A 172,565-nucleotide genomic window follows, 5' to 3' on the forward strand; every position below is an offset into this window, starting at 1 on the left:
TGTACAGTCACCTGCGGCAAATAATCCTGTTATATTTGTTTTCTGATCCTTATCAACCGTTATGGATGCACCCTCTGTGATTATGCCAAGCTTTCTGGCAAAATCGGCACTGGATGCACTGTCATTGGCAATAAAGATTCCGTCAAGATTTTCAGCAGTGCCGTCTGAAAAATGAATTCTTTCAAGATAATCCTTGCCTTCCAGCTTCAGAATAGTCTTATCCACTATATTGAACTTTTCATGCAAACTGCTGTAATCACCGCTGTACTCAAGCTCTCTGCCGTTTGTGTATATTGTTATGTTTGAAGTGAAGGGTTTAAGTTCTTCGGCCTCATGAACGGCAAAATCCTTGTGTCCAAGCACACCAACCTTAAGATTTCTGTAAAAGAAACCGTCACAGGTAGTACAGTAGCTTACCCCTATGCCTTCCAGTTCCTTAAGTCCTTCCAGGTTCAGTTTCTTCTGAGGCTGTCCTGTGGCAAGAAGAACGGTTTTTCCGGTATAACTTTTTTCTGTGGTTATGACTACAAAATCCTCATTTTGGTTTACTCCCAGAACTTCTTCCTCCGCTATATCGGCACCGAGCCTTTTGGCTTGAAGTTCCCCCGCTTTTAGAAGTTCACTTCCGCTGATTGCTTCGGTAAACCCGAAATAATTCTCGATTTTATGGGCCTTTAGCAATTCACTGCTGTTTTTTCCTATCACCAGTGTTTTAAGGTTTGCACGAACAGTGTACAGCGCTGCCGATAACCCGGCCGGACCCTTACCCACAATAATCACATCGTAAATCATATTAACCTCCATGAGCCACATTTGTGGCCACAAAATGTAATGAAAACTTATATCCTTTATCGCAATGTGGCGGATAAAAGAGGTTAATTGGCCATGTGCGCTTTCAAAGTATTGGTAAATACTTTGAATATTTCGCACGGCCATAAGTTCACAGGTTAGTTTGGAAGACAAGTGCCAGCGAAGTCTTTCAAGCTAACCTCCCAAGCCATTTTATGGCTTTGACATCTTCTCCAAAGCCTGTTCAAAATCTTCCCTGATATCTTCAAAATCCTCTATACCGACACTGATACGGATAAGATCGTCATACACACCCATTTTCTCCATTTCCTCAACGGTATTGGTTGCATAAATAGTAGATGCCGGATGGATGACAAGTGTTCTGACATCACCGATATTTGACAGGTTATAGGCATATTTTAAGGAATTGATGAGCTTGAAGGCATTTTCCTTTGAACCTACCCTTATTGTCAGAATAGCACCGAATTTATCTCCAAACTGTTTACCCGCAACTTCAAAATACTGAGAAGCTTCCAGTCCCGGATAATTCACTGCGGTTACACCGGGATGGCTCTGAAGTGCCCTGGCCAGCTGCAATGCGCTGCTGCAGAGACGGTCCATTCTCAAGGCCATGGTTTCCAGGCCAAGGCTGCAGAGGTATGCATTAAAAGGTGCCATACATGCGCCGAAGTCCTTAAATAATGTCTTTCTGAGTTTTGCAAGGTACACAAACCCTCCGAATTTTTTATATGCATTAAGTGAAGGAAATTTTTCAAAATCCCATTTGAACTTTCCTCCGTCCACAATAATTCCCCCTATGGAGTTTCCGCTGCCATTGATATATTTTGATGTTGAATGAATGACAATATCTGCTCCAAGTTCAAAAGGCTTAACCAGATAAGGAGTAGTGACAGTATTGTCGACAACAAGCGGTATTCCATGGCTGTGGGCAAGCCGGGAAAGCTCCTTGATATCGTATACATCCAGCTTTGGATTTCCTATGGTCTCAATATATATGGCTCTGGTCCTGTCATTAATGATTTCTTCAAAACTTTCAGCAGAATTATCTTTTGCATATCTTGCAGTAATGCCGAAATCCTCAAAACAACCGAACAGTGAATATGTACCTCCAAAAATTCCGCTTCCCGAGACTATTTCTTCCCCGCTCCTTACAATATTCAGCAGTGCAAGAGTAACTGCCGCCATACCCGACGAGCATGCTGCCGAACCCACACCGCCCTCCAGAAAATTTATCCTCTTTTCAAAAGCTTCAATGGTCGGATTGCTGATTCTGGTATACAGGAAGCCTGGTTCACGCCCCTTAAAAATATTTTCCAGCTTTTCGGCAGTTTCCTGTTCAAAGGCTGAAGACTGGTAAATGGGAACTGTGGTAGCTCCGGTTTTACTGTCTGCCCCGAATTCACCATGTAAAAGTGCAGTATTAAATTTCATTTTTTAAAAACCTCCTGCATTAACCTCCTAAGCCGCCCTTTTCAACAAACACGGTAAAGGTTCCATCTTCATTGTTAATAACGTTCAGAACCTTATGCCCCTCATCTTTAAAACTTCTGGGCACGTTCTGAATAGGCTCGCCCTCATTCATTTTTACTTCAAGTATCTGACCGTCCTCCAATTCTTCCAGGGCAACTTTTGCCTTTACAAAGGTGATTGGGCAAACCACATCAGTTATATCAACAAAATCATCAGCTTTTATATTTGACATTTTAACCTCCTAAGCCATGCTATGGCTTTGAGCCGCATTGCGGCCACAAAATGTAATGAAAACCTATATCCTTTATCGCAATGTGGCGAATAAAGGAGGTTAATTACAATACGCTTGCAACTTCCTTCTCAAGCAGTTCCCAGCCTACTCTGTCCACGGTGTTTCTGAAACGCTCGCTGGACTTGCCGTTTTTTTCATAAAACTTTAATGTAGCATCCACCACTCTGAAAAGTTCATCCGTTGTGAAAACAATCGGCAGAAGCTTTTTCCCTATTGCTATCCTGTTTCCGAACAAACCTCCGAAGTAAATTATAAATCCGCTCCGGCCTTCCCATGCCCCGGTGGGACAGGCTCTAACACATCTGCCGCAGTAGCTGCAGGCTTCTTCCTTAAAAACCAGCTTTTTCCCCGCCTTGTCGACGGTTATTGCCTTTTCACGGCATACAGCCTCACACAAACCGCAGAAAGTACAGGCATTTTCCTTCCATTCCACTCTTTCTCCGCCCTTAACACCCAGATCGTTTTCCTCGGCTTTAAGACAGTTATTGCAGCAGGCGGTAATTCCGAATTTGAACTTATGAGGAAGTTCCCTGCCGTGATAACGCCTGTCAAACTCGTATGCCAGTTTTGTGGAGTCAATAATACCGTTGGGACATATTTCACTGCCCTGACAGGCAGTAATGGTCCTTACCCGTGGTCCGCAGACTCCCGGCTGGAGATTTGCTTCGGCCAGTTCAGCCTTGACCTTCTCCACATCTTCCAGCTTTATAAACGGTATTTCCATACTTTGCCTGGAAGTCATATGTACATAACCGCGGCCGTATTTTTTTGCTATCTCATGGACCTTCAGCAATTGGTCTGCCTGTATCTGACCACCGATAATCCCAAGTCTTAATGAAAAATTGTCCTTCTGCTTCTGGCGCATAAAACCGCCTTTTTTTAATTCCTTATAATCCACCTGTGCCATATAATCTCCCCTTTACGCTCCCAGCGCGTATACAAATAGTAATGAAACAAGCGTATGCCAGCCTCTTGATTGCTCAAATGCGCAAATAAGCCAAGGGCTTATTTGTTATGCGAAGCGTACGATGAATGCACGAAATGTAAACTTCGCATTTTTCACGCTATTCACCTTCTATGATTAGTTTTTCTTCACCGACTTCACTCTTGCTGATGTTGAAGCTTTTTAAAACAATATTCCTGTCATCCATTAAAGATATTATAAAATAGCTGGCTTCAGGATCAAAAGCAAGTCTTTTGTCTTCTTCCGAAGGCCTTGAGGGTGAAGCCGGATGACTGTGAAAGTTTCCCAGCATGAACCATCCGTTGCTTCTCATATCCTTAACGGCGGCAAACTGTTCTTTCGGATCCATGGAAAAATGCTCGGGGCTGTGATCTGTGTTGGTAAGCAGGTATACTTTTTTGACATATTTAATATCATTTTCTATTATACCGCCCAGCAGCCCGCATGCCTCATCAGGAACAGCCTGCATGGAGTGATCCAATATTTCTTTATATTGCTTTTGAGTAATTACAATCAATTATAGCACCCACCTTCCATATCAGGAAACCGGAAACCTGTTTGTACTTTATAGTAGCATAATTTCCTTACCCTTAACATCGATAAAATTTACTTTTTACTGTAAATAAATTTTTCTATTCTTATAACACCATATTTTTAACAGCCTATTGGAATAACCGGACAACAGAGTTAAGTATGCTTTAAATCGCAGACTGCCTGCTCGTAATCAATTAAAGTCTTTATGGAGGGATTTTCTCCGCAAACCTGGCATTTTTTATTATAAGGCAGGTTTATTTTTCGGAATTCCATTTTAAGCGAATCATAGGTTAACAGCCTGCCGGTGAGCAGTTCGCCAACCCCAAGAATATATTTGATTGCTTCTGTTGCCTGTATGGTTCCGATTATTCCTCCCATTACCCCCAGAACACCGGCCTCCTTGCAGGTCGGCACGGCATTTGCAGGCGGAGGATTCTGGAACACACATCTGTAGCAGGGTCCCTGCCCGGGAACATATGTCATGGTCTGACCTTGAAATCTTATGATACCCGCATGAGAAAAGGGTTTTTGAGTGAGTACGCAGGCATCATTTATTAAAAATTTGGCAGGAAAATTGTCGGTTCCGTCAATAATAAAATCATAGTCCCTGTCATTAATGATATCCTTGATGTTGGAAGAGCTCACCCATTCCTTGTAGGCAGCCACCTCCACATCCGGATTCATTTCGTTTATTGTTTCCCTGCCCGAAATTACTTTCGGCTTTCCCACATCCTTTGTCAGATGTATTATCTGTCTTTGAAGATTGGAGAGCTCAACGGCATCGAAGTCCACAAGTCCGATGGTGCCCACACCTGCCGCAGCCAGAAACATTGCTGCCGGTGCGCCGAGGCCTCCGGTACCCACAATGAGCACCTTCGACTGGAGCAGCTTCTTCTGCCCCTTAACTCCTACTTCTTTAAGTATGATATGTCTTGAATACCTTTCAAGCTGGTCATTGGAAAAACTCATAATTCCGCGGCTCCTCCCCCCATGAAGTAAAGGAATTCAACAACATCTCCGTCCTTTACCGGCAATGTTTCAAAATCATCTCTGCTTACAAATTCGTCGTTGATCTGCACCGTCACATAGTCCTGCATTTCTACATTCTGAAAGCCAAGCAGTCCTTTTACAGTTAATTCCTTTTCAAGCACTACTTCTTTTCCGTTCACTTTAATTTTCATAAAATACCCCCTCTTAATTAATTTAAACATACTTTTTATATATAATAGTCCAGTATGATTTCCTGTTGTTTTAACAAATCACATATGGAATCCACAGTGCTGTCAAGTGACCTGCCGGTGCTTATATTGCTGTCGGGCTTGAAGCTGTTGAAGGGCGATTGGCCTACATTGACTATTATTATTTCATTAGGCTGGTTCAATAATTTAAGTTTTTCAGCTTCATAATCATCCAGGTCGAATACCGAGGTGATAAAAATCTGTCCGGCATCTGTGAATATTCTTGCCAGTTCGCCTATCTGCCTGATCTGGCTGTCCCTTGCCTGAAAATCGGTGGAACTATCTGCCGCAAGTCCGTTCAGCAAACTGGATACTCCCAGATAATAAGCCTTATAGTTTCTTTTGAAGAGTCTGTCCTCCAGATTCTTTCCAATGTCCCGGATTGCTTTTTCGTTTTCTTCACTTCCCGAGGTTATAACAATAAACTTGGACTTGTGTCCATATATCTCTTCTCTGTCGGCAGCCGGAATAAGACCCTTTTCCCAGAGATATTCCCTGTCCCTGATATGTTCAACAAGACTGTTGTCACTGTCGGGTACGCCCTCAAGAATTATTCCGCCTCCTGAAATTTCATAATTGTCTACTATAACAAATCTCCCGGTCAGCTCTATATCCGAGATTGCATCAAAAGCAATCGGCTTGGCTGTTTCCAGAATACATTCGGCAACATCATGTCTTTCAACCTGATCCTTGAAGGTATCGATGTTAAGTTCCGCAGCATCAATAATATTTAAGATTTCAACCAGCTTTACGGCTATTCTCATTGTGCCTATCTTCAATTTATAATTCTTGTTTTTTATCAAAGGCACATGTCCGACCCAGAATATATTGACTCTGAAGCGTGAACTTAGAACAGGCTGCGTTTCACCAGCCTTGACCATCAGCTCTCCCGGCTTTATGTATATCTGTGTTTTCAGTGTAAAGCCCACGGCCTGGTCGGCATATGCAGTATGGGCAGGAGCGGTATTAAAGCCTTCAACACTGTTTATGACACTTCTCTTTTTGGACGGCAGAAATACAACCTCGTCACCGGTTTTTACAGTTCCGCTCAGCACGGTACCTGCAACGATTCTCCTGTCGTCATTCTCCTCGGTAAACTTGTAAATGTCCTGTACCGGCATACGGAAGGGAAGCTGCCGGTTCTCCTTTTTGTTCGCAAAGCCGTCAAGCTGCTCCAGAACGGTGGGACCCTCATACCACAGAGTGTTTGCAGACTTTCCTGCAACATTGTCTCCGTTAAAGGCACTTATTGGTATAAAGTTAATGGGCTTGATGTTTATTTTATCAAGAAACTCGGTAAATTCCGACTTTATCGAATTGAATATGTTATTGTCAAAGTCCACCAGATCCATCTTGTTTACAAGCACAACAACCTGCTTTATGCCAAGCATTGAAACAATATGCCCATGACGCTTGGAATTCTCCCTTATACCTTCCTTTGCATCAATGACCAGGAGTGCCGCTTCGGCTCTTGATGCACCGGTTACCATGTTTTTGAGGAATTCAATGTGCCCGGGTGCATCGATAATGATGTAATCCCTCTTTCCGGTTTTAAAGAAACACCGTGCGGTATCAATGGTGATGCCCTGTGCCTGTTCGTCCTTGAGAGCATCCAGCAGGAAGGCATATTCAAAGGGTCTCGAGTTCTTTTTGCAGTATTCCTTGACCGATTCCAGCTTTCCTTCGGGCAGTGAACCGGTATCGGCAAGAAGCCTTCCTATTACGGTACTTTTACCGTGATCCACATGTCCTACGATTACTATGTTCATCTGTTCTCTGTTGTCCATTTACATGTAACCCCCTCTGCGAAGTGTCTCAAGTCCTCCCCCGTCGTCCTTGTCCTGGGCGCGTCCTGATCTTTCGGCTATGTTTGCAAACTTGCCGCTTTTTAATTCCTCTATGATTTCACCCACATTCTTTGATGTGGATTCAACCGGTGTTGTGCATGGATAGCAGCCCAGAGACCTGTATCGTTTTCCATCCCCCTGGTCAAAATAAAGGGAGGTTATGGGTATGTTTTCACGTTCAATGTATTCCCATATGTTCAATTCGGTCCAATCCAGCAGCGGATGAATTCTTATATGTGTTCCGGGAGCAAAGTCGGTTTTAAATTGATTCCAGAATTCAGGCGGCTGATCTCCTACATCCCAGTCATTTTCCCTGTCCCTTGGAGAAAAATATCTTTCCTTGGAGCGGCTGCCTTCTTCATCGGCTCTCACTCCTACAATGACACCGGTATACTTCTCCCTGTTACTGTCAGGCACATATTTACCTGTCTTATGATCCATTATGTACCTGTTCCACTCACCCGACAGGGTGTTTTTCAAGGCTTCGGATTTAAGTGACTGGCAGCAGGCTATCCTGTCCACTTTCCCGTCGGGGAAGGTTTTCTTTTGTGCCAGGGCTTCGGAATTTTCACCGTAAACCATGGTCAGCTTCCACTTTAAAGCCAGATCATCCCTGTATTCAATCATTTCAGGGATTTTATAATGGGTATCAATGTGCACCAGAGGTATGGGCACATGTCCGAAAAATGCCTTCCTTGCCAGCCACAATAGAACCGTACTGTCCTTGCCTATAGACCACAGCATACAGATGTTTTTAAATTCCCTGTAAGCTTCTCTGAGTATGTGAACACTCTGTGCTTCCAATTTATCCAAATGATTCATAGCTTAACCTCCGCAATTTTATATTTATGGCTTTGAGCCGCACAGCCGCCTGTCAGGCCGGAGCATGACCGCCCAAATGCAGACCGCATTCCTTCTTGTCGGGATCCTCCCACCACCACCGGCCGCTGCGTACATCCTGACCCGGCTGCACCGCTCTTGTACAGGGCTGGCACCCTATGCTGCGGAAACCTGTGCTGTACAGATGGCTGTAAGGAATGTTATTTGCTTTTATGTATGCCCAAACCTCCTCTTCACTCCAGTGCACTATGGGATTGATCTTGTATATGGAATTACCCTCATCCCATTCAAAGATTTCCATATCCTGCCGGGTGGGCGACTGTTCTCTCCTCAAACCGCAGATCCATCCGTCAACGGTGCTCAGAACTCTCTTCAGAGGTTTTACCTTTCTTATATCACAGCATTTTTTTCTCAGTTCCACACTTTCATAAAAGAAATTTGGTCCCAGTCTGGATACCAATTCCTCAATATCCTTGCTTTCAGGAGCATAAACTTCATAATTGAACTTGTACCTGAGCATGGTCTGTTCCATGAGATCATAGGTCTTTTGAAAGTGTCTGCCGGTATCGATTACAAATATCCTCGCACCGGGGTCAACCTGCAAAAGCATATGTGTCAGTACCTGATCTTCTATGGAAAGACTTGATGCCAATGCTATTTTTGAAACACCAAGGTTTTCTACTGCGTAACTGATGACCTCTTCAGGTTTGGCATATCTGCCGTTCAGTGCTTTAAGCTCCAATTGTTCCATGTTTATAACCCCTTCCGCTTTCTATTAACAAATTTATATTAACTGATTATATTAACTTCTTGTTTTCCAGCAGGTTTTCCAGTACAAGGGCTGCAGCTCCCACAGAAATTGCATTTTCATTGAAATAGCCCCCATTGCTGAAAAACAGCTTTCCTGCTCCGTGAGTCCTGATTTTATCCAACGCGGTTTCGGTGCATTTTTCATAGAAAAGCCCGGAGTGTTTTATCAGGGGACCGCTTAAAATAACTATACCGGGATTGAGCAGTTTAATCAGATTTGCCAGTCCGACCCCCATTATTTCAGCCCCTTCGATAATGACCTGCCGGGCTGAACTGTCATTGCTTTCAGCTGCTTTGCAGATATCTATATATGAATATTTATCCTGCAGCTCCTGGGCAGCACTTTTTTTACATTCCCTGAATCTTTCGGCAATGGAATAAATTGAGGAGTACGTTTCAATGCACCCCCTGTTGCCGCAGGAACATTTCTCGCCGTTAAGGTCGATTATCATATGTGCAAATGCATCTTCGGAGTCATTTATATTCCTGACAAAAACTCCAGAGGATATCAAGCCCGTTCTGATGCCCACCCCGCAATTGATATATATGACGTTTTTAATGCCCTTGCCTATTCCAAAACAGGTCTCGGCCAGCACCGCAGCATTGGCGCCATTGTCAATTACCACCGGAATCTCAAGCCGTTTTTCAAATATGGATTTGAGGTGAATATTCTCCCAGCCCGGAGCCTCAAAATTTTCAGGATTTAATACAACACCGCTGTTTCTGTCCAACGGGCCTACAGTTCCGATGCCCATCCCGATAATACTGCCGTTTTGCCTGATGATTTTTTCCTGGACCTCCCTGATCCAGCTCAAAATAATACTTAGCGTCAACTTGGGAGTGGAATTGCCGTTCATTTCAAATCTATACTTTTTTACCGGCTGCATCTTCAGGTTGGTCAATACAACCTGTGTATAGGTTCTTGATATGTCAATGCCGATAAGATAGTACTTCCTGGAGTCTATGTCATATAGAACAGGCTTCCTGCCTCCGGTGGATTCTCCGATTTCCGAACCGGCAATCAGCTTTAACTCCTCCAGAGGCTGCATCATTCTGCTGAGACTGGTCAGCTTTAAACCCGAAAGTTCGGACAGGACACTTTTTGTTAAAGCCTGGTCATGCAAAATCAAACTTAAGATTTTTTTGGATTCCAAAGTTAATCCGCTGAAAATATTGCTCCTGTTCATAATTCCCACCAACTTCTTACCAATTTAGTCAAAAGTATACAAAAAAATATTTCAGATAATATAGTCCTCGGGTATAAATACTCTGAAATCCTTGGGCTTGACGTAGACTGTCTGCTTTTCCCTCAACATCAGCTTTTTATAGATTTCCTTGCTGATTTCAGCCTCTATATATTCACCTGTATCAATTCTTTTCATCTCAAGATTTACGATTGGTCCAACAGCCCTTATAAAGATGATATTTGCAGCAATAAACCCGTTTTCTCCGGCTTCCAGGCTTATTTCCATATCATGGGGACGTATGTAGCTCACAACATTTCTGTCGGCGGTTTCGGTATGCTCCGGTGCATCAAGCTTTAAGGAGCCCAGTTCGATCTTTCCGTTGTGCACCCTGCCGTGAAACAGGTTGACGTTACCAAGGAAATTATAGACAAAAGGATTGGCAGGGTTGTCGTATACTTCCTCTGGAGTCCCTATCTGCTCAATTTTTCCCTGATTCAGAATGACGATCCTGTCGGCCACATCAAGTGCTTCCTCCTGATCATGTGTAACAAAAACACTTGTGATGGGATATTCATCATGCAGCTTTCTGAGCCACCTTCTGAGATCCTTTCTCACTTTTGCATCAAGGGCTCCGAAGGGTTCGTCCAGCAGCAGGACTTTGGGTTCGACAGCCAAAGCCCTTGCAAGTGCAATCCTCTGTCTCTGTCCTCCTGAAAGCTGAGCAGGGTAACGTTTTGCCAGTTCTTCCATTTTTACAAGGGCCAGCAGTTCATGCACCTTCTTTTCAATGGCTTCCTTGCCCGGCCTCAGTTTGGAGGGCCTGACCTTCAAACCGAAGGCAATATTTTCAAAAACCGTCATGTGTTTGAATAGCGCATAATGCTGAAATACAAAACCCACTTTTCTGTCCTGGGTACTTTTACCGGTATTATCCTCACCGTCAAATATGATGCTGCCCTGATCCGAGGTTTCCAGACCGGCAATGATTCTGAGCAGTGTTGTTTTCCCCGAACCAGACGGTCCTAGTAGAGCTACAAGTTCACCGGTGTTGATTTTCAGATCAATATTACTGAGCGCTTTAAAGGAATCAAAAGACTTTGTAATATTGGAAATTTCAATACTCATATTAACCTCCATGAGCCGCATTGCGGCCACAAAATGTACTGAAAACCTATATCCTTTATCGCAATGTGGCGAATAAAGGAGGTTAATTGGCCATGTGCGCTTTCAAAGTATTGCTAAAATACTTTGAATATTTCGCACGGCCATAAATTCACAGGTTAGTTTGGAAGACAAACGCAAGTGAAGTCTTTCAAGCTAACCTCCCAAGCCATGTTATGGCTTATTTAAACTGCTGTTTGATTTTCCAGTCCGAAATATTCTTAATAATCAAATTGATAATGGCTATAACAGTCAAAAGTGATGCTACGGCAAAAGCAGCCGAAAATTTATACTCGTTATACAGGATCTCAACATGAAGTGGTACTGTATTGGTCAGGCCTCTGATATGTCCGGATACAACCGAAACAGCTCCGAATTCGCCTGCAGCTCTTGCAGCGGTCAGCATTACGCCGTATAGCAGCGCCCACTTGATGTTTGGCAGAGTTATGAGCCAAAAGGTCTTAAAGCCGCTGGCTCCCAGTGTCAGTGCAGCCTCTTCCTCCGCTGTTCCCTGGGATTCCATGAGGGGTATCAGCTCTCTTGCAACAAAAGGCAGTGTGACAAATAATGTTGCAAGAATGATTCCGGGTGGTGCAAAAATTATCTTTAAGCCAAGTTCATTCAGAAGGCCTGCCAGAATACCGTGGCTGGTACTGAACAGCAGTACGAATATCAAACCCGCAACCACCGGTGATATGGCAAAGGGCAAATCTATTATGGTTACCAGCAGATTTTTGCCCTTGAACTTAAACTTTGCAACAGCCCATGCCGCTACCAATCCGAATACTGTATTTACCGGTACAACAATTGCAATTGTGAGCAAGGTGAGTTTTATAGCTGCCAGAGCAATAGGATCACTTATAGCGGCAAAGTAAACCCCCGCCCCCTGTTCAAAGGCTTTTACAAAAACCGATATGAGAGGTATCAGCAGCATGACGGTGAAGAATAGTAATGCAATTGCTGTCAGCACTATTCGAACAGCCTTTGAATCCCCCGAAGCTTTTTTCTCCTGCCCGGGTTTATTTGAAGTTTGTAAATTTATAGGAATACTACCTGACATAGGACCTCCATATTAAAAAATAAATAATTAGCAGCCTGAGTCCTTCAAACAAATTTATCAAGTCTTGTGCCTGTTACTTGCCCACAATTGAAACAGATTTATAACCAGAAGCATCAGAAAGGAGATAATGAGCATAATGGCAGCAACAGCTGTTCCTCCGGCATAATCATACTGTTCAAGCTTTGTTCTGATCAGCAGAGGAGTTATTTCGGTTCTCATTGGCATATTCCCCGAGATAAAGACTACCGAACCATACTCACCCAGAGCTCTGGCAAAGGAAAGTGCAAAACCCGTAATCAACGCCGGCAGCAGCTCCGGAATAATTATTTTCCGAAAGGCCTGGAATCTGCTTGCACCAAGACAGGCCGCAGCCTCCTCAACTTCGGTATCAATGCCGTGCAAAACCGGCTGGACTGTTCTGACTACAAAGGGAAAGCTTATGAATACCAAAGCAATGGTTATTCCCAGTGGTGTATAGGAGATTTTTATACCCAGCGGTTCAAAGAGTCTGCCTATCCACCCGTTGGGAGAATACAGGGTTGTCAGAGATATGCCTGCAACAGCCGTGGGCAGGGCAAAGGGTAAATCTATCAGACCATCTATAATCTTTTTGCCGGGGAAAGTGTATCTTTCCAGTACCCAGGCCAGTAAAAGACCGAAAACGGCATTTACAAGTGCTGCCAGAAATGAAGTACCAAAGGATATCTTCAGTGATGCAAGTACTCTTTCGCTGGTGGCTATTTCCCAGAAGCTTCTCAGTCCAAGGCTGGAGCTGTTGATAAATACCATGGAAACAGGAATCATTACCAGCAGGGTTATGTAAAAAAGTGTCACTCCCATGGTCAGCCCGAATCCGGGTATTACGCTTTGCTGCCGAAATTTCAACGGTTTAACTGCCAGATTCATGAATTCACCTCTGATTTTTATTTTTTAACGTAAATCTGATCAAATACTCCACCATCATCGAAGTGCTCTTTCTGTGCCTTTGTCCAGCCTCCAAACTCTTCGTCGATGGTAAATAAATTTATCTGAGGGAACTGATTTTCATACTTCTTTGCTATGGTTTCATTTCTCGGTCTGTAATAGTTTTTTGCAGCGATTTCCTGTCCCTCATCGCTGTATAGGTATTCCAGATATGCTTCGGCAACCTTTCTGGTTCCCTTTTTATCAACTACCGAATCAACTACAGAAACCGGCGGCTCGGCAAGTATGCTTACAGATGGAACAACTATTTCAAATTTGTCTTTTCCAAGCTCATTTATTGAGAGAAATGCTTCGTTTTCCCAGGCAATCAGAACATCGCCAAGTCCGCGTTCAACAAAGGTGGTAGTGGCACCGCGTGCGCCTGAATCCAGTACCGGAACATTTGCAAAGAGAGCTTTTACAAACTCCTTTGCCTTCTCCTGGTCATTATTGTTCTGTTTCAGGGAATATCCCCAGGCTGCAAGATAGTTCCAGCGTGCCCCACCCGAGGTTTTTGGGTTGGGAGTTATTACCTGGATTCCCGGCTTGACTAGGTCATCCCAGTCTTTTATATTTTTTGGGTTTCCTTTTCTGACAAGGAATACTATGGTTGAAGTGTAAGGTGTTGAATTGTTTGGCAGACGCTTTTGCCATTCCTTGTTTATCAGTTCTTTGTTGGTATTGATGGAATCAATGTCATATGCCAGCGCCAGTGTGACCACATCCGCTTCATTTCCGTCAATAACCGTTCTGGCCTGACTCCCTGATCCTCCGTGAGACTGCTGGACTGTGACATCCTGTCCCGTTTTATCCTTCCAGTATTTAACGAACGCTTCATTGTATGCCTGGTATAATTCACGGGTGGGGTCGTAGGAAACATTTAATAGTGTGACCGATTTACTGCTGTCGGCACTGCTTACAGATGCCGCGTTACCGGATGCCGATGATGCTGATGCAGTATTTGAGCTGTCTCCGCAGCCGGCCAAAACCGATGTAGATAATATCAGACTTAAAATCACCAATGCAACCCTTGTCAACTTTCTTTTTGCCATAACTGTTCTCTCCTTTTCTATTTAGGCATGATTAAGCAATAACTTTCACATTTTAAGACCGTTATTTTCTGCCATACTGTTTAAACATAGCTTATTACCTTATATTAGTATTCATATAGTATTAATATGTTATGATCTAAAAAAATAATAACCTAACAATACAGCGTCAAATTATTCATATCATTCTTATATGTTTAATAAGTTATTGAAATAGTAACATGTGGTTAAAAGTCTGTCAATAGTTTATTGAATTATTTCACTAAAGCAAAAATCAGATCAGGCAACATCCTCGGATTTGTTTGAAAAGGCATTACCGAACGCATTTTCCAGATCTCTTATCAAATCATTCGGGTCCTCAATTCCGATGGACAGTCTGATGGTTTCGGGAGGAATTTTTGCAAATCTTTGCTCCTCGGGTGTCAGTTCTCCATGAGTGGTTTTAGGTGAATTAATTATCAGTGATCTCGCATCCCCCACATTAGCGTGATAACTGAAAATCGTCGCAGAATCTATAAAGGTTTTTATCTGTTCCTCGGAAGCCTTCAGGCCAAATGTGAATATTGATCCTGCCCCCTTTGGAAGGTACTTTTTTGCCAGACTCTTATATTTGCTGCCTTTTGCAGCAGGGTGGTTTATCCACGCTACTTCTTCCCTTGTCTCAAGAAATCTGATTATCTTTTCAGCATTTGAAACCTGCTTCTGTACCCTTTCCGACAGTGTTTCGAGTCCCAACAGGGCCAGATATGCATCAAAAGGCCCAAGGGCTGCTCCAAAATAGGCCAGGTAATTTATTCTCACTCTGGTAGTAAAGGCTGCCGTGCCAAAAGCCTCCAGAAAGCTTCTTTCATTTCCGTTTGAATCCCTAAACAGGTAAACAGGTGCGGTAAACTGAGGAAACTTCCCGTTGGCCCAGTTGAATTTCCCGCTTTCCAGAATCAATCCGGCTATGGCATTGCCATGCCCGTTAAGTGCCTTTGTGGCAGAATAAACTACTATATCCGCTCCATATTTAATGGGGTTCAGCAGATAGGGTGTTGCAAAGGTATTGTCTACAATTAGAGGAATATCATTTTCATGTGCTATAGCGGCAAGGGCTTCAATATCTGCAATTGCCGCATTGGGGTTGCTTATTGTTTCAACAAACAGGGCTTTTGTGTCGGGTTTTATTTTACTGCGCCATTCCTCCAGATGGTCAATATCACTTACCTGGTCGATTTCAATGTTGAAATTGGGATAGATCTTCTTGAAGCTGTCGAAGGTACCCCCGTATACCTGTGCCGTAGTCAGTATTCTTCCTCCGCCCTCAGCTACATTAAACAGTGAATAGGTAACTGCGGCCATGCCGGACCCTACGGCTATTGCCGCCGATGCGCCGTCCAGCGCTGCAATCCTTTTTTCCAGGACGTCAACAGTAGGGTTGCCTACACGTGTATAGAGATATCCGAACTCTGAAAAGCTGAACAGCCTTCCTGCCCTGTCGGTATCTCCCAGATCAAAGGAAGCTGTCTGGTATACCGGAACTGCTACCGAATAATTATGTTCCTTTGGATCATAGCCCGCTCTCACCTTTAAGGTATCAAAACTCAAATCTGAAATTTCCATACATACACCTCTTTCATTTTTTATAAAAAATAGAGACTGTAAATAAATACAGTCTCTGGCTTTCCAGTCGACATTTATTTTTTTATTAATTTAAAGCGTTGTCTGGTTTGTTGATCAACTTTGCATAAAAATTGTTTCGAATTATACTTGTACTTCCGCACTAACTTCAATCAATGAAGGCACACAAAGCGCTTACTTGAAATAGTAAGGTTCACAACAAGTATTTTCTTGCCGTCGCAGCGACTCGACCATCCGGGCCTCGCGTGCTGCTCCGCTTGACTAGAATGAATTTCATGATAGTCAAGCTGGGACCTCCTGTCACTTTGCCGGCTAAAATACTTGTTTTTCACCTACAAATTTCAGTAAGCACTTTTACCGTGCTCTTCATTGCTTGAAGTTGTACTCGCGTACCGGTATAATCAGCATAACGCTTTTAACTGCAAAGCTGAGAGTCGGTTAAACCAGCACAACTCATTAAAATTCCTATTGATAAATTCCTATTAAAATAAAATCATTTTTTTGCCGGAGACTATTTATATCTAAAAAATATTCTTGCTTATATACCGGTCACCCCTGTCGGGAAAAATCACCACTATGCTGGCATTCTCAACCCGCTGGGAGATAACTCTGGCTGCATACAGTGCTGCTCCGGAGGAGGTTCCGACCAGCAGTCCCTCTTTTTGGGCCACCTGCCTGACCTCCTGTAGAGCCTGTGAATCATTGACCTTTATTACTTCATCTATCAATGTATTGTCCATGGTTTCAGGCATAAAGGTATTCCCTATCCCCTCTATACTGTAACACCCCGGCAGGCCTCCGCCCATGGTGGAACCCACAGGATCGGCCAGCACACCTTTTACATTGCCGTTTCTCTCTTTTATATATTTCAAAACACCTGAAATAGTTCCGCCACTGCCTGCTCCTGATACTATATAATCTATTTTTCCATCCAGATCCCTGTATATTTCCGGGCCGGTGGTATAATAATGGATTCTGGGATTAGCCTGGTTGGTGAACTGGCTCAGACACACAGAGTTTTCAACGGTCTCAAGCAGTTCCTGAACCTTTTCAAAAGCCCCGCTCATCCCCTTTTCAAGCGGGGTCTGTACGATTTCAGCCCCAAGAGCCTTCATAATGGTCAGTTTTTCCTGAGAAAATTTCTCAGGAACGGCAAATATGATTCTATAACCTTTGTTTAATGCAGCCAGAGCTATACCTATACCGGCATTTCCGGCAGTGGCCTCAAGAATTGTGGAGCCTTCCTTCAGTATTCCATTTTTCTCGGCATCCTCGATCAATGCCGTCCCCATCCTGTCCTTTACACTTCCCCCGGGATTGAACAGTTCCAGCTTTGCAAAAACTTTTACCGATTCCTTTATTCCCATATTGTTCAGTCTTAGAACAGGGGTATTTCCAATAAGCTCGCGAATGTCATTGTAATATTTCATATGGACCTCCTTTTATGCTTTAACAAGTTGATAGTTATAACAGATGCTCCTATTATTTTCGTTTCGCCTTGTTAAAAGCATTACCGAGGTCATTTATTATGGCTTCCTTATCTTCAATACCAACCGACAGACGAATCAAATTGTCGACAATCCCTACCTTCTGTCTGATTTCGTACGGGATGGAGGCATGGGTCATGCTTGCGGGATGACTTACAAGTGATTCAACTCCTCCCAGGCTCTCTCCGAGAGTAATCAGACTGACATTCTTAAAAAACAGCTTTATATCATAGTCTTCGGATAAAACGAAAGAGATCATTGCTCCCGGGCCGTATGCCTGTTTTTTGTGTATTTCATAGCCTTCCGAAGCCTCAAGCCCCGGATAATATACTTTTGTTACACCTTCATGATTTTTAAGAAAATCCACAACATGCCTGGAATTTTCAATGTGTCTGTCCAATCTCACTGCCAGTGTTTTTATTCCTCTCAGCAGCAGCCAGGAATCAAAGGGCGGCAATACTCCGCCGGTTGCATTTTGAAGGAATTTAAGACGTGCAGCGGTCTCACTGTCCTTGACAACCACAAGACCGGCAATTACATCACTGTGCCCTCCCAGATATTTGGTCGCACTGTGGATTACAATATCTGCTCCAAACTCCAGGGGCCTTTGCAGATACGGAGTCATAAAGGTATTGTCAACAATGGTGAGCGCCCCGTTTTTTCGGGCAATCCCGGCTACCTTCCCGATATCGGTTATTGTCAGCAAAGGATTTGCCGGACTTTCCACGATCACTGCTGCAACTCCCGGAACCACTTTGCTCTCCACCTCGTCAATGTTTGAAGTATCGGCAATTTCATATTCCAGGCCGAAGTTTTTAAAAACCTTGTCCAAAACCCTGAAGGTGCCCCCATATACATTATTTGAAATGATAACCCTATCACCGCTTTTCAGCAAAAGCAGCACAGCTGTAATTGCTGCCATTCCCGAGGCAAAGGCAAAGCCGGCTTCTCCTCCCTCAAGCTGGTTGATAAGTGCTTCAAGTGCTTCCCTTGTGGGATTACCCGTTCTCGAATATTCATATCCCTTATGCTGTCCCAGTTCAATCTGCCTGTAGGTGGAGGTCTGATAAATGGGCACACTTACTGCGCCCGTCCTTTCATCCCCGTCTATTCCCCCGTGTATTAACAAAGTGTTAAAATTGCTTTGCATGTGTGATTCAGTTAACATTTCACTTTCCATATGTTTTAGCCCTCCCTCAAAATATTTTTTTCAACAAATCTTTGCAAAACTTCAGAAACAGGATATGGTGCTTCAAAAACTCTGAAACCTCTTTTGTTGACAAAAGACAGTGCTCCCATACCTATCCGGCCTACTATTATTGACCGGCAATCTTCAATAAGCCTTAAAGTTCCTGCAAATACATCTTCATCATGCTTATTGGCAGCCCCCTGCCTTCTGTTCTCAATATATTCAAAACCATCCTCATTTATATCATATATATAAAAACTGAATGCCCTTGCAAAGTGAAGGTCGATATTTACACCGTCACTGCTTGCCACCGCAACTCTTTGACCCATTTAACTACCTATGCCTTCCTAAAACGCCGGTATTACTGCGCCCTTATATTTTTCCTCTATGAACTTGCGGACCTCTTCTGTTGTTAATGCATTTTTTAATGCTTCTATAGCAGGCTCATTGACTCTGCTGCTTTTGGTAACAAGTATATTTGCATAGGGAGAATCCTTGCCCTCTCTGAATAGGGCAGAGTTTGCATCAATGCCGGCTTCAAGTATTTTATTGGTATTGGTTATGTAGCCGTCGAAATCATCCTTCAATCTTATCAGTTGAGCCGAATCAATTTCCTTGATTTCGATTTTCTTTGTGTACTCTGCTATGTCCTTTACCGTGGCCGAATGCTCCGGCAAATCGCTCTTTAATTTGATGAAACCGTTTGTTTCAAGTATTTTCAGTGCCCTGTACTCATTTGTCACATCGTTTGGTATACCTATTACGGCACCCTCCGGAATTTCTTCCTTTGTTTTATATTTTACAGAGTAGAGACCAATTGGCTCAACATGTATATTTCCTGCATTTGCCAGATCATAACCCTTTTCTTTTTTTAACGAATCAAGGTAGGGCTGATGCTGGAAATAATTAACATCAAATTCTCCATTATCGGTATCTTCATTGCCGTGGTCATTCTGTAAAATTGTGATTTCAAGATTCACTCCCTGTTCGGCAAGCTTGGGTTTCACAAAGTTCAGCAGTTCGGAATGGGGTACCTGGTCGGCCAGTACTTTCAGGGTAACCGGATTGGCCTTTGACAGGGTCTGCCCGGCGGCAGCACTTCGGCCGGCCGCAGTATCCGACTTTCCGCAGCCTGAAACCACCATTAAAATTGATATAACGCCTATGACAACTGATAATAATTTCTTTTTCATATAATCCGTCCTTTCGTTTTGTATAAATTGTTTTAACTTAACTTTACATCAGAAATCTTTTCTTTATGATATGTTTTGAAAGTGCATCCCCAAGAAACTGAACAAGCTGAACAATTATTATTAGCACCAGCACCGCAGCTATAAGTATATCTGTCTTGAACCTGGAATAGCCGAACCTCACTGCCACATCTCCCAGACCGCCTGCTCCGAAGGAGCCTGCCAGAGCAGTTGTGGCAATTATGGCGATAATTGCCACAGTGAAAGCTCTGATCAGTGAAGGTAATGCCTCGGGTATTAGGACTTTGGTTATTATATAAAAGTTCGGAGTGCCCATAGCTTTGGCAGCTTCTATTTTGCCTTTTGCAACCTCCAGTATGCTGCTTTCCACAAGCCTCCCGAACATGGGAACACAGCTTGCGACCAAAGCCAGTATACATGCTTCGGGCCCATAGGCTCTGCCGATAAAAAATCTGGAAAGCGGCAGTGTAAGTATTATAAGTATCATGGAGGGAAGTGATCTCAGTACATTGACAATGGCTCCCAGCACCCTGTTGAATATTGGGAGGGGATGTATTCCCTGCTTATCCGTAACAACGAGGACTATTCCCAGAATAACACCCAGGAGGAGGGTAAAAACGGTAGTCAGGACTGTCATATACAGTGTGTCTTTTATAGCAGGTGCTACGATCTGCCATACATCTTTTCCGAATGCACTTCTGATAACTTCAAAAATACTGCTGTTATTCAGATTCATATATACTCACCCTCCTTTACCCACTGGTTTGCGGCAAATTCCGCATTTATTTTGACAAACAGCTTTGCCGTGTCACTTCTGGGATTTTGAAATATGTCCCGGACAGCTCCCTGTTCGACTATAACTCCGCTTTCCAGTACAGCCATATTGTTGCAGGAATATTTTATAACCTCCAGTTCATGGGTTATCAAAATTATGGTGAGACCCAGCTTTCTGTTTATATCCTTCAGGAGATCAAGCACCGAAAGAGTTGTCTGGGGGTCAAGGGCCGAGGTTGCTTCATCGCTCAGCAGTACATCCGGATTGTTGGCAAGAGCCCTGGCAATTCCCACTCTCTGCTTCTGTCCCCCGCTCAGCTGTCCTATTTGGCAGTTTATTTTGTCACTTAGTTCCACAAGCTCCAGAATTTCCTCTACCCTGTTTCTGATATGCCTTTTATCACAGCCGGCAATTTCAAGCGGGTAGGCTACATTTCCGAAAACAGTCCGGGAATCAAAGAGATTGAAGTGCTGAAAGATCATTCCGATTTTTTGGCGGTGATGATTCAGCTCTTTCTTTGACAGTGCCGTAATTTCATGCTCTCCAATCCTTATCCTGCCGCAATCGGGTTTTTCAAGCCGGTTCAGACATCTTATAAGCGTTGACTTTCCGGCTCCGCTGAAACCCACAATTCCAAAAATATCGCCTTGCTCAAGCTCAAGATTGATACCTTTTAATACTTCTACATTTCCATCCGCATTTTTAAACGTCTTATACAAATCTTCTATTGATATGAAACTGATCCCCATGCTAACCTCTATCTGTACGTATTCAGCACTCTGTCATATATATCTTCAATTGTTCTCAAACCGCCATTATACCCTGCATACCCACAGTTAAGCACCAGCCTGTAGGTTACGGGGGCACTGATTATAAGCAGGTCGGCCTTGATATCGCTGGCGAGATCTCTTTCCCAGCCGCTTCCCAGTATAATGGCCCTGTTTTTCTGGGGCTCTTCCCTGATTTCCTGCTGTATGGCCCCGCCGTCTATGGAAAACGCCACTTCGGCGGATCTTAAATCCGAAATCCCCGCAAACAGCTTTTTTATTTCCTCCCTGAATTCCTCAGGTGTATCGTCTATCACATATTGTTTTGCCGGAATAATACCAAGTTCATTTAAAAGAAATTTTGAGAAACCTATGGAATAGGCAGCATCCAATATGGTATAAAACCTTCTGGGTATGCCATATCTGAATTCAAGCATGAAATCGGCGGTTCTCTCAATAAAGGAATAATATTTCTCCTCTTCCTTTTGAATAAAGGCTTCAACTTTTTTGCTGTCCAGCTTCCCAAAGCCGGCGACCTGTTTTAAAAATCTGGTTGTCTCTATTCCGCCTATGGGAAGATATGGGAAATGTACATACGGCGTTCGGTATTTTTCCTGGAGATGCTTTACTATTCCAAGCCCGGTCCAGGTGTTGATTAATATATTGAACTCGGCATCGGGAATGGTTTTCCATTCCTCCACACCCCCCGATCCATTTCCGAAAAGTATGTTTACCTTCAAGCCTATTCCCTCAAGAATACGCTTGATCTCTTCCAGATTTCCGTTCCAGTAGGGATCCTGGTAAGGAACGGTGGCAAATACATTTACAAGACCTTTTTGAATATTTCCGCCCTTGTTGTGAACGTCGACATATTGGTCTATGATGGCATTTACAACTGACTCGTGGCTGACATAATTATTGCTTTTGAAGCCGCCGGTCTCAGCATAGACAATGGGTCTGCCCTGGGCCTGGTACTCACCTGTGACCCTGCCCACATCATCCCCTACTATATCTGAGGTACAGCCTGTGAGTATAACATACAGATCGGCATCTATGACCTTGAAAGCACCGTCAACTACATTCCTGAGCCTTCCTTCACCACCGTACACCACCTCGGCTTCGCCGGCGTTTGTGCAGGGAATGGTATTCCCTCCCGCATAGCCCTCTCCCTGGCCGATAAGGCTGCTTACCTTGGAACTGCAGCCGGGGCCTGCATGCAATATGGGTACCCCTCTTTTTATGGCAACAACGGTTTGTTGCGCTCCTATGGCACAGGAATATCTGGGCTGCTCAATAAACTTCAACATCAACATTACCTCCGAGGAAAGAGAATGGATCCTGCTCCAGCCACCACTTCGTATACGGCATGGAGCTGTGCTTTGCAAGATTTGTTACAAATTCTTTATTATCAAGTGTTTCAAGTATTCTTTCGGCATAGTTCAGGACTCCCTGGTATCCGAAGCCAAACTGTTCATCACCTATCAAAAGCGTCGGTACTCCCAATTTTGCTCCCCAGAGCGTCATTCCCCCATGTCTTGCTATCATTATGTCGGGACGTACTCTGTTCAGTATGTTAACAAGTTCGTAAGCCTGCTTGTTACAAACATTGTAGTTATGAACGTCTCCATAGGTATTGACATCATGGGCCAGAGCATCGGAGGTGGGATCATCATTGTCATATATGGGATCATGATGGAATATGGCAGCCCCCTGAACCTGAAACCCAAGTTCCCTCAAAAGTGCTATCAGGGCATGGCCGTGAGCCGCGCCTGCTGTCAGATATGCAGTTTTTCCCTGAAGTTTTTTGCGGTATTCCTCCAGAAGCGGCAAAACCCTTGCATGCTCCTTTTTGATATATTCCTCGATTTCAGCTTCCCTGCTGAGAACCCTGCCCAGTTCTCCAAGCCATGCATCTGTACCGGGTATGCCATAGGCAGGGGGAGCTTTGATTTCGGGTACACCGTAAACCTTTTCAAGGGCTGCGCCTATATAGGTTCCCAGTGTGGGACATATCTGTATGGTAGCTGCCGCTTCGGAAATATATTCAAGGTCTGCTACTGTGGAGAAGGGAACAACATAATTGGCTTCATATCCAAGAGGTTTCAATATGTCGTCAAATATCCTGCTTCCCCAAAAGTTTATTATATTTACCTTGTTGGTCTTCTTTCTGGGCGGTTTGACAATTTTTCTGACTATTGAGTGGTAGGCCGAATCAAAGCCGGTAGTCCAGATTTTTGATTTGAAGCCCTCGCAGTAGCAGCCTACCACAGGTATTCCCAGCTCTTCGGTCATATCGTTTGCCACAAATTCCACATCATCGCCGATGATGGCCGAAGCACATGAGGTAGTGATGAATATGGCATTGGGCCTTACTCTCTCATAGACCTCCTTGACAGTCTCCCTCAGTTTGGCTGTGGCACCGAATATGGTATCCTTCTCCTCTATGTTTGTGTTAAAATATCTTCCCATTGCGGTTGGCAGGTCTCTTTCCATCTGCCCTACCCTGTAAACAAAGTTAAAACTGAAGAAATCTCCCGAACAGCCAACCGGAGCATGATTGATAATGGCCGCATCCTTGATCATGGAAAGCTGGCAAAAAGCATTTCCCGAGCTGCAGCCCATACATTGGCTGAAACTCCTGGTACTGTCCTGAAGTTTTCCTGTTCTTGCACATTTAACAAGCTCACCGGCCGAACCTTCATAACCGGTTATCGAACCCAGCCGCACTTCACGTATCTGCACTTCGGGACTTTTTATATTAATTGAACTCACCCACAAGACCTCCTTAAATACTGGTACTTACACTGGTATATATATTGGGAAATATATTACAGATTACCTGCCGCTTCTGTCCTCACTTCACCGGTTTCCAGGGCCAGCAGATAATCTCCCCATTTTGCGGCCCAGGCCCTGAGGTCGGAAACCTCCAGAGGTGCCGGAACCTTTGACTGCTCATGTACGGCAATCTTAGCCGCAAGTGATTTATATACCTGCGCCTGCTTTGAGTCAGGAGCTGCTTCAATTGTTGTTTTTCCCTGAAGCTCACTTTGTGTGACGGTAACCGACCGGGGCACATATTCAACCACCTGGGTATTTGTCTGCTTTACAAAATCATCTATAATATCTTTGGCATAGGGAGCGTTTATTGAATTTGCAATAACCCCCCCAAGCAGTGCCCCGCCTGAATTTGAATATTTGTGTATCCCTTTGAAAAGGTTATTTGCGGCATATACTGCCATGAAATCGGCTGAGGAAACCGTAAATACATGTTCGGCAATACCTTCCCTGATAGGGACTGCAAAACCTCCACAGACAACATCACCGAGAACATCATATATTACGTAATCCAGGTCCAGCTCCTCAAATATATTCTGCTGTTTGAACAGCTGCACCGCCGTAATTATTCCTCTTCCCGCGCAGCCCACACCAGGTGCGGGCCCCCCGGCCTCTACACAGTAGATTCCGTTGAAGCCTTCAAAAATAACCTCATGTGCCTTAACTGAATTTTTCTCACGCAAGGTATCCAATACGGTAGGTATGTAATTTCCCCCTCTCAGGGTATTGGTAGAATCACTTTTAGGATCGCAGCCGAACTGCATTACCTTGTAGCCTGCCACAGAAAGCGCCGCGCTGATATTTGAAGTTGTAGTTGACTTTCCTATACCTCCTTTACCGTAAATCGCTATCTGCTTGATCTTTTTAGCCATTTAAATCCTCCGTTCCGCTGCTGTGCAGCGACATAAATAGTAGTCCCCAATACACCTGTAAAAATTAATGTGTGTGTCAATTATTAAAATTCATTGGGGTTATAATTTTTTTAAAATATGATTTATTTACTAACTGTATCCTTTGAGTGGATCAGTGAAGCAATAACTTTATTCAATGCCGTATAAATCAGATCGGGAATGACATATGCCCTTATTCCGGCATTGCCCAGTGCCTGTTCGGCACCGTACCCTATCTGGGAAACCACCACTACACTGCAGTCCGACAAATCTCTTATTACCTGCTCCAGGGCCGATTCACTGTGCTGGCCGGAGCTGCACGGCGGTACGGTATTTCTGATTTCCTTGAAATCCCACTCTCCGTCATCGGAAATTTCAAAAATAATAAATTGTCTGCTGTGGCCGAAATGCTGATTTACAACTTTGCCATCACTGCTGGCGACTGCTATTCTGTAAGACATAATGACCTCCTATCTGTAACTCGGACACATTTGCTTTAAATGTCAAAATCTATAAATATTTATGAAAAATAAAATTTTTACCTTTATCCGTGTGAAAAGGTCTGCAAGGGCTGATCATAAAGCAGCTCGGCCAGATCCTTTCCTTTTCCGGGAATCCCGCAGGCATCGGCCCGGCACTGCTGGCAATGTCTGAAAACCTGAAGATATTTTTCGGCAGTTACCCTGGCACCGTTCAATTCACTGCAATCGGGAGCTCTGTAGCTGATCAGCTCATTCTGGGGGATCAAAGGTATGATGTTCATAACCGAAGCCCCTGCCGCCGAAGTTACTTTAGCTATCTCTTCAATATGCTGCAAATTGATTCCCGGGATCAGAACGGTATTGACCTTCACAGTAACTCCTGCACGGCTTATTTTCCTGATACCCTCCAGCTGTTTATTTATCAGGACTTGAGCCCCTTCCCGTCCCCGGAGGTATTCACCCTTGTAAAATATTCCGGAACATATATCCTTTAATATTTCAGCATCAACGGCATTTACAGTAACGGAAATTGTCTTTACGCCTGCCTCGGTGATTCTTTCGGCGTATTCGTACAGCATCAGTCCATTTGTGCTGAGACATTTTATTAATTGGGGATATTTTTTATCAATCAGTTCAAAGGTCTCGAGTGCACCGGCGGTTGCAAGAGTATCACCCGGTCCGGCTATTCCTACAACTGTTATATCGGGGCACAGCCAGAGTGCCTTTTCAAGCGTATCCAAAGCTTCCCTGGGATTCAGAACCTTACTTGCAACCCCCGGTCTGTTCTCGGTTTTATTTATGCTTCTTTTACAGAATTTGCACTGAATATTACATGTAGGACTTACGGGCAAGTGTATGCGTCCGTACTTGAAGTGAGCTTCACCGCTGAAACAGGGGTGCCTCTTAACCAAATGATCAAATTTTTCTTCTGTTGTTGCAACAGAAACATTTAAAGAATTAATTCCCACAAAATACCACCTCTTTAAAAACTGAATTATTTTCTTAAAAGACATAGATATACATATACATATGGCTGTTCCGGTTAAATTCCACTTTTGTTTGCCAGTCAACAAAAAAGACCAAGCAAAGCCTTTCTCGGCTTAACTTAGTCTCTAATATCTTTAGTCAACTAACCTATTGAATAATTTTCAAAAATATGTAGCTATTTAACTCTTACCTTCTCATTCTTTTCAATCTGAATGAGTCTGCCGTCTTGAAACACAAGTGTTATGGAGCCATATTTCAGAGTCTTTGCCATTTCGTATAATTTCTCTAAATCATCTTTTGAGATTGGTACTTTTAACTGATTATCCTGAGCTATACCCACTTCAGCACCACCTTTACGAAATTGTTGGAACTTATATTTCATGCTCCTTAAAAATCATATTATTCCGTATAAATACAAATTCCTATTAAAACAATTAATCATATATGTTTTATATGTTATTAAGAGTATAGTATGAGACTGCCCAAATGTCAATAGGTTTTCGTTAAAAAAATTACATATTTTGAAAATATGTAATTTTAAATTTGTTTATAATGCCAGGCTGCTGTCGATATAAGAAAATGGATTTTTGCCGTACCATTCTGCTTTATATGGCAGTTTTATATTATTCTTCAAATTTTTACTGAATTGGGTGTTCTTCAGGACTTTTGTGACCCTTTTCGTCAATTCATACATACCTGAATAGCCCATATAGTTTAGTGATTGCACAAAAATCGGAAACACCGGAATGCCCTGCTTTGCTGCCCAGCCGTTAATACCTGCGTGACCTACATAAAGATCCGGTTTTAATTCCTCAAGGAGGTTGGCCTGTTCAAAAGGCTGACCTGTTGCCACATTAAACAGAATATTTTCCTTCCCGGGCAAACCGTCAATCAGAGGATCTGCAAATTCATCATAATGGTAGCCTCTTACACCAAGTACTTCAAAACCTATATCCTGGAACAATTCCGCAGTTGTTAAAATTCTGATTTCCCCGCCTGACAGCAAAACCCGTTTGCCCTTCAACTGATTTCTGAAAGGCTCCAAGGCCTTGTTCAATGCCTTTGTCTCAGCCTCGATCAAACCTTTTGCTCTGTCTGTCTCACCAAAAAATTCAGCTATATCCAGCAGCCATTTACCGGTATTGCGGATGCCTATGGGTATGGTGTGAAGTATATATGGAATATTATATTTTTCCTTCAGATGCTTGACGAAATAATCGTCATGAGTAGCACAAATACTGATATTCAGGGCTGCTTCGGTTGCCGGTTCAAAATCATCGGGATGTGCAAAACATGGAAGAAATCTCACATTCAGCTCCAAAGCCTTCAATAATCTCTCAAGTTCCAGCTCATCAGCCCTGCTCATGGAGGAAACATTAAGAACATTCACATTGCGGCTTCTCCTGTACTTTTCCTTCAGCACTTCGAGTTCATCTTCAATCAGATACCCGTTCAGATAACCGTTTTCCTCCGGTTTATCCAACAGGTTTCTAAGAATCCCATGGTAGGCTGAATCGTATGCACTGGCCATAATCTTTGTCTTGAAGCCCTCACAATGCACAGGTACCAGTTTTGCAGCGGTCTGCTGCTGCAGCCCGGCTACCACACCGTCGATATCGTCACCGATCAACGCCGGAACACAGCTGTTTACAATGATAATGGAACTGGGCCTGAACTCATTATCAGCAAATATAATTGCTTCCTTGAGCTTTTGCTCGCCTCCGTTGATAACATCCCCCTCATCAAGGTTTGTATTGATCCATATGTAACCCTTTGCATTACTGTCTCTGAGTTTATGATACTGGGTGGTCAGAGCTCCGAAAGAAAGTCCTGCACCCCCGCAGCCTATGGGTCCGTGAATTATTACAACAGAATCCCTTATTGTATTCAATATTGACATACTCAGATTCAGCTGACAGCCCTGGGTCTGGGCAAAAGTTCTTTTGGTTTTATTCAGACAGCCTTTCTTTCCCGTCCTCGATAATTCACAGCAGGAACCTCCAAAAGCATTACAGGCCTTTAATCTGTCCTCCCTGACAGGTGGTGTTTTTTCTTTAATATAATTCATCCCAAACTCCATTCCGCTGCCGAGCAGCCCACAAATACTAATAAAAAGACGCTTTTTTCAAGTCAGCCTCCACTATCTACTTGCCACAAGAACACCGAAAATATCTTCCGTCAGCCTTAAAGCGCCGTCATAGCCCGCATAAGCCCTGTCAAGCACAACTCTGTTGCATACCGGGTATGTCACACTTAAATGCCCTGCGCTTATCCTGTCAGCTGCATCTCTTTCAAAGGAACTGCCAAGGATGAAGGCGGGACTGAAGCTGTTGTAATACCTTTCACCGTTACCCGGAGTACAGTGATAATTAACCTCTTTAAGCACACCTGATGTATGTGTGTTAAAAATAACTTTTGGTTTAATACCTGATGCATAGTTTTCAAATCTTGTTAAAATCAAAGTTCTGTCAGCAGCACTCAGATTGTCGTCAGTGATTATTACCAGCTCGGGCAGCCAGCCTATATCATCGGAAAGATACCTGGAAAGTGCCTGGGCATAATTTGAATCACCCACCACAACTGCATATCTTTGAAGATCGATATCGCTGTAAATATCCGCAAGTCTTTCAATATAACCGTAATACCGCTTTTTTTCAGCCTTTATGACAATGTCTGTAAAGGCCTCATCAATACCCAGTGCCCTGCCGACTTCATTCATAAAAAATCCGGTGCCATAGTCCCCAATCGGAAATGGGACATTGATATACGGTACGTTGTGCACCTCTTCAAAAACTTTTGCCGCCTCTATTCCGAAGGTATCCGATACAACAATATTCAATACCGCTCTGGAAGAGTCTTTCAGGTCGGAGAGTGTCTCACCCTCTCCGAAAAAGGTATTAACGCGGTAACCCAGTTTCGAAACAAGACCTTTCAGTACCTTTAGATTACCCTTCCAGAATACATCCTGTACCGGAACCACTCCCCACAGGTTTACAAGCTTTTCATCCTTTTCCCCGTGCTTTTCAACATAATCCCTGAACAAGGCTTGAAGTACCAGATCATAGCCTCTGAAGGAATTCCCCTTGAAACCCCCGGTATTTATTGCATAAACCGGATCACCCCTGGTCTTGAAATGACTTGCGACACTCCGGACATCATCACCAATCATCTCAACCATGCACCCTGTCAGCACAAAATAAAGCTCACCCTCCACAACCTCAAGAGTTTTTTCTATCTGCTCCTTAAGCCTCTCCTCTCCTCCAAAAATGATTTCATTTTCATATACATTAGTGCTTGGCAGCGCCAAACCACTGCAGTAACCGCTCCCGGCGTATCCTGCGGCACCGTTGTGGGCATTGGCAAGATTGCTGCCGCAGCCCGCCGCGGCATGAATGATAGATATTACTCCCGGCAGCGCACTTAAGGTTGATATTGCCCCGCCCAGCGAACATAAATACCTTGGACGATCAATAATTGTGCTCATTAAACTACCTCCTGAAACACAGATCAATATTATAGTATTCTTATATTAATACTATGTTTTACGATTTAATTAAAAGGGCTTAACCCCCTTTAATTTTAAAAATATATTTTGATTTTTTGGTTATTGCTGTAAAACTGTTCCAGTTTTAAACATCCTGGAACAGAACAGTAGACAGATATCTTTCCCCTGTATCCGGAAGTAGAGCAACTATGGTTTTCCCCTTGTTTTCAGGTCTCCTTGCCAGCTGTGCGGCGGCAAAAGCGGCGGCACCTGACGAGATACCTACCAGCAAACCCTCTCTTTTTGCCAATTCCCTGGCAGTATCTACGGCCTCTTCATTTTTTACCTTGTATATTTCGTCGATTATACTTCTGTTGAGAACATCCGGGATGAAACCCGCGCCGATACCTTGAATTTTGTGTGAACCTTTTACTCCTCCCGACAATACCGGAGAATCAAAGGGCTCAACAGCAACAATCCGAACTTCCGGTTTTCTTTCCTTCAACACTTCTCCCACACCGGTAATAGTCCCGCCTGTTCCCACTCCTCCTACAAATATATCAACCTTACCGTCGGTATCCTTCCATATTTCCTCTGCAGTGGTTCTTCTATGTATTTCCGGGTTGGCAGGATTCTTGAACTGCTGCGGTATAAATGAGTTTGGAGTCTGTGCGGCAATTTCTTCAGCTTTCCTTATTGCTCCGGGCATACCGTCAGTACCTGGTGTTAAAACAAGTTCCGCACCTAAAGCCTTTAAGAGACTTCTTCTTTCAACGCTAAAGGTTTCAGGAAGAGTTATCACCAGTTTATAACCCTTGGCTGCCGCCACAAATGCAAGAGCTATACCCGTATTTCCGCTGGTAGGCTCGATTATGACCGTATCCTTGTTAACAAGTCCTCTTTCCTCGGCATCCTTTATCATTGCATATCCTATTCTGTCCTTGACACTGCCGGCCGGATTGAAATATTCAAGCTTTACAAGCAATCTGGCCTGGAGGCCGTTGGCCTGACTGTAATTGGACAGCTCTAAAAGCGGAGTATTTCCAATCAGATCTGTAAGGTTATTTGCTATTTTTGACATATAATCTCCCTTCTGCATGTATGCATTTACTTCATTAGTACATGCAAAAAATAGTATCAGGTTTTATCTTCTCTCTCAATACGCCGCTAATATCGGCAAACCCACTTCTACAGGGTATAAAAAAAGAGACAATGCCTTAATACCATTACGGTATATCTCATTGCCTCCGGTTTTTCCAGTCAGTAATAGTATTCCTATTTGTTTACTAGTATTTTATACTACACCAATCGGTCTGTCAATATATAAATTTTATTTGTTCTGAATTCTATAAATTATCCTGGCGCCCTGTTCCGCGATATATTTCTCAATCTCGGTGGTGTTGAGCGAATTGGTTCCTATGACAACATTGCTCTTTCCGAAAGCACTGCTGTATACCGCTACATGAGTTATATTGGCATTGAATTTTGCAAAGGTACTTGTGATCATGGACAGCATTCCCGGGGCGTCATCCACCTCGATGGTCATTCTGGTACCGGGCTCTCTGAAGCCGAGAAGTTCTATAAAGGAATCAAATATATCACTTTCTGTAATAATACCTACCAGCTTTTCGTTATCGACTACAGGAAGAAATCCTATGTCATTATCCCTCATCAGAAGTGCTGCTTCTTCCAGAAGAGCATTGGAAGATACGGTTACAGGATTCTTTGACATTATGCTGCTGATTTTTGTCTTTGCAAGCAGGTAGGTTATTTCACCCATGCTTAATGCCGTTGCTTTGGAGGGGGAAACCTTGACAATATCCCCTCTTGATACGACACCCACCAGCTTTCCGTTGTCAACAACCGGCAGACGCTTTATGCCGTTATTTTTGATTATTTCCTGGGCATCCGGAATTGTCTGTGCCGGTGAAATTGTAAAAGGATTTGAAGTCATTTTGTTTTTAACAAACATATTAGCCTCCCAAGCCATTTTATGGCTTTGAGCCGCATAGCGGCCACAAAATAAAATTTTGGTTCACTCCTCTTTCGGCTATAAGGCGAATAAAGGAGGTTAATTGGCCATGTGCGTTTTGCGCACATCAAATATTATGGTGCAGATATTCCGGCTTAAAGCCGGTTAAAATTGCAGTGCAAACCGCTTTAAAGTCAAGCTCCCCGCTGCTAGCCGCCCAGATACGCTTTTCTTATTTCATCACTCTGCATCAGTTGGGTTCCGGTGCCCGACAGTACTATGGAACCGGTTTCCATTACATATGCCCTGTGCGCTATCTGGAGTGCCATACTTGCGTTCTGCTCAACTAATAATATGGTAGTACCGGCCTGATTTATGCTTTTTATTATGTCAAAGATTTCTTTGACAAACAGGGGTGCCAGACCCATTGAGGGTTCGTCCAGAAACAGCATTCTCGGACTGCTCATCAGTGCACGTCCCATTGCAAGCATCTGCTGCTCCCCGCCTGAAAGTGTTCCTGCCGCCTGTTTCTTTCTTTTTTCAAGAATGGGAAAACGCTGGTACACCATTTTCAGATCCTTGCTTATTTGCGCCTTATCCTTTCTGAGGTATGCGCCCAGCTCAAGATTTTCCAGAACAGTCATGGTTGAAAAAACCCTTCTGCCCTCCGGAACCTGACATATTCCCATTTTAACCCTGTCCTGAGGGGATATTGACGTAATATCCCTGCCTTCAAAAATAATTGAACCCCTGGTAGGTTTCTTCAGACCTGAAATGGTACGCAGAGTTGTTGTCTTGCCGGCACCGTTGGCGCCTATTAAAGTTACTATTTCCCCCTGGTTAACGGTCAGTGATATGTCTTTCAATGCATGAATCACGCCAAAATGCACATCTAAATTCTTAATTTCAAGCATTGTCGACCTCCTCTCCCAGGTATGCTTCAATAACCCGTTTATTTGTTTTTATTTCCTCAGGTGTGCCATTGGCAATTATCTGCCCGTAGTCAAGCACGTAAATCCTCTCGCAGATTTTCATGACCAGTGACATATCATGCTCTATAAGCAAGATTGTCAGATTGAACTGCTCCCTGATAGACTGTATCAGTTCTGTCAACTGCGCGGTTTCAGCAGGATTCATACCTGCGGCGGGTTCGTCCAGCAGGAGTACCGACGGTTCGGTGGCAAGGGCCCTGACGATTTCAAGATGTCTTTGTTCACCGTAGGGCAGATTCTTCGCCATTTCATCCTTCTTGCCCTCAAGATGGAATATCTTCAAAAGCTCAATGCTTTTTTTCTCCAGTTCCTTCTCAGCCTTGGCATATGAGGGAAGATGGAGGAAAGAAGACATCAAGCCGTATTTTACGTTTTGGTTCATAGCTATGCGGACATTGTCCAGAACCGTCAAATCCTTGAAAAGACGGATATTCTGAAAGGTTCTTGCCAGCCCGTCCTTACATACGGTATAAGGCTTTAACCCCTGTATTTCTTTCGGCACACCGTTTTTAGTCAATGTAATCTTACCGGCCGTGGGTTCATAAACACCCGTAAGGAGGTTGAAGGCAGTGGTCTTTCCTGCTCCGTTGGGGCCGATAAGTCCTACCAGCTCTCCCTGCTGCAATTCAAGATTTACCTTTGAAACGGCAGTCAGACCGCCGAAGGATTTGGTCAAATCCTTAACTGTAAGAATTGCCATTTATACCTCCTCCTTTCCGCGTTTTGATTTGAGACCAATCTTTTTGAAAACGGATAATGATATTTCCTTTGAACCCATTAACCCCTGTGGTCTGAACAGCATTAATACTATCAACAGCAGCGCATATATTATCATGCGCACTTCCGAAAAGGACTGTAAAAATGTAGATATGATTGCAAGCAATACGGCAGCTATTATTGAACCCGAAATGCTTCCCAGTCCTCCGAGAACTACGATAACCAATACATCAACAGATTTGAGGAACCCAAACAAGTCGGGCTTGAGGAAATAGAAATAGGATGCGTAAATCCCGCCTGCTATTCCTGCAAAAAACGCACCCATGGTAAATGAAATTACTTTATATTTTGTGGTATTTACACCCATGGATTCGGCAGCAATTTCATCCTCACGGATTGAGATACAGGCACGTCCGTGGGAGGATTTCAGGAAATTTGCAATTATTACCACAGTGCCTACAGTGAATACAAACATCCAGGTCCAGTTCACAAACTGCGGAATACCCTGAAGTCCGGCTGCACCGTTAGTAATTTCCAGGTTAAGGAAAATGATTTTTATGATTTCAGCCATACCCAGGGTTGCAATGGCAAGGTAATCACCGCGCAATCTCAGGGTAGGAAGCCCGACAAGTGCGCCTATTAAAGCAGCGGCAATGGCTCCGGCAATTATTCCTCCAATAAATCCCACGGTGGTAGGATTACTGATTGTAATTATTGCGCACACATAGGCGCCGATGGACATAAATCCGGCATGTCCCAGTGAAAACTGTCCCGTAAAGCCCGTAATCAGGTTCAGACTGACTGCAAGGATTATATTTATACAAATTGTAGCAAGAGTGGCCTGCCAATAGTCATCAATTATACCCACCGTTATCAGGCCTTGAATTGCTGCATAGGTAATCAATATGGAAATAAATTTTTGAAGGGTTTTATGTTTAAATATATTTTTCATATGGTCACACCTTCTCCTTGGTATTCTTGCCAAGCAGTCCGGCCGGCTTAACAATAAGAATAATTATAAGAATTGCAAAAACAACCGCATCTTTATACAGCGAGTTCCCATATCCAGATACAAAAACTTCCACTGTTCCGATAAAGTACCCTCCAATCATAGCCCCCGGAATTATTCCGATACCCCCGAACACGGCGGCGACAAAAGCCTTGAGTCCCGGAATCACACCCATTAACGGATCTATGGAATTATAATAGATACCCACCAGTACACCTGCCGCTCCGGCCAATGCCGAACCCAGGGCAAACGTAAAGGATATGGTTGAATTAACGTTTATCCCCATCAATTCCGCAGCATCCTTATCCAATGAAACAGCTCTCATAGCCTTTCCCATTTTTGTCTTTTTTACTATGAACTGCAGTAAAGCCACAAGCACAATTGTGCTTGCCACTATTAATATCTGCTGTGCTGTAATTGTCATATTCCCAATCTTGAATCTTTCAGCCAGCCAGCCTGTCATTGGAGGATATGCACGGACATTTGCCGTTACGAATCTCATTGTTCCGTATTCAATGAACAGGGAAACACCTATTGCAGTGATCAGAACTGCAATTCTGGTCGCATTTCTCAATGGCTTGTACGCAATTTTTTCAATCAACACTCCAATGATTGTACACGCCAGCATTGCTATAACCAGGGACGGAAACACACCTAACTTTAATGAGGTCATACAGAAGTAGCCGATGTATGCACCAAGCATGTATACATCACAGTGTGCAAAGTTTATTAGTTTTATTATTCCGTAAACCATGGTGTAACCCAATGCTATCAAGGCATATATACTGCCAAGGGATATTCCGTTAATCACCTGCTGTAAAAAATTATCCAATTCATTTCCCCCTTATTTAATACAGGTTTAATGGTGTATAACATAGAAGTAAGGGCGATATGAATATTATATCCCCCCTACAACAATGTAATCTCAATCAAATATTTCGAATATTACTATATGGTATTGATATTTATTCAGTTTTATAAATCATACCTTTTTATTTGTTTCCGCTCTTTTCAGCAGTTGCCTGAACACCATTTTCCAGTCCCACAACAACTATGGCCTTAACCGGATTGTGGTTTTCATCAATACTGAAGGAACCTGTAACACCTGTAAAATCCTTGGTTTCAGCCAATGCGTCCTTCAAGGCTCCGGAGTCGAGGCTCTTGCTTCTCTTTAAACCGTCGGCAACAAATTTTGCCAGATCGTATCCCAGCGCATGGAAAGCATTCGGTTCCTTATTGTATTTCTTTTTGAAATCATCGATAAACTTGACAACGGCCGGGTCTTTATCCAGCGAAGAATAGTGGTTGGTAAAGTATACCTTTGTAAGAGCTGACGCTCCTGCCAGGTTTGTCAGGTCAGGTGAATCAAAACCGTCGGCACCAAGGATGGGTTTGTCTATCCCAAGTGCTCGGGCCTGCTTTATGATCAGGCCTGCTTCTTCGTAATAACCGGGAAGATAAATCACATCGAAATCAAGGCCTTTGATCTTGGTTAAAATGGCGTTGAAGTCCTTGTCCTTTGCAACATAGGCCTCTTCACCCACAATTGTACCGCCTGCGGCTGTGAAGGTCTTTGTAAAATTGTCGGCCAGGCCCTTGGCATAATCGCTGGAGCTGTCCTTAACAATAACCGCTTTCTTTGCACTCAGGTTCTGTGCAGCAAAGTTAGCCATGGCAGTTCCCTGGAAGGAGTCTGTATAGCATATGCGGAAGGCATATTCCTTCTTTCCCGCCTTGTCGACAGTGACATCGTCTGCCGTAGCCGAACCGCTTATTACAGGAACCTTTTTCTTCTCTGCAACAGAGATTTCCGATTTAAAGGAACCTGAGGTAGCCGGTCCAAGTATGGCAACCACACCATCCTGCGAAATAAGTTTGTTTGCAAGTGTTATGGCTTCTGCAGGTTCGGACTTGTTGTCATATTTTACAGGAACCAGTTTTTTACCGTCAATTCCGCCTGCCGCATTAATTTCATCAATTGCCATCATGATGCCGTCAACCGAACTCTGTCCGTATGATGCCACACCACCTGACAATTCATAGTTTATACCTATTTTGATTTCGTTTGAGTTCGCCGCCTGTCCCTTGGAATTCGCACCGCAAGCAGTCAGTCCCGAGATCAGGAGGCCAACAGCGAGTAATATGCTAAGCTTCTTTTTCATGATAAGTCCCCCTATGTCTTTTTCTTATATGAATATTTGTTTTTTTATTCTATTATCTTTTTATCAGCTTGTCAATGCACCGCTTTAATTTATTAAGATAATAATTTATTAAAATTTATGCCTGTTATTTGCCTTTCAGGTACTCCTCGTAAAGATCGGGCCTCTTTTTCCTGGTCCTCTCAAGGGATTGCTCCGCTCTCCACTTTTGTATGTTGGCATGATGCCCGGATAACAGTATCTCGGGAACAGGTCTGCCCTCATATTCCGCGGGCCTTGTATATTGGGGATATTCAAGCAGGCCGTTGAAATGGGACTCGTCACTGAATGAGCCTTCACTGGACAGGACGCCGGGTATAAGTCTGCTTACACAGTCTATCAGCACCATGGCCGGCAGTTCTCCTCCTGTGAGCACATAGTCACCGATGGAAATTTCTTCATCCACCAGTTCTTCGATTATTCTTTCATCTATTCCCTCATAATGTCCGCACAAGAGTATCAAATGTTCTTCCTTGGACAGTTCGACAGCCATTTTCTGCGTCAGCACACGCCCCTGGGGACTCATGAATATGACCCTGGGCTTTGCGTACAGCCCTTGTGTCACAGCCCTGAACGCATCGAACACCGGCTGGCACATCATGACCATTCCGTTGCCGCCGCCGAAAGGATAGTCATCGACCTTTCTATGCTTATCCTTTGTATAATCTCTTATATCAATGGCATTTACTTCAACCAGGCCTTTTTCCTGCGCTCTGCCTATGATGCTTTCCTTCATCACAAGTTCAAAGGTTTCTGGAAAAAGTGTAAGCACATCAAATTTCATCAATCCAACAGTCCTTTCGGCAGTATTACTGATATTTTACCTTCCTCCAGCAGCACTTCTCTTACAACGCTTTTCAGAGCCGGTATCAGTATTTCTTTTCCTTCCTCATCCCTTACAACATATACATCGTTACTTCCGGTCTGGATAACATCAGCCAGGATTCCCAGCATCACGCCATTTTCATCATATACTTTCATACCCAGTATATCTGTGATAAAGAAGGAATCTTTCGGCAGCTTGACGGCATCCGCCCTGTCAATCTTCATATACAGGCCCTTTAACTTCTCGGCTTCCTCCATGCTGTCAACCTTTTGAAACTTCAGGATCACAAACTGTTTGAAAAACTTAACCCCTGAAATATCATATTTTTCGAGACTGCCGTTTTTATCTATATAAACCCATTTCAGTTTTCTGAATCTCTGAGGGTCATCGGTTAAGGCTGTTGCCTTAAGCTCTCCTTTAACTCCATGAGTATTTATCAATTGTCCGACTATTAAATATTCAATCATAATTCCTCCAAATTCAGCACGGTAATAATGAATATTTCCCAACAAGAAAAAGGGCCTTCAGCCCCTTCTTTTTTATGTTAAGGAAATTATCCCCCTGTTCGAATAATATAAACTTGTCATGCGGTGTATTGCTAAGATAAATAAAAATATTTCCTTAACATGGGGTTTGGAAAGGATTCCCTTCCCAGTTTAAAGGGGGATTCACGGCAGTGCCACTGGCGAAGAACAAATTGCTTTGCAATTTGTTCTTCATTGTATGATATCCACAACTACTCTTCTATTGTCCTTGACCGCCGCAGCTTTAACAACTGTTCTGATAGCCTTGGCAATTCTGCCCTGTTTGCCGATCACCTTGCCCATATCATCCTTGGCAACTTTCAATTCAAGTATGATGGACTTTTCATTCTGGATTTCGTTGACGAAAACTTCGTCAGGATAATCCACAAGGGCTTTTGCAATATTCTCAAGCAATAACTTCATAATAAACCTCCGTCACTTTCAAAGGTACTATTGGAGGTTAAGCAATAACCTCCATCATCGTCCCGATAACCGGATTAACCGATTATGCCCTGCTTCTTAAGAAGTGACTTAACTGTATCAGTAGGCTGTGCGCCATTCTTTATCCATTTTTGAGCTTTTTCAGAATCAATATTAACCTGAACCGGCTCAACTACAGGATTGTAAGTACCTATTTCTTCAATGAATCTACCGTCTCTCGGGTATCTTGAATCAGCAACCACTACTCTGTAAAATGGGTTCTTCTTAGCACCTATTCTCTTTAAACGTATCTTTACTGCCATTTATTTTCACCTCCTTTAAAGGATTTAATCTCATTATTCATTTTATTCAATAAATCGTAACTTTACCGACTTATCACATATTTATCAAAAAGGCATCTTAAACTTTCCAAAACCGCCTTTTTTACCGCGTTTTCCCATGTCGGTCATCATCTTCATAAGCTTCTTCATTTCTTCGAACTGCTTTACAAGCTGATTAACCTCCTGAATGGTTGTACCGCTTCCTGCTGCAATCCTCTTTCTGCGGCTTCCGTTCAGTATGGACGGGTCATTTCTTTCCTTCTTTGTCATTGATTTGATAATAGCTTCTGTACGGGCCATTTTCTTTTCATCAACGTCAACATTCTTTAATGCCTTGGCATCAACTCCCGGCATCATTCCAAGTATATCGCCCAATGGCCCCATCTTCTTCATCTGCTGCATCTGTTCGAGAAGATCCTCCATTGTAAACTGCATGGTACGCATTTTCTTTTCAAGTTCAATTGCCTTTTTCTCATCATAGGCTTCCTGCGCCTTTTCAATAAGACTCAGTACATCTCCCATTCCAAGAATTCTGGAAGCCATCCTGTCTGGAAAAAAGGGTTCTATATCGCTGAGCTTTTCGCCCATACCTGCAAACTTTATAGGCTTACCTGTAACAGCCTTAACCGAAAGCGCAGCCCCACCCCTGGTGTCGCCGTCAAGCTTTGTCAAAACCACGCCGTCTATTCCAAGCTTTTCGTTGAAGCTTTCGGATACATTTACGGCATCCTGACCCGTCATTGAGTCCACTACAAGTAATATCTCATGGGGAACTACCGATTTTTTTATATCCAGCAGTTCATCCATCAGTTTTTCATCAATGTGCAGCCGTCCGGCAGTATCCAGAATTACAAGGTCGTACTGCTTCATATTTGCAAACTTGACAGCTTCCTTTGCAATCTCAACAGGATTCTGATTATCTTCCAGTGCGAATACAGGTATATTTAGCTGGCCGCCAACCACCTGGAGCTGTTTTATAGCAGCCGGCCTGTACACATCACATGCAACCAGCAGCGGATTTTTTCCCTGCTTTCTCAGCAAATTTGCCAGTTTTCCCGAAGTAGTGGTCTTACCCGAACCCTGGAGTCCGCACATCATAAATACTGTCGGCGGCTTTGGCGCAAATGTCACCTTGCTTTGCTCCCTGCCAAGGAGTTCGATAAGTTCCTCGTGCACAATCTTGACAACCTGCTGACCCGGAGTGAGGCTTTCCAGTACCTCCGACCCTACGCATCTCTCTGAAACCTTGTTTATAAAATCCTTAACAACTTTAAAATTAACGTCGGCTTCGAGCAAAGCAAGTTTTATTTCCCTCATCATATCCTTTACATCTTTTTCGGATACTCTGCCCTGACCGCGGATTTTTTTAATTGTCTCTTGGAGCTTTCCTGATAAACCCTCAAAAACCGACATCCCAAAACCTCCAATTCAATCCGGGTTGATATTTCAGGCTTTCCAAAGCTCTCAAATATGTAACCCTATATGCTGTTTACAAGCTCTGCAAGCTCACGCTTTGCGCGTTCCACAATTTCAGCATTATGCCTGCTGAGCCCGCTTGTCTCAATGTTTTCAAATAAATTCCGGACCTCTTCGGCCTTCTGCTTCTGCTCTGAAAACTTGCTCAGCAGACCGAGCTTGTTTTCGTATTCATTCAATAAGGCCCTGCCCCGCTTTTCATTGTCATAGACACCCTGTCTGCTGATGTTCAGCTGTTCTGCTATCTCCGACAAAGTATAATCATTATTGTAATGAAGGTCCAGTATTTCGTACTGTCTTTCGGTCAGCAGCTGACCGTAAAAATCAAGCAGCAGAGAGATTTCATAAACTTTGTCCATAAATGCTCCCCCCAAGAAAATGCGTTATTTGTACAATAAATTTTCTTGTTGCCTTGTAAGCAGTAATGCCTTTGTCAAGTATTTTTACTTTACTAAAATAGTTTAATGCACATGCTTTGCTTTGTCAAGTATTTTTACTTTACACTCAAAATAATTTTTATTATTATTTAACTGCTTATATTTCAAAGTTTAATTACTTCACTCTGTTTCTGACATATATATGCTTGATTTTCGAATTGTTGGTATCACGCTCTTCTATTTCAAACTCCTTCAGTTTCTTTATGAGATGGGTGAGCTTGTAAAAACCGAAATTTCTCGGGTCAAAATCCGGCTGTTTCTTGATTATCAGATTGCCCACATCACCCAGGAAGGCCCAGCCGTTCTCATCTTCAACATCATGGATTGAAACCGAGATCAGGTTTATAATATCCTTGCCGATGGAAACAGCGTTGGACCTGGGTTCCTTTCCGGGAGTCTCATCTTTCTTTACACCGCTTTCAAAGGCGTTGTCGTTCTGTGAAGCACCGCTTATTATTTCAATATAAGTAAACTTGTCACAGGCTGAAATAAAAGGACTGGGAGTTTTTCTCTCACCTATTCCGAATACTTTTTTACCTGATTCTCTCAGTCTTGTCACAAGACGGGTGAAATCGCTGTCGCTTGATATTATACAGAACCCTTCAACCTGGCCGGAATACAGCACATCCATCGCATCGATTATCATTGCGGAATCCGATGAATTTTTCCCCGAAGTGTAACTGTATTGCTGTATGGGGGTGATTGCGTTTTCCAGAAGTACATTTTTCCAGCCTGAAATTGTCGGCTTTGTCCAGTCAGCATATATCCTTTTAATAGTAGGTGTCCCGAATTTGGCTATTTCCTCCATCACACCCTTAATATTGCTGTAAGGTACATTTTCGGCGTCAATAAGTACCGCAAGCCTCATTTCACTTGAATTCATTTTTATGATACGCTCCTCTCATTTTATCCTCAATTAATATACTAACATATTTTGCTTTGTATCCAAAATATTTCTTGACTTTTATTTTTTAAAGTTTAAAAGCTTCTGAAAGCCATGATTACCAGTCAAATAAATTATTGCAGTGAGATTGTGAATATGTTATCATAGTATATTAGCTGGTATTCTTTAGAAACCGGACTTTCATCATTCGGAAGCTGAAAACAGCATTGGTCTAACGACTTATATCCCTTGAGGAGTGAGAACGGAGGTTGATTATGAATAAATTCAATTCCATGTCAGGTTAGTACACTTCTTACGTAAGCCTTCATTAAAATATCACATTAACATTAGAAACCATATTGGTATTCTTAGCTTGTTCCCTTTGTACTCTTGCACAATATACATACAGAGCCTTCAACTCATGAATAATAAGTAATGTATGAATTCAGATGCTGCAGACACAAGTGGTCACAAGTGATATTGCTATAAATGCACGGCTTGCATGATGAAACCTTTTATATTCCTGTCAAATGAGGAGGTATTACTTTGAATAATAACGAAGAAAGAAAATTTTTAGGTGTTGAACAGTTATCTCTCAGGAGTCTTGTTATCGGATCGATTGGCTCATGTGTTATCACGGCAAGTTCCATGTATGTTGCACTCAGAATGAGCGCCCTTCCCTGGCCCACTATTTTTGTTGCCGTACTCTCCATGGCCCTTTTAAAATTATTTGGAAAAACAACAAACAACGAAATCAATATCACCCAGACAGCCATGTCGGCCGGTGCCATGGTGGCCGGAGGCCTGGCCTTTACACTCCCCGGCCTGTGGATACTGGGCATCTGGAAGGGTTCCGAAAATTTTTCGGGCAACTACGTCAGGGTTCTTTTAATTGCCGCAGCAGGCATGCTTCTTGGAAGTGTAACCTCATATATTTTGAGATACAGATTTATTGTTAAAAATGCGCTGCCCTACCCCATCGGCCAGGCTGCGGCCGAAACCATCAAGGCCGGTGACGAGGGCGGAAAGAAATCCGTTGTATTATTCGGGACCATGGCTGCCTCCACTCTGTACACCTTTCTCAGAGACCAGCTCAGAATGGTACCCGACGCTTTTATGTTCAAGAACTCCATAGGGATCTGGAACTCACCCATGGCAATAGGTATGGGATATATTCTGGGAACTCTCTATACGGGAGTCTGGTTCCTGGGTGCGTTGATTTCAAACGCCTTTCTTGTTCCTTTCGGACCAAAGCTGGGGCTTTTTGCCGATGCTGCGGCCGCAACCGCCTTTGCAACAGCAGCTGGGATAGGACTGCTTGTGGGAACAGGGCTTGGAGTAATAATCGGGATTTTGATCTCAGGAATCAAAAAACTGCTTTCGCCAAAAAAAGATAATTATTCGGAAGCCGCCGTAGGTAAAAAGAAGTTTTTTGATTACAGCAGGATTTTGATTTTTTTGGCCACCGCACTGGCTTTCATATTGTCAGTGGCATGCGGTTTATCGGTAATCCCTTCGGTATTGCTGATCATGGGTGTATTTATTGTTTCGATAATGGCCGCTACAATAACAGGCCAAACCGGCATCAACCCCATGGAGATATTCGGAATTATAGTTCTGCTGGGAATCAGAATTTTTATAAATATCGACGCTGCCGACGCGCTGTTTGTGGCGGCTTGTGTTGCTGTGGCCAGCGGCTTTTCAGGAGATTTGTTCAATGATTACAAAGCCGGCCAGGTACTGGGGACAAATCCCAAGGCCCAGCTGATTTCCCAGATAGTCGGCGGCGTGTTCGGAACTGTGGTGGCTTCCATTTCTTTATTCGCCATTATAAACCAGTTCGGTGAGGTAGGTACGGGAACAGCCCTCCCAGCAGGCCAGGCCGTTGGAGTATCGGCCATGATAAATGGCATTGGAAGTCCTGTTGTATTTGGTATCGCGGCAGCAATAGGTGCGGCCCTGTATCTCCTGGGTCTGCCGACTGCCACACTGGGAATCGGGCTGTTTCTCCCCTTTACCATCTCTGCCGCAGTTTTTCTTGGCGGAATAATCCGCTTTATAAGCGACAGGCTCAGCGGTAAAAAATCGGATGAAACAGGCAATGTTGCCGCATCAGGCTTACTTGGAGGAGAAGGTATTACAGGAGTTGTAATAGCACTTGCAAGAATGTTTACAGTTTCATAATGATACAAGTTTATTTTTAGGAAGTTTTGAATATTATTAATTATAAGGAGTGGTTCTGTGGGTAAAGTTATTGGAATAGATATAGGCGGCAGCACAACAAAAATAGTAGGCTTTGACGGAAAGACCATGATAGCTCCGCTACTGGTCCGGGCAAATGATCCTATAGCGTCTGTTTACGGCGCATTCGGAAAATTTCTGACTGCTCATTCATTAAAAATTGAAGATATAGAAAGAATCATGATTACAGGGGTGGGGTCTTCTTTTATAAACAACAGGTTGTTCGGAATTCCCACCGGAAAAGTCGACGAGTTTATGGCAATAGGCATGGGGGGACTTTTCCTCAGTGATCTTAACAAGGCCATCATTGTCAGCATGGGGACCGGTACGGCGCTTGTCAAAGCTGAAAACAACACGGCTGTCCATCTGGGTGGTACAGGAGTCGGCGGCGGAACCCTCCTGGGCCTTTCAAACAGAATGCTCAACGTCCGTCACTTCGATGAACTGATTGAAGCCGCCAACGGCGGTGACCTCTCACATGTGGACCTGACCATCGGCGATATCTCCAAAGAAGTTATGGAAACACTGCCCAACGAAACCACTGCCTCAAACTTCGGGAAAATCAGTGATCTGGTTACAAAATCAGACCTGGCCATGGGAATAATAAATCTGGTTTTCCAGACTATAGGCATGATTGCAGTATTTAACACAAGAATAGATAAAATAAAAGATGTGGTGCTGACAGGAAACCTTACCAACGTTCCCCAGTCAGAGTACATTTTCACACAGCTCAGCAAGCTGTATGATGTGAATTTCCAGACTCCTCCCAACGCGGAATATGCCACAGCGGTAGGTGCTGCCATATGTTTCAGGCAAGATGTAGCCTTCCGGGAGGTTCAATAAAAAATTATTTATCAAATGTTGTATCTAGCATTTAGTACCATAATTTGTTGAATATATGAATATTTTGTAATATAATGTTGTATGTTTATTTATTATGAAAGAAGGTACATAAATAATGGGAAGCAGGTATATTAACGACGTTGCTCTTAACATGGCTCCGGAAGATGTTGAGAGTGCAATACAGCAGTATTTGAGAGGCAAGGATTTCAAATTGGTTTTTGAAAAGGGAGAACAATATTATAAAACCGGAGGAGTCATGTTCCCGCTTCAAGGTTTCAAGTATGGCTATCAAAACGGTATCCTGCATTTGGAAGCCTGGGTCGGCAAAATCGGAAAGGAAATGAACATAGGTGATGGAAAGTTTCTTGGGGCGGCAGCAAAAATACCATATTATAATAGTATTTTAGCCTTACTGGAGACTTTGGAAAGGGCAAAATCAGCATATTATCAACAAACAGGCGGACAAGTACAAACGCCCGTACAAGGACAGGCAGGCATGCAGGTACAAGCTCCCCCCTTGTATGCACAACAATTAGAAGGCAACAACCAAGCCACTTCTGCCGTAGCCGATGAAGTTAATAAATCCAATAACAGAAATGCAAAAATTGCATTCTGGCTATCCATCGCTTCTTTAATATTGGTATTTGGCTCCAAATTCAGTCTACTGCTTAATTTAGCTTCCTATACACTGGCAATCAAATATGGTCTGAAATCACAAAAATCGGGACTTGCAATCGCTGCAATCGTTATAAACTCAATAGTTATTTTCATTACATTGTTAATTTTATTTATAGCATAAACATTATTTACCGGCGCTGAATACGCCTCAGCATCATAACCAAAATAAACACCCTTATAAGTACACGCCTGAAGAGCGGAAGCACAAGCATTCAGGTACACCGGTTCCAGGCATGTACTTATTGAGCGTTTCTTAATAAACTTATACTTTTTTCATTACCAGTGTCGCATTATGCCCTCCAAAGCCAAAGGAATTTGTCAGAGCATATGACATATTTGTTTCTTTTCCCTTGTTGGGCACACAATTCAGGTCGCACTCGGGATCAGGAGTTCTGTAATTTATTGTCGGAGGCAGGAAACCTTCCTTTAATGCATGTGCTGTAATAATGGTTTCAATAGCTCCCGCAGCTCCCAGGAGATGTCCGGTCATTGATTTGGTGGAACTTACAGGTAATATTTTTGCATACTCCCCAAAAACAGTTTTAATTGCCTGCGTCTCGCTTTTATCATTTAGTTTGGTGGAAGTCCCGTGGGCATTTACATATCCGATGTCCGAGGCTGTTATTCCGGCATCTTCAACTGCAAGCTTCATGCACCTTACCGCGCCTTCCCCGCCCTCGGCCGGTGCAGTAATATGGTAGGCATCATTTGTACAGCCGTATCCCACTATCTCGGCAATGATTCTTGCTCCGCGTTTCCTTGCAGCTTCATACTCTTCAAGGATGAGCACACCTGCTCCCTCACCAATGATAAAACCGTCCCTGTCCATGTCAAAAGGTCTGCAGGCAGTTGAAGGATCACTGTTCGTCGTCATGGTTTTATTTGCACAAAAACCTGCAAGTGCCAGCCTTACTATAGGGGCTTCGGTGCCGCCTGCGATTATCACATCTGCATCATTCCTCTGAATTATTCTAAAAGCATCACCTATTGAGTTGACCGAAGAAGCGCAGGCTGTGACCACACATTCGGTGAAACCCTTTGCCCCAAATCTTATTGCGATATTTGCAGCGGCAATGTTGGGAATCATCATTGGAACAAAAAATGGGCTGACTCTTCCGGGCCCCTTTTCCAACAGGATTTTATGCTGGGTTTCCAGTGTTTCCAGACCGCCTATTCCAGTTCCTATAATGACGCCCAGCCGGTCTTTATTCAAACCTTCCATATCCAATTTTGAGTCCTCTATGGCCATCTGGGCGGCAGCTACTGCAAACTGTGCAAAACGATCCATTCTTTTTATTTCCTTTTTATCAATAAATTCAGATGGACCAAAATTTTTAATCTCCGCACCGACAGTGGTAGGAAGATCCGAAACGTCAGCTCTTTCAATTTTGCTGATTCCTGATTTACCTCTTTTTATATTCTGCCAAAACTCCGCGCTACTGTTGCCAAGTGAGGAAATCACTCCGGTACCGGTAATAACAACACGTTTCTTCATAAAAAATACCTCCTCGTCCCATAAAATACTTCAGGTCTACTCCCCTAAAATGCGGGAGTGAGTGAAAGCGGGAATGATTTACATTAATAAAGATAACATGTATAATTACTTAGAAATGAACAGATATTGCTTTTTTGATTTGAGGTATAAAATTGTGATAAATACCAAGGAAACCATCAGCACATGTATTGACTTTGTCGAGAAGAATATTTCAAACAGATTCACGCTGGATGATCTGGCTCTTTATACCGGCGTGTCGAAATATTACCTGCATAGAATTTTCAAGTCATTGACAGGGCAGGCCATCATGGATTATGTTCAATCAAGAAAACTCACCTCCAGCATAAATGAACTTGTCAATACAAATATGAGAATAATAGACATTGCCATGGAATATGGCTTTGATCATGAACAGTCATATATAAGGGCTTTCAGAAAGAAATTCGGATATACACCCTTAAAAGTGAAATCAGAGCAATTGTCACTTCAAATCCAGGAAAAAATCAATATAAACGATATTATGTCGGTGCAGAATTCCGTTACCTTTAAACCCTTCTACATTTTCAAACAGAAATTCAACCTCGTTGGGAAAAAGTATAAAATACAGAGCAGATCCGGTGATAATGCCGCCAACACCCATGGCAAGGAATTTTTTTATAATCACAAAAACAGCATAGCAAACCCGGTCAATCCCGACATATATTTCGGGTATACCGACTGGAGCAATTATGAGGATGGATATGTAAGCTATATTCCTTCGGTCCAGGTTCCTGATCTGGGGAATATTCCCGAAGGAATGACGGGCATATCCATTCCCGCCCATAAATATGTGGTTTTCCGCTTTGTGGGTTTTTTTCGCCCGGATGATATAAAGGGCAGACAGGTGGGAAGGGTGCTGGTGCATTTATACCGCAGATGGATTACAAACTCAGGTTTCAAATCGGCCGCTCCTTTTGAATTTGAATATATAGACACAAGCCTGTCAAATGATAACTATTGTGAATTGGATATTTATCAGCCAATAAAGGACCGGGAAAAAGTTTTTGATTCATAAATATCTCAAGAAGTTACATACGGCCCCTATATTTCTGCAAGAACAAGCCTGCCCTGCTTCCTTGTCTTATCCATATCAATTATCCTCTGATTGGCAGAACCTCTGAATTTGAGGAGAAGATCCTTACGGCCCAGTATAAACGGACCGTCCACCAGCAGATCGGTGTTTTCCAGAAGCCCGGCATATCCCTCTCTCTGCTCCGAGAGCTCAAGCAGCCGCTCATAGATATACCCCGTGTAGGTTATTACAGTGAGGCCCAGTTTTTTGACTTCACCTGCAAGAACCGAGCAGGCTGAAGCCTGTTCGAAAGGATCTCCGCCGCTTAAGGTTATTCCGTCAAGAAGCGGGTTCTTTTTTATATCACTTAATATTTTTTCAATTTCGATCACTTCTCCGGCATCATAGGGATGGGTCTGGGGATTGTGGCAGCCCGGACAGTTGTGTGAACAGCCCTGGGTGAAAACCACCATGCGGATGCCTGGCCCGTCGGCAATAGATTCATTGATAATTCCGGCAATTCTCAGCTGTATACCCATATACTCCTCCCATGCTGTATTAAATATGTAAGTACATGTCAAAATATTATTATAAGTGCTCCCGTACTAATTTCAAAAAATGGATTGCTCACAAAGTACATGCCTGAAATTTCTACGGCTCATCACAGGTGCTTTTTGCTGTCGCAGAACACTCAACCTCCTGTTTCGGTGTTGCTGCTCAAATCGGCGTCCTGCCGATTTGCCAGCTAAAACACCTGTGTTTCACCTACAATTTCGGGTATGTACTTTTAATCGAGCTTTCCATTTTTTGAAATTGTACTCGCGCACATAATCAATAGTACTTCTTGTAGTGCATTTGTTCCATACACATAAAGCTTAAATAGCTCGCACGTACGGTTGCACTAAAAAGCTGGCAGTTTGCGTACAGCTATACTGTACAATGCCTCTAAAAAATACAATTAAACTTTAAGTATATCTATACCGTACAATTGCACTAAAAAAACTGAATAATGATACTGAAAGTATCATTATTCAGTTTTTGACCCATATTTTACATGTGCTTTACTCTGTCCCTTACCTCTGCCTGCTTCGCGTCGTTGAAGCGTTCAAGCGTTCCGACCAGATAGCCTGTAATACGTCTGATTCTTTCAAATTTTCTGTCGCCTTCTTCTCTGCCGCAGCTTGGGCAGGTGTCTCCGATTATTCCGGTATAGCCGCAGGCAGGATCTCGGTCCACAGGATGGTTAATTGAACCGTAACCTATTCCCGACTCCTTCATTGCCCTGATGATCTTTTCAAAGGCGTCCAGATTGTTCAAAGGGTCACCGTCTACTTCAACATATGTAATATGGCCTGCATTGGTCATTTCATGATACGGCGCCTCGATCTTTATTTTGTCGATGGCATTTATCTTATGATATACAGGAACGTGGAAACTGTTTGTGTAATACTCCCTGTCGGTAACTCCTTCAATAACTCCAAAGAGCTTTTTATCATATTTTATAAATCTTCCGCAGGTGCCCTCGGCAGGAGTTGCTATCACACTGAAGTTCATTTTGTATTTCTGGCTGGCCTCGTCCATCCTCTTTCTCATATAGCCGATGATTTCCAGGCCAAGATTCTGGGACTGTTCGGACTCACCATGGTGCTTTCCCGTAAGGGCTTTCAAGCACTCGGCCAGACCTATGAAGCCGATTGTCAGTGTGCCATGCTTCAGCACTTCTCCGACTTCATCCTCCCAGTCCAGTTTGTCTGAATCCAGCCAGACCCCCTGCCCCATAAGAAATGGGAAGTTTTTAACCCTTTTTTCGGCCTGTATCAAATATCTTTCATAGAGCTGGTCAATAACCAGGTCTATTTTCTTGTCCAATTCATCAAAGAACATATTGAGGTTTTTATTGCTTTTCAAAGCAATCCTTGGCAGATTGATTGTAGTAAAGCTCAGATTTCCCCTGCCGAAAATGGTCTCCCTGGACGGATCATAAGTGTTGGCTATTACTCTTGTTCTGCAGCCCATATATGCAATCTCGGTGTCAGGATTCCCTTCCTTGTAGTACTTAAGGTTATAGGGGGCATCAATAAATGAAAAATTCGGGAAAAGTCTTTTGGCGCTTACACGGCAGGCCAGCTTGAACAGGTCATAGTTGGTATCTCCCTGCTTGTAATTTACCCCGTCTTTCACCTTGAAAATATGTATCGGGAATATAGGTGTCTCACCATTTCCCAGACCTGCTTCGGTAGCGAGCAAAAGGTTCTTTATAACCATTCTTCCTTCGGGTGAAGTATCGGTACCGTAATTAATCGAACTGAACGGCGTCTGTGCCCCCGCACGGCTGTGCATTGTATTCAGATTATGTACAAAGGCCTCCATTGCCTGGAAGGTTATCCTGTCGGTCTCGCTTTCGGTTTTCTTAACCGCAAAAGTCTGAGCCTTATCCAGAACCGCTTCATCCTTTACATATTCAAGAAGGTACTTCCTTTCTGCCTTTATATAGGCTTCCATCCTGTTCAGCAAAGGCTTTAAATTATGTTCCCTGTTTACCAGTTCGCTCACTGAATTTATTTCAGTCTCCAGATCCTTGTCCAGCAGGAGTTCAAGTGACTTTCTAAGGTTTTGCCTGTAGCCTCTTTCAAAGGTCTTGGCAACTCCGAGCGCCATTCCGTAGTCAAAGTTTGGAATACTCTGCCCGCCATGCTGATCGTTCTGGTTTGATTGAATGGCGATACATGCAAGGGCGGAATAGCTGTTTATATCATTTGGTTCCCTCAGATAGCCGTGTCCGGTGCAGAATCCTCCCTTGAACAGCTTGACAATATCGATCTGGCAGCAGGTGGTTGTCAGTGTAAGAAAGTCCAGATCATGGATATGTATATCTCCTTCGTTATGAGCCTTTGCATGTTCAGGTTTCAAAACATACATTTCATAAAACTGTTTTGCACCTTCCGAACCATATTTCAGCATGGTGCCCATAGCAGTGTCACTGTCTATATTGGCATTTTCCCTCTTCAAATCGTTATCTTTGGCATCTTTAAAGGTAAGTTCCTCATATACCTTCATCAGGCGCGTATTCATCTCTCTGACTTTTGTCCGCTCAGCCCTGTATAATATAAATTCCTTGGCAGTCCTGGCATGGCCGGTTTCAATCAAGACCTTCTCAACTGCGTCCTGGATTTCTTCAACATTCGGTACTCTCTTGTCCATTGATTCCTCAATGTAGGCTACAATCCTTTCGGCCAGCTCCATGGCGGTTTTGTAATCCTTCCCCCCTGTTGCGCTTGCCGCTTTAAACACTGCACTGGCTATTTTCTCAATGTTAAAAGGTACTTCTCTCCCATCACGTTTCTTGATTTTGGTAATCATTTGTAACTTGCCACCCCTCTAAATATTTTACACAGCATTTCATCAAAACAGCACAATAAATATGAGCAATGCGTTATTGCTCAACAGTGAACACGTTTATGTCTTTTTCTCAATATTTAGTTTGACCAAACGCTATAACCGGAATGTGCCGGCTTTATATAAAATTTACAAATTAATGTTATGAAACTGTTTGAATTGTAGAATTATGTAATATAGTGTTATAAAAATTTTCCTTTTTTTAATGCCATATATTGTGTATTAATACTATCACCAAGCAACATATTGTGTCAACATGAAATTAAATTAGTATTACTAGTTTTTTCCCAATTTTTCTTTATAATATTTACTTTTTTGCCATTTCTCTATTTTTTGAGAAAAATTATATCGAATATTAAATTAATAAGTACTAATAATATATATGAAATACTATTTTCCTTACAGAAAAGGAGTGATATCAATGAATCCGTTTAAATCACACAACAATCACAATATAGAGTGCAGCATATATACCTGTGCAAATCATAGTAAAAATGACGGGTATTGTGCATTAAACAAAATCAAGGTAGGTACTCACGAAGATAATCCTACAGAGATTGAGTGTACCGACTGTCAATCTTTCGAAAGGAAATAGTACCTTGCCCAAGCAAATAAGTGTCCGCCAGGGCACAATAAAGCCAGGGCATGATCGTCCTGGCCACTTTTTATTGTCCGGGAAAGTTTTTTGTAAAAAACTTTCCCCGACAATAAAAAACTATTAATTTAACGCGTTATGCTAGTTTAAATTTTGCTTTGCTTTACAGACAAATTTATTTTGAATCAACTTGTAACGTGAGGACAACTTCATAAAATAAGATGCACGGTTAAAAACAATTACGATGAATTGTCGACGAAGGTAAAGCGGTTTTGCCGTCAAAGCAGCAGGACGCTGCTTTGAGCTTCAAATCGAGACATGATGTCGAGTTTGAGCGACGGCAAAATCGCTTTATAATGAGGCGATACAATTTTCGTAATTGTTTTGGGTGCACCCTTATTTTATGAAGTTAGTACGGAAGTTACCAGTTTATATAATGAATTACACAGTAAAGCAAGCCCAAATTAATAAGCACAACGAATTAATTTATGTTTTTAATCCTTATAAATCCATGCTGTTTAATAATTTCTTCAGCTCAATGAGTTCTTCCCTGGAAAGTGTCACACCCTTACCCATTTTCTCATGATCCGGCGACCAATCACGTATGTCGTATTTGGGCGCCCTGTCATTCCAGCTGATAAGGTTCAATTCCTTATACCAGCCCTTATTTGACTCCGCTAAAACTCCAATAGTTTCCGTTATTTCATATTTTATATCAGCCATAGCCTGCCTCCAATCCTTTGTATTAAACGCATAAAAATAAACCGGCACAAATAAAACATTTTTTATATCAGATCTGATAATTTTTCATCCTTAAAGGCGCCCAGCATGGCTGCTCCAACTATTATACCGGCATTTCCCATCTCGGCCATTTTAAATTCCGGTATATGTAATTCCTTACAGTAGATTTTTTCCCTCAAAAGATCCACAAGCGGATAAACAAGGCTGTTTCCCAGCTTGCTTATAGGTCCGGCGATTATAACAACCTCCGGCATTAAAATATTTACAATATTTGCAAGGCCCTCTGCAAAATAAATAACATATTCCCGGCATACCTGCTTGGCCATTTCGTCACCTGCTTTGGCAGCTTCGAATATGGTAAGCTCGGTTATCTGGTTGTTGCAGCAGTTCGAAGCGATATTTGCAAGTATTGAATCCGGATATTTTTCAATTAACTGTTTTGTCTGGTTGATCAATGCCGATGCAGAAGCATACTGCTCCCAGCAGCCTTTCCTTCCGCAAATACACGGTCTGCCGTTAAAATCTATCACCATATGACCAAACTCTGTCCCTCCAAAATTCAGCCCATTGTAAATACAGCCCTCCAGAATGATACCTCCGCCAATACCAACTCCTACCTTGATAGTAAGAGAATTGCCGGTACCGTATGCAGCTCCCAGCAAATATTCGGCGATTGCAACACAGTTTGCGTCGTTTTCAACATAGACCGGAACATTAAAATATTTTTGAATCTCTGCTCTCACATTAGCGTTACTAAGATTCATCGTATAATTTTTTAGTATTATCCCATTAAAATTGTCAGTTATCCCGGGACAGCCGACACCTATATACCTGACATTTTTAATCTCAAGATCTTCATCACTGAGAATTTTTGAGACCAATGCGCACATATCCCTTATGATCTCTTCAAATTCCCTGTCCTTGTTGGTGGGAATAGTGTCACGACGCAATAATTTACCATTCTTGTCCAGGATTCCGGCCACTATGTTTTTTACACCCAGCTCAATTCCAATACTATATTTCATAATTTAAACGCCTCGACTTTAAATAATTTATTACTTAATTATATATTAATGCATAATGCACAATAGAATAAATAAGTGTTTAATCATATTTCGGATTATTCAATACAAAATCATCGTCACGCAGCTGAAGCGGCATGACGGATACTACTATATGCTTATGCTTGAGCAGCTCTCTTTCAATATAATACCTTGTATTGTTGTGAAGTATCTTATGCCACCATTTCTTTACTGCAAATTGGGGAAGGATCACTGTAATCATGTCCCCGTTCTGATAATCATACTCGGCCGATTCGATGAACTTCAGCAAAGGATCCACAACCCTTCTGAAAGGCGAGTATTTTGTGATTAACGGAATATCTATATTCAGAGCATCATACTTTTCCTTTATCTTTTTTGCACTTTCATCATCAATTGCCACACTGAAGGCTACAACATTTTCAGATATGGTCCTGGCATACCGCAGTGCTCTCAAGCTGGATCTGTTGATACTCTCGATGGGCACTATGACCCGGTTTGTATACACCGCCTTATTTATATCGAATTCGGCGATTTCTTCAGGTTTTAGCCTGAGCTGTCTCATAACCGCGTTATAATGCTTCTTTACCTTGAAAACCATGAAGATCAACACAGGAATCAGTATGACTACAAGCCAGGCTCCTTCTTCAAATTTGGTAAATGCGATTATAATAACAACTATTGCGGTGACAATTGCACCAATGCCATTGATAACAGCCTTGTACTTCCAGCCTTTTTCCTGGCTGTTTTTCCACTTTACAAACATCCCTGTCTGGGCAAGCGTAAATGAAATAAAAACACCTATGGCATACAGCCCCAGCAGACTGGTTACCTTTGCCTTGAATACAATCATCAGTATTGAGGCAACTATGGACAATAGGATTATGCCATTGTCATAGCTGAGTCTGTCCCCTCTCATACTGAGCTGACGCGGAGCATAGCCTTCCTTTGCCATGAGCGATATGAGCATGGGGAACCCTGAGTATGCCGTATTTGCTGCCATTACAAGGATTATGAAAGTTGTAGCTGTTATATAGTAAAACATAAAGCCATGTCCGAAGATTTCTTCAGCTATGAGCACGAGCATGGCGTTGCCCTGCGGATTAACCTTGTATAGATTTGCCAGTACCGAGCTTCCTCCGAATAAAATTAGTATTATCATCGATAATAGAAACAGAACTCTTTTTGCATATTTTTTACTTGGATTTTTAAAATTCGGAACGGCATTACTGACTGCCTCGACACCTGTAAGGGCAGTACAGCCATTTGAGAAAGCCCTTAGTATGAGGATTATCGATAAAGGCTCTACGACAGCTGGCATATTTTTCGGCGGCGGCGGCACATATCCTCTTTTTATATTAATAATTCCCCATACGATCATTATGGCAATGCCAAAAATGAACAAATAAGCAGGTATTCCAAATATTCTCGAAGATTCTCTTATTCCCCTCAAGTTGCCTATCATGAGCAAAACCACCAGGGCACATGCAATTAATACCGAATAAGGTTTGAACTCTTTAAAGGCCGTTGTAAACTGTTCAACACCCGAGGATATACTAACGGCAACCGTGAGTATATAATCCACAGCCAGAGCAGCTCCTGCCGTAACACCCGCATGTATTCCCAGATTCTCCTTGGCTACTACAAAAGCACCGCCTCCATTTGGATAACTGTCTATTATCTGTCTGTACGACAACATCAGGAGCATAAGCAGACAGATAATTGAAACCGAAATGAACGACATCTGCCTGTATGCACCCAGGCCGATAACAGGTATCAATACCATCAGCACTTCCTGTCCTGCGTATGCAACAGAGGATATAGCATCACTCGATAAAATAGGCAATCCCCACAGGACGCCCATTTTCTGATCATTAAGAGCTTCATTCTTCAAAGGTCTGCCTACTAAAACTCTTCTTATTTTCTTAAACATAACAACTCCACCTGTCTACTACAATGTAAATAATTTTAACCCTTTTGCCGTAGTGAATAATAATTGCAACTTGGAATATTTGACAGTTCAAAATAACTATTGTATTCTATTCCTTTTTAATTGTATTTACAATATAATTTTTTAATATATTTTTACTATTACATAAGATAGTATTATATACACTTTTAATAATTTAGCAACAGATTTTTTATAATTTATTCATAAACTATGAGTATTTTTCAATTATATTTATTCGATCAGGCTTTTTATTATAATTCTACAAATTATTGATAAAATTATTATATGGATTAAGACTGTTTTTATAAGTTAAAAAAAATGGATGGACTCCAACGCGGAATCCATCCATTAGCTTTTTATTTCAATTATTTATTTCTTTAAACTCTCTATAAGATCGTTGATCTCCTTTGACTGCTTCATCAATTCGTCAAGTTTTTTCTGAATTTCATCCAGCTTGGCCTGGTCAAGCTGACCGTTTTTATCGGCCGGCGGGGTTCCGGTATCAGTTGAGGTCTGTTCGGCAGGTTGATTATTGCCTTCATTTGGCGTCTCTCCGTTTTGGTTTTCTTCCTCCCCGTTCTGTTCCTTCTGATCCACTGTAGGCAATTTATTTCCGGTCAGCTTCAGATCACCTTCGAACAGATTATTCAGCGCATCTTCAAGGTTATTTCCGATTCCATGCTTAAAATCGGTCCCGTCCTGATACCCCACTACTATCTTTTTAACCTGGGGTATTGAGGATTCGCTTTTTGACTGGATATATATTGGCTCCACATAAAGTACACTGTTCTCTATGGGTATTACAAGGAGACTGCCCTTAAATACATTGGATTTACCCTGTCCCCATAATGTATTGTATTCGGATATTTCACTGATCTGGTTGATATTGACCTCAACCTGGTCAGGTCCCAGTATATTTGTATTTTTGGGGAAGTTGAAAAGTATCATCTCACCGTAATTATCCTTTGAATTTCTTACAGCCAGCCAGGATATCATATTATGCTTGCCTGCCGACGGAGTGAACGGTCTCATGAGTATTAACTCTTCTGTCTTGCCCAAATCGTCGGGGAGCTTGATCATATTGTAATAGGCATCTATATCCCTGACTTTATCGGGGCTGTTCTCATCAGGATATTTTGCGATATTCCAGGCATCCTGGTTTGTATAGAAATTCGATATGTTTTCCTCATGCTCATTGGGGTCAAGATGGTATTTCTTTAAAACCTCGGTCTGTATCTTGAACAAGGTTTCAGGATACCTTGTATGCGAAGCTATATCCTCAGGCAGCGGCTCCTTTGAGAATACCTCCGGATAAACCTTCTGATATGCCTGGATTATAGGATCTTCCTTATCTATCACATAATACCTGACAGTCCCGTCATATGCGTCAACAGTTATCTTCACCGAATTTCTGATGTAGTTTATACCGTTCAAAGCTCTCAGATCGGGCTCGCTGCTCTGGGTATAGAAGTTCTGTGCATAGGGGTAGTTATCTGAGACGGTATATGCGTCCAGTACCCACTTGAGCCTTCCGTCAGAGGTTATTGTCATGGCAGGGTCCGAATCAACCTTCAGGAACGGAACTCCTTTTTGGGCTCTTTCCACAACATTCCTGTTCAGCAGTATCTGTGAATCGGAATTTATGTTACTGGACACCAGTATGTTTGCATCCATGTACTTGGTTGCAAACAGCAATCTGTTCAGCAGGTTCAGCTTTATTTTTTCTGTATTCCCGGCCTCAAAATAGTTGACTGCAGTACCGTCATAATCAATTTCAGCCTCTTTCTTTGAAGCTTTGGGATTGACAATGACAAAGTTGTTGGTCAGTTCTCCGTAATATATCCTGGGTTCGGTAATATTGAGATTTTGCTTGTCAACTGTGTCCATTTTCAGACCGCTTAACAGGAATTCCACCTGACCCTGTGCAGTTACCTTGTTTATGGGATTGACAACCACTCCGTAACCGTGGGTGTATTTGAAAGTCCTGTTGACAAAGTTTTGATTCTGAAGATTTGACGTGTTGATTTCTCTTGCAGAAATGAGAACCGGTATCTCTTTGCCGTTTACTGTATAATTCAAAATATCACCTGTTGAAAAGGTGTAAAAGTTTGTATTGCTTTGAAGCTGTTTATTACTGTTAAGAGTGGGGGTATAATCAACAACTCTTATGTTGTCAATGGTATTTCTGTTATTTTTGATTATTTCAGGTGTCAAATCCTCTATGGTTTTGAAATCGTACTGCTTTATTTTATCAAGTCCATAGGCTGCCCTTGTTTCAATCATATTGTTTTTCAGATAATTCTTTTCATATTCAAACTCATTTGGTTTGACAAAAACCGTCTGGATTATTCCGGAGGTTATTGTGACCAGTATAAACAGCACAGGATAAACTGCTATGGTGAGGGCGGCTTTTTTCAGCTTTCCCTTCCACATGAAAAGAAAGGCAATGATAACTATGGCCAGCACAATAACCGGTGCAATGGTATAAAACCTTATCCATATATTTGTACTGGAGAAGCCTGAACCGCTCACTCCCGTTTCGGTAAAGCTTGAATACAAAAGTCCCTCTCTCTGAAACTTGTAGGATACCGATTTTAGTACAAAAAATATGGCTACGTTTAACAGGTTGTGTCGGAGCAATATCTTATCCTTAAGGGTATCTGCTGAAAAAGTGTTGTTTAAAGCCGTCAGCAGTACCAGGACATAATAAATTGCCGAATAGATCACAATGAACAGCCACAGGTTGGATATGAAGTCCAGAAGCGACATATAAAAGGGCCTTTGGAACATGTAATACCCGATATCCTGTCCGAATTGGGGATCAACCCTTCCGAATTTAACCGAATTCAGGAACAGGAGCGCCTTGCCGTAAAAGTAATCCTTTGTCAGGTATGCTCCTATAATTCCAATGATCAAAGCAATGGGAGCATTATACATTTTTCTGGCTTCCAGATTGTTATGAGTGAAATATTTCTTTAGATTTTTGATAATAAAAATGTTTGAAATATATACAAACAAACTTATAACAACGAAGCTCAATAAAATGAAAATAATCTTATACAGCAAATTTGTTGTAAAAACCGACGAATAATCGGCTTTTGGATTCAGTTCCCTGAGCTGTATCAATTCCATATATATGGAACTGCCTATTATGGCACCGACAATTAAAACTGCAAGTATAACTATAAATGTAATTTTGCCCGTATTGCTCTTTTTATTTTTTTCCTTGTAGTAATCATAATTTATTTCTTTTTCCATGTTTACTCCTTTCGCGCCCATTCCCCGGTCAAATACCCCTGAAAATAATTTTATAAAGCTTTGAGAGATGTGGTGATATCACTCATACCACCTTCTGAGTTTATTGCATCGGCATTATGAAAATAACGCTTCAACAAATTCCGTTGCATCAAACCTCTGGAGATCATCTATCTGTTCTCCCACTCCTATGAGCTTGACAGGTATATCAAGCTCGGACTTGATTGCTACCACTATACCGCCTTTTGCCGTTCCGTCCAGCTTTGTCAGAACTATACCTGTTATGTCGGCGGTTTCACTGAAGGTTTTGGCCTGGGATATTGCATTCTGACCTGTTGTGGCATCAAGTACAAGCAGGGTTTCGCGGTCGGCCCCCGGAAGTTCCCTGTCCAGAACCCTGGATACTTTTTTGAGCTCTTCCATAAGGTTCTTCTTGGTGTGAAGCCTTCCCGCCGTATCACAAATGAGCAAATCGGCCTTTCTGGACTTGGCCGCCTGCACCGCATCATATATTACCGCTGCCGGATCAGAACCCTCCTTTTGAGCTATTACGTCCACTCCCACCCGTTCGGCCCATATTTCAAGCTGGTCAATGGCAGCGGCTCTGAAGGTATCTCCGGCGGCCAGCAGAACTTTCTTGCCCTGCTGTTTATAAAGGTTGGCAATTTTCCCTATGGATGTGGTTTTGCCCACCCCGTTTACCCCGATGACAATGATCACAGCAGGTTTGGTATCCAGTTTAAGCTCATTTCCGCCTTTTGAAAGGATTTCCTGAAGTTCCTCCTTTAAAAGGTCTTTCACCTTCATGGCATCAATTATTTTTCTTTCCCGCACCTTGGACTTGATATCCTCTATAACCCTCAGGGTCGTGTCTATCCCAAGATCGGAAGTGATCAGTATTTCCTCCAGTTCATCAAACAACTCTTCATCTACCTTGCCGAATGATACAAGTACCTGATCTATCTTCTCAGTGATACTTTTTCTGGTTTTCATCAATCCGTCTTTAAGTTTATCGAAAAAGCCCATTTCAATCCTCCAAATTTTTAATGTATGTTTTTATAACTTTCTCAGCTTGCCTTTTCGCCCATCTTCATGGAAACCACCTTGGATACGCCATGTTCCTGCATGGTCACGCCGTACATGGTGTCGGAGGCCTCCATGGTGCCCTTGCGGTGTGTTACGATGATAAACTGGGTCTTTTGCGAGAACTTCTTCACATACTCACCAAACCTGTAAACATTTGCATCGTCCAGCGCCGCCTCTATTTCATCCAGAAGGCAGAAAGGTGTGGGTTTCAGCCTCAGTATGGCAAACAAAAGGGCAATGGCCGTAAAGGCGCGTTCGCCTCCCGAGAGCAGCATCATGTTCTGAAGCTTTTTTCCGGGGGGCTGAACCTCGATCTCAATTCCGCTCTCAAGTACGTTTTCCTGATCGGCAATGATAAGCTCGGCTCTGCCGCCGCCGAACAGCTCCCGGTATACTATTCCGAAGTTCTCATTTATAAGCTTGAATTGCTCAATGAACTGCTTCTTCATTATTTGAACCATTTCAGTGATGATTTTATGCAGCTTGTCCTTGGCCTGCTCCATGTCATTTTTCTGAACAGACATAAACTCAAAGCGTTCCCTGGTTTTTATATAATCGTCAATAGCCGATACATTAACCGGGCCAAGCATTTTTATCTGTGCCCTGTAGTCATTGATTGTCTTTTGGGCCTGGGTCATGCTGGGGAGCTCTTTTTTTATTTCAAGGGCATTGGAATAGGTCAGTTCATATTCGTCCCACATCCTGTCCTGTATTGCCTTCATTTCAGCCTCTGCCCTGGTATTCCTGACATCTATCCTGTTATATTCCTCCTGGAGCAGCAGTATGGTCTTATTGGTGGAATTCAGCTTTTCAATGAAATCTGAGGATTCTTCCTCCAATACCTTCTTCTCTTCAACAAGCCTGTCTATTTCAAAAGTCTTGCCTGTTTTTTCATTCTGCAAACCTTTTATCAGATTTTCAAGACCTTCAATGGCCTGCCTGAGGGACAGAGTTTCATTGGCCGCCCGCTGCCTTTCACTTTGCTTTCTTGCAATGCTCTTTTGCATTGCTTCTTTTTCAGAGCCGATTCTATCCATGTGTTCATTTACACTCTGAATACTTTCAACAATGGAATTGACCGAAATTTTAAAGTCGGTTATTTCCTGATGCAGCTCATCCCTCACAGACTGGTCGGCTTTGAATTTTTCCTGGTGCTCTGCGATAATGGATTTTGTTTGGGCAATATCTTTTTCTATATTCTCAAGTTCTTCCTCATATTTTTTCTGTTCAAGGACGGTTTCCTGCTCCTGCTTTGCAATCTGAGCCTTTTCATCGTTGAGCATGCCGATTTTGGCATCTGTTTTTCTCATGTTGTCCTCAAGCATGCCCAGATGGTTTTCATCCCTTGTTTTCACAAGTTCACTGTCCCTGAGTTTATTATTTTCTTCATTATATTCTGTTTCTACCTCTGAAAGCATACTTCTCACTTCATTGATTTTGCTGCCCAGGGAAACCTCCTCTTTCTTCAGGGCTTCGACTGACGTCTCAAGTTCGGTAATTTCCCTGCTTCTGCTCAATATGCCCGAGCTTTTGTGATCATTGCTTCCTCCCGACATGGAGCCGCTTGTACTCAATATATCTCCTTCAAGCGTAACTATTCTAAAGGTATAACCGAATCTTTTAGCGATGCCTATACCTGCATCCAGGTTTTCAACCACTGCCACCCTGCCCAGAAGATTTAAAACTATGCCCTTGTACCTGCTGTCGCAGGTGACCAGATCGGAAGCCAGACCGCAAAAGCCTTTAAATTCTTCAAGTCTCCGGATGGTATTGTCATCCAGGCGTTTACCGTTAACAGCCGTAACAGGCAAAAAGGTAGCCCTTCCTATTCTGTTCCTTTTCAAAAATTCTATTGCTTTTTTTGCATCTTCTTCGGTTGATGCAATTATGTTCTGAAGCGCGCTGCCCAGGGTCATTTCTATTGCAGTCTCATATTTTTTGTCAACTGAAATAAGCTGGGCCACCGTACCATGTATGCCGCTTCCAAATTCGCCCGAAGACTGGCAGGCGTGCATTATTTCCTTGACGCTCCTGCTGTAGCCCTCCATGCTTTTTTCCATATCCTTCAGCATCCGGTGTCTGGAGGATTTGACCTGAATATCCGTTTTAACGGTTCCGTGCTGTTTTTCCATGGTTTGCAGGGTACTCTGAAGCTCATTCCTCTCATTGCTCAGCTCCTGCATTTTTGTACTGGAATGCTTTATAAGCAGGACAGTATTCCTTATATTTTCGGCCAGATCTTCCTTCTTCATATTATCCTTGTCTTTTTCCAGCTTCAAGGAATATATTTCTGTCCCGATGGAATTTTGTCTTTTCTTAAGATTTTCTATATGATTCCTGATATTGTTTATCTGTGTCCTCTTGTCCGATTGAAGGTCAAGCTTATCCATAATACCGGCCTTCATTTTTTCAATCTGCTGTTCACTCCCGCTCAGGGTTGAAATAATTGCATCAAGCTCAGACTGGTAAGCCTCAAGCTTTTTTGAAAAATCGGCATACTGCCTTTTCAAATAATCGATTTTCCCCTGCCGGGTTTTTTCTTCCTTTAAAAGCTCTTCGGATTTGGTTTGTATTTCAGATATTTCATCATCAAGTCTCTTGATATTCTGATCAAGGCCATTGATTTTTTCATTGTTAAGATTTATTTCCGAACTGTTTTTTTCGAGATTTGTTTCAATGACATAAAACTTCTCCCTGGCTTCGGTGATTTTTTCTTCCAGGGTCTTCAGCAGCTCGGTTTTCTGCTGGTTTTGGGCTGTAATATTTCTAAGCTTTCTCTCTTCAGCCTCTATATTATCCTTTATATCCTTGAACTGACCCTCGTATTCCTTTATCTTTTCCTTGAATTTATCTATACTGTCCAGATAGACGTTTACTTCCAGCTCTTTTAAGCCTTCTCTCAGGGAAAGATATTTCTTTGCTGCGTCAGACTGTTCTCTGAGGGGTTCCAGCTGACTTTCAAGCTCGTTTATGATATCGTTGATACGCACAAGATTCTGTTCGGTAAGCTCAAGCTTTCTCTCGGCCTCCTGTTTCCTGACCTTGTACTTCATTATTCCTGAGGCTTCCTCAAATATGTGCCTTCTGTCCTCGGATTTGGAACTGAGGATTTCATCAACACGGCCCTGACCGATGATGGAGTATCCGTCCCTGCCTATTCCCGTATCAAGGAAAAGCTCATGTATGTCCTTAAGCCGGCATGACGTCTTGTTTATGTAATATTCACTTTCACCTGAACGGTAGACCCTTCTTGTAATGGTAACTTCGCTGTAGGATACAGGAAGATAGTTGTCCGAATTATCAATTGTCAGAGATACCTCAGCAAAACCCACAGATTTTCTGTGTTCGGTTCCTGCAAAAATCACATCCTCCATTTTGCTGCCCCTGAGAGTTTTTGCACTTTGCTCACCTAAAACCCATCTGACCGCATCACCGATATTGCTTTTACCACTTCCGTTAGGGCCAACTACAGCAGTAATACCTGATGTAAAATCCAGATTTATCTTATCTGCAAATGATTTAAACCCCTGTATTTCAAGTTTTTTCAGATACATTTACACACCCCGAAAATTAGTTGATAACCTTTTTAAACTTGGTTAAATTTTAGCATACTTTAAGTCTTAAGGGAAGGAAATAAAACAATACCATCAGCCCGATTCCTTTCAGACTGACGGTATTCCTCACTTTATCCTCATAAATTTTCGTGCTATTCCCACAATAGGCCTGTACAGAATACCTTCCATTTCCCGGCTGACCACTTTTAACTGGCTGCGTATGGCGATGCTCTGGGGGCAGTGACTTTCACACTTTCCGCAATTCATGCACCGGGAAGCATAGGCCGGTTTGGCCGCCAATGCTCCAAGGCTCTGGAAATATCTTATTCTAACCGATCTGTCCTTCGTAAGATATTTATCATTGTAGTGTGAAAAGCAGGCCGGGATGTCCACTCCGGCAGGGCAGGGCAAACAGTAGCCGCAGGCTGTGCACGGAATCTTTGTCTTTTCCTGCATGACTTTCTTCACATTTTCAAAAACGGCAAGTTCTTCTTTTGAGAGTGAGTTGGGTACTGCATCGGAAGCCATCCGTATATTATCTGCAACCTGTGCTTCATCACTCATACCCGACAGGACCACATTGACCTCCGGATGGTTCCAAATCCATCGAAAAGCCCATTCGGCGGGGGACCTGTCCTTATCGTAATCATTAAAAGCCTTCTTAACCTCCTGGGGCAGATGCGTTACAAGCTTTCCTCCTCTCAGGGGCTCCATGACTATTACAGGAATATCCATGCTTGCTGCAAGCATCAGACCATCTTTGGTTGCCTGGCTGTTCTCATCCATATAATTGTATTGTATCTGGCAGAAATCCCAGGGATACGCCTTGAGTATCGACTCAAAATCAGCTTTCCCTCCATGAAAGGAGAAGCCGATATTTTTGACGGTACCTTTTTCCTTGAGCTCCTCGAGCCACTTCAATACGCCAAGCCCGGCCAATCTGTCAAAGGACGGCTTATCGGTAAGCATGTGCAGGAGGTAATAATCAATATAATCAGTCTTGAGCCGGGAAAGCTGTTTTTCAAATATTTTGCGGGCATCTTCAATTTTCCTGACCATAAACGGCGGAAGCTTGGTAGCAATCCTGACCCGCTCCCTGTACCCGCCCGATAAAGCTTGCCCCAGGAGGGATTCACTTCTGCCGGCATGGTATATATATGCAGTGTCAAAATAATTGACACCTTTTTCAATTGAATCCCTAATCATGGCAATAGCTCTTGGCTCGTCTATACTGCCGGTCTTTGTAGGGAACCGCATGCACCCAAAGCCTAATATGGAAAGTTCCTCACCGTTTTTTTGATTTTTTCTTGTTAACATATTGACCTCCTAAGCCATATTTATGACTTTGAGCCGCAACAGCGGCAGCCAAATTCATTTATAAATCCCTTAACCTTACTTTTGCCATGTACTCATGTCCTTCGGGCGCAGGCCCGCCGGACAAATCGAACTCGGCCGCCTTACCCTGCTGTTCTGCCGACAGCCACAGATGGCACAGTGCTATCCCGATGTCAATAATATTCATCCTTCCATATAGCTGCGCTTTTATTATATTCAGCTTTTTACGGCTGACAATGATCTCCTGCGCGTCCCCGCTGAAATACCAGGCCTGTGTATTGGCAGCCGAGGGTGCCAGTCTCACAGGTTCAAGCAGTTGTTCGGCGCCTTTGATTGAAGTAATCTCTGTCAGACTGTTCCGTTTAAACTGCTCTATGCCTGTTCTGTGAACAGGTTCGGACGGGTTTCCAAATGCCAGCATGATTACATATTCAAAGCCATCCCTGCCCTGGGGAACACTTTTGTTGGGCTTTGCTACTCCCAGCCAGCAGCTTCCCAGCTGGTTTGCCGAAAGATACAGATCTATCTGCTGCATTATAAAGCCCGCATTTATCAAATAGCCCTCTTTTTTTTCTGAGTAAAAGGATATGTAATGAGGTGCTTTTATAGCAAAAATACTGCTGACCTCATTACCCGACTGAATGGAAAATTCGGTTTTGATGCTTTCATCCAGCCTTTTGACACCTTGCATGAAAGTCTTAAGCTGATCAAGCTTCTCCTGTCCCAGAGGTGTCATATCAAACCTCCTGACAGATTTCCTCTTAAAAATCACACTGTAAAGCTCACCGTTGGTCATTTACACATTCCTCCTTTACATTTTTTTATGTCCTTCAAATCATTTCCGGCCAGTATTTCATTGACAAAGCCCGTAATTCCCTCCGACCTCTGAGCTTTATCATAAAAGTCAAAGCCCGTATGTTGTTTTATAATATCGGTTTTTAAGAATACAAAATTAAAAACACCTGCTATTAAGAAGTTCTTGATGAGAATTGTTTTTGTATTGCCCTCCAGCAGTTCGTCAAGACTTTGGTTAAATTCCCGTATATCGCTCAAAATATGCGGCTGCCCGTCGTTCTCAGCCAAATTATCCAGAATTGCTATCCTGCTTATTTCGGGATTGTCAGCTAAAAAGTCGGCAACCTCTTTTAAAATGAATGTCAGGCGTTCCTTTGCAGGACGATTTTCATATTTTTTAAGCTTTTGATGCAGCTTGGCCTTAGCTTCTACCATTACCTCGCGGACTGCGGTTTTCATCAAATTGTCCTTGCTTTGAAAGTGGTAGTTGACCATACCGTTTCCAACACCGGCTGCTTCGGTGATTTCGGCTACTGTTATATCGCCCGGCTTCTTTCCCTTGCAGATAAGTTCCCTTGTTACATTTATAAGCCTTTGTTTGGCGGTTTCCTTTTCGTTCATGCTATCCCCCATCTGCGTGCCATAAAAAAATTGAACGTTATACTGTATGTCATTCAGTATAGCGTTCAATTTTTATAATGTCAATGATATTTAAGAAAGAGCTGTAATTTCCAAACTATTTCCCGAAGTCAATTACTATCGGCTGAAAGCCGATAGTTTGGGTTTAAGGCTGAAGCTTTGGTAAACTACCTTACCGATACCAGCACACAGGCCTGAACCTGCTGCAGGCCCAGGTCTTCTATCTGCTTCAGCAGTTCGGCATCATAGGTTCCCGGCTGGAGCCAGATATATTTTATGCCAAGCCTTGCAGCTTCATCGATAAAGGCTCTTCCCCTTTTTGGAGAGACAACCATATCAATTACTTCAGGGACAACCGGCAGAGATGTGATATCCTTATAGCATTTGTCACCTTCCACAGTATCGTACATTGGATTCACCGGATAAACCTCATAGCCTTTTGATTTCAGCTTTCTGAATATCATATTCCCATATTTCTCCTGATCCTGGTTTGCGCCGACTACGGCCCATATCTTTTTTCCAAGCATTATTTCTTCCAGCATAATATCCTCCTTATTTACCAAAGCTGATTTGGTATCATGGTTTAAAGCAATTCTGATACCTATTATTATCTCTTATAAAATAAAAATCAATATTTAATAATATATTCGGATTAATCGTAGCTTTATGCTGTTTACATAATTTCGTATAATTCGTAACCTTATAATCTCTCATAGCATAAAATATTCTGTAAGTATTTTACAAAGTAGAAGGAGGTTGGCCTGATGCCAAACGATTGGTCTAATAACCCATATATGCATATGATGAATCTCCCTCAGAAATACGAGCCAATGATGGAAATGCCCCAGGAACAGCTGGAATCAATGTTCCCAAGATGTTACTATATAATTTTTCCTGAAGTATCCCGTCACTGTGATAGAATGATTTCTAAAAAAGGAACAATGTATACTCCTACCCGTGAAGAATTGGAAAATATAGTCGATGATATCGACAATAGAGTCGGTCATGAGGTTGAAGCCGAATACGAGGATAATGAATACGCAGAAAATCCTGAAACTATGGGTACTTTTGAGAACTTCGAAAAAATGGGTGCTTTTGAGAATTTCCAAAAAGATCGTGACGATAGACAATTTGGTTTCGGAGGAGGTTTTTTCGGAGGAAGAAGACGGTTCCGCAGGGATTTGGTTTCTATCATCCTGTTAAGAGAATTGCTCAGAAGGAGACGCCGTCCTTTCCGCGATGATTATGGTTATGGTTATCCTGGAGGATACGGCTTCTATTAGTACAGTACAATTTCAATAAGTGGGAAGCTCATCAGAGGTACATGCCTGAAATCCCGGTGGAACACCAGTGTCTTAGCCGCAAATCCAATTTCAGGCAGTACTTTTTTTGTTTTTCTTTTTTTTACAGAATATCACAAGCATCAGTTCATTTTAATATAATAAAATAGGACTATTTGTTATATGTCCAGATTTAATATAAAACGAATTTATCTTGCGTTTTCATAACTATTTTGTAGCCGCTATTGCGGCTCAAAGCCATACATGGCTTAGGGAGGTTAGCTTGAAAGACTTCGCTAGCGCTCGTCTTCCAGAGTAACCTTTGAATGTCATCACAATTTATGGCCGCTATGCGGCTCAAAGCCATATCATGTCAAAGCCACAAATGTGGCTTAGGAGGTTAATATGTTAGCTAATATGGTACCTACAGGTCAGCACCAGCTGCCGCCGCTTCCCTACACTTATAGTGCGCTTGAGCCTGTGATAAGTCAGAATACTCTAAGACTGCATCACGATAAGCACCACAAGACCTACGTGGATGGCTTGAACAAAGCGGAAACAAGCCTTGAGCAGGCGCGGAGGAGCAACAATTATGATTTGATAAAATATTGGGAAAATGAGCTGGCTTTTAATGGCTCAGGACATATACTGCACAGTATTTACTGGACAATTATGGCCCCCTTGGGCATGGGCGGCAAGCCTGGTTCCAGTACGGTGAATCACATAATGGCATATTTCGGCAATTTTAACGCCTTCAAAGAACAATTTAAATCGGCGGCCGAGAAAGTTGAGGCTTCAGGCTGGGGAATACTTACCTGGCAGCCCACCTGGAAGAGGCTTGAAATATTGATGTCTGAAAAACATCAGAATCTTACACAATGGAGCGGCATCCCGATACTTGTCTGCGACGCCTGGGAACACGCCTACTACCTGGATTATCAGAATAACAGAAGAAAATATATTGATGCCTGGTGGGAGCTTATAAACTGGCATGAAGTGGAGCGGAGGCTTTTGATGGCTCTGAACGGCCAGGTAACACTTACCATGGGTATCTGACTCACTTGGCAGAAAATAATCAGGCTCGCTTTCCAGCGAGCCTGTAAATCCAATTTTTAAATTAGCGGGGCTGAATATAGAACTTAATGGCTGTTCTTTCCTCCCCATCGATATTAACCTCAGCAAAAGCAGGAACTGCAACCAGATCAATTCCATTAGGAGCAACAAATCCTCTAGTAATTGCAATTGCCTTAACCGCCTGATTCACTGCACCGGCGCCAACTGCCTGGATTTCCGCATAATTGTTGTCGCGTAATACAGCGGCTAATGCTCCAGCAACAGATTTGGGCTGCGAATTAGCTGAAACTTTTAGAACTTCCATAAATACATCCTCCTAAAAAATGCTTAATTAAAATAATAAAAAAAAATAATTTATATCTCTATCTATTAGTATTCTATATATTACTTCAAATTCCTTCTTTTTACATTTAAAAAATTGTATAAACATCAATGACTAAATTTGTCACGTTTTCACATTAAATAAATCGACTTTATCCTTAGCTGTAACCCTTATATTTCCGATGTTGAATTCATTCATGATTTTTCTGAGGTTTTCACGCTTTTGCCCTATAATATTCGATACATTTTGGGGACTGCATTCAATATTAATTTCCTTAATATTAAAAAGTCCGTTTTCCCGGAAATATTTCTCAAGCCTGTTTCTCATGAGCCTGGCCTGGACCAGCTGTCTGAAGGCGGGATGAAACGGGCCCGCTACCACATCGCCTGTTTCGCTGATGTTTTCTGTGGGCTGGAGTCCGATCCTGATAACATTTATATTATTTTCTTCATAAAGCTCCAAAAGCCGAGCAGATATGTCAACTGCCTCCTCCAGAGACAAAGGCGTATATTTTCCGGACTCATACATTTTTTGCAGGAAGGTGTCCCTTATTACAAGTGTGGGATATATTCTGACAATATCCGGGACTATGGCAATTACTGCTCTTGCCGTATTTAACGTCTTTTCCAGTGTATCACCGGGCAGGCCTATCATTGTCTGGATGCCCAGCGAAAACCCCTTTTCCCTGATCATTCGGGAAGCTTTTACGACTGTCTCCATATCATGGCCCCTGTTGCTGAAGTTCAAAACCTGGTTGTCAAGGCTTTGAGCCCCCAGTTCTATGGTCTTTACACCATACCCTGATAAAAAATCCAGAATATCATAATCAATATAGTCCGGTCTGGTTGAGAGTCGCAATTGCTTTACCTTGCCGGATTTTATATAACTTGCTCCTATCTCAAGATACCACTGCTGTTCTTCCTTTGGAATACCGGTAAAGCTTCCGCCGTAAAAGCCTATTTCAACAAAAGCCTCCCGGCTGGTTTGCAAATATTCTTCTATTGTTTTTCTTATATCTGCTTCGCCGGCCTCTCCGGCCTGTCCGCTGATGGTTTTCTGATTGCAGTATATGCAGTCAAAAGGACAGCCTTTATGAGGAACGAAAACAGGTATTACCATATGTTTTTTTATTTAAAACACTCCCCCGGTCTGTGTCATTGGGCCGGCAGCTTGTCCAAGGCATCCTTGGCAGCATTCTGCTCGGATTCCTTCTTTGAACGTCCGCTTCCCTGTCCGCAGACAATATTATTGATTTTAATTTGTGTGACAAAGGTCTTATTGTGATCGGGACCTCTCTCTTCAATAACTGTGTAAGTTATCTGCTGCTCACCCTTTTGCTGGATCTTTTCCTGCAATTGAGTTTTATAATCATAGAAAAGCTTCCCCTGCATACTGCTTTTAATGATACTCTCCATGTTTTTGAGAATAAAGGCTTTTGCCGTTTCAAAGCCCCCGTCAATATAAATTGCTCCAATCAAGGCTTCAAAAGCATCTGAAAGTATGGAGCTTTTTCTTCTTCCCCCCGAAAGCTCTTCTCCTTTTCCAAGCAGTAAAAGCTCTCCCAGATCAATATCTGACGCACACCTGGACAAGGAGTTTTCGCAAACGATTTTTGAACGGGTCACTGTCAGTTCCCCCTCCGGCAAATCAGGATACATATTATACAAATGTTCGCTTATTGTAAGGCTTAAAACAGAATCCCCAAGAAATTCTATCCTCTCATTGTACTTGAGCTTCCCCGCTTTTTTCTCATTGGCATAGGAACTGTGGGTTATGGCAGTCAAAACGGTACTTTTATCCTTAAATACATAATTGATTCTTTCCTCAATAATTGATATATTGTTTATTTCGTTTTTTGAATTATTACTCATTATTTCCTCCGTTGCTACCGCTGATAAATGTTATATTACCTTAATCTCCTCTCTGTCCTCCTTACCAAGGAAAAAGGTATTCTTGCGCAAGCTGTTTATTTATAAAAAAATAAAGGAAGGGATTATCCCCACCTTTATTTTATACTTTTATATTAATATCATCAATACAATATGTGCCTGTTGGCTTATTCATATTTCTTTAAACATAATGTTGCGTTATGACCGCCAAAACCAAGTGAATTTGACAATGCATATTTTATATCTGCTTTTCTGCCAGCATTTGGTACACAGTCAATGTCACATTCAGGGTCCTGATTCTGCACGTTTATTGTAGGAGGCAGAAAACCTTCCTTGAGAGCCATTGCGGTAGCAACAGCCTCAATTGCACCGGCGGCACCCAGCAGGTGACCGGTCATTGATTTTGTAGAACTCATTGCAAGGTTCTTTGCATGGTCACCGAATACCCTCTTTACAATGTTTACTTCGGTAGGATCATTTAACGGTGTTGAAGTACCATGTGCATTGACATAACCAACTTGTTCGGGTTTTATGCCTGCATCCTTGATGGCCATGTTCATACTTTTTACACCGCCGTCTCCGTCAGGATGAGGGGCAGTAATATGGTAGGCATCACAGGTACAGCCATAACCGACTATTTCAGCTATAATATTGGCACCTCTTTTAAGAGCATGTTCCAATTCTTCTACAATAAGAATAGCTGCGCCTTCCCCTGGAATGAAGCCATCCCTGTCCTTGTCGAAAGGTCTGCATGCGGTGTTGGGATCAGGGTTCTTCGACATGGCTCCCATAGAACAGAAACCTGCAAAGCTCATTATTGTGATGCAAGCTTCAGCACCGCCTGTTATCATAACGTCAGCATCACCGCGTTCAATTACCTTGAAAGCGTCTCCTATTGCATTGTTTCCAGTTGCACAGGCAGTGACGACACATTCGTTAAAACCTCTGAAGCCATACTCGATAGCTATTCTGCCCGCCGCCATGTTTGAAATCATCATGGGTATAAAGAATGGGCTTACTCTTCCAGGTCCTTTGTTAAGCATTACCGAGTGCTGATCTTCAAGGGTCTCCAGACCGCCGATACCTGAGCCCACTATTACACCGCATTTATCAAGGTCAAGGCTCTCCAGATCCAATTTTGAATTTTCTACAGCCATTTTTGCCGCAACCATTGCAAACTGGTTATATCTGTCCATTCTTCTGGCTTCTTTTTTGTCAATATATTGTGAAGCATCAAATTCTTTTATTTCGGCCGCAACTTTTGTTGAAAGGTTTGATACATCAATTCTTGTTACTTCGCTGATACCGTTTTTGCCTTCTTTAATGGCATCCCAGAATTGCTCTGCTCCCATTCCTAAAGAAGATACAACACCAGCACCTGTAATAACTACACGTCTGCTCATAAATTAAATTAACCTCCATATATTTTATTAATTTTAGAATTTACTTTGAGATCTATATAAATGTCCAGTGAACAACCGGACTAATTGACTGAATATATTTTAGCAGGAAAACTTTATTGATGCACTTTGAATAGGTTTGTCTTAAGCTGCTTATTACTAAAAAAAGTCCCGTATTGGGGACTTTTTTTTAAGTATTCTTTTGAATGTATTCAACAGCATCACCAACTGTAGTGATCTTTTCTGCTTCATTGTCCGGAATCTCAAGGCTGAACTCTTCTTCAAGTGCCATGATAAGCTCAACTATATCAAGAGAATCCGCTCCGAGATCATCTATGAAAGAAGATTCCATTTGTATATCGTCTTCTTCAACGCCTAACTGCTCAACAATTAACTTTTTAACTTTCTCGAAAACCATATATTCACCTCCTTCCAAAGGATGGTTTTATAAATCGCCACTATTCCCCAGTATGCAAAGCACACATTTGATTATATAGTATGCAATTTTAATAAAATTTAGCCTGCCTGCTTGAATTTAACAAGCACACACATGCTAATATTATTACATAACAAGTCCACCGTCAATATCTATTACTTGTCCGGTAACATAACCTGCTTCGTCTGATGCGAGAAAAGCCACAACATTTGCAACATCTTCAGGTGTCCCAAACCTTCCGAGTGCAATTTTTTCAAGGTACTTCCGCTTCAAATCCTCAGGTAATATTTCCGTCATATCGCTTTCAATCAAACCGGGTGTAACGGCATTACAGGTTATTCCTCTCGGCGCCAGCTCTTTTGCAGCAGTCTTGGTCAAACCAAGCATACCGCCCTTCGAAGCCGAGTAATTTGCCTGGCCTGGATTTCCATAAGCTCCGGCAACTGACGAAACATTTATAATTCTGCCATATCTCTTTTTAATCATTAGCTTGGCAGCTGCTTTTGTACAAAGAAAACAACCTTTAAGATTAATATCCAGGACGGTGTCCCAATCATCCTCAGACATCATTGCCATTGGTTTATCCTTTGTTATTCCGGCATTGTTGACCAGAATATCAACGCCTCCAAAGCTCTCCACTGCTTTTGCCATCATGGCCTTTACATCATCTGCATTTCTTACATCTCCAACAACTGCCGCCACCTTGATTCCCATTTCTTCAAGTTCAGAGGCTGTTTTAAGAACAGTATCAGATGTTCCTGTAAGAACTACATTAGCTCCCAATTTTCCAAGTTTCTCTGCAATAGCCCTCCCAAGTCCCCGTGAGGAACCTGTGATCACAGCAGTTTTTCCTTTGAATTGCATTTCTCTTACACCTCCAACATCAATAATTTCTTTAAGGTATACCGTTTGTGTTATTTCGGTACTATCTTATTAAAATTATTTTAATAATTCCTCTAAAGTTGCATTGAGGCTGTCAAGATTTTCAACATTGAGAACTTTTACATCCTTGTTTATTTTCTTTACAAAACCGCTGAGAACCTTTCCCGGTCCTATTTCAACAAAGGTGTCCACACCCTGCTCCAGCATGGTTTTTACACAATTCTCCCACAAAACAGAATTGCTTACCTGATTTATTAAAGTAGTTTTGACCTCATCCCTGTTTGTTACACATTGTGCCGTAACATTGACAATAACGGGTACCTTAATATCATTTAATGTGATTTTCTCCAGTTCTGCCGCAAGCTTTTCGCCTGCCGGTTTCAACAGACTGCAGTGGAATGGCGCGCTTACAGGCAGCATCATAGCCCGCTTTGCACCCTTTGCCTTGCAAAGCTCATTGGCTTTTTCCACCGCTGCAACTTCTCCGGCAATTGCAAGCTGGCCGGGGCAGTTAAAGTTTGCAGGTTCGCAAACGCCAACAGCAGATGCCTCCTTGCAGCTTTCAATTACAGAGTCATTGTCAAGGCCGATTATAGCCGACATTGCACCAACTCCCACAGGAACTGCTTCCTGCATGAATTTTCCTCTCTTTCTCACAAGAGCAACCGCATCTTTGAAGCCGATGGTACCTGCCGCAACATGAGCAGCATATTCGCCAAGGCTCAAGCCCGCAACAAAATCAGGTTTGATTCCTTTTTCAAGCAGTGGCTGCATACATGCTACACTTGTAGTAACAATAGTCGGCTGAGTATTTTCGGTAATTTTTAAAGTTTCATCATCACCGTTAAAAATCATTTCTTTTATATCAAATCCTAATGCCTCAGCAGCTTCATTGAATATTGCGTCAGCGCTCTTGTATTGAGCTGCAATATCTTTACCCATGCCTACATACTGAGCTCCCTGTCCGGGAAATATAAAAGCCAATTTGCCCATACAAACCTCCAAGTTAATATTATAAAATCAAATTATTTAGCCCATTTCAATGCTATGGAGCCCCAGGTCAAACCGCCGCCAAAGCCGACTAACACCATATTGTCGCCTTTTTTGAACTTTCCTTCCCTGTTTGCTTCATCCATAGCAACCGGAATTGACGCAGATGATATATTCCCGTATTTTTGTATGACGTAATGCAGCTTTTCATCTGCAATACCCAGCTTTTTTATGGCTCCGTCAATAATCCTGGTATTTGCCTGGTGAGGGAAGATGTAATCCAGGTCCTCAACTGACATATTCACATCTTCAAGTACTTTTACGGTTGCTGAAGACATGGCTTTTACAGCAAATTTAAATACTTCGGTTCCATCCATCCAGATTGAATTGTATTTCTCATTCGGCCTTTTTACTTTTTCAGCCTCAGTAAGGTAGAGATTTGGTATTGTTATATTCATACCTGCCGTACCATCTGATCCAAGATAGGAATTAAGTATTCCATGGCCTTCATCAACTTCTCCGAGAACTGCCGCACCGGCGCCGTCGCCAAAGAGCACGCAGGTATTTCTGTCTTTCCAGTCCACAACCTTTGAAAGTCCTTCACAGCCGATGACAAGCGCCTGTTTAAAGATTCCGTTGGCAATAAACTGCTGGGCAGTTACCAGTCCGTATATAAAGCCCGTGCATGCGGCATTTAAATCAAAGGCCGTTGCATTGCGGGCTCCTATTGCACCCTGGATTATACATGCTATTGATGGGGTCATATAGTCAGGTGATTCTGTTGCCAGAATTATAAGATCTATGTCTTCTGCCTGTACATTTGCATTTTCCAATGCTTTTCTGGCCGCCTCGATTCCCAGCTTATAGGCAGGCTCGTCGTCTCTTAGAATTCTTCTTTCGGAAATTCCAGTTCTTTTGATAATCCACTCATGAGATGTCTCAACCATTTGCTCCAAATCACTGTTTGTGAGCACTTTTTCGGGTAAACAGCTTCCTGTCCCCAATATTCCTACGTTTTTAGTCGATATCGTCTTCAGAGGGCTTCACCTCCATGTTTTTGAATTGTTGATTAATTTCTTCCACAATGCCATATTTAATTAAAGGTATTGTTCTTTTCAAAATTGCAGTTCTGATTGTCTTTGCTTTTGAAGATCCATGACTTTTTATCACAAGTCCGTTTATCCCCAGAACAGGTGCGCCTGAGAGTTCATCGGCATCAAATTTGTTTTTGAAATCCTTGAAAAAAGGCTTTATCAGAAGATAGCATATTTTTGTCAGGAGATTTTTTGTAAATATTTTCTTCAGTTCCCTCAGGAAAAGATCACCGGCACCTTCATATAACTTCAGCGCAACATTTCCCACATATCCGTCACATACGGCAACGTCCACATCACCGCCGGGGATATCATTTCCTTCTATATTACCTGCAAAATTGACAGCTGATGAAGATAAGCTCCCAAAAGCCTGCTTTAAGGTATCATTTCCCTTTGCGTCCTCAGAACCCACATTCAGCAGTCCAACTTTCGGGTTTTCAAGATTAAAGAGCAATTTCATATAAATTGAACCCATGATACCGAACTGCACATAGTTTACAGGTCTGCAAACCGTATTCATACCGGCGTCAATTATCAGGCACATATCCTTTTTTGTGGGAACCAGCGCAGGCATTGTAGGCCTGTCAATACCCTTCATTCTGCCAACTATGAGCAAAGCTCCCGCCATGAGGGCACCGGTATTTCCTGCCGACAGGAAAGCGTCACCCTTTTTTTCTTTTAAAAGCTTCAAACCGACAACCATTGATGAGTCTTTTTTACTTCTAATGGCTTTTGTGGGAGTATCACTGCCGGTAATTACTTCTGCGGCATTTACTATTTCAATTCTGTCTCTGTTGTAATCCCTTTTACCTAACTTTTCCTCTATAATTTCCTGCATTCCGACTAATGTGATTTTAAAACCGTCCTGCCTATCCAAAGCTTCAATGCATCCGTCAATAACAGCATCAGGAGCATTGTCGCCGCCCATAGCATCAACAATAATATTTATCATAATTTTAAATATCCTCCAATTAATAAGGAACAAGTATGTAATAACCTCTTTTATTTGTTTCTATAATAGTTATTACTTGCTTTGCTGTTCCCTTACAGTGCTTTTATCTATTGTGACCAGTATAAATTTACCTCTGAAGACTTCTACAGTTTTCTCATATATTTTTACCCAAACAATAAATCTATTCTTTCTGGAGTCTCTTACTTCAGCCTTTGCAACCAGCTTTGCACCAGAGTATACCGGTATTTTGTACTTTATGTTGGCTATCCCTACCAGTGCAACCTGTGCATCTATGACCGCTATGGCCAGAGTCTCTGCAAGTGAGTAAATATAGTGTCCTCTGACAATATGTGTTTTCTCAAAGGCCATCGTACTGTTTGTTTCCATAAGTGAAATGGCGCTCTGTCCCAGTTGTAGATCAATCAACTCTCCGATAAATTCCTTGCCTTCAATAGATTTAAGCTTTTCCTGATTGGATTCGGCAACATGCTTAATTCTTTCTCTGAGCTCCGGAATACCAAGCTCCAGTCTATCCAATCTTATAGTCGGCACACTTACCTTAAAAAAATCAGCCAATTCTTCATCTGTTAAAAACGGGTCATACTTGATTTTTTCAAGTAGAATTTTCTGTCTCTGTTGTTTCTGTGAAGACGATCTGCTCACTAACAACCACACCCCTTATAATAATTATAATTATTACCAGATACTAATTGCTGATAACAAAATTATATATTAACTTTATTATTATTGCAACTATTTTCTAATAATATTACCTGAATTTACTACGTTCCATATGGTCCGGCACACACAGAGAGATACTTTCCGGAGTTTCGGCCCATAAAAACAATAGCCTGTCCTGCAAGTCAGAAACCTGAAAGGAAGAATTTATTTATGACCTACACATAATATTATACAATAAATCTTCTTCCTATTCACAAAGTGATTTTATATTTAATTTATTTCCTTATGTTTGTTAAAAAAAGATGAGCCGCCCGGTATGGCCAACCGGGCAAAAAGGAATAGCCGCAAGTATTTACGGCTATGAATGGTGTCATATTAATTTACATTTCATCGGGTTTTATTACTTTTATATTCTTTGCAAAAAAATCAATTCCCGAATAAATAGTTACAACTACAGCAATAAACATAAGATAAGCATCTATTTGAATATCTGTGAACAATGAAAACGGGAAATTATTTAACAATGCTACCGATACTGCTACAGTCTGACAAACCATTTTTATTTTTCCAGATTTGTTGGCAGCAACCACCTGGCCTTCACCAGCAGCCACCAATCTCATCCCGGTTACAAGTAATTCTCTTGAAATTATTATCATGGCGGCCCAGCCTGTAACAACCTCTCTCTGTACCAGTGCTATCAACGCGGCAGTTATAAGCAATTTATCGGCTATGGGATCAAGAAATTTTCCAAAGGCGGTTACCATCTTGTGTTTTCTTGCTATATACCCGTCAACACCGTCGGTACTTGCTGCCAGAATGAACAGTGCGGCTGCCACATAAGTGCCGTAGCTGTTTATAAATTTATTGATTTCAAGCATCTCATTCCTGATAAAAGACAAAAGCGGAAGATTAACAGTGGCATCCGGTATTGGTATTACAAAAATCATGAACAGTGGAACTAAAGCTATTCTGGATATTGTTATTTTATTTGGTAAGTTCATTATAATCTCCCATCTACGCGCATAGCGCGTACGCAAATAGTAATGAAAAGCCGCTATGCGGGTTTTTGCTGCGTGAAATGCACAAATGAATGCTCAAATATATTTTTCACGCTATGACCTCTCCTATCAAATCATAATCTTCTGAATTTAAAATTCTGGTTTCAACAAAACACCCGGTTTCCAATGGTTCAGGACTTGTAAAATACACTGTCCCATCAATTTCAGGAGCTTCTGCATAAGTTCGTCCATAATAGAATATACCATCATCGGCAATCCCGTCAACAATGGCTTTATAAACTTTCCCAATTCTTTTGGCATTTATTTCCTTGCTGATTGAATTTTGCAGTTCTAATATTGTTTTTTGCCGCTTTACCTTGATATTTTTTCTTATTTGCCCTTTCATCCTGGCTGCAGGCGTTCCTTCTTCCTTTGAATAGGTGAATACACCCAGCCTGTCAAACCTGAATTCCCGAACAAAATCAGCCAGCTGCTGAAAATCCTCTTCTGTTTCCCCGGGAAAACCGACTATCAATGAAGTTCTTATTGAAATACCCTCTACCTTTTCCCGGAGCCCGGTAAGAGCATTTCTGATTTCGGCTATTGTTCCCCTTCTTCCCATCAGCTTCAATATCCTGTCAGAGGCATGCTGAACCGGAATATCCATGTATTTGCAAACCTTTGGATTTGAAGAGACCTCCTCTATCAATTCATCGTCAATTTCTTCGGGATAACAGTATAACAGTCTTATCCATTCAATTCCCTTAAGCTTTGACAATTCCCTTATCAATTCCGGAAGCATTTTCCTGCCGTATATGTCAATGCCGTACCGTGTGGTATCCTGAGCCACAAGAATTAATTCCTTCACCCCGTTTTCGGCCAGAGCTTTGGCCTCTTTGACAAGGGCTTCAATTTTTCTGCTTCTGTAAGCTCCTCTTAAATATGGAATAATGCAATAGGTACAACGGTTGTCACAGCCTTCGGATATCTTCAGATAAACCGAATGTCCGGAGGACGAAATAATCCTCTCCTCATCCAGATAGTCTGTTTCATTAAGTTTTCCGTAGGAAACGACTTTTTCGCCCTGATATGCCCTGTTTATTACCTCTGCTATTTCCTTATAATTACCCGTTCCCAAAACGGCATCTACTTCCGGTATCAAGTCAAGGATTTTTTCCCTGTATCTTTCGGCCATACAGCCGGTAACTATGAGAACCTCACAGCTGCGTTTCTTTTCCTCTGCCATCTCAAGGATAGTATTTATTGATTCCTGCTGGGCAGATTCTATAAAGCCGCAGGTGTTAACTATAAGGATGTCGGCATTCTCCTTATGGTTAACGATTTCGTAATCCGCATGTTTCAGCATACCCAGCATGATCTCGCTGTCCACCAGATTTTTCGGGCATCCTAAAGACACTATACCTATTTTTTTATTCACCAATTACACTCCTCAATTTTGTTTTATGTTATCTGCATCAAAAATTTACAACGAATTCAGCCATATAGTACACAGAAGTCCTCAAATATTATTCTATAAAACAAGACTCTAGTAAAAATTATTTAATAATATTAATAACTTGTCAATGTTTATAGAGAAATTTATATTTTTAAAATTCTTTCCTTTACAGCTTATGGTACAATAAGATTGTATTTAATTCTACAAATTTGGTAATTCGGTGATTATATTTTCAGAATATGAAACATGTGACGAAATGTGCACAACGGCAATTTATGTTTAAAAATTCAATCATCAGGTAGAAACTCACTGACAGCTTTTGATATCTGACTGTAGCTGAATCCCCTGCTCATTAGAAAAATCTTCATTTTTTGAATGATTTTTTCATCAAAGCTGGTATACTTTGAATATCTTTTTCTTAAAAGTTGGAGGGCAACCTCCCCTTCATCAAGTTCAAACTCTTCAAGGGCACTGCTTATAATATCCTCCTTAATACCTTTCTGGCTCAATTCTATTGATAAGAGTTTGGCCGATTTCGGCTTAAGTTTTGATTTTTCAGATATGTATTTGCAGGCATAATTAAAGTCGTTTATATAGTTTATCTCCTTTAAACTGTCAATGACTTTTTCAATTGTGCTTTCTTCATACCCCATATCCGAAAGCTTTTGGGACACCTCATATGCTGTGCGAAGCTTGGTGGCAAGAAAACTGACCCCAGCACTCCTGGCAGCAGCATAAACTTCAGTGTCCAATAAATATTTTAAAACTTCTTCCGTAATGCTTTTACCCTCTTTCAGTTCAAGCAGCTCAATACGCTTTTTGGGTAAACTGAAAGTAATATTGTTATCAAGGATTACGGCAGCCATTGAGGAAACTTTTTCATTCTTCTCTATCCCAATTATTCTCATAAAAACCCCTTACCAATTCTAAAAGGCATACCGGACAAACAAAGCCTGATAAGCGGGCTCTAATCCGGTATGCCAAAATAATTTGTGATTTTTTAATATTTAAATTAACACAATGTGCTAGTTAATTTAAATTTTGCTTTACGTGTGTGATTTTTTTATATCAAATGGTAACTTCCGTACTAACTTCATGAAATAAGAAGCCACCCAAAACAATTGCGAAAATTGCATCGCCTCATTTAAAGCGGTTTTGCCGTCGCTCAAACTCGACATCCTGTCTCGATTTGAAGCTCAAAGCAGCATCCTGCTGCTTTGCCGGCAAAATCGCTTTACCTTTGGCGGCAATTTTTTGCAATTATTTTTAACCGTGTCTCTTATTTCATGAAGTTGTCCTCGCGTACCATTTGATTTCAATTAAATTACTTAAATAAAGACATTACAGATAATAATTAACCTATTATGCTAATTGAAATATTGTTTTGCTTTGCAAATAGATTTATTTTTTGAAATCATTTAAATGATCAGTCCAGTTCTTCCTCTTCAACTTCCTCCGCGGATTCTTTTGCTACAGGTGCCACTGTCATATTGCTTCTGACCAGCTTTTCTATTTCCATACACATTGCTGGATTTTCCTTCAGATATTGCTTTGCGTTTTCTCTTCCCTGTCCGATACGCTGCCCATTGTAGGAGAACCATGCACCGCTCTTGTTTACGATTTCACTGTTTACAGCTATGTCAAGGATACTGCCTTCTCTGGAAATACCTTCACCATAAACTATATCAAACTCCGCTTCTTTAAAGGGTGGTGCAATTTTATTTTTGACAACCTTCACCCTGGTCCTGTTTCCTACCACTTCATTGGCCTGCTTGATGGATTCTATTCTTCTTACATCGAGACGTACCGAAGAGTAAAATTTTAAAGCTCGTCCTCCCGGAGTTGTCTCAGGGTTTCCGAACATAATACCGACCTTTTCACGAAGCTGATTTATAAATATGGATGTGGTCCTGGACTTGCTGATAACACCTGCCAGCTTTCTAAGTGCCTGGGACATAAGTCTGGCCTGCAGACCCACATGAGAATCACCCATCTCGCCGTCGATTTCCGCTTTTGGCACAAGAGCTGCTACAGAGTCAACGACAATGACATCTATGGCTCCGCTTCGCACAAGAGCTTCTGTTATTTCCAGAGCCTGCTCCCCCGTATCGGGCTGTGAAACTATCAAATTATCTATGTCAACCCCAAGTTTTTTTGCATAAACAGGATCAAGGGCATGCTCTGCATCAATAAATGCAGCCTCACCGCCCGCCTTTTGCGCTTCGGCAATTATATGCAAGGCTACGGTCGTCTTACCTGAAGACTCCGGTCCATATATCTCAACAATTCTCCCCCTGGGCACTCCGCCAACGCCAAGAGCGATATCCAGGCTTAAGGATCCTGTGGGAATAACTTCTACGTTCATGTGTGCGTTCTCGCCCAATTTCATAACGGCGCCTTTGCCAAATTGTTTTTCTATCTGGCCAAGAGCCATTTCAAGTGCTTTTTTCTTTTCTAACATGGGGTGACCTCCTCACAATTATAGAACATTTGTTCTGTTTTTATTATATAGATTTTTATTAATTAAGTCAACTTAAAATTTTTATTTTTTCAGTATTCTGGCAAACCTTCCTGAAAGTTTGTTTTTAAATGCTACGGCTTCTTCAACCCTGAGCAGCATTGTAACGCCAAAATATACCAGGGCTCCCGCAACGATTTCGGTACCCAGCACCGCTATCTCCACAAGCTTGGAATGCATTGAATAGGTCTGTGTAAAATCAACAGGCAGCAATTTATTTACGGTAAATATCACCGCCCCCATGACTATTGCGGCTTCCACAAGCTTGACAGAATAAACCGCAAGCCCTTTCCAATTCATCCCGTTCATTTTCCTTGACAATATGTACATCATCAAAGACATGTTCACCAGACTCTGAATGGAATATGAAAGCGACATGCCGGCAGGTCCCAGGTTTGCATTGAGAAAAATATAGCAAAGCGCAAAATTGAGTACTACTGAAACAATCCCGGCATAAAGCGGTGTTTTGGTATCATTGTTTGCATAAAAAGCTCTGTTCAGAAGGGCAAGCATGGACTGGGCAAGCATGGCCGCCGTGAACAGCAGCAGGATGCTCCCTGCCATGACAATCCTTTCACTGCCGATGTTTGATGACCACTTGTAAACCACGCTGATCACAGGTTCTGGCATAACTATGAAGGCCATGGCAGACGGTATTATGAGATAGAGAATTGTTTTAAAGGCACCGTTTAGGATATTCTTGAATTCATCCACCTGCTTTAACGCCAGCTTTTCAGACAGAGTCGGCAAAAGTGCCGTCCCCAGCCCCATTGCAAATATGCCGTAGGGCAGCTGCCAGATATCATTTGCATTGTAATACGCCGTAATGTTTCCTTCATGCTTGAACATGGATATAAAATTCAGAGATATCAGAATATTCACCTGTACTATGGCAGATGCGGCCAGAGACGGTATTGCAAGTTTGAACAGCCTCCTGAAGCCGGTATGCTTCCAGAACAATTTAGGTCTGTAAAACTTGAAGTTCGGAAGTGCAAATGAAATCTGAATCAGGAAATACATTATGGCACTGGCCAGTACGCCAATTGCCACATACTTGACTCCGAACCGGCTGAGCACCAGTATGCTCAAGGCTGTTCCCAGGTTGTACAGCGACGGTCCGTAGGCCGCTGCCGCAAACCTCTGGTATGAATTCAGTACTCCGTTTGTCATCCCTGCCAGCATCATAAAACCCACCGAGGGGAATAGGATGCGCGTCAGCTGGATGGTCGTTTCCCTCACTTCGCCTTCAAGCCCCGATGCTGTCATGGAAACGACCCAGGGGGCAAAAATTACCCCAAGGGTGCTCACCGCCAGCATACTCAGAAATATGACATTTATAAAGGTCCCTACGGCTTTCCAGCCGTCTTCCTCCTCACCTCTGGCCAGATAGCCCGAAAGTATGGGGATCAATGCAGCAGATATTGCGCCGCCGATAAGCAGATTGTACATCAGGTCGGTGGTCCTGAAAGCCGCCAGAAGCGAATCCGACTGGGACGCCGTAAGCAAATTGTTAATCAGTATGGTCCTCACATAACCGGTTATTCTGCTCACTACCAGGGATGACATTACTATAATGGCGGCGGCTGTAATTTTTTTATTATTTGAGCTCAACGTAACCTCCTAAGCCATAGCCATGCTATGGCTTTGAGCCGTACAGCGGTCATTTCTCCAGTAATGCAAAGACTTGCCCCATATCCCTTATAAGCGGATAAAGGAGGTTAACCGGCCATGCGGCATTAGCTTTTCTTTTGTATTATTCCTTGTCGCCGGTGTCAATTTCAAGACCGGAAACATGCCTTCTTATCATGTCAAAAACATGCAGGGCAGTGATAGTTCTGATTCTCTTCCTGTTTCCAAGCAGTCGGAGTTCTTTTGTAACTGTGCCCTTTTCAGAGGAAAGACCGATATACACCAGTCCTACCGGCTTCTCGGGCGTGCCTCCGTCCGGGCCTGCTATGCCGGTAACAGCCACCCCGATGTCGGTCTTTAATCTGCTTCTGACCCCGGCGGCCATCTCCTCTGCTGTCTGGCGGCTCACAGCACCATATTGCAGCAGGGTATCTCTTCTCACTCCAAGGCATTCTTCTTTTGCATCATTTGAATAAGTTACCGCACCGCCCATAAATACACTTGATATTCCAGGTATGTTGGTCAGCATCTGGGATATGAGGCCGCCGGTACAGGATTCGGCTGTTGCCAGGGTAAGTTTGTGCCTGAATAAAAGCTCTGCCGCCACCTGGTCAAGAGTGCGGTCTTCTTCCGAATACAGACTGTCACCGGTTCTTTTCCTTATTTCCTCAATTACCGGGCCAAGCAGCTTTTCAGCATCCTTCCCCTGTTCAACCCTGGCAGATACCCTTATGGTTACTTCACCCTCCTTGGCATAGGTCGCTATGGTAGGGTTTGTCTGACCTTCGATCAGATCCAGGATTTTTGTCTCCATGGCCGACTCGCCTATCCCAAACACTCTCAGGAACTTCGATTCTATGGTATAGCTGCTTCTCTCCCTGAAATAGGGAAATACAGAGTCGTCAAACATCGGCTTCATTTCGGACGGAGGGCCTGGCAGCATGACGATTACCTTTTCCCCCTGCTCTATTATACAGCCCGGAGCTGTGCCGCTATTATTTTCGAGTATCGTGCAGTTCTCGGGCATATACGCCTGCTTTTCATTATTATGTGTCATTTCCCTGCCGATTTTTTTAAAAAATGCTTTGATGGCATCAAGGCTTTCCTGATGGAGTACCAGCCTTCTGCCGCAAACCTCTGAAATGGTTTCCTTTGTCAGATCGTCCTGGGTGGGGCCAAGGCCTCCCGTCGTTATTACCACATCACATCTCTTCAAGGCAAGTTCCAGGCTTTCTCTCAATCTTTCGGGATTGTCTCCAACCACACTGTGATAATAAACACTGATGCCCACATCCGGCAGCTTTGAAGACAGGTACTGTGCATTTGTATTTACAATCTGCCCCATGAGCAGCTCGGTTCCAACAGCTAATATTTCTGCTTTCAACTACAGTCATCTCCTTATGGTTTTTGGTACACAACAAATTAGAACTAATTATTATTTCTTTAAATATTATACCAACCTGTTGGCAAAAAGTAAGCTGTTAATGAATAAAAAGATTAAACGGAAGATTAATGTTATAAATGAGATATCCCTGAAGCCGGGAAGAAATTTTATGAGTTCGAATTGATCAATACTGAAATGTATTGTATAAATTATACCATATTTCCCATAAAATGCAATATTTTTTTACTTTTCAGCAGTAGCTTCCTGCTACTATCATATTTTACCAATCCGTTATATAATAGTTCTATAGTTCTTAAACTTTAAAATTATCTTTCGGGAGGAATTTTCATGAAAGCTTTATTTATCGGTGGTACAGGTACAATCAGCACTGCTATTTCAAGTTCTCTGGTCCGGCAGGGCTGGGAATTATATTTATTAAATCGTGGAAATAATACTGACCGTGTTCCTGAGGGTGCAAAGGTCATCAAGGCCGACATAAATGATGAAGCAAAGGCGGCAGCCCTTATAAAAGACCTTGACTTTGACGTTGTTGCTGATTTTATTGCTTTTGTACCTTCCCAGGTTGAACGAGATATAAGACTTTTTTCAGGCAAGACCAGGCAGTATATATTCATCAGTTCGGCTTCGGCATACCAGAAGCCTCTTTCGGATTACAGAATAACCGAATCCACCCCCCTGTCGAATCCATATTGGGAATACTCAAGAAATAAAATTGCATGTGAGGAATTACTTATTTCCGAGTACCGTAAAAATGGGTTTCCCGTCACCATCGTCCGTCCAAGCCACACTTATGACGACCGCAGCATACCTCTCGGGGTGCACGGCGACAAGGGAAGCTGGCAGGTGGCCCGACGGATGCTGGAAAACAAACCTGTGATAATCCACGGTGACGGTACTTCCCTGTGGACTCTCACTCATAACAGTGATTTTGCAAAAGGTTTTATAGGCCTGATGGGAAATATTCATGCTGTTGGTGAGGCTGTGAACATAACCTCTGACGAAAGTCTGACCTGGAATCAGATTTATGAAATCATAGCTGCGGCATTGGGTGTCAAGCTCAATGCGGTACACCTTCCGTCAGATTATCTTGCCGCCTGCAGCAATTATGATTTTACAGGTTCTCTCATAGGCGACAAGGCAAATACCGTAGTATTCGACAACTCAAAGCTGAAAAGGCTTGTGCCCGGTTTCAATGCAACGGTCCGCTTTGACCAGGGGATTAAAATAATTCTGGACAAGGTCCTGTCAAATCCCGAACTGCAAAAGGCAGACCCTGAGTTTGACTCCTGGTGTGACAGGGTTATAGAAAATTACCGCGGCTCCATAGTGCCATTGACTTAACATGTTGCACCGGTTAAAATTGGCTTTAACTTCACATTCAGGCAATTAAGATGATTATACTGGTACGCGGGTACAACTTCAAGCAATGGATAGCACGGCAAAAATGCTTGTTGTGAACCGTACTATTTCAAGTAAGCGCTTTGTGTGCAATCCATTGCTTGAGTTGTATGGAAGTACCAGTATAATCAGTAACAATTTTTCAACAAATTGATTACTTATCCTGCACAACGCGTTAACCCGGCTTTTATTTGAAGGCAGGCCGGACAGGGTCAAGTATTTTTCCGGCGTCAAACAACTCCTTCATACATTCCGGTTTATGAAACATTTTATATCCGTCAAGATCAATTCTCTCCATATATGCATTATCTTTGTATAATATGTAATCAGGCGTAGGCCCCACACCGCAGTATACATTAAAGCTCTGGCTGACTATGTAGCGCATTCTGGCATCGTTCTGTTTGAAGGTTGCTCCAAACGGGGATATGTATAAATTGGTTTCACCCACAATGCTTCCTACTTCATCCCTCCACCGTTTTGTATCATATTTAAGAAAATCAAGTGTAATAGTGCCTTCGGAAAAGGTTCTCCTATGGGTATAGCTGTGGCTTGCAAAAGCCCAGCCCGTCTCTTTAAGTTTTTCTATAACAGGCAGCACGCTTTCCTTCTCTGTCTGCCAGGAGGAATTGTCGTGATTGGTCCTGTATCCCAGAATTCCTTCGTACCCTGTCAATGCCAGGGTACCCTTGGCCCCCTTAAAGGAGAAGTCCGGGTTTTGATCTACAAAATTATTTAAAATGGGAACCACATCTCCATCGGGTGAAACTATTTCATTTCCCTGGGGGGTTTTCACAAGTGAAGCCAGCTTTCCCTCCTGATCAATTACCAGCTTCTTTGCAAAGCCGTCATTCTCCATGTATTTGTAATAGCTCATATCATCCACTGAAATAATCAAAGGCTTCTGCCCTTCAGGGAGAAAAATATCCTGCTTTTGCATTTTTCCGGAGGAATCCATCTTGAACATATCTCTCAGGTCGACCAGAGTATAACCCCTGTCATACATTTCCTGTATCATCATTTTAAATTCCTTTACGGTGGTCATCCAGTAGTTATACCCCTGTTCCATGGAGTCACCGGTAAAGCACAGCTCGGGATAAACTATCAGGCTGTGAAAAAACACATGATATACAGGGCCTTTATAAATGACCGTCTGCTTTTCCAGATTGTCCGCCCTGTCTTTTACGGCTAAAAGCTCCTTATCATTGGGATATTCCTCCAGAGACTTTTCCAACAACAGACCTGCCTGCTTATAATGAGTCTGCTCAATCAACTTTTCAGCATCCGATATAATGGCATTTTTAATAGTCGCGCCGGCTGGGCCGCTCTTATTGTCCCTTGGTGAAATTCCATCCACCCTGGAGTTTTCCGTCCCATTATCGGTTATGGACGTTTCTGTCGTCCCGCCTGAGGACAAAGCTCCGGAAACCGTTGTAGTCTTTGTAAAGGTAGATGGAAAAAGGAAACTTATACAGATTATAATAAGGATTATGGAAATGGACCCCAGAACCAGGATAAAAGTAAATTTTTTACTCATTTTGATTTCTCCCAATATATAACATTTTTTATTAAAAAACCCCATAAATCCATATTATAATAAATAATAAAAAAAAGCCAGAGAATACATCCTCCGACTTCTTTACAATATTGTAACCTTTACATTTACATGCAATATACCTGCTGACTTGGTATTATGGATATGTCGCAGCTTGACAGGGTCTTTACGGCCTCGTCGGGATTTTCAACCCTCAGTATGACAAAGGCTTCATTTCCTGTTTTGCCTACAAAAGCATACATATATTCAATGCTTATATTGTTTTCATTGAGAATATCCAGGGCTTTCGCCAGGCCTCCGGGCTTATCCTCCACCCCGATTGCAATTACACTTGTGCAGCTTACCGTAAACTGGTCGTCGCTTAATATTCTTTCTGCTTCCTCGGGTTTGTTGACTATCAGCCTTAGAATACCAAAATCAGTGGTATCGGCAATTGAAAGAGCACAAATATTAATATGATTATCAGCCAGGGTTCTGGTTACATCCGCCAAGCGGCCGGACTTGTTTTCCAGAAATACAGATATCTGTTTTACCAGCATGTTACAGGCCTCCTTTTTATTATCATATTCTAAAGTCTTTTCATTAAAGACCTTTTTGTATTATAGAGCTGCAGTTTATAATACCCTCTTGTCAATTACTCTCTTGGCCTTGCCTTCACTGCGCTGGATGGATTTGGGCTCCACCAGCTTTATCTTTGCGCTGATTCCAAGAGTACTTTCAATCTCTTTCCTGATCTTTCTTTCAATATCCTCCAGCTTCTTAACTTCGTCCGAAAACAGCTGGGGAGTTATTTCAACCTGTATTTCAAGTGTATCAAGATTGTCCTTTCTGTCAACTATCAGCATGTAGTGCGGTGCAGTTTCGCCTATTGACAGCAGAACACTTTCAACCTGCGAAGGGAATACGTTTACACCCCTTATGATTAACATGTCATCTGTTCTTCCGGTCACCTTGTTCATTCTGGCCTCTGTACGGCCGCACTTGCAGGGTGCATAATTCAAGGAGGAAAGATCTCTTGTCCTGTATCTTATCAGCGGCAGCCCCTCCTTGGTAATGGTTGTAAATACTATTTCACCCTGCGCTTCTTCGGGCAGTACCTCTCCCGTTTCAGGATCAATTATCTCAGGGATAAAATGGTCTTCCGGAATGTGCATGCCGCACTGGTATTCGCATTCACAGGCCACACCGGGGCCTATTACCTCGCTCAGCCCGTATATGTCAAAAGCTTTGATATTAAGTCTTTGTTCAATTTCCTTCCTCATGCTTTCAGACCAGGGCTCGGCGCCGAAAATACCCGCTTTAAGCTTGAGTTCCTCAGGTTTGATGCCCAGTTCCTGCATCTCTTCGGCCAGATATAAGGCATATGATGGAGTACATGCAATATGGGTTGTCCCGAAATCCTGCATGAGGGACAGCTGGAGTTTTGTGTTGCCTGAGGAAGTTGGGATTACCGTGGCTCCCAGATATTCACCGCCGTAGTGGGCGCCCAGACCTCCTGTAAACAGGCCATAGCCGTAGGAAACCTGCAAAAAGGAATCCTTCCCTGCTCCGGCGCCTGCAAAGGTACGGGCCATAACCTCGGCCCAAACCTCAATATCATTTTTCGTATAACCTACTACCGTCTTTTTGCCGGTGGTACCGGAGGAAGCATGAACTCTGACAATCTCATTCATGGGTGCTGCAAATAATCCAAACGGGTATGTATCTCTCAAATCCTGCTTATAAGTAAAAGGCAAATGCTTCAAGTCGTCCACCGACTTGATATCTCCGGGTAAAATACCTTTTTCATCCATCTTTTTCCTGTAGTGCGGTACATTGTCATACACCCTGTTAACTGTTTTTATGAGCCGTTCGGTCTGAACTTTTCTCATTTCGTCTCTGGACATACATTCATATTTCTCGTTCCAATAAGACATAATACAATCCCTCCAAGATTCAGATATTTAGTTTAAGGCATGGCAAATGCAAAGCATTTATCAATACCTCTTTATATTTCGCCAAACATCCCACCCCGGAATGGCTTTCAGGGTTTACAGCAGCGCCGCCCCACACAAAAGCAATCGGCTTAATTACAAAAACAGAGTTGGATAAGTCTTCCTACTTCCAACTTCTAACTTCTAGTTATGATAATTATATCCTTCTTCAAAAGCCTTCAGGTTGACCTCTAAAACCTTGGCCGGAACCACTTCATGGATGGCATCCACAAATATCTGCCTGTCAATTCCGGTAAGCCGTGCCATCACACCCAAAAGCACGATATTTACAGCCTTAATTGTACCGCACCGCCGGGCAATTTTCAAAGCATCGAGTGAATATATGCTGTGTTCGGCCTTAAGTGTTTCCAGAATATTTTCAGGATATTCCGCCTTTCCTATAATGACCGGCATTGGATCAATTTCCTGCTCATTTATTATCATTTTACCGTCTCCGGTAAGGTAATCGATCCACCTTAATGCTTCCAGCTCTTCAAAGGCAATTATCAGATCGGCTTCACCCTTTTCGATCAGCGGTGAATAGACTTTCTTTCCGAACCTGACATAAGTAACCACACTTCCGCCTCGCTGGGACATTCCATGCACTTCCGAAACCTTTACATCAAAATCCATTTTTAATGCAACAGTGCCCAGTATTCTGCTGGCCAGCAAAGTTCCCTGTCCGCCCACACCAACTATCAACAAATTCAACTTATCCATTTAACTGTCCATCCTTTCTATTGCATCAAAGCTACAGACTTTTGTACACAGCTTGCAGCCAACGCAAAGCGCAGGATTGATCTCCAGGTGGTCTTTCTTGTCAACTATGGCTGGACATCCTATTTTCATACAGGCTCTGCAGGTTTTGCACTTTTCCCTGGAAATCTTCCGGCTGCCTTCAAATTTAACACTTTTCAACAGGGCACAGGGTCTCTGTGATATGATAACCGACGGCTCATCTGCTTCTATCTCGGCTTTTACCACTTTTTCAAGCTCTTTTACATCGAAGGGATCAACCACTGTAACCCTTTCTATCCCCACAGCCTTGCAGAGCAGCTCAAGATCCACCTGTCTGGTGGGTTCTCCCTTGATTGTAAAGCCGGTGGTAGGATTGTGCTGGTGTCCGGTCATACCTGTTATGGAGTTGTCCAATATCATCACGGTTGAATTTCCCTTGTTATATACTACATCAATAAGTCCTGTAATTCCCGAATGAATAAAGGTTGAATCCCCGATAACCGCTACCGTATTCTTTCTGAATTCACTGCCCCTGGCCTTTTCCATACCATGTGCCACACCAATGCTGGCACCCATGCAGATACAGGTATCCATACATTCGTTGGGAGGCAGTGCACCGAGAGTATAGCAGCCTATGTCCCCGCTTACATTTAATTTTAATTTTTTCAATACGTAATACATGCCCCGGTGCGGACATCCCGGACACATAACAGGCGGTCTTACAGGTATGGGCTGGCCGGCTTGAACCTGTGAAGCCTCAAACTTTCTGTCAAAAAGCTTTTCGGCTATCAGCTGGGCATTGAGTTCACCCATGACAGGAAGCTTCTGTTTTCCTGTAACCTTGATCCCCATTTTCAAAATCTGGTTCTCAAAGAAAGGTTCCAGTTCCTCAACTACATATAATATTTTTACCTTTGAAGCAAATTCTGAAATCATTTTTTCAGGTATGGGATGAACCATGCCTATTTTCAGTATTGATGCGTTTGGAGCGGCTTCTTTAACATATTGATACGAGATACCGCTGGTGATGATGCCGACTTCCTCGCTGTCCAGCTCAATTTTGTTGAGTTCACTGGAATTGGAGAACTCCCTGAGGGCTGCCATTCTTTTTTCCACTTCAACATGTCTTCTTCTGGCCATTGCAGGCATCATTACATATTTGCTGGCATCCTTTACATAATCCTTCAGTTTGAAATTCTCCTTATCACCGATTTCCACCGAGCTCTGTGAGTGAGATACCCTGGTGGTAAGGCGGACAATCACAGGACAGTCGAACTGTTCGCTGATTTCAAAAGCATATTTTACAAAATCCTTACATTCCTGACTGTCAGAAGGCTCCAGCATGGGCACTTTTGACGATCTGGCGTAAAATCTGCTGTCCTGTTCATTCTGCGAGCTGTGCATTCCCGGATCATCCGCCACCATAATAACAAGACCGCCGTTTACTCCCGAATAGGAAACAGTAAACAGCGGGTCGGCGGCAACATTAAGTCCTACGTGCTTCATTGAGCATATGGCCCTTGCCCCTCCGATAGATGCTCCGATAGCAACTTCCAGGGCCACCTTTTCATTTGGTGACCATTCGGAATATATTTCGTCATATTTTGCTATGTATTCGGTAATTTCAGTACTGGGCGTACCCGGATAAGCTGCCGCTATGGTGCAGCCTGCCTCATATGCCCCTCTTGCCACAGCTTCGTTGCCAAGCATGAGCTTCTTCATTTTAACCTCCATCCGCGCGCTTGCACACGCTTAATAAGTAATCCAAATTCTCTATAATATTTTAATAATTTATAGCGCTAAACCATTGTTAATATTATAATGGATTATTTTTATAAAAGTCAATTACTATCGGCACAGGAGGCCGGTTGTAATTGACTTCCAAAGCGGAGGCAATTTATTGTGTCAGCAGCTAATCCTCATAGATTATTTCAAGTTTAATTTTATCATAAACGTCTTTCGAATTCCTTGCCAGCATATAAGGTGACAAAATCAGCAGTTCAATCATATTTACCCTGTATTTTTTATTTTTTCTGCCCTCTTTGGGATAAAGTTCATAACTGACAACATTTCTCAATATTATTGGAACCATGACTCCTTTACTGCTGAGAAAGTTCAGTTCCAGTGTTTCAATTTTAGAATCCTGCCGGCTGGTCCAATATGGTTTATACCCGACCGCCATAAGTTTTCCGTCTATTCCAAGCTCCATACTCCTCAGGGTGTATTGGTTCCTGAGCATATCTGAAAATATGTTCTTCAACCTGTCAATATCCATATAATCCAAGTACTATTCCTCCCTTAGAAAAGCTATAAACGCTCTAATATATATTATGTTGTGTAAACATAATATGTTACATCGGCTGATGCTGAAGGAATACTTTCGACATTTACAGTCACTTATTTTTATAAAAAAATGGGTGATAATATATGGTATATACTATATTTTATGATATAATTCTATGATGATAAAAATAAAAAAAATAATATATACTAATGAGGTCCGAAATGAACACGAGAAAATTTACGTATATAACTACGCTGATACTTGGGACGTTTCTTTTTGCACTTGGAACGTTTTTTATGTTTTATATAAATAATATTGCTCCCGAGCCGGGCTCGGATACACCCATACCTCATATATTAAACGGTCTTAGCGGTACAAAGAAAAACGATCCCATGAATTTTCTTGTACTCGTTGGGGATAAATCCAGCGGTAATACCGATTCCATGATGGTTGCAAACTATAACCCCGATACAAAGCAGATAAGTATTGTCACCATTCCCCGCGACACCCATGTCAAGCTCAGGAACAATATCCTGCCCAAGATAAATGCGGCATATGCTGCCGGAGGCAGAGAACATGACGGTGCCATGTACGCGGCTGAAATAGTAAGCAACCTTACAGGTATTAACATAAATTACTATGTCCACATAAATATTTCTTCCATTAAGAAAATAACCGATATGCTGGGAGGAGTCAGTTTTGATGTGCCTGCCGACTTAAGGTATGAAGATCCTACCCAGGACCTGTACATCAATTTGAAAAAAGGCTATCAGCTCCTGGACGGTGACAAGGTTGAACAGCTGCTGAGGTTCAGAAAACCAAACGAAAGGCTTTATTCCCGTGAGGAATTAAAGGAATTGAGAAAGTTCTATGACGGCAGTGACATCAAAAGAACTGAAATGCAGGTAAAATTTATTAAGGAGTTTATAGGACAAAAGCTGAATATCCAATATCTGCCCAAATTTAATTCGGTAATCAATTACGCTTTTGAAAACATTATAACAAATATGATGTTAAGTGATGCGTTAAAACTGACCTCCGGTGTGATCAACATTTCGGCCGACAATTTTAATTCCTTCAGGCTGGACGGTGAGGACAAGATAATTAACGGCGGTTGGTTCTATGAATATAACGGTAATATTATCAATATTGACTCCAAGGAATCCCTTCCGGCCGAAGACATCGTATCCCGGTACTTTAAATCAGCAGGCGGAATTGTTACTCCTTCCGAGTTGTTTGTGCCGAAACACCGGGATGATGAAGACGACAAGCCAGCAAAAAAACCTGCAAGATCAACCGTGAAAAACCCTTCAAATTCTCAAACGGATTCAAAGGGTAACGGAAAAGACAAACCTTAGTTTTTACTTTTTTATATGATATGAAATGACAAGCGTTAGTCAGGTGCCGGCCTGCTAACGCTTTATTTATCAATAATTATGCAGTGTTATCATGAATAATTTACTTGTGTCTCGGAGATCTTTTCACAAGTACGGCCGCTTTTGTAATGGCAGCAATGACATCCACTTCAAACTGATTTCTAAGAGCATTTGCCTTTGAATACAGCTCTCCTTTTTCAGTTGCTATGTATTTGGGAGGCAGGTCATTTAATGCAAGGGCTGCAATATCCATGACGCACATCTCACATTTGCACATGTTTATATCGTCAAGAACACCTTCCATTAAATTTAAGACCACTTCTTCCATATAATTTTTTATAACAACCATTTTTATCCTCCTTATACAAATCACATGCATTTTACAAAATTAATACAAAATAATCTTTTTATCTTAGTATTATTCGGTATTTATTTTATAATTCCTCTAATTTATTTATAAGATTTAATATTTCAACGGCATGATTTTTGGAGACGGCTTTGCCGGTCCATATCTCAAATGCAGATATTCCTTGATTTATCAGCATTCCAAAACCATTTCGCACTTTGCAGCCTCTCAATTCTGCCTGTTTAAGAAACTCAGTTTCTCGGGGAGTATAAATAATATCATATACCAGCTGATGCCTTTGGAATTCAAAGCTAAAGTCAAACGGGATTTTAGCTTCATATGTACTCATTCCTGCCGGTGTGGTGTTTATAACTATATCACTGCTTTTGAAGCAATCTGAAAATCCCGGTTCCTCCGGAACGATACCTGTTACAATACTGCCGAAATTGTTTTTAACCAGTTCAACGATATTCTCTGCATTGGCCAGGGTTCTGTTGACAATTGTCAGATGCTTTACCCCTTCAGCTGCCAGCTTTACCGCCAGAGCCCTTGCAGTGCCTCCGGCTCCAAGCAGTACGACCTTTTTGCCTGCAAAACCGGTTTCAAAAGCATCCCTGAAATCCCGGGCAAACCCTTCCGCATCGGTGTTGTACCCTTTCAGCCTGCCTTCGATATTTTTGACAGTATTGACAGCCCCCATCAGGAGAGCATCATTTGAAATATCATCAAGATATTTAATGATTTCCTTTTTATAGGGTACCGTAACATTAAAACCGGTGAAGTTCTGAGCCTTAAAGCCGTTAACCGCCCTCTCCAGTTCCCCCCCGTTGACATGTATTGGTACGTAGATGGCGTTTATATTATATTCTCTGAATAAAGTATTATGAATGTACGGAGATTTTGTATGTTCCACCGGACAGCCGATCAGCCCCAGAAGCCCGGTTTTTCCATTGACGGTTTCTACAAGATTCATATAAAAGCTCCTCTCCTCATTATTATTTTTTGTATCTGGCTTTTTCCATGGCCAGCCTGTTTTTCTTCCAGAGCTCTCTTCTTTTGAGCTGGTGCTCGAGTTTTTTCATATACCTGGCAAGGATGAGCTTTTCAGGCCACCGCTTAACTCTCACATACAGAATCTCCCTTTTGTCTATGGGTTTGACCAGTATTGTAAGCATATTGGCTTTATTGCCGCCATGGATGTCGGTAAATATCTGATCTCCCACAACTGCAATGCTTTCCGGCTCGAGTTCCAGTACGTCGGCCGCTTTTAAAAAGGCCCTGCCTGAAGGTTTGTACGCTCTGTGGATTGCTGTTACCGCAATCTCCCTGTTGAACCTTATAACCCGTTTCCGGGCCGCATTGGATAAAATACATACCTTGAAGCCTCTTTTTTTAAGTTCCCCAATCCAGGTAATGGCGTTTTGGTCGGCATCCTTGCTGTGCATTGGAACAAGTGTATTGTCTATGTCCAGTATGAAACCCTTTATGCCTTTCTTTTCAAGCATATCCAGGTCTATATGCCTTATGCTGTCATAATATAAATCAGGATAATACTTCTCGATCATTTGTTATTTTCCTCCATTAATTTATTAATAATAACAAAAGATTTGCTGCTGTACAAGCTTTCAATAGTATTAGTATCATTTAAATCATGAAATTAAATACTTAATTTCCGTATTTCAATTTTTATTATTACTGTTCAAATTCATTTTTCTATTTCAAGTATACGGTTTTCAAGGCAAAGCTGTAAATCCAGCTTTTTAACCGTTCCGTTAAAGAATTTGATTTCCACCGTCTGTCCTGATATGGGATTTGGCTGATCTGGAGGATCCATTGATATAACGGCACCTCTTCCAAATTTGGAATGCTTTACAATCACTCCTTCTCCCAAACCGGCCGCAAAGTCATTTTTTACAAGCCGGTTAACCTCCTTTACAAATATTGAAGGCATGCGCTTTTCAAGGTTGGCAGAAGCAGGATATATCAGGTACAGCTCCTGCCTGGCCCTTGTCATACCCACATAAAAAAGCCTTCTTTCCTCCTCCAGTTCGGTCAGGTCTTTTGTTTCGGAGGCCTTTTCAAGCACCTTGTCCCCCGGAAGCTCGCTGTTTATGAGGTCTATAAGGAATACACCGTCGTATTCCAGACCTTTTGAGGAATGCATTGTGCTAAGGGTAATATCCAAATCCACTTCCTGCTCTTTTATTTTATTATCTCCTTCAAAGAGGTCATCCAATTCAGTCAGTCTGCCCAGGAACTCCAGCAGTGTCTGACAGTTGCAGGCAATCCCCTGGAGAATATCAAACAACTTCCAGAGGTATTCGAAAGAAAGCCCTGCAAGCCGGCAATATTCCCTAATGCTGTCCAGATAATTAAAATTGGTCTTAATATATTCCAGGGCATTCCAGGGCCGCTTTTTTGCCAGGTTTGAAAACTCCAGTTTCAATTCCTGCAAACTGTTTATCTGAAAGGGTTTCAGCTCCACACCGTTCATAATGCGGTCGATTACCGGCCTGTCCCCGTTTCCTTCCGTGGCGCATTCCAGCATTGCTCTTGATATGTACCTGTTCATCTTGTAATATATCTTTGAGAAGGCCTCCACATCCTGGGGGTCAAGCGCGAAGTGCAGAAACGCCGTTACCTCCTGTACCAGCCAGTGCTTAAAGAAGTACAGCCTGTTTTGCCGTACCTTGAAGGGCAGTTTGTTTCTATGGAGCAAATCTGCTATAAGTATTGAAGACAGGTTGTTTCTGTACAGGACGGCAACTTGCTTTTTTCTTCTTCTGCCTCCGTTTTCGCATTTAATGTCATTTATTCCGGGTTTAAGCCTGTCCAAAACAAACTTCAACTGTTCCTGCTGATCCCTGACTTTGACTATTTCCGGTTCTTTAGCAGCCAAATTGCAGGTTACATGATTTTTTTCATACCTGTTTTTATTTTGTTTTATAAAACTGCTGCTGAGCTTTACAATATTTTCAGAAGAGCGGTAATTGTTCTCAAGTCTGAATATCCTGCAGCCTTCAAATTGCTTTTCAAAATCCAGGATGTTCCCGGGCTCTGCTCCCCGGAAGCCGTATATTGACTGGTCGTCGTCGGCCACCATAAACAGGTTCCGGTTTTGGGCCGACAATAGTTTTATTATCTCAAACTGTATTTTTGAAAGATCCTGTCCTTCATCCACCTGTATATAGCTGTACCTGCTTCTATATCTCTGGAGCAGTGCGGGATATTTTGAAAGGATATTGAAGGCATAGGTAAGCATATCGTCAAAATCAATCAGAAGGTTGCTTCTCTTATAATCCTCATAGGCCTTGTATATCAGGGAAAATTTTTTGGTGCTGGTGTTCAGTTCCTCAAAGTCCTTTATAAGACTATTTTTAACAAGACCAATTTCATTAATGAGATTTTCCAGCTCATCATCGCCGATCTTTGAGTTATTTATGTTCTGGTAAATATCCTTGAGCAGCTGGTGCTTGCTCACATCCTGGTCATTTCCTTCAATACGCTTAAGTGTCCTGCCTTTCATCCCTTCATAATCCCGTACAACTCTGTTGCAAAAGCTGTGCAGCGTGGCAAAATGTACTTTCACAGGGATTTCAGAGCCATAAAGCCTGCTAAAGCGCTTATCCATTTCCAATTGGGCAGCCTTATTAAAGGTCAAGGTCAATATACTCTTTGGGTCAACACCTGCTTCCCTGATTAAGTACGCAGCCCTTGCGGTTATTACAGTTGTCTTTCCCGAACCCGGCCCTGCCAGAATCAGCGCAGGACCAGTTACATGGCATGCAGCCTTCCTTTGTTCGGCATTTAAATCTATACCGTATTTGCTTTTCATTGTGTCAAAAAAGCTCAAATCAACCTTCCTTCCAAAACTGTTCGAGCCTGGCCTGAAGCTCTGCTGTGCTTCTTACTCCTCTGGAGTGCTCCCAATGCTTCGGAAACAGATTTTTGTAAGTTCTGTGAGAGAACCTCTCGTCGACCAGCAGAACCATTCCCCTGTCGCTTTCGGAGCGTATGACCCGTCCGGCGGCCTGCAGCACCTTGTTCATTCCAGGATACATATATGCATTTTCGTAGCCCATCCCGTTTTTCCTTTGAAAATAATCCATGATGATATCCTGTTCCACACTGATTTGGGGCAGGCCCACACCTATAATTATTGCTCCGATCAGCCTGTCTCCTTTTAAATCAATACCTTCTGAAAATATTCCCCCAAGGACTCCGAAGCATACCATGGAAGCGGCCTTGTCAGGCTGGAACCTGTTCAGAAAGCTCTCTCTTTCTTCCTCAGTCATGGAACTCTCCTGAACAAATGTCTCAATTTCAGGATATTTTTCCAGAAACCTTGAATATACTTCGTTCATATATTTATAGGAGGGAAAATAGACAAGATAATTTCCCCTGCGCTTCCCAACCGCGGCCTTTATTATTTCCACAATGGAGTCATAGCTGTTTTCACGGTTTTTGTATTTGGTGGATACTCCGCTCTCCACCAGCAGGCAGAGTTTCCTGCTATCAAAGGGAGAACACAGATTGATATTATAGTCCTCGCTGTCACCGCCCAGAATGTCCATAAAATAACTCAGCGGTGTCAGGGTTGCCGAAAAGAAAACAGCCGTTTTGCCTCTCTTGACTGCCTCGGCCAGCAGGTAGGAAGGATCGATGCAAAACAGCTTGACCCTTACTTCACTTCGGACTGCCTCAATAAAAGTGACATATCTGTTGTCAAAAAACTCTGAAATCTTCAAAAAGGAGATAGCGCTGAAATATACTTCAAGCAGCTGTTCAAAGCCTTCGATATCCTTGTTCTGGTTTTTTACGATCCATTCCTCGGCCTCGGTTATAAAGTTGTTAAGAAGTCTGTACAGATCACTCAGTTCACTTTTGTGAATAATAAATCCCTCTTCGCCGCACTGCTTTCTCAGCGCAACCATGTACGTATTAATCCTGTTAAGACATTTTACTATCTTAGGCTGGTGATTTTTCATGGCTTTCTTTGCCTCAAAAAAAGCAGCCTTGCTTATCTGGGCCGAAAACATCTCCCTTGCCCTGTCCACAAGGTTATGGGCCTCGTCCACCAGAAAGGCATAATCACCGTCATTGTTCAGAAAAAATCTCTTCAGATATACCCTGGGATCAAACACATAGTTGTAGTCACATATGATGCAGTCTGCCCAAAGCGACAGATCCAGCGCAAATTCAAAGGGGCACACCCTGTGCTTTCGGGCGTACTCTTCAATAATTTCCCTGGTCAGGTATTCAGAGTTTTGCAATATATCGGTCAATGCATCATTGACCCTGTTATAATGCCCCCTTGCATACTCGCAAAAGTCAGGATTGCAGATGACTTCATCCCTGAAACATATCTTCTCCTTGGCAGTCAGTGTCAAGGTCCGGAACTTAAGACCGGCTGCCCTCATTTTGGAAAAAGCCTCCTCAGCCACCTGCCTAGTTATGGTTTTTGCAGTCAAATAGAAAATTTTTGATATGTGCTGCTCTCCGAAGGCTTTTACTGCCGGAAAAAGAGTTGATATGGTCTTTCCAATGCCTGTGGGGGCCTGAACAAAAAGCTTTTTTTCCTGTACTATTGTTTTATATGCTGCAACAGCCAGTTCTCTCTGCCCTTTGCGGTAATTTTCAAAGGGAAAGCGGAGTTCTCTGATGGACATATCCCGCAAAGTATTCCAGCTGTCCGACATACTTGCCCATACAAGATACCTGTCCAAAAGCCCGCTCATAAATTCCTGGAGCTCCTGAAAGGCAAAGGGCTTCCGTATTATTTTCTTCTCTTCGGTATCTATCTGGAAATAGGTAAGCTGAACAAAAATGTCTTTCAGCTCATTTTGGATACAATAAATATAGGCATAGCATTTTGCCTGTGCCCAGTGCAGCAGACTGAATTCGTCGTCAATATATTCCAGCGGTCTTGCTGTTGACTTTATTTCATCGATGACCATGCCTTCCGGTTCGGTTATTATTCCGTCAGCCCTGCCCTCCAGCCTGATAGTGAAGCTTTCCAGCTGATAGTCAAAGGACAGGTACACTTCCTTTGCATACTTGTCTCCGCTTTCCTTCTGTATTCTCTGATGGATTCTGGTGCCCTCCAGCATGCGGTTGGAAGAGACAAGCCTGTTGTCGATATCCCCCGACCGCAATACAAGTTCGACAAGATTTCTGATTGAAATTTTTATCTGAGCTTTTTCCATACTTTATCCCTAACACCGACCCTTACATTAGTATGGTAATTATAGCACATACCGAACAGATGTTCAATTTACATTTTGTTGCCGGCAGAGTCATATCTGACAGCTGGATTTTTTAAACCAGCATTTCAATTTCTTCTTCGGTAAGGGTAATCTCGGCCGCCATCATGCAATCGTTAAGCTGGTCAAGGTTAGTACAGCCTATAATGGCCGACCCGTTTAACCTGTTGTCCATAATATAGTTCAATGCCACCGCAGTCCTGCTGTAGCCTTTTTTCCGGCATAGTTTGAGCAAATTGTTATAGCGGTTGATGTTCTCCAGTGTTAAGAATTTTTGGAGTTTCGAGGGAACATATTCAAGACCCCTTTCGTTGGCTTTGGAGTATAAGCCGTTAGCCTGGGAGGAATACGCCATTACCGGCATTCCCAGCTCAACATATTGCCGGTATTCTTTTGGATTCATACAGACAAGGGTCAAATCATTAAAATTCTGAGGGAAACATTCGGCCAGACTCCACTGGATCTGTGAAATCACAAGCTTTGTTTTGTTATTTTCCATGGCATAGGCATTAGCTTCCTTAATCCTTTCACAGGTCCAGTTGGAAACTCCGACAGCCCTTGCCCTGCCCTGCTGAACCAGAATATGCAGAGTATCCATGATTTCATTGACAGGTATATTTACATCGTCCCTGTGTAAAAGATATAAATCCACATAATCAGTTTGCAAAGTCTCAAGGCTTTTATCCATATCCCCCAGGATATCTTCCTTTGAAAGCCGTGATACGCCTGCTGCTGCGGGATGACCGCCCTTTGTAGCCAGAATTATTTCTTTTCTGTTATTTCTGGACTTTATCCATTCGCCTATAGTACGCTCACTGGCTGAATGTCCATTTTCAAGCCAGTCACAATAGACCCTGGCAGTGTCAAATGTATTGCCTCCACGCTCTATGTATTTATCCATCAATTCAAAGGACTGCTCCCTGGTCAGGGTTGTACCGAATTGAACTCCTCCCAGGATAATCCTGGACATCCTGATTGATTTATTGTCAGCATCAGATATTTCGAAATATTTCATAACGACAGGCCTCCCGCTTTATGTAATTTTACAAACACCATGCATTAAATGTTACTTTATATGTATCAAAAATTCAAGCCTGTTAAGAACTTTAACAGGCTTGCGGTGGTTTAAAAGCTTTTGATGGGTTAGATACTGACTCCCGGAGCAAATGTCGAGCAGTCTGTCTCCTGCGATCTTGAAGCATTTCTTGGCTGAACTTCTATTTTATCAGCTGAGCAGTGATCTCCCTGCATATAGTAGGTGCAGGTATTAACAACACATTTTATTCCCTGGTTTGGATGATCCATCTTAGTAGCTTTCATGTCACAATTCCTCCAAAAAATTTTTGTATTTATTTCTTATTAATATTATTTGGCTTAGAGGAATTTTTATTCTTATAATAATTTGACATTTTAATATTCTATGATAATTACCTTCTGGCCTTACCCGTTATATGCTCAATACTTATTTTCATCACTTTTGGAATATTTATATCTCTTTCAAGATACTTCATCCCTTTTTCCATAAATTCTCCGGAATATTTTTTCAATATGGCAATCAAAGCAGTCTCCTTTTCATTTCCGCCGACTTCAGTACAGCATCCGAAAATAATTGTACTTATATATCTATAGCTGAATTGGTCTGGAATGGGCTCGGTATTGCCTGTAACACAGAAAGAAACCTTATTGTTATAGGCAATATTGCTCAATTTGGCACCTTCCTGGGCGCAGTGGAAATAAATACTGCCGTCGGAATATACGTAATTCAAGGGCACTCCATAAGCATAACCGTTTTCCCCCACTGTTGAGAGAACTCCGAATTGAGCCTCCTCCAGAAGTTTTATTGCATCTTCCCCGCTGATCTGTCTGTCACTTTTTCTCATTTCCTTAAACATGTTTCAGCCTCCGTTTTACATTTAAAAAAATTCGTAATAATAGCATGTTACTTTTTCAGTATACCTTTTTCAATTGAGGTTTCAATAATTTCTTCGGCAAGCTGCCACAACTCAGGTGCATGCTCTTCCAGCATACGGTTCCTCTTAATAACCTTCTCGCTTGTGACACCGGGCTTCTGCCAGGTGTGGCCGTTTGTATTATAATTCAGTATCAGCGGCTGCAGTCTGTCCAGACATGCGGCAAATCCGGCTTCCGGGGTACTGAGTTCTTCAAATTCCCTCCAGAGGCTGTAGACCTCCTGGGCCTGATCCTCCGGCAATAGCTTGAACAAGTGCCGGGCTGCTTTCTCCTCCCGCTCGGCTTTGTCTTCAAGGCCCTTTTCATCATAGCAGAAGGTATCTCCCGCATCTATTTCAACAAGATCATGAACAAGTATCAGTTTTAAGACCTTCAGGATATCCAGGTTTTTATGGGCTGAATATTCCGACAAAATGACAGCCATTGCTGCCATGTGCCAGGAATGTTCGGCATCGTTTTCATTGCGGGTGGTTCCAATGACAACATTCTGCCGGAATATATTTTTTAGCCTGTCAATTTCGGTAATAAACTCTATCTGTTTAAACAGTCTTTCATTTATCATCTGTATTTCTCCCTTGTTATAAATTTTCTCCGCACACCTTCATAAATCTCATTATAGCAAAAGTAATCACAAGTGAAATTACTCCCAGAGCTATAATAAAAGCAATCCCGATGACAGGCAGAAAGGCTACTATAAATGAAAAGAGGATGGCAACCTGTAAATATAAATACTCCTTCCACCTTCTGCCGGCCTCATCGGCAAGACTTCCCAGGCCTTTTTCCAGGGCCATTTCAATGATTCCCTGAAACATAAAGTATACAACCAGCATGTTTAATACCAATACAACAAGGATAACCGGAATGGCCAGAAATCCAAGAACTCCAAAATCAAAGGAAACTCCTCCTGCCTGTGAAGGTGTTGATGCAGGTTTATATATGTCAAGTATTGAACCAACCAGTAAAGGAATATTAACATATGAAGCCTTTTTGAAGTATTCACTATAGGAAGCCAATGCATGAAAACCAACCGCAAACAATATATATCCTACGATATCAGGCAATATGTCAAAATTCTGAATACGAAAGTCTATCAATAAAAATAAAAATCCCAAACTGATCATATTAAACGAACTTCTGTGCATACAAAACCCCCATCAATATTGTGCCATATTTATTTACCGCAAAACTTTACCAGATCGGCCGGCAGTGTGTCACAAAGATTATATTTTGCAAACCTGTTTATTCCCGAAATAATACTATCTTTATATAATGATACATCCCCTTCATTTTCAGCCCAAAAATTTTTGACATTCAATATTCTGCTCTTTTTATCGGTTTCCATTTCAATTCTTCCGATAAATTTACTGCCGGAAAGAACAGGCAAAACGTAATGCCCATACTTCCGCTGGGCAGCGGGAGTATATACCTCCCATTTGTAATCAAAATCAAATAATTCCTTAATCAGCTTTCTGTCCCAGAGCAAATTGTCCAAAGGTGCAATGATCCGAGCACAACCGTTTTCCGGAGTCTTATCCGTTGTGGCTTGCAGAAGTTTAAGATTCCCGGCTGCAATATACAAAGGGTGCTCTATGCCATCTACAATAATTTCATGGATATTTCTCTCTTTCAGCAGGGCGTTGAAGGCATTATTTCTCTGCCCGCTTTTCAGGCCATTTATGCCAAGCCAGGCATCACTCTGCCTGTTCCACAAGGCACCGATACTGTTGATCCTGCGTAACACACCCCACTTGAAATATTCTTCATCAGTTGTATTGGGATCTTTCATGGTAAAATACTTTTTAGGAATGAATTTATCAGATAAACAGTAGTATCTCCTTGCACCCTTTTTATGGTGAACTACGGCAAGCCCCGCATAACACATACACTCCAGGGCTGCCTTCGCAAGTCTCTGCGGTCCGTAATGCCAGTCAACCCTTTCTTCAAGTTTAAAATCCGAAGAACAGGCAAATTCATTTTTTTCTAAATATTTTACAATTTTATTTATAGTATCTTTGTGTTCATCACACCAGCTTAAATATCTTTTTCTGAATCTCCCAAAATAAGGCCAATCCTCAACCGAACATATGGACATATTTTTATCCCAAACGTCAAAAAGAGCTCTGTCCTCATAAAGATATTGTTCAATATCACCCTTCAGGTATTCTCTGCAGCGTGCCTGTAATACCAGATCAGGATTGCGGCCTACCACATCCAGCGGATCATACTGAACACATCCTACCTTGCGGATATATTCCACAATATGACCGCTGCCCGCAAGTCCGGTGTCATCACATAGATGTTGATATTTCACCAGATAATTGCATATTTGCTGTTTTGTATATTTGTTTTGTGAAGTACCGCTCACTTCTTCCCCTTTCATTTTAACAAATTTTACAGGTATTACACTAATACAATATACCAAACATATGTTCCTGTCAATAAAATCAAATTCCTTTAAATTAAACAAATAAAATTATATCCGGTCAACAGCTTTATTCAGTCATTTGTCGTATAAATCTTATAGTCCTCCGTGTTTTAAATACTTCCAAATATTACCTCTGTAAAATAAAGATTTTACCCCTGCGGCCGGAGAATAAATTTTTATATGAAAAAAACACCCGCCTCCACAGCGGGTGTTCTACAGGTAAATAAAATAGCACCAAAATATTACAGCACAATTGTTATGCGCATTGTTGCAATCCTATGTCTTTAAATCCATACCAAGTTTTATGAGTCTGAACATCCTGTCGGCAGCGTCAAAAAGATCTTCCCCGGCTCTCAGCAATGCCTCTTCAAGGCTGAGATTATTGTTTACAGTAACCATAATGCTGTCAATACCATAGTCAAATACCTTCCGGGCGTCTTTCCCCATGCAGCCGGCTATGGCTATTACCTTGATACCTTTACTTTTACAACGTTTGGCAATTCCTACCGGTACCTTTCCATAGGCAGACTGGCTGTCAATTTTTCCTTCTCCCGTGACAACCAGATCCACATCCTTCAGCAGACTTTCAAAATCAACAAAGTCCAGTATAGTATCTATGCCTGATTTCAGGCGGGCGCCGAAGAATGCCACCATTGCGGCGCCCAACCCTCCGGCTGCTCCGGAGCCAGGAACCTGGTTCATGTCCATTCCAATGCACTGCTTTATTACCTGCATATAATTTTCCATACCGCTTTCCAACAGCTCCAAGCACTCTTTACCGGCGCCCTTTTGCGGTCCATAGACATAAGTGGCGCCTGCCGGTCCTGTCAAAGGATTGCTGACATCGCAGATAACACTAATTTCACATTCCTTTATTCTTGGATCCATATTGGATACATCTATCCTGGCTATATTACATAAGTTCCTTCCGCCATAGCCCACATCCGAAGTATTCCTATCCAGGAATCTCACCCCCAGCGCCTGTGCCGCACCGATTCCCCCATCATTGGTTGCACTGCCGCCAATGCCGATAACCAGCCGGCGGATTCCATGGTCAAGGGCAGCCTTTATGAGCTCTCCAGTGCCATAGGTTGTGGTATGGAGGGGATTTTTTTCCTCCTCCTTCAAAAGCATTATCCCGGAGGCCTGGGCCATTTCAATAACGGCAGTTTTACCGCCGATTACGCCATAAACCGCACTAACCTTTTCACCTAGGGGACCGGTGACATTGACCGTTCTATATTGACCTCCTGCTGCTGTAACCAGGGCTTCCACCGTTCCTTCCCCGCCGTCGGCTATGGGCACCGTTACCAGCTGCGAATCCGGAAAAGTCCGCTTTGCTGCGTCAGCAAGGAGCTCTATCACCCGCATTGAGGACATGGTACCCTTAAATGAATCGGGGGCAAATAATATCTTCATAGCAATGCCTCTCAAACTCTAAATTTTTAATTATCTCATAGTTGTCTGTTATTAAGCAGAAGGTGATCCGATATCAACAATGTATTCATACACCCTTTTACTCACTCTGGCCTCATTGAGTTTATATCCTATTGCCGTTATTTCATCTTCAATTGCCTGTATTTCCTTCTCTTTTGAAGCAACCTCAACTATGTTATTTTCTATTGCTTTCTTTCTGATTAAAAGGACGGACAATCTGGCTTCCAGAGAAGCTCTCCGGCAGGTTTCCACATCCAGCTGCAGTTTGTTGCATCCTTTCTTCCATTCATCCGTTTCTTTCAGGTGAATGTTATTTTTTTTATACTCCTCCAGTACATTTTCCCGGACTTCAAATTCCTTTTCAAGTGCAAGGGCTCTTTCCTCTTCCTTTTGAATTTCTTCTCCGGTTATCAGCTCCACTGTCTGGTAATCCGTAAAGTCACAGGCTTCTGCAAGTTCATCCCTGTAAACCTCCAAAGGTACGTCATTTACATTATTTATTTTATTAGTTAAAGGGATTTCAACTTTAAGTGTTATTATCCTCTTGGATTTCACGCTTATTTCAAGGCTATCCCCGTTTATTATCCCAACCTCTCCGGTAATTCTCTCATTCAGATCACAGTGGTAAGCACCTCTGATTTTTGAAAAGAATTTTATTCCGGCGGATATCTCCTGGCAGGAAGAGTTAAATAGTCTTATTATGATGCCTTTCCCATCTTCAGATCTTTTTACGGCCGAAACCTTGATGCACCCTGTGCTGTCATCCACCCTGGCAAGCTGGAGCATTCCGGGCAGAGTTCCCTTATGGACATCAGTTTTTACAGAAATAATGCCGGTATTAAACTGGTCTGCATGGGATAATACTTTTCCATTCTCATAGTTCCCCCTATGGGAATAAAAAGCATAGTTAAACTCCATTTCTCTCAGGCACTGTGCGTCAGGCACATAAATAGCCGGTCCTGCATCACCGATCCTTGTTTTCAAATCGTCCCTGGTAATCCAGTTGATTCCTCTGAACAGAGTAAGCGCTATTGTACTTTTTTCTTTTATTATTTCATATTCCGGAAGTCCTCTGTTAAAGACGGCCGCTCCTGTTTTCCCGTCACCCAGAGCCACAAATGTCCTCTGCGGGAAAGTTGTAATGGGCTTCGGTTCCCTGGCACCAATTATTATCCTTCTCACATTTTCAGGTATTGTTGAGTTATCAAAGCCATTGGGTATAATTTTCCTTTGGATCACGTCAAATTGTGTCTCTGCAAAGGATACATCACTTTTGATTCCCGTTGGGAACAAAACCCTGAATCTATGATTCTTAACAGTATTAAGTACCTTTGTCTTAAATTTAATCACCGGATTGTTTGCTTCCAGGGTAATCCACGTAATAACCGGCATCCGGCGCAACTTTTCACTTCGTGAACCTGATCCCCCGGAAAGTCCTTCAGGCAAGTCAAGTACCAGCTTTACCCTGACCAAAGCACGGATGGGACCCTTTTCATCAAAAACAATTTCAGCTTTTTTATTTATGCTGGTAAACACCCTGTCCTTCTCAGGATAGGAATAATTATATTCGTCGCCCGCGTCGGCACCGTCTTCAAAGGATGCTATGCTGGAATAAATAATATCATTCAGCTTATCAAAAACATTTAGGGTGCCGTTCTCGTTTATTTCCACCTTTACAAACCTGTTCTCAATGGTCCTGGCCGTTTCATCAACTATGAGCCTGCCATTTTCATCAAAAAATTCTTCATTTCCGGCTTTCTCAGCCGGGAAAGCAAATAATGTGGTATACCCCAAAGCCGGAATTTCCTTTAAATATATCTTTACAGTGCCGTTTCCATCCTTTTGACCGGGAATAAGGTTTCCATGGCTGTCCTTAAATATTAAATCCGGCTTGTTCTCGTTCCTTATTACTGCCATACCATTGCGCTCTGTTGCCATCGTATTGAAGACAATGATGCTGAATAACGCATCAGGATACTTTCCTGTATCGACATTACCTGCAAATATCCGCAAGGATTCATTTACCAGTCCGTTTGAAATACAATAGCTTTCATCAAATCTGGTTTCCATGTCGGTATGCACATCATCAATGCTTACTCCGCATATGCTGTCATGGGGATGGTTCTTTAAAAGCACCTTCCAGGACTTATCAAGCTTTGCAGCCTGATATTCCCCTCCGTTGCACCATAAAATCGTCTGCAGAGGCTCGGCATATTTTGAAAGCTCGTTCTGGCAGATGTCATTTTGGATTTTGAGATACATCCTGCTGGATAAAATTCCCGGGAATACCGATATGTATCTTCCGCTGTACAGAGCACCCTTTAATTTTTTCAGTGCAGGGGCATGGCTTAATACTGTCCTCATGTAATCTTCAGGTGTACTCTGGATCACCCTGAAATCCTCAAAGTCCATTTTTCCATTTTGAATATTAGGAATTATATCATCAGGTACCATCTCCTGGTCATATCCGTTCATCAGCAGCACATTGGGCGTAGTTGCAAATGGAAATATTTTTCTTACTTCATTTTCAACCCTTTCCTGCATCATGTCCTGATACTCGGCAAGCCTCATTGCATTTCTATAGCTGCTTAAAAAGTATACGCCGGGCATTACCGTGCCGTCAGGAGATTCCCATGCAAATTCGGAGTTTAAGTCATTGGGATCCATTTCAACGCCTCTCCAGACAAATAATCCGAACATGCCGAACTGCTTGTGGATCTGAGGCGCCTGAGAGATCTGTCCGAAATTATCCAGCAGCCAGCCTACCTGCATTGGTTCACCAAATTCCGAAGCTGTTTTAAAACCTATCATAAGATTTCTGACAATTGCCTCTTCACTGATGAGCTGCCAGTCGGGCTGCAAATAGTAGGGCCCCACAACCAGTCTTTTTGAGGCGGCATATTGTTTTATTTTCTGCTTGTACCGGTCTACATCTTTCCCCTGTTGTTCCAGCTGCTCCAGATAATCCTCTATCATTGAGGTCTGCCCATCCAGAACGAATCTGTACTCAGGTTCCTTCTCCATCATATCGAAAAGTGATTCAAAAAAAGGAACCAGCCATTCATTTGTATATTTACTGTTTAAATACCATTCCCGGTCCCAGTGTGTGTGGGAAATGATATGTGCAATTTTATTTTTTTCCATGAAAGTACCCCCCAAATTTTTATCCCTTCACTGCGCCTTCAGTCAGTGCCGACACAATGAATCTCTGCAGTATAATAAACAGTACCATCGTAGGTAAAATTCCAATTACACATGCCGCTGCCAGATAGTGTGTAGTAACCGCTTCAGTTGTCGATTGAAGATTGACAAGCCCCACCGAGATAGGGAACTTCCTGCCGTCATCCAGTAAAATAAACGGAACCACAAACTGTGACCAGCTATTTACCGCAATCAGCAGTGATACTGAGATAATTCCGGGAATAGTTACCGGGATCAGGATCTTCCTCAGTGCCTTCAATCTGCCGCAGCCATCAATAAGAGCGGCTTCATCCAGCTGTACCGGAATTGTATCCAGATATCCTTTGATATACCATGTTGCAAAGGGAACGCTTATCGCTATATATACCAGCATCAATGCAACCTGGCTATTGGTCATATTAATTTGACTGAAATACCGGTATAAAGGAATAACAATTACCAATGGTGAAATCATCTGAAAAATCAACACACCAAACATCATGCTTCTTTTAAACTTGAATTTCAATCTGGAAAAGGCATAGCCGGCCGGAAGCGTAATCAATAAGGTCCCTGCCACTGTAAATATTACGATGTATAAGGAATTCCAGAGATTTTTCAGAATTTGTGTATTATTTATCACAAATATATAATTTTCTATGTTAAAGCTTTTCGGAAAAATTTTAGGTGGCACCATAAATAATTCCGGTACCGTCTTCAGTGAAAGAGACAGCACCCAAACCACCGGATAGAGGAAAAACAGGCTTGTCAGAATATAAATCAAATAAATCCCCACTTTAGCCCCGGTTTGATTATAATTTTTCTTCATGCTGTCTCACACCTCACTTTTTTTCATTATATAGAAATAAACAGCCGCCATTATGGAATTTATCAGCAATAATAATACAGCGACAGAAGAACCCCTTCCTAAATCAAGCAGCTGGAAAATCTGCGTATAGGCGCTTAAAGCCAATACTTCGGTACTTCTTCCGGGTCCGCCGCCTGTTAATGTCATTACCATGTCAAAGGTATTAAATGTATATATTGTATTTAAAATAAGATTAATCAGCATAACAGGCATGACAGACGGAATTATAATTTTGAACAGTCTTCCCGCCGCACTGGCCCCGTCTACTCTTGCAGCCTCCAGTGTCTCTCCCGGAACTGTTTTTAACCCTGAGTAAAGCAATATCATACTTTGAGCAGTTCCTCTCCATACGTTTGCCACCGTAGCCGAAACAACGGCTATAAAAGGGTCGGTAAGAAACCTGACATGTCCTACTCCTATCAAAGTCAGGAAGTAATTTAAAATACCCGTGGGGGATTCGTCATACATCATCCTCCATATAATACCAATGATAACTCCCGGAATTACCATTGATATCAATGCAACAGTCCGCACAAATACGGTTCCGCGCAAATTCATACTTTCGCCCTTGTCAACCGACAGGGCAATAATGAATCCCAGCACCATTTGAAATACTACGCTGAAGAAAACAAAGAATGCTGTGACCTTTAACATTGCATAAAATCCCGAGTCCTGAAACAGATTCAAAAATGAATTAAGTGTGTAATTATACTCCGTCTCACCGATACGTGCATTGGTAAAACTAAGGCGGAGAATATCAAACATGGGATAGATAAACAAAGTTAAAAGTATTATTACCAACGGAGCCAGCCAGGGGATCGGGGTTTCACCCAATCCCTTCCTGCCTGACAAACGGTTTGATTTACCAATAGTTTCTCGGTTCATATTTTCACACCTTTGTCCTTTTACTTTTTAGAAGTAACAATTTTCCACGCATTATCAACAGCTTTTTCAGGTGTTGTCTGTCCTGCCAGAACATTATTGATTGCAATCTGAATTTCTTGTGAAATTGTGGGATATATATTTGCGGCCGGACGGACATAAGCAAATTGCAATTCTTCCTTGAATTTCTGTGCAAAAGGATCACTCTTTAAAAATTCCGCCTTTTCAAATACACTTTTTCTTGGAGGCAGATATCCTCCGGCACTGCACCAGCCTTCCATTCCCTGGTCATTCACATACATGTCGATGATAAAGTCAGCTGCAAGTTTGCGTTTTTGATCATCCTCGGTAAATACGGTAGATACCCATCCGCCGGCAGTACTTGCCCTTTGATCGGCCTCTGCCATGGGAATTGGCGCCACATCCCACAGTTCATCAAATTTATCGGCTATAACCGATCTGAGCTGGGCTGCCATATTGCTTACTCCCACGAACATTGCAACCTTTCCGGCAGCCAGGTCGGCATTCATATTCGGATCACTCTTGAAGTTCAGGACACGGGTTGGTGTAACACCTGTATCCACAGTGCTTTTTAAGAAATTTATATAATTTATCATGGCCGCCCTGTTTTCACCTTCTCCAAAAACAGGTGTTCCGTTGTCATCCACCAGTTTTCCGCCCTGTCCGAAGAAATATGGAAGGGTATTCATAGTTACATTTTCGTCACGGCCTGCCGAGTATAAAAATGCATCATATCCCTGGCCTTTTAGTTGTTTTCCTAAATCCAAAAGCTCCTGCCAGGTTTTAGGAGGATTTTTTACAATATCCTTGCGGTAGAAGAGAGCGCGGACATCAGTTGTGTACCAGAGTCCAAGTATCTTATCCTCCGGCTTCATAACCTTTTGGGCAAATGGAAACCAGTCATTGATATCAAGGTTTTTCTCCTGCACGACATCATCAATTGGCTGTGCGTATTTTGTAAAATTAGGGAATATATAAGAGTCAATTGCCGCTATGTCCGGTGCCTGTCCCGATGCTGCCTGAACAAGAATCTTTGCCATGGAATCGCTGATTGCGATAGTTGTTTGTATTGGTACAATTTTAACATCAGGGTGTTTTTCAGCCCATTCCTTTGCCTTCTTTGTCAGATATTCAACCTTTGCCTGGTTGGAATCCATCATGGAGTGTGCAGGAACCGGCTGCCAGGTAATTTCGGTTTTGGCATTTTTATCTCCTATTAATTGAGGAGTTACGGTTACATTTGCATTTGAATTATCGGTTTTTGAGCTCTGTTCGGACTGCGCAGCATTGGACTGTGCTGCAGTAGACTGCACTGATTGATTTTCATTTTTGTTCCCGCATCCTGCCAGGAAAATACCTGCAGCCATAACTACTGCCAAAAGCAAGGCTAAACCACGTTTCATAAAATAATCCTCCCTTTAATCCTTTATATATTTGCTGTTATTTAAAGAAAGTAAAATACCGTCCTTTTATTAGAAGCAGATTGAATATTGTCACCTCCAGCCTTAAACTATTTTTTTACACAGGACTGTATTTATACTTTTATAAGTGTGGGTTGTTAATTCATTCCATAAAATTAAGCAGATAGCGAAGGTGTAATCGATTACGCAAACATGAAAAAAGTATTTCAGCAAGACTTTCTAATAATTAAATTGGGTTTCATCACCATATTTTCGTATGTATCTCCCGCTTTGACAACCTCATCATTCATACGCTTTAACAGCAATTCCATAGATTTTTTACCCATTTCATACTTTGGTTGGGATATGGTTGTTAAAGGCACGTCAAGATATTGGTCCATTTCATCATCATTGTAACCAATAATTGCAACATCCTCGGGAATCCTTGCACCGCTTTCCACCAGGGCCTTGTAAGCTCCGATAGCCAGACTGTCGTTAATTGCAAACACTGCAGTAAAATCCAAAGGCCCTGAAGCCAGGTAGTTCTTTATAGCCATATACCCATATTTTTTCTGATCAAGAGTCTTGTCGGATAAACTGATTATTTTGTTGTCCTTGATTCCATTATTCTTAAGAGCGGTCGTATATCCTTCTATACGTTTTTCAATAGTAGAGCAGGGATACTCCGGGCCATTTAAAAGGACAATTTTCTTGTGTCCAAGAGATATGAAATGGCTCGTGGCTTGATATGCACCCATAAAATCATCGGTTGTAATGATATCGGTGTCTATGCCATCAATACGCCTGTCTATGAATACAAAAGGTATTTTTTCTTTTTTAAGTCGAAGGTAGCAGCCAATATCAACACCATGGGTGGGAGATACAATAATTCCATCTACCCGTCTTTCAATAAAAAGGTTGATGAGCTTTTTTTCTTTTTCGACTATTCCATTGGTACATCCCAGGATAACGCCATAGTTGTTTTGAGTTGCAATATCTTCAATTCCATGAAATATTTCGGCATAGAAGTGTCCGGCCATCAAATCATTAAAAATCAAGCCGATAGCCATTGAACGTTTTGAGCGCAAACCACTGGCCAGTATATTCGGACGGTAATCCAGTTCTTTGGCGACAGCCAGTATTGCATCACGGGTATCACTGCTGATGCGGTCTTTTCCATTTAATGCTCTATATACTGTAGTCTTGGATACTCCAACTTTTGCAGCAATATCATCCAGTGTGGCGCCCATTTTATCCTCCTATTCCACTAATATGCACAGCTGTTTTCATTTAAATCATTTTCAAGCTGTTCTCTATAAGGAATTATATTTGATATTAACAATGTAATATAGCGTAACCGATTACGCCATATATTTATTATACAATATCTCTAAACAATGTCAATGTTTTTTATATTATATTTTGCAACTTTTACAAGAGAGCTGTGCAAAATCCCAATATACGTAGTTGTAAAAACCGTTCGATAAGTAGAAATACCAGCCTTCAACATATACTTGAATTAAGGGCGACATCAATTTCTACGGTTTATCTTTTAAATAATTATCGTACCACTCCCTGCCGCTGCTCCAGTTCTTTTGCTCCGGCTCCTCTCCAAGAATTTCAGAACATGCAATCGCCATAACATACGTAATCCTAATTTTCTTTTGTATAGTCGTATGGGTTTGAAGATGCAGCATGTTTCGGATCCTGTACAACAGCGTCAAGTTTATCATCAATACTATCATCCAAACTCTTTTCAGCTGTGGCCAATTTGTCAAGATACTCTTTCAATTCCTGCTGATTTGCCCAGTAAGAGATATTTTTCAACCTTGTATTACTTCTCTGGATTTCAAAATCTTTTCCCGACCTTAAAATTAGAATTCCTCTGCCTGACTTTAGATTGATAATGATGCCGGATTCCGCTGTAGTCCCTGCAAAATTTTTATTCGGCCTTATATCTGTTGCACTGTTGAACCATTTTATCAGATTTTCTGTTAATACCCGGTCATTAACAGCAGTCATTTTTGTACCTGCCCCGTAAACCTGGATATCTGCAACATCATCAATGGAGACACTCTGATGCAAAGGTTTATATATCGCCTGGAAATACAGATAAACCCCCGCTGCCATGATCAAAATAGCAAGAAAAGTTATAGACAGGATAATCAGTTTTTTCACTTGAGAGCCTCCAGTCCTTAATTTAACTCGTTGTGCTAATTAATTTAAATTTTGCCTTACCGGTGTGATTTTTTATATCAAATGGTGACTTCCGTACTAACTTCATAAAATAAGTACGCACCCAAAACAATTACGAAAATTGTATCGCCTCATTATAAAGCAATTTTGCCGTCGCCGACAATTTATCGCAATTGTTTTTAACCGTGCGTCTTATTTCATGAAGTTGTCCTCACGCACCATTTGATTCTAATTAAATCTCTCTGTAAGCAAAACAATATTTCAATTGACACAATACGTTAATTTAGTGTTATTTCACATATCCTTCATACGAAGCTTGACCTGCTCAGAAGTAGCAGTCTCTGGCCCTATGATAGAAGTTTTTACTGGCGGCAATACACCCTTTTGTTTTATGACTCCATTCTGAAAAATCATAATTACAAATTGAACCACCTGCATTTTCAAGTATAAGTGCAGCTCCGGCATGTCCCTCCATATTACTTCCAAAATCAATAAAACAGTCAATCCTTCCCCGTGCCACATTACAAATATTCAAAGCTGGAGATAAGAGCCCCATTCCCTTTTTGCACTCGGTAAAAAGTAAAGGCCATTCCTGGTAATACCTGTTGATATTCCGGATATTGGCACTGAACCCAAAGACAATAAAACTGTTCCTGATTTCGCTGGTTTCAGACACATGAATAGGTTTATCATTAAGAAAGGAAGCCTTCTTCTCCTCTGTCGAATAATACATTTCGTCTGTAATGGGGTTATACACATAGGCTTCAACAATTTGATCGTTTTTCTCCAGACAAACAGAAATATTAAAATATGGTACGCCAAAAATGAAGTTTGCAGTCCCATCAATAGGGTCAATAATCCATCTTGTCCCTTGTTGATTTCCTATCTCACCGCACTCCTCTGAATAAAACGAAATGGTTGAATCAATGGATTTCAAGTCTGAAATAAGCATTTGTTCTATATCTCGTTTTTCCGGCTTTAAAAACCGTACAATAAGCAAAAACACCAGCCTTGAAAGCTAGTGTTTAGGCATATAAGTATGAGTAAGTCTATAAGCCGGGTTCTGTATTAAATGATCATCTATCTAGGCACTGTATTTCTACAGCGCTCAAGCCACCTCCCCGGGACTGACGGGCAGTCATTGCGTCCCTCCACGGCGTTGCTCCAGGTGGGGTTTACATAGCCGGCAAGTCACCATGCCGCTGGTGAGCTCTTACCTCACCTTTCCACCCTTACCATCTGGAAGTCGGAAGTTGGATGTTGGAAGACAGAAAACCTGAAAATTCTCCTATACTATTTTCTACCCTCTAACCTCCAACGTCTAACTTCCAGCTGGCGGTATATCTCTGTTGCACTTTCCTTAAAGTCACCTTCACCGGGAGTTACCCGGCACCATTGCCCTATGGAGCCCGGACTTTCCTCATGTACGCCTTTTCAGGCTGTACCTGCGATCATCTGGCTTACTCAATTATTTATTTGAAATATATTTAACTTTATAATATATCGTCCTTGGACAATTTATTATAGTTGCTGAATTTGGATATGTCAAGCAAAAATAAATGGATCGCTTTCCATTTTGCTGCATATCACCTCGATTGAAGCAAATTCATCAGCCAAAAGTTTTTGCAGTTTGGACAGTATCACATGTTCAGATGCAAAATGCCCCACGTCTACAATACACAGTCCCATCTCCCTGGCATCCAAAGCAGTATGATACTTTAAATCCCCTGTTATAAGCACATCCTGTCCAAGACTCCTTAAGTAATCCAGTTCGACATCAAAGCTTCCGCAAAATACAGCGACTTTTTTTACTTTATCGGGATGTGCTCCTATAACTCTGAGATTTGTTATATTCAAGCTTTTCTTTATATTATCAATAAACTCATTAAAGTCAGTCTCGTTCTCCAGAGTTCCTGTCCTGCCGAGACCCAAATTCTGATCATATCCCTGTGGAACATAAGTCTTTAATGCTCTTAAACCGTTAAGTCCTATGGTTTCTGCCAGAGTGTCATTTACTCCTCCGGCCGCAACGTCAAGATTGGTATGAGCGCTTATCACACTGATATCCTTTGTGACAAGGGTTTGAATCTGCTGCCCTTTTATTGTGTCAAAATCCAGCTTGCCAAGCTTTGAGAAAAGAAAGGGATGGTGTGATACTATGAGCTCAGCCTCACAGTCTATTGCCTCCCTGATGACCCTTGAAGTAACGTCCATGCACAGCAGTACCTTTTTCACCCCGTTATGCCGGCTGCCAACCATCAGCCCCACATTATCCCATGTTTCAGCGTAGTCCCACGGCGCAAGCTTATTTATAAAATCAAGTATCTCTCCAACCTTCATATACTCCTACTCCTTATAAACTATTCTATGATTTACCTTTATCAAGTTGACATATTAGCTTTAAATAATCACTTTTTAAACTCTGATAATGATTTAAAAGCCCGTCATTATCACGCATATCCTCCAGCTGCCCCAGTACCCTGTCTATTTGCCGCACCTTCATTTCACAATAGGACAATAACAGCGGATCGTGTTTTTTTATAAGACACTCTCCCACATGCAGCTGAAAATCTTCATAGCCTTTATTCTGCCCATCAAATCTGGCAGCCATAACACAATATATTTTATTTCCCTCTGCCGAAAGCTCTTCGTCAAAAATATTAAAATTATGATGGTACAGCCATTTTCTTACCACATCCAGGTCATTCATGGGCTGTAATACCAGCACAGCTTCACCGCAGACTTTTTCAGCACCGGCTTCCAATAATTCCGTTAAAAGTGTACCTCCCATACCCGCAATGATTATAGCATCTGCTTCATTTTTTCCTATGGTTTCAAGTCCGCTGCCCATTCTTGTTTCAATCACGTCACCAAGTTTGTATTTCAATATATTTCCATTCGCCGCCTGAACCGGCCCTATCCTGACATCAGAAGCAATTGCCTTTTTGCATCTTCCCTGCTGTATCAGGTATATTGGCAGGTAAGCATGGTCTGTTCCGATATCTGCCACAGTGCCGCACTCAGGAACCTTGTCTGCAATTAATTTCAGCCTTCCCTTAAGCTCCAAGCTCAAATCGTCCTCCAGATTTAAATCTTTTTTATTTTTATTGTATCGTCAAGGTAAATTATACACATAATATTAATGAATTATCAACTGGAAAGGAAGTAATAAGCAAAATGCCTCCCTACAAAAAAACAAATAAGGTAAATGATATTGAAAGGCCTCTGTCAACCAATATACTCGGCAGAGATATTCTTGGAATAAATCCGAACATCTCTGCAATTAATAAAACAGATCTGGAGCTTCAGGATGAAGCTCTGAGTATGGATTTTACGAAAAAAATCAAATAGCTAAATCCGCAATTTCCCGTCCGGTATTGTGGCCTTAGCTATGTATGATATCATTGACTATAACAGACAACCTGCATCAGATTTATAAAAATAAAAACTAACGGGGATCGGTATACATGTACTTACTGTAATCCCACAAAAGCTCGCTCAGTTCCACATCCTTTTCATATGTCAGATCCACAAAAACATTCTGAACCTTTACTATGGGTTTCAGCGGATTCAGCGGGTTTACATGCATCAATTCCCCGATCTCACCTGTATTCAGCATTACATAATCCCCGATATAATGGCATACAATCCTTTCAATAAACACTTTCAGCATGATCCGGTCCAACTGATTGGCCATCTCATCCTGCATATATTTCAATACTTCAAATACCGATTTTCTCTTTGAATAAACCTTGTCCGAGGTCATGGCATCATATACATCCGCTATGGCAAGCACCCTTGCGTATTGATGAATCTGGTCACCCTTGGCCCCCAGCGGATATCCTGAGCCGTCGGTCCGCTCATGGTGCATGAGTACAGCCATCTTAATCCCCTTGCTGATGTCATACATGTTTTCTACCATACGGTACCCATAGGTTGTATGATTCTGTATTTCTTCCAGCTCTTCGGGCAGCAGACTGCCCTTTTTATTCAAAATATTTGTGTCAACCTTTGCTTTCCCTACATCATGGAGCAGACCGGCCTTGGCAATCTCCTCCACCGATTTGGCGTCACAGCCAAGCCACTTTGCCAGAGTCATGGCCAATAGAGAAACGTTTACACAGTGGGCATATGTATATTCGTCAACTGTACGGATTGAATCAATACATTTCAGAACATCAAAGGAATCATGTACATTTTTTCTTATGTTAACCAATGCATGATCTACATTTCTGCTGTCCAGACTTTTTCCTGAATTAATGGTGTCCAGAACTTCCTTTACCTCCTGCTTGGCCTCTGTATATGACTGTGCGAGTTCTTCAGACATTTCTCTTTTCTTAATATCTTTTTCGAAACCGCTTATTTCCTCTACAACAATATTATCATCATAAATTTCGACCTGGATAGGTTTCAACCTGAACCTTTTGACCTTTTTCTCCAGAGTCTCGGTAATATATGTGCCTTTTGGAATCAGACAGGCACCTGCTTCAGTACAAATATCTTCTGTCAAGAGCATCCCTGCAACACAACTTTGCGCTGTAATATAAATATGCCGCATAAAGTAATTCCTCCAAACTGTAAATAAAGAGCAAAAATCATTATTACATAATTACAATTATACTATTACAACCAGCTTCCTCATGTTACTGCAATGGATTGGCATTAATTAAACATATCTTATCCTGAATTGGACAACCCGTTACAGATACGGGATATCATAAAAAGCACACTCCTTATCCTTGCCCCAACTTAAATTACATTTCCATAGTTTCTATTTTAACTTGTGGATTTTGCCTTGTAAACTAATATCTAACATTTTTGAAATTCTGTACAAATTCAGATGGATATTTTCGTTATATCTGCCATATTAAGCCCCGTCCGAGCGGCAGCGAGAAAAAGCCAGGCAATTTGCCTTCGCTAGGGAACCCTAGGTTCCCTTCGACGAAACACTACGTGTTTCTGAGCACCCTCCTTACACCGGCGAGGGGATTCCCCCCATGCTCATCATAGGTGGGCCTTCAGACGAGAACGTCACAACGAATGCCGGTGCGCATTCGTTGTAGTTCGAGAGTCCCTGTCAGGCTTGATCTTTATTCTTTAAAATCATATATAAATCAATAATACTATCAAATTAATTTAATATTATTAAGATCAAGCCTTATTCGAGCGGCAGCGAGAAAAGGCCCACCAAATAGAAAAGAGAACATACATATGTATGTTCTCTTTTCTATTTGGTGGGCCTTCAGGGACTCGAACCCCGGACCAACCGGTTATGAGCCGGTTGCTCTAACCAACTGAGCTAAAGGCCCGTTGTGGCTCCTCAAGTAGGACTTGAACCTACGACCCTGCGGTTAACAGCCGCATGCTCTACCGACTGAGCTATTGAGGAATATTTAAATTTTGATGTAATCGGCTTAACACCGCTTTATCATTGTGTTTCGGAGTGTTTTCTCACGAGCACAAATAATATTATACTTACGAACTGTCACACGGTCAACATTAAAATACCCGCTATTGAACTATTTAGCAAGATTATTACTCCCTTTCATTTATTTGTTTCACAATGCTACGTGTTGCTAATAATTACATATTCAAACTTCCAACAATATCTACCGGATTTTTTGCGGTAAAATAACAAAAGAAAGAAAAAAGACCCGTTTTCGAGTCTCTTATTTTCTTTTTTCAGCTTATATCAATCCAAATAGTCCTTTAACTTTTTGCTTCTGCTTGGATGTCTCAATTTTCTCAACGCCTTTGCCTCAATCTGACGGATACGTTCTCTTGTTACGTTGAATTCCTTACCAACCTCTTCAAGGGTTCTGGCACGGCCGTCATCAAGACCGAATCTCAGCCTGAGCACCTTTTCTTCGCGGGCTGTCAGAGTATCCAGAACATCAATAAGCTGTTCCTTGAGTAAAGTAAATGCCGCAGCTTCAGCAGGTGCCGGTGCATCATCATCGGGAATGAAGTCACCCAGATGGCTGTCCTCTTCTTCACCGATAGGTGTTTCCAATGATACGGGCTCCTGTGATATTTTCATTATCTCCCGCACCTTGTCAACCGACATGCCTATTTCCTTGGCAATTTCATCAGGCTGGGGTTCTCTTCCCAATTCCTGGAGCAGCTGCCTTGATACTCTGATAAGTTTGTTTATAGTTTCAACCATATGAACCGGAATACGTATAGTCCTGGCCTGGTCCGCAATGGCTCTGGTTATGGCCTGTCTGATCCACCAGGTGGCATAGGTACTAAACTTGAAGCCCCTTCTGTAATCAAACTTTTCAACAGCCTTGATCAAACCCAGATTACCTTCCTGTATTAAATCCAGGAACTGCATACCCCTGCCTACATATCTTTTTGCAATACTTACAACCAGCCTCAGGTTTGCTTCGGCAAGCCTTCTCTTAGCCTCAATATCGCCGTTTTCCATTCTGTGGGCAAGATCTATTTCTTCATCCGCCGTTAAAAGGGGTACTTTACCGATTTCCTTAAGGTACATTCTTACAGGGTCATCAATACTTATTCCTTCAGGTATGCTGATGTCCAGCTCTTCGTCGGCCAGCTGTATTTCTTCCATTTCGGCTTCAATATCGCCAATAACATCAATACCCATATTTTCCAGGGTCTCATATATCTTTTCTATATGTTCCGGTTCAAGCTCTATTTCCTCAAAAGCATCGATTATTTCCTTATAGGTGAGCATTCCCTTCGACTTGCCCTTATCAATCAAATCCTTAAGTATTGCTTTTCTGGTTTCCTGATTATGCTTCATAAGTTCCCCTCCTTTCATGGAAAATTATAAACCTTTCTTCATTACAGCTATATTCAATACAATACTGCTTAATTCCCGATTTAATAACTCAACATCTCCTTCTGTCAGATCAGATCTCTTTTTTAATTCGATAATTTCATCTTTTCTTGCTTCCAAACCAATTAGATTCATTCTTTTTAGTATATCCAGTGCTGCTTTCCTATTGTCCTCGAAAACACTCTGTGATTGTATTATATTTGCAAAACTCTCGGCAAGAGCCGGTGAAAGTTTATTTAATATCTCTCCGGTCAATATTCCGGACTTATTTTCAATCCTTTCAATTGCAAAACTGAAGGCCTGTCTTATCTCACTTGATTTTATGTTTTCAAGCTTTATAGAATCCTTGATCTGAAAATATACATTATTTTCAATACAGATTGTAGACAGCAGCATCAGTTCAAGCTTATTAAGCCTTTCCTCGGTTGTTTCAGCCCTGCGTTCCCTTTTGACACTGTTCTTTTTAACCAATCCTGTATCTCTTGTCTGCCTTATGCCGGCTTTGTCCTTTCGCTGCTGCCGCTTTGCCAGTTCGGAATAAATGGATTGTTCACTTACTCCAATTTCCCTGGACAGCTTTGTTACATAAAGCTCTCTTTCTACATTATTGTCAATTTTGTCCAAGATAACCATAGCGTTATCAATAAACTTGACTTTTCCGTCATTTGTCGTGGTGTCGATTTTATTATCCAGAAGATCGAGTTTAAAATCCACCAGATTTCTGGCTTTGCTTACAATTCTCCTGAATTCGTCAACACCCCGCGTTTTAATAAATTCATCCGGGTCTTTGCCGGAGGGCAATGTCAAAACCTTGACATTACAGCCGATTTCATTGAGTAAATCCAAGCCTCTAAGTGCAGCGGCCTGTCCGGCATTGTCAGAATCAAATGATAATACTATTTCTTCCGTATATTTTTTAAGAAGCTTGCCTTGATTCTCTGTTAATGCCGTACCTAAAGGTGCAACTGCATTTATTATTCCACTTTGATGTAAGGATATAACATCCATGTAGCCTTCTGCTAAAATTATCTGTTTGGCACAGGCATTTTTGGCAAAATTCATGGCATACAGATGCTTTCCCTTATGATAGACTTCGGTTTCAGGGGAATTCATATATTTGGGCTGTGATGAATCCATTACTCTTCCGCCAAAGGCTATTACATTTCCCCTTATGTCAAATATGGGAAACATAATCCTTCCCCGGAATCTGTCATAAATCTTTTTTGTCTCTTCCTTGAATATAACCAATCCGCTGCTTATGATGCTTTTTTCACTATGGCCTTTACTCTTAAGATGTCTGTAAAGTGTATCAAAGCTGTCAACTGCGTATCCCAGACCAAACTTTATAATAGTCTGCCTCTCAATCCTGCGGTCCAGCAAATATGCCAGCGGCACTTTGTTATTACCGTTCATCAGGTTGTTGTGAAAAAACCTTGCAGTCTCTATGTTTATTTCCAGGAGCTCCTTTTTCAACCTGGCCTTTGCGTCATCCTGAACACCCGTATCAGTCTCGGGAATTGGTATTTTAGCTCTCTCGGCAAGTAATTTCAATGCTTCCGGGAAGTCCAAATTTTCTATTCCCATAATGAAGTGAATCACATTGCCGCCTTTTCCACACCCAAAACAGTTAAATATTTGTTTTACAGGCTCAACCGAAAAAGACGCGGTTTTCTCATTGTGAAAAGGACATCTGCCAAAATAATTCTTTCCCTTCTTATCCAACTTAACATATTCGGAGATTACATCAACAATATCATTATTTACTCGAATTTCCTCAATTAGATCCTCAGGAAATAAATATGCCATTATGCATTACAGTCCAATCTTGTTTGATAAACACTTAATTGATTTATCAAATATTATAAACATATAAACTGCTATTTATTTTGAAATAGCACAAATGTCTGCCAATTACAACCGAAGCCCGTATTACCCGGATAATTGATAATAACCGATAGTAATTGACTTAATAATTGTTCGACATTATTATTAATATTCCTTCTTTTTTAATAAAAAAAGTATACCCAAAGTAATTTTCATTAACCTTTGAGCATACCCTGATTGATCCTTTTTTGAATTCCATCTTTATTTATTGCTGAACTTTTTATTCTAATACATATATAATAGTATTCTGTTGAACATTTTAAGAATGGGATTTATGCTATACAATCATATATAACATCCCGGGCACTTACAGGAGTGACAGAATTTTTGTGCATAAGATTTATCAATTCCATGGTCTGGTCTTTGGAAGGCAAAACATCATTTATTATGGCTGTCTCTGATTCACCGCTGTCCTTGGTCATGTTAATCTGAATTCCATATGTACAGGAATTGTCAGTTTCGCAGCATACCAAATAATAATCCAAATTAAGTTCTTTGCTTTTGTATTTTACCGATTCATCAATTTCCAGTTTCTTTGAGCAGATCAGTTCCATCTCATTTACCTCCTCATTTGTTTTACAGTATCCTATAAGTGTCTATAGCGTAATTATAATATATTGCCTGACTCTACATCTACACAAAAGTTTTTAGTAAATTCGACTGCTTAGCATAAATTAATTCCAAAGATTGTAATTATGATGTCGAAGTATGCAATATTATCAATTATTTACATTGAACTTATACCCTATAGATGATAATATTTTATGTGAGCCAGGTCATTTTTTCTTCAAGTTTTAATGATTCCTCAGAATATACTTACTTATTATATTTTAATTCTTTCAGTTCAGATCAGGGGGGTATTCCATGGAAAGCAAGGAAAAAAACAAATCAAGAAGGTTAAGTATTCTCAAACTTGTGAATTCTGCAATTTGTGATATGGAGCAATTTCCTAAAAAAATGCTGAAGTACGCGACCCCGGCAACTTTAACCGTATTGGCAATAGCCACCGTCTTATTCGTAGCCAATAAAACAAGCAGTAATTTCAGCAGTGTTTTTGAATTCACAACAACCACTCTCATTTCCAACAGTATATTTGTATTGGCAGAATTCATAATAGCCTCGTTGGTTATTGATATAATTATTAAGAAAAGATCACAATAATTATTTTTCGACAATTTTTGCCATGAGATAAGAACCTCTGAATGGATATTCTCCATATGCGGGTTCTTTTTATTTTAACAACCGAAGTTTGTATACGTTAAAAAAATCCGGGAGCTTACGGCGCTCCCGGATTTTTTTATATTATTGAGATTAAGCTTTAACAGCTTTAGTTTTCTTCTGGCTTTCCTTCCACATAACATATAACGGGCTGGCTATGAAGATTGATGAATAACAACCTGCAGCTATACCTATTATAAGCGGGAAGCTGAATTCTTCTATTGATACTATACCGTTGACTTTTGCAAAAATGTAAACGGTGGTGATAGCGATCAGCGATGTTACAACAGTATTTATTGATCTGTTAAGAGTCTGCATTATACTGTCATTAACAAGCTCAGGCAGCGGCACTTTCCTGAGAAGCCTGCTATTTTCCCTGATACGGTCGTATATAATGATGGTATCATTCATTGAATAACCGACAACTGTGAGGATAGCTGCTATAAACGACTCATTGACCGGAATCTGGAATATCAGATAAACCGATATCATAATCAATACGTCATGCAAAACACCGACAACTGCAAAAACACCGGCCGATAAACCTGACATTACCCTGAACCTGATCCAAACATATATGATAATCAGTGCAAAAGCAATTGCTACAGCTTTTAAACCATTCTGCATTATTTCCTTGCCTATAAACGGCTCAACACTTTCCTCACTTATAACAGGATCGTCTGAAGTAAGCTTGAATTCCTTGATTACTGCTTCTTCAACCGTTGTTACCTCAGTATTTGTAAGTGTATTCTCGCTGCCTATATTTATCTTTATAACGTCATAGCTGGAGTTGCTGCCATTTACATCAAATGCGGCGGACTTCTGAACAGATGCAGGCTTGTCTATTGTTTTGGTTACAAACTCCGCAATTTGTGTCTGCAGCTGCTGGGTATTTGCATCGGTAAACATGTCCTTGTTAGCTCTCAATTCAATAACTGTCCCGCCTTCAAACTGGATATCCAGCTTAAAGCCCATTGCAAAATAGGATACTATTCCAGCAAGAATGATTACAGCTGAAAGTATGAAAAAGTAATTTCTTTTAGTGTATAAATTAACCATTTGCCTTACCCCCTTTCAGTCTTGCGCTTACACCATATAAAACAGGGTGCTTTGCTATATCCAGATCAGATACTGCATTAAGCATAAGTCTGGTTGCTGTAACAGCAGTTATGAAGCTTAATATAACACCTATCAACAAAGTGTATGCAAAGCTCTGGATGGGGCCTGTACCAAATTTCAACAGTACCAGGGCTGCTATTATTGTCGTTATGTTACCGTCAAGAACCGCAGAGAATGCTCTCTTGAATCCCACTTCAATGGCAGTTCTGAGTGTTTTTCCGCCTCTGATTTCTTCCTTTATTCTTTCAAATATGATTACATTGGCATCAACCGCCATACCAATCGTAAGGATAAGACCGGCGATACCCGGCAGTGTAACTGTTATATGCATCCAGGATAAAGCCAGAAGCTCCATTACTGTGTGCAGGAACAGGGCGATTGCTGCAATAAAGCCCGGTAATCTATAATATCCAACCATGAATAAACATATTAAAATGAAAGCCACAACAAATGCTTCAATACTAACCGACAGAGCATTCGACCCAAGCGTCGGACTTATATTGTTGACCTGTTTTGCTTCAAGCTTGAAAGGAAGAGCACCGGATTTTATAAGTCCTGCGAGTTCTTTGGCTTCCGCCTGCTGCTCATTTACAGGTGTACCATTAAGGGATATCCTTGCTGTTCCGTTTGGAATTGCCTCATTAACTACCGGAGCACTGATTTGCTTATTGTCCATGAATATTGCTATAGGCCTTCCGACAAGTCTTGCTGTAGCTTCAGCAAATTTTTTAGCTCCTTCGTCGGACATCTTAAGAGAGATCTGGAATCCCGAACCGTCCTGGGATGGCTCCGAGGTCGCATCTTTTATATCCTGACCCTGAAGGATTATTCTCTTCTTTTCGTCCTCTTTTGTCGGATCGGCAGGAATATAAGTGCCATCGGCATTCTTTTTGGTCTCGTCGACTTCCTGGAATGTCAAAAGAGCAGTCTTTCCTATTTCTTCTATTGATTTCTGAGGGTCGAATGATTCGCCCTTTTTGTGTGGAATCTGAACAAGAACGTAACCCTTCTGATAATCGACAGTTACGACTCTGTCAAAAATATTTTTTGAATCCAATCTCTTTTCTATGGTAAACCTAGCTGAATCCAAGTCCTTTTCGGATGGTTTTTTCCCATCTTCGGTTATTGCATAAAGCTTTGCGTCTACTCCTCCCTGAATATCAATACCCGGTCTTATATCCTTCGCACCTGGTATGTCAAATCCTGCGAAAGAACCGAAAGCTGCTATCCAGGTTAAAATTCCGGTGATAACTAATATCGAGAAAAATTTAACCGCGTTGCTTCCTCTCATCTGTTGTATTCCCCCTTAAATTTAATGATGAATCTTCATTTTTTGGACTGCAAAAGAAGGACTGAATTTTGCAGACTACATTGATTTGCGGCAAAGATTCATCCCACTTACGCCATTATATAACTAAGAAAAATCCTAGTCAACAAGTAAGTCTCAATGTTCACTATAAATTTACAACTATTTACTTATTTTATGAACCAAATCACAACAAAATGCAATAATTTATGAAATATATCCCCATAAATATTATTAATTATTTGTAATATTTTAACAGACTTATATATTCATTGGCATTGAGTTTTATCTCTTCTATCTCCTGCTCTGACAAAACCCTGGTCACTACCGCAGGACTGCCGGCAATCAGGCTTCCGTCAGGTATCCTGGTCCTGGGAGTAACTACGCTTCCGGCGGCAACAAGACAATTATTGCCTATTACCGAATCATCAAGCACTATTGCACCCATTCCGATCAGCGTATTGTTGCCTATATGGCAGCTGTGCAATATTGCTCCATGTCCCACTGTAACATGTGAACCGATCTTTACGTCCGCACCTTTTTTGCAGTGCAGAATACAACCTTCCTGTATGTTGGTGAAGTCACCGACAACTATGCTATCAATATCTCCTCTTAAAACCGCATTGTACCAGACAGTCGCACTTTCTCCCAGCACAACGTCACCTATAACGGTGCTGTTTGGTGCGACAAACGCAGTTTCATGAATCTTTGGTGTAATGTTGTTAAAATCTCTAATCACAATGTTTACCCCTTCTCATTCTTGAGTTTTTATCCAGATTGCACATTCAACTCTCTTCTTTTCAAGTTCACAGCCTATCTTATACGGGACATTGATGTCATTATTAAATTGATATGCATTGGCAGCGCAGCCGCCGCTGCAATAAAATTTTGCCCAGCAGTCGGCACAATCCTTCTTAGTATAGACATTTGATTTCTGAAAATCCTGCTGGGAGCCTGTGTTAAACTCGCCCTGATGGATATTGCCCATCTTGAACTTCTCGTCCCCCACGAACTGATGGCAGGGGTACAGATCACCCTCAGGAGTCACAGCCAGGTACTCGTGGCCCGAGCCACAGCCTCCAAGCCTTTTTATTACACAGGGCCCCTGCTGCAGATCTATCATGAAATGAAAGAAATTAAAGCCTTTACCTTCCTTTTCCCTCTTTACATATTCATATGCCAGTCTCTCGTATTCTGAAAACAGCATGTCCAAATCCTGTTCTCTGATATCATAGCCTGAATCCCTGGCGGCAACCACAGGCTCTACCGAGATTTGCTTAAAACCCTGATCTGCCAGATGGAGTACATCTTCTGCAAAATCAAGATTTTCTCTGGTAAAAGTACCTCTTACATAATAATTATCCTGATTTCTTGATTCGGCCATGTCCTTTATTTTGGGGAGAATACTGCCATAAGTGCCTGAACCGTCGATCCTAGGTCTCATTCTATCGTTTGTTTCACTTCGGCCGTCAATACTCAGGACCACATTGTGCATATTTTTATTAATGAATTCTTTATTGTCTCCATTTAATAATAACGCATTGGTGGTTATTGTAAATCTGAAATTTTTTCCGGCTTCCTTTTCTCTGCTCCTGGCATATTCAACTATTTCCTTTACTGCCTCAAAGTTCATGAGAGGCTCTCCGCCAAAAAAGTCAACTTCAAGATTGCGCCTGTTGGCCGATTTTTCTATGAGGAAATCAATGGCTTTTTTTCCGGTCCCGGCATCCATCATTGTCCTGTGTCCGCCAAAGCTTCCCGTTGAAGCAAAACAGTATTTGCAGCGTAAATTGCAGTCATGGCATATATGCAGGCACAAAGCCTTGACCACCGGCTTTCTCTCCCACTTCCCAACAGCATCGGCATATGAATCCTCACTGAAGAGCAGCCCCTTGGATTCCAGAGCGGTTACTTCATTATAAGCCTCCAGGATTTCCTCTTCACTGTATTTTGAACTCAAAGTTTCCAGTATCTCATCTCTGGACCTGGTCCTGTATATATCGACAACATCGCAGGCAGCATCGTCAAATACGTGCACCGCTCCGCTGTTTATATCCAGGACTATGTTGGTATCATACATTTTGTACTTGTGAATCATTGTCTCTCCATCCGCGTGCCTGTTCCGCAAGCGCAGGGGCACGCATAAAAAATCAGTAAATAATACGCCGGGGTTTGAGGACGCGAAGAACGGCATGCAAGCCTGAATATGAACCTCGCGTTTGTCCCATAAAAAAGTGAAAAGTGTTTTAACACCTTTCACTTTTAATATTAATATCCAATATAAACTTAAAGTTATTACTTCTTTTCACAGCTTTGGTTTGCAACAGTACATGATGTTTTGCAGGCTGACTGACATGAAGTCTGACATTCGCCGCAGCCGCCATGAGAAAGGCTTTCTTTTAAAGTGGCACTGTTAATTGTCTTTATGTGTTTCATCTCTTTTAGTCCCTCCTATTAGTTATTCTTAGCAGATTATAGCACAATTCAAAGGGTTTGAAAAGGCATAATTTGTAAAGCTGTTTAACCGTTAACCATGTTTGTGATTACAAAATCAACGGAGATTGATTCCGAATATACCGCCAAGGCAACCTACGATTGCTCCTATCACAACAGTCAAAAGCACCTGGACATCAATGGCGAAATTCATGAAAACTATGCTGCTTGCCAGGTAAAGAATTGCAACATACAATACCCCCACTATACACCCATTCATCCAGCCCTTGCTTCTCACATTCCTGGTGGAGTATGCAGATGCCGTCAGAACACTGATGACAGTGGTAATCAATACAGCAATGAAAGTATATTTTTCAGGAAAATCCGTGTACGTCAAAAATAAAGCAAAGCCAAGAAAACATGGAAGTGTTATGAGAAACGATAATATTAATCCTTTTAATACTCTCGGTAAATTTACATGTTCATCAAGCTGCTTCTTTAGTCCTGGTATTTGTCCGGCCATATTGTACCTCCAAAAATAAAATATAATAATCCCTTCTTTTATATCTTATTTTTGGGGCAGGCTCCTTAGAACAAGCCGTAACTAATTTGTCTATAAAATTTATTAACCCTCTGCAGGTTTAACTACATCCTTAACTGCCCAACGCTTAACAACGATTTTTGTCTTTTCCACGCTGGTTTCGATAGTGACTTCATCATCTTTGATATTTACTATCTTTCCGTATATCCCGCCGATTGATGTAACAGTCCATCCTACCTGTAAGGAATTGAGCAGTTCCTTTGTCTTTTTTTCTTTTCTCTTCTGCGGGAGAATAAGCATAACATACATAAGACCGAATACTAACGCCATAGGCAGGACAAATCCGACCAGTATTTGTTCCATAAATTAAAAACCTCCGTAAAAATTATTTATTTAACACAGTGTTACTGTATTAACCAGAATTTAGTTCTTTGAATAACCGTACTTATAGTAGAATTCATCTCTGAAACTACCCAATCTATCATCAATTATAGCTTGTCTTACCTGTTTCATCAAGTTAATTAGAAAATATAAGTTATGCCAGGTTGTCAATCTTAATCCCAGGACCTCACCGCATTTGAGCAAATGTCTTATATACGCCCTTGAGTAGTTGCGGCAGACATAGCAATCACATCCCGGGTCCAGTCTGGAGAAATCTCTGGCATACTTTGCATCACGGATTATTACCCGGCCCTGGCTTGTCATAACTGTTCCGTTGCGCCCTATTCTGGTAGGCAGCACGCAGTCAAACATATCTATCCCTCTTATGGTTCCTTCTATGAGGTAATCGGGAGAACCGACCCCCATCAGGTATCTGGGCTTGTGGGCAGGGAGCAGCGGAGCTGTGTAATCCAGTACTTCGTACATAAGTTCGGCGGGTTCTCCCACACTCAAACCTCCTATGGCGTAGCCCGGAAATTCAAGTTCATTGAGCTGTTTTGCACTCTCTATCCTCAAATCCCTGTACATTCCGCCCTGTACTATGCCAAACAGGGACTGTTTTTCGGTATTTGCATGCGCATCCTTACATCTTTTTGCCCAGCGTGTGGTTCTTTCCATGGATTTCTTCACATAATCGTATTCGGCAGGATATGGGGCGCACTCATCAAAAGCCATTATTATATCTGCGCCCAGATCATTCTCTATGCCCATGACCGACTCAGGTGTGAAAATATGCTTTGAGCCGTCCAGATGGGATCTGAAGATTACTCCCTCCTCGGAGATCTTTCTCAAGCCGCTGAGGCTGAACACCTGGAACCCGCCGCTGTCGGTGAGTATTGCCCTGTCCCAGTTCATAAAGCCATGCAGTCCGCCTGCCTGCTTTACAATGTCCTGACCCGGCCTGAGATAACAATGATAGGTATTGCTTAAAATTATTTTTGCATCTATTTCCTTCAATTCTTCAGGGGACATTCCCTTAACAGTGGCAAGCGTCCCCACAGGCATGAACACCGGGGTGTCGAAGGAGCCATGGGGGGTGTGCACTTTACCCAGCCTGGCGCCGGTCTGTTTGCAGGTTTTTATCAATTCATAAGTTACTGCCGCCATATTTATAAACCTTCCATTCCTATTTTGTGGTAGTATTGCGAATTTAATCATGACTTTTTATTTTATAAACATTGCATCTCCGAAGCTGAAAAATCTGTAACGCTCCCTGACTGCAACAGCATAGGCGCCGAGGACATTTTCCCTGCCCGCAAGTGAGCTGACCAGCATTATGAGAGTGGATTCGGGCAGGTGGAAGTTTGTTATGAGCCTGTCCACTATTTTAAACCTGTAACCGGGATATATGAATATATCCGTCCAGCCGTCGCAGGCTTTCACTTCTCCGTTGTTATTGCCGCCCACCGTTTCCAACACCCTGCAGCTGGTAGTGCCTACAGCCACCACCTTCTTACCTGCCTTTTTTGCTGAATTTATCATATCGCAGGCTTCCTGTCCGATGGAATAGTACTCCGAGTGCATTTTATGCTGTGTTATGTCGTCAACCTTCACCGGCCTGAAGGTGCCCAGCCCCACGTGAAGCATCACATAAGCGATTTTAACACCTTTATTCCTTAGGGTTTCCAGCAGTTCCCGAGTAAAATGCAGGCCGGCAGTGGGTGCCGCCGCCGAGCCGTTATATTTTGCATATACAGTCTGATATCTCTCAGGGTCCTCCAGCTTCTCGGTAATATACGGCGGCAGGGGCATTATGCCCACCTTGTCCAGTATTTCCTCAAAAACGCCTTCATATATAAACCGTACAAGCCTGTTCCCCTCTTCAAGTACTTCAAGTATTTCAGCTTTCAACTCTCCGCTGCCGAAAACAAATCTGGCTCCGGGTTTTGCTTTTTTACCCGGCCTGAGTATGACCTCCCAGGTATCGCCTGCAATCCTTTTTAAAAGAACAAACTCTATTTTCCCTCCGCTGCCTTCCTTCTGCCCGAGAAGTCTTGCAGGTATCACTCTGGTGTTGTTTAAAACCAGGCAATCGCCCTCTGCAAAATAATCCGTTATATCCTTAAACAATTTATGATCAATTTCACCCGATTCCCTGTCCAGCACCATCAATCTCGACATATCCCGTCTTTCCAGCGGATGCTGGGCGATCAGCTCTTCAGGCAAATAGTAATCAAACTCCTGTAAATTCACAAAAATTCCTCCAACACCGACACAAATTATTCTTACCCTCTATTGACAATGTACAGTACATTGTCAATAGAGGGTATTATTATATGTAATAACGACCGCCTTAAAACCGGTAGCAAATAAACAATAAATATCATACATTATAATTACTTATATTACAAATACTTATTGCCATATATATTGTTTTTTTGTATAATTTATGAGATATATTCCTGAAACACAGACTTGTTCGACTTGTTCAAAATGAGTTCATAAGAAAATACCGGGAGTTATTTCATATCATTTACCAGGAAGAGTGAATTAAGAATAATTATTAAAGCCGGCCTACAGCCGGCTGCTTATTATCATATTCGCAGACTGTTTGAATGACTCCTGTCAAGTATAAAAATTATAAGTTATTATGGATGGAGGATGCAACAGCATGAAAGTAGCAAAATTTGGTGGAACTTCACTTGCCAACGCTGAACAGATAAAAAAGGTTTGCGATATTATTCTATCTGATAGTGACAGAAAAATTATTGTAGTATCTGCGCCGGGCAAAAGGAATAAAGAGGATACAAAGGTTACGGATTTATTGATCGCCTGTGCCGATAAGCAGCTTGAAACCGGAAATTCAACCGCAGAACTGGAAGCCGTGGTACAGAGATTCAAGGACATAGCAGACCATCTCAAACTTGACGGCAGTATTGTCAATGAAATAAGAAAAGACCTTGAAGAAAGAGTCAAGCTGGATACCAGTCATCAGGGGATGTTTATGGACGCTATGAAAGCTGCGGGAGAAGACAACAGTGCCAAGCTGGTTGCCGCCTACCTTAACAGCATAGGTAAAAAAGCCCACTATGTCAGCCCCAGGCAGGCAGGTCTTTTAATGAGCAGTGAATTCGGAAATGCCCAGGTTCTGCCCCAATCCTTTGAAAACCTGAAAATGCTCAACAATTACGACGGCATCATTATTTTCCCCGGCTTCTTCGGCTACACCCTGGAAGGCAAAGTTGCTACCTTCCCCCGCGGAGGTTCGGATATTACCGGTTCCATACTTGCCGCTGCCCTCAAGGTTGACCTGTATGAAAACTTTACCGATGTAGACGCAGTGTACGCGGCACATCCCGGCCTTGTACACCATCCTGCGGCAATTTCAGAACTTACTTACAGGGAAATGAGAGAGCTCTCATACGCAGGCTTCTCGGTTTTACATGAAGATACCCTTGTTCCGGTCTTTATGGCAGGTGTTCCGGTTTGTATCAAAAATACCAACAATCCCGCTGCTCCCGGAACAAAGATAGTACTTAAAAGAGACATAACTCCCAACCATGTGGTTGGTATAGCCAGTGATTCAGGTTTCTGCTGCATATATGTCAGCAAATTTATGATGAACAGGGAAGTCGGCTTTGGCAGAAAGCTCCTTCAGATACTTGAGGAGGAAGGCATATCATATGAACATACGCCTTCTGGTATTGACAATATTTCTGTTATTCTGAAGCAAAACCAGTTCAAGACTCCCAATGTTGAACAAAAGGTGCTGGACCGTATAAAGAATGAATTGGATTGCGACGATGTGTCCATCGACCATAACCTGGCAATAGTTATTATAGTTGGAGAGGGCATGAAGAATACCGTAGGAACCGCTGCAAGAGCCACATCTGCTTTGGCAAAGGCATCCATAAGCCTTGAAATGATAAATCAGGGTTCTTCCGAAATAACTATGATGTTTGCCGTAAGAGAGAATGAATCAAGCAAAGCTGTCATATCACTGTATAATGAATTTTTTCATAAATAAAAATATTCATATAAAGACATATTGTAAAAATAATACAATTTGAATACATGTATAAATATATGGGGAGCATTTAACAGTGCTCCCCATGATTTTTATCTGTTTGTTTTCAGACACTCTTTCCTTTAAATCTGTTTTACCACTCCAGTACAACTCCTCCATGCGTCAGACCTCCTCCGAAGCCGTACAGAACCATTTTATCGCCTGTTTTGATTTTCGCAGCCTGTAAAGCCATCCATATTGCAAGAGGTATTGTCGCAGAGGAAGTATTTCCGTAATACTCGTTGCTTATCAATGTTTTTTCCATTGGGAATTCCAACCTTTTGCAAAGTGCCTCAATCATGCGTAAATTGGCACTGTGAGGCACAAACCAGGCTATATCCTCCAAAGTGAGTTCCGATTTTTTCAGCAAATTCTGTACACCGTCAGGAATGGTTTTTACCACATATTCATACAGGAATTTCCCTTCCTGCTGGAACAACCTGTTTTTGGTAAGTATTCTGCCATTCACCCGGTCCGACAGCACACTGCAGGTTACATTTTCGGCCAGCTTCCCGTCGGAATTAAAGCTGGAAGCCAGAATACTTCCCTTTCCCTCAGTTTTTTCTATTACAAATGCAGTAGCTGCATCACCAAATATTATACATGTGTTTCTATCGGTATAATCCATTATTTTGGATGTGGCTTCCGAGGATATGAGCAATATTTTTTTGAAGCTTCCTGCTGTTATTAATGAATCAGCCACACACAGCCCATAGGTAAATCCCGTACAGGCCGCATTTATATCCATGGTTCCCGCATTTTGTATACCATAATATCCCTGGACCAAAGCGGCAACCGACGGGGTCAAATGATCTGGGGTAAATGTTGTAACAATTATCATATCCACTTCATCAATAGCAGCGCTATGCCTGGTCAATAGATTTTCTACAGCCTTTATTGCCATATCACTTGAAAACTCATCCTTTTGTGCTGTTCTTCTTTCCTTAACTCCTGTTCTGCGTACAATCCACTCATCATTAGTATCAACAAGCTTTTCAAGGTCATGATTAGTCAGAATTTTTTCCGGTAAGTATGCACCTACCCCTGTGATTTTTGAACTTGAGTTGTACTGCATCTTTACCTCCTTATCATTTTTCATTTATCACCTGATGTTAATACCTAATAACAATATTTTACCATATTATTCTATTTATAGTCAATATTACAAGTTAGATTAAAGGAGCCTGAATGGACCTACCTGTGGGTAAGTTCTATTCAGGCTCCTCTGTACGTAAATTTTGATCAATAATTATTTCTTCACTTCTATCCGGGTCCCGGTATAGTAATGAGTCAGTATTTCATCAAACTTAAAGCCGGCATCCGCCATGCCCTTGGCCCCCTCCTGGCTCATTCCTACGGCATGGCCATAACCTTTTCCGGTGAAGATATATTCTGTGGGAGCTGCCCCAACTTCGGCAGTCTGCCCCTCGGCACCCACTATCGTCAGCTTTTCATCCGGCCCGGTACTTTTTGTCTCGCCGTCGGCTGTAACTACCGTCAGCTCTCCAAGCTGCTTCTTTTCTTCCTTGCCGTCCACCAGGACGATAACATCCGAATTGGTTGTAACAGTATACCATTGACTGTATAATCCTAAAAATGTTCTGCAGCCGTCTTTTGTAAACTTAATCCCCTCCGGCTTTAGGGTGCCTTTGACTAAAATTTCTATAGGTCTGCCGGCATCTGACAGCTTGGTAACTTCTATACCGGTAACATTGCCTATATCATAATTCTTCAGCTTCTGACTGATTTCATCGGCAGTAAAAGTCAATGTCCAGTTGTATTTGGGAGATTTCCCCGATTCATATTTATCCTCGACACTTTTCAGATAGGGAGCACCGCCCCACACATTTGAAGCATCCTCGGTCCAGCCGCCGCTGGAAGCGGAATAAACCGCTTCTATCAAACCGCCTTCATAAGTTATGACCATATCCTTCGTTTCATCAACAGCAGCATTTGTAAATGCATTTTCAGAGCCCATCCCCTTATAGACCTGGCAGTGAATGTCATTACAGAGATTAAAACCATAATTTAAATGCGGGTTTGACTTGCCGGTTTTCGTCAGATTGAGGTAGGCATAGGTTCTGGCAGCCACCGCCTGCGCCTTGAGTGCCTCAACATTGGAGAAACTCTCTATTTCATTGGGAACCACACCGTAAAGATACTCTTCCATGGGCAAGACGTTAATAATGGTCATATCGCTGCCGGCTGCCCTCAGGAATTCCACCTGCCCTCTGTATGTATTAAGCTTACCGGTTCCTATTTGTATGGGCTCACCCTCTGCAAGCGACCTGCCTCTTAAAAGTTTTTGTCCTGCCGCGTACATGAAAATAATATCGCCGGTATTTCCGTCGGCACCGCATATCCTTGTCTCAACATTATCAATTACGGTGCATTCCAGCTGTCCCAGTTTTTGCTTAACTGCCGCAATTGCACTCTCGGCTGCGGCATGGTCAAGATAGAAACCTGTCCAGATATTCCAGCCGTCGTCGGCAAATACGGGATATGCCGTAATTCCCTTCTGCTTATATGTATTTATGACCGGTAATGTTTCATTATAGGTTTTATAAGTATTCTTCAGTTTCAAATGAAACGGGCCTATTGTTGGACTTCCTTCAGCTGCAGCAGACGTCAGATTTGCCCCGCTGCCTGAAAAGTAGCTGTCTTTTCTGATATTGATACTTTGACCCGGACTTGAGTTGAAAACCTGGGAATATGTATTTGCAGCGGCGTCATATGCGCTGTATGCCACACCTTTATCCGCACTGATTATCATCTGGCTCTGTGCCCTTGAACCATAGTACAATCCGATTTTCACAATTTGATTCGAGGCTGCATAAGCATTAAAACGGTTAATCCCCGGAAAAACGGTTAAAAGTAATACTATGCTTAAAAATAAGCAAATTTTCTTCATTTGTAACAAGCTCCTTGTCTTTTCGTCATTTTTTTTAGCTTGTTTCGACAAGGGATATTCTACCTCCTGCCTGAGTCGGAAATTGTAACAGAATTGAAATATGCCGCATATACTATAGTCATATACTATAAAAAGAGAGTAAAAGTATTTGACACATTTACTCACCAATGATATGATAAATGAAATAAATACGGTTTAGATAGAGGTGCGTTTTTTATAAGTATCTGCAATGAGGATTCTGGGGTCTTGTGATTTGCAGTCAAAGGAAAAAACGCCGAAGGTCATTACATCCCATTTCCTGTGTAATACCTGGTTTCAAGGTTAAGAGCCTTGTGACTGTCATCATAATGATGTGGTGGAGCGCTATCTGTTTATTATAATTTCAGGTTATAATGCTTAAAACAGACGTTGGCTCTTGCCAGCGTTTTTTAATTATATTTAAATTATATATTGCATATGGAAAAAAGGACAGCGTGTCACAGCGCAGACGGAGGTTATTATGAGAAAACCAATTTTTACAGGATCAGGCGTTGCAATAGTTACTCCATTTACAAATGAAGGTACAGACTACAATAAACTTTCCGAATTAATTGAATATCAGATCAGGGAAGGCACCGATGCCGTAATTATAGTGGGCACCACAGGCGAGGCGTCTACCATGTATGATGAAGAACATAAGGCAGCAATTAAATTTACTGTTGAAAAAGTTGCCGGAAGAATCCCGGTTATAGCCGGAACAGGAAGCAACCATACCGTACATGCAATAGAGCTGAGCAAATATGCCCAGGAAGTCGGAGCAGATGCAATACTGACTGTAACCCCTTACTACAATAAAACCACTCAGAAGGGATTATATGAGCATTTCAAGCTTATAGCAAAAAGTATCAGCATTCCTGCCGTACTATATAACGTGCCTTCCAGAACAAACCTGAATATTGCTCCCGAAACCATCAAGGCATTGTCTGAAATTGACAATATCGTTGCAATCAAGGAATGCAACCTAGCTCAGGTGGGCGATGTTGTAAACCTCTGCGGTGAAGATTTTACGGTGTATTCCGGAGAGGACGGAGCTATAGTCCCCTTCCTTTCCATGGGGGCAAAGGGTGTTATTTCGGTAATGGCAAATATCATACCTAAAGACACTCACGATATTGTTGCAAAATATCTTTCCGGTGATGTTGAGGGCAGCCGGAAACTGCAGTTAAAGACTCTTGACCTTATTAAGGCTTTATTTGCTGAAGTCAGTCCCATTCCCATAAAAGCGGCAATGAACCTGCTCGGTATGAATGTGGGCAGCTGCAGACTGCCTCTGGTTGACATGTCCGAGAAGAATCTGGAACTTCTTAAAAATGAACTGAAGAAATACGGCTTGCTTCAATAGGCGGCTTGCAGATTTGACATAATTGAAACAATAGTTACTTAAAATACTGTTTAACTAATATACTTATAATATAGATTAGGATGTGAAAAACAAATGATCAATGTTTTACTAAGCGGATGCAATGGAAAGATGGGTCAGGTTATTACCAGGCTGGCTGACGGCTTTAACGGATTAAAGATAGCTGCCGGATTTGATATAAATAATAATATAAATAACCCCTACCCTGTTTTTACTTCATTAAAGGAATGCAATGTAAAGGCCGATGTCATCGTGGATTTTTCAAACCCCAAAGCTTTCGGCGGTTTGATTGAATTTGCACAGGAGAGGAAAATCCCTGTTGTCATGTGCACCACCGGACTTTCCAGCGAGCAGACTCATGTTTTGAAAGATGAAGTATCAAAGCATATTCCTGTGTTTTTCTCAGCGAATATGTCCATAGGGGTTAACTTGCTTATTGATCTGGTTAAAAAAGCTGCAAAGGTACTTGAAGGGCAGTTTGATATTGAAATTGTTGAAAAACACCACAATCAAAAAATCGATGCTCCCAGCGGTACGGCTCTGGCCATTGCGGACGCAATTAACGAAACATTGGAAGAAAAGTGTGAATACATGTATGACAGGCATTCCAGAAGAAAAAAACGCGGCAGGCAGGAAATCGGGATACATGCGGTTCGCGGCGGCACAATCGTAGGCGACCACTCGGTAATATTTGCAGGCAATGATGAAATAATTGAAATTAACCACACTGCCACGTCAAAGGAAATATTCGGCGTCGGTGCCTTAAAAGCCTCACTGTTTCTGGCGGCCAAAAGGCCCGGATTGTATTCAATGACTGATCTGATTGCTGAAATAAAATAAATTTTAACTTTTTAAGGAGGAAATTCTTATGTCCAATAATTCGGTTACAAGTATGAGTACCCTGTACAATGTAGCACTGGTGACGGCAGACAATCTTCCGAATGATATGCTGCTCATATCAGGAATGTTCAGTAAGATAGCAGAAGAAAACATAAATATTGATATGATCAGCCAATCCCCTCCTTATAAAGGAAAAATCAATATTTCCTTCAGTATGCCGGCAGATAACATTGCCAGAGTCATAGCCCTGCTCAATGCATATAAAAGTTCCGTTCCCGACCTGCGGGTAGGCATTGATTCCAACAGCACCAAGATAAGCGTATTCGGCCAGGCCATGAAGGAAATACCCGGAGTTGCGGCACGGCTGTTCAGGCTCCTGGCAGCCAACGAAATAGAAGTAAAGCTTATCACTACTTCCGAAGTCGATATCTCTTTTCTTATTTATGATAAGGATACCGACAGGGCTGTATCGGCCATAAAGGAAGACTTCACGCTTTAGATCAAAGCTCAGGCGGTAAGTATTTTACTTTGTTTGATATTGAATATTGTTTTTACATAATGGAGCACTGTGCCTTTCAATAAGGTCAGTGCTCCTTTTATAAGTCAAGATATTTTTTTATATTAATCTCTTTTATTTTTCTTCGGAATCATCAGATTCGGCCCTATTGCCCTCTTCCTCATAATCCTTTTTGTAGAAGCCTTCTCCGTCATCCTCTTCCTCATCGTCCTCTTCTTCCAGCTGTGCGGTTTGAGTAACCACATATTTCTTTATAATAGGATTGACATAGAAGTTATTCATCAAGCCTATAAAGCTGGGCAGCAGGAATATATAGAGAATACAGCCAATCAGCACATTAAAGAAGGCTGCATAAGCGATTGCTATGTTTAAAATGAAAAACAGCAGATTGGGCAGGAACTTGAGTATTGCAAAAATAAAAGCATTTTTGTAAATATTTTTAATGCTTAAATCTACTGTAACCAGCATGGGATAAATGTACAAATGCATTATCACAAAAATTACAAGGGATAAGGATACAAAGGATGTGGCAGCAGTAAAGATCAATCCATTTTGACCGGCATAGAAATTAATTGCCAAACCCAGAATATACATTACGGCAAAATCTATAACAGTAATTGCCATACCCTGTTTAAAGTTTTTAACAAAGGTTTCCTTGAAATCCCACCATATGAAGGAGTGCTCTTCCCTTGAATAATTCCTCAGGATATAGGTAAAACCAGCCTGTACAGGTCCGAAGGCAATCACCGGCATCAAAGTTAGCAGTGCCGCTAGAAAGAGTCTGAGATAAAAATCACCTATCCCACCGGCGTCAAATTTAATTCTTTGCAAATAAACTTCTGCTATAAAAAAAGCAGCCAGCAATGCAGGAATATTAAATAAGACAAACATCATGTTAACTCTGAGCAAATGCCAGAATTTACGCTTTAGTACTTCAAAAAATATAAAAAATCTCGGCTTGGGAGGAGCGTCCTTATCTACTCCAGGGCCCGGTTTATTGTAGTTTGCACTGAATAACCCCACGCGCAACTCTCCTTTTCTTTTTTCACAGTCATAAATACTATGCTGATATGATAATAAGTATTTTACCAATACTGTGAGCTTCCTTCAACACATTTTGAAAAAATACTTAATTTATTTACAATTTGTTAACTGACTTAAGACACATGAAAAATCAGTATATTCAGTATATATGGGATTTTAAAAATATTTTGCACTAATTTCGTATTTTTTATAAATTATTATTGACACTCTCAGTATATCCTAGTATAATCATACTTGCTGATGCGGGAACGCATCAAAACACCGTAAATGCGATCGTGGCGGAACTGGCAGACGCGCACGTTTGAGGGGCGTGTGGGAGACCGTATGGGTTCAAGTCCCATCGATCGCACCAATAAAAAACCATCGAGTATTCGGTGGTTTTTTTGTGTCCGTTTATTGGGACTTGAACCCGGGAGGGCTCGGAGCGTTTAGAAAATGTCCTCAATGGACATTTTTAGCTTCGAGCAGGAATATTGTTAGTTCTGCTTTCTTACAGTCCTATATTCATCATTAAACTGAAAATAGGGACAATTATTAAAAGTGTTTCTGAGAAATTGACTCATTTCATCTTCATCCAGATTAACTTCACATTGATAGCAGTTAAATTCATCATCATAAATATAGTTTATACAGCATTCACAATTTGTTTTGCCTTTCATCCTCAAGCCTCCCCGCCAGTAGTATCTTTTTCTCTTTTTCTCTCTATGGTAGCATTTTAGTAGCTTTAACACATATTTCAATTGCTTATTAAAGTATTAATGGAATAGTAGTCCTCTCTCGAACCGGGTGAGAAACTGTAATACTGGCTGCTAAGATACTTGAAATTCATACGTTTGGCCGATGGCAGCAAATAGGCTGAAATTGTCGATCCCCTTCGCCGTCTCCTGTTCAGTGCTTCAATTATTCTGTCTCCCGAGGTTATACCTATACCGTGTCCATAATACAGACCATTCTCCAATAAAAAAACATTTTCACCCTGCCACTCAGGCTTCAGAGGATCAACATCAGGATTTTTAAAATACCTGCAATCCCCCGGCAGATAATCGGCTACCCTCATATAGTCCACTATTCCCATATCATTGTCCAGGTGCTGCCAATTCATAAGATATATCCTTGGAAACATTCTGTTGAACAATGCTTCCGGCAGTACATCAACCAGTGCCTTATAATATACGATAACCATTGCCGTAGCACATTCGGTACCGTATTTAGAACTGTTTATGTATATATCCTTTATGGCATCCGAAGGTTTGACTCCGCTTTTTAATTCAAAGCCCCCTTCACCCGTTCTGTACCAGAACTCCGGATTGCATCTGGACTTTCTGAAAACCAAAAAATCCATACGGCTTCTATTCAGGTCTTTAGCAGCATTTACAATACTTCTTCTCAGGGTCAGTTCAAATTTAAGTTCATTCAGAGAACTATAATTATAAACCTGGCTGCTGGTCATTAAAATACTTAAAGTTTTTCCTTCGACAGTGTTTGTTCCATATTGACCAAGAATACTTGAGTCAACCGGGTTACCGTTTATTCTAATCATTCTGATTCCCCACCATCCTCTCAGCCATCTCAATTTGCTTTTCCAAAGGACTATGGAGCCATTTGCTCCACTTATACCTGTCAGAGCGGCAAAGATAATCGGAACAGTTTGAAAGCAGCAGTTTTACATCATCATCGAGCTTGTTGAAGTTATCCAGATATGTAACCTCTTCCTTGCGCAGGGCTCTGGACTGCTCCGCCATAATACCGCCGGCAGGTCTCTGCAGATACTTGGCCTCCAGGGAAACCGCATATCTCAACGGATCTATTGTCTGTTGATTTGAAGAACCTGTGAAATATAAAAAATTCTGATTCCTGTTGATCCATCTCGACGCAATCTGATGCTGTTTCCTGGCATCATTACTCCTGTTGTCAATGTCAGGTATGAAATTTAAAAATTTCCGGGCAAGTTCAACGTCTTTTGGATTGGCGGAACGCAATCTGTTAGCCAGAGTATTCAAATTTTGCGGATTCAGGGTCTCAAAAAATACCCAGGTCAGATCATAAGTATACGACCCTTTTCTGTGACGGTCAAATATAAGATTTTCAACAGTTCTCAGACAGCTTCTGTCGTTATATAACTTGCAAAGAACAATTGCCGAAGTGTCAAGAACCTGGTCGAATTCGTCGCTCAGTCCGTCCTCTGAATAACCCGACTCCAGTATCCACCTGGCAGCTGCAAGATTATCCTGTATATTTCCGGACTGCAGCCTGTCAGAATCAAGCTCTTCATCTGCCAGCACCTGGTTTATGAGATCCAGTGCATACTTGTTCCGGTTGTTCAAGCGTTCATTGAGCCCGATATTATTAATTTCGTTGTGAAGTACAAAAAGTGAAGGAAATTGTAAATTCCTTTGATTAAGTGACTTCAGTGCCTCTTCAACATTGTTGTCTACCATATCTCGAAAAATTGTTGCCAATTTATCGCTTCCGTAATAAATCCTTATTTCATCAAATAATGCAATACTCATACAATACTTCCTCTTTCATAATATCGTATGTAATCATTATATGATAACAATCTTATAAGTTTACAAATTACGGTTAAAACATTCTTACTTTAAATTTATAAAAAATTTTAAAATGCCTAATGTTTTTGTTATCTGGGTGTTTGCAAGCTTTGTTTCATATGTAGAGAACAGGACATAATTATGTCTTTCAGTTACAGGCTCCGCCAGAAGATCGGATATTTTTGAAATTGCTTTTCCCAACGTACCCTGGGAGTTATAGTTCAACTGATCTGCAAGTCTGCCGTTGACCCAGGAATTGTAATCTGCCTGGGACGGGTTGGTCAAAGCCAATATAAAAATTAAGATTGCTATGATTGCAAGAAATTTTTTCAAAATACACCTCCCGTTATCCTAAAGAATAAATATTATTTACAGCGTTTCCAAATAATGTATATAATAAAACAAATATGCTGGAAAGTATAAAAAGCTGCTGCCTATTTTTTCAAGTAAACAATTCCGGTACAATGAGAGCTTTTCAGCTTACTGCCCTTCCCTTTTTATCCTCATACATCAGTTTGTCAATATGCTTGTAAAACTTTTGTATGGAAACTCCGGATTTGGTTTTGTATATGTCATACCCAATGCTGAGACTTATTTCATACGGAATATCATTTTTGCTGTTATATACTTCAATATATTCTTTCAGCCGGCTTATCATACTTATGAGCTCAGCCTCCTCCATTATTTCCATAACAACAACAAATTCATCACCGCCGTATCTGGCTATGAAGTCATTTTTCCTGAAATTCTTTTTAAGAATTTCGGCTACACAGATTAATGCATTATCACCTGCCGTATGCCCGTGTAAGTCGTTTATCTGCTTGAAGGAGTCAACATCGATCATTATACCGGCCAGATATTTGGATTGCACCCTGTTTTTTATTTTCTGATACAAGTAATTGTCCAGCTGCCTCCGGTTGTACAGACCTGTCAGATAGTCGGTGTATAACCGGTTGTTCTGGATATTAATAAAAACAATCAGCAGAGAGAAGGCCATGCATATCCATATCACAGATATCCCATAAAACATTATTTGAAAAACAGCACTGAGAAACGGCGGAAAGGCAGAGGCAATGAGGGCTGCGTATTGCCTCCTGTCAATGCGGTCCTTCCTGCTGACCAGCATGACAAATGTATAGACAAAATAGAAATAACATATGAGACACATGAGCAGAAACAATTTTCCCCTGTAATATACATTGTTGCTGTCGACATAAAATAATAAGCCTGTTGCCGGACTTAAAAGAGCCAGTACCGCGTTAAAAAGTACCGGCAGACTCAACGGCAGGCTGATTTTTTTGACACGCTTTACATCCTTGTTAATCTGAAAATCGGCATAAACGGACCAAAGCATGCAAGGCACGGGATTGAGAATGTAATAGACCGTATTGGATATAATATTCATGTACCTTGCAGTGTCCCCGCTTTTCATATTCAGAACCCACGTTGCTGTATCTACTATTAAGATCAATATATTAAAAAATAATATAAGCATAAATAGCTTCTGATCATATAAATATTTTTCTTTTTTATTTCTCATATTAAAAAATATTATTATCAGGATAGTAGCAGCAATCAAATTAATTTCTATATAACTGAACATCAGCATATTTCCACCTTGCACTTTACACAAAAACAATATGTATCATATTTATTTATAATACAGTTTTCTTTTTGAATAATCTGTCGAAGGATGTCGTTTATCTCTTTTAGTTTTTGTGTAATTTTTAATTAAAAATCTATCATTTATTCTGCCTTGCTGACCTTTCTCAACCTGCCTTTTATGGGGGTTTTCTGGAGCTCTCTGTAGACCAGCTCCCCCTTGCTGTTAAGTATTTCCACAAAGGTGGAAACATCAGCGATATTTATTATTCCTATGTCCTCCGCCGACATGCCTTTAATATTACAAAGCGTTCCCACAATATCCACCGGCCTCATTTTTGTTTTCTTGCCGGCGTTTATATGCAATTTCAATATTTCCTTATTCATTCGTGCACCTTTTGCCTGTTTCAGGACAGGGGCGGAAATCATTTTCTCGGTAAATCGTTCTTTTAAGCTGTTTACCGTCTCGGGAGAGGGTCTTTCTCCCGCTGGTATTTCCTTGCCCGTATATTGTTCTATTGCAGCCATATACTTTTCGTCATTATGCGTAGCAAAAGTGATTGCCTTGCCGGTACTGTCGACGCGTCCGGTTCTCCCCACCCTGTGCACGTAGTCTTCACTGTCAAGGGGAACATCGTAGTTGATTACCAGTGATATCTTATCTATGTCTATTCCTCTGGCTGCTACGTCGGTTGCAACCAGATATCTGAACCGGCCCTGCTTGAATTCATTCATCACTTTGAGCCTGTCCCTCTGTTCCATCCCGCCGTGGATTTTCTCACAGGTATATTTGAGCTTTTCAAGTTCATGCTGCAGCGCATCTACCATTTGTTTCGTGTTGCAGAAAATTATGCAGCTCTCAGGATTTTCAACAATTGTAATATCCCTGAGCAATCCCAATTTATCCTTCGCCTCAACACGGTATTGTTCCTGAAGTATCCTTCGGGCAATTGTGCTCTGTTCTTCAATTTCAATGAGCTCCGGAGCATTCATATACCTGCCGCATAACTCTTTTATGGTCCCCGGCATGGTAGCCGACAGCAATACAGTCAGCCTATCCCCGGGCAATCGGGCTATTATATCCTCAATTTGCTCAATAAACCCCATGTTCAGCATTTCATCAGCTTCATCAATAACCAGATATTTTATATTCGAAGTTTCCAGGGTGGCTCTGTCCAGATGATCTATCAAACGCCCGGGAGTACCCACCACAATGTGAGCTTTTTGCCTAAGCTCCTTTTCCTGATTATAAAAAGATGACTTGCCGTATACAGCCGGCACTTTAAGCCTCTTGAATCTGCCGATATTAAATATATCCTCCTTTACCTGTATAGCCAGTTCCCTGGTTGGAGTAATCACCAGAGCCTGCGGTTTATTTTCGGCCCACTCCACCATATGGCATACCGGAATTGCAAAAGAGGCGGTCTTTCCGCTTCCCGTACGGGATTTCACTATTATATCCCTTTTGTTCAGCAAAGCAGGGATAACTTTCTGCTGAACAGCTGTGGGACTTTTATAATCAAGCATTTCAATTGCTTTTATGATATCACCGCTTAAATGAAAATCACTGAAACCAAACTCCGTCATTTATTCAACTCTTTCTTTATCTTTATGCTGTCATTGTCTTTCCCGGATTGTTACCTTTATTGTATCACCGGGCTGTTTTCCGATTTTCGCCCTGATTTCCTTCCTGATACCTATAATATGGCAGGGTGTTTTCATCCTCACCAGACTGCCCTCATAGGGCTCACCATCAAAGGAAGCCATTACCTTCACTCTGCCTTTCCCAAACTCCTGTCTTACATCATAGGGAAATTCTATATATGCACCGTCAATGTCAGGTACTTTTTTTATTTCGGCTTCAAACTCATATATTTTGCTCATGAGATGCATCCCTCCTATGCTACAGATCGGTATTTATCAATTTCTTCAATCAACTGCCGTACAGCGTCAGGTTCCGTTGCCCAGCTTGTACAAAACCTGACCGCGCTGGCATCAGCACTAACCTTTTCCCAAAATGAATATTCAAACTTTTCTTTTAATTTCGAAAGAATTTCATCCGGTATTATGGGAAACTGCTGATTTGTGGTGGATTCCACCAAAAAGCCGTAGCCGTTTCTTTTGAAGGCAGCTTTTATAAGCAGGGCCATTCTATTGGCATGGCTTGCCATCTCAAAGTACAAATCCTTCTCAAACAGAGCGGCAAACTGCACTCCAAGCAATCTTCCCTTGGCAAGCATCCCGCCCTTCTGCTTTATAATATATCTGAAATCCCTCTTGATTTTGTCGCTGCACAAAACCACTGCCTCTCCAAATAGTGCACCTATTTTGGTCCCGCCTATATAAAAAGCGTCGCACAACCGGGCCAAAGCAGGCAGATCCAGATCATTGTCCTCTGCGCAAAGGGCATAGCCCAAACGCGCTCCGTCCACATAGAGAAACAGATCATTCTTTCTGCAGACTTCACTTATACCGGACAGCTCGGCTCTGCTGTATATGGTGCCAATTTCGGTGGGATTCGAAATATATACCAGCTTAGGCTGCACTATGTGCTCCCTGGTCTCGTCGTTAACATGGGCCTCATAACAATCCTGAACTGCCTGAGCGGTCAGCTTGCCGTCAACTGCCGGAAGTGCGAGCACCTTGTGTCCGTTGGCCTCTATGGCCCCTGTCTCATGGGTATTTATATGTCCTGTATGGGCCGAAATAACACCCTGATGCGGCCTTAAAGCCGCAGTTATCACCGTCAGGTTTGTCTGGGTACCTCCCACCAGGAAATGTACATCTATATCGTCCCGGCCGCATTTGCTTTTGATCAGCTGTGCGGCTCGGGCACAATAGGGGTCGGCACCGTAGCCTGCAGTCTGCTCCATATTTGTTTCAACAAGCTTCTCCAGCACCTTCGGATGTGCACCTTCACTGTAGTCACAATTAAATCGCAGCATTCGAGCCTCCAAGTCCCCACTGGTTCATCAATTCATCAAATACTTCAGCACAGGCAATGGTATCTCTATGCGGTATTATTTCGCTTTCGATCTTATTGCTTATGAATAAATCTCTGAAATGGTTTATCTGAAATATAAAGCCGTCATCAAAATCTTCTGCAAAGCTTTCCACCAGTTTATTCTCATTATCGTACAGTTCACACTTTCTTGAACCTAAAAAATCATATACTATGATATTCCCCTCTGTTCCGCATATCCTTGCATCCCTGTTGGCAGCCGCCGTGACACCGCAGCTCAGCGAAGCAAGCGCACCGCTTTCAAAACTCATATTTATTACGGCAAAATCGTCGACGCCCGTTTTGCTGAAGGTTGCCATACCGCTGACCTTCGAAGGATTTTCACCAAGTATTCCGGTGGTGAATTCAATTGGATAAACCCCGGCATCATACAAGCTGCCGCCTGCAAGCCTGGGATTGTAGAGCCGGCTTTCAGGATTAAATGGCATATTGAAGCAAAAAGATGCACTGACCAGTTTAACTTCCCCTATTTTGCCTGATTCCACCCATTCCCTGGCTTTTCTGAAAGCGGGAATAAACCGGGTCCACATGGCCTCCATCAGAAGTACGTTTTTTTCTTTGGAAAGCCGTGACAGTTCTTCTGCATCTTTTTTATTAAGTACAAAAGGCTTTTCGCAGATAACGGCCTTTTTGCTATTAAGGCATTCCTTTACTATTTCATAGTGAAAATTATGTGTCAATGCAACGTAAACAACGTCAACCTCTTCATCTGCTATAAGTTCACTGTAGCTGCCATAGGCTTTTTTTGAACCGAATTTTTCTGCGAAGGCCTTTGACCTTGACATGTCACGGGATGCTACAGCTGCCAGTTCAACTCCCCCGGCAGTATTGAGCACTTTTGCAAACCTGGCAGCTATGCCGCCTAAACCAATTATTCCGAATCTAACCTGCATTATGTATTCCTCCTGTAATTAAGAATTTATATATGCTAAAAGCTCTTCTGTGCTCTTTTTACCTGTGAAGTCAACAGGCCTGTCATATGCTGCCAGCATGCCGATTTCATCGGGCTCAAGCTTTGTTTTCTTTTTTTTGGCCTTTATCTTCAATTTCAGCATATTCATAAGTAACTTATCGGCAAAATTTAATTTTGAGTAATCAAAACCGCCCCTTAAATAAAAAAATCCTATTTGTTTCTGCTGTTCCGCGGTAAAATTCATATCCCTTACTTTATCAATGTCTTCCTTTCTCGGGGGAGTTGCGCCTGTGGCAAAGACAGCGATCCTTTTACCTTTGAGCCGTTCCAGATTGCCGGTAATCAGTTTTACACCGTTTATTCCGACGGCATACAAGCCTCCGCCATAGACAATTTTGTCGTATGCCTCAAGCTTATGGACAGTGACCCCGGAAGATTCAAAAATATCTGCTTTCAATTCCTCTGCAATCCATTCCGCATATTGTTTTGCAAAACCGGTTTTTGACCTGTAGACTACAATAGTCTTCATTAAATTTTCTCCTCAATCTTTATGGGTTAAGTTAACTTTAATATTAGTCCGTAATTTAATCTATTGTCATTTGTCATAATATTATCAGTTCTAATATACATTATAAATTTATTTCATAAGTATTGACAGACTTTTTGTTCAATATTTGCTTTTTTTACCGCTATTTTTGTACCTCACAGCTTCCGCAAAGTTTTGCAAAAGAATCATTGATTTTAGCTGCCCTGTCATCATTGGTCAACACAATCAAATAATCCCCCGCACAAAGTACGGTGTCACCGTTAGGGATTATTTCCCGCTCTCCTCGCCGGACTGCTACCATAAGACAGTGTGAAGGCAGTTTTATATCCCTGACCTGTTTGCCGTCCACCATTGATCCCATGCAAACTGCGAATTCAAGAATTGATTTATGCTTTTTATCACCCACAGCCGCATCATTGTTGCCCTGCTTTTGCAATATTCTTTCCAGCAGGGATTCATAAATAGGCTTCGATCCCAGCAAATCAGCGACAATATATGCTGTTACAGATACTATCGCCAGGGATAACAGGTGATTAAAGGAACCTGTCATTTCAGTTATTAATATGATACCCGTTATAGGTGCTCTGACAACAGCTGTAAAATACCCTGCCATGGCCAGTACTATAAAACTGTTTATATAATTGCTGTCCATATTGAACAGGTTTACCATCGCTAAACCATAAATACCGCCAATCAAAGCCCCGATGGAAAGCAGCGGCAGAAATATTCCTCCCGGAGCACCCGAGCCATAGCTTATCATGGTAAACAAAAATTTAACCAGTAAAAGTACAAACAAAAAGGCCAGTGGGAATTCGCCCCCCGTCAGCAGCCCGACTATCAGATCATGCCCTCCGCCAAGAACCTGGGGCAATATAAAGCCCAAAACAACAGAAATCACCAAAGGTATTATAACCCATAATTCTTTTGGTATGATATTAAGCTTTGAATATAAAAGCTGAGTCTTTAAAATGGACTTGTTGAATAAAACTCCAAGTACTCCTATTAAAGCTCCAAGCACGACTATATATAAATAGGACTTAAGCGGCAGCACCGACAAGCTCTGGAGATTGAAAACCGGCTTTAATCCGAAAAAACCGCTGGAAATATAGTCGGCCGACAGGGCTGCGGCAAGTGAGGACAACAAAACCAGGGGAGAAAAATTCTTGTGAACCTCCTCCAGCGCGAACATAACACCCGCCAAAGGGGCATTGAAGGCTGCCGCCAGGCCCGCACTTGCACCACTGGTTATGAGATACTTTTCCTCCAGCTTCACCCTTTTAAGCATTTTGCCGAGCCCCTGTCCTGCTGCCGCTCCCAGCTGGACCGAAGGACCCTCCCGCCCAAGTGACAGGCCTGAGCCTATGGCTAAAATACCTCCGAAAAATTTCACAACAATCACTTTCCACCAGTTCATTTTAAGTTTTCTCAGCAGCACTCCTTCCACCTGCGGAATACCGCTGCCGCCCGCCATTGGCTCATACTTTGTGAGTTTGCCTAAAATAACGCCTATAATTAATAAAACTCCAAGCCAAACCGGTATGAATTGCGGTCTTACGGACAAAGTACCATATATTCCCTGCAATAATACCATGGCTCTTTCAAGAGCAAACCGGTATAATACTACCAAGAGTCCGGCTAAAATTCCAACTGCTATCCCTTCGAAAACAAGTTTCAATCTGAAACTATGCCAGTGAAACAGAGTGTTGTATGTATTATGTCTGTTAATTGTTTCCATAAAGCTTAATTTGCCTCCATTAATGTTTTTCCGATTTTACAAAATTTAAATAAGCTCGTATCTATGCAGGATATCCTTCACGAGAATTTCTGTATTTCCAATATCGAGACCTAAAATTATCTGTATCATGAAACCATCAAGTAAAGCCACAAAATTTCTGGCTTTAAGCTCCGGGTTCGATGCTCCCGCTTCTTTAAATAAAAGTTCCAGATCAATGTAAAGTTCATTATAAACAGTTGAAATGTCAATTGAAAGAATACGCTGCATCCCGGTATTGGAAAGAATCTGGAGTATCAACATACAACCCTCTTTTTTTGCATTGTAAACTTTAATCATTTCAAATATTATGGCTTTTAATTTTTCCAGAGGGGTTAAGGTCATAGAGTGAAGCACATTTGAGGTTGCAAGCTTGATTTCCCGGAACTCTTTCATAAAAGCATTTATAAACAGATTTTCTTTTGTTTGAAAATACCAGAATATAATGCCCTGGCTTATTCCCAGTTCTTTTGCTATATCAGAAACTTTTACGCCATTATAGCCTTTTTCGGAAAATTTCTTTATTGCAGCCCGTAATATATCCTCTTTCCTGGACTGGGTCAGAATCTCATTCTTTTCTTTATTCCGTGGCAATTTAGAGCCTTCTTCCTTTTGTTTTATATATTGACTGACAGCTCAATCAATTATACTGCAAAAATTAAATGTACTCAATAATTAAATGTAATCAGACATCAATTTCTTTTAAAATTATATCGATAACTTCCCTTCCAAGAACAGTATTATGTCCCGAAACACAAGTGTCAAAATCCATCTTCTTATATTTCAAAAGAGTATTAATGAATACTTCCTTCCCTGTCTCAACCGACGGAACAATTTCCTCCATGGTATCACCTATGTTGTCACCGGTATTAATTACTCCTTCTTCCTCGTCAAGTACACTTATGCAGTCAACCGTATGCCCCGGTGTATAAAAAATTTTGATTTTGTCGTCAGGGAAATATATAGTATCTTCAAAGGTCAGGTTCGGAAGACACTTTTGAACCTCCCCTCTAACAAATTGTTTTCGCTTTTCCAGCATTTCATCCCACTTTTCCGAAATGATTTTTCTGCATAGCCGATGAGATATGATTGTACAGTTTTCAAGCGAACCGTTTCCCCAGATATGGTCCCAATGATAATGGGTATTAACTGCAATAACCGGATTGCGATTATTTCCCAGATATTCTATAACAGGAGAAATACTCAGGGAACCCAATCCTGTATCAATGATGTAGTTGTATTTATTTCCCACAATCAAGTGAAGATTTAAATCCCAGTCTGCAATATTATATTTGAATACGATATTTCTTTTTTTTACTTTTATAATCTCCATCATACACCTCTCTCAATATCATAGTTATTCAGTATTCATTCAGAATCCATACCCATTTTCCCCTGCATGGTCCGCTTCTTTCTTCCATATTACCCCATATACTGCTGCATATCAATGATTTCTGTGATGATTTTTGTGCCGTTTCTACATCCATTATTTCCACATAAGCTATATAATTTCTAATTTTTTCATTTGTAAAAATCATATTGCCGGCATATAATATAACCGAACACACGTTCGATTATATTATTTAGGTGGCCTTATGGAAAGAGTAATTTTGCATTCAGATTTAAACAACTTCTATGCCAGTGTTGAATGCCTGCATCAACCTGAGCTGCAAGGCAAACCTGTCGCTGTGGGAGGCAGTGTTGAACGCCGGCACGGAATCATTCTGGCCAGGAACACCATAGCCAAAAACTTCGGCATCAAAACCGGCGAGGCCATCTGGCAGGCCAGGCAGAGATGCCCCGGCTTAATTGTCACTCCTCCCGATTATGGCAAATACATCAGATTTTCAAAGCTTGCCAGGGAGATATACCGGGATTATACCGACAAAATCGAGGCTTTCGGCATTGATGAAAACTGGCTGGATGTCACTGATTCAACCCGCCTTTTCGGAGACGGCGAACATATCGCCCATGAAATACGCAGGCGTATGCGTGCCGAAACCGGTATCACAGTGTCGGTGGGTGTATCCTGGAACAAGATATTCGCAAAGCTGGGAAGCGACTTAAAGAAGCCCGATGATGTTTCAGTCATCAGTCCTGATAACTATAAACAAAGGGTTTGGCCTCTCCCCGCAAAAGAACTTTTATACGTGGGTCCCTCCACCCGGCGAAAGCTTGCAAAAATCGGACTCTACACCATAGGTGATATCGCAGCGGTTTCGCCTGCTGTTTTGACCGGTCTGCTGGGTAAATGGGGCGAATATCTCTGGAGTTTTGCCAATGGCCTCGACACCACCCCTGTGTCAATTCTGGGGACTGAGAGCATGATCAAAGGTATCGGCAACAGTATGACCACTCCCCGTGATCTGGAAAACAATGAAGATGCCAAAATGCTGTTTTACATACTCTCCGAAAGTGTTGCCGAAAGACTCCGCAGTCACTGCCTTAAGGGCAGGACAGTACAGATACACGTGCGTGACAGGGACCTGGTGACCATAGACAGGCAGGCCCCGTTGAACACCCCCACCTTTGTCAGCAGTGAGATAGCAGAAAAAGCTTTTGAAATATTCCTGAAAAACTGGACCTGGAATAAACCCATACGTTCCATAGGCGTAAGAGTTACCGATCTTGTAATACCGGATGGCTGCACCCAGTTAAGTTTATTTGATGATGACAACAGAAAGCTGAAAAAAGAACTGCTGGAAAAATGCATTGATGATATAAGAAGCCGTTACGGACATTACTCAACTCAAAGAGCCCTGATGTTAAAGGATAAGAAGCTTAATGCCAATCCCATGGAAGAAAATGTTATTTTTCCTGTATCCTATTTCAGATAGAAAGGAGAGAGCTCATGCGCAAGGTTTATATAGATGTTATGTCAACTTTTACAATGGATGGTGAGCTTCTTCCCCTGTTCTTTTTGTGGGAGGATGGAACACGCTATGATATAGACAAGGTGTTGGATTTTCAGAAAGCCGCCAGTCTGAGGGTGGGCGGCCAGGGAATAAGATTCAGATGCAGAGTAATGAACAAGGAGGTATATATTTTTCTTGAGGAAGACAAATGGTTCATGGAGGGCAAATGACTGTGCACAGGCGGGTATATCTTAATGTTACGGCTCTCAGACGCAGCAGCACAGGGGAATTGATCCCCTATTCCCTGGAATGGGAAGGCCGTATTTATAAAATAAGCAAGGTTCTGGACAGCAGGAACGGAAAAAGCTTTAAGCAAAAAGTAAACGCACAGAGGTTTAATTGTATATGTGAAGGAACAAAGCTCCAGCTGTTTTTTGAGGATGGCGGCTTTAGGAATCAAAGATTTTATATTGAGGTAGAAGATAATTGTATCTGTGAATGATCTCTCAATATAATACCTGAGCATAACACGTGATTGGTGCATTACATTATCAATATTCTTTATGTAACCGTATTTTAAATATTGCCATATTATGTATTAAAAGCTTACGTATAAGGAGTAGATTTTAATGTCGGATCAATATGACGAATATGATGGATATGACAGATATGAAGGGTATGAGGATTATGATTATTATGAGGATGACTTCAGACCTGACGGAACACCGGCGCCCATGATGCCTTCTCAGGGTCAGCCTCCTTTCGGACCCTCCCAGGGTCAGCCACCTTTTGGCCCTCCCCAGGGTCAGCCACCCTTTGGCCCTCCTCAGGGTCAGCCACCCTTTGGCCCTCCCCAGGGTCAGCCTGGTTTATTGCCATATTCACCGGGACCGCATAATTTCGGACAATTTGCACCAAATATGCGTCCACCGAGCTTTATCCCCCGGAGACCCGGTTTTTTACCCGGCCCGGTCAGACAATGCCGGAACAGATTTGCATATATATGGCTGAATAACGGGAGAAACTTCTGGGCCTGGATTTCAAGCGTCACTCCCCGTGTAGTTTACGGCTACAGATGGAATGGCCGCAGATGGGTTTACTTTGAAGTTTTTACTTTCAATATCGTCACCTTTGTATGCATCAGATAAGTTTAGGAGGCATAGTGATGGAAGGGATTTTACAGACCCTTCCTTACATAAATATCTCAAATATTATATAATGAACTATATACATTAAATAACTATATTAAAAAACAATATTAAAGCTACATTACCCTCTATTGACAATGTACAATACGTTTTTGAGTGGTTAATTTGCCCTGCGGCTGCGTTGAAGCCGCTTGCAAGGCACAAAGCCTTACTGCACGCCTTTGCCTTGCCGCAAGCCAAATTATTTCACTCAAAAATCACCGACCTCGCGCTGAGATATTTTGGCAAATTTCGAGGAGGATGGACGCAGCCTTGCTGACGCAAGGCAAGGACGACGACAAAGAAAAGTGGCAAAATAGCCGGCGTGAGGCGTGTTATACATTGTCAATAGAGGGTAAAGAAAGCAAACGGCTTAAAAATAACAAATGCCAGATTTCTGTTTACAGGAGGATCAAAATGTGCGGACGATATGTTGTATTTACAGAGGAAGAAAATGAGGAACTGATAGAAATTCTTAGCGGCATAGACCAGCGGTATAAAAATGAAGCCCGGCAGGTGAAAACCGGTGAAATCTTCCCTACCGATACCGCACCGGTTATTACCGGTGGTCCCGATAATTCAAGGAACCTGCACCTTTTTAAATGGGGCTTTCCCAACTATACGAAATCCAGCGCTGTTATCATAAATGCAAGGTGCGAAACTCTCAATGAAAAGCCCACCTTTCGCAAGCTGCTTGCCACGGGTAGATGCCTTATACCTGCAAGCGGCTTTTACGAATGGAAAGCTGCCGACGGCCGGGCCGGAAAAAAGGACAAATACCTCATACGTGCTTCCGCTTCAAACCTCATGTATTTTGCAGGCTTGTACGGCAGCTTTTCAGATAGGACAGGCATCCTCTCAACACGCTTTGTCATAATAACCACCGGCGCAAACCGGCAGATGTCGAGCATACATAACAGAATGCCGGTCATTCTTGACAAACCTGGGGCAATGGCCTGGATCAGCCCGTCCTGCACACCGGAGGACAGTCTTCTCAGGCCGTACGGCGGTGAACTGAACATCGGCAGGGTGGGATAGAATTGTCTTTTATATTGTTACTCTTTCTGTACCGGGCATGTTAACAAGCTTGCGATTGGATATTATGGAAAGCGGACCATGCCCGCCGCAAATTATACATGGTTTTTGTATGCTTTCACCTATTTCTTCGGCAAGGCTGGTTATCTGCTTTCTCATTTGGGTAGCTTTTACCGAATCTGAATTGACACTTCTCATCAGGTATGGTGCCAGAGAGTTAAACTCGGCACGTTCGGGGCTGAAACCGCTTATGTTGACCAGAATATCTCCTGTAAAAGCTACTCCGAATTTTCTGCAGACAAAAACCATTTCGCCGTAAACATGACCTCCGCTGCCCTCATATACTTCAAATTCCAGATCTCCCACCGAAAAACTCCCTATATGCAGCAGTTCTTCGTGTTCTTCGGGGGTATCTCCGTCATCCAGGATTTTAAAATTATGTGTTTCGGAAGGTATATAGCCTGAAATTATACGGCTCAGTTTGCTGTAGCCAAGTCCGATGTCATTATGTTCCCTGTAATCCGGAACACCTTCATACTGACGCCTTAAATTGTCGGCACTCTTCCTGTTCAAACATATTCCGGCATTCTCAAGTTTGGACAGCATACCGCAGTGGTCTACATCGGCATGGGAAATATAAACCCTCTTAATTCTTTTTTCCCAATCTTCAAAGAGCCTGCTGAAAATTTCAAACATTTCCCCGGAATATATTGTGTAGCCGGTGTCCACAAGTACCAATTCGTCCTCCGTTTCCATAACATAAGTATTGCTGCCGCAGGGGGGCTGGATATTGTATAGCGTTACCAACGGGCTTATTTGTATCCTTTCAATGTCGGCATTAAAATTGCTGCCCCGATGCCGGCTAATAAAATTTGCAAACCGCCTTATATAGTCAAAAACCTTTTTTGGATTCTCCCCTTTTTCCTGAAGCACCTGCCAGATGCGGTTGGATTCGGATATAAACTCCATTGTCGTTTCAGTGCTCAGATGCATTAGTTTTTGCATCTCATTTGCCAGGCGGATGTAGAAAATCGTGTTGTCAAGGCTGTTTTCAGAGTCATCGTAATCCGTAATATCTATTTGATATACTTCACTGATATCCTCAAGCAGCATCTTTATTACCTTTGGATTTTCTATGAGCAGTCCCATCTTGAAATTCTGGAACCCGGTATTGTTTGAGCTGGAATTAATGTATGAAATATTTATGCCGTATCTGTCCAGTATCCTCAGAATAGGCAGTGCAGAACCTGGCTTGTCGGGTATCTTGATATTTACAACTACAACTCTGGTTTCCGAAATCTTTTCATTCAGGTAGCCAATATTTGCCAACTCCTCCGCTATTTTGGCCAGGTCGTGCTCCTGAGCTTCAACATCAATAAAGAGCGTATGAAGGTCAACAGCTTTATTATAGCTTACGCGGACAATATTTCCGTTATGGTTTGCTATTATTTTCGAGGCCAGCATAAATGCTCCTGTTTTATCCGGCATATTTGTAACATAAGTTTTTCTTGGCATATTAGCCTCCATGAGCCGCTTAGCAGCCACAAAACTGTAATGAAATTTGTTCACGTATTATCCTTGTATTTATGCCGTCAGTATTATTGCTGAAACAGCCTTTTTTATAATATCATATGTAACCCCGTATGGTAAGGTACTCGTTCACAACAAACTCAGCTGCCTGTCATAATAGCCCTTTTTGTACGCTGTAATAATATCCTCCATTTTATATAAAATCCCATACCGGCGGCACTCCTCCTTAAATACGGCTTTTAACTGTTTTGCCTTTGGTGAGTGGCATCCGTAGGAATCCCCGAATTCTTTGATATATAATTCCTTCTTTTTGGGAAACAGTTCATCAATTTTGGAATAAAACCACTCTCTTTGATTCATTCTCAGTGTCACTCCAAAGGCGGGATAAATAAATCTGGCACCGTTCTCATGGGCAAGCCTGACTATCCCTGTGATATTCTCTTCGGTGTCTTCTATAAATGGCAATATGGGCATCATTAAAATTCCTGCAAAAATCCCGCTGCCGCTGAGTTTTTTAATTGCAGCAAACCGTCTGGAGGACACTGGAGCATTGGGCTCCACCTTTTCAGCCAGCCCGTCGTCACAGCTTGTAACGGTTATTTTAACAAGCACCGGCGAATGCTTTTGTATCTTTTGCAATATATCAATATCCCTGGCTGCAAGATCGCTCTTTGTTGCAATGGAAATTCCGAAGCCGAATTGATTGATTATTTCCAGTGCTCCCCTTGTAAGCTCAAGCTGCTCTTCAAAAGGATTATAGGGGTCACTCATGGCACCCGTTCCTATAACTCCTTTTTTACGTTTGGATTTTAAATCGCGATATATTAAATTAAGAGCATTTTCCTTCACCCTCACCTCATCGAAACTGTCAATACGGTAGCAGTCGCTTCGGCTGTCGCAGTAAATACACCCATGATTGCAGCCCTTATATATATTCATGTTATAGTTGTTGCCAAACCAGTTATTATTCTCGGCATAACCTGAAATTATGGTTTTTGCTGGTATATACTCCATTTAAATCAACCTGTCTCCTCTACGTTTATAAAATCCATTGACCATCCCCGCCAAACAGGTAGCAGGAAGATTTCCGGTCTGCCGGTCGTCTTCCTGCTCTGCTGCCGTACGGCTATTCATTTAATGCAATATAAATATGTATTTCCTGGTGATCCATATCGCCCGAATTGTTCTGGTATTCTTCAAAGTCACAGCTGTATTTCCTGTCAAGCTGCATGCTCCAAAGGTTTGTCCAAAATTCCCCCACTGCCCTCTGAACATGTCCCTTCACGGTAAATTTCGCGTAGGTTCCGGCAGGGATAGTCTTTGTAACCATTTTCCCCGGCAGCTCTCCGGCCTCGCTGATTTCACAGCAGGCTAAAAAGTTATAGGATTTTGTGAAATCACCCTCATAGTCGGTATAAAGACCTATGCTCTTGGAATTTACCTTATTCTTAATCGCATGATAACCATCATTCTTCAAAAATTCCTCCCAAACCCTTCCGATATCGGACATGGCCCGGCCATTTTCATTGGTGGTTCTCACCAACAGACCCGCTACTGTCATTTCGCACAATTTTACTGTTTCATAATTCATATTCATTGCCTGCACTCCTTTTATATATTTTAATAAAAGGATAGCAGCCTTTATATGACATCACTGTGTCATATTTGAATAAAAACACTGAACTTTCATATTACAGCTGATGGGCATACTGCTTTAGTGTTTGTTCCAGCCTGTCGATTATAATATTCCTGACATACTCGGGCTCAATGACTTTTGCCGCATTCCCGAAGGACAAAATATAGCCGTACACCCAATCGCTCTCAGGATAGGAGGCTGCCACCTCAAAGCTCCCGTCAGGGTTTTGCCTTATACAGTTTTCATTAAATTCATCATATACACGGTAGGCAACAGACTTATCCAGATGCAGTTTAAAATTTACCGTTCTGAAGTTTTCATCCCGGCGGGCATCAAAGGAACTTTCCCTGTCGGGTCTTTTTTGAAAGGAAATGTCGGTAACCCGGACTTCCTTCATCCTTGTAAGTTTAAATATCCTGAAATCCTCTTTGGACAGGCAATAGCTTTTCAAATACCAGGTTTTATCCTTGAACCAGAGCTGAATGGGCTCAACCTTCCTGCTGCTGCTTAACCCGTATGAGCTTGAATAATCAAAACTTATTACCCTTTTATTGATTATGGCTGTCTTGATCAGATTAAATTTATTCCTGTTAGTTTCACCCCAATGTGAAAAATCCACATCAATCCAGTTATAGTCTTCCTTGTTAAAAAGAAGTCCCAATTTTGCTATCACATTATCCACTTCCGGATAGTGTACCGCGTTGAGGCCCTGAAGCGCAGCCAGAATTTCATTTTGTTCGTTGTCCGACAACAAGGACTTATTCAGTACAAAATTATCCAGAAGACTAATCCCTCCGCCCTTGCCCTTGCTCATATATATTGGGATACCTGCTTGGGAAAGCACATCGATGTCCCTGTAAATGGTTCGCACCGATACCTCAAAGCGCTCTGCCAATTCTTTCGCGGTTATTATTTTTTTATCCAGCAAAATGTACACAATTTCAAATAACCTGTTAATCTGCATAAGGCCCTCCATATTAATAATTATATCATCAGAACCTGACAGCTGCATGTCATATTTATATTGACGCAAAAAAACAGTATTCACAAAAAGTGAATACTAAGATTGTCTTAAATATTTATTTTCCGGTAACAGTTATTTACCGTTTACTGTCTCATATGGCCAGTCTTCAATACCTCCAAGGTCATATACCTTTGTATATCCCATAAGCGTGAGAACTTCCGCTGCTATGGCACTTTTGCCGCCGGTTGTGCAATAGACAAAAACAGCAGCATTTTTATCGGTAAGTTTAGCCGGTGCATCCTTATCAATACCTTCAACCGGAATCAGAATACTGTTCGGAAGGCGCTTCTCATTGTATTCCTCTTCAGTCCGTACATCCAGCAAAATGATCTTTTCGCCTTTATCAAGCCGTGCTTTAGCTTCCTCAGGTTTTATTTCCATTGCTTAACTCCTTTGTTGACCGGTTTGTACCCCTGCCGCATTTTTACTTTCCGTCAGGAACGAAACTTTTCCCCTGCGTACCGCAAACAGTATTTATAATGCCCAAAAGAGCTATATTAACAACTAATATTTTTTTCATGTTCAGCCCAATATTTCTAAAAACTCAGAGCTTTTTTCAACACAGCCGACACAGGAGAGCTTTTTAAGGCCTCTGATATTCCTGCACTCCAATGCTCCCGCATGCTCAAGGAAGTGTTTTTCCAATTCTTCAAGTCTGGAAGGGTCTTTTTCATCCAGGATATACCTGACAGCGTAATAAGCGCCGCATAAGCCGCCGGGAGCTCTTCCTCCCCCGTAACCTTTAAAAGTATCCACCATAGACTCATCTATGTCAAAATCTTCTTTGAAAGCGCTCAATACAGCCTGTGCACAATTCATTCTGGAGCATCCGCTCTGGCCAGTATAATTATTTTTTGCTTTGACAGCCGACATATAAAATACCTCCGGTATATTAATTTTAATACCTTAAACATATTTGTATTCACTTACACATTATAAATTGAATACGTAACATTTGTCAATCGTTATATTCAAATATTACAATATATAATATGCATTATTTAATATTTTGTTACCACTTTATTTTATTTATTTTTACCGGTCAGAAATTCAATAAACTCCCGGATAAAATCATTCTGTACATCATCCTGATATATGATGTTAAATTCTCTGATAATTTTAACACCTTTAATTGGTATTATTTTTAATGTTCCCGCCTCTGTTTCCTGCCTGACAGCCTCCCTGGAGATCACCGTGTACCCCAGATCGGCCCCGACCAGAGATTTAATTGCCCCTATACTGCCCACCTCCATGTATACTTTTACTTCCTCAAGACTTATGCCAAGCTCCAGCAGCTTGTTTTCAAATATTATTCTGGTTCCGGAGCCCTTCTCCCGCATTATCAGCTTTCCGCCGGTAATTATATCGGCAAGCTCCACCTCCCCATTCCTAGCAAGCTCACTCAGGGGCGATACAGCTAAAACCAGTTCGTCATCCTTTAATTTTTTATATTTGAACCTGGTCTTGTCAAAAGGACCTTCCACGATTCCAACATCAAATTGTCCGAAACTTAACCTTTTTATGATTTCTTCCAGATTATAAACATGCAATATAATATCAATGTTTTCATACAGCCGTTTGTGCTCTCCAAGCAGTCCGGGCAGGACAAATTCTCCGATAGTCAGCGTCGCTCCTATATCATACCGTTTGACAACTGCAGATTTATTTATCAGCGCCCTCTGAAATTTCAATGAATTTGCTTCCAGTTCCTTTGCATACTTTAACAGCATTTCGCCTTCTTCAGTCAATATTATCTGTCTTCCTTTTTTCTTTATAAGCTGTACGCAGTAATACTCCTCCAGCTGCTTGATGTGCTGGGTAACGGCCGGCTGGGTCATGTTCAGAATTTCAGCCGTCCGTGTATAATTCCTGAGTCTTGCAACACTTATAAAAGTGAGAAGTTTGGAATCAAACATGTTAACCTCCCAAGCCATGTTATGGCTTTGAGCCGCAGCGCGGTCACAAAAATAATGAAATTTGTCCACTGCAATCATAAATTATTTTTATATATTTATAATAAATCATAATTTGTAATTATAGTACATAACCACTAAAATATCTATAGAAAATATTTTGCATTGGAAAGCATAAATATTTTTGTGTGCCGGCCGGTATAATAAATTTGACAATGAAAGGCAGAGTGGAACTCAAAATGATCTGGTTAAGAAGAAACATCGCAGGAATTTTACTTTCGTTATCGCTTGCAATTGCGGCGTCATGGCTTGGGAGATTGTTTCCTGTGGTAGGCGGACCTGTATTTGGGATAGTTTTAGGAATTTTGATCAGCAACTTCGTTGGCAAACCGGAATGGGCAAAATCAGGTGTAAAATTCACCTCAAAAAAAGTTCTTCAATACGCAATAATTTTGCTGGGTGCAGGATTAAGCCTGACCCAGGTTTGGAAAACAGGTATGGAATCTCTGTATATAATGCTTGCTACGCTTTCTATTGCGTTTATAACGGCGTATGCTTTTGGAAAGCTGCTGAAGATACCGTATAATCTTACTACTCTGATCGGCGTTGGAACGGCAATATGCGGAGGCTCGGCAATTGCCGCAGTTTCGCCGGTAATAGAAGCAGAGGAAAAAGAAGTTGCCTATTCCATATCAACCATATTCTTTTTTAATATTGTAGCAGTACTGATATTTCCTCCGCTTGGGCATTTGATCGGCTTTTCGGATAAAGCTTTCGGTTTGTGGGCCGGCACCGCTGTAAATGATACCTCCTCGGTAGTTGCAGCCGGCTATGCTTTCAGCAGCATGGCGGGAGAATATGCCACAATAGTCAAGCTGACCCGGACCACCATGATAATTCCGGTTTCCCTAATATTTGCCGCTGTTACAATGCTGAAAAAAAGAAATGCTGCAAAAACAGAAGGGATGGTTAACTACAGCTTCAGGCAGATTTTTCCCTGGTTTATTGTCGGGTTTCTTGCCACTTCGCTTTTGAATACACTTTCTGTAATTACTCCTTCAAAGGCGGCCCACCTGTCCTCAGCCGGCAAATTTATGATTGTCATGGCATTATCGGCAGTGGGGCTCAGTGCAGATTTCAAGGAGATGCTGAAAACCGGTTTCAAGCCTTTGCTGCTGGGCTTGCTGGTGTGGATGGCCGTTTCGGCCGCCAGCATAGGTGTACAGCTTATTACGGGACAAATGTAAATTGGTTTTCTGAAATATTTACAAAGTATTAAAGTATATAAAAGGGGTTTTATATGTATCAATTATTTTGGCTAATACCTTTGGGATTTATGGTAGGGACATTCGGCACGCTGATTGGGGCAGGCGGAGGCTTTATACTTGTACCTGTCATGCTGCTCCTCTACCCGGATAAGAGTCCTGAAACCATCACCGCCATATCTCTGGCAGTCGTATTTTTTAATTCACTGTCGGGCTCTGTAGCTTATGCCCGGATGAAAAAAATTGACTACAAATCCGGCATTATTTTTTCAATAGCAACCTTACCCGGATCGATTTTAGGTTCTCTTGCCACCTCTCTCATACCCCGGAATATTTTCAACCTGATCTTCGGAGTGATATTGTTAATAGGGTCTGTTTACCTCTTTATAAAACCTCAGAGCAAGAACCGGGACAGAAAGTCTGCAAAAGGCGATGTAATCCGGTCTGTCACTGATATTGACGGAGTGGTTCATACCTTTTCCTACAATCCCGTACTTGGGATTGTGATAAGTGTACTGGTGGGATTTCTCTCAAGCCTTTTAGGTATTGGCGGAGGTATCATCCACGTTCCGGTCATGATTCAGGTGCTTAATTTCCCGGTACATCTTGCCACTGCCACCTCCCATTTTGTTTTGGCCTCCATGTCCTTTTCCGGAAGTATGGTTCATTTGGCAACAGGGGTATTATCGAGCGGACTCATTCAAACAGCGGGCCTTTCCATAGGTGTATTATTTGGTGCACAGCTGGGTGCCCGCCTTTCAAAGAGACTTAAAGGCGGATGGATTGTGAGGAGCCTTGCTCTGGCACTTGGAATTGCCGGTATCAGGATTTTAATCATGGTATTTATTTAGTACTGGAATTTCTTTGAATCCTGTATTAGTATTATAATTAGTATAATATAAATAGTTAAAAGGAGTTTTTATATGAATAAATTTATTGAAATCAGTCCTGAGAAATTTGATCAGAGCCCATTTCGGATTATAGGTCATGACTGGATGCTTGTGACTGCCAAAAAAGCGGATAAAGTCAATACCATGACTGCCTCCTGGGGAGGTCTCGGCGTGATGTGGGCTAAAAATGTATCTTTCATAGTTATTCGACCGCAGCGTTTTACCAAGGAGTTTATTGACAGCTCGGAGCAGTTTTCCCTCTCTTTCCTGGACGGAAGCTTTAAAAAGCAGTTGGGATACCTTGGTACGGTTTCGGGCAGGGACGAGGATAAGATCGGCAAAACGGAATTGACAGTTTCTTATGACAATGGTGTTCCCTATTTTGACGAGGCAAAAACCGTTATTATATGCAAAAAGCTGTATGCCCAGGAATACAAGCCGGAATGCTTTATTGATACCGAGCTTGACTCCAAATTCTATCCCGATTCCGACCATCATACACTCTATATTTCAGAAGTTCAAAAAATACTTGTACGCGAATAAGCATAAGTCCCATATCGTGAAGCATTTTTCAGCTGCCGGTATGGGACTTTTCCAATAATCTAGTTCAAGCCCTTTAAAAGCTTCTCAACCTCTTTCTTGGGCAAAGGCCTGGAAAAAAGATATCCCTGGATTTTATCACATTCATATTTTTTAAGGTATTCCAATTGATCGTTATGTTCCACACCCTCTGCAATGACCGATATTCCCATTGACCGTCCCATTTTTATAATATGCTGGGTAATGGTTTTATTCTCCTGGATTAATGAAACATTGTCAATGAAGGTTTTATCAATTTTTAATGTGGTTATTGGAAGCTGCTTCAGGTAACTCAGCGATGAGTAACCCTTTCCAAAATCATCAAGGGCAATTCCTATTCCCTTTTCCCTTAATTTCAGCAATTTATCATATACCACCTCAAAAGATTCAATAAGCACTGTCTCGGTTATTTCCAGTTCGATTGAGCTCGGGTCAAGTTTAAAGTAATCAATAATTTTAAGTACTTTAGTATTGAAATCAGACTGGAATATTTGAAGAGTTGAGATATTGACCGACATTTTCATATCGGTCAAACCCTGCTTGTGCAAATGGCTGAGAAAATCACAGGCCTGTATCAGGACCCATTCACCCAATTGAATTATCAGGTGGGTATCCTCAGCAACCTTTATGAACTTCATGGGGGAGACAAGTCCCAGTTCGGGACTTCTCCACCTTAGGAGAGCCTCAAGTCCGGTAACCTTATTGGTATTGAGATCAAACTGCGGCTGGTAAAAAAGTTCGAATTCGTTGTTATCCATTGCAGTATGCAGGTGTTTTTCAATATTCATCCTTTCGGTAAAATCCTTATTCATGATTTTGTCATATAGCACATACCTGTTCTTTCCGCTTTCCTTGGCCTTATACATGGCGATATCCGCGGATTTTATGAGCTCCTCTATATTATTTCCGTGTTTGGGGTATATCGCTATTCCGATGCTGAAACTGATATGAAGTCCTATATTCTTGACAAAGAAATTCTCCTTAAAACTGTACAGAATATCTGCAGTCAGCTGTTCGGCTCTATCCTGCCCGGTCTCTTCCGCAAGGATTATAAATTCGTCCCCGCCCAGCCTGTACAGAGTGCTTTTTTCCAACAGATCCAGGGACAGTCTGTCACTTGCAGCCTTGATCAGCAGGTCGCCAAATTCATGTCCCATTGTATCATTTATATATTTGAAGTTGTCCATATCAATAAAAAGCAAGGCGGCTTTTTTATTATTTCCTTTATGTAATATCCTGTCAGCATCTTCGAACAGCGAACGCCTGTTGGGCAGACCTGTCAAAACATCGTGAAGTGCAAGATATGTATATTTTTCTTCGCTTTCAGCCAGGTTTCTCTGTATCTCTGAAATCTCATGAAGCTGATTCTTTAATTCATCATCTGTCGCCACCAGTTCCTCATAGGTTTGGGTTAATTCCTCGTTGCTTATATGCAGTTCCTTTCGGATCCTTCTTATTTTCTTAATATAAATCAAAAGAATCATGACGAATAAAATCAGAAATATGAACACTGCCGCCACAGCCAGTACCAGAAGCCTGTAAGTTTCAAAAAATGAAAATGGCTTGTTGAATATTTCGGTATCCGAAGGCAGCTTATCCCGGGAAATATTAAACCTTTTCATCTGGTTGTAATCAAAAACCTTTCTGGTTGCCTTTGGCGAATAAATAGCTATATTATCGGCACTTTCCCCTTCCAGAATCCTCAAAGCCAGTTCGGCGGCATAATTACCGTATAATCTTCCGCTCAGCATATTACCGCCGAAAGCACCATTGTTCAGGCCGAAATCATACAGATGATACGTCGGTACGGCGCTGTATTTGCTCACTTCCCTGCATGCCAGGTTAAAATCTATTATGGAGCCGGTGCCATCACCGTAATAAGTGGCAAACAGCAGCATGCTCTTATTATCCAGCCTGCCTACTGTATCGATAACGGTGCTGAAACTCATATTATTCATTGGAATGATTTTTATTTCCGGATTCATTTGTTTCACTTTCTCCAATATTATCTTGGATGTGGTGACTCCGCTTTCGGAATTATCAACCATAAGATATAAATTTTCTATATCCGGATTGATTTTCCTGGCCATACGGATTGTATCGGTAGGATCTATTTCTTCCATGACACCTGTCAAATTTTCATATTTCCCCTGAATCTGGGATATTTTCTCCTGATTAACTCCCGAAAAGACAATTGGAGCATTGGAAAAAAGATCTGCCCTGTTTTCCAGTGCAAAAGTGAGAGCAGCATCATCCGTGGTAATTATCAAGTCCAGCTTTTTATCGGAATATTTATATTTTAAATAATTGTACAGTGAATCAAGATTATTCTGATAGGGATAGTTCTTCCAATCCATGTACTCGACGAATATAGCACAATTATTGTTTGATTTGGTGATATTTTCGATGATACCCGCATTTTGCTCGCTGGTCCATTGAAGGCCTTCACTGTACGAATGAATTATCAGAATATTTTTTTGCTTTTCAATACTAAATGCAGAAGCAGTAAATGACAATGATAGAACTAAGGAAAATGTAAATACTGCCAATAAAATTCTACTCCAATTTTTTAGCATCATGAAAATACCTCAGTCAATAAAAAATAAATTCTTATAATTCCGGTAACAGTATTACATTTTAGAAAAATACTTATAATAATTTATATTATACCATAATTTTCTTATTTTCAACATATTTGTAAGCCTTAAAGTTGTACTCATGTACCTGTATAATCAGCATAAACCCTCAAATGCAACTAAGGTTTTGAGAAACACATATCCGAATCCCAAAACCTTAGTTTATAATTTTAAAATATTTATTTTATACCTGAGCCCGGCCAGGTGCCGTCTTCTATCTGAAATATGTCATGTACGGGAAATCTTGCGGGTGCCCCGTTAAACACTTCCTCAAAGGTACGTCCGTATTTCCTCAGAATTTCAGCATGTTTCAGCTGTACCTCCCAATGCCAGTCAATGGTAGGAGAACAGTGTCCTTCCAGCGGTGAGCCCGCATAAGGGACCCAACTGGAGGCTATGGTTACCACACCTTTGGAAGCCAGATACTCAAAGCCTTCATATAAAACCTCCCTGGGCTGCAAGCCGCATACAAAATTGCTTCTGACCTTACCTTTTCCAAAAACCTCTACGGCATACTCTATGGCTTTTATCCAATTGTCATAGCCGCCGCAGGCCTCCACCTTTCCGGGACATACGATCTCAAAGTAGTCCTTGCCCCATACTTCGGTATTAAAGGCTATTGTGCTGAAACCCGCCTCCTTGTATTTTTCGATTACTGAAAAATCCAGCGGTGCTCCTATACAGGCCGTACCGTTGAAGGTATCTTTCCCCAGGGCTTCCTTTATGCTTTCTGCCACATCCAGATAGTACTCCAGTTCCCGGCGTTCGGGTATAAAGCCTCCGGTAATGGTTACATGCTTGTAGCCTTCATCATATGCAGCTTTCACCGTCTCACCTATCTGCCGGGGATACTTCCAGACCGGACCGTCGGGACCGTCCTCGTACTTCTTCTTTGCGTTGAAGGTACAAAACAGGCAGGTCTGCCCCTTATCCTTTACAGCACACTCCTCGCTGTAACAGACAACTATGCTCTTATCGGAACTGCTGACCGAACGGTCCTGGGCAATATCCTTCATATTTGCCCCATCTTTTGTTTTTCCGGAATAAAATCCGGGATCTTCTTCAAAACTTATATCTGACAGATAGTTGCCTCTGTAATCAATTCCAAACACTCCTTTCCGCTCTACTATAGCGTAGGGTGAATTGGGGTCTGCCAGAGGGAATACTCCAAAACCATTTTTTAAATGAATTGCATGAGGAAAATAATGATGTTTTTTAGTTTCTGAAAATTTACCCGGTCCACAGAATTCTACCGTTTTTATTTCCTTTTTTTCTGTGAGCTTTTTCAGGACATCCTCATTAAAGCTGACACCTTCAATACCCAAGGCTATTTTCAGTTTCAGTTCTTTATACAGTTGTTCCTTCAGATTACTCATAATCCCTGCCTCCTTTTATATAATTAAATAATTTGTCTTGCAATATCAGGAATTTCTTTCAGTATCGGAAAGAACACAGAATGCGGCCTTATCCGCTTCTTCCGCCCATTCCTCCTTTTCGGCCCCGGCTAATTCAGTTACATTTGTTTTGTCATAAACCGGTGAACCGGGTACTCTGAACTTCGATATATCAAGCTTATCGATGCTGATTTCCTCAGGAACGGCAAGTTGGGGAACCCAATCATAGGGAGCACGGTAAGCACGGTAAACCATGTTCATTGACGGGGCAAAACCTCCAAAATACGGATTTATGTATTCCCAGACTATTTCGTGTCCGGCAGTGACCTCAATAAGTCTCCCATTGGAGCCTTCGGTTATCAACGTGTTTCCGTTGGGCAGTCTCTGAGCACTGCTTATAAACGGGCTGTAAAATTTATAGGAATCCAGAGGATTTACCAGGCCTGCTTCAGCAGGAGTATACTGCCAGACAATTTCAAGAGTAACTGGATTGAATTCCAGTACCCTGGAATAATCCCTTTTGGCATTCATGCGGCCGGTGGGAGAAGTCGGATTAGGAGTTCCGTAGCCACCCCAGCCTCCGTTATCAAAAACAAGTAAATTACCTTCTCCGGGCAGACCTCCTGGAATCATATGCAGATGATGCTGACCGATTATCCACCCCAGTTTTATCAATTCTTTTGAAGCATTGAAATCAGGACCTAAACGCCATACGATTTCGCCTGTCTCCTTGCTTGTTATGGCAAGTATGTTGGCTTCTCTGGAATCCCATATGATGTTGTCAGGGTGAAATCTCACGTCACCGCTGTCATACCACCTGTTCTCCCCCAGTGTAGATGCCGAATTGATGTGCAGCCAGTCTCCCATGCCTCCGCCTGCAGGACGCATATTGGGATCCCTTGCCAGAATGTTTTTGGCTGCCTCGTCAAAGCCCATTTCCCCAAAATGTTCATTTGCATTCCACTGCCAGATAATTTCACCCTCCCAGGTAACTTCAATTATCTTGTCATCCAGCAGAAGTTTGTCGGATATTTTGGGATTATGAACATTTTCATGTACAAGGATCAATGTGTTGCCTCTATCTGTCAACGGAAGGCTTCCGGGTGCATAATACCCCACCGTCGACCCCTCCCTCTGAAAATCGTGATGCTGTCTGGCCATCCATTTTGGTTTTTCACCCGGATCCTCAATATACTCCAGCCTGTCAAACCTCCAAACCACATTGCCGTCCCAATCCACCTGCAATAAATCCACCTGGTCCTGCATTCCGTATTTTGGATTTCTGGTACCCGAGGAGCCAAATACCTGCCCTCCCGGCAATAATTTGTTGGGAAAGCCCTGCAGTCCCTTCCACAGCTTTAGTTCCCTGCCGTTCATATCAATCAGCAGGGCTCCTTCTCGTGTGGGTAAAACTGTATATCCGCCGTATGCCTTATCCCTGTTGTAAATTGTCGTTCCTGTAGGTATTACACTTGGAAATCCCATATTAACCTCCCAAGCCATGTATGGCTTTAAGCCACATTTGTGGCCACAAAATGTAATGAAAACTTATATCCTTTATCGCAATGTGGCGAATAAAGGAAGTTAATTGGCCATGTGCGCTTTCAAAGTATTGCTAAAATACTTTGAATATTTCGCACGGCCATAAATTCACAGGTTAGTTTTGTAAGGCGAACGCAAGTGAAGTCTTTCAAGTTAACCTCCATTTCGCCGGTACCGCCGGCGACACAAATAGTAATGAAAAGTGGTGTGCGGTCCCACCCTCATGGTATATATAAGTTGAGGAAGAAGATATACTACAAAGCACGACGAGGTGAGTTGTAGACTGCTCTTCTCAGCTTAAATCAGTAAGCTAACCAGTGTAAGAATCGCCTTTCAAGCACAAATAAGTGGTTCTATAAGTCCGCACGCTAATCATTGCTTTAGCTTCTCGTTAAATGTGTGGTGGTTCAGTCAATGTCTTCCTCCTATTAATTTCAAAGGAGGTTATAT

General features: G+C 41.9%; 162 protein-coding genes, 3 tRNA genes, 1 other RNA gene and 1 riboswitch (1 of these 167 only partly in view). Of the genes, 24 read left to right on the forward strand and 142 right to left on the reverse strand.

The features are described from left to right. From T344_RS0105880 to T344_RS0106095, 44 genes are all read right to left on the reverse strand, one after another. Positions 1-792, reverse strand: the 5' portion of a protein-coding gene (locus T344_RS0105880) for an NAD(P)/FAD-dependent oxidoreductase (protein WP_207641824.1). The gene continues 105 nt to the left of window position 1, outside the view; only the first 792 of its 897 coding nucleotides appear in the window; its start codon is at positions 790-792; its stop codon lies beyond the left edge, outside the window. Positions 793-1,002: 210 nt separating this feature from the next. Beyond that, complete coding sequence (locus T344_RS0105885; protein WP_027627928.1) at positions 1,003-2,241, reverse strand: O-acetylhomoserine aminocarboxypropyltransferase/cysteine synthase family protein; 1,239 nt, start codon at positions 2,239-2,241, stop codon at positions 1,003-1,005. A 19-nt stretch (positions 2,242-2,260) separates the two neighbouring features. Then, positions 2,261-2,512, reverse strand: a complete 252-nt coding sequence (locus T344_RS0105890) for a sulfurtransferase TusA family protein (RefSeq protein ID WP_004627139.1) — start codon at positions 2,510-2,512, stop codon at positions 2,261-2,263. 103 nt (positions 2,513-2,615) lie between these two features. Next, on the reverse strand, positions 2,616-3,479 hold the full coding sequence (locus tag T344_RS0105895; RefSeq protein WP_027627929.1) for a 4Fe-4S binding protein: 864 nt from the start codon (positions 3,477-3,479) through the stop codon (positions 2,616-2,618). Between the two features lie 157 nt (positions 3,480-3,636). After that, complete coding sequence (locus tag T344_RS0105900; protein ID WP_004627149.1) at positions 3,637-4,053, reverse strand: M67 family metallopeptidase; 417 nt, start codon at positions 4,051-4,053, stop codon at positions 3,637-3,639. 170 nt (positions 4,054-4,223) lie between these two features. After that, positions 4,224-5,039, reverse strand: a complete 816-nt coding sequence (locus tag T344_RS0105905) for a HesA/MoeB/ThiF family protein (protein ID WP_027627930.1) — start codon at positions 5,037-5,039, stop codon at positions 4,224-4,226. Then, positions 5,036-5,251, reverse strand: a complete 216-nt coding sequence (gene thiS, locus T344_RS0105910) for a sulfur carrier protein ThiS (RefSeq protein ID WP_027627931.1) — start codon at positions 5,249-5,251, stop codon at positions 5,036-5,038. The genes T344_RS0105905 and thiS overlap by 4 nt, the downstream gene beginning before the upstream one ends. A 35-nt stretch (positions 5,252-5,286) precedes the next feature. Next, positions 5,287-7,095 (reverse strand): GTP-binding protein, encoded by a 1,809-nt coding sequence (locus T344_RS0105915; protein ID WP_027627932.1) that lies wholly within the window; start codon positions 7,093-7,095, stop codon positions 5,287-5,289. Then, positions 7,096-7,977 (reverse strand): sulfate adenylyltransferase subunit CysD, encoded by an 882-nt coding sequence (gene cysD / locus T344_RS0105920; protein WP_027627933.1) that lies wholly within the window; start codon positions 7,975-7,977, stop codon positions 7,096-7,098. A 52-nt stretch (positions 7,978-8,029) separates the two neighbouring features. Further along, entirely contained in the window at positions 8,030-8,746 is a 717-nt protein-coding gene (locus T344_RS0105925; protein WP_027627934.1) for a phosphoadenylyl-sulfate reductase, read from the reverse strand. A 46-nt stretch (positions 8,747-8,792) separates the two neighbouring features. Further along, complete coding sequence (locus T344_RS0105930) at positions 8,793-9,992, reverse strand: ROK family protein (RefSeq protein ID WP_027627935.1); 1,200 nt, start codon at positions 9,990-9,992, stop codon at positions 8,793-8,795. A 51-nt stretch (positions 9,993-10,043) separates the two neighbouring features. After that, positions 10,044-11,117 carry a sulfate/molybdate ABC transporter ATP-binding protein gene (locus T344_RS0105935; RefSeq protein ID WP_027627936.1) on the reverse strand — a complete coding sequence of 358 codons (1,074 nt, stop codon included), beginning with the start codon at positions 11,115-11,117 and terminating at the stop codon, positions 10,044-10,046. A gap of 217 nt (positions 11,118-11,334) precedes the next feature. Next, positions 11,335-12,213, reverse strand: coding sequence for a sulfate ABC transporter permease subunit CysW (cysW, locus tag T344_RS0105940; RefSeq protein WP_027627937.1), 879 nt, complete (start codon positions 12,211-12,213; stop codon positions 11,335-11,337). Between the two features lie 57 nt (positions 12,214-12,270). After that, positions 12,271-13,119, reverse strand: a complete 849-nt coding sequence (gene cysT, locus T344_RS0105945; RefSeq protein ID WP_027627938.1) for a sulfate ABC transporter permease subunit CysT — start codon at positions 13,117-13,119, stop codon at positions 12,271-12,273. Between the two features lie 17 nt (positions 13,120-13,136). Next, the gene (locus T344_RS0105950) at positions 13,137-14,228 is read right to left on the reverse strand and encodes a sulfate ABC transporter substrate-binding protein (protein WP_027627939.1); all 1,092 of its coding nucleotides are present in this window, start codon (positions 14,226-14,228) and stop codon (positions 13,137-13,139) included. A 276-nt stretch (positions 14,229-14,504) separates the two neighbouring features. Next, a complete protein-coding gene (locus T344_RS0105955) occupies positions 14,505-15,830 on the reverse strand; it encodes an O-acetylhomoserine aminocarboxypropyltransferase/cysteine synthase family protein (protein WP_027627940.1) in 1,326 nt (441 codons plus the stop codon). A 539-nt stretch (positions 15,831-16,369) separates the two neighbouring features. Then, positions 16,370-17,278: a PLP-dependent cysteine synthase family protein gene (locus T344_RS0105960; protein WP_027627941.1), complete on the reverse strand. Its 909-nt coding sequence runs from the start codon at positions 17,276-17,278 to the stop codon at positions 16,370-16,372. Positions 17,279-17,330: 52 nt separating this feature from the next. Continuing rightward, positions 17,331-18,515, reverse strand: a complete 1,185-nt coding sequence (locus T344_RS0105965) for a trans-sulfuration enzyme family protein (protein ID WP_051571613.1) — start codon at positions 18,513-18,515, stop codon at positions 17,331-17,333. Positions 18,516-18,520: 5 nt separating this feature from the next. Then, positions 18,521-18,853, reverse strand: a complete 333-nt coding sequence (locus T344_RS27690; RefSeq protein ID WP_051571617.1) for a NifB/NifX family molybdenum-iron cluster-binding protein — start codon at positions 18,851-18,853, stop codon at positions 18,521-18,523. 18 nt (positions 18,854-18,871) lie between these two features. Next, positions 18,872-19,717 (reverse strand): MetQ/NlpA family ABC transporter substrate-binding protein, encoded by an 846-nt coding sequence (locus T344_RS0105975; protein ID WP_027627943.1) that lies wholly within the window; start codon positions 19,715-19,717, stop codon positions 18,872-18,874. Between the two features lie 43 nt (positions 19,718-19,760). After that, positions 19,761-20,471 (reverse strand): methionine ABC transporter permease, encoded by a 711-nt coding sequence (locus T344_RS0105980; protein ID WP_027627944.1) that lies wholly within the window; start codon positions 20,469-20,471, stop codon positions 19,761-19,763. Further along, positions 20,468-21,259 carry a methionine ABC transporter ATP-binding protein gene (locus T344_RS0105985; RefSeq protein WP_027627945.1) on the reverse strand — a complete coding sequence of 264 codons (792 nt, stop codon included), beginning with the start codon at positions 21,257-21,259 and terminating at the stop codon, positions 20,468-20,470. Before T344_RS0105985 ends, T344_RS0105980 begins: the two co-directional genes overlap by 4 nt. An 8-nt stretch (positions 21,260-21,267) precedes the next feature. After that, a complete protein-coding gene (locus T344_RS0105990) occupies positions 21,268-22,584 on the reverse strand; it encodes a nitrogenase component 1 (RefSeq protein WP_027627946.1) in 1,317 nt (438 codons plus the stop codon). After that, positions 22,568-24,049: a nitrogenase component 1 gene (locus T344_RS0105995; RefSeq protein WP_027627947.1), complete on the reverse strand. Its 1,482-nt coding sequence runs from the start codon at positions 24,047-24,049 to the stop codon at positions 22,568-22,570. The genes T344_RS0105990 and T344_RS0105995 overlap by 17 nt, the downstream gene beginning before the upstream one ends. A gap of 56 nt (positions 24,050-24,105) precedes the next feature. Then, positions 24,106-24,984, reverse strand: a complete 879-nt coding sequence (gene nifH / locus T344_RS0106000; protein ID WP_004627179.1) for a nitrogenase iron protein — start codon at positions 24,982-24,984, stop codon at positions 24,106-24,108. Between the two features lie 122 nt (positions 24,985-25,106). Further along, positions 25,107-25,463, reverse strand: a complete 357-nt coding sequence (locus T344_RS0106005; RefSeq protein ID WP_027627948.1) for a NifB/NifX family molybdenum-iron cluster-binding protein — start codon at positions 25,461-25,463, stop codon at positions 25,107-25,109. An 83-nt stretch (positions 25,464-25,546) separates the two neighbouring features. Next, the gene (locus tag T344_RS0106010) at positions 25,547-26,452 is read right to left on the reverse strand and encodes a radical SAM protein (protein ID WP_084331133.1); all 906 of its coding nucleotides are present in this window, start codon (positions 26,450-26,452) and stop codon (positions 25,547-25,549) included. A 194-nt stretch (positions 26,453-26,646) separates the two neighbouring features. Then, a complete protein-coding gene (locus T344_RS27695) occupies positions 26,647-26,811 on the reverse strand; it encodes a YezD family protein (RefSeq protein WP_004627154.1) in 165 nt (54 codons plus the stop codon). A 207-nt stretch (positions 26,812-27,018) separates the two neighbouring features. Continuing rightward, complete coding sequence (locus T344_RS0106020) at positions 27,019-28,539, reverse strand: nitrogenase component 1 (RefSeq protein WP_027627950.1); 1,521 nt, start codon at positions 28,537-28,539, stop codon at positions 27,019-27,021. A 72-nt stretch (positions 28,540-28,611) separates the two neighbouring features. Continuing rightward, on the reverse strand, positions 28,612-29,955 hold the full coding sequence (locus tag T344_RS0106025) for a nitrogenase component 1 (RefSeq protein WP_027627951.1): 1,344 nt from the start codon (positions 29,953-29,955) through the stop codon (positions 28,612-28,614). A gap of 145 nt (positions 29,956-30,100) precedes the next feature. Continuing rightward, positions 30,101-31,036, reverse strand: coding sequence for a cysteine synthase A (gene cysK / locus T344_RS0106030; RefSeq protein ID WP_027627952.1), 936 nt, complete (start codon positions 31,034-31,036; stop codon positions 30,101-30,103). Between the two features lie 249 nt (positions 31,037-31,285). Then, positions 31,286-31,927: a CBS and ACT domain-containing protein gene (locus T344_RS0106035; RefSeq protein ID WP_027627953.1), complete on the reverse strand. Its 642-nt coding sequence runs from the start codon at positions 31,925-31,927 to the stop codon at positions 31,286-31,288. A 209-nt stretch (positions 31,928-32,136) separates the two neighbouring features. Beyond that, the gene (locus T344_RS0106040; protein WP_027627954.1) at positions 32,137-32,841 is read right to left on the reverse strand and encodes an ABC transporter ATP-binding protein; all 705 of its coding nucleotides are present in this window, start codon (positions 32,839-32,841) and stop codon (positions 32,137-32,139) included. After that, positions 32,834-33,619, reverse strand: a complete 786-nt coding sequence (locus T344_RS0106045; RefSeq protein ID WP_027627955.1) for an ABC transporter ATP-binding protein — start codon at positions 33,617-33,619, stop codon at positions 32,834-32,836. The genes T344_RS0106040 and T344_RS0106045 overlap by 8 nt, the downstream gene beginning before the upstream one ends. Beyond that, positions 33,620-34,588, reverse strand: a complete 969-nt coding sequence (locus T344_RS0106050; RefSeq protein WP_084331134.1) for a branched-chain amino acid ABC transporter permease — start codon at positions 34,586-34,588, stop codon at positions 33,620-33,622. A 4-nt stretch (positions 34,589-34,592) separates the two neighbouring features. Next, positions 34,593-35,477: a branched-chain amino acid ABC transporter permease gene (locus T344_RS0106055; RefSeq protein ID WP_004627157.1), complete on the reverse strand. Its 885-nt coding sequence runs from the start codon at positions 35,475-35,477 to the stop codon at positions 34,593-34,595. Positions 35,478-35,637: 160 nt separating this feature from the next. Then, a complete protein-coding gene (locus T344_RS0106060; protein ID WP_004627048.1) occupies positions 35,638-36,807 on the reverse strand; it encodes an ABC transporter substrate-binding protein in 1,170 nt (389 codons plus the stop codon). 124 nt (positions 36,808-36,931) lie between these two features. Then, the gene (trmD, locus tag T344_RS0106065; RefSeq protein WP_027627957.1) at positions 36,932-37,627 is read right to left on the reverse strand and encodes a tRNA (guanosine(37)-N1)-methyltransferase TrmD; all 696 of its coding nucleotides are present in this window, start codon (positions 37,625-37,627) and stop codon (positions 36,932-36,934) included. Further along, positions 37,627-38,136 carry a ribosome maturation factor RimM gene (gene rimM, locus T344_RS0106070; RefSeq protein ID WP_027627958.1) on the reverse strand — a complete coding sequence of 170 codons (510 nt, stop codon included), beginning with the start codon at positions 38,134-38,136 and terminating at the stop codon, positions 37,627-37,629. Before rimM ends, trmD begins: the two co-directional genes overlap by 1 nt. A 249-nt stretch (positions 38,137-38,385) precedes the next feature. Beyond that, positions 38,386-38,616, reverse strand: coding sequence for a KH domain-containing protein (locus T344_RS0106075; RefSeq protein ID WP_004627144.1), 231 nt, complete (start codon positions 38,614-38,616; stop codon positions 38,386-38,388). A 74-nt stretch (positions 38,617-38,690) separates the two neighbouring features. Further along, positions 38,691-38,936 carry a 30S ribosomal protein S16 gene (rpsP, locus tag T344_RS0106080; protein ID WP_004627175.1) on the reverse strand — a complete coding sequence of 82 codons (246 nt, stop codon included), beginning with the start codon at positions 38,934-38,936 and terminating at the stop codon, positions 38,691-38,693. Positions 38,937-39,020: 84 nt separating this feature from the next. After that, entirely contained in the window at positions 39,021-40,367 is a 1,347-nt protein-coding gene (gene ffh, locus T344_RS0106085; protein WP_004627081.1) for a signal recognition particle protein, read from the reverse strand. Positions 40,368-40,432: 65 nt separating this feature from the next. Next, entirely contained in the window at positions 40,433-40,789 is a 357-nt protein-coding gene (gene ylxM / locus T344_RS0106090) for a YlxM family DNA-binding protein (RefSeq protein ID WP_027627959.1), read from the reverse strand. A gap of 193 nt (positions 40,790-40,982) precedes the next feature. Next, a complete protein-coding gene (locus T344_RS0106095) occupies positions 40,983-41,750 on the reverse strand; it encodes an NYN domain-containing protein (protein ID WP_027627960.1) in 768 nt (255 codons plus the stop codon). A 546-nt stretch (positions 41,751-42,296) separates the two neighbouring features. On the opposite strand from T344_RS0106095, the gene T344_RS0106100 reads away from it, so the two are divergent. The 3 genes from T344_RS0106100 (at position 42,297) to T344_RS29625 (ending at position 45,633) form a co-directional block, all read left to right on the forward strand. Next, the gene (locus tag T344_RS0106100; protein WP_027627961.1) at positions 42,297-43,934 is read left to right on the forward strand and encodes an OPT/YSL family transporter; all 1,638 of its coding nucleotides are present in this window, start codon (positions 42,297-42,299) and stop codon (positions 43,932-43,934) included. 57 nt (positions 43,935-43,991) lie between these two features. After that, on the forward strand, positions 43,992-44,834 hold the full coding sequence (gene coaW / locus T344_RS0106105) for a type II pantothenate kinase (protein ID WP_027627962.1): 843 nt from the start codon (positions 43,992-43,994) through the stop codon (positions 44,832-44,834). Between the two features lie 211 nt (positions 44,835-45,045). Next, positions 45,046-45,633, forward strand: a complete 588-nt coding sequence (locus T344_RS29625) for a hypothetical protein (RefSeq protein ID WP_162178025.1) — start codon at positions 45,046-45,048, stop codon at positions 45,631-45,633. A gap of 141 nt (positions 45,634-45,774) precedes the next feature. Here T344_RS29625 and fabF (T344_RS0106115) read toward each other — a convergent pair whose 3' ends face one another. Continuing rightward, on the reverse strand, positions 45,775-47,007 hold the full coding sequence (gene fabF, locus T344_RS0106115) for a beta-ketoacyl-ACP synthase II (RefSeq protein WP_027627964.1): 1,233 nt from the start codon (positions 47,005-47,007) through the stop codon (positions 45,775-45,777). Positions 47,008-47,122: 115 nt separating this feature from the next. Between fabF (T344_RS0106115) and T344_RS0106120 the strand changes: the two genes are divergently transcribed. Then, positions 47,123-48,061, forward strand: coding sequence for an AraC family transcriptional regulator (locus tag T344_RS0106120; protein ID WP_422784858.1), 939 nt, complete (start codon positions 47,123-47,125; stop codon positions 48,059-48,061). 26 nt (positions 48,062-48,087) lie between these two features. Here the strand turns inward: T344_RS0106120 and nrdG are convergent, their stop codons facing one another. Then, a complete protein-coding gene (gene nrdG, locus T344_RS0106125) occupies positions 48,088-48,597 on the reverse strand; it encodes an anaerobic ribonucleoside-triphosphate reductase activating protein (RefSeq protein WP_027627966.1) in 510 nt (169 codons plus the stop codon). A 511-nt stretch (positions 48,598-49,108) separates the two neighbouring features. Beyond that, on the reverse strand, positions 49,109-51,418 hold the full coding sequence (locus T344_RS0106130; RefSeq protein WP_027627967.1) for an anaerobic ribonucleoside triphosphate reductase: 2,310 nt from the start codon (positions 51,416-51,418) through the stop codon (positions 49,109-49,111). Between the two features lie 457 nt (positions 51,419-51,875). On the opposite strand from T344_RS0106130, the gene T344_RS30260 reads away from it, so the two are divergent. Further along, positions 51,876-52,049 carry a DUF1540 domain-containing protein gene (locus T344_RS30260; RefSeq protein WP_004627047.1) on the forward strand — a complete coding sequence of 58 codons (174 nt, stop codon included), beginning with the start codon at positions 51,876-51,878 and terminating at the stop codon, positions 52,047-52,049. Positions 52,050-52,550: 501 nt separating this feature from the next. On the opposite strand, the gene T344_RS0106135 is transcribed toward T344_RS30260, so the two are convergent. From T344_RS0106135 to T344_RS0106180, 10 genes are all read right to left on the reverse strand, one after another. Then, positions 52,551-52,772: a YdbC family protein gene (locus T344_RS0106135; RefSeq protein ID WP_004627113.1), complete on the reverse strand. Its 222-nt coding sequence runs from the start codon at positions 52,770-52,772 to the stop codon at positions 52,551-52,553. Positions 52,773-52,834: 62 nt separating this feature from the next. Next, positions 52,835-53,815 carry an ROK family protein gene (locus T344_RS0106140; protein WP_027627968.1) on the reverse strand — a complete coding sequence of 327 codons (981 nt, stop codon included), beginning with the start codon at positions 53,813-53,815 and terminating at the stop codon, positions 52,835-52,837. A 79-nt stretch (positions 53,816-53,894) separates the two neighbouring features. After that, the gene (locus tag T344_RS0106145) at positions 53,895-55,763 is read right to left on the reverse strand and encodes an APC family permease (protein ID WP_027627969.1); all 1,869 of its coding nucleotides are present in this window, start codon (positions 55,761-55,763) and stop codon (positions 53,895-53,897) included. A gap of 387 nt (positions 55,764-56,150) precedes the next feature. Beyond that, a complete protein-coding gene (locus T344_RS0106150) occupies positions 56,151-59,039 on the reverse strand; it encodes a UPF0182 family protein (RefSeq protein WP_027627970.1) in 2,889 nt (962 codons plus the stop codon). Between the two features lie 114 nt (positions 59,040-59,153). Next, complete coding sequence (gene ftsY, locus T344_RS0106155) at positions 59,154-60,062, reverse strand: signal recognition particle-docking protein FtsY (RefSeq protein WP_027627971.1); 909 nt, start codon at positions 60,060-60,062, stop codon at positions 59,154-59,156. A 41-nt stretch (positions 60,063-60,103) separates the two neighbouring features. Beyond that, positions 60,104-63,676, reverse strand: coding sequence for a chromosome segregation protein SMC (gene smc, locus T344_RS0106160; protein ID WP_027627972.1), 3,573 nt, complete (start codon positions 63,674-63,676; stop codon positions 60,104-60,106). 126 nt (positions 63,677-63,802) lie between these two features. After that, positions 63,803-64,993 (reverse strand): aldo/keto reductase, encoded by a 1,191-nt coding sequence (locus T344_RS0106165; RefSeq protein WP_027627973.1) that lies wholly within the window; start codon positions 64,991-64,993, stop codon positions 63,803-63,805. 58 nt (positions 64,994-65,051) lie between these two features. Next, entirely contained in the window at positions 65,052-65,807 is a 756-nt protein-coding gene (locus tag T344_RS0106170) for a nitroreductase family protein (protein WP_027627974.1), read from the reverse strand. After that, entirely contained in the window at positions 65,804-66,427 is a 624-nt protein-coding gene (locus T344_RS0106175) for a TetR/AcrR family transcriptional regulator (RefSeq protein WP_027627975.1), read from the reverse strand. Before T344_RS0106175 ends, T344_RS0106170 begins: the two co-directional genes overlap by 4 nt. A 185-nt stretch (positions 66,428-66,612) precedes the next feature. Further along, complete coding sequence (locus T344_RS0106180) at positions 66,613-66,987, reverse strand: CoA-binding protein (protein WP_027627976.1); 375 nt, start codon at positions 66,985-66,987, stop codon at positions 66,613-66,615. Between the two features lie 222 nt (positions 66,988-67,209). Between T344_RS0106180 and T344_RS0106185 the strand changes: the two genes are divergently transcribed. After that, positions 67,210-67,728 (forward strand): hypothetical protein, encoded by a 519-nt coding sequence (locus T344_RS0106185; RefSeq protein WP_027627977.1) that lies wholly within the window; start codon positions 67,210-67,212, stop codon positions 67,726-67,728. Between the two features lie 402 nt (positions 67,729-68,130). After that, positions 68,131-68,781 carry a superoxide dismutase gene (locus tag T344_RS0106190; RefSeq protein WP_027627978.1) on the forward strand — a complete coding sequence of 217 codons (651 nt, stop codon included), beginning with the start codon at positions 68,131-68,133 and terminating at the stop codon, positions 68,779-68,781. 61 nt (positions 68,782-68,842) lie between these two features. On the opposite strand, the gene T344_RS0106195 is transcribed toward T344_RS0106190, so the two are convergent. The 16 genes from T344_RS0106195 to T344_RS0106270 all read right to left on the reverse strand — a co-directional run bounded on the left by T344_RS0106195 (position 68,843) and on the right by T344_RS0106270 (position 85,430). Beyond that, positions 68,843-69,103: a stage V sporulation protein S gene (locus tag T344_RS0106195; RefSeq protein ID WP_004620400.1), complete on the reverse strand. Its 261-nt coding sequence runs from the start codon at positions 69,101-69,103 to the stop codon at positions 68,843-68,845. Between the two features lie 141 nt (positions 69,104-69,244). Further along, positions 69,245-70,240, reverse strand: coding sequence for an elongator complex protein 3 (locus tag T344_RS0106200; RefSeq protein WP_051571619.1), 996 nt, complete (start codon positions 70,238-70,240; stop codon positions 69,245-69,247). A 35-nt stretch (positions 70,241-70,275) separates the two neighbouring features. After that, on the reverse strand, positions 70,276-70,992 hold the full coding sequence (gene rnc, locus T344_RS0106205) for a ribonuclease III (RefSeq protein WP_027627980.1): 717 nt from the start codon (positions 70,990-70,992) through the stop codon (positions 70,276-70,278). A 185-nt stretch (positions 70,993-71,177) separates the two neighbouring features. Continuing rightward, complete coding sequence (fabF, locus tag T344_RS0106210; protein WP_027627981.1) at positions 71,178-72,413, reverse strand: beta-ketoacyl-ACP synthase II; 1,236 nt, start codon at positions 72,411-72,413, stop codon at positions 71,178-71,180. A 187-nt stretch (positions 72,414-72,600) separates the two neighbouring features. Continuing rightward, positions 72,601-72,828 (reverse strand): acyl carrier protein, encoded by a 228-nt coding sequence (gene acpP / locus T344_RS0106215; RefSeq protein ID WP_004625729.1) that lies wholly within the window; start codon positions 72,826-72,828, stop codon positions 72,601-72,603. Between the two features lie 144 nt (positions 72,829-72,972). Further along, entirely contained in the window at positions 72,973-73,710 is a 738-nt protein-coding gene (gene fabG / locus T344_RS0106220) for a 3-oxoacyl-[acyl-carrier-protein] reductase (protein WP_027627982.1), read from the reverse strand. A 75-nt stretch (positions 73,711-73,785) separates the two neighbouring features. Next, a complete protein-coding gene (fabD, locus tag T344_RS0106225; protein ID WP_027627983.1) occupies positions 73,786-74,721 on the reverse strand; it encodes an ACP S-malonyltransferase in 936 nt (311 codons plus the stop codon). Between the two features lie 32 nt (positions 74,722-74,753). After that, positions 74,754-75,755, reverse strand: coding sequence for a beta-ketoacyl-ACP synthase III (locus tag T344_RS0106230; RefSeq protein WP_027627984.1), 1,002 nt, complete (start codon positions 75,753-75,755; stop codon positions 74,754-74,756). Continuing rightward, on the reverse strand, positions 75,736-76,764 hold the full coding sequence (gene plsX / locus T344_RS0106235; protein ID WP_034860675.1) for a phosphate acyltransferase PlsX: 1,029 nt from the start codon (positions 76,762-76,764) through the stop codon (positions 75,736-75,738). Before plsX ends, T344_RS0106230 begins: the two co-directional genes overlap by 20 nt. 72 nt (positions 76,765-76,836) lie before the next feature. After that, positions 76,837-77,427, reverse strand: coding sequence for a transcription factor FapR (gene fapR / locus T344_RS0106240; protein WP_027627986.1), 591 nt, complete (start codon positions 77,425-77,427; stop codon positions 76,837-76,839). A gap of 398 nt (positions 77,428-77,825) precedes the next feature. Further along, positions 77,826-78,446: a CDP-diacylglycerol--glycerol-3-phosphate 3-phosphatidyltransferase gene (pgsA, locus tag T344_RS0106245; protein ID WP_004625742.1), complete on the reverse strand. Its 621-nt coding sequence runs from the start codon at positions 78,444-78,446 to the stop codon at positions 77,826-77,828. A gap of 106 nt (positions 78,447-78,552) precedes the next feature. Then, positions 78,553-79,881 carry a 30S ribosomal protein S12 methylthiotransferase RimO gene (gene rimO, locus T344_RS0106250; RefSeq protein WP_027627987.1) on the reverse strand — a complete coding sequence of 443 codons (1,329 nt, stop codon included), beginning with the start codon at positions 79,879-79,881 and terminating at the stop codon, positions 78,553-78,555. 305 nt (positions 79,882-80,186) lie between these two features. Then, positions 80,187-80,807, reverse strand: a complete 621-nt coding sequence (locus tag T344_RS0106255) for a regulatory protein RecX (protein ID WP_027627988.1) — start codon at positions 80,805-80,807, stop codon at positions 80,187-80,189. A 518-nt stretch (positions 80,808-81,325) separates the two neighbouring features. Further along, complete coding sequence (gene recA, locus T344_RS0106260) at positions 81,326-82,360, reverse strand: recombinase RecA (RefSeq protein ID WP_027627989.1); 1,035 nt, start codon at positions 82,358-82,360, stop codon at positions 81,326-81,328. Between the two features lie 81 nt (positions 82,361-82,441). Beyond that, positions 82,442-84,028: a murein biosynthesis integral membrane protein MurJ gene (gene murJ / locus T344_RS0106265; protein ID WP_027627990.1), complete on the reverse strand. Its 1,587-nt coding sequence runs from the start codon at positions 84,026-84,028 to the stop codon at positions 82,442-82,444. Positions 84,029-84,170: 142 nt separating this feature from the next. Next, positions 84,171-85,430, reverse strand: coding sequence for a competence/damage-inducible protein A (locus T344_RS0106270; protein WP_027627991.1), 1,260 nt, complete (start codon positions 85,428-85,430; stop codon positions 84,171-84,173). Between the two features lie 348 nt (positions 85,431-85,778). Here T344_RS0106270 and T344_RS0106275 point away from each other — a divergent pair, with 348 nt between their 5' ends. After that, positions 85,779-86,792, forward strand: a complete 1,014-nt coding sequence (locus T344_RS0106275) for an SDR family oxidoreductase (RefSeq protein WP_027627992.1) — start codon at positions 85,779-85,781, stop codon at positions 86,790-86,792. Positions 86,793-87,036: 244 nt separating this feature from the next. On the opposite strand, the gene T344_RS27705 is transcribed toward T344_RS0106275, so the two are convergent. From T344_RS27705 to T344_RS0106305, 6 genes are all read right to left on the reverse strand, one after another. Beyond that, entirely contained in the window at positions 87,037-88,383 is a 1,347-nt protein-coding gene (locus T344_RS27705) for a polysaccharide deacetylase family protein (RefSeq protein WP_051571620.1), read from the reverse strand. Between the two features lie 125 nt (positions 88,384-88,508). Then, on the reverse strand, positions 88,509-88,940 hold the full coding sequence (locus T344_RS0106285; protein ID WP_027627993.1) for an ACT domain-containing protein: 432 nt from the start codon (positions 88,938-88,940) through the stop codon (positions 88,509-88,511). A 75-nt stretch (positions 88,941-89,015) separates the two neighbouring features. After that, positions 89,016-90,317: a phenylacetate--CoA ligase family protein gene (locus T344_RS0106290; RefSeq protein ID WP_027627994.1), complete on the reverse strand. Its 1,302-nt coding sequence runs from the start codon at positions 90,315-90,317 to the stop codon at positions 89,016-89,018. 201 nt (positions 90,318-90,518) lie between these two features. Next, a complete protein-coding gene (locus T344_RS0106295; protein WP_027627995.1) occupies positions 90,519-91,094 on the reverse strand; it encodes an indolepyruvate oxidoreductase subunit beta in 576 nt (191 codons plus the stop codon). Next, positions 91,095-92,834 (reverse strand): indolepyruvate ferredoxin oxidoreductase subunit alpha, encoded by a 1,740-nt coding sequence (iorA, locus tag T344_RS0106300; protein WP_027627996.1) that lies wholly within the window; start codon positions 92,832-92,834, stop codon positions 91,095-91,097. It abuts the gene before it with no gap. A 190-nt stretch (positions 92,835-93,024) separates the two neighbouring features. Further along, the gene (locus T344_RS0106305; RefSeq protein WP_004625823.1) at positions 93,025-93,396 is read right to left on the reverse strand and encodes a hypothetical protein; all 372 of its coding nucleotides are present in this window, start codon (positions 93,394-93,396) and stop codon (positions 93,025-93,027) included. Between the two features lie 221 nt (positions 93,397-93,617). Here T344_RS0106305 and T344_RS0106310 point away from each other — a divergent pair, with 221 nt between their 5' ends. Continuing rightward, positions 93,618-94,754, forward strand: a complete 1,137-nt coding sequence (locus tag T344_RS0106310) for an LCP family protein (RefSeq protein ID WP_027627997.1) — start codon at positions 93,618-93,620, stop codon at positions 94,752-94,754. A 100-nt stretch (positions 94,755-94,854) separates the two neighbouring features. Here T344_RS0106310 and T344_RS0106315 read toward each other — a convergent pair whose 3' ends face one another. The 22 genes from T344_RS0106315 to T344_RS0106420 all read right to left on the reverse strand — a co-directional run bounded on the left by T344_RS0106315 (position 94,855) and on the right by T344_RS0106420 (position 118,831). Then, positions 94,855-95,121, reverse strand: coding sequence for a late competence development ComFB family protein (locus T344_RS0106315; protein WP_004625862.1), 267 nt, complete (start codon positions 95,119-95,121; stop codon positions 94,855-94,857). Between the two features lie 85 nt (positions 95,122-95,206). Beyond that, on the reverse strand, positions 95,207-96,091 hold the full coding sequence (gene aroE, locus T344_RS0106320) for a shikimate dehydrogenase (RefSeq protein WP_027627998.1): 885 nt from the start codon (positions 96,089-96,091) through the stop codon (positions 95,207-95,209). 22 nt (positions 96,092-96,113) lie between these two features. Further along, positions 96,114-96,683 carry a YqeG family HAD IIIA-type phosphatase gene (locus T344_RS0106325; RefSeq protein WP_027627999.1) on the reverse strand — a complete coding sequence of 190 codons (570 nt, stop codon included), beginning with the start codon at positions 96,681-96,683 and terminating at the stop codon, positions 96,114-96,116. 140 nt (positions 96,684-96,823) lie between these two features. Next, on the reverse strand, positions 96,824-98,971 hold the full coding sequence (locus T344_RS0106330; protein WP_027628000.1) for an ATP-dependent helicase: 2,148 nt from the start codon (positions 98,969-98,971) through the stop codon (positions 96,824-96,826). Position 98,972: 1 nt separating this feature from the next. Then, on the reverse strand, positions 98,973-101,324 hold the full coding sequence (locus T344_RS0106335; RefSeq protein ID WP_027628001.1) for an ATP-dependent DNA helicase: 2,352 nt from the start codon (positions 101,322-101,324) through the stop codon (positions 98,973-98,975). Positions 101,325-101,436: 112 nt separating this feature from the next. After that, positions 101,437-102,396, reverse strand: a complete 960-nt coding sequence (locus T344_RS27710) for an aldo/keto reductase (RefSeq protein ID WP_034860679.1) — start codon at positions 102,394-102,396, stop codon at positions 101,437-101,439. A 128-nt stretch (positions 102,397-102,524) separates the two neighbouring features. After that, entirely contained in the window at positions 102,525-102,701 is a 177-nt protein-coding gene (locus tag T344_RS30265; RefSeq protein ID WP_004625725.1) for a DUF1540 domain-containing protein, read from the reverse strand. Between the two features lie 107 nt (positions 102,702-102,808). Beyond that, the gene (locus T344_RS0106350; RefSeq protein ID WP_027628002.1) at positions 102,809-103,273 is read right to left on the reverse strand and encodes a pyridoxamine 5'-phosphate oxidase family protein; all 465 of its coding nucleotides are present in this window, start codon (positions 103,271-103,273) and stop codon (positions 102,809-102,811) included. A gap of 47 nt (positions 103,274-103,320) precedes the next feature. After that, positions 103,321-103,914 carry an HD domain-containing protein gene (locus T344_RS0106355; protein ID WP_027628003.1) on the reverse strand — a complete coding sequence of 198 codons (594 nt, stop codon included), beginning with the start codon at positions 103,912-103,914 and terminating at the stop codon, positions 103,321-103,323. A 16-nt stretch (positions 103,915-103,930) separates the two neighbouring features. Continuing rightward, complete coding sequence (locus tag T344_RS0106360; RefSeq protein WP_027628004.1) at positions 103,931-104,494, reverse strand: hypothetical protein; 564 nt, start codon at positions 104,492-104,494, stop codon at positions 103,931-103,933. Positions 104,495-104,523: 29 nt separating this feature from the next. Next, positions 104,524-105,819, reverse strand: coding sequence for a DNA glycosylase AlkZ-like family protein (locus T344_RS27715; RefSeq protein ID WP_051571622.1), 1,296 nt, complete (start codon positions 105,817-105,819; stop codon positions 104,524-104,526). Positions 105,820-106,053: 234 nt separating this feature from the next. Further along, positions 106,054-107,196: a glycerate kinase family protein gene (locus T344_RS0106370; protein WP_027628005.1), complete on the reverse strand. Its 1,143-nt coding sequence runs from the start codon at positions 107,194-107,196 to the stop codon at positions 106,054-106,056. 51 nt (positions 107,197-107,247) lie between these two features. Further along, the gene (locus T344_RS0106375) at positions 107,248-110,358 is read right to left on the reverse strand and encodes an alpha-mannosidase (RefSeq protein ID WP_027628006.1); all 3,111 of its coding nucleotides are present in this window, start codon (positions 110,356-110,358) and stop codon (positions 107,248-107,250) included. A 19-nt stretch (positions 110,359-110,377) separates the two neighbouring features. Next, positions 110,378-111,220 (reverse strand): carbohydrate ABC transporter permease, encoded by an 843-nt coding sequence (locus T344_RS0106380; protein ID WP_027628007.1) that lies wholly within the window; start codon positions 111,218-111,220, stop codon positions 110,378-110,380. A gap of 6 nt (positions 111,221-111,226) precedes the next feature. Beyond that, positions 111,227-112,144, reverse strand: a complete 918-nt coding sequence (locus T344_RS0106385) for a carbohydrate ABC transporter permease (RefSeq protein WP_051571624.1) — start codon at positions 112,142-112,144, stop codon at positions 111,227-111,229. A gap of 20 nt (positions 112,145-112,164) precedes the next feature. Continuing rightward, the gene (locus T344_RS0106390; protein WP_027628009.1) at positions 112,165-113,565 is read right to left on the reverse strand and encodes an extracellular solute-binding protein; all 1,401 of its coding nucleotides are present in this window, start codon (positions 113,563-113,565) and stop codon (positions 112,165-112,167) included. Between the two features lie 224 nt (positions 113,566-113,789). Then, positions 113,790-114,812 carry a LacI family DNA-binding transcriptional regulator gene (locus T344_RS0106395; protein ID WP_027628010.1) on the reverse strand — a complete coding sequence of 341 codons (1,023 nt, stop codon included), beginning with the start codon at positions 114,810-114,812 and terminating at the stop codon, positions 113,790-113,792. Between the two features lie 403 nt (positions 114,813-115,215). Beyond that, positions 115,216-115,740: a hypothetical protein gene (locus T344_RS27720; protein ID WP_051571626.1), complete on the reverse strand. Its 525-nt coding sequence runs from the start codon at positions 115,738-115,740 to the stop codon at positions 115,216-115,218. 343 nt (positions 115,741-116,083) lie between these two features. Next, the gene (locus T344_RS0106410) at positions 116,084-116,764 is read right to left on the reverse strand and encodes an inositol monophosphatase family protein (protein ID WP_278246143.1); all 681 of its coding nucleotides are present in this window, start codon (positions 116,762-116,764) and stop codon (positions 116,084-116,086) included. A gap of 30 nt (positions 116,765-116,794) precedes the next feature. Next, an RNA gene (gene rnpB / locus T344_RS29630) (RNase P RNA component class A) lies at positions 116,795-117,225 on the reverse strand. 78 nt (positions 117,226-117,303) lie between these two features. Beyond that, complete coding sequence (locus tag T344_RS0106415; protein ID WP_027628012.1) at positions 117,304-118,098, reverse strand: Nif3-like dinuclear metal center hexameric protein; 795 nt, start codon at positions 118,096-118,098, stop codon at positions 117,304-117,306. A 25-nt stretch (positions 118,099-118,123) separates the two neighbouring features. After that, a complete protein-coding gene (locus T344_RS0106420) occupies positions 118,124-118,831 on the reverse strand; it encodes a tRNA (adenine(22)-N(1))-methyltransferase (RefSeq protein ID WP_027628013.1) in 708 nt (235 codons plus the stop codon). A gap of 104 nt (positions 118,832-118,935) precedes the next feature. On the opposite strand from T344_RS0106420, the gene T344_RS31230 reads away from it, so the two are divergent. Then, the gene (locus T344_RS31230; RefSeq protein ID WP_169738695.1) at positions 118,936-119,109 is read left to right on the forward strand and encodes a hypothetical protein; all 174 of its coding nucleotides are present in this window, start codon (positions 118,936-118,938) and stop codon (positions 119,107-119,109) included. A gap of 97 nt (positions 119,110-119,206) precedes the next feature. Here T344_RS31230 and T344_RS27725 read toward each other — a convergent pair whose 3' ends face one another. From T344_RS27725 to T344_RS0106455, 6 genes are all read right to left on the reverse strand, one after another. Beyond that, a complete protein-coding gene (locus T344_RS27725; RefSeq protein ID WP_051571628.1) occupies positions 119,207-120,316 on the reverse strand; it encodes an HD-GYP domain-containing protein in 1,110 nt (369 codons plus the stop codon). 674 nt (positions 120,317-120,990) lie between these two features. Beyond that, positions 120,991-121,067, reverse strand: a tRNA-Ile gene (locus tag T344_RS0106435). Positions 121,068-121,071: 4 nt separating this feature from the next. Then, positions 121,072-121,147 (reverse strand) — tRNA-Asn (locus T344_RS0106440). Positions 121,148-121,450: 303 nt separating this feature from the next. Continuing rightward, positions 121,451-122,530 carry an RNA polymerase sigma factor RpoD gene (gene rpoD / locus T344_RS0106445; protein ID WP_004625832.1) on the reverse strand — a complete coding sequence of 360 codons (1,080 nt, stop codon included), beginning with the start codon at positions 122,528-122,530 and terminating at the stop codon, positions 121,451-121,453. 24 nt (positions 122,531-122,554) lie between these two features. Beyond that, the gene (dnaG, locus tag T344_RS0106450) at positions 122,555-124,372 is read right to left on the reverse strand and encodes a DNA primase (protein WP_027628014.1); all 1,818 of its coding nucleotides are present in this window, start codon (positions 124,370-124,372) and stop codon (positions 122,555-122,557) included. A gap of 350 nt (positions 124,373-124,722) precedes the next feature. Continuing rightward, on the reverse strand, positions 124,723-125,004 hold the full coding sequence (locus T344_RS0106455) for a DUF6514 family protein (protein WP_027628015.1): 282 nt from the start codon (positions 125,002-125,004) through the stop codon (positions 124,723-124,725). 310 nt (positions 125,005-125,314) lie between these two features. Between T344_RS0106455 and T344_RS0106460 the strand changes: the two genes are divergently transcribed. Then, positions 125,315-125,611 (forward strand): hypothetical protein, encoded by a 297-nt coding sequence (locus T344_RS0106460; protein ID WP_004625855.1) that lies wholly within the window; start codon positions 125,315-125,317, stop codon positions 125,609-125,611. A gap of 150 nt (positions 125,612-125,761) precedes the next feature. Here T344_RS0106460 and secF read toward each other — a convergent pair whose 3' ends face one another. The 9 genes from secF to queA all read right to left on the reverse strand — a co-directional run bounded on the left by secF (position 125,762) and on the right by queA (position 133,701). After that, positions 125,762-126,727 carry a protein translocase subunit SecF gene (secF, locus tag T344_RS0106465; protein WP_027628016.1) on the reverse strand — a complete coding sequence of 322 codons (966 nt, stop codon included), beginning with the start codon at positions 126,725-126,727 and terminating at the stop codon, positions 125,762-125,764. Next, on the reverse strand, positions 126,720-128,078 hold the full coding sequence (gene secD / locus T344_RS0106470; RefSeq protein ID WP_027628017.1) for a protein translocase subunit SecD: 1,359 nt from the start codon (positions 128,076-128,078) through the stop codon (positions 126,720-126,722). Before secD ends, secF begins: the two co-directional genes overlap by 8 nt. A 253-nt stretch (positions 128,079-128,331) precedes the next feature. Then, positions 128,332-128,832 (reverse strand): gamma carbonic anhydrase family protein, encoded by a 501-nt coding sequence (locus T344_RS0106475; protein ID WP_004625750.1) that lies wholly within the window; start codon positions 128,830-128,832, stop codon positions 128,332-128,334. A gap of 15 nt (positions 128,833-128,847) precedes the next feature. Continuing rightward, complete coding sequence (scfB, locus tag T344_RS0106480; RefSeq protein WP_027628018.1) at positions 128,848-130,191, reverse strand: thioether cross-link-forming SCIFF peptide maturase; 1,344 nt, start codon at positions 130,189-130,191, stop codon at positions 128,848-128,850. Between the two features lie 197 nt (positions 130,192-130,388). After that, positions 130,389-130,529, reverse strand: a complete 141-nt coding sequence (scfA, locus tag T344_RS30270; RefSeq protein WP_004625848.1) for a six-cysteine ranthipeptide SCIFF — start codon at positions 130,527-130,529, stop codon at positions 130,389-130,391. A gap of 115 nt (positions 130,530-130,644) precedes the next feature. Then, complete coding sequence (locus tag T344_RS0106490) at positions 130,645-131,049, reverse strand: TIGR04086 family membrane protein (RefSeq protein WP_004625739.1); 405 nt, start codon at positions 131,047-131,049, stop codon at positions 130,645-130,647. 102 nt (positions 131,050-131,151) lie between these two features. Further along, positions 131,152-131,430, reverse strand: a complete 279-nt coding sequence (gene yajC, locus T344_RS0106495; protein WP_004625828.1) for a preprotein translocase subunit YajC — start codon at positions 131,428-131,430, stop codon at positions 131,152-131,154. Positions 131,431-131,490: 60 nt separating this feature from the next. Next, a complete protein-coding gene (gene tgt / locus T344_RS0106500) occupies positions 131,491-132,615 on the reverse strand; it encodes a tRNA guanosine(34) transglycosylase Tgt (RefSeq protein WP_004625727.1) in 1,125 nt (374 codons plus the stop codon). Between the two features lie 57 nt (positions 132,616-132,672). Continuing rightward, positions 132,673-133,701, reverse strand: a complete 1,029-nt coding sequence (gene queA, locus T344_RS0106505) for a tRNA preQ1(34) S-adenosylmethionine ribosyltransferase-isomerase QueA (protein ID WP_027628019.1) — start codon at positions 133,699-133,701, stop codon at positions 132,673-132,675. A 418-nt stretch (positions 133,702-134,119) separates the two neighbouring features. Here queA and T344_RS0106510 point away from each other — a divergent pair, with 418 nt between their 5' ends. Further along, positions 134,120-135,475, forward strand: a complete 1,356-nt coding sequence (locus T344_RS0106510) for an aspartate kinase (RefSeq protein ID WP_027628020.1) — start codon at positions 134,120-134,122, stop codon at positions 135,473-135,475. Positions 135,476-135,608: 133 nt separating this feature from the next. Here T344_RS0106510 and T344_RS0106520 read toward each other — a convergent pair whose 3' ends face one another. Together T344_RS0106520 and T344_RS0106525 are read right to left on the reverse strand one after the other, a co-directional pair. Continuing rightward, positions 135,609-136,589 carry a ketoacyl-ACP synthase III gene (locus tag T344_RS0106520; RefSeq protein WP_027628021.1) on the reverse strand — a complete coding sequence of 327 codons (981 nt, stop codon included), beginning with the start codon at positions 136,587-136,589 and terminating at the stop codon, positions 135,609-135,611. A 174-nt stretch (positions 136,590-136,763) separates the two neighbouring features. Further along, positions 136,764-138,425, reverse strand: a complete 1,662-nt coding sequence (locus T344_RS0106525) for a SpoIID/LytB domain-containing protein (protein WP_027628022.1) — start codon at positions 138,423-138,425, stop codon at positions 136,764-136,766. A 192-nt stretch (positions 138,426-138,617) separates the two neighbouring features. Further along, positions 138,618-138,799: riboswitch (Lysine riboswitch) on the forward strand. A gap of 125 nt (positions 138,800-138,924) precedes the next feature. Here T344_RS0106525 and dapA point away from each other — a divergent pair. The 3 genes from dapA (at position 138,925) to T344_RS0106540 (ending at position 141,163) form a co-directional block, all read left to right on the forward strand. Further along, positions 138,925-139,806, forward strand: coding sequence for a 4-hydroxy-tetrahydrodipicolinate synthase (dapA, locus tag T344_RS0106530; RefSeq protein WP_027628023.1), 882 nt, complete (start codon positions 138,925-138,927; stop codon positions 139,804-139,806). 93 nt (positions 139,807-139,899) lie between these two features. Beyond that, positions 139,900-140,664 carry a 4-hydroxy-tetrahydrodipicolinate reductase gene (dapB, locus tag T344_RS0106535; RefSeq protein WP_027628024.1) on the forward strand — a complete coding sequence of 255 codons (765 nt, stop codon included), beginning with the start codon at positions 139,900-139,902 and terminating at the stop codon, positions 140,662-140,664. A 28-nt stretch (positions 140,665-140,692) separates the two neighbouring features. After that, positions 140,693-141,163 carry an ACT domain-containing protein gene (locus tag T344_RS0106540; protein ID WP_027628025.1) on the forward strand — a complete coding sequence of 157 codons (471 nt, stop codon included), beginning with the start codon at positions 140,693-140,695 and terminating at the stop codon, positions 141,161-141,163. Positions 141,164-141,295: 132 nt separating this feature from the next. On the opposite strand, the gene T344_RS0106545 is transcribed toward T344_RS0106540, so the two are convergent. Continuing rightward, positions 141,296-142,204 carry a YesL family protein gene (locus T344_RS0106545; RefSeq protein ID WP_027628026.1) on the reverse strand — a complete coding sequence of 303 codons (909 nt, stop codon included), beginning with the start codon at positions 142,202-142,204 and terminating at the stop codon, positions 141,296-141,298. Between the two features lie 290 nt (positions 142,205-142,494). On the opposite strand from T344_RS0106545, the gene T344_RS0106550 reads away from it, so the two are divergent. After that, positions 142,495-142,577: transfer RNA gene (locus tag T344_RS0106550), tRNA-Leu, on the forward strand. Positions 142,578-142,701: 124 nt separating this feature from the next. Here T344_RS0106550 and T344_RS0106555 read toward each other — a convergent pair. The 13 genes from T344_RS0106555 to T344_RS0106615 all read right to left on the reverse strand — a co-directional run bounded on the left by T344_RS0106555 (position 142,702) and on the right by T344_RS0106615 (position 153,965). After that, entirely contained in the window at positions 142,702-142,884 is a 183-nt protein-coding gene (locus T344_RS0106555; RefSeq protein WP_027628027.1) for a DUF6472 family protein, read from the reverse strand. A 77-nt stretch (positions 142,885-142,961) separates the two neighbouring features. Continuing rightward, positions 142,962-143,765 carry a protein-glutamine gamma-glutamyltransferase gene (locus T344_RS0106560; protein ID WP_027628028.1) on the reverse strand — a complete coding sequence of 268 codons (804 nt, stop codon included), beginning with the start codon at positions 143,763-143,765 and terminating at the stop codon, positions 142,962-142,964. Next, the gene (locus T344_RS0106565; RefSeq protein WP_027628029.1) at positions 143,758-144,735 is read right to left on the reverse strand and encodes a hypothetical protein; all 978 of its coding nucleotides are present in this window, start codon (positions 144,733-144,735) and stop codon (positions 143,758-143,760) included. The genes T344_RS0106560 and T344_RS0106565 overlap by 8 nt, the downstream gene beginning before the upstream one ends. A gap of 84 nt (positions 144,736-144,819) precedes the next feature. Then, positions 144,820-145,107, reverse strand: coding sequence for a DUF4359 domain-containing protein (locus T344_RS0106570; protein WP_027628030.1), 288 nt, complete (start codon positions 145,105-145,107; stop codon positions 144,820-144,822). A gap of 142 nt (positions 145,108-145,249) precedes the next feature. Then, positions 145,250-146,383 carry a GGDEF domain-containing protein gene (locus tag T344_RS0106575; RefSeq protein ID WP_034860684.1) on the reverse strand — a complete coding sequence of 378 codons (1,134 nt, stop codon included), beginning with the start codon at positions 146,381-146,383 and terminating at the stop codon, positions 145,250-145,252. Positions 146,384-146,520: 137 nt separating this feature from the next. Next, positions 146,521-147,963, reverse strand: coding sequence for a DEAD/DEAH box helicase (locus T344_RS0106580; RefSeq protein WP_027628032.1), 1,443 nt, complete (start codon positions 147,961-147,963; stop codon positions 146,521-146,523). A gap of 30 nt (positions 147,964-147,993) precedes the next feature. Beyond that, entirely contained in the window at positions 147,994-148,260 is a 267-nt protein-coding gene (locus T344_RS0106585; RefSeq protein ID WP_027628033.1) for a DUF1905 domain-containing protein, read from the reverse strand. A gap of 14 nt (positions 148,261-148,274) precedes the next feature. Then, entirely contained in the window at positions 148,275-149,321 is a 1,047-nt protein-coding gene (locus T344_RS0106590) for a threonine aldolase family protein (protein ID WP_027628034.1), read from the reverse strand. Continuing rightward, complete coding sequence (locus T344_RS0106595) at positions 149,308-150,291, reverse strand: Gfo/Idh/MocA family protein (RefSeq protein WP_027628035.1); 984 nt, start codon at positions 150,289-150,291, stop codon at positions 149,308-149,310. Before T344_RS0106595 ends, T344_RS0106590 begins: the two co-directional genes overlap by 14 nt. Before the next feature lie 18 nt (positions 150,292-150,309). Further along, entirely contained in the window at positions 150,310-150,840 is a 531-nt protein-coding gene (locus T344_RS0106600) for a flavodoxin domain-containing protein (RefSeq protein WP_027628036.1), read from the reverse strand. Between the two features lie 160 nt (positions 150,841-151,000). Then, on the reverse strand, positions 151,001-152,593 hold the full coding sequence (clcA, locus tag T344_RS0106605) for a H(+)/Cl(-) exchange transporter ClcA (RefSeq protein ID WP_027628037.1): 1,593 nt from the start codon (positions 152,591-152,593) through the stop codon (positions 151,001-151,003). Positions 152,594-152,638: 45 nt separating this feature from the next. After that, entirely contained in the window at positions 152,639-153,223 is a 585-nt protein-coding gene (locus T344_RS0106610) for a TetR/AcrR family transcriptional regulator (RefSeq protein ID WP_027628038.1), read from the reverse strand. Between the two features lie 91 nt (positions 153,224-153,314). Continuing rightward, positions 153,315-153,965, reverse strand: coding sequence for an MBL fold metallo-hydrolase (locus T344_RS0106615; protein WP_027628039.1), 651 nt, complete (start codon positions 153,963-153,965; stop codon positions 153,315-153,317). A 259-nt stretch (positions 153,966-154,224) separates the two neighbouring features. Here T344_RS0106615 and T344_RS0106625 point away from each other — a divergent pair, with 259 nt between their 5' ends. From T344_RS0106625 to T344_RS0106645, 5 genes are all read left to right on the forward strand, one after another. Then, positions 154,225-155,466 (forward strand): DNA polymerase Y family protein, encoded by a 1,242-nt coding sequence (locus T344_RS0106625; RefSeq protein WP_027628040.1) that lies wholly within the window; start codon positions 154,225-154,227, stop codon positions 155,464-155,466. 14 nt (positions 155,467-155,480) lie between these two features. Further along, a complete protein-coding gene (locus T344_RS0106630) occupies positions 155,481-155,714 on the forward strand; it encodes a hypothetical protein (RefSeq protein WP_027628041.1) in 234 nt (77 codons plus the stop codon). Further along, on the forward strand, positions 155,711-155,986 hold the full coding sequence (locus T344_RS0106635; RefSeq protein ID WP_027628042.1) for a hypothetical protein: 276 nt from the start codon (positions 155,711-155,713) through the stop codon (positions 155,984-155,986). Before T344_RS0106630 ends, T344_RS0106635 begins: the two co-directional genes overlap by 4 nt. A 127-nt stretch (positions 155,987-156,113) precedes the next feature. Beyond that, positions 156,114-156,632, forward strand: a complete 519-nt coding sequence (locus T344_RS31495; protein ID WP_051571630.1) for a hypothetical protein — start codon at positions 156,114-156,116, stop codon at positions 156,630-156,632. Between the two features lie 300 nt (positions 156,633-156,932). Then, the gene (locus tag T344_RS0106645; protein ID WP_242842031.1) at positions 156,933-157,709 is read left to right on the forward strand and encodes an SOS response-associated peptidase; all 777 of its coding nucleotides are present in this window, start codon (positions 156,933-156,935) and stop codon (positions 157,707-157,709) included. A gap of 9 nt (positions 157,710-157,718) precedes the next feature. Here T344_RS0106645 and T344_RS0106650 read toward each other — a convergent pair whose 3' ends face one another. The 7 genes from T344_RS0106650 to T344_RS0106680 all read right to left on the reverse strand — a co-directional run bounded on the left by T344_RS0106650 (position 157,719) and on the right by T344_RS0106680 (position 163,812). Further along, positions 157,719-159,221: an MBL fold metallo-hydrolase gene (locus T344_RS0106650; RefSeq protein WP_027628044.1), complete on the reverse strand. Its 1,503-nt coding sequence runs from the start codon at positions 159,219-159,221 to the stop codon at positions 157,719-157,721. A 144-nt stretch (positions 159,222-159,365) separates the two neighbouring features. Continuing rightward, the gene (locus T344_RS0106655; RefSeq protein ID WP_027628045.1) at positions 159,366-160,250 is read right to left on the reverse strand and encodes an SPL family radical SAM protein; all 885 of its coding nucleotides are present in this window, start codon (positions 160,248-160,250) and stop codon (positions 159,366-159,368) included. A 112-nt stretch (positions 160,251-160,362) separates the two neighbouring features. Next, positions 160,363-160,833, reverse strand: a complete 471-nt coding sequence (locus T344_RS0106660; protein ID WP_084331136.1) for a GyrI-like domain-containing protein — start codon at positions 160,831-160,833, stop codon at positions 160,363-160,365. A gap of 94 nt (positions 160,834-160,927) precedes the next feature. Continuing rightward, the gene (locus T344_RS0106665; protein WP_027628047.1) at positions 160,928-161,836 is read right to left on the reverse strand and encodes a helix-turn-helix transcriptional regulator; all 909 of its coding nucleotides are present in this window, start codon (positions 161,834-161,836) and stop codon (positions 160,928-160,930) included. 132 nt (positions 161,837-161,968) lie between these two features. After that, positions 161,969-162,277 carry a rhodanese-like domain-containing protein gene (locus tag T344_RS0106670; RefSeq protein ID WP_004625886.1) on the reverse strand — a complete coding sequence of 103 codons (309 nt, stop codon included), beginning with the start codon at positions 162,275-162,277 and terminating at the stop codon, positions 161,969-161,971. Between the two features lie 141 nt (positions 162,278-162,418). Then, positions 162,419-162,769, reverse strand: coding sequence for a C-GCAxxG-C-C family (seleno)protein (locus tag T344_RS0106675; protein ID WP_027628048.1), 351 nt, complete (start codon positions 162,767-162,769; stop codon positions 162,419-162,421). 152 nt (positions 162,770-162,921) lie between these two features. Next, a complete protein-coding gene (locus tag T344_RS0106680; RefSeq protein ID WP_027628049.1) occupies positions 162,922-163,812 on the reverse strand; it encodes a LysR family transcriptional regulator in 891 nt (296 codons plus the stop codon). A 236-nt stretch (positions 163,813-164,048) separates the two neighbouring features. Between T344_RS0106680 and T344_RS0106685 the strand changes: the two genes are divergently transcribed. From T344_RS0106685 to T344_RS0106695, 3 genes are all read left to right on the forward strand, one after another. Beyond that, positions 164,049-165,056, forward strand: coding sequence for a YeiH family protein (locus tag T344_RS0106685; RefSeq protein WP_027628050.1), 1,008 nt, complete (start codon positions 164,049-164,051; stop codon positions 165,054-165,056). A 53-nt stretch (positions 165,057-165,109) separates the two neighbouring features. Beyond that, entirely contained in the window at positions 165,110-165,925 is an 816-nt protein-coding gene (locus tag T344_RS0106690; RefSeq protein ID WP_027628051.1) for a sulfite exporter TauE/SafE family protein, read from the forward strand. Positions 165,926-165,997: 72 nt separating this feature from the next. Then, entirely contained in the window at positions 165,998-166,507 is a 510-nt protein-coding gene (locus T344_RS0106695) for a flavin reductase family protein (RefSeq protein ID WP_027628052.1), read from the forward strand. Between the two features lie 59 nt (positions 166,508-166,566). Here T344_RS0106695 and T344_RS0106700 read toward each other — a convergent pair whose 3' ends face one another. The 3 genes from T344_RS0106700 to T344_RS0106710 form a co-directional block, all read right to left on the reverse strand. Further along, complete coding sequence (locus T344_RS0106700; protein WP_242842032.1) at positions 166,567-169,092, reverse strand: ABC transporter substrate binding protein; 2,526 nt, start codon at positions 169,090-169,092, stop codon at positions 166,567-166,569. Between the two features lie 266 nt (positions 169,093-169,358). After that, positions 169,359-170,555 (reverse strand): radical SAM protein, encoded by a 1,197-nt coding sequence (locus T344_RS0106705; protein WP_027628054.1) that lies wholly within the window; start codon positions 170,553-170,555, stop codon positions 169,359-169,361. Positions 170,556-170,600: 45 nt separating this feature from the next. Beyond that, positions 170,601-172,058: an aryl-sulfate sulfotransferase gene (locus tag T344_RS0106710; protein ID WP_027628055.1), complete on the reverse strand. Its 1,458-nt coding sequence runs from the start codon at positions 172,056-172,058 to the stop codon at positions 170,601-170,603. Between the last annotated feature and the right edge of the window lie 507 nt (positions 172,059-172,565).

Origin of the sequence: Ruminiclostridium cellobioparum DSM 1351 = ATCC 15832 (assembly GCF_000621505.1) — a bacterium.
Taxonomy (GTDB): domain Bacteria; phylum Bacillota; class Clostridia; order Acetivibrionales; family DSM-1351; genus Ruminiclostridium; species Ruminiclostridium cellobioparum.

Bases quoted from the DNA above. Each gene is read 5' to 3' on its own strand.
- T344_RS0105985 (WP_027627945.1), bottom strand. From the start codon at position 21,259: ATGGGGATCAGTTTCATATCAATAGAAGATTTGTATAAGACGTTTAAA.
- T344_RS0106360 (WP_027628004.1), bottom strand. From the start codon at position 104,494: ATGCACAGAAGTTCGTTTAATATGATCAGTTTGGGATTTTTATTTTTA.
- nrdG (WP_027627966.1), bottom strand. From the start codon at position 48,597: ATGGGTATACAGCTGAGAATTGCCGGAATTATCAATGAATCTATTGCC.
- T344_RS0106375 (WP_027628006.1), bottom strand. From the start codon at position 110,358: ATGGAAAAAAATAAAATTGCACATATCATTTCCCACACACACTGGGAC.
- T344_RS0106040 (WP_027627954.1), bottom strand. From the start codon at position 32,841: ATGCTTGAAATTAAGAATTTAGATGTGCATTTTGGCGTGATTCATGCA.
- T344_RS0106025 (WP_027627951.1), bottom strand. From the start codon at position 29,955: ATGAGCACAATTATTGATCGTCCAAGGTATTTATGTTCGCTGGGCGGG.
- T344_RS0106170 (WP_027627974.1), bottom strand. From the start codon at position 65,807: ATGACCAACGGTGAGCTTTACAGTGTGATTTTTAAGAGGAAATCTGTC.
- T344_RS0106385 (WP_051571624.1), bottom strand. From the start codon at position 112,144: ATGAACCGAGAAACTATTGGTAAATCAAACCGTTTGTCAGGCAGGAAG.
- T344_RS0105935 (WP_027627936.1), bottom strand. From the start codon at position 11,117: ATGAGTATTGAAATTTCCAATATTACAAAGTCTTTTGATTCCTTTAAA.
- T344_RS0106685 (WP_027628050.1), top strand. From the start codon at position 164,049: ATGATCTGGTTAAGAAGAAACATCGCAGGAATTTTACTTTCGTTATCG.
- nifH (WP_004627179.1), bottom strand. From the start codon at position 24,984: ATGGCTAAAAAGATCAAGCAGATAGCGATTTACGGTAAAGGAGGTATA.
- T344_RS0106290 (WP_027627994.1), bottom strand. From the start codon at position 90,317: ATGTCTTATTGGAACGAGAAATATGAATGTATGTCCAGAGACGAAATG.
- T344_RS0105950 (WP_027627939.1), bottom strand. From the start codon at position 14,228: ATGGCAAAAAGAAAGTTGACAAGGGTTGCATTGGTGATTTTAAGTCTG.
- T344_RS0106130 (WP_027627967.1), bottom strand. From the start codon at position 51,418: ATGATTACCAAAATCAAGAAACGTGATGGGAGAGAAGTACCTTTTAAC.
- acpP (WP_004625729.1), bottom strand. From the start codon at position 72,828: ATGGTTTTCGAGAAAGTTAAAAAGTTAATTGTTGAGCAGTTAGGCGTT.
- T344_RS0106200 (WP_051571619.1), bottom strand. From the start codon at position 70,240: ATGGTAATACCTGTTTTCGTTCCTCATAAAGGCTGTCCTTTTGACTGC.
- T344_RS0105925 (WP_027627934.1), bottom strand. From the start codon at position 8,746: ATGGAACAATTGGAGCTTAAAGCACTGAACGGCAGATATGCCAAACCT.
- fabF (WP_027627981.1), bottom strand. From the start codon at position 72,413: ATGAGCAGACGTGTAGTTATTACAGGTGCTGGTGTTGTATCTTCTTTA.
- T344_RS0106370 (WP_027628005.1), bottom strand. From the start codon at position 107,196: ATGAAGATATTATTTGCCCCCGATTCATTTAAGGGTACCATGTCCTCA.
- T344_RS0106665 (WP_027628047.1), bottom strand. From the start codon at position 161,836: ATGCAGATTAACAGGTTATTTGAAATTGTGTACATTTTGCTGGATAAA.
- T344_RS0106635 (WP_027628042.1), top strand. From the start codon at position 155,711: ATGACTGTGCACAGGCGGGTATATCTTAATGTTACGGCTCTCAGACGC.
- T344_RS0106565 (WP_027628029.1), bottom strand. From the start codon at position 144,735: ATGAGTATTGCATTATTTGATGAAATAAGGATTTATTACGGAAGCGAT.
- T344_RS31495 (WP_051571630.1), top strand. From the start codon at position 156,114: ATGTCGGATCAATATGACGAATATGATGGATATGACAGATATGAAGGG.
- T344_RS0106695 (WP_027628052.1), top strand. From the start codon at position 165,998: ATGAATAAATTTATTGAAATCAGTCCTGAGAAATTTGATCAGAGCCCA.
- T344_RS0105980 (WP_027627944.1), bottom strand. From the start codon at position 20,471: ATGAATCTGAATAACAGCAGTATTTTTGAAGTTATCAGAAGTGCATTC.
- T344_RS0106140 (WP_027627968.1), bottom strand. From the start codon at position 53,815: ATGAAATATAGTATTGGAATTGAGCTGGGTGTAAAAAACATAGTGGCC.
- T344_RS27725 (WP_051571628.1), bottom strand. From the start codon at position 120,316: ATGCGGCATATTTATATTACAGCGCAAAGTTGTGTTGCAGGGATGCTC.
- rpsP (WP_004627175.1), bottom strand. From the start codon at position 38,936: ATGGCAGTAAAGATACGTTTAAAGAGAATAGGTGCTAAGAAGAACCCA.
- T344_RS0106680 (WP_027628049.1), bottom strand. From the start codon at position 163,812: ATGTTTGATTCCAAACTTCTCACTTTTATAAGTGTTGCAAGACTCAGG.
- T344_RS0106020 (WP_027627950.1), bottom strand. From the start codon at position 28,539: ATGAATTATATTAAAGAAAAAACACCACCTGTCAGGGAGGACAGATTA.
- T344_RS0105895 (WP_027627929.1), bottom strand. From the start codon at position 3,479: ATGGCACAGGTGGATTATAAGGAATTAAAAAAAGGCGGTTTTATGCGC.
- T344_RS0106710 (WP_027628055.1), bottom strand. From the start codon at position 172,058: ATGGGATTTCCAAGTGTAATACCTACAGGAACGACAATTTACAACAGG.
- T344_RS0106585 (WP_027628033.1), bottom strand. From the start codon at position 148,260: ATGAGCAAAATATATGAGTTTGAAGCCGAAATAAAAAAAGTACCTGAC.
- dapA (WP_027628023.1), top strand. From the start codon at position 138,925: ATGAGAAAACCAATTTTTACAGGATCAGGCGTTGCAATAGTTACTCCA.
- T344_RS0106380 (WP_027628007.1), bottom strand. From the start codon at position 111,220: ATGAAGAAAAATTATAATCAAACCGGGGCTAAAGTGGGGATTTATTTG.
- recA (WP_027627989.1), bottom strand. From the start codon at position 82,360: ATGTTAGAAAAGAAAAAAGCACTTGAAATGGCTCTTGGCCAGATAGAA.
- T344_RS0106580 (WP_027628032.1), bottom strand. From the start codon at position 147,963: ATGACGGAGTTTGGTTTCAGTGATTTTCATTTAAGCGGTGATATCATA.
- scfB (WP_027628018.1), bottom strand. From the start codon at position 130,191: ATGATTCACAAGTACAAAATGTATGATACCAACATAGTCCTGGATATA.
- yajC (WP_004625828.1), bottom strand. From the start codon at position 131,430: ATGGAACAAATACTGGTCGGATTTGTCCTGCCTATGGCGTTAGTATTC.
- secF (WP_027628016.1), bottom strand. From the start codon at position 126,727: ATGGTTAATTTATACACTAAAAGAAATTACTTTTTCATACTTTCAGCT.
- T344_RS0105960 (WP_027627941.1), bottom strand. From the start codon at position 17,278: ATGAAATATTACAATGACATTCGCGAGCTTATTGGAAATACCCCTGTT.
- T344_RS0106705 (WP_027628054.1), bottom strand. From the start codon at position 170,555: ATGAGTAATCTGAAGGAACAACTGTATAAAGAACTGAAACTGAAAATA.
- T344_RS0105990 (WP_027627946.1), bottom strand. From the start codon at position 22,584: ATGTTGAAGTTTATTGAGCAGCCCAGATATTCCTGTGCCATAGGAGCG.
- smc (WP_027627972.1), bottom strand. From the start codon at position 63,676: ATGTATCTGAAAAAACTTGAAATACAGGGGTTTAAATCATTTGCAGAT.
- T344_RS0106275 (WP_027627992.1), top strand. From the start codon at position 85,779: ATGAAAGCTTTATTTATCGGTGGTACAGGTACAATCAGCACTGCTATT.
- T344_RS0106690 (WP_027628051.1), top strand. From the start codon at position 165,110: ATGTATCAATTATTTTGGCTAATACCTTTGGGATTTATGGTAGGGACA.
- dnaG (WP_027628014.1), bottom strand. From the start codon at position 124,372: ATGGCATATTTATTTCCTGAGGATCTAATTGAGGAAATTCGAGTAAAT.
- T344_RS0106075 (WP_004627144.1), bottom strand. From the start codon at position 38,616: ATGAAGTTATTGCTTGAGAATATTGCAAAAGCCCTTGTGGATTATCCT.
- T344_RS0106520 (WP_027628021.1), bottom strand. From the start codon at position 136,589: ATGCAGTACAACTCAAGTTCAAAAATCACAGGGGTAGGTGCATACTTA.
- T344_RS0106625 (WP_027628040.1), top strand. From the start codon at position 154,225: ATGGAAAGAGTAATTTTGCATTCAGATTTAAACAACTTCTATGCCAGT.
- T344_RS0106175 (WP_027627975.1), bottom strand. From the start codon at position 66,427: ATGAACGAAAAGGAAACCGCCAAACAAAGGCTTATAAATGTAACAAGG.
- aroE (WP_027627998.1), bottom strand. From the start codon at position 96,091: ATGAATCTTGTAGAAACCGTCAATGGAAAAACCGGGCTTCTGGGGCTG.
- ffh (WP_004627081.1), bottom strand. From the start codon at position 40,367: ATGTCGGTTTTTGAGGGTTTATCAGGAAAGCTCCAAGAGACAATTAAA.
- rpoD (WP_004625832.1), bottom strand. From the start codon at position 122,530: ATGAAGCATAATCAGGAAACCAGAAAAGCAATACTTAAGGATTTGATT.
- fabD (WP_027627983.1), bottom strand. From the start codon at position 74,721: ATGGGCAAATTGGCTTTTATATTTCCCGGACAGGGAGCTCAGTATGTA.
- T344_RS27705 (WP_051571620.1), bottom strand. From the start codon at position 88,383: ATGAGTAAAAAATTTACTTTTATCCTGGTTCTGGGGTCCATTTCCATA.
- T344_RS0106035 (WP_027627953.1), bottom strand. From the start codon at position 31,927: ATGTTTGTTAAAAACAAAATGACTTCAAATCCTTTTACAATTTCACCG.
- T344_RS0106195 (WP_004620400.1), bottom strand. From the start codon at position 69,103: ATGGAAGTTCTAAAAGTTTCAGCTAATTCGCAGCCCAAATCTGTTGCT.
- cysD (WP_027627933.1), bottom strand. From the start codon at position 7,977: ATGAATCATTTGGATAAATTGGAAGCACAGAGTGTTCACATACTCAGA.
- T344_RS0106560 (WP_027628028.1), bottom strand. From the start codon at position 143,765: ATGATTAGAATAAACGGTAACCCGGTTGACTCAAGTATTCTTGGTCAA.
- T344_RS30260 (WP_004627047.1), top strand. From the start codon at position 51,876: ATGAATCCGTTTAAATCACACAACAATCACAATATAGAGTGCAGCATA.
- cysW (WP_027627937.1), bottom strand. From the start codon at position 12,213: ATGTCAGGTAGTATTCCTATAAATTTACAAACTTCAAATAAACCCGGG.
- clcA (WP_027628037.1), bottom strand. From the start codon at position 152,593: ATGGAAACAATTAACAGACATAATACATACAACACTCTGTTTCACTGG.
- T344_RS0106005 (WP_027627948.1), bottom strand. From the start codon at position 25,463: ATGTCTTACAGAATAGCAGTCGCCAGCAGTGATGGCAAAGTTGTAAAT.
- T344_RS0106395 (WP_027628010.1), bottom strand. From the start codon at position 114,812: ATGGGCGCCACACTGGATGATATTGCTGCAAAAGTTGGAGTATCCAAG.
- T344_RS0106355 (WP_027628003.1), bottom strand. From the start codon at position 103,914: ATGATAAATGAAAGACTGTTTAAACAGATAGAGTTTATTACCGAAATT.
- T344_RS0105955 (WP_027627940.1), bottom strand. From the start codon at position 15,830: ATGGAAATTTCAGATTTGAGTTTTGATACCTTAAAGGTGAGAGCGGGC.
- T344_RS31230 (WP_169738695.1), top strand. From the start codon at position 118,936: ATGCCTCCCTACAAAAAAACAAATAAGGTAAATGATATTGAAAGGCCT.
- T344_RS0106630 (WP_027628041.1), top strand. From the start codon at position 155,481: ATGCGCAAGGTTTATATAGATGTTATGTCAACTTTTACAATGGATGGT.
- ylxM (WP_027627959.1), bottom strand. From the start codon at position 40,789: ATGGACAAAGTTTATGAAATCTCTCTGCTGCTTGATTTTTACGGTCAG.
- rnc (WP_027627980.1), bottom strand. From the start codon at position 70,992: ATGAGTAATAATTCAAAAAACGAAATAAACAATATATCAATTATTGAG.
- secD (WP_027628017.1), bottom strand. From the start codon at position 128,078: ATGAGAGGAAGCAACGCGGTTAAATTTTTCTCGATATTAGTTATCACC.
- T344_RS0106600 (WP_027628036.1), bottom strand. From the start codon at position 150,840: ATGAAGACTATTGTAGTCTACAGGTCAAAAACCGGTTTTGCAAAACAA.
- T344_RS0106180 (WP_027627976.1), bottom strand. From the start codon at position 66,987: ATGCTGGAAGAAATAATGCTTGGAAAAAAGATATGGGCCGTAGTCGGC.
- T344_RS0106145 (WP_027627969.1), bottom strand. From the start codon at position 55,763: ATGTTTAAGAAAATAAGAAGAGTTTTAGTAGGCAGACCTTTGAAGAAT.
- T344_RS27690 (WP_051571617.1), bottom strand. From the start codon at position 18,853: ATGGGTCAAAGAGTTGCGGTGGCAAGCAGTGACGGTGTAAATATCGAC.
- T344_RS0106060 (WP_004627048.1), bottom strand. From the start codon at position 36,807: ATGAAAAAGAAGCTTAGCATATTACTCGCTGTTGGCCTCCTGATCTCG.
- T344_RS0106095 (WP_027627960.1), bottom strand. From the start codon at position 41,750: ATGAATTCAAGTGAAATGAGGCTTGCGGTACTTATTGACGCCGAAAAT.
- T344_RS0106285 (WP_027627993.1), bottom strand. From the start codon at position 88,940: ATGCTGGTAAAACAGATATCTGTATTTCTGGAAAACAAGTCCGGCCGC.
- T344_RS0105930 (WP_027627935.1), bottom strand. From the start codon at position 9,992: ATGAACAGGAGCAATATTTTCAGCGGATTAACTTTGGAATCCAAAAAA.
- T344_RS0106135 (WP_004627113.1), bottom strand. From the start codon at position 52,772: ATGGCTGATATAAAATATGAAATAACGGAAACTATTGGAGTTTTAGCG.
- dapB (WP_027628024.1), top strand. From the start codon at position 139,900: ATGATCAATGTTTTACTAAGCGGATGCAATGGAAAGATGGGTCAGGTT.
- T344_RS0106165 (WP_027627973.1), bottom strand. From the start codon at position 64,993: ATGTTAACAAGAAAAAATCAAAAAAACGGTGAGGAACTTTCCATATTA.
- T344_RS0106675 (WP_027628048.1), bottom strand. From the start codon at position 162,769: ATGTCGGCTGTCAAAGCAAAAAATAATTATACTGGCCAGAGCGGATGC.
- T344_RS0106390 (WP_027628009.1), bottom strand. From the start codon at position 113,565: ATGAAACGTGGTTTAGCCTTGCTTTTGGCAGTAGTTATGGCTGCAGGT.
- T344_RS0106350 (WP_027628002.1), bottom strand. From the start codon at position 103,273: ATGTTTAAGGAAATGAGAAAAAGTGACAGACAGATCAGCGGGGAAGAT.
- pgsA (WP_004625742.1), bottom strand. From the start codon at position 78,446: ATGAACTTACCAAATAAAATAACAATATCCAGAATAGCTTTAGTTCCA.
- T344_RS0106150 (WP_027627970.1), bottom strand. From the start codon at position 59,039: ATGGAAAAAGAAATAAATTATGATTACTACAAGGAAAAAAATAAAAAG.
- cysK (WP_027627952.1), bottom strand. From the start codon at position 31,036: ATGTCAAAAATAGCAAATAACCTTACAGATCTGATTGGAAATACTCCG.
- T344_RS0106645 (WP_242842031.1), top strand. From the start codon at position 156,933: ATGGACGCAGCCTTGCTGACGCAAGGCAAGGACGACGACAAAGAAAAG.
- T344_RS0106510 (WP_027628020.1), top strand. From the start codon at position 134,120: ATGAAAGTAGCAAAATTTGGTGGAACTTCACTTGCCAACGCTGAACAG.
- T344_RS27710 (WP_034860679.1), bottom strand. From the start codon at position 102,396: ATGAAATATTTCGAAATATCTGATGCTGACAATAAATCAATCAGGATG.
- T344_RS0105905 (WP_027627930.1), bottom strand. From the start codon at position 5,039: ATGAGTTTTTCCAATGACCAGCTTGAAAGGTATTCAAGACATATCATA.
- thiS (WP_027627931.1), bottom strand. From the start codon at position 5,251: ATGAAAATTAAAGTGAACGGAAAAGAAGTAGTGCTTGAAAAGGAATTA.
- T344_RS0106660 (WP_084331136.1), bottom strand. From the start codon at position 160,833: ATGAATATGAATTATGAAACAGTAAAATTGTGCGAAATGACAGTAGCG.
- T344_RS0105885 (WP_027627928.1), bottom strand. From the start codon at position 2,241: ATGAAATTTAATACTGCACTTTTACATGGTGAATTCGGGGCAGACAGT.
- T344_RS0106595 (WP_027628035.1), bottom strand. From the start codon at position 150,291: ATGCAGGTTAGATTCGGAATAATTGGTTTAGGCGGCATAGCTGCCAGG.
- T344_RS0106325 (WP_027627999.1), bottom strand. From the start codon at position 96,683: ATGATCGAGAAGTATTATCCTGATTTATATTATGACAGCATAAGGCAT.
- tgt (WP_004625727.1), bottom strand. From the start codon at position 132,615: ATGGCGGCAGTAACTTATGAATTGATAAAAACCTGCAAACAGACCGGC.
- T344_RS0106525 (WP_027628022.1), bottom strand. From the start codon at position 138,425: ATGAAGAAAATTTGCTTATTTTTAAGCATAGTATTACTTTTAACCGTT.
- T344_RS0106670 (WP_004625886.1), bottom strand. From the start codon at position 162,277: ATGGAAATAAAACCTGAGGAAGCTAAAGCACGGCTTGATAAAGGCGAA.
- scfA (WP_004625848.1), bottom strand. From the start codon at position 130,529: ATGAAACACATAAAGACAATTAACAGTGCCACTTTAAAAGAAAGCCTT.
- ftsY (WP_027627971.1), bottom strand. From the start codon at position 60,062: ATGGGCTTTTTCGATAAACTTAAAGACGGATTGATGAAAACCAGAAAA.
- T344_RS0106255 (WP_027627988.1), bottom strand. From the start codon at position 80,807: ATGAGAATAATTGGGATAGAGAAGAATGAAAAAGTTTCCTCAATGGCT.
- T344_RS0106310 (WP_027627997.1), top strand. From the start codon at position 93,618: ATGAACACGAGAAAATTTACGTATATAACTACGCTGATACTTGGGACG.
- T344_RS0106415 (WP_027628012.1), bottom strand. From the start codon at position 118,098: ATGAAGGTTGGAGAGATACTTGATTTTATAAATAAGCTTGCGCCGTGG.
- rimM (WP_027627958.1), bottom strand. From the start codon at position 38,136: ATGATTGAATATTTAATAGTCGGACAATTGATAAATACTCATGGAGTT.
- T344_RS0106590 (WP_027628034.1), bottom strand. From the start codon at position 149,321: ATGCTGCGATTTAATTGTGACTACAGTGAAGGTGCACATCCGAAGGTG.
- T344_RS0106190 (WP_027627978.1), top strand. From the start codon at position 68,131: ATGTTAGCTAATATGGTACCTACAGGTCAGCACCAGCTGCCGCCGCTT.
- T344_RS0105915 (WP_027627932.1), bottom strand. From the start codon at position 7,095: ATGGACAACAGAGAACAGATGAACATAGTAATCGTAGGACATGTGGAT.
- fabF (WP_027627964.1), bottom strand. From the start codon at position 47,007: ATGAAGAAACGTGTTGTTATTACCGGTACCGGAGTGATTTCCTCACTT.
- T344_RS0106295 (WP_027627995.1), bottom strand. From the start codon at position 91,094: ATGGATAAGTTGAATTTGTTGATAGTTGGTGTGGGCGGACAGGGAACT.
- T344_RS0106555 (WP_027628027.1), bottom strand. From the start codon at position 142,884: ATGAAAGGCAAAACAAATTGTGAATGCTGTATAAACTATATTTATGAT.
- T344_RS0106045 (WP_027627955.1), bottom strand. From the start codon at position 33,619: ATGGCAATTCTTACAGTTAAGGATTTGACCAAATCCTTCGGCGGTCTG.
- T344_RS0106455 (WP_027628015.1), bottom strand. From the start codon at position 125,004: ATGGAACTGATCTGCTCAAAGAAACTGGAAATTGATGAATCGGTAAAA.
- T344_RS0105965 (WP_051571613.1), bottom strand. From the start codon at position 18,515: ATGGAAAGTGAAATGTTAACTGAATCACACATGCAAAGCAATTTTAAC.
- T344_RS30265 (WP_004625725.1), bottom strand. From the start codon at position 102,701: ATGAAAGCTACTAAGATGGATCATCCAAACCAGGGAATAAAATGTGTT.
- T344_RS0106050 (WP_084331134.1), bottom strand. From the start codon at position 34,588: ATGAAAAATATATTTAAACATAAAACCCTTCAAAAATTTATTTCCATA.
- T344_RS0106185 (WP_027627977.1), top strand. From the start codon at position 67,210: ATGCCAAACGATTGGTCTAATAACCCATATATGCATATGATGAATCTC.
- iorA (WP_027627996.1), bottom strand. From the start codon at position 92,834: ATGAAGAAGCTCATGCTTGGCAACGAAGCTGTGGCAAGAGGGGCATAT.
- T344_RS0106575 (WP_034860684.1), bottom strand. From the start codon at position 146,383: ATGCTGATGTTCAGTTATATAGAAATTAATTTGATTGCTGCTACTATC.
- T344_RS0106615 (WP_027628039.1), bottom strand. From the start codon at position 153,965: ATGATGGAGATTATAAAAGTAAAAAAAAGAAATATCGTATTCAAATAT.
- T344_RS0106335 (WP_027628001.1), bottom strand. From the start codon at position 101,324: ATGGAAAAAGCTCAGATAAAAATTTCAATCAGAAATCTTGTCGAACTT.
- cysT (WP_027627938.1), bottom strand. From the start codon at position 13,119: ATGAATCTGGCAGTTAAACCGTTGAAATTTCGGCAGCAAAGCGTAATA.
- trmD (WP_027627957.1), bottom strand. From the start codon at position 37,627: ATGAAATTTGATGTGCTTACACTTTTTCCAGAAACCTTTGAACTTGTG.
- T344_RS0106315 (WP_004625862.1), bottom strand. From the start codon at position 95,121: ATGGTTGTTATAAAAAATTATATGGAAGAAGTGGTCTTAAATTTAATG.
- T344_RS0106120 (WP_422784858.1), top strand. From the start codon at position 47,123: ATGAACAGATATTGCTTTTTTGATTTGAGGTATAAAATTGTGATAAAT.
- T344_RS0105975 (WP_027627943.1), bottom strand. From the start codon at position 19,717: ATGAAAAAGAAATTATTATCAGTTGTCATAGGCGTTATATCAATTTTA.
- T344_RS0105890 (WP_004627139.1), bottom strand. From the start codon at position 2,512: ATGTCAAATATAAAAGCTGATGATTTTGTTGATATAACTGATGTGGTT.
- T344_RS0106655 (WP_027628045.1), bottom strand. From the start codon at position 160,250: ATGGAGTATATACCAGCAAAAACCATAATTTCAGGTTATGCCGAGAAT.
- fabG (WP_027627982.1), bottom strand. From the start codon at position 73,710: ATGCAATTCAAAGGAAAAACTGCTGTGATCACAGGTTCCTCACGGGGA.
- plsX (WP_034860675.1), bottom strand. From the start codon at position 76,764: ATGATAAATATTATTGTTGATGCTATGGGCGGCGACAATGCTCCTGAT.
- T344_RS0106490 (WP_004625739.1), bottom strand. From the start codon at position 131,049: ATGGCCGGACAAATACCAGGACTAAAGAAGCAGCTTGATGAACATGTA.
- T344_RS0106460 (WP_004625855.1), top strand. From the start codon at position 125,315: ATGGAAAGCAAGGAAAAAAACAAATCAAGAAGGTTAAGTATTCTCAAA.
- T344_RS0106650 (WP_027628044.1), bottom strand. From the start codon at position 159,221: ATGCCAAGAAAAACTTATGTTACAAATATGCCGGATAAAACAGGAGCA.
- T344_RS0106540 (WP_027628025.1), top strand. From the start codon at position 140,693: ATGTCCAATAATTCGGTTACAAGTATGAGTACCCTGTACAATGTAGCA.